Source organism: Ferdinandcohnia salidurans, assembly GCF_042680725.1.
Classification (GTDB): Bacteria; Bacillota; Bacilli; order Bacillales; family Bacillaceae_L; genus Ferdinandcohnia; species Ferdinandcohnia salidurans.
In genome coordinates this window covers 519,043-749,728 of sequence record NZ_JBHUEK010000025.1, presented here as the reverse complement: position 1 = coordinate 749,728, position 230,686 = coordinate 519,043, and the positions used below count along the sequence as shown (strand labels likewise).

Annotated in this window: 202 protein-coding genes, 2 pseudogenes, 3 riboswitches and 1 other annotated feature (2 of these 208 running past the window's edge); of the genes and pseudogenes, 148 read left to right on the top strand and 56 right to left on the bottom strand. The window is 38.8% G+C overall.

Translation table 11 applies throughout. The annotated features are described in order from the left end of the window. The 14 genes and pseudogenes from ACFSFW_RS17910 to ACFSFW_RS17845 form a co-directional block, all read left to right on the top strand. Window positions 1-49, top strand: the end of a protein-coding gene (locus tag ACFSFW_RS17910; protein ID WP_388040250.1) for a DUF6079 family protein. Its footprint begins 3,635 nt before the window's first position; the window shows 49 of its 3,684 coding nt (coding positions 3,636-3,684); its start codon lies beyond the left edge, outside the window; the stop codon is at window positions 47-49. Window positions 50-59: 10 nt separating this feature from the next. Beyond that, window positions 60-2,936, top strand: coding sequence for a DNA methyltransferase (locus tag ACFSFW_RS17905; RefSeq protein ID WP_388040248.1), 2,877 nt, complete (start codon window positions 60-62; stop codon window positions 2,934-2,936). A 16-nt stretch (window positions 2,937-2,952) separates the two neighbouring features. After that, entirely contained in the window at window positions 2,953-4,857 is a 1,905-nt protein-coding gene (pglZ, locus tag ACFSFW_RS17900) for a BREX-3 system phosphatase PglZ (RefSeq protein ID WP_388040246.1), read from the top strand. Between the two features lie 13 nt (window positions 4,858-4,870). Then, window positions 4,871-5,584, top strand: a complete 714-nt coding sequence (locus tag ACFSFW_RS17895) for a hypothetical protein (RefSeq protein ID WP_388040244.1) — start codon at window positions 4,871-4,873, stop codon at window positions 5,582-5,584. 122 nt (window positions 5,585-5,706) lie between these two features. Continuing rightward, entirely contained in the window at window positions 5,707-8,925 is a 3,219-nt protein-coding gene (locus ACFSFW_RS17890) for a DEAD/DEAH box helicase (RefSeq protein WP_388040243.1), read from the top strand. Between the two features lie 20 nt (window positions 8,926-8,945). After that, window positions 8,946-10,610, top strand: a complete 1,665-nt coding sequence (locus ACFSFW_RS17885; RefSeq protein ID WP_388040241.1) for a GmrSD restriction endonuclease domain-containing protein — start codon at window positions 8,946-8,948, stop codon at window positions 10,608-10,610. A gap of 22 nt (window positions 10,611-10,632) precedes the next feature. Further along, window positions 10,633-11,049 (top strand): hypothetical protein, encoded by a 417-nt coding sequence (locus ACFSFW_RS17880; RefSeq protein WP_388040240.1) that lies wholly within the window; start codon window positions 10,633-10,635, stop codon window positions 11,047-11,049. Between the two features lie 366 nt (window positions 11,050-11,415). Further along, window positions 11,416-12,564 (top strand): hypothetical protein, encoded by a 1,149-nt coding sequence (locus tag ACFSFW_RS17875; RefSeq protein WP_388040238.1) that lies wholly within the window; start codon window positions 11,416-11,418, stop codon window positions 12,562-12,564. Further along, window positions 12,557-12,811, top strand: coding sequence for a hypothetical protein (locus tag ACFSFW_RS17870; protein ID WP_388040236.1), 255 nt, complete (start codon window positions 12,557-12,559; stop codon window positions 12,809-12,811). Before ACFSFW_RS17875 ends, ACFSFW_RS17870 begins: the two co-directional genes overlap by 8 nt. Window positions 12,812-12,853: 42 nt before the next feature. After that, window positions 12,854-13,077: pseudogene (locus ACFSFW_RS17865) on the top strand (restriction endonuclease); the annotation flags it as partial. A 41-nt stretch (window positions 13,078-13,118) separates the two neighbouring features. After that, on the top strand, window positions 13,119-13,751 hold the full coding sequence (locus tag ACFSFW_RS17860) for a hypothetical protein (RefSeq protein WP_388040235.1): 633 nt from the start codon (window positions 13,119-13,121) through the stop codon (window positions 13,749-13,751). Between the two features lie 142 nt (window positions 13,752-13,893). Further along, window positions 13,894-15,786, top strand: a complete 1,893-nt coding sequence (locus ACFSFW_RS17855) for a DEAD/DEAH box helicase (RefSeq protein WP_388040233.1) — start codon at window positions 13,894-13,896, stop codon at window positions 15,784-15,786. 4 nt (window positions 15,787-15,790) lie between these two features. Then, on the top strand, window positions 15,791-16,144 hold the full coding sequence (locus ACFSFW_RS17850; RefSeq protein ID WP_388040232.1) for a hypothetical protein: 354 nt from the start codon (window positions 15,791-15,793) through the stop codon (window positions 16,142-16,144). Window positions 16,145-16,475: 331 nt separating this feature from the next. Further along, window positions 16,476-17,978, top strand: a complete 1,503-nt coding sequence (locus ACFSFW_RS17845; RefSeq protein ID WP_388040230.1) for a reverse transcriptase domain-containing protein — start codon at window positions 16,476-16,478, stop codon at window positions 17,976-17,978. 272 nt (window positions 17,979-18,250) lie between these two features. Here the strand turns inward: ACFSFW_RS17845 and ACFSFW_RS17840 are convergent, their stop codons facing one another. The 4 genes from ACFSFW_RS17840 to ACFSFW_RS17825 form a co-directional block, all read right to left on the bottom strand. Next, complete coding sequence (locus tag ACFSFW_RS17840) at window positions 18,251-18,730, bottom strand: PAS domain-containing protein (protein WP_388040228.1); 480 nt, start codon at window positions 18,728-18,730, stop codon at window positions 18,251-18,253. A 261-nt stretch (window positions 18,731-18,991) separates the two neighbouring features. After that, window positions 18,992-19,699, bottom strand: a complete 708-nt coding sequence (rluF, locus tag ACFSFW_RS17835; protein WP_388040227.1) for a 23S rRNA pseudouridine(2604) synthase RluF — start codon at window positions 19,697-19,699, stop codon at window positions 18,992-18,994. A gap of 382 nt (window positions 19,700-20,081) precedes the next feature. After that, a complete protein-coding gene (locus tag ACFSFW_RS17830; RefSeq protein ID WP_388040225.1) occupies window positions 20,082-20,504 on the bottom strand; it encodes a VOC family protein in 423 nt (140 codons plus the stop codon). 143 nt (window positions 20,505-20,647) lie between these two features. After that, complete coding sequence (locus ACFSFW_RS17825) at window positions 20,648-21,493, bottom strand: formate/nitrite transporter family protein (RefSeq protein ID WP_388040223.1); 846 nt, start codon at window positions 21,491-21,493, stop codon at window positions 20,648-20,650. A gap of 317 nt (window positions 21,494-21,810) precedes the next feature. Between ACFSFW_RS17825 and ACFSFW_RS17820 the strand changes: the two genes are divergently transcribed. Together ACFSFW_RS17820 and ACFSFW_RS17815 are read left to right on the top strand one after the other, a co-directional pair. Next, on the top strand, window positions 21,811-22,515 hold the full coding sequence (locus ACFSFW_RS17820; RefSeq protein WP_388040221.1) for a hypothetical protein: 705 nt from the start codon (window positions 21,811-21,813) through the stop codon (window positions 22,513-22,515). 113 nt (window positions 22,516-22,628) lie between these two features. After that, window positions 22,629-23,531 carry an HD-GYP domain-containing protein gene (locus ACFSFW_RS17815; protein ID WP_388040219.1) on the top strand — a complete coding sequence of 301 codons (903 nt, stop codon included), beginning with the start codon at window positions 22,629-22,631 and terminating at the stop codon, window positions 23,529-23,531. A 94-nt stretch (window positions 23,532-23,625) separates the two neighbouring features. Here ACFSFW_RS17815 and ACFSFW_RS17810 read toward each other — a convergent pair whose 3' ends face one another. The 10 genes from ACFSFW_RS17810 to ACFSFW_RS17765 form a co-directional block, all read right to left on the bottom strand. After that, window positions 23,626-25,254, bottom strand: coding sequence for a peptide ABC transporter substrate-binding protein (locus ACFSFW_RS17810; RefSeq protein WP_388040217.1), 1,629 nt, complete (start codon window positions 25,252-25,254; stop codon window positions 23,626-23,628). A 373-nt stretch (window positions 25,255-25,627) separates the two neighbouring features. Continuing rightward, window positions 25,628-27,424 (bottom strand): S9 family peptidase, encoded by a 1,797-nt coding sequence (locus ACFSFW_RS17805; protein WP_388040215.1) that lies wholly within the window; start codon window positions 27,422-27,424, stop codon window positions 25,628-25,630. Between the two features lie 61 nt (window positions 27,425-27,485). Next, complete coding sequence (locus ACFSFW_RS17800; protein ID WP_304213499.1) at window positions 27,486-27,857, bottom strand: DUF3899 domain-containing protein; 372 nt, start codon at window positions 27,855-27,857, stop codon at window positions 27,486-27,488. A gap of 185 nt (window positions 27,858-28,042) precedes the next feature. Beyond that, window positions 28,043-28,993, bottom strand: coding sequence for an ABC transporter ATP-binding protein (locus ACFSFW_RS17795; protein WP_304213501.1), 951 nt, complete (start codon window positions 28,991-28,993; stop codon window positions 28,043-28,045). Beyond that, window positions 28,993-30,009: an ABC transporter ATP-binding protein gene (locus ACFSFW_RS17790; protein WP_388040212.1), complete on the bottom strand. Its 1,017-nt coding sequence runs from the start codon at window positions 30,007-30,009 to the stop codon at window positions 28,993-28,995. Before ACFSFW_RS17790 ends, ACFSFW_RS17795 begins: the two co-directional genes overlap by 1 nt. Window positions 30,010-30,021: 12 nt before the next feature. Then, the gene (locus ACFSFW_RS17785) at window positions 30,022-30,966 is read right to left on the bottom strand and encodes an ABC transporter permease (RefSeq protein WP_304213505.1); all 945 of its coding nucleotides are present in this window, start codon (window positions 30,964-30,966) and stop codon (window positions 30,022-30,024) included. A 1-nt stretch (window position 30,967) separates the two neighbouring features. Beyond that, window positions 30,968-31,894 carry an ABC transporter permease gene (locus ACFSFW_RS17780; protein ID WP_388040210.1) on the bottom strand — a complete coding sequence of 309 codons (927 nt, stop codon included), beginning with the start codon at window positions 31,892-31,894 and terminating at the stop codon, window positions 30,968-30,970. 163 nt (window positions 31,895-32,057) lie between these two features. Continuing rightward, complete coding sequence (locus tag ACFSFW_RS17775; RefSeq protein WP_388040208.1) at window positions 32,058-32,906, bottom strand: M55 family metallopeptidase; 849 nt, start codon at window positions 32,904-32,906, stop codon at window positions 32,058-32,060. 51 nt (window positions 32,907-32,957) lie between these two features. Continuing rightward, window positions 32,958-33,404: an Lrp/AsnC family transcriptional regulator gene (locus ACFSFW_RS17770; protein ID WP_099360748.1), complete on the bottom strand. Its 447-nt coding sequence runs from the start codon at window positions 33,402-33,404 to the stop codon at window positions 32,958-32,960. Window positions 33,405-33,944: 540 nt separating this feature from the next. Further along, a complete protein-coding gene (locus ACFSFW_RS17765) occupies window positions 33,945-34,823 on the bottom strand; it encodes a LysM peptidoglycan-binding domain-containing protein (protein ID WP_388040206.1) in 879 nt (292 codons plus the stop codon). Window positions 34,824-35,643: 820 nt separating this feature from the next. Between ACFSFW_RS17765 and ACFSFW_RS17760 the strand changes: the two genes are divergently transcribed. The 6 genes from ACFSFW_RS17760 to ACFSFW_RS17735 all read left to right on the top strand — a co-directional run bounded on the left by ACFSFW_RS17760 (window position 35,644) and on the right by ACFSFW_RS17735 (window position 43,901). Next, window positions 35,644-37,020 (top strand): GntP family permease, encoded by a 1,377-nt coding sequence (locus tag ACFSFW_RS17760; RefSeq protein ID WP_304213522.1) that lies wholly within the window; start codon window positions 35,644-35,646, stop codon window positions 37,018-37,020. A gap of 260 nt (window positions 37,021-37,280) precedes the next feature. Next, window positions 37,281-38,090, top strand: a complete 810-nt coding sequence (gene larE, locus ACFSFW_RS17755; RefSeq protein WP_388040203.1) for an ATP-dependent sacrificial sulfur transferase LarE — start codon at window positions 37,281-37,283, stop codon at window positions 38,088-38,090. A 35-nt stretch (window positions 38,091-38,125) separates the two neighbouring features. After that, window positions 38,126-39,898 carry a sigma-54-dependent Fis family transcriptional regulator gene (locus ACFSFW_RS17750; RefSeq protein WP_388040201.1) on the top strand — a complete coding sequence of 591 codons (1,773 nt, stop codon included), beginning with the start codon at window positions 38,126-38,128 and terminating at the stop codon, window positions 39,896-39,898. 268 nt (window positions 39,899-40,166) lie between these two features. Then, on the top strand, window positions 40,167-41,474 hold the full coding sequence (locus ACFSFW_RS17745) for a four-carbon acid sugar kinase family protein (protein WP_388040200.1): 1,308 nt from the start codon (window positions 40,167-40,169) through the stop codon (window positions 41,472-41,474). Between the two features lie 70 nt (window positions 41,475-41,544). Next, entirely contained in the window at window positions 41,545-42,549 is a 1,005-nt protein-coding gene (gene pdxA / locus ACFSFW_RS17740) for a 4-hydroxythreonine-4-phosphate dehydrogenase PdxA (protein ID WP_099360754.1), read from the top strand. Between the two features lie 101 nt (window positions 42,550-42,650). Further along, on the top strand, window positions 42,651-43,901 hold the full coding sequence (locus tag ACFSFW_RS17735; protein ID WP_388040198.1) for a nickel pincer cofactor-dependent isomerase, group 22: 1,251 nt from the start codon (window positions 42,651-42,653) through the stop codon (window positions 43,899-43,901). A gap of 50 nt (window positions 43,902-43,951) precedes the next feature. Here the strand turns inward: ACFSFW_RS17735 and ACFSFW_RS17730 are convergent, their stop codons facing one another. Beyond that, a complete protein-coding gene (locus tag ACFSFW_RS17730) occupies window positions 43,952-44,887 on the bottom strand; it encodes an EamA family transporter (protein WP_388040196.1) in 936 nt (311 codons plus the stop codon). A gap of 305 nt (window positions 44,888-45,192) precedes the next feature. Between ACFSFW_RS17730 and ACFSFW_RS17725 the strand changes: the two genes are divergently transcribed. Together ACFSFW_RS17725 and ACFSFW_RS17720 are read left to right on the top strand one after the other, a co-directional pair. After that, window positions 45,193-46,626: a multicopper oxidase family protein gene (locus ACFSFW_RS17725; protein ID WP_388040194.1), complete on the top strand. Its 1,434-nt coding sequence runs from the start codon at window positions 45,193-45,195 to the stop codon at window positions 46,624-46,626. Between the two features lie 80 nt (window positions 46,627-46,706). After that, a complete protein-coding gene (locus tag ACFSFW_RS17720; protein WP_099360757.1) occupies window positions 46,707-47,048 on the top strand; it encodes a zinc ribbon domain-containing protein YjdM in 342 nt (113 codons plus the stop codon). A gap of 59 nt (window positions 47,049-47,107) precedes the next feature. Here ACFSFW_RS17720 and ahpF read toward each other — a convergent pair whose 3' ends face one another. After that, a complete protein-coding gene (gene ahpF, locus ACFSFW_RS17715; RefSeq protein ID WP_388040192.1) occupies window positions 47,108-48,688 on the bottom strand; it encodes an alkyl hydroperoxide reductase subunit F in 1,581 nt (526 codons plus the stop codon). A gap of 12 nt (window positions 48,689-48,700) precedes the next feature. Next, complete coding sequence (gene ahpC, locus ACFSFW_RS17710) at window positions 48,701-49,264, bottom strand: alkyl hydroperoxide reductase subunit C (protein ID WP_099351424.1); 564 nt, start codon at window positions 49,262-49,264, stop codon at window positions 48,701-48,703. A gap of 290 nt (window positions 49,265-49,554) precedes the next feature. Then, window positions 49,555-49,776, top strand: a binding site (T-box leader). A 51-nt stretch (window positions 49,777-49,827) separates the two neighbouring features. Here ahpC and proB point away from each other — a divergent pair. The 7 genes from proB to hprK all read left to right on the top strand — a co-directional run bounded on the left by proB (window position 49,828) and on the right by hprK (window position 57,576). After that, window positions 49,828-50,955: a glutamate 5-kinase gene (proB, locus tag ACFSFW_RS17705; RefSeq protein WP_304213552.1), complete on the top strand. Its 1,128-nt coding sequence runs from the start codon at window positions 49,828-49,830 to the stop codon at window positions 50,953-50,955. Beyond that, window positions 50,948-52,192: a glutamate-5-semialdehyde dehydrogenase gene (locus tag ACFSFW_RS17700; RefSeq protein WP_388040189.1), complete on the top strand. Its 1,245-nt coding sequence runs from the start codon at window positions 50,948-50,950 to the stop codon at window positions 52,190-52,192. Before proB ends, ACFSFW_RS17700 begins: the two co-directional genes overlap by 8 nt. Before the next feature lie 369 nt (window positions 52,193-52,561). Continuing rightward, window positions 52,562-53,734 carry an Alp7A family actin-like protein gene (locus ACFSFW_RS17695; protein ID WP_388040187.1) on the top strand — a complete coding sequence of 391 codons (1,173 nt, stop codon included), beginning with the start codon at window positions 52,562-52,564 and terminating at the stop codon, window positions 53,732-53,734. Window positions 53,735-53,756: 22 nt separating this feature from the next. Then, complete coding sequence (locus ACFSFW_RS17690; RefSeq protein WP_388040186.1) at window positions 53,757-54,359, top strand: hypothetical protein; 603 nt, start codon at window positions 53,757-53,759, stop codon at window positions 54,357-54,359. A 112-nt stretch (window positions 54,360-54,471) separates the two neighbouring features. Next, a complete protein-coding gene (locus ACFSFW_RS17685) occupies window positions 54,472-55,668 on the top strand; it encodes a class I SAM-dependent rRNA methyltransferase (protein ID WP_388040184.1) in 1,197 nt (398 codons plus the stop codon). A 22-nt stretch (window positions 55,669-55,690) separates the two neighbouring features. Then, window positions 55,691-56,533: a sulfurtransferase gene (locus ACFSFW_RS17680; RefSeq protein WP_388040182.1), complete on the top strand. Its 843-nt coding sequence runs from the start codon at window positions 55,691-55,693 to the stop codon at window positions 56,531-56,533. Between the two features lie 104 nt (window positions 56,534-56,637). Then, complete coding sequence (gene hprK, locus ACFSFW_RS17675) at window positions 56,638-57,576, top strand: HPr(Ser) kinase/phosphatase (protein ID WP_388040180.1); 939 nt, start codon at window positions 56,638-56,640, stop codon at window positions 57,574-57,576. Window positions 57,577-57,814: 238 nt separating this feature from the next. Here the strand turns inward: hprK and ACFSFW_RS17670 are convergent, their stop codons facing one another. Continuing rightward, complete coding sequence (locus ACFSFW_RS17670) at window positions 57,815-59,215, bottom strand: purine-cytosine permease family protein (protein ID WP_388040179.1); 1,401 nt, start codon at window positions 59,213-59,215, stop codon at window positions 57,815-57,817. A gap of 438 nt (window positions 59,216-59,653) precedes the next feature. On the opposite strand from ACFSFW_RS17670, the gene ACFSFW_RS17665 reads away from it, so the two are divergent. After that, complete coding sequence (locus ACFSFW_RS17665) at window positions 59,654-60,388, top strand: sulfite exporter TauE/SafE family protein (RefSeq protein ID WP_304213573.1); 735 nt, start codon at window positions 59,654-59,656, stop codon at window positions 60,386-60,388. Window positions 60,389-60,423: 35 nt separating this feature from the next. On the opposite strand, the gene ACFSFW_RS17660 is transcribed toward ACFSFW_RS17665, so the two are convergent. Further along, window positions 60,424-61,026 carry a TetR/AcrR family transcriptional regulator gene (locus ACFSFW_RS17660; RefSeq protein WP_304213575.1) on the bottom strand — a complete coding sequence of 201 codons (603 nt, stop codon included), beginning with the start codon at window positions 61,024-61,026 and terminating at the stop codon, window positions 60,424-60,426. 197 nt (window positions 61,027-61,223) lie between these two features. Here ACFSFW_RS17660 and ACFSFW_RS17655 point away from each other — a divergent pair, with 197 nt between their 5' ends. The 3 genes from ACFSFW_RS17655 to ACFSFW_RS17645 all read left to right on the top strand — a co-directional run bounded on the left by ACFSFW_RS17655 (window position 61,224) and on the right by ACFSFW_RS17645 (window position 64,805). Then, on the top strand, window positions 61,224-61,961 hold the full coding sequence (locus ACFSFW_RS17655; protein WP_304213577.1) for an SDR family NAD(P)-dependent oxidoreductase: 738 nt from the start codon (window positions 61,224-61,226) through the stop codon (window positions 61,959-61,961). A gap of 326 nt (window positions 61,962-62,287) precedes the next feature. Then, on the top strand, window positions 62,288-63,547 hold the full coding sequence (gene codB / locus ACFSFW_RS17650; protein WP_388040176.1) for a cytosine permease: 1,260 nt from the start codon (window positions 62,288-62,290) through the stop codon (window positions 63,545-63,547). After that, window positions 63,537-64,805 (top strand): cytosine deaminase, encoded by a 1,269-nt coding sequence (locus ACFSFW_RS17645; protein ID WP_388040174.1) that lies wholly within the window; start codon window positions 63,537-63,539, stop codon window positions 64,803-64,805. Before codB ends, ACFSFW_RS17645 begins: the two co-directional genes overlap by 11 nt. A 165-nt stretch (window positions 64,806-64,970) precedes the next feature. On the opposite strand, the gene ACFSFW_RS17640 is transcribed toward ACFSFW_RS17645, so the two are convergent. After that, entirely contained in the window at window positions 64,971-65,831 is an 861-nt protein-coding gene (locus ACFSFW_RS17640) for a mechanosensitive ion channel family protein (RefSeq protein ID WP_388040172.1), read from the bottom strand. Window positions 65,832-66,027: 196 nt separating this feature from the next. Continuing rightward, window positions 66,028-67,218, bottom strand: a complete 1,191-nt coding sequence (locus tag ACFSFW_RS17635; protein WP_388040170.1) for a coenzyme F420-0:L-glutamate ligase — start codon at window positions 67,216-67,218, stop codon at window positions 66,028-66,030. A gap of 118 nt (window positions 67,219-67,336) precedes the next feature. On the opposite strand from ACFSFW_RS17635, the gene ACFSFW_RS17630 reads away from it, so the two are divergent. Beyond that, a complete protein-coding gene (locus ACFSFW_RS17630) occupies window positions 67,337-68,224 on the top strand; it encodes a LysR family transcriptional regulator (protein WP_304213584.1) in 888 nt (295 codons plus the stop codon). A gap of 39 nt (window positions 68,225-68,263) precedes the next feature. Here ACFSFW_RS17630 and ACFSFW_RS17625 read toward each other — a convergent pair whose 3' ends face one another. Further along, window positions 68,264-68,965 carry a metallophosphoesterase family protein gene (locus ACFSFW_RS17625; RefSeq protein ID WP_304213586.1) on the bottom strand — a complete coding sequence of 234 codons (702 nt, stop codon included), beginning with the start codon at window positions 68,963-68,965 and terminating at the stop codon, window positions 68,264-68,266. Between the two features lie 139 nt (window positions 68,966-69,104). On the opposite strand from ACFSFW_RS17625, the gene ACFSFW_RS17620 reads away from it, so the two are divergent. After that, on the top strand, window positions 69,105-69,770 hold the full coding sequence (locus ACFSFW_RS17620) for a phosphatase PAP2 family protein (RefSeq protein WP_388040168.1): 666 nt from the start codon (window positions 69,105-69,107) through the stop codon (window positions 69,768-69,770). A gap of 257 nt (window positions 69,771-70,027) precedes the next feature. On the opposite strand, the gene ACFSFW_RS17615 is transcribed toward ACFSFW_RS17620, so the two are convergent. Next, window positions 70,028-70,528: a hypothetical protein gene (locus tag ACFSFW_RS17615; RefSeq protein WP_388040166.1), complete on the bottom strand. Its 501-nt coding sequence runs from the start codon at window positions 70,526-70,528 to the stop codon at window positions 70,028-70,030. A gap of 414 nt (window positions 70,529-70,942) precedes the next feature. Here ACFSFW_RS17615 and brnQ point away from each other — a divergent pair, with 414 nt between their 5' ends. From brnQ to ACFSFW_RS17590, 5 genes are all read left to right on the top strand, one after another. Next, a complete protein-coding gene (gene brnQ, locus ACFSFW_RS17610) occupies window positions 70,943-72,286 on the top strand; it encodes a branched-chain amino acid transport system II carrier protein (RefSeq protein WP_388040164.1) in 1,344 nt (447 codons plus the stop codon). 199 nt (window positions 72,287-72,485) lie between these two features. Beyond that, the gene (locus ACFSFW_RS17605) at window positions 72,486-73,349 is read left to right on the top strand and encodes a Cof-type HAD-IIB family hydrolase (protein WP_388040162.1); all 864 of its coding nucleotides are present in this window, start codon (window positions 72,486-72,488) and stop codon (window positions 73,347-73,349) included. 50 nt (window positions 73,350-73,399) lie between these two features. Next, complete coding sequence (gene licT, locus ACFSFW_RS17600) at window positions 73,400-74,248, top strand: BglG family transcription antiterminator LicT (RefSeq protein WP_388040160.1); 849 nt, start codon at window positions 73,400-73,402, stop codon at window positions 74,246-74,248. Between the two features lie 70 nt (window positions 74,249-74,318). Next, on the top strand, window positions 74,319-75,368 hold the full coding sequence (locus tag ACFSFW_RS17595) for a lactonase family protein (RefSeq protein ID WP_388040158.1): 1,050 nt from the start codon (window positions 74,319-74,321) through the stop codon (window positions 75,366-75,368). Between the two features lie 166 nt (window positions 75,369-75,534). Beyond that, a complete protein-coding gene (locus tag ACFSFW_RS17590; RefSeq protein WP_388040156.1) occupies window positions 75,535-76,242 on the top strand; it encodes a GntR family transcriptional regulator in 708 nt (235 codons plus the stop codon). A 48-nt stretch (window positions 76,243-76,290) separates the two neighbouring features. On the opposite strand, the gene ACFSFW_RS17585 is transcribed toward ACFSFW_RS17590, so the two are convergent. Beyond that, window positions 76,291-77,283 carry a LysM peptidoglycan-binding domain-containing protein gene (locus ACFSFW_RS17585; RefSeq protein ID WP_388040154.1) on the bottom strand — a complete coding sequence of 331 codons (993 nt, stop codon included), beginning with the start codon at window positions 77,281-77,283 and terminating at the stop codon, window positions 76,291-76,293. A gap of 356 nt (window positions 77,284-77,639) precedes the next feature. On the opposite strand from ACFSFW_RS17585, the pseudogene ftsZ reads away from it, so the two are divergent. Next, window positions 77,640-78,593: pseudogene (ftsZ, locus tag ACFSFW_RS17580) on the top strand (cell division protein FtsZ); the annotation flags it as partial. A 42-nt stretch (window positions 78,594-78,635) separates the two neighbouring features. On the opposite strand, the gene ACFSFW_RS17575 reads toward ftsZ, so the two are convergent. After that, on the bottom strand, window positions 78,636-79,553 hold the full coding sequence (locus ACFSFW_RS17575) for an aldo/keto reductase (RefSeq protein WP_304213605.1): 918 nt from the start codon (window positions 79,551-79,553) through the stop codon (window positions 78,636-78,638). A 108-nt stretch (window positions 79,554-79,661) separates the two neighbouring features. Between ACFSFW_RS17575 and ACFSFW_RS17570 the strand changes: the two genes are divergently transcribed. After that, window positions 79,662-79,820, top strand: coding sequence for a hypothetical protein (locus ACFSFW_RS17570; protein WP_180271102.1), 159 nt, complete (start codon window positions 79,662-79,664; stop codon window positions 79,818-79,820). A 48-nt stretch (window positions 79,821-79,868) separates the two neighbouring features. Here the strand turns inward: ACFSFW_RS17570 and ACFSFW_RS17565 are convergent, their stop codons facing one another. Beyond that, complete coding sequence (locus ACFSFW_RS17565; RefSeq protein WP_388040152.1) at window positions 79,869-80,372, bottom strand: DoxX family membrane protein; 504 nt, start codon at window positions 80,370-80,372, stop codon at window positions 79,869-79,871. 350 nt (window positions 80,373-80,722) lie between these two features. Continuing rightward, window positions 80,723-80,832, top strand: a riboswitch (SAM riboswitch). Window positions 80,833-80,947: 115 nt separating this feature from the next. On the opposite strand from ACFSFW_RS17565, the gene ACFSFW_RS17560 reads away from it, so the two are divergent. From ACFSFW_RS17560 to ACFSFW_RS17510, 11 genes are all read left to right on the top strand, one after another. Next, window positions 80,948-81,943, top strand: a complete 996-nt coding sequence (locus ACFSFW_RS17560; RefSeq protein WP_388040150.1) for an aliphatic sulfonate ABC transporter substrate-binding protein — start codon at window positions 80,948-80,950, stop codon at window positions 81,941-81,943. A 51-nt stretch (window positions 81,944-81,994) separates the two neighbouring features. Continuing rightward, window positions 81,995-82,825 carry an ABC transporter permease gene (locus ACFSFW_RS17555; protein ID WP_388040148.1) on the top strand — a complete coding sequence of 277 codons (831 nt, stop codon included), beginning with the start codon at window positions 81,995-81,997 and terminating at the stop codon, window positions 82,823-82,825. A gap of 20 nt (window positions 82,826-82,845) precedes the next feature. Further along, window positions 82,846-83,559: an ABC transporter ATP-binding protein gene (locus ACFSFW_RS17550; protein ID WP_388040146.1), complete on the top strand. Its 714-nt coding sequence runs from the start codon at window positions 82,846-82,848 to the stop codon at window positions 83,557-83,559. Between the two features lie 18 nt (window positions 83,560-83,577). Continuing rightward, window positions 83,578-85,287: an acetate--CoA ligase gene (gene acsA / locus ACFSFW_RS17545; protein ID WP_388040145.1), complete on the top strand. Its 1,710-nt coding sequence runs from the start codon at window positions 83,578-83,580 to the stop codon at window positions 85,285-85,287. Between the two features lie 1,001 nt (window positions 85,288-86,288). After that, window positions 86,289-87,044 (top strand): NRDE family protein, encoded by a 756-nt coding sequence (locus tag ACFSFW_RS17540; RefSeq protein ID WP_388040143.1) that lies wholly within the window; start codon window positions 86,289-86,291, stop codon window positions 87,042-87,044. 307 nt (window positions 87,045-87,351) lie between these two features. Then, a complete protein-coding gene (locus tag ACFSFW_RS17535) occupies window positions 87,352-88,527 on the top strand; it encodes a carboxylate--amine ligase (protein ID WP_388040141.1) in 1,176 nt (391 codons plus the stop codon). 16 nt (window positions 88,528-88,543) lie between these two features. Beyond that, complete coding sequence (locus tag ACFSFW_RS17530) at window positions 88,544-90,124, top strand: Mur ligase family protein (RefSeq protein WP_388040140.1); 1,581 nt, start codon at window positions 88,544-88,546, stop codon at window positions 90,122-90,124. A gap of 54 nt (window positions 90,125-90,178) precedes the next feature. Continuing rightward, window positions 90,179-92,026 (top strand): asparagine synthase (glutamine-hydrolyzing), encoded by a 1,848-nt coding sequence (asnB, locus tag ACFSFW_RS17525; protein WP_304213622.1) that lies wholly within the window; start codon window positions 90,179-90,181, stop codon window positions 92,024-92,026. 77 nt (window positions 92,027-92,103) lie between these two features. Continuing rightward, window positions 92,104-92,889 (top strand): C39 family peptidase, encoded by a 786-nt coding sequence (locus tag ACFSFW_RS17520; RefSeq protein ID WP_304213624.1) that lies wholly within the window; start codon window positions 92,104-92,106, stop codon window positions 92,887-92,889. A 20-nt stretch (window positions 92,890-92,909) separates the two neighbouring features. Beyond that, window positions 92,910-93,617 (top strand): cysteate racemase, encoded by a 708-nt coding sequence (cuyB, locus tag ACFSFW_RS17515; RefSeq protein WP_304213626.1) that lies wholly within the window; start codon window positions 92,910-92,912, stop codon window positions 93,615-93,617. A 331-nt stretch (window positions 93,618-93,948) separates the two neighbouring features. Continuing rightward, entirely contained in the window at window positions 93,949-95,286 is a 1,338-nt protein-coding gene (locus tag ACFSFW_RS17510) for a murein hydrolase activator EnvC family protein (protein WP_388040137.1), read from the top strand. 107 nt (window positions 95,287-95,393) lie between these two features. Here the strand turns inward: ACFSFW_RS17510 and ACFSFW_RS17505 are convergent, their stop codons facing one another. Beyond that, complete coding sequence (locus ACFSFW_RS17505; RefSeq protein ID WP_309100796.1) at window positions 95,394-96,086, bottom strand: Crp/Fnr family transcriptional regulator; 693 nt, start codon at window positions 96,084-96,086, stop codon at window positions 95,394-95,396. Window positions 96,087-96,562: 476 nt separating this feature from the next. Here ACFSFW_RS17505 and ACFSFW_RS17500 point away from each other — a divergent pair, with 476 nt between their 5' ends. Then, window positions 96,563-99,403: a 2-oxoglutarate dehydrogenase E1 component gene (locus ACFSFW_RS17500; RefSeq protein WP_388040135.1), complete on the top strand. Its 2,841-nt coding sequence runs from the start codon at window positions 96,563-96,565 to the stop codon at window positions 99,401-99,403. After that, window positions 99,400-100,650 carry a 2-oxoglutarate dehydrogenase complex dihydrolipoyllysine-residue succinyltransferase gene (gene odhB / locus ACFSFW_RS17495; protein WP_304213634.1) on the top strand — a complete coding sequence of 417 codons (1,251 nt, stop codon included), beginning with the start codon at window positions 99,400-99,402 and terminating at the stop codon, window positions 100,648-100,650. Before ACFSFW_RS17500 ends, odhB begins: the two co-directional genes overlap by 4 nt. A 103-nt stretch (window positions 100,651-100,753) precedes the next feature. Here odhB and gdhA read toward each other — a convergent pair whose 3' ends face one another. Then, window positions 100,754-102,133 carry an NADP-specific glutamate dehydrogenase gene (gene gdhA / locus ACFSFW_RS17490; RefSeq protein ID WP_388040352.1) on the bottom strand — a complete coding sequence of 460 codons (1,380 nt, stop codon included), beginning with the start codon at window positions 102,131-102,133 and terminating at the stop codon, window positions 100,754-100,756. Between the two features lie 256 nt (window positions 102,134-102,389). Between gdhA and gltC the strand changes: the two genes are divergently transcribed. Continuing rightward, window positions 102,390-103,295, top strand: a complete 906-nt coding sequence (gltC, locus tag ACFSFW_RS17485; RefSeq protein ID WP_304213638.1) for a glutamate biosynthesis transcriptional regulator GltC — start codon at window positions 102,390-102,392, stop codon at window positions 103,293-103,295. 74 nt (window positions 103,296-103,369) lie between these two features. Here the strand turns inward: gltC and ACFSFW_RS17480 are convergent, their stop codons facing one another. Next, window positions 103,370-103,684: a DMT family transporter gene (locus tag ACFSFW_RS17480; RefSeq protein WP_304213641.1), complete on the bottom strand. Its 315-nt coding sequence runs from the start codon at window positions 103,682-103,684 to the stop codon at window positions 103,370-103,372. Beyond that, window positions 103,684-104,025, bottom strand: a complete 342-nt coding sequence (locus ACFSFW_RS17475; RefSeq protein ID WP_388040133.1) for a DMT family transporter — start codon at window positions 104,023-104,025, stop codon at window positions 103,684-103,686. Before ACFSFW_RS17475 ends, ACFSFW_RS17480 begins: the two co-directional genes overlap by 1 nt. Window positions 104,026-104,089: 64 nt before the next feature. After that, window positions 104,090-104,188: riboswitch (guanidine-I (ykkC/yxkD leader) on the bottom strand. A 151-nt stretch (window positions 104,189-104,339) separates the two neighbouring features. On the opposite strand from ACFSFW_RS17475, the gene ACFSFW_RS17470 reads away from it, so the two are divergent. Genes ACFSFW_RS17470 through ACFSFW_RS17460 form a run of 3 tightly spaced genes read left to right on the top strand, consistent with a single transcriptional unit; the run spans window position 104,340 to window position 107,881 of the window. Then, a complete protein-coding gene (locus tag ACFSFW_RS17470) occupies window positions 104,340-105,095 on the top strand; it encodes a DeoR/GlpR family DNA-binding transcription regulator (RefSeq protein ID WP_304213645.1) in 756 nt (251 codons plus the stop codon). Next, on the top strand, window positions 105,092-106,003 hold the full coding sequence (gene pfkB, locus ACFSFW_RS17465) for a 1-phosphofructokinase (RefSeq protein WP_388040131.1): 912 nt from the start codon (window positions 105,092-105,094) through the stop codon (window positions 106,001-106,003). The genes ACFSFW_RS17470 and pfkB overlap by 4 nt, the downstream gene beginning before the upstream one ends. A gap of 15 nt (window positions 106,004-106,018) precedes the next feature. Beyond that, entirely contained in the window at window positions 106,019-107,881 is a 1,863-nt protein-coding gene (locus ACFSFW_RS17460; RefSeq protein ID WP_388040129.1) for a PTS fructose transporter subunit IIABC, read from the top strand. A 37-nt stretch (window positions 107,882-107,918) separates the two neighbouring features. Here ACFSFW_RS17460 and ACFSFW_RS17455 read toward each other — a convergent pair whose 3' ends face one another. After that, window positions 107,919-110,003, bottom strand: coding sequence for a metallophosphoesterase family protein (locus ACFSFW_RS17455; RefSeq protein ID WP_388040127.1), 2,085 nt, complete (start codon window positions 110,001-110,003; stop codon window positions 107,919-107,921). A 236-nt stretch (window positions 110,004-110,239) separates the two neighbouring features. Between ACFSFW_RS17455 and ACFSFW_RS17450 the strand changes: the two genes are divergently transcribed. Both ACFSFW_RS17450 and ACFSFW_RS17445 read left to right on the top strand, forming a co-directional pair. Beyond that, window positions 110,240-111,958 carry an ABC transporter ATP-binding protein gene (locus tag ACFSFW_RS17450; RefSeq protein WP_388040126.1) on the top strand — a complete coding sequence of 573 codons (1,719 nt, stop codon included), beginning with the start codon at window positions 110,240-110,242 and terminating at the stop codon, window positions 111,956-111,958. 255 nt (window positions 111,959-112,213) lie between these two features. Beyond that, window positions 112,214-113,785, top strand: coding sequence for a SpoIID/LytB domain-containing protein (locus ACFSFW_RS17445; RefSeq protein WP_388040124.1), 1,572 nt, complete (start codon window positions 112,214-112,216; stop codon window positions 113,783-113,785). A 34-nt stretch (window positions 113,786-113,819) separates the two neighbouring features. Here the strand turns inward: ACFSFW_RS17445 and ACFSFW_RS17440 are convergent, their stop codons facing one another. Then, a complete protein-coding gene (locus tag ACFSFW_RS17440) occupies window positions 113,820-115,484 on the bottom strand; it encodes a glutamine--tRNA ligase/YqeY domain fusion protein (protein ID WP_388040122.1) in 1,665 nt (554 codons plus the stop codon). A gap of 347 nt (window positions 115,485-115,831) precedes the next feature. On the opposite strand from ACFSFW_RS17440, the gene ACFSFW_RS17435 reads away from it, so the two are divergent. The 4 genes from ACFSFW_RS17435 (at window position 115,832) to ACFSFW_RS17420 (ending at window position 118,560) form a co-directional block, all read left to right on the top strand. Beyond that, on the top strand, window positions 115,832-116,575 hold the full coding sequence (locus ACFSFW_RS17435) for a threonine/serine exporter family protein (protein WP_388040117.1): 744 nt from the start codon (window positions 115,832-115,834) through the stop codon (window positions 116,573-116,575). A gap of 17 nt (window positions 116,576-116,592) precedes the next feature. Continuing rightward, window positions 116,593-117,024, top strand: coding sequence for a threonine/serine exporter family protein (locus tag ACFSFW_RS17430; RefSeq protein ID WP_388040115.1), 432 nt, complete (start codon window positions 116,593-116,595; stop codon window positions 117,022-117,024). Window positions 117,025-117,218: 194 nt separating this feature from the next. After that, a complete protein-coding gene (kynA, locus tag ACFSFW_RS17425; RefSeq protein ID WP_388040113.1) occupies window positions 117,219-118,040 on the top strand; it encodes a tryptophan 2,3-dioxygenase in 822 nt (273 codons plus the stop codon). Between the two features lie 16 nt (window positions 118,041-118,056). Continuing rightward, entirely contained in the window at window positions 118,057-118,560 is a 504-nt protein-coding gene (locus ACFSFW_RS17420; protein WP_388040111.1) for a GNAT family N-acetyltransferase, read from the top strand. 5 nt (window positions 118,561-118,565) lie between these two features. Here the strand turns inward: ACFSFW_RS17420 and ACFSFW_RS17415 are convergent, their stop codons facing one another. After that, entirely contained in the window at window positions 118,566-119,402 is an 837-nt protein-coding gene (locus ACFSFW_RS17415; protein ID WP_388040109.1) for a GNAT family N-acetyltransferase, read from the bottom strand. Between the two features lie 140 nt (window positions 119,403-119,542). Between ACFSFW_RS17415 and ACFSFW_RS17410 the strand changes: the two genes are divergently transcribed. The 4 genes from ACFSFW_RS17410 to ACFSFW_RS17395 all read left to right on the top strand — a co-directional run bounded on the left by ACFSFW_RS17410 (window position 119,543) and on the right by ACFSFW_RS17395 (window position 124,624). Next, window positions 119,543-120,529, top strand: coding sequence for a LacI family DNA-binding transcriptional regulator (locus tag ACFSFW_RS17410; RefSeq protein WP_388040107.1), 987 nt, complete (start codon window positions 119,543-119,545; stop codon window positions 120,527-120,529). 136 nt (window positions 120,530-120,665) lie between these two features. After that, window positions 120,666-122,063 (top strand): sucrose-specific PTS transporter subunit IIBC, encoded by a 1,398-nt coding sequence (locus ACFSFW_RS17405; protein WP_388040105.1) that lies wholly within the window; start codon window positions 120,666-120,668, stop codon window positions 122,061-122,063. A gap of 31 nt (window positions 122,064-122,094) precedes the next feature. Beyond that, window positions 122,095-123,534 carry a glycoside hydrolase family 32 protein gene (locus tag ACFSFW_RS17400; protein WP_388040104.1) on the top strand — a complete coding sequence of 480 codons (1,440 nt, stop codon included), beginning with the start codon at window positions 122,095-122,097 and terminating at the stop codon, window positions 123,532-123,534. A 139-nt stretch (window positions 123,535-123,673) separates the two neighbouring features. Beyond that, entirely contained in the window at window positions 123,674-124,624 is a 951-nt protein-coding gene (locus ACFSFW_RS17395) for a carbohydrate kinase family protein (RefSeq protein ID WP_388040102.1), read from the top strand. 194 nt (window positions 124,625-124,818) lie between these two features. On the opposite strand, the gene ACFSFW_RS17390 is transcribed toward ACFSFW_RS17395, so the two are convergent. Then, window positions 124,819-126,192 carry a dipeptidase gene (locus ACFSFW_RS17390; protein WP_304213673.1) on the bottom strand — a complete coding sequence of 458 codons (1,374 nt, stop codon included), beginning with the start codon at window positions 126,190-126,192 and terminating at the stop codon, window positions 124,819-124,821. Between the two features lie 560 nt (window positions 126,193-126,752). On the opposite strand from ACFSFW_RS17390, the gene ACFSFW_RS17385 reads away from it, so the two are divergent. The 24 genes from ACFSFW_RS17385 (at window position 126,753) to ACFSFW_RS17270 (ending at window position 152,002) form a co-directional block, all read left to right on the top strand. Then, window positions 126,753-127,055: an urease subunit gamma gene (locus tag ACFSFW_RS17385; protein WP_304213675.1), complete on the top strand. Its 303-nt coding sequence runs from the start codon at window positions 126,753-126,755 to the stop codon at window positions 127,053-127,055. Between the two features lie 23 nt (window positions 127,056-127,078). Then, window positions 127,079-127,399: an urease subunit beta gene (locus tag ACFSFW_RS17380; RefSeq protein WP_304213677.1), complete on the top strand. Its 321-nt coding sequence runs from the start codon at window positions 127,079-127,081 to the stop codon at window positions 127,397-127,399. Continuing rightward, window positions 127,399-129,111 (top strand): urease subunit alpha, encoded by a 1,713-nt coding sequence (gene ureC, locus ACFSFW_RS17375; RefSeq protein ID WP_304213679.1) that lies wholly within the window; start codon window positions 127,399-127,401, stop codon window positions 129,109-129,111. Before ACFSFW_RS17380 ends, ureC begins: the two co-directional genes overlap by 1 nt. 11 nt (window positions 129,112-129,122) lie before the next feature. Beyond that, entirely contained in the window at window positions 129,123-129,578 is a 456-nt protein-coding gene (gene ureE, locus ACFSFW_RS17370) for an urease accessory protein UreE (RefSeq protein WP_304213680.1), read from the top strand. Then, window positions 129,571-130,257, top strand: a complete 687-nt coding sequence (locus tag ACFSFW_RS17365) for an urease accessory protein UreF (RefSeq protein WP_304213681.1) — start codon at window positions 129,571-129,573, stop codon at window positions 130,255-130,257. Before ureE ends, ACFSFW_RS17365 begins: the two co-directional genes overlap by 8 nt. Before the next feature lie 26 nt (window positions 130,258-130,283). Next, the gene (gene ureG / locus ACFSFW_RS17360; protein ID WP_304213683.1) at window positions 130,284-130,895 is read left to right on the top strand and encodes an urease accessory protein UreG; all 612 of its coding nucleotides are present in this window, start codon (window positions 130,284-130,286) and stop codon (window positions 130,893-130,895) included. A gap of 1 nt (window position 130,896) precedes the next feature. Then, a complete protein-coding gene (locus ACFSFW_RS17355; RefSeq protein ID WP_304213685.1) occupies window positions 130,897-131,721 on the top strand; it encodes an urease accessory protein UreD in 825 nt (274 codons plus the stop codon). Window positions 131,722-131,817: 96 nt separating this feature from the next. Then, a complete protein-coding gene (locus ACFSFW_RS17350) occupies window positions 131,818-132,294 on the top strand; it encodes a hypothetical protein (protein WP_304213687.1) in 477 nt (158 codons plus the stop codon). Between the two features lie 215 nt (window positions 132,295-132,509). After that, complete coding sequence (locus tag ACFSFW_RS17345) at window positions 132,510-134,282, top strand: SpoIID/LytB domain-containing protein (protein WP_388040099.1); 1,773 nt, start codon at window positions 132,510-132,512, stop codon at window positions 134,280-134,282. A gap of 143 nt (window positions 134,283-134,425) precedes the next feature. Beyond that, complete coding sequence (locus tag ACFSFW_RS17340) at window positions 134,426-135,400, top strand: N-acetylglucosamine kinase (protein WP_304213691.1); 975 nt, start codon at window positions 134,426-134,428, stop codon at window positions 135,398-135,400. 99 nt (window positions 135,401-135,499) lie between these two features. Further along, the gene (locus ACFSFW_RS17335; protein WP_388040097.1) at window positions 135,500-136,447 is read left to right on the top strand and encodes a GNAT family N-acetyltransferase; all 948 of its coding nucleotides are present in this window, start codon (window positions 135,500-135,502) and stop codon (window positions 136,445-136,447) included. A gap of 44 nt (window positions 136,448-136,491) precedes the next feature. Continuing rightward, a complete protein-coding gene (murQ, locus tag ACFSFW_RS17330) occupies window positions 136,492-137,415 on the top strand; it encodes an N-acetylmuramic acid 6-phosphate etherase (protein ID WP_388040095.1) in 924 nt (307 codons plus the stop codon). A gap of 6 nt (window positions 137,416-137,421) precedes the next feature. Next, on the top strand, window positions 137,422-138,477 hold the full coding sequence (locus tag ACFSFW_RS17325) for a serine hydrolase domain-containing protein (RefSeq protein WP_388040094.1): 1,056 nt from the start codon (window positions 137,422-137,424) through the stop codon (window positions 138,475-138,477). A 4-nt stretch (window positions 138,478-138,481) separates the two neighbouring features. Then, window positions 138,482-139,198 carry a PIG-L deacetylase family protein gene (locus ACFSFW_RS17320; protein ID WP_388040092.1) on the top strand — a complete coding sequence of 239 codons (717 nt, stop codon included), beginning with the start codon at window positions 138,482-138,484 and terminating at the stop codon, window positions 139,196-139,198. A 17-nt stretch (window positions 139,199-139,215) separates the two neighbouring features. Beyond that, entirely contained in the window at window positions 139,216-140,811 is a 1,596-nt protein-coding gene (nagZ, locus tag ACFSFW_RS17315) for a beta-N-acetylhexosaminidase (RefSeq protein WP_388040090.1), read from the top strand. Continuing rightward, window positions 140,808-141,971, top strand: a complete 1,164-nt coding sequence (locus tag ACFSFW_RS17310) for an anhydro-N-acetylmuramic acid kinase (protein ID WP_388040088.1) — start codon at window positions 140,808-140,810, stop codon at window positions 141,969-141,971. Before nagZ ends, ACFSFW_RS17310 begins: the two co-directional genes overlap by 4 nt. A gap of 218 nt (window positions 141,972-142,189) precedes the next feature. Beyond that, window positions 142,190-143,527 (top strand): ABC transporter substrate-binding protein, encoded by a 1,338-nt coding sequence (locus tag ACFSFW_RS17305; protein ID WP_388040087.1) that lies wholly within the window; start codon window positions 142,190-142,192, stop codon window positions 143,525-143,527. 69 nt (window positions 143,528-143,596) lie between these two features. Continuing rightward, window positions 143,597-144,517, top strand: a complete 921-nt coding sequence (locus ACFSFW_RS17300) for a carbohydrate ABC transporter permease (protein WP_099351494.1) — start codon at window positions 143,597-143,599, stop codon at window positions 144,515-144,517. A gap of 12 nt (window positions 144,518-144,529) precedes the next feature. After that, window positions 144,530-145,498, top strand: a complete 969-nt coding sequence (locus ACFSFW_RS17295; RefSeq protein ID WP_388040086.1) for a carbohydrate ABC transporter permease — start codon at window positions 144,530-144,532, stop codon at window positions 145,496-145,498. Window positions 145,499-145,547: 49 nt separating this feature from the next. Next, on the top strand, window positions 145,548-146,696 hold the full coding sequence (locus ACFSFW_RS17290; protein ID WP_388040084.1) for an exo-beta-N-acetylmuramidase NamZ family protein: 1,149 nt from the start codon (window positions 145,548-145,550) through the stop codon (window positions 146,694-146,696). Between the two features lie 211 nt (window positions 146,697-146,907). Next, window positions 146,908-147,855 carry a GNAT family N-acetyltransferase gene (locus tag ACFSFW_RS17285; protein ID WP_388040082.1) on the top strand — a complete coding sequence of 316 codons (948 nt, stop codon included), beginning with the start codon at window positions 146,908-146,910 and terminating at the stop codon, window positions 147,853-147,855. A 60-nt stretch (window positions 147,856-147,915) separates the two neighbouring features. After that, a complete protein-coding gene (locus ACFSFW_RS17280) occupies window positions 147,916-148,752 on the top strand; it encodes a MurR/RpiR family transcriptional regulator (RefSeq protein WP_304213728.1) in 837 nt (278 codons plus the stop codon). A gap of 1,067 nt (window positions 148,753-149,819) precedes the next feature. Continuing rightward, window positions 149,820-151,007 (top strand): glycine C-acetyltransferase, encoded by a 1,188-nt coding sequence (locus ACFSFW_RS17275; RefSeq protein WP_099351499.1) that lies wholly within the window; start codon window positions 149,820-149,822, stop codon window positions 151,005-151,007. Window positions 151,008-151,042: 35 nt separating this feature from the next. Then, window positions 151,043-152,002, top strand: coding sequence for an L-threonine 3-dehydrogenase (locus ACFSFW_RS17270; protein ID WP_388040080.1), 960 nt, complete (start codon window positions 151,043-151,045; stop codon window positions 152,000-152,002). Window positions 152,003-152,053: 51 nt separating this feature from the next. On the opposite strand, the gene ACFSFW_RS17265 is transcribed toward ACFSFW_RS17270, so the two are convergent. From ACFSFW_RS17265 to ACFSFW_RS17245, 5 genes are all read right to left on the bottom strand, one after another. Beyond that, window positions 152,054-152,248 carry a hypothetical protein gene (locus ACFSFW_RS17265; RefSeq protein ID WP_388040078.1) on the bottom strand — a complete coding sequence of 65 codons (195 nt, stop codon included), beginning with the start codon at window positions 152,246-152,248 and terminating at the stop codon, window positions 152,054-152,056. Between the two features lie 132 nt (window positions 152,249-152,380). Next, window positions 152,381-152,527 (bottom strand): hypothetical protein, encoded by a 147-nt coding sequence (locus ACFSFW_RS17260; RefSeq protein ID WP_180271380.1) that lies wholly within the window; start codon window positions 152,525-152,527, stop codon window positions 152,381-152,383. Window positions 152,528-152,645: 118 nt separating this feature from the next. Beyond that, on the bottom strand, window positions 152,646-153,281 hold the full coding sequence (locus ACFSFW_RS17255; protein WP_388040076.1) for a LysE family translocator: 636 nt from the start codon (window positions 153,279-153,281) through the stop codon (window positions 152,646-152,648). Window positions 153,282-153,394: 113 nt separating this feature from the next. Next, window positions 153,395-155,623, bottom strand: coding sequence for a YhgE/Pip family protein (locus ACFSFW_RS17250; RefSeq protein WP_388040074.1), 2,229 nt, complete (start codon window positions 155,621-155,623; stop codon window positions 153,395-153,397). Window positions 155,624-155,717: 94 nt separating this feature from the next. After that, the gene (locus ACFSFW_RS17245; protein WP_304213737.1) at window positions 155,718-156,290 is read right to left on the bottom strand and encodes a TetR/AcrR family transcriptional regulator; all 573 of its coding nucleotides are present in this window, start codon (window positions 156,288-156,290) and stop codon (window positions 155,718-155,720) included. Between the two features lie 429 nt (window positions 156,291-156,719). Between ACFSFW_RS17245 and ACFSFW_RS17240 the strand changes: the two genes are divergently transcribed. The 6 genes from ACFSFW_RS17240 to ACFSFW_RS17215 all read left to right on the top strand — a co-directional run bounded on the left by ACFSFW_RS17240 (window position 156,720) and on the right by ACFSFW_RS17215 (window position 164,345). Beyond that, complete coding sequence (locus ACFSFW_RS17240) at window positions 156,720-158,030, top strand: ABC transporter substrate-binding protein (protein ID WP_388040072.1); 1,311 nt, start codon at window positions 156,720-156,722, stop codon at window positions 158,028-158,030. A gap of 140 nt (window positions 158,031-158,170) precedes the next feature. Continuing rightward, window positions 158,171-159,031 carry a carbohydrate ABC transporter permease gene (locus ACFSFW_RS17235; RefSeq protein WP_099351505.1) on the top strand — a complete coding sequence of 287 codons (861 nt, stop codon included), beginning with the start codon at window positions 158,171-158,173 and terminating at the stop codon, window positions 159,029-159,031. Further along, a complete protein-coding gene (locus ACFSFW_RS17230) occupies window positions 159,031-159,852 on the top strand; it encodes a carbohydrate ABC transporter permease (protein WP_388040070.1) in 822 nt (273 codons plus the stop codon). Before ACFSFW_RS17235 ends, ACFSFW_RS17230 begins: the two co-directional genes overlap by 1 nt. 59 nt (window positions 159,853-159,911) lie before the next feature. Then, window positions 159,912-160,931, top strand: a complete 1,020-nt coding sequence (locus ACFSFW_RS17225) for a LacI family DNA-binding transcriptional regulator (protein WP_388040069.1) — start codon at window positions 159,912-159,914, stop codon at window positions 160,929-160,931. Window positions 160,932-160,949: 18 nt separating this feature from the next. Further along, on the top strand, window positions 160,950-162,635 hold the full coding sequence (locus tag ACFSFW_RS17220) for a glycoside hydrolase family 13 protein (protein WP_388040067.1): 1,686 nt from the start codon (window positions 160,950-160,952) through the stop codon (window positions 162,633-162,635). 48 nt (window positions 162,636-162,683) lie between these two features. Beyond that, window positions 162,684-164,345 (top strand): glycoside hydrolase family 13 protein, encoded by a 1,662-nt coding sequence (locus tag ACFSFW_RS17215; RefSeq protein WP_388040065.1) that lies wholly within the window; start codon window positions 162,684-162,686, stop codon window positions 164,343-164,345. A 45-nt stretch (window positions 164,346-164,390) separates the two neighbouring features. Here ACFSFW_RS17215 and ACFSFW_RS17210 read toward each other — a convergent pair whose 3' ends face one another. After that, window positions 164,391-164,669, bottom strand: a complete 279-nt coding sequence (locus ACFSFW_RS17210) for an alpha/beta-type small acid-soluble spore protein (RefSeq protein WP_309098226.1) — start codon at window positions 164,667-164,669, stop codon at window positions 164,391-164,393. Window positions 164,670-165,112: 443 nt separating this feature from the next. Here ACFSFW_RS17210 and hbs point away from each other — a divergent pair, with 443 nt between their 5' ends. Further along, the gene (gene hbs, locus ACFSFW_RS17205) at window positions 165,113-165,391 is read left to right on the top strand and encodes a non-specific DNA-binding protein Hbs (protein ID WP_010677267.1); all 279 of its coding nucleotides are present in this window, start codon (window positions 165,113-165,115) and stop codon (window positions 165,389-165,391) included. A gap of 417 nt (window positions 165,392-165,808) precedes the next feature. Continuing rightward, window positions 165,809-166,099, top strand: a complete 291-nt coding sequence (locus ACFSFW_RS17200; protein ID WP_388040062.1) for a YwdI family protein — start codon at window positions 165,809-165,811, stop codon at window positions 166,097-166,099. 184 nt (window positions 166,100-166,283) lie between these two features. Here the strand turns inward: ACFSFW_RS17200 and ACFSFW_RS17195 are convergent, their stop codons facing one another. Genes ACFSFW_RS17195 through pxpB form a run of 3 tightly spaced genes read right to left on the bottom strand, consistent with a single transcriptional unit; the run spans window position 166,284 to window position 168,682 of the window. After that, window positions 166,284-167,246 (bottom strand): 5-oxoprolinase subunit C family protein, encoded by a 963-nt coding sequence (locus ACFSFW_RS17195; RefSeq protein WP_388040060.1) that lies wholly within the window; start codon window positions 167,244-167,246, stop codon window positions 166,284-166,286. Then, window positions 167,215-167,973 carry a 5-oxoprolinase subunit PxpA gene (locus ACFSFW_RS17190; protein ID WP_388040059.1) on the bottom strand — a complete coding sequence of 253 codons (759 nt, stop codon included), beginning with the start codon at window positions 167,971-167,973 and terminating at the stop codon, window positions 167,215-167,217. The genes ACFSFW_RS17195 and ACFSFW_RS17190 overlap by 32 nt, the downstream gene beginning before the upstream one ends. Continuing rightward, window positions 167,960-168,682 (bottom strand): 5-oxoprolinase subunit PxpB, encoded by a 723-nt coding sequence (pxpB, locus tag ACFSFW_RS17185; protein ID WP_388040057.1) that lies wholly within the window; start codon window positions 168,680-168,682, stop codon window positions 167,960-167,962. The genes ACFSFW_RS17190 and pxpB overlap by 14 nt, the downstream gene beginning before the upstream one ends. 97 nt (window positions 168,683-168,779) lie before the next feature. Here pxpB and ACFSFW_RS17180 point away from each other — a divergent pair, with 97 nt between their 5' ends. Then, entirely contained in the window at window positions 168,780-169,151 is a 372-nt protein-coding gene (locus ACFSFW_RS17180; protein WP_099354649.1) for a DUF423 domain-containing protein, read from the top strand. A 60-nt stretch (window positions 169,152-169,211) separates the two neighbouring features. Here ACFSFW_RS17180 and gerQ read toward each other — a convergent pair whose 3' ends face one another. The 3 genes from gerQ to hemQ all read right to left on the bottom strand — a co-directional run bounded on the left by gerQ (window position 169,212) and on the right by hemQ (window position 171,275). After that, window positions 169,212-169,679: a spore coat protein GerQ gene (gene gerQ / locus ACFSFW_RS17175; RefSeq protein ID WP_388040351.1), complete on the bottom strand. Its 468-nt coding sequence runs from the start codon at window positions 169,677-169,679 to the stop codon at window positions 169,212-169,214. Window positions 169,680-169,755: 76 nt separating this feature from the next. Beyond that, entirely contained in the window at window positions 169,756-170,178 is a 423-nt protein-coding gene (locus ACFSFW_RS17170) for a cell wall hydrolase (RefSeq protein ID WP_388040055.1), read from the bottom strand. Window positions 170,179-170,522: 344 nt separating this feature from the next. After that, on the bottom strand, window positions 170,523-171,275 hold the full coding sequence (gene hemQ, locus ACFSFW_RS17165) for a hydrogen peroxide-dependent heme synthase (protein ID WP_099360847.1): 753 nt from the start codon (window positions 171,273-171,275) through the stop codon (window positions 170,523-170,525). A gap of 296 nt (window positions 171,276-171,571) precedes the next feature. Here hemQ and pta point away from each other — a divergent pair, with 296 nt between their 5' ends. After that, window positions 171,572-172,543 carry a phosphate acetyltransferase gene (gene pta / locus ACFSFW_RS17160; protein ID WP_388040053.1) on the top strand — a complete coding sequence of 324 codons (972 nt, stop codon included), beginning with the start codon at window positions 171,572-171,574 and terminating at the stop codon, window positions 172,541-172,543. Window positions 172,544-172,657: 114 nt separating this feature from the next. Here the strand turns inward: pta and ACFSFW_RS17155 are convergent, their stop codons facing one another. Then, complete coding sequence (locus ACFSFW_RS17155) at window positions 172,658-173,092, bottom strand: MarR family winged helix-turn-helix transcriptional regulator (protein WP_388040051.1); 435 nt, start codon at window positions 173,090-173,092, stop codon at window positions 172,658-172,660. 181 nt (window positions 173,093-173,273) lie between these two features. Between ACFSFW_RS17155 and ACFSFW_RS17150 the strand changes: the two genes are divergently transcribed. From ACFSFW_RS17150 to ACFSFW_RS17115, 8 genes are all read left to right on the top strand, one after another. Further along, window positions 173,274-173,813, top strand: a complete 540-nt coding sequence (locus ACFSFW_RS17150) for a CarD family transcriptional regulator (RefSeq protein ID WP_388040050.1) — start codon at window positions 173,274-173,276, stop codon at window positions 173,811-173,813. A 299-nt stretch (window positions 173,814-174,112) separates the two neighbouring features. Continuing rightward, window positions 174,113-174,940 carry an octanoyl-[GcvH]:protein N-octanoyltransferase gene (gene lipL, locus ACFSFW_RS17145; RefSeq protein ID WP_388040048.1) on the top strand — a complete coding sequence of 276 codons (828 nt, stop codon included), beginning with the start codon at window positions 174,113-174,115 and terminating at the stop codon, window positions 174,938-174,940. Window positions 174,941-175,264: 324 nt separating this feature from the next. Further along, window positions 175,265-175,421, top strand: a riboswitch (SAM riboswitch). A gap of 160 nt (window positions 175,422-175,581) precedes the next feature. Beyond that, on the top strand, window positions 175,582-176,658 hold the full coding sequence (locus tag ACFSFW_RS17140) for a sugar ABC transporter substrate-binding protein (RefSeq protein ID WP_388040047.1): 1,077 nt from the start codon (window positions 175,582-175,584) through the stop codon (window positions 176,656-176,658). A 43-nt stretch (window positions 176,659-176,701) separates the two neighbouring features. Further along, window positions 176,702-178,234 (top strand): sugar ABC transporter ATP-binding protein, encoded by a 1,533-nt coding sequence (locus ACFSFW_RS17135; RefSeq protein WP_388040045.1) that lies wholly within the window; start codon window positions 176,702-176,704, stop codon window positions 178,232-178,234. Continuing rightward, a complete protein-coding gene (locus ACFSFW_RS17130; protein WP_388040043.1) occupies window positions 178,203-179,225 on the top strand; it encodes an ABC transporter permease in 1,023 nt (340 codons plus the stop codon). The genes ACFSFW_RS17135 and ACFSFW_RS17130 overlap by 32 nt, the downstream gene beginning before the upstream one ends. Further along, window positions 179,215-179,598 (top strand): VOC family protein, encoded by a 384-nt coding sequence (locus tag ACFSFW_RS17125; RefSeq protein WP_388040042.1) that lies wholly within the window; start codon window positions 179,215-179,217, stop codon window positions 179,596-179,598. The genes ACFSFW_RS17130 and ACFSFW_RS17125 overlap by 11 nt, the downstream gene beginning before the upstream one ends. 170 nt (window positions 179,599-179,768) lie before the next feature. Beyond that, on the top strand, window positions 179,769-180,788 hold the full coding sequence (locus ACFSFW_RS17120; protein WP_388040040.1) for an ABC transporter permease subunit: 1,020 nt from the start codon (window positions 179,769-179,771) through the stop codon (window positions 180,786-180,788). Window positions 180,789-180,802: 14 nt separating this feature from the next. Beyond that, complete coding sequence (locus ACFSFW_RS17115) at window positions 180,803-182,362, top strand: hypothetical protein (protein ID WP_388040038.1); 1,560 nt, start codon at window positions 180,803-180,805, stop codon at window positions 182,360-182,362. A 99-nt stretch (window positions 182,363-182,461) separates the two neighbouring features. On the opposite strand, the gene ACFSFW_RS17110 is transcribed toward ACFSFW_RS17115, so the two are convergent. Next, on the bottom strand, window positions 182,462-183,154 hold the full coding sequence (locus tag ACFSFW_RS17110; RefSeq protein ID WP_388040037.1) for an RsfA family transcriptional regulator: 693 nt from the start codon (window positions 183,152-183,154) through the stop codon (window positions 182,462-182,464). 485 nt (window positions 183,155-183,639) lie between these two features. Between ACFSFW_RS17110 and ACFSFW_RS17105 the strand changes: the two genes are divergently transcribed. The 3 genes from ACFSFW_RS17105 (at window position 183,640) to ACFSFW_RS17095 (ending at window position 185,922) form a co-directional block, all read left to right on the top strand. Next, a complete protein-coding gene (locus ACFSFW_RS17105; RefSeq protein WP_099354657.1) occupies window positions 183,640-183,867 on the top strand; it encodes a YuzB family protein in 228 nt (75 codons plus the stop codon). 208 nt (window positions 183,868-184,075) lie between these two features. After that, on the top strand, window positions 184,076-185,374 hold the full coding sequence (locus ACFSFW_RS17100) for an HD domain-containing protein (protein WP_304213780.1): 1,299 nt from the start codon (window positions 184,076-184,078) through the stop codon (window positions 185,372-185,374). Between the two features lie 41 nt (window positions 185,375-185,415). Beyond that, complete coding sequence (locus tag ACFSFW_RS17095) at window positions 185,416-185,922, top strand: YwgA family protein (RefSeq protein WP_304213782.1); 507 nt, start codon at window positions 185,416-185,418, stop codon at window positions 185,920-185,922. A gap of 41 nt (window positions 185,923-185,963) precedes the next feature. Here ACFSFW_RS17095 and ACFSFW_RS17090 read toward each other — a convergent pair whose 3' ends face one another. Beyond that, a complete protein-coding gene (locus tag ACFSFW_RS17090) occupies window positions 185,964-187,265 on the bottom strand; it encodes an NCS2 family permease (RefSeq protein ID WP_304213785.1) in 1,302 nt (433 codons plus the stop codon). A gap of 254 nt (window positions 187,266-187,519) precedes the next feature. On the opposite strand from ACFSFW_RS17090, the gene ACFSFW_RS17085 reads away from it, so the two are divergent. Continuing rightward, window positions 187,520-188,080 (top strand): DUF4256 domain-containing protein, encoded by a 561-nt coding sequence (locus ACFSFW_RS17085; protein WP_388040034.1) that lies wholly within the window; start codon window positions 187,520-187,522, stop codon window positions 188,078-188,080. A gap of 57 nt (window positions 188,081-188,137) precedes the next feature. On the opposite strand, the gene thmT is transcribed toward ACFSFW_RS17085, so the two are convergent. Next, the gene (gene thmT, locus ACFSFW_RS17080) at window positions 188,138-188,326 is read right to left on the bottom strand and encodes a 2-hydroxymuconate tautomerase (protein WP_388040032.1); all 189 of its coding nucleotides are present in this window, start codon (window positions 188,324-188,326) and stop codon (window positions 188,138-188,140) included. 87 nt (window positions 188,327-188,413) lie between these two features. On the opposite strand from thmT, the gene ACFSFW_RS17075 reads away from it, so the two are divergent. After that, window positions 188,414-189,094: a site-2 protease family protein gene (locus tag ACFSFW_RS17075; protein ID WP_304213791.1), complete on the top strand. Its 681-nt coding sequence runs from the start codon at window positions 188,414-188,416 to the stop codon at window positions 189,092-189,094. A gap of 219 nt (window positions 189,095-189,313) precedes the next feature. After that, window positions 189,314-189,823 (top strand): YwhD family protein, encoded by a 510-nt coding sequence (locus ACFSFW_RS17070; RefSeq protein ID WP_304213793.1) that lies wholly within the window; start codon window positions 189,314-189,316, stop codon window positions 189,821-189,823. Between the two features lie 947 nt (window positions 189,824-190,770). Here ACFSFW_RS17070 and ACFSFW_RS17065 read toward each other — a convergent pair. Next, window positions 190,771-192,840, bottom strand: coding sequence for a transglycosylase domain-containing protein (locus ACFSFW_RS17065; protein WP_388040029.1), 2,070 nt, complete (start codon window positions 192,838-192,840; stop codon window positions 190,771-190,773). Between the two features lie 243 nt (window positions 192,841-193,083). On the opposite strand from ACFSFW_RS17065, the gene speE reads away from it, so the two are divergent. From speE to ACFSFW_RS17035, 6 genes are all read left to right on the top strand, one after another. Further along, window positions 193,084-193,908, top strand: a complete 825-nt coding sequence (gene speE, locus ACFSFW_RS17060) for a spermidine synthase (RefSeq protein ID WP_099360868.1) — start codon at window positions 193,084-193,086, stop codon at window positions 193,906-193,908. Between the two features lie 201 nt (window positions 193,909-194,109). Beyond that, on the top strand, window positions 194,110-194,988 hold the full coding sequence (gene speB / locus ACFSFW_RS17055; RefSeq protein ID WP_304213799.1) for an agmatinase: 879 nt from the start codon (window positions 194,110-194,112) through the stop codon (window positions 194,986-194,988). 160 nt (window positions 194,989-195,148) lie between these two features. Then, window positions 195,149-195,526: a cytochrome-c oxidase gene (locus tag ACFSFW_RS17050; protein ID WP_099360870.1), complete on the top strand. Its 378-nt coding sequence runs from the start codon at window positions 195,149-195,151 to the stop codon at window positions 195,524-195,526. 276 nt (window positions 195,527-195,802) lie between these two features. Continuing rightward, window positions 195,803-196,234: a YwiB family protein gene (locus ACFSFW_RS17045; protein ID WP_388040027.1), complete on the top strand. Its 432-nt coding sequence runs from the start codon at window positions 195,803-195,805 to the stop codon at window positions 196,232-196,234. Then, window positions 196,235-197,905: an arginine--tRNA ligase gene (argS, locus tag ACFSFW_RS17040; protein ID WP_388040025.1), complete on the top strand. Its 1,671-nt coding sequence runs from the start codon at window positions 196,235-196,237 to the stop codon at window positions 197,903-197,905. A 74-nt stretch (window positions 197,906-197,979) separates the two neighbouring features. After that, a complete protein-coding gene (locus ACFSFW_RS17035; RefSeq protein WP_388040349.1) occupies window positions 197,980-198,162 on the top strand; it encodes a XapX domain-containing protein in 183 nt (60 codons plus the stop codon). A gap of 250 nt (window positions 198,163-198,412) precedes the next feature. Here ACFSFW_RS17035 and cls read toward each other — a convergent pair whose 3' ends face one another. Beyond that, the gene (gene cls / locus ACFSFW_RS17030; RefSeq protein ID WP_304213805.1) at window positions 198,413-199,615 is read right to left on the bottom strand and encodes a cardiolipin synthase; all 1,203 of its coding nucleotides are present in this window, start codon (window positions 199,613-199,615) and stop codon (window positions 198,413-198,415) included. A gap of 315 nt (window positions 199,616-199,930) precedes the next feature. On the opposite strand from cls, the gene ACFSFW_RS17025 reads away from it, so the two are divergent. The 9 genes from ACFSFW_RS17025 to pyrG all read left to right on the top strand — a co-directional run bounded on the left by ACFSFW_RS17025 (window position 199,931) and on the right by pyrG (window position 213,667). Next, a complete protein-coding gene (locus ACFSFW_RS17025; RefSeq protein WP_388040023.1) occupies window positions 199,931-202,051 on the top strand; it encodes a (Fe-S)-binding protein in 2,121 nt (706 codons plus the stop codon). Between the two features lie 210 nt (window positions 202,052-202,261). Continuing rightward, window positions 202,262-203,443 (top strand): acetyl-CoA C-acetyltransferase, encoded by a 1,182-nt coding sequence (locus ACFSFW_RS17020; protein WP_388040022.1) that lies wholly within the window; start codon window positions 202,262-202,264, stop codon window positions 203,441-203,443. Between the two features lie 59 nt (window positions 203,444-203,502). Then, on the top strand, window positions 203,503-204,357 hold the full coding sequence (locus tag ACFSFW_RS17015) for a 3-hydroxybutyryl-CoA dehydrogenase (RefSeq protein ID WP_388040020.1): 855 nt from the start codon (window positions 203,503-203,505) through the stop codon (window positions 204,355-204,357). 70 nt (window positions 204,358-204,427) lie between these two features. Beyond that, window positions 204,428-205,561, top strand: a complete 1,134-nt coding sequence (locus tag ACFSFW_RS17010) for an acyl-CoA dehydrogenase (protein WP_388040018.1) — start codon at window positions 204,428-204,430, stop codon at window positions 205,559-205,561. Window positions 205,562-205,649: 88 nt separating this feature from the next. Beyond that, on the top strand, window positions 205,650-206,789 hold the full coding sequence (locus tag ACFSFW_RS17005; RefSeq protein WP_388040016.1) for an acyl-CoA dehydrogenase: 1,140 nt from the start codon (window positions 205,650-205,652) through the stop codon (window positions 206,787-206,789). Window positions 206,790-206,867: 78 nt separating this feature from the next. Next, window positions 206,868-207,491 carry a TetR/AcrR family transcriptional regulator gene (locus tag ACFSFW_RS17000; protein ID WP_388040347.1) on the top strand — a complete coding sequence of 208 codons (624 nt, stop codon included), beginning with the start codon at window positions 206,868-206,870 and terminating at the stop codon, window positions 207,489-207,491. A 20-nt stretch (window positions 207,492-207,511) separates the two neighbouring features. Beyond that, a complete protein-coding gene (icmF, locus tag ACFSFW_RS16995) occupies window positions 207,512-210,772 on the top strand; it encodes a fused isobutyryl-CoA mutase/GTPase IcmF (RefSeq protein ID WP_388040015.1) in 3,261 nt (1,086 codons plus the stop codon). Window positions 210,773-211,149: 377 nt separating this feature from the next. After that, on the top strand, window positions 211,150-211,722 hold the full coding sequence (gene rpoE, locus ACFSFW_RS16990) for a DNA-directed RNA polymerase subunit delta (protein ID WP_388040013.1): 573 nt from the start codon (window positions 211,150-211,152) through the stop codon (window positions 211,720-211,722). A 337-nt stretch (window positions 211,723-212,059) separates the two neighbouring features. Continuing rightward, the gene (pyrG, locus tag ACFSFW_RS16985; RefSeq protein ID WP_388040012.1) at window positions 212,060-213,667 is read left to right on the top strand and encodes a CTP synthase; all 1,608 of its coding nucleotides are present in this window, start codon (window positions 212,060-212,062) and stop codon (window positions 213,665-213,667) included. A 285-nt stretch (window positions 213,668-213,952) separates the two neighbouring features. On the opposite strand, the gene ACFSFW_RS16980 is transcribed toward pyrG, so the two are convergent. After that, on the bottom strand, window positions 213,953-214,486 hold the full coding sequence (locus ACFSFW_RS16980) for a DUF2529 domain-containing protein (protein WP_304213827.1): 534 nt from the start codon (window positions 214,484-214,486) through the stop codon (window positions 213,953-213,955). A gap of 285 nt (window positions 214,487-214,771) precedes the next feature. On the opposite strand from ACFSFW_RS16980, the gene ACFSFW_RS16975 reads away from it, so the two are divergent. From ACFSFW_RS16975 to ACFSFW_RS16945, 7 genes are all read left to right on the top strand, one after another. Further along, a complete protein-coding gene (locus tag ACFSFW_RS16975; RefSeq protein WP_010677224.1) occupies window positions 214,772-215,143 on the top strand; it encodes a response regulator in 372 nt (123 codons plus the stop codon). 339 nt (window positions 215,144-215,482) lie between these two features. Further along, window positions 215,483-216,346 (top strand): class II fructose-bisphosphate aldolase, encoded by an 864-nt coding sequence (locus ACFSFW_RS16970; RefSeq protein WP_099354609.1) that lies wholly within the window; start codon window positions 215,483-215,485, stop codon window positions 216,344-216,346. Between the two features lie 809 nt (window positions 216,347-217,155). Beyond that, window positions 217,156-218,442, top strand: a complete 1,287-nt coding sequence (murA, locus tag ACFSFW_RS16965) for a UDP-N-acetylglucosamine 1-carboxyvinyltransferase (protein ID WP_304213831.1) — start codon at window positions 217,156-217,158, stop codon at window positions 218,440-218,442. Window positions 218,443-218,585: 143 nt separating this feature from the next. Then, window positions 218,586-219,548: a class II fructose-bisphosphatase gene (gene glpX / locus ACFSFW_RS16960; protein ID WP_099354607.1), complete on the top strand. Its 963-nt coding sequence runs from the start codon at window positions 218,586-218,588 to the stop codon at window positions 219,546-219,548. 450 nt (window positions 219,549-219,998) lie between these two features. Further along, window positions 219,999-221,291, top strand: coding sequence for a transcription termination factor Rho (gene rho / locus ACFSFW_RS16955; protein WP_099354606.1), 1,293 nt, complete (start codon window positions 219,999-220,001; stop codon window positions 221,289-221,291). Window positions 221,292-221,502: 211 nt separating this feature from the next. Beyond that, window positions 221,503-221,703, top strand: a complete 201-nt coding sequence (gene rpmE, locus ACFSFW_RS16950; RefSeq protein WP_099354605.1) for a 50S ribosomal protein L31 — start codon at window positions 221,503-221,505, stop codon at window positions 221,701-221,703. Between the two features lie 174 nt (window positions 221,704-221,877). Next, on the top strand, window positions 221,878-222,498 hold the full coding sequence (locus ACFSFW_RS16945) for a thymidine kinase (RefSeq protein ID WP_388040010.1): 621 nt from the start codon (window positions 221,878-221,880) through the stop codon (window positions 222,496-222,498). A gap of 67 nt (window positions 222,499-222,565) precedes the next feature. Here ACFSFW_RS16945 and ACFSFW_RS16940 read toward each other — a convergent pair whose 3' ends face one another. Beyond that, entirely contained in the window at window positions 222,566-223,081 is a 516-nt protein-coding gene (locus tag ACFSFW_RS16940; protein ID WP_388040008.1) for a MerR family transcriptional regulator, read from the bottom strand. A 384-nt stretch (window positions 223,082-223,465) separates the two neighbouring features. Between ACFSFW_RS16940 and prfA the strand changes: the two genes are divergently transcribed. Together prfA and prmC are read left to right on the top strand one after the other, a co-directional pair. Continuing rightward, window positions 223,466-224,542, top strand: coding sequence for a peptide chain release factor 1 (prfA, locus tag ACFSFW_RS16935; RefSeq protein WP_099360888.1), 1,077 nt, complete (start codon window positions 223,466-223,468; stop codon window positions 224,540-224,542). After that, window positions 224,542-225,411 carry a peptide chain release factor N(5)-glutamine methyltransferase gene (gene prmC, locus ACFSFW_RS16930; protein WP_388040006.1) on the top strand — a complete coding sequence of 290 codons (870 nt, stop codon included), beginning with the start codon at window positions 224,542-224,544 and terminating at the stop codon, window positions 225,409-225,411. The genes prfA and prmC overlap by 1 nt, the downstream gene beginning before the upstream one ends. A gap of 86 nt (window positions 225,412-225,497) precedes the next feature. Here the strand turns inward: prmC and ACFSFW_RS16925 are convergent, their stop codons facing one another. Continuing rightward, the gene (locus ACFSFW_RS16925; protein WP_388040004.1) at window positions 225,498-225,971 is read right to left on the bottom strand and encodes a hypothetical protein; all 474 of its coding nucleotides are present in this window, start codon (window positions 225,969-225,971) and stop codon (window positions 225,498-225,500) included. Between the two features lie 2 nt (window positions 225,972-225,973). After that, window positions 225,974-226,177, bottom strand: coding sequence for a helix-turn-helix transcriptional regulator (locus tag ACFSFW_RS16920; RefSeq protein WP_388040002.1), 204 nt, complete (start codon window positions 226,175-226,177; stop codon window positions 225,974-225,976). 589 nt (window positions 226,178-226,766) lie between these two features. Here ACFSFW_RS16920 and spoIIR point away from each other — a divergent pair. The 5 genes from spoIIR to ACFSFW_RS16895 form a co-directional block, all read left to right on the top strand. Continuing rightward, complete coding sequence (spoIIR, locus tag ACFSFW_RS16915; RefSeq protein WP_304213844.1) at window positions 226,767-227,450, top strand: stage II sporulation protein R; 684 nt, start codon at window positions 226,767-226,769, stop codon at window positions 227,448-227,450. Window positions 227,451-227,527: 77 nt separating this feature from the next. Further along, window positions 227,528-227,974, top strand: coding sequence for a GNAT family N-acetyltransferase (locus ACFSFW_RS16910; RefSeq protein ID WP_388040000.1), 447 nt, complete (start codon window positions 227,528-227,530; stop codon window positions 227,972-227,974). A 351-nt stretch (window positions 227,975-228,325) separates the two neighbouring features. Next, window positions 228,326-229,369, top strand: coding sequence for an L-threonylcarbamoyladenylate synthase (locus ACFSFW_RS16905; RefSeq protein WP_388039998.1), 1,044 nt, complete (start codon window positions 228,326-228,328; stop codon window positions 229,367-229,369). 236 nt (window positions 229,370-229,605) lie between these two features. After that, the gene (locus ACFSFW_RS16900; protein WP_304213849.1) at window positions 229,606-230,172 is read left to right on the top strand and encodes a manganese efflux pump MntP; all 567 of its coding nucleotides are present in this window, start codon (window positions 229,606-229,608) and stop codon (window positions 230,170-230,172) included. A 197-nt stretch (window positions 230,173-230,369) separates the two neighbouring features. Then, window positions 230,370-230,686, top strand: the 5' portion of a protein-coding gene (locus ACFSFW_RS16895) for a low molecular weight protein arginine phosphatase (protein ID WP_388039996.1). The gene runs 115 nt beyond the window's last position; 317 of the gene's 432 nt are visible here — the first part of the coding sequence; the start codon lies at window positions 230,370-230,372; the stop codon falls past the right edge of the window.

Below are 230,686 nucleotides of genomic sequence, written 5' to 3'. Positions count from 1 at the left end.
AGTTGGGACTCAACCGAAAAGTAATGTGCGAATTTTATTAAACGTGTAGGAGGTATATTATGTCTGAAAAAGTTGAACAAGCATCGTTGTTCGAAGAGGATACAACAAAAGGCCCAGTTACATGTCTGGGTCTTACCTTTAATAATGATGATGAGCGGAGAGAATATTTTCGAGAAGAATTAAGAAAGAAATTACCGGAACTAAAGACAATTGAAGGATTTCCAGTAGGTAAAGATGAAGACATAATTGCTCTTTCTGATCCTCCTTTTTATACAGCATGTCCGAATCCATGGTTGGAAAATATTTTAGATGAATACAGTAAAATAGAACAGTGCGAAAAGAAAATAGTAAGTAATCCTGAGCCGTTTGCAACAGATATTACAGAAGGAAGAGCCGATTCAATATATAATGCACATAGCTATCATACGAAAGTACCCCATAAAGCAATAATGCATTTTATTTTAAACTATACCAATCCTGGAGAAATTATTTTCGATGGTTTTTGTGGAACAGGTATGACAGGGGTAGCGGCGACACTATGTGGAAATAAAGAAGAAGTACAATCTTTAGGGTATAGAGTAGATGATAACAATGTTATTTATAAAAATATTGGAGATGATGAAAGAGAGAATTGGCAACCATTTTCTAAGTTAGGTAGTCGAAAGGCAATTTTGAGTGATTTATCTCCTATAGCAAGTTTTATTTCTTATAATTACAATTCCCACTTTAAATCTGAATTACTTAAGCAAGCAAGACAATTATTAGATAGTTATCAAAATAAATACAACTGGCTTTACGTAACATTAAGAAACGATACTGAAAAAAATGAAGATCAAATGGTGAATTATTTAAAAAAATTTCAAACGATAGAGGAACTCTCTTCTTTTATTAGAGAAAAGAATAATCTATTTGAGAAAATTAATTATGTTATTTGGAGTGATATTTTCAGTTGTCCATCTTGTAATCATGAATTTAACTTCTGGAATGTATCAGTAGGTGAAAAAATGAAGGTGGAAGAAACTTTCAATTGCCCATCGTGTAAAGTCGAACTAAGTAAAAGTAAATGTAATAGAACTTGGGAAACTTATTATGATGAAGATACAAAAGAGACTGCACGAAGAATAAAAAGAGACCCTGTCCTAATTAATTATAAGATTGGGAATAAGGCTTATACAAAAAAACCTGATAACTTTGATATAGCTTTAATAGAAAAAGTTAAAGATTTGTCCATCGAAAATTGGATACCAACTAATGAAGTTCCAAATGGAGACAAAACAAATGAAGCAATTAGAATGGAATTAAATCATGCCCATAAATTTTATTCAAGAAGAAACCTATTGGTAATTGCGGATTTATGGGAAGAAGCTAAAAGTAACAGAGTCTTAAAGTTATCTCTTACTTCCATGCTGGTTAAAACAGGAAGTTTGTTACATAATGTAGGATTGAAAAACGGTAAAATTAACTTAGCTGGTGCTTTACCAAATGCAATTTACATTCCAAGTATTCTTGCTGAAAGAAATATATTTGAATTAGTTAAAGGCAAAATAGATGACATAGAAAGAGCAAATTTACAAAGATTAAATCAAAATAACCTAGTATCTTGTAGATCTATGAGCAAGGACTATTTTAAAAATTTAGAGAACACCCTTGATTATATATTTTTAGATCCACCTTTTGGTGCAAACTTAATGTATTCTGAATTAAATTGGTTATGGGAATCATGGTTAGGGGTAAGGACTGACAATAAAAACGAAGCTATTGAAAATAAAAGTCAACAAAAAAAATTAAGAGACTATCAACGCATTATGACTGAAGCCTTTCAAGGCGCATATAAAGCACTAAAGCCGGGAAAATGGATGACCGTTGAATTTTCAAATCCAAAAGCAACAGTATGGAATTCAATACAAACCTCAATACAAGAGGCTGGATTTATTGTAGCCAATGTCGCAGCTTTAAACAAAGGACAGGGAACTTATAATTCTCAAACCAACCCTACATCAGTAACTCAAGATTTAGTTATTTCAGCATATAAACCACTGGAAGAGGATATTAAAGAAATAACACGTAATGAGGGTACACCTAATTCTGCATGGAGTTATGTAAAACAATATTTAGCCCGTATAACTTACATTAATATAAAAAGTAATAGGTTAAATTTAATCCTTGAAAGAACACCAAGAATATTATTTGACAAAATGGTAGCATATCATGTGCAGAATGGATTAACTGTTCCATTATCATCATCAGAGTTCCAGAGCGGACTTACACAAAAGTTTAAGACAATTGATGGTATGGTTTTTCTAGAAGAACAGTATGCGAAATATATTAAGGAAAAATCTTCAATACAAGATAGTGTTCAAATGGAGCTTTTTGTATCAGATGAAAATACTGCAATTGAATGGATAAAACATAATTTAAGTATAAAACCTCAAACAAGACAAGATATACATCCTAACTTTATGAGGGAGATTCAACATATTGCAAAACACGAACTTTTACCTGAATTAGATGATTTATTAGAACAGAACTTCTTAATGTACGATGGAAAAGAAGATGTTCCAAGCCAGATCCATGGTTATTTAAGCTCTAATTATAAGGATTTACGTAATTTAGAAAAATCTGATCCAAGATTAAAGGACAAGGGAAAGAATCGATGGTATGTTCCTGATCCTAATAAACAAGCGGATTTAGAAAAGCTTCGTGAAAAGTCCCTTTTACGTGAATTTGATAGTTATAGAACCGAGATTGAAGGGAATAAGAAAAAACTTAAGCAGTTCCGTACAGAAGCAATTCGTACTGGATTTAAAAAGGCATGGAGCGAAAAAGACTTCGAGACGATTGTAAAAGTAGGAGAACGATTACCTGAAAAAGTAATTCAAGAAGATGATAAATTACTGATGTATTTTGATCAAGCGCAAATCCGCATAGGAATGTAGAGGAGTTGTGGAGGAAATGAATGGTTGGCGACAAAAATTAATATCACAAATTCCTTTTCAACAAGATAAACTTCTTTTTGTGTACGATCGGGATGACATTTTATCTGATGAGGAACTCTTATCATACCTACAACAAAAAGAGGTAAATATATTTACATTTAAGGATCGTGCCGAATTAAGAATTCATTATGAAGAGCAGTTGGAGTATTCTAGCGGTAAATGGATTTATAAGTATGTGGGGGAAGGGTCGTTCACCTTCCCTTTCGACATGCTTAAAAACCAGGAGCCGATTGAGTTAACTCTTCACATTGCTTTTCCAAATCTATCATTACCAATATTACATCAGCTTGATCATGACGTACTTGATGGGGTATATAAGGTTTCAGATTCTTTACAAAGTCCTCTCACCGATTCAGAAACAATGGAATTTCTATTAAGGAGGGTGTATAAGCTTTCCTTTGACACGATTGAAAATGAGGTGGAATGGATTTCTTTCTTGATACAATTACATGACCACCGATTATCAATACCGAATGTACTAATTGATTTTATAATAGAACATATATCTTCAAAATCAGTACAATTTCAGGATCTATTTCCATTAGCATACTTTAAAAATAGATTTATGGAATTTTTGCAGAATCATTGGGCTGAATATGTGAAAAAAAATATTAATCAAGATATATCCATACAAGAAGGTACTACGTCAACCTATCATAAAAATCATCTGTTTTCATATGAATCAATGCGTAGAATGATCCAGCATTATTTCATTGAAGGAAAGCTCCTTCCTATAGAAATTGATAAGGAACGTAATATTCCAGTTTGGGCGGAACATGGTGTGAAGCAAAAGTCTTATCAGCCATTAAAAGATATTCATCATCTTGGTGAAAAAATTGAATTGTTTTTGGAGGAAGGAAAGATTCAACATAAGGATTGGATTGAGGTAGCAGGTCTTTATGGTCAAATGAAAATGCTGCAAATCCAGTACGGAGTCGGTGAACAGATTGTAAATGAATTTGATGAGAAAATAAATCAATTATTTCAAGATTGGATGCTGTTGAACTATCAAACACTAGCAAGTTTTTCGCCTTATATCCGACCGGCTATGGTTCATCATGTTCTCCCGTATATGCAATTTCAAGAAGAACGAAAACAAGTAATAATAGTTTTGGATGGTATGAGTTTTGTTCAATGGAAGCAAATAAAGCAGGCTCTTGATGTTTCCTTTGTGTCTGAAGAAAATGGTGTCTTTGCTTGGGTTCCAACTATAACTGAAATTAGTAGACGTTCTATTTTTCACGCGAATATCCCTAGACTTCAATCTTCAATTTCTGAAGAAAAGGCTTGGAGGCAATTCTGGAAACGAGAATCGATTGCTGATATGCACATTACTTTTGAAAATCACTTGGCTCAAGGAGAATTTGATATAAGTCAAATTGCTGCACTACAAAAAACAAATACAAAAAAAGCTTCAATAATTTTACGGAATATTGATGCTCTAACACACGGTGCAATTCAAGGGTTAGAAGGAATGTACGCTGAAATTGATGTATGGTTGAAATCAGGCTATTTACAACAACTCATTCTTAAGCTGGTAGAGGAAGGGTATGCAGTATATATTACCTCTGATCATGGGAATACAGAAAGTATTGGGATTGGTAGACCAAGACAAGGATCATTGGTTGAAACGAAGGGTGAACGTGTTAGAATATATAGAGACCAAATGTTTCGGGATGAAGCTGCAAGTCTATATACAACTATTAAATGGCCCAATGATGCTTTATCCAAAGAACATTACTATTTACTGGCAGAAGCAAGAGAAGCGTTTGTAACTAAGAATGAACATATTGTAAGTCATGGTGGTATCACGTTAGAAGAAGTGGTTGTACCATTTATTAAAATAGACAAACGCAAATAAGGATGGATTCAAAATGAAAAAAGCAGTTGGATTTGATCAAAAAATCCTTCTTCATCAATTAGATTTTATAGCAAGAGAAATTCCACGAACAGTATCTCGTCAAGAACTGTATGAGAAAGTTGAGGAATTTTTAACTGCTGATATTGCTGGTCAGAAATCACGATTAAATGCAAGAACTATCCTTTTTAAGATATGGTATCTTGTCGAGGATCAGCATCTACATTTACAAAGGGAAGCTTTACGTTTGTTTGACGAAGTGACGCAGGAGGAGCGTAAAGTATTGCATTGGGGAATGACATTGCTGGCTTATCCCTTTTTTACAGATTTGGTAAAGGAACTTGGTTTACTGTTTAAAATACAAGATGAAGTTCCTTCAGAGCAGTTATCAAGAAAGATCAAAGCTTTGTATGGGGATAGAAGAAGAGTTGAAGTGTCTACAAGTGCAACAATGACTAGTCTACGTTCTTGGGAAGCTGTTGTATCAGAAAAAAGGAATTTACAGGCATTGCCATCCAATCGAACTGTCATAAGATCAGACCAATTAAAACAGTGGACAGCTGAAGTATTAATTCGGGTTTTACAAGTTACCTCATTACCAATTGAGGAATTTAAAGACCACCCACTTTTATTTCCGTTTCGCTATGATATTACGACAGATGAATTGGATAAGAATCGTTTTGAAATTATTCGACAAGGTGTCAATATGCGGATGATAAGTCTTAAATAAATGATAAAGTGAAATCGACCTATTACATATTTTGAGTAATAGGTCATTTTTTTCGGTAAAATGAGAGAAGGAAATGGAAATTTTCTGTATAATTATAAGAAAATAATACTAAAGGTGATTATATGATTAGGGTTGGAGATATTGTAAATGGTTCGCATTTTCCAGAAACAGTAGAAATTAAGCAAGTAGAGTCGTTCGGAGATGAATATTTTTCTGTTGCAGCAACTGGTCGGGATTCACATACATATTATGAACGAATGCTAGAACGTCATGAATTGTTATCCTTAACTAAGGTTAAAGGTGAACGTGATGAAAATGATGAGGTTGAGCCTACTGATATTCAGCATCTCCTTCAATATTATACATTTCAAGTTGAAGACAGGTATTCGAAAGGAAGAGCATTAGGAAATAAAAACTTAATGCCTCTACCACACCAGATTGAGGCTGTTTATAGTAAGATGCTTCAAGTCCCGCAAGTTCGTTTTCTATTAGCGGATGATCCAGGTGCAGGAAAAACCATTATGTCAGGTATGCTTATTAAAGAGTTGTCTGCTAGGGAGAGCGTAAAACGTATTTTAATCTTAGTACCACCTCTCGTTCTTAAACAATGGCAGGAAGAACTACATGAAAAATTTAATGAACAATTTTTTATCATTAATCGTTCAGTAGTTCGTCAATATGGTGGCAAAAATCCATTTATAGAACATGACTTATGTTTGGCTTCAATTTATTGGGCAGCTCGGGAAGACGTTAAAGGCTTGGTGCAAGAAGCGGATTTTGATCTGGTTATTGTTGATGAAGCTCATAAGATGGCTGCATATACTCATGGAACCATTAAGAAAAAAACGAGTAAAACGAAGCTTTATCACTTAGGAGAGTCAATTTTACGTAAAGCACAGCATTGTGTTCTTTTAACGGCAACTCCTCATAAAGGGGATGTTGAAAATTTTCGACATCTCATGAAATTGGTTGATTCTGATATTTTTTCAAGTGTCACAGTAAATGAATCATTGAAAGAAAAGTCCAATCCTTTTATTATTCGGAGATTAAAAGAGAATTTAACAAACTTTGATGGTACACCACTTTTCCCGAAGCGAGTAACGAAAACGCTTCAATTCGATCTATCCGAAAAAGAGTTAGCCCTTTATGAAGCTGTTACAGAGTATGTACGTAATCATTTCAATCGTGCAATGAGTAACGGGAATAACAGTACAGCTTTCGCCATGATGTTATTACAAAGACGGCTATCTTCTTCAACTGAAGCTATCCACCTATCGTTACAACGAAGAAAAGAGCGCCTGGAAAGTTTATTAAAAGAAACCGAGCAAGAGCGGAAAAAACTAGTTAAAAAACTACAAAAGTTAGAGATAGATGATTTTGATGATGAAGGTTTCGAAGAACAGCAGCGATTAGAAGCTTCACTTGAACAGGCAGTAGATTTAATTGATACAGAAGAACTAAAAATTGAAATAAATCAGTTAGAAAAGCTGCTTCAGCAGACAAGTTATCTACGTTTAAATATGATGGAGCGTAAGTATGATGAATTAGAAAGAACTCTTTTTGGAACAAACGGTTTACTAGAAAAAGGTGAAAAAATTTTACTCTTTACTGAATCTACCGATACTCTGAATTATTTGGAGCGACGATTAAAGGCACGCATTCCTGTGATCGCAAAAATTATTGGGAAGTACTCAATGGATGAGAGAAGAAGACAGGTTGAGCTTTTTAGAAATGAAAGTCAAGTAATGCTTGCTACGGATGCCGGAGGAGAGTCTATAAATCTTCAATTTTGTAATCAGATGATAAATTATGATATACCGTGGAACCCCAATAAGTTAGAGCAAAGAATGGGACGTATTCATCGAATCGGTCAGAAGAATGAGGTTGCAATTTTCAACTTAGTTGCAGCTAATACCCGTGAAGGGGATGTAATGATACGTCTATTAGAAAAGATGGACAGAATGAGAGAAGATCTAGGATCTGACCTTGTTTATGATTTTATTGGTGAAATCCTTGATGATGAGTATGGTAATCTAGCTAATTTAATGGAATCAGCAATTCTTAATAGGGAAAGTTTAGATGACATCATTGCAAAAATGGATAAAAGTATGTCCGAAGAGCATCAAAGATTGCTTAAATTTTTTGAAGAAGAAAGAATTGCTGAACAGGCTTTCGACCTGCCTACTATGAGGCGCGAACAACATGACCTATTAATTAAAAGGCTACCACAGCGGGTTTATGTCCCTTTCGTAGAGCACATTTTTCAAAAGAATAATATTCGAATATATGATTCATTTGAAAATAAAGTGCACAGGATTGATAGATTCCCTAAGTATATTAGGGAGATAAGTCGGAAATATCATTTTGGGATTGAGCAATTGAGGGACACCATTAGATTTACAGGATATACAGAGTATGAGACGGCAGAAGTTACTCGACTAGATAGCGATCATCAATTAGTTAAACTAGGAATGTTTTTAAGCAAAAAGGGAGCGGAAGAACATTCATTTAAGAGGTTTTCAATATCATATCCAGTTTTAGAGCCTTTGTCCGTAAATGTGTATTCAATCATTATTTCAGATGGGACAGGTGCGGAATTAGCAAAGGATCTTCTATTTTTAGCTAAGCGTGAAAATGGAGAAGTAATGCTAATGGATTCCTATTGGTTATTTCAGGAATTTACTGGTACAGTCATGCAATTTGAAAATAAAACGTATCCAGACATTCAACGTGAGGCCGTGAGAGCAACTATTGAGTTACGGAATCAGGTTAAGAATCAACGGGAGCAGCAGCTAGACAAGGTTGCAGATTATCTTCAAAAAACGTTTAAGAAACAAATTGATGACATATTAGATAAGCGGTTTATATACGAACAAGAAAATATGGATAATAAAAACAGCGCGTTAATTAATCAAATGAATGCTAATTTAACTGATACTGAAATTAGACGTGATGAACGCCTCATGATGATTGAACGACAAAGAAACATTGGAATGGAGCCACCTAAATTACTAATGCAGCTTGAATTAACTCCAAATCATCAGTTAAATAGACTGTTTTCAATAGATTACAAGGATATTGTAGAAAAATACGAACAGAGTAACGGAAGAGGTAATTTCAAAACCTTTAATACATTCGCTTTAGTCGACTTTTATAGTGAGCGATTCAATGGTGAACCTAGATTTATTATTGTAACGGATAGAGAAGATTACTTGCCATCAGAGGATTATTTAGAGGATTTACAGGATATTTTAGATAAGGTTTATATATATGTTGTGCATAATGATGAAATTGTACAAGAGAGAGCAATGAGAGATGAAATATTAATTTATAAACAATAAACGTTCGGGGTGAGCAGTTAATGAAAAATCAAAGAGAAACTATTCGTAGGATGGTAGGGTATTTAAATAATGAGGAAAAGGATGGGGGCTTCTGGCTGCCGAATATTCAAAGACCATTTGTTTGGAAAGAGGAGCAAACAGAGCGTCTATTTGATTCAATTCTTAGGGAATATCCTATTAGTACGTTGCTTGTTTGGAAGACTAAGAGCAGTATCAAACGTCGGGAATTCATCCAAAACTATAAAAAGAAGCAGAAGTTGTCAGATTTTTACGTATTAGAGGATTCAAGAATAAAGATGTTAGTACTAGATGGTCAACAACGATTACAAAGTTTGTTCATTGGCTTGAAAGGTAGTTACGAGGGTAAAGAATTATATTTGGATATTTTAAGTGGTGATTTAACACAACCTGATGATATTAGATACCGATTCAAGTTTATGGAAAAGGACAAGGTTAAATTCCCTTGGATAAAGTTCAAAGATATCGTATTTAGTAATGAAGAATACGATGAAATCAGTGAAAGACTCATAGATAATAGCAGTATGGATCTTACAAGGGAGCAAGAAAAGCGCATTAGAAGAAATGTTTCTAAGATAATTAGAATCTTTACATCGGAAGAAACCTTAGTTTACCAAGAGTTAGATAGTGTAGACAATCAAGAAGCATATACTGAAGATGATGTTGTTGAAATTTTTATAAGAGCGAATTCTGGGGGAACAGTTCTAGGTAAATCAGACCTTTTATTTTCACTTCTCTCAGCTAGTTGGTCAGAATCCGATGAAAAAATGGAGGAATTATTGGAGGATCTCAATAACACGGGATATAAGTTTAATCGTGATTTTGTACTAAAGACATGTCTTGCTTTACTTGATAAAGGGGCAGCTTATAACGTATCAAAATTCAGGGATGAAACGACGAGAGAAGATATTTCAAATAAGTGGGATGACATTGCAAATGCTATAAAAGATGTGAAGGATTTCTTATATGGCAAGACCTATTTAAGATCCGACAAAGCTTTAACATCTTATCTCGGTTTAATACCGGTGATATATTTCAGATATCATTTTAAAAACAAGTGGGCAAATGTGAAAATGCTAGATGAGTATATTCTAAGAACTCTACTAACAGGTGCGTTTAGTGGAAGTCCAGATACGGTTATTGACCGTTGTATTGACACTGTAAGAAAGGCTCAGGATTTCAAAATAGATGAGTTATTTGATGCTATACGTAGAAGCGGAAGAAACTTACAAATTGATGACGAAACAATTCTCGATCTTTCTTATGGCTCGAAGAATATTCATCTCATATTTAATTTATGGTACAAGGATTTTTCATATCACCCGTCGTTCGTTAATAATCAACCGCAAGTTGACCATATCTTCCCTCAAAGTGCTTTAAAGACAGTAAAGAAATTAAACCCTGAAACAGGAAGAAAGGTCTTAAAATATAAATCTGAAGATCGTGACCAAATTGCTAATTGTATGTTATTAACACAACAAGAAAATGGTTCTGGTGGCAAAAGTGATAGTTTACCAGAGAAATGGTTCGAAGATAAGTCAGATGATTATCTAGAAATGCATTTAATTCCGAAAGACAAAAACCTATGGAAAATAGAAAACTATGAACAATTTTTAGCGAAAAGAAAGAAGCTAATACTGGATATGTTTAAGGAATTAATCTACTAATCTATTGAGAGGAGTTAAGACTATGGAATATAAATCAGTAGAAGATATTTTTCCTCTTATGAAGGATGAATATCACCGAAAAATGGCAGAAAAAATCTACTACTTTATAGAGGAGAATTTTGATGATATAGAAATTGTTTCCCTTAGAAAATGTATTTCGATTGCAAAGAAAGGTTTTATAAAGTTTGCTACGGTTACTACAGAAAATGGTAATGCATTATTACTACATTTTCCTCCTGAAATTAGAGGTCACCTTTTAACAAGAAAAGAGGAATTTAGCGTTCAGTTCGAAAAGCCAAAGCGGGAACTGTATATTAACCAAATCAATATTCCTTTTGCTTATATACATGATGTGAACGAGTTACAAAAGTTAATTAAGATTGCTTATGATAATCCAAGAATGAAGAGGCATAAAGGTAATCAAAAAAGCTCTCTGTGAGGAAGGTGAAATTATGTGGATAAATGTTGATCACCCGACAAAAAGATTACGTTCCACTTAGATTACTCCATTTTTATTCCTACAGCAGATTCAAAATACAAAAAAGTAAATGGTCTACTTCGTGATGGTGGCTGGCTTTATTTTAAAGATCTTCAAGAGGCACAATCCTATTATGAAGAAAATTATAAGCAGTATAATAGCGGAAGTTGTTGTTGCAAGGATTTTTAATTAAAAAGGTATCAGTATCATAAGTAATAGAGGAAACATAGTGACGCTTCTGTTACCCGTGAAGCAGAAGAACCAATCCTATGCTTCATCGTTGTAAATAAGTTTCTTAGAATTCATTTAAAGAGGAGGTGTATCTTTTTGGATAATAATCCAAGTATTATCAACGCTACAGGCGGTGAATTAACCTATAATAATTCAACTAAAACAAATAAAAATAATGAAGTATCAGTCCCTTCTGAGCTAATTGATACAGTTAATAAAATTATTCGAGAAAATATTAACGATATCGATGTCCAGTTGAACAAAGATAAAATAGATGATTTATGGAAAATAACCATAAAACCAGAGTTTCAAAATGGAATTGATACTGGAAGCCTATCTATTAAAAAAGGATCCCTTGAGATAAGAAATGCTAAGACTGGAAGATTTGCTGGAAAGGCTCAACTTAATGAGATGACAACAGAAGAACTTATCAAGAAAAATAAGCCATCCGCACTCTCTAATATCTCTAGAAACATTGCCAGCATATCAGGGCAAATACAGATGGCAGAAATCTCAAAAAAACTCGATGTTATACATGAAAAAATAGATCAACTTGGTCAGTTTTTATGGAAAGAGAAAGTTTCTATGGTGCATAGTATAAATTCAGTTATTGAAGAAGCCATAGAATCACTTCCCAACAAGAATGCCATGGTAAGGATTAATGATTGCATTAAAGATTTGAAGTTTTTATCCGACTTTATTGAAGAAACTATCGAAGAAGTATTAAGTAGAAAAATAGAATATAAACTTATTCAGAATTTCCTAGATGGGTTGAAGGTTTGGGAATGGAGAAGTAAATATAGGAATGAATACAATAAAAAATATAATGATGAAATCCAATTATTTATGCATGAGTATAGTTTTTTATTGGATTTATATTTCCAAACTCTTGGTCTTATAGGAACCTGTTATCAAATAACTAATGAATATCATCATGCTTCTAAATATTATAGGAAGATTGAATCTAAAATAAACTACTATACGACCGAACTAGTTTCTAAGTTAATATATTTGCTGAATGTTGATGGAATTAGTATTAATGATGATATTTCTCTTTTAATTATTGCAGAAAGACTAAAAAACAGAAAATTACCTAAAACTTTATTACAAGAAATAAATTTAAACGATATTAAAGTAGATGAAGTTAAAAACATGCATAAAAGACTTGTTTCACAGTTTGAAGAGATTCAAATTTCTTATGATGTTGATACACAATTATTAATGGGAGACATAAATAATGACTGAATTAAATTGTTCATATTGCAAAAGAAGAAGGAACTTTATAGAAAAAGAACAAAATAAATATGAATGTGAATCCTGCAATAATGTATATAGACAGTGTAAAGTAGGAAATTGTTCAAATCTCGTAAGTCGTGGGTTCATTTGTAAAGAATGTATTGGTACAGGCATTAAAAATGGTGGATCAGTAGGTCTAACTGTATTAGTTGCTGTAGGTGGTATTGCATTAAAGGTGCTAAGGAAAGGTAAATAAGATGAGGAGGTAAGGTGGTACGGTATGTATTATCCAACTGGTGCACACGAAATTCAACAATTGCTAGGTGCTAATCCTATTGATGTTAATAGTTTGTTTGTATCAACAGGTGGATTTACCTCGCATGCGGAAGCAGTTGCTAAACATAAATCTGTAAGTTTAGTAGATTTAGAAGAACTAGTTGATTAGTTATGAAATGGTACGAAAATATGCCGACATATGTAAGGATTTTACTGCCGTTGAAGAAGATGTATGTGCCTAAGTGAATATTAATCAAGAGTGAATTCTAATTATTTGAGGTGATAGTATGAACTGGATGGAAAGAGTTAAGAGGAATGTCTTTCCGGTTAGTAATGAAAAGTATAATATTAGAAAAGCCTTGGACGAGTGGGAATACGAAGGTAGTATGTATGATGTAGAGATCGCGGAAGAAATATGTGAATTATGTGGTCAGCCCAATATAAGGTATCAATTTGAAATTGTTAATGTATTAAATAATAATACTCTCTTGATTGGATCTGAGTGTATTACGAGATTTAAAATTTCAGTGATAGATCAATCAGGAAAGAAACTGTCATTTGAGGAAGCAAAGAAAAAAGTAATGAAAGATAGGAATAGACTAGTTACTGAATCTAAGGAAAAAAGTGTATTAAATACTTTAGTAGCTTTAGCTGCAAAAGATCATGAGTTTGACATAGAAAATTTTATTGATTATTTCAAGGAAAGAAAAGCATTTACACCGAGTCAATTAAATGTACTTATATGGAGACTGGAAAGGGCAAGGATAGACTTCAAAAAGTCCCATTTTAAATTAACAATAAAGAGAAATCGTGAAAAAGAACAATTACTGAAATTAGAAGATTGGAAGTTAAAGAGGATCTGGGATTGTCTATCAAGTAATCAGAAACAATTTGTTTTGGATAGAAAAAATATCTTTTGACCCATTATATATTGGGGAAGAGAAAACGAGTCGACATAATTGATAATATTATTTGTTTTTAGGATGCTATATAATGGAATTAAAGGGAATAATCGTTAAAGGTTGAATAGTAAACTGTAGAAAATATTATAGGGGGAGTTTTGTGAGTATCGCTGGGCAGTTTTTTGATATTAAATTTTTTCAAAAGTCAAATCCTTTTATTGCTGATAATGATCGTCTTTGGGAACCCCAAATATTAGCTTATTACGATATTTATACTCATTTCAAGTCATCTAAAGGCAATGAGCATGCGGTGGTAATTTTACCTACAGGTACAGGGAAAACTGGAGTAATGGCTTTAGCTCCTTTTGGAATTAGTGATGGTCGGGTTCTTATCATTACCCCTCAACTAGTTATTAAGGATCATGTAGTTGATTCATTAGACCCAACCAATCCAACCAACTTCTGGATGAATCAACACGTTTTTAATAGCTTTGATCAATTACCTATAGTAGTAGAATATGATAGGGAAATAAAACAGAGTGATCTTGATCATGCCAATATCGTAATTCTAAATGTACATAAATTACAAGCTAGAAGTCGAAATAGTTTACTAGAAAAGGTACCAAAGGACTTTTTCGATATGATTATTATTGATGAAGCGCATCATTCACCAGCTAGAACGTGGGATAATGCACTAAAATACTTTGATAGTGCAAAAGTTCTTAAAGTTACAGGGACACCATTTAGAAGTGACAATAAGATTATTGAAGGTAAATATGTCACTGATTATAAACTAGGCCGAGCAATGGAAAGAGGCTATGTAAAGTCATTAAGAAATTTTGTTGTCGTACCAGAAAAATTGTATTTAACTATTGATAGAGATGACGAAAGGTATACCTTAGAGGAAATTCGTGAAATGGGAATTAAAGATGAGGATTGGATAAGTAGGAGCGTTGCTTATTCCCCTGAGTGTAGTATGCAAGTAGTCGAAGAAAGTACAGAACATCTGATGGAAAAGAGAGCAAGTGGAGTACCGCATAAAATAATAGCGGTTGCTTGTAGTATTGACCATGCCCAAGACATAGAATATATGTATCACAAAAAAGGACTGAGGACAGCTTTAATTCATAGTGATTTACCGGATGCAGTTCGACATGAGCGTTTAAGGGCTATAGAGGCTCATGAGGTTGAAGTTGTAGTCCATGTTGCCTTACTTGGTGAGGGGTATGATCATCCGCATTTAACAATTGCGGCAATTTTTCGCCCATTTAGATCCTTAGCACCATATGCTCAGTTTATTGGAAGAACATTACGTAGAATTCCACCTGAACAGTTGAAAACACCAGGAGATAATGTTGCAGTGGTAGTGGGCCATAAGGATTTAAATTTAGACCCACTGTGGGAAGAATATCAAAAGGAACAAGAGTATAAAGATATAACAAAGAAGATAAGGGAACAGCGTAAGCGTGAATCCACAATGGAAAAAGGGATAAAGAACTTTGATTTTGGTGAAGCTGAGGTAGAAGGTGATTTTGACACCTTTTATGAGGATTATCAACAAACCGAAACACTACAAGAGTACGAGGCTTATGAACAAGAAATTAAAGCAAAGATTGAACAGTTGAAACAAATAATGGGTGAATTGGATGACCATCAAGCAAGAAGAATGATTGAAAGCCAACGTAAACCGGAAGATTTTAATCCAATTTATTTAAGACCTGACAAATACACCAAACAAGTAAAGAAGCATTTCGCTACTCAAGTACAAGAGGTTATACCTGCTGAAATACTTACTAAGTACGGTCTCATTAAAGAGGAACGAAATTTAGCAGAACTTCCTGTAATAAGAAAATATCCTCGTTTAGCATCTGATTTAAAAACAGACAATGCAGGATTGATTGCTCGTTACTTAAACTTAAAACTTTTTGAGAAATTTGGCAAACGAGATGATTGGGAATGGACAATTCAAGAGATTGAATATGCACAGGAATACCTTGATCAGGTTGTGCAGCATCTACAAGCATTAATTGAAGATTTATTAAAAAGGGGATAATTTAATGAGTGAAGAGCTAAGAAAGGCGCTATTTGAAGCAGTTCATTTAAATCCAATATGGCCGGATGAGTTGATTGCTAATGCAAAATTACCTAACTATGAATACGTTCACTATACGAATCATGATGATGGGTTAATTGTTGAGATGAAGTTTGAAGATGACTATGTGGGGTATGCATATGCGTATTATTACTTTGATTCTTCAGAAAAATTACAGAAAATCCAAATTAAGCAAAGAGATGAAATTAATACAATATATGATAGAGAGTTAGTAATTGCAAAAGCCTTTATTAGACTAGTAGAGGCTGAAGGATTAGAAATTGCTAAAAGTATAGTTGATTATAAGATAGCTTCATAAATATAAATAATAAAGAAGCTTAATACTCCCTTTAATTATTTTATTTCACTTTTTAAAAAGATGTCTAAGAATATGCTCCGAATTTCAATCAAAGGGATTGGGTTAATTGGAATAATTTTCTTTTGTTCTATTTATATTCATGGTAAAATAGTTACAACGTCATTAGGTGACTAACGGGTACTATAGATGCCATTCTTTTTAGGGTGGCGATGGAGATCAACGCTTCTCAAAAGCGTTGATCGAGAGTATTGAGCTTATTTTTACTTATAGTTTCCGTGATAAGAGCTCCCTCTTTATAGAGGGAGTTCTTTTTAGAAAAGGGGGAATTTGCATGTTAAAACAAGATATTATAAATACAATATTTGAATTTGCGAAAAAAAAGGTCGAACAACACGAAAATTATCATAATTCTTTGGAATTAGAGTATCAAAGAAACAAGCGGCGTGTAACAAATCCTCCCCCAAAGGAAGTAAAAGTACCTGTACACTGGAAAGTCGATAGAAAGCACAATCCTTATTATGTGTTAAAGCATTACAAGAAAATAGGTACCTCGATATTTAACAAGCTAATTAATGGTGAATATAAACCATACCAACCTTATATAAATTATGTTGATAAAAAAGGTGGTGGAAAAAGAGAAGTATACATATTCCAAATACCGGACGAAGCGGTATCCAATTATTTTTATAAAAAACTATTAAGTAAAAACAAACATAGATTTAGCTCGTTCTCGTATGCCTACAGAAATGACAGAAATGTACATTATGCGATAAATGATATTGGACTTGATATAAAATTAAGCCCCAGAACATTTGTGGCCGAATTCGATTTCAAAGATTTTTTTGGTTCGATTAATCACGATTATTTATTTGATCAATTCAATCAAAATGGTTTTTTAATAAGTGAATTTGAAAAAAGTATTATTAAGTTATTCTTAGTAAATATGGTAAAGGGAAAAGGTATACCTCAAGGAACATCCTTATCGCTTTTTCTAGCAAATATAGCATGCTGGAAGTTGGACAAAAAATTAGAAAAAGAAGGTTTAAGATTTGCAAGATACGCAGATGACACAATAATTTGGGCAGATGACTATGGAAAGATAACTAAATCATTTGAAATAATTAATATGTTTTCTACAGAGGCCGGGGTTAAAATTAATGCTCTTAAATCTGATGGAATTAGTATCTTATCTAAAGAAGGAATGCCTTCCGAGCTAGCTTCTTACAAGCATTATGTAGAATTTTTGGGGTATAAGCTTTCCAATGAACATATCAGTATTAAACCTTCCTCTGTTAATAAAATAAAAAAACAAATAAGCTATATTCTTTATAGAAACTTAATTCAACCATTAAATGGGGAGACTCTTAAATCGGTTGTGATTCCAGGAAATGACGAAGATAGGGACTTTGTAACTGCTATAATGCAAATTCGTCGTTATTTATACGGTAATTTAAATGAGAGAATGCTTAGAAATTATCTTAATGGATCTTATAAAAGATTAAGATTTAAAGGTATTATGAGTTTTTACCCATTGTTAGATGATGAAGACCAGCTAAGGTACCTAGATAAATGGCTTATCTCTACAATTCTAAATACGCTAAAGAAAAGAAAAAAACTTCTACTTAAGTGGGGGCACTTAAGGGATGATCAATTCCCGTTTAATGTTAACGGTAATGATTTGATACAAGAATGCAAGAGTAGAAGAATTAAAGGCAAAAAAGGAATAATGGAAATACCGAGTTTCTTAAGAATATATCAAGCAATAAGAATGAATGTCATTACCGTTGGGATTGAAAGGACAATGAACCCAGATTCTAATGCCTACGATTATTAATAATTATTTTTATTTCTGTAAGATAGGAAAAACTTATTAAAGGATACCCATCAATTCATGGATATCCTTTCTTTAAGTATTTAATAGTTTACCCTACAAACCGGTACGGTGAACCGTACCATAAATAGAAGCAAGGATTAGAGAGTTCTCTCAAATGATCTATGGAACCACAATGTCGTCAGGGTACATAAGCGACCGCCAAAAATTCAATCATAAAGAAAACACATTGAATCGGGGGATTCAATGTGTTTTTTAGTAGCTTCTGATATTTTTTACTCAGGCTTAACAGCTATAAATTCGTCAATCGTTTCAGGGGTATGTTTACCTTCTTTTCCTTGGAAAAGGTCGATATTAACGGTCACATCCATACATCCAAGATACTTTCCGTTTTCATCACGTACGGCCATGAACTTTTGGTAAATTTGACCGGTTTCTTCACCAGATCGTTTTGGAAACCAAAATTCCCATTCGTTACGTGCTCCTGAACGGAAATCATTCAGCAACTTTTCAACGTGATGGGCCATTCTTGGATGTAGCTCAAGTACATGACGACCAATTGCTTCTTTACGCCGGCCATGGACACGGTTGGGATTATTTGAATACCAGCGGAAAATATCATTAGCATCGCAAAAACCCATTTCAAATGGTAAAAGATTAATAATTGAATCCAAAGTGCTTGCTTTAATTGCACCAGTTTCAAAATTAATGATAGCTTCAGGACTAATTAATTCAGCCAATTTATTTTCAGCCATTTATAACACTCCTTTATGCAATCTCTCTTTAAGAACAGAAAATAATAGTACAAATAGTAGTGAGAAAAAATTTTCTACTTTTAAGTGGGTATTATCTAACCTCATTACTAATGATAGCATTAATAATGAGACCGAATTGTGATTTATCTCACAAGATTGTTATTGACTATTATTTGCATTTAAAGGACTGGCCATATATGAGCATGTCCCTTTAGTAAAAGGGACATGCTACTGATAATTCTACTTGGACATTCCATAGTTTTACCATTCTTTTGGCTCATAGTTTAATTCTCTAAATAACTGAGTTCGTTCTTTCTTAGATAAATCTCGCCATTGTCCAGGAGGAAGGTTGCCTAAGTGAATATTCATGATTCGGGTTCTTTGCAATCGGTAAACATCGTATCCTAATTCCGCGCACATGCGCCGTATTTGACGATTTAGCCCTTGTGTTAAAATAATCTGAAAATCAAACTTTGATAATTGAACAACTTCACAAGGAAGTGTTTTTGTATCCAATATTTTGACACCCTCAGACATCCTCTTCAAGAATTCAGGAGTAATTGGCTTGTCTACTGAAACGATATATTCCTTTTCATGTTTATTTTCAGAACGCAGAATTTCGTTAACAATGTCGCCATCGTTCGTAAGAAGTATTAAGCCCTCTGAATCTTTATCCAACCGTCCAATGTTAAATATTCTTAATGGATGGTTGACTAAATCAACGATATTGCCCTTAACTCCTTTTTCTGTTGTGCTAGTAATGCCTACAGGTTTATTTAAGGCGATATAGACATTATTCCTTGCTACTCGAATGGGGTTTCCATCCACTCGAACGTCATCCCCAGGCTCAACCTGGCTACCTATAGTTGCACGCTTACCATTAATGGTAACTCTCCCATCGGTTATTAATTTATCGGCACCTCTTCTAGAGGCTTTTCCAGATTCACTTATATATTTATTAATACGCATATTGACACAACCTTATCAGAGGATTGTTTTATTGATACTAACTATACTTTATTTTAAGGGTGAATGACAAACTCTTATTTGGATCTAAAACAGTTGTTTTAAAAGAATTTATTTTTTGAAAAATCGGGGCTTGATGCGGTAGTAAACTCTGGTGGATATCCGGCGGTTTTCGTCACTATGTTACTCGTTTACTAGATGAGGGAATTACGATTATAGTGTTAAGCAATGAAATGACCATTAATTCAAAAACAATTAATCGGAACCTTACTTCGATTATGTTGCAGGAATCAATTTGGATATGGGAAAAATTATTTTAAAAATTACCTTTAAAACATAAAATTTGCCCCTTCTCCACTGAGCTGAGAAGGGGCATTCTCCTTCTTTACATGCCACCATTACCATAGTTAAGTTGCCAGTGGATTCCGAATTTATCGGTTACTTGACCGTAGAGCTTGCTCCAGAATGTTTCTTGGAGTTCCATGCCTACTGTCCCACCATCTCTTAATTGTTCATACCAAGATTTCAAATCATCCATATTTTCACTAAGTAATGCAAGTGTAACGTTATTGCCTTCAACAAAGGGTTGTCCAGGGAAGTTATCTGAGAACATAACATTGCTTCCAGCGATGTTGAGTCGTGTATGCATCACTAAGTTTTTTGCTTCCTCTGGTAATGGATAGTCTGGGCTTTGCGGTGTTTCACCGAATGTCATAATTTGTGGTGTTTCTGTTTTAAACACTTTCCCGTAAAACTCGACTGCTTCTCGACAATTGCCATTAAAAACAAGATAAACATCTACCGCCATTTTCTCACTTCTCCTTATTGGTAATATATACAATTTCTAGTCTATCCGGTTAGTTCAAGAATAGCCAACTTTTAAAGAGATTTTTACCGAAAATAAATCACCCCTTCAATACCGCGAAGGGCATTGTGTAGGTCCATAAAGGGCTACATTTCTTTACCTTTTAGGGCAGGAGGGTAGTTAACGACTACGTTTTCAGGTTTTGTTACTTTCTTCTTATTCACTAAGTGAAGTGCTAGGGCTGTAAAGACAAATCCTCCAATAAAGTTACCAATTGTAACCGGAATTTGGTTCCATATCCACCAATCACCCAATGTAATATCAGCACCCATAAGAATCGCTGTTGGAATAACAAACATATTTACAACAGCATGCTCAAACCCTTGGGCAAAAAATAAAAAGACCGGCAGCCACATGGCAGCAATTTTTCCAATGGTTGAACTTGAAACGAATGCCATAAAGGCTCCTAATGTTACCATCCAATTACATAAGATGGCTTTTGTTATAACAACAATAAAACCATCTCCACCAATGCTTTTATATGTAAGGGTCTTTCCCTCTGCGACAGCAATCATCTTATCAATCATGGCTCCTTGAGTGATATGCCCGAGTTTTGTAGTAACTATATAAAATAAAACACCATATAATAGACTTCCTAATAGATTTCCGAGAAAGGCCCAGAAAAAGTTATAGATGACATTTTTGCTTGAGGTAAGATCTCTTATTCTAGCAAGCGGCAGCATCGCGAAATTACCTGTCACAAGTTCAAGACTTAATAATAATACGAGCACAAATCCAACTGGAAAGACCAAAGCTCCAACAATACTTAGGTTCGTTTCTATTGTGGCAGTAAAAGCGAGTGTTGTTGCAAAGCCGAGAAAGGCTCCTGAAAGTATCCCTTTAATCAGAATGTCACTTATTTTTAGGGTGGATTTATGAGCACCGGCATGTGCAACATCCTCTATCAACTGGGTTGGTTTAACATAATCCAAGGTCATTGCCTCCATTTATTTTTGTATTAGTCTCCTTTATTGTACTGAGTTGGATTTTAGCAACGCAATGTTTATTTACAAAAACTTACATTTAACTATATGCATGCTAAATATGGTAAACACACAGATAATATTGTTTTGTTTTGTAGAAGAAAAGTGCATTTTTTGAAAGAATAATAGATTTAATTATTAAAAATACAAAATATTACAAAATTAGACATAGATTTAGGTATTTAGTCCATGTATACTGATGGTAGATAGTAAAAAAGACCTTATTTACTGAGAAAATTGTGACTAAAGGAGTGTGTAGTAAGACTATGAAACTTATTTTATCCTTTTTATTTTCAGCTGCTATTATTTTAGGTTTGGGTACAACTACTTTTGCAGCAGAAGACGATGATGTACAAAAGGCATTAGAATTAATTGAGAAAACAAACAAGGAAATCGATGAGAAAATTGAAAAGGCAGTTAAGAAGGCAGATGACTTACATGCGGAATACCTTCAAGAAATTCGTAAAATCGAAGAAGGGGAGAAGGTTGTAAAGTTAGGCAAAGAGAAAGAAAAGATAATTTCTGAATTGGAATTATCTAAACATGATATAAAAAAACAACAAGATTTACAAAAGAAGTTAGCTGAAATAGAAGAAAAGCGTTTAGCGGAAACGCAAAAAATAGAAAGCAAAATAGCAGAAATAAACCAAGAAATCGAAGGGGTTACAGTTCAGTTAATATCTGCGGCAGAAGAAGATAAAGATACAAAAAAAATAGAGGAAAAGCTCGATAAGTTAAAAAGCAAGCTAAATGCAAGGTCTGAAAAATATCAAGAAAAAACACAGCGCTTTACGAAAGACTTAGGGAAAGTCATTACAGATATTTATGATGAAACGCTAAAAATGTCTGCAGAAACAATTGAAAAGGCAGCAAAAAAGGGAGTTATCGCAGAATGCAGCTGGAAACTTGTCCGCTTTGCTGACAGATGGGTTTGGATTGATCCTGTACGCGTGGTGAAGTTTTCGAGATAATTTTTAGATTTTATTTGATAGAACAATCTGAATACTATATGATATTGATAGGAAAACGAGTCTACATTTTACGCTAGGCTCGTTTTTTTTGAGAACTTAACGAGGTGATACAGGTGTCGTTTGCTATAGGGAAAAAGGATACATATATGGAACAGGTATCATTTGAAGGTTTTGATATAAGCCTGCTTGCCCGTGGGGCAGGTACAGAAATAATGATTCAAAGGATTGCAGAGACTAACATATTTTACGTTTATCCAAGTGAGAATCCAAATGTTATGGAGTTCTTTTATATTCTTAGTGGTGAAATGGTCTGTGAATTAAACGGGGAGAAAATTACTCTCGGGCCAAGAGATTACTATTATGCCAGTAACTTAAAAGAGCCGGTTCATTTTTCTGTTATAAAAGATGTTGAATATCTATGGGTCATTACTGAGCCAACTTTTTATCAATTAAGCGAGAGTATAACACGTTTGAAAGATATTGTGGATGAGGTTGAAAAAAAAGACCGATATACATATAACCATAGTGAACGAGTTGCAGAATACGCAGTAAAAATAGCAAAAAAATTGATGCTTCCAAAGGAAAAATTAGAGAACTTATATTTATCGTCCATACTGCATGATATCGGGAAAATCAATACACCAGAAGAAATATTAAAAAAACCAGACAAGTTAACAGACGAGGAATTTGCTATTATTAAACGTCATCCGCGAGATGGGGCGGAAATGGTAAAAGACTTCTATTATAATGACATAGCGACTATTATTGAACAACATCATGAAAGGTTAGATGGAAGCGGTTATCCTAATAGATTAAAAGGCGATGAAATTCTTATTGAAGCACGGATCATTGCGGTAAGTGATACATTTGATGCAATGACGGAAGACCGCTCATATCGCAAAGCATTAAGTTCACAAATTGCTCTAGATGAATTAAAAAGACTAGCAGGTACCCACTACGATAAAAAGGTAGTCGATGCCTTTGAGGATATTTTAAAAGAAGAGAAGCGGATATAAAATGGTACCCTTTATGGGTACTTTTTTATTTTGGATTCAAATGAAATCAAAAAAAGCAGAGAAGAGTCTTTATAAACTCTCTCTGCCAATTACTTTATTCAGAAACCTTCTTAGCCCACTTTAATGTAGGATAACGGTTTACATAGTATGCAACATCCTCAAATTTTTCTGAAACAAGGTAGTTATTTGTATAGAAATACACTGGCATAAACGGCATATCAGTCATTAGAATTTCTTCAGCATCGTGAAGAAGATCATAGCGTTTCTTAGTATCTTGTTCAACCTTTGCTTGTGCCATTACGCTATCGAATTCTTCATTTACCCAACCAGTACGGTTATTCGGGCTATCCCCTAAATAGTAGTCTAGGTTAACAACTGGATCAACGAATATTCCAATCCAACCCATACGTGCCATTTGGTAGTTATGTTGCTTAGTTGTGTCTAAGTAAGTACCCCATTCTTGATTACCAAGCTTAATATCTACCCCAAGGTTCTTTTTCAACATCTCTTGAACTGCTTCTGCAGTCTTTTTGTGATTCTCATCTGTGTTATAGAGCAACGTTACTTCTGGTAGTTCTGTCCAGCCTTCTTCAGCCATACCTTCAGCTAAAAGCTTTTTAGCTTCTTCATAGTTTTCTTCGAAATAATCTCCACCAGCTTCACGGAATTCACCGTCTGGAGTTTGTGCTCCAGTTGGTACCATTGCATATGCTGGAGTTTCTCCTGCTTTTGTAATACTTTTTGTTAACGCATCTCGGTCGATTCCCATTGCAAATGCTCTACGTACTTTTGCATTATTAAATGGTTCTTTCTCGACGTTAAACATATACATGTATGTTCCATAGTAAGGGACTTCTTTATACTCTGGATTCTTTCTTTCAGCATCAATTGAATCAGTAGGTAACGTCATAACTAAATCAAGTTCTTTTGTTTTGAACATTTGATAGAATGTCGTTGCTTCTCCAACCATTTTGAATGTAACTTTTTCTAGATTTACAACATCTTGTGCGTAATACTCTTTGTTTTTCTCAATAACTACTTGGCTATCATGTTTCCATTCAGTCATTTTAAATGGACCATTACTAATATAGCCTTCAGCTTCAGCTGCCCAGTTTTTATTTGCCTCAACTAGCTCTTTCTTTACTGGGTAGAATGTCCATAATGTTAATAGACTATCAAAATAACCTAGTGGAGAATTTAACTCAACAACAAAGGTTCGATCGTCTTTTGCAGTGATTCCTACATCTTCAAGAGAACCATTACCTTTGTTATAATCCTCAGCACCTTTTATGTAATACAAGTAAAATGCAAATGCACTTCCTGTATCAGGACTTAAGACACGTTCCCATGCATATTCAAAATCATATGCGGTTACAGGAGTACCATCAGACCATTTAGCATCCTCTCTCAAAGTAAACGTATAAGTCTTTCCATCGTCTGATTGATTAACATCTTCAGCAACACCTAATACAGGGTTACCATCTTTATCACGTGTATACAAGCCTTCAAAAATGTGATCTAAAACCCATCCAGAAGGAACATCTGTTGCCATTGCTGGATCAATCGCAGGTGGCTCAGTCTTGATATTAACTACCATTTCCTGTTTTACATCTGCGGAATTCTTGCCACCTGATTCTTTATCAGTAGAGCTACTGCTGCATGCGGCAAGAATGGACGAAACTGCCATAACTATTGTTAATAATACAAGCCACTTTTTCTTCATGTTTTTCTCCCCTTTGTATCAATTTTTATTCAATCATATCGTCGTGTTACTAAATAAAAGTAGTAGACTCTATGAATAATAACCATTTACCTAAATAGATACTAAAATACATTAATTTTACCGAAAATCGGTTTTCTAATTTGGAAACTACCTACTAGCAATATTTAGGAACGATTTTCCTACCTAAATTAGGAATGAATAATAGTCATTATATAAAAATAGTTTTCAGAAATCAATAATAATTTTTAAAAAAAGGAATAAAGTATATATTTGCACTAGTGGAACTGGATTCAAAGAAAAAAAGCATAACTATGCAACAAGGTAAAGTAAAAAGAGAAGTGTAAAATGCCTTTACACTTCTCTTTTAGGAAAGTCATCTTTTTAAATATTGATTCATAAAAGTAACAATCATTGTATTCATTTTTATGTGGTTTTCAATTTTTTCCGTTTGATGTCCTTCATCCTCGAAAATGACCAGTTCAGCTTGTTTGCCTTGGGTGCGTAAATCGGAGTAAAGTTGCTCCGCCTCACTTACAGGCACCCTCGTATCATTGCGCCCATGAAAAATTAATAATGGAACAGATATATTCGTTGTATGATTTAATGGCGCTATCTCTTCAAAGAAGTCTACGTCTTCATCAAGGGTCCCGTATTCACACTCACGCAATTTTCGACGCCATGAACCAGTATTTTCAAGAAAGGTTTTAAAATGAGAAATCCCAACAATGTCTACGCCTGCTGCCCAAATATCAGGATAGTGTGTTAAAGCCGCAAGTACCATAAAGCCGCCATAGCTTCTTCCCATAATTCCGATTCTATTCTTATCAACGGACCTGTTTGTAATAAGATCCTTAACAAGCCATGCAAGGTCAGCAACAGCATCCATACGCTTTCGTCCGTCATCTAATTGTACGTATTTTCTTCCATACCCCATGCTACCACGGACATTTGGTGCAACCACGGCAAATCCTTGTCCAGCAAGAAATTGGATAACAGGATTAAATTCGGCCTTAATTTGATATTCCGGACCACCATGGACATATACGACAAGAGGTTGCGACTGCTCCTTTTTACCATAGATAAAATATGGCACTTCTAACCCATCAAAGGAGGAAAACGTACATAGTTCAGGCTCTAGCCACAGGTTCTCGACACTTTCTGAACTTCCTACAAATGTAAGTCTTTCTACCTTTTTTAAGTTAGTAGAGGCTCTCCATATATCCCCAGGGAGGATTGGACTATTTAAGCTGAAAATCAGGTTTTCATCATCTAACCAGGTAAGAGAATCCAAAACACCATTTGGAATGCCTGTTATTTGTTCATGTTTACCTGTCATCAAATCGAATATCGTAAGTGAATAGATCCCGCCTTCGTTGACCGTATACACTAGCTTTTCCTCATTGGGTGACAATGCTATCTCTTCAACATCCCATTTATCAATTGAGAATAACTTCTTCAGTGCAGTAGGCTCATCCCAACTAAATTGGTAGATATCTAATGTATCGTTGTAAGCATCAGATAACACGAAGCCGCTTTTACCATCCTTTGTTAGAATGAGAGATTGGTATCTAGCCTGAGTTCCTTCAAATCCAATTCTATTTTTTTCCCCAGTATGTATATCTAGAACATATAATGATGTATCTATATTTGTATCTTGAATGCTGATAACTAGCTGTTCTCCATTTTTAAGCCATACTAGAGGTGTACAGTTTCCATCATACTCATATACAACGGATTCTTGTTTTGTTTCAACATCCATAACGAATACATCAAAGGCTCCTGGATGCCTTCTATTGCTTGAATAGGCAATTTTACTACCATCAGGAGACCAACCTCCAAAGTAGTGGAAATGGGGAGGAGAGACCACTAGTTCTTCAACAATCTTACCCTCCTCTTTTAAAAGATAAAACTGTTGTTTTTCATTCCCCTTTGAATCCATTCCGACAACTGTTTTATAACTAGACGGTGAATGATAGACTGATAAAATACGATCTTCTAAATCCGTATATTGTTCAATCTCTGAAGTATCTTTACTCCACTTCCATACTTGAGGTATACCGGTTTTCTTAGTTAAAAATGTAACTGCATTTTGATTCGGAATAGCAGTAGGTTTATAAGCAGAAACTGCGTTTAAATAACTATGTAATTTTGATTCAAGTGTCATTTCCATTTCTAATTCCCCCTATCTTTATTTTTGAATTGTCTAGTATATACAAAAAAGACTATTTGTTTTATTTATAGAATACAAATAGTCCAATAACAGAAAGAGATATAGTCAAAATTGAAAACTGTAATGTTACCTTATAAACCATCATAGAAAGGTTATGCTTAAATTGAATGATGTCTTCATTATTTTCTAATTCCTCATCCACTTGTTGTAATGATCTAGACTTTGGCATCATAGTCATATTTAACTTCTTAAAACCAGACATAAAAAGGCGTAAAAAGCCGGTATGAATAATCTTAACGGACACAGCTATCAAACCTGAAAGCAATCCGATTAGGAAGGTTACATTTATCCATTCGAGTAACGATAAATGCAGAAATGCAATTGTCCCGATCCAGAAAAGGATAATGAATACCGGAAAAATAACTTTTTTCATCTTCTTAAGCCCCCCTTTTTTAATAGGTAGAGGAGTCAAATAAATGACTCACTCTGCCTATTTACAATTATTCAGAAACCTTTTTAGCCCATTTTAACATTGGATAACGGTTTACATAATGATACAAACAAAACAGAAGAACCTAGCTTATAGTAATCTATCTTAGGGATAGTAACTACCTCTAGTTAATATAAGTGACAAGCTGTCCAATGATCTTTATTAACCTCTTTCCACTCTGGAGCTTTTTGAGAGCAAATATCCATTGCGTGTGGGCATCTTGTTCTAAAACGACAACCACTTGGAGGGTTTACCGGACTTGGCGGATCACCTTGAAGAACAATACGTTCTCTTTTATCTGCTCGTGGATTTGGGTTAGGAATAGCTGATAAAAGTGCCTGTGTATAGGGATGTAATGGATTCTTAAAAAGTTCGTCACTTTCACTCATTTCCATCATCTTACCTAAGTACATTACACCGATTCGATCACTTATATGTTTTACCATTCCTAGATCATGGGCGATAAACAAATATGTTAATTCTTCCTCTTTCTTTAAATCATCTAACAAATTAATAACCTGCGCCTGGATGGAAACATCTAAAGCAGAAATAGGTTCGTCAGCAACGATAAACTTTGGTTTAACGGCAAGTGCTCTTGCAATACCTATACGTTGTCGTTGACCGCCACTAAATTCATGTGGATAGCGTTTTGCATGTTCTGGTCTTAGACCGACTCTTTCAAGTAATTCATAGATGCGATTTTGGCGTTCTTGTCCTTTTGCTAGCTTATAAGCGTCCATACCTTCTGCGATGATGTCCCCAACTTGCATCCTAGGATTAAGAGATGCATGTGGGTCTTGGAAAATGATTTGCAGTTCACGGTTAATTGTTTTTTTTGTAGACTTGTCTAATTTTTCTACATCTTTGCCATTGTAGATGATGTTTCCAGATGTAGGTGACTGTAAGCCTACAATAGTTTTTCCTAAGGTAGACTTTCCGCTACCACTTTCACCTACAAGGCCAAATGTTTCCCCTTTTTTGATGGAGATAGAAATATCGTCTACCGATTTAACCGTCTGATTTTTATTGATATGAAAATACTTTGAAAGCTGTTGAACTTCAAGAATATGTTCCGTCATTATTCTTCACTCCCTGCTGCAACTAAATCTTCTACCTTTGGAGCCCTAGGGTCGTTCAACCAGCATTTTGCTGTATGTCCCTGTTCTATTTCGAAATCTGGTGGAATTTCCTCTAAGCAAATGTCCATTGCAAATTTACAACGGGGAGCAAATGGACATCCTTTTGGAGGAGAAAAAAGATCTGGTGGTGATCCTTCAATTGGAACCAATGGTTTTTTCTCTCCATCCTCAACTTTGGGTATGGATTCAAGCAAACCCCAAGTATAAGGGTGTTTTGGATTTTCAAATAGGTCAAAGACCGTTCCGCTTTCGACCATCATCCCAGCATACATTACAATTACACGTTGTGCAGTTTCAGCAACTACACCGAGGTCGTGTGTTATTAAAATAATAGAAGTATCTAATTTGTTCTGTAAATCCTTCATAAGCTCAAGGACTTGTGCCTGAATTGTTACATCAAGTGCGGTTGTTGGTTCGTCTGCAATTAACAACTCCGGATTACACGCTAAGGCGATTGCGATCATCGCTCTTTGCCTCATACCTCCACTAAATTCATGTGGAAATTGATTATATCGCTCTTCAGGGTTTGGAATACCTACGAGTTTAATCATTTCAATTGCTCGTTTTTTTGCATCTTCTTTAGACAACCCTTGGTGAAGGATAAGTCCTTCTTCAATTTGCTTCCCAATGCGCATGGTAGGATTTAACGATGTCATCGGATCTTGGAAAACCATACTTATTTTTGAACCTTTAATTTTTCGCATTTCTTTTTTGGACATCTTTAGAATATCTTTATCGTGAAAGTGAATGGTACCTCCTCTAATAACACCTGGAGGAGATGGAATCAATCCCATAATAGATTGAACCGTAACGCTTTTACCACTACCACTTTCCCCGACTATTGCAAGTATTTCACCTTTATTTACATGGAAGGATACGTCACGTACAGCTTTGACTTCTCCTCCATACGTTTTAAAATTAACTTCTAAATTCTTAACTTCTAATAAATGGGCCAATCTAAAAACCTCCTAATCTCGAGATCTTGGATCAAGAGCATCTTGTAATCCATCACCAAATGCATTAAATGCAAACATTGTTAGTGAGATTAACACTGCAGGGAAAAATAAACGCCACCACTGTCCACTTAAAATAACTCCTAATGCATCATTTGCCATGGTACCCCAGCTTGCGAATGGAGCTTGTACACCTAGTCCTAGGAAACTTAAAAATGCTTCAGCAAAGATTGCACTTGGAATGGAAAACGTTAAATTGACGATAATAATCCCCATCATATTTGGTACTAAATGACGGGATATTATTTTTGCATGTGATGTACCAAGTTTTTGCGCTGCCAATACGTATTCCTGTGATTTTAATTGCAGAACTTGTCCACGTATAATTCTGGCCATCCCGACCCACCCCGTTACACATAGTGCAATTATTATGGTGGTTACCCCGGGTTCCATCATCACCATCAGCAGAATAACGACTAACAGGTATGGGATTCCGTAAAGAATTTCTACTATTCTCATTAGTCCACTATCAATTCGATCTCCTAGCTTTCCGCGACCTGCCATATAACCAGAGATACCCCCGATAACAACGCCTAAGAATAAATCAATTACAGCTGCAACAAGACCGATGGTTAGGGAAATTCGAGCACCCATCCATGTTCTAACCCACATGTCACGACCTAAATCATCTGTTCCAAACCAATGATCACCTGAAGGAGCCAGGTTTGTTTTCGTTAAGTCTTGATCGGATGCCGAGTATGGTGCCATCATCGGTCCAAAAATAGCGAAAAACATGATGACAACTAATAGAGCAAGACCAAAAATAGCAAGTTTATTTTTAAGAATACTTAATACTGTTTCTTTCCAAACACTCAGACTTGGTCGTTGTATTGGATCAGCCTTTAGTTTATTGGGATCTGCCGGACGAAATAGGGAATGATCCACACTTTTTTCTATCATGTTAATCCCCCTTACTTGATAACTTAATTCTAGGATCAATGAGACGATATGAAATATCAATCACAAAAAGAGTTACAACAAGAATCGTACTAAAGAATACCGTTGTACCCATGATTACTGGGTAATCACGATTAAAAATACTATCTACGAAGTAACGACCAATTCCTGGAATTGCGAATATATTTTCAATTACGAATGTACCTGTGATTAATGAAACAAATAAAGGACCTATAAAAGACACAACAGGTAATATTGCATTTCGTATTCCATGTTTTAAAACTAGATTCGTTGTAGATAATCCCTTAGCATTTGCTGTCTTTATATAGTTTTGGTTCATGACCTCAAGCATACTAGACCTCATAAATCTAGTAATAACAGCTAAAGGTGTTGTTGCTAATGCTAATGAAGGAAGTACGGTATGCTGCCATGTACCCCAAGAAGCAACTGGGAGAAGCCCCCACTCAACTGCAAAATATTTAATTAAAAATGGTGCTAATATAAAGCTAGGTACTGATATACCGATTATGGCAATAATCATTGATGTATAGTCCAGGAATCGGTTGTGGTTTAAAGCGGCAATAATCCCTAACATAAGTCCAATTACAAGTGCAATAATAATGGATTGAAGACCGAGAATTGCAGATGCAGAGAATCCGTCCGAAATAATCTGGTTTACTGTACGAGTTTCAGATTGAATGGAGGGACCTAAATCTAGCATTACGAGATTCTTCAAATAGAGAGCATATTGAACTGGTAATGGTTCATCTAGATTAAACTTTGCTCGCATATTTTCTAATACTTCTGGTGGTAATGCATTAGAGTCAGATGCAAAAGGATCACCAGGGATAAATTTCATTATTACGAAAGTTAGAGAAGCGATTACCCAAATCGTAAGTAACATGGTAAAGAATCGTTTAACTATATACATGTAACACAACACCTCCAGAATATGAAAAGCCTATGCGCCTTCGTCTGCCTCAACAACATTTGTACCTATAAATATCTTACAAGATAGTAGAGGGAGGGACAGGCACTGGGGCTTAACACAAAAAAATGGGTTTAAGTTTTTATTTGTTTTAAAAGAAGAGTAGTTATGAATTTACACTACCTAGTACACCATTAGTAGCTGTCATTGCAATAATGACACAACCCCACATGTGTTTGTACGCTGTCACCATGTCATCACAAGTGAAGCGAATTTTTGTTGGGCTAATGAGTTCAACAGTAGGAAGAGTTGTTGTCATTTTAGCTTGTTGTGGTCCTTTAAAATCAATTTCAAATGTAATAGGGCCATTCACTATCGTAGGTGTAAACTCTTCAATACGATCAACAGCCTTTTCTGCTTTCTCACGAATGATATTTTGCGCTACTACAGGATGTAGAAGTTCTGCAGAAAATCTATCAACTGCTCTTTTGGTTACTGCCCCTTCTACGTTAGGTAAGGTTTCTTTCACTTCTTTTACATAGGCATCGTCTCCACTAATGAAAATAGCCGGGACACCAAGGGAACCTGCAACCATTGTATTCATTTCTGTCTCCCCAACAACCTTGCCATTGATCTTCATTTCCTTTACGCAAATACCTGCCAATGTATGACTTATTACGGTTACATCAGATCCAGCTTCACGTCCATGATGACCAACAAACATAATGCCGTTAAATGTTTCATCAAGACCTTCGAGTTGACACATTACTCTATTACTACCTGACACCAGTCGAGCTCTAGAATCTAATTCTTCTATAATAATATTGGACATATTACCGTGCCCATCAGCTACGACAACCTCTGTTGCACCACCATTGAATGCACCTTCAATTGCAGCATTTACATCAGCTGTCATTAGTTTGCGAAAACGTTGATACTCACTAGGGGTTTTTAATTGTTGATTGGTAGCAACACCAGAAATACCCTCCATATCAGCAGAAATGAATATTTTCATTAAACTCTCTCCCTTTTTCATTAGAATTACTATTCGTTAAAAAAATTGTCATTAGATAAATTCAAACGTATTTTTATATACATCAAGCTGAACAATAGAGTTTATTTCCAATATATTTTCATTCTCATTTAAAAGAATGATAGTATCTGTGATTTTCTTTTGATCTTTAACAGCTATTTGTATAAGAAGTTGATATTCGCCTGAAACTAATGAAATATAGCGAATCCATTTAATTTCCTGTAAGTCTTTTACAACAGTTTGAATAGACTTAGGATGAACCTTAATTAAAATAATGGCTCCAGCCTTAATTCCGACGGTAATTGGATCAACAATGCCTACCACGTTTAAAATTTCTTTTTCGATTAAGCTTTTGTAACGAAGCCTTACTGTCTTTTCTGTTACATTTAATTTGCAGGCAAGTTCTTTAAACGACATCCTGCCATCAATCGATAAATGTCGAATAATTCCACTGTCCAGTTCATCTAATTCATAATGCAATCATTCTCCCCCTTTCAGTACTTTTATCTAAATGACTATCACAAAAGGATAATAATTTTACTTTCACTACCAATTTAAAATACTTTAAATATAATTTATTATCTAAATAAGGAATTAGTTGCAATTATATAGAAATAGTTTTCAGAAATCAATTATAATTTTGTTAATTGGGAAGAATTTTTTTCATTACGTATTAGTAATGTTCGTGTTTAAAGAGTTTTGAATTGATAAGTACTATATAAGTTCATTTTCGAACAGGTTATTATTAGAATAGTTTTAGGAACGATGGGAAAATTGTCGAAATTTTATGCTTTATAAGCAGTTGAACAGGAAATAGAATTGGTGCTTTTTTGGAATTAATAGGAGATTACACAATGGGGATGTATGGTGGGTACTAAGAATGAATGGATAATAGAATGAAGGTTATCTACTATATAATAGAATGAATCCATTTTCCAAAAAAATAAAAGGGACCCTACAAAACAATGAGCTTAATGTTTTGTAGGGTCTTTTGTGTAAGAACTAAGTTATTAAATTTCCTTAATCTAAAATCGTTACCTTTACTTGTTGGACACCGTAATTAATTGCATCTTGTTTGGAAGGAATAAATATATCAATCTTGTTTCCTTTAATTGCTCCACCAGTGTCTCCGGCAATTGCTTCGCCGTAGCCTTCTACATGTACTTTGCTACCAAGTGGAATAACAGATGGGTCAACTGAAATCACTTTTGCATCTGGATTTTCCAATAGGTTAATACCAGTGGATGTAATACCTGAGCATCCTTCACATGTAGCGGTGTAAGCTGTAGCTGTTACGGTTATTTCCTTCTGACTTGTACTACTACTCGTTGATGCCGCTTGTTCTTTAGTAGAGCTTTCCTTTGGTTTTTCAGTAGCGGGTGCTACAGGTGCACTTTCTTTTGGCTTTTCTGTAGTTGCTGCAGGTGCAACAGGGGTGCTCTTATTTGTCTTTTTATCAGATGTAACTGTGCTTTTAGTTTCTTTTGTTGTTCCTGCAACTGACTGTACCGGTTTTTCTACAACAGCTGTTGCAACTGTTTTTGCACCTTCAAAGATTACTAGATTTAATCCAGGATGGATAAGATCACTATGTAATTGGTTCCATTCTTTTATTTGCGAAACCTGTACCTGATGATCAATGGCGATGTCCCACAATGTGTCGCCTTTCTTAACCGTATATTGTTTTTCTGGTGCAATAAATAGTTCATCCCCAGGGTGTATGAGGTCTGTCGAAAGGTGATTCAACATTTTTGTATTTTTAACTGATGTATTTTGTGCGCGTGATAGATCCCAAAGGGTATCTCCTTTTTGTACTGTAATCATTGAAGCTTGTACATTTGCACTTACTGTTACTGAGAGTACAGTACCTGTCAAGATTGCTACCATTTTTTTAAGCATTTTTTACCCTCCATGTTCTGTAGTTGCTAATTTTCAATAATCGTATCATAGATATTCTGTAGAAAAAGAACAGGGAGGTGATAATTTGGTTTCATCTGTGGCAATTATATTGCAAGAATGTTTCTAGCATAGTAGTAGTTGAAATATATGGTTTACTCAGACTGCAGGGGATTCTTCTATTATTTTAGAATAGGAAACAAGTACCGGTTAATATGACATGTAGTAAAATTTAACAGTGACGAATCAATGAGTCTACTAATATAGAGAAGTTTGTAAACTAAATGAGTATATTGTTGTAAAAATAAACAAAATGTCGATTATTGTCTACTTGACAAGACTGTTAGAACAGTATAGAATCTGATAAAGAACAAGGTAGTGATGCGATACGCAACATTTCTTGAGTGAGCAATTTATCTTTTATATGAAACTTTTAATAATGTGTTGCAATTTTACCTATAAATAGTACTAATCGATTAGTGGTTCATACCACTTATTTTTACCCTTCGATTGTAAGCACTTGCAGTTCTTTCTTGGGGATGGATTGTAGATGCTAGTGGAATTGTACACAATATTATAGAAATCATTGTTCCTTATATGGAAAGTTTTATTTATTAGGTTATCTATTGATTAGCTCAAGTGTAATAGTCCTATTTGTGCCGATGTAAAAAAATGTAACCGTATACTTGTAAATGAGAAATTTAGTAAGCGGTTATAATCGGTATGTTCTAACAGACCTTTACAAAAAAATGAAAGCTGGTATCTCATCCATTATTTCAATTCAAATAAAAACACATCTTCAAATTAAGGGGGAAGTAATTAAATGGAACCGTCAGGCATCCAAATGGTTTCCGGGCTTATACTCGGGGTAATCGTATTAATCTTACTTGTATTAAAAACAAAAATTCACGCATTTCTAGCGCTTATAATAGGAGCTTCAATTGCTGGACTTGTTGGAGGAATGGTTCCTGGTGATGTTGCTGGAGCTATCTCAGCAGGATTCGGGAGCACATTAGCTTCAGTAGGTATTGTAATTGGATTAGGTGTAATGATGGGCCGTATTCTTGAAATAACAGGTGCTGCCGAAACATTAGCCTATTCATTAATTAAATTTGTTGGTAAGAAAAAAGAAGAGTGGGCAATGGCAATAGCGGGTTATATTATTTCGATTCCGATTTTTGTTGACTCAGCTTTCGTTATTTTAAATCCATTAGTAAAGACACTTTCAAAGAAAACAGGTAAATCAGTTATAGCGATCGGTGTATCATTAGCAGTTGGTCTTGTACTTACACACTCCATTGTACCTCCAACTCCAGGTCCATTAGGTGTTGCAGGGATTTTCGGTGTAGACATCGGTCTAATGATTGCTTTAGGTCTTGGATTTGGTATACCTCTAATGATTGTAGGGGTTTTATATGCGAAATGGCTTGGTAAGAAAATTTATCAACTTCCAAGTGATGAATCAGAATCTGGATATGTTAGACCTGAAAAAGAAATGACTTACCCAGAGTTATTGGAAATTGTAAATGAAAGATCAAAAGAACTTCCATCATTTGCAAGATCGTTTTTACCAATCTTAATTCCAATTATCCTTATTTTTATCAATACAACATTATCAGCTTTAGAGTTAACAGAAGGTTTTTATGGAATCTTTACTTTCTTAGGTACACCAATCATAGCGGTTGGACTTGGTTTAATCACAGCTATTTATGCATTAGCAGGAAAACTAAGTCGTAATACAACGCTTGAAGAAATGGAAAAAGGTATTCAAGATGCTGGTATTATCTTACTAGTAACAGGTGCAGGTGGTGCGCTAGGGAACGTATTGCGTACAAGTGGTACAGGGGATTACATTGCTCAACAAATCGCAGACCTACCGCTACCAGCAGTTCTAATTCCTTTCTTTGTAGCTAGTATGGTTCGTTTAGTTCAAGGTAGTGGAACAGTAGCGATGATAACTGCAGCATCTATTTCAGCGCCAATCTTAGCTCAATTAGATGTGAACATGGCACTTGCTGCTCAAGCTGCTGCATTAGGATCACTTATTTTCTCTTACTTTAATGATAGCTTCTTCTGGGTAGTAAACCGTATGCTAGGTATTAAAAATGTAAAAGAGCAAATCTTGGTTTGGTCAGTACCAACGACTCTTATGTGGTTCACAGGATTAATTCTTATCTTAATTGCTAACATGTTTATCTAAATTCATAGAGTAAAGAACCGAAAAAAGAGCTCAATTAGGGCTCTTTTTCTTTACTATAAAAACAAATGAGGTATTATATTGGATTGCCCTTGCAATTTATGCCATAAATGAAATCGCTTTAGTATATTCTTTTACTTTGGTTATAAATCGCTTATAATTAAAAGTGTTGCAAAATGCAAAGTTGTTTACATTAAAAACACGATAATCTATTAAGTATCACTTGTTTACTACTAAATTTATTGATATAGGTGGAATAAAGAATGCGAGAAAAGTATGAACGACTTAAGGAAATATTGAAAGAGATGGAAAATGTGGTGGTTGCTTTTTCTGGTGGAGTAGATAGTACGTTTTTATTAAAAGTAGCCATTGATGTTTTGGGAGCAGAGAAAGTTTTAGCGGTTACGGCTGATTCTGAAACATATCCTTCCAGTGAATTAGAGGAAGCAAAGAGGCTTGCCAAAGAGATTGGTGCAACACATCAAGTAATTGAAACTTCTGAACTGAGCATTCCAGGTTATGCGGAAAATGACAGGAACCGTTGTTATTTTTGTAAGAACGGGTTATTTGAGGAAATCGTTCCAATCATGCGTGAAAAAGGATTTAAGAACGTTGTATATGGTTTAATTGCAGATGATATGAGTGAACACCGTCCTGGCGTTCGGGCAGCTAAAGAACATGGTGTACGAGGGCCACTTCAAGAAGCAAATCTTTATAAGGATGAAATACGTGAACTTTCCAAGCAATTACATTTACCAACCTGGGAAAAGCCATCGTTTGCATGTTTATCATCAAGAATTGCGTATGGTGAAAAGATAACGCAAGAAAAGTTAACAAAAGTTGAAAAATCAGAGGAATACATTAAAGGATTAGGTGTTAAACAAGTACGTGTTCGGACGCATGAAGATATTGCTAGAATTGAGGTAGAGCCTCAAGACATGGAACGCATCTTAACCAATCATCAAGAAATTATCGAAAATCTTCAGTTATTCGGTTATAAATATGTCACTCTTGACCTACAAGGGTACGTAAGCGGAAGCATGAACAAGGTGTTAGCTAAAAGTAACGTATAATAGGATGGTTAAATCAAGTCAAGGGTGATGGGTAAATGATTAAGGCATTGGCAATTGTCCCTTATGAGGGATTATATGAAATGATGAAAGAAGTCACACAAGATGTTCATGATATTGAGTTTCGGATTGAACTAGGGAACTTGCATGAAGGAGTAGCCATTGCGAAAGAGGCTGAAAAGAGCGGTTATCATGTCATTATAAGTCGTGGGGGGACAGCTTCATTAATTCAGGAGGCTGTCTCTATACCGGTGATTGATATTCAAGTATCTGGCTATGATGTGTTACGTATTTTAACTATGGTTAAAGGATTTTCGCGAAAAGCTGCGATTGTGGGCTTTTCTAATATTACACAGGGTGCGGGTACAATATGCAAACTCCTCGATTTTGATATTAAAACATTAACGATTACAAAAGAAATAGAAGTAAAAGAAATGTTAACAAATCTAAAAGATCAAGATTATGAAGTGGTCATAGGTGATGTGGTTACGGTTCAAGTTGCAAAAGAATTAGGTTTGACCGGGGTTTTAATCACGTCGGGCAAAGAGGCTATTATTGACGCATTAGAAGAAACAAGAAGAACCTACCATGTCTTTTCACAATTACAACAGGACGTTTCTTTTTTTAAAACGATTCTCAATTGTAGCGAGCAAGCAATTGGGGTTCTGAACAAAGATGAAGAGGTCATTTATAGTAATGAACGCTTCAATCAAGATTTTAATTGGGCAAAGGTAAAGAACTCAGATACGATAAGAAATTTAATACAGGAAATCATTATTACAGGTCAAAAGATTTCAAAAACCATACACATAGATGATACGTTTTGGAAAATAACAGCATGTTCAAACGAAAATGATATTGTTTTATTTATAGAAAATAACCTTTCTAATGAATCTGCTAACCAAGGAGAAGGGGTGAATGTTAATGCAATCGAAATTCATACCCCAGATTCAACGTTCTCTCCTTTTACAGGAAAGAGCGAGCAAATTCAAAATGTCTTGAAGAAAATTGAGCAATACAGTAAAAAGGATGAAGCTGTCTGGATATCAGGCGAAACGGGAAATGGGAAATCAGTAGCAGCTCAGTCGATCTACCAAAATAGAAGGTCACAAAGTGAGCCATTTATTATTTTAAATTGCGAACAGTTAACCGCGGAACAACTTAAAGAAATAAATGAAGGTTTTTTCCTTACGGTATCAGAGGGTGTTCTTTTTTTAAGAAACATTCATAAATTAAATCCTTATGTTCAAAAGGAACTCTATCAAGTATATACAAATGGAAATGGTAAAAAGCTAAAATGGATCGTATCTTCCGATGATAATATGGATGATAAGGTAAAAAGTGGGTCTTTCCATCAAGAGTTATATAATGCCTTGGCAGGGCTAACAATCCATATCCCACCATTACGAGAACGTAGAGAGGATATCGAGGATTTAGTCCATTTATTTATTACTGAATTACATCCGAAGTATGGAAATGGAGTCATAGGGATTCGTCAGGAAGCCATGGAAGAGATAATAAAATACGATTGGCCGGGAAATATCGAACAACTTAAACAAGTAATCGAACAGTTATTTTTGCAATCTCATACCTATTATATTGAAAAAGAAGAAGTTGAGGCACTTTTGGAACGAATAGAGCTAAAGGAAAAGAAAGATGATCTATTCGTACAGATTGATATAACTGGAACATTAGAAGATATAGAAAAGCAAGTAATCAGAAAAGTACTAGAAGAAGAAGGGTTGAACCAATCGAAGGCAGCTAAGCGATTAGGGATTAACCGTTCTACATTATGGCGCAAGCTAAAATAAAGCTTGTGCCTTTCTTATATTTTGGTGTAAAATGCAACATATTTTGAAAATAAGAATAAATATCATCAAATCTATTGCTAAATGCAACATATTGTTTTATGATAAGTGTAAGCGTTTTTAGGTAGTTGTTTAAAAATGCCACATGAAAAGTTATAACTTTCTTCAATAAAGAAGAGTTGAAACGCTACATGCAGTGTGAAGCTTGTTTCGAAACAAAATAAAAAAAGCTAAATTATACAAACTAACTAGTAAAGGGGGCGGGATGTAGGTGAAACTAGCGGTAATCGCAGATGATCTAACGGGTGCAAACGACACGGGAGTTCAGTTTGCAAAACAGGGTTTAAACACAACAGTGCTATTTTCATATACACAATTACAACCGTCACATCTTACTGAAGATGTCATTGTTTTAAATTCAGACAGTCGAGCAATAGAGGCCGGTACGTCTTATAACATCGTTTTTGATTTATCATCACAATTGAAGCAATTAGGTGTTTCTAATGTTTTTAAGAAGATAGATTCAACGATGAGGGGAAATATTGGTCCAGAAATTGATGCAGTAATGGATGCTTTTGACTATAAGATTTCATTTGTAGTACCAGCTTTTCCAAAAAGTAATCGCGCGACTATTAATGGAGAACATTTTGTGAATGGAGTGCCATTAGAGAAAGCTGAAATGGCGAAAGACCCTGCCAGTCCAGTAAATGAAAGTTATCTGCCAAAATTGGTACAGAAACAAAGTAAGAGGGATGTTGAGCTAATTACAATCTCTCATGTTAGAAAAGGAATCGACCACTTATCTCATATAATGAAGGAATTATCCTTGAGTGATACGTCGAAAATCATCATTATTGATGCAACGACGGATGAGGAACTTGAAATCATCGTTAAAGCAGCACAAGCTTTACAAGAGAAATATCTCTGGGTGGGATCCGCAGGAATCGCTTCACACATTTTCTTCGAAGAAACCCAGGAAGAAGATATAAATACAACTAAAGTTTGTGACCGAGATCCTGTATTAGTGGTTGCGGGTAGTGTAAATTCTATTATTCAGCAACAAATTCAGGTCCTTAAAGAAAAAAATGATGTAGCAGAAATTGTTATTTCTCCTGAAGAATTCTTTTTTGAGGATAGGAGAAAACTTGAAATTGATCGTATTGTGAAAGAAAGTAAAACATTGCTAGATAAAGGCGACTTAGTAGTAACGACGAACCGAGACCAGGAAGTAATAGGGAAAGTAAAGGATTTACAACGTGAACTTGGTTTATCAAACTTCGATGTTGGGAATACAATAGCTCATGCAATGGGAGTAATTGCTGGTCAATTAATCGAAAGTAAGAAAATTTGCGGTGCCGTTTTAACAGGTGGAGATATTGCAGGTGCTACATGTAAAGAGTTACAAGGCGAAGGGATTCGAGTCATTGGTGAAGTAGAGCCTGGTATACCGTATGGCAAACTCTTTGGAGGATTATATGATGGCATTCCACTTGTCACCAAAGCAGGTGCATTTGGAACCGATCAAGCACTTTCTAAGGCTCTTCAAAAGGTTACTGAATTAAGTACACGTACTCAATGAGTACTGAAATAAAGAAATAATGACTGATTTTTGCATGTTAAATTAGAGATATTTACAGGAGGAATTAGATATGACTAGCTATAAACCAAGTATCGCGATTACAATGGGAGATCCATCTGGTGTCGGACCTGAAATTATCGTAAAATCTTTGAATGATAAAAACATTTATGATAACTGCAGTCCATTTGTTGTAGGCGACGTAAAAATTTTAAAAAGAGCTTTAAACGTAACAAATATTGATCTTGAATTAAATAGCATTACTAAACCAGAAGAAGCAAAGTCCCAATATGGCACAATTGATATTATCGATCTTGATTTAGTTTCTGAAGATTTACCATGGGGACAAGTTTCACCAGAAGCTGGAAATGCAGCTTTCCGTTATTTAGAAAGAGCTATTCAATACGCAAATGAAGGCAAAATTCAAGGGATTTGTACAGCGCCACTAAATAAAGAAGCACTTCATAAAGCAGGCCATATTTATCCGGGCCATACAGAGATTTTAGCAGAATTAACAAATACAAAGGATTTTGCGATGATGCTTTCTGCACCAGCGTTAAGAGTCATTCATGTGACAACACATATTGGACTTCTTGATGCGATTCATAAGATTAATGCTGAACGTCAATATACGGTTATCAAACTTGCACATGAGACATTACAAAAGGCAGGAATTGAATCTCCTCGAATCGCTGTTTGTGGAATTAACCCACATGCTGGTGAGAATGGACTTTTTGGTCATGGTGAGGAAGAAGAAAAGATCGTTCCGGCTATTGAAAAAGCGCAAGCAGAAGGAATAAATGTTCAAGGACCACTTCCAGCAGATACATTATTCTTTAGAGCTAGACGTGGAGACTTTGATATTGTTGTTGCACAATATCACGATCAAGGTCATGGACCAATTAAAGTGTTAGGTCTAGAGGCTGGAGTTAATATTACAGTAGGTCTTCCAACTATTCGTACAAGTGTTGACCATGGGACGGCTTTTGATATTGCTGGTAAAAATATTGCGGACGAGCAATCATTAAAAGAAGCCCTACGTATGGCAGTTGAATTAGCTCCAAAGAAAAAAGCGTAATATGAAGAATATCAAGCAAGAGGTCAAACGATCTCTTGCTGACTTTGTATACAAACCATTTTTTATCAACAAGTAGTATTTCTGTAAAGGAGACAAGGATGATGACTTTACCAAAGGTTGCAAAGATACGTCAGAAATTCCAAACGGAAAGTATAAAAGATATCCCAGGAGCGATTGGAGAGCAATTTCTTCATGTAAATGCGGATGAAAAAATTAAGCCAGGTATGGAGATTGCAATAACTGTGGGAAGTAGAGGAATCGCCAATATTCCATTAATCGTTAAAAGTGTTGCAGATGAAATTAAAAAAAGAGGAGCGTCTCCATTTATAATCCCAGCAATGGGAAGTCATGGTGGAGCCACTGCTGAAGGACAAATCGAAGTCTTAGAGGGATTAGGCGTCACTGAGGAATCAACAGGATGTGAAATACGTTCATCCATGGATGTTGTTGAAGTGGGTAAAACTTCTGATGGAGTCCCAGTTTACATTGATAAGAACGCTTATCAAGCAGATGGAATAATCGTTATGGGGCGTGTTAAGCCTCATACTGATTTTAAAAACAAGGTTGAGAGTGGCGTTTTGAAAATGGCGTCAATTGGAATGGGGAAACACAAACAAGCCTTAGCTTTACATACACATGGTATTAAAGGAATTAGCGAAATGATGCCTGAGGTCGGCAAAGTGGCTATCGCCAATTCAAATACTTTATTTGGTATAGCTATTGTTGAAAACGCGCATGAAGAAACAGCCATCATCGAGGCTATTGAAAAAGATCGAGTTGAAGAGCGTGAAAGAGAATTATTAAAAGAGGCATTTGCGTTAATGCCTAGCCTTCCAGTCGAAAATATGGATATCTTAGTCGTTGACGAGATTGGGAAAAACTATAGTGGGACAGGAATGGATACCAATATTATTGGGCGTATCCGGGTGCTTGGGGTTGAAGAGCCTCAAAAGCCTAGCGTTAAATATGTCATTGCTTCAAATTTAAGTGAGGCGAGTCATGGCAATGCATTGGGAATTGGCTTAGCCGACTTAACTACAAAGCGCTTATTTGAAAAAGTTGATTATCAGGCAATGAATGAAAATGTAATTACAAGTACATTTTTAGCTCGAGCAAGTATCCCAATTATTCTTGATAATGATCAAGAAGCTCTAAAGGCGGCACTCCGTGCGAATTGGGGTGTATCACCGGAAAAAGCTAGAATTGCTAGGATTCCAAATACACTTCATATCGGAGAACTATATGTATCTGAAGTTATATTTAATGAATTAAAAGATAAAGAAAACATTGAAGTATTAGAGGACCTACATGAAATGAAGTTTGACGAAAACGGTTATTTCTTACCTATGTAACAGGCCTTTTAGGAATTTAGACTTTATATAGAAAAAACAAACAGCTCCTGCTAGAGGGGCTGTTTGTTGTTATCGATATATATAACCTCTTTATTATGCTTTCGGACTCTAAATAGTTTACCGCCAAGTTCATTCAACGCAATCGCTGCTAATATAATGGCTGTTCCCAACCATTGAAGGGGTGTGACTGTTTCGGACAAAATAATACTAGCTGATAGGATGGCGATGGGTAACTCGATGGAAGTTAGGATATTGGCAATTCCACCAGAAACCAATGGTGCTCCCACGGCGAAGAATAGTGGAGGAAAGACTGCACCAAATAAGGATACACCAACGGCTGTTACTACTAAGTTTGTCTCTAATGGAAATACAGATGGAATATCGCGCATGAATATGATCAGGATTAAAATGGTTGACCCGGTTGCCATTAATGAAGTACGAGCCAATGGGTCTACATCTACAGCGACTTTTCCGCTGAAAAAAATAAATCCTGAATAAGTAAATGCAGATAAAATACCAAAAAGGAAACCTTTAAGTGGTAGCCCTTGGATGTCGCCATTTATAATATTGGAAGCAAAAAAGACGCCGATTAATATTAATAAAATGGACAAAACAGTGATGGGAGCGGGTTTCACCTTGCTGAAAATCCATTCTAAAAGTATTCCAATCCAAACGAATTGAAACATTAAAATAATGGCCAATGAAGCAGGTAGATATTGCATGGCCCCATAATAAAAAATACTAGTTAATCCGGTAAAACATCCGGTCACCATGATTAGAGGAAGATTTTTCTTCGTAAGTCCTTTAAAGCTAGGTCGTTTAATTAGAGTGATAGACCATAATAAAATCGATGAAATTAACATTTGAACAATATTTATTTGGCCTAGTGAGTAGCCATAGCTAAACCCTAATTTCGCAAAAACCGGTGTAAAGCCAAAACATCCAGCACCCAATAATACAAACAATATGCCCTTATTTACTTTCATTATGAAACCTCCATGAAGCTCTCAATACTATTAGACTATTGTATCATATAAGGAAAAGTAGATGCCTAACAGATGCTTCCATCATCCCGATAAACAAATAGGGTTCATTTGATGAAGTATTAAATGCGTGGAATGTTTGTGTCGATTTTATGACAAAATCATGATTCATCATGGATAAAGAAAAAACGTAGTACAATAGGCTAGAAACAAGGTATAACTATTAATTCACCGTATGGTAAGAGAGGACGTAAAGGGAAAAATTGAGATCATATAATAGATTTTTTGTACTTTTTAGTATGTTAATTATGATTAGTTTATCAGGTTGTGGTAAAGAAGATATTGTCACAAATGTGGGAAAGCTAAACTTTGAACAGCCATTAAAACTTCCACCACTTGTAGAGCCTATAATCGAGGCTGATGGTACAAAAAACTTTACATTGACCATGCAAACGGGAGAGACAGAATTGCTTCCAGGTAAGATTGCGGATACTTGGGGGATCAATGGGACCTATTTAGGTCCAACGATTAGGGCTTCTCGTGGGGACAAGGTTTCTTTTAATGTTGTAAATAGTTTGAGCGAACCATCAACTCTACACTGGCACGGTATGAGATTGCCTGCCATAATGGATGGAGGTCCCCACCAAATGGTTGATGCGGGGGAAACTTGGACTCCCCATTGGACGATTGATCAACCATCTGCAACCACATGGTACCATCCTCATTTACATGGAAAAACAGCCCAGCATGTATATAAAGGACTTGCAGGCATGTTCATCATCGATGATGAGGATTCAAAAAAACTTCCTTCTGAATATGGGGTAGATGATATTCCACTCATTATACAAGATAAATTGTTTACGAATGAGGGACAATTAACAGAGGATGAAGAGGGAGTATTTGGTACACTTGGTGATGAAATACTTGTGAATGGTACGTATGACCCCTATCTTGAAGTTAAAACGAGTCAGGTCCGTTTTCGATTGCTCAATGGCTCGAATGCAAGAGCCTACAATTTTGGCTTTAGCGATGGGAGAGCTTTCAAACTTGTGGGGAACGATGCAGGCCTCCTTCAAGAGCCAGTAACCTTGGAACGATTTATGCTAAGTCCAGGTGAACGTGCAGAAATTGTTGTAGAATTTGAGCCGGGTGAGGAGACGATTCTCCATAGTTATAGTGGGAATAGCGGTCTAGATAATGGTGAATTCGATTTGTTAAAGATAGTAGCAGCCTCTGAATTAAAAGAGTCAGCACAAGTCTCTGGGCAACTTTCAAGCGTACCACCAATTGAGGCACCAAAAGATGCTAGAGTTCGTCAGTTCAAGTTAACAATGGAGAATAAGATTAATGACAAGTTAATGGATATGTATCGTATTGACGAGGTTGTTCCAGCGGGAGCAACAGAAATATGGGAGATCAACAACTTTGGATGGTCGCATAATTTTCATATTCATAATGCCGCCTTTCGAGTTTTAGACATAAATGATAAGCCACCTTCAGAGTATGAGCGAGGAAGAAAAGATACTGTTTTTATTCCAAATGGTTCAAAGGTAAGAATTGTTGTGGAATTTGGCAATTATGCTGACCCTAATTTCCCGTTGATGTATCACTGCCATTTATTGCGACATGAAGATGACGGCATGATGGGCCAATTCTTATTAGTAGAACCCGGTACTGAATCACAGGTGCCAACAACACTTCCTACTAACGGTACGAATGGGGAACATCAGGGGCATCATTAAATTGATAGAGAAACATAACCTTTTTTTAAGGATATAATCAAGATAGGGAATATCAAATATTAAACTTTATAGGAGGAAAAATGAGTAATTTGCCTAATTGTCCAAAATGTAATTCAGAGTATACGTATGAGGATGGAGCATTACTAGTATGCCCAGAATGCGCTTATGAGTGGCCATTGAATCAAGAAGAGGAAGTTAATGAAGGCGTTAAAGTCATCAAGGATGCAAATGGGAATGTGTTGGTTGATGGAGACACCGTTACAGTAATTAAAGATCTGAAGGTAAAAGGGAGTTCATCTGTACTCAAACAGGGTACGAAGGTAAAAAGTATTCGCTTAGTTGAAGGGGACCATGATATTGATTGCAAAATTGATGGATTTGGTGCGATGAAATTAAAGTCTGAATTTGTTAAGAAGATATAAAAGTAAAAAAGTCGCTATTAACCAGTTAGGTTGATAGCGACTTTTACTATTGAAAAGGATTATTGATGAACGAGATTCTTTTGATTAGAATCATCAGTAGTTGTGTCCCAATTGTTTCGAATTAGGTAGTCAAATGCGCTTAATGATGCAGTTGCACCTGATCCCATTGAAATGATGATTTGCTTATATGGGCTGTTTGTACAGTCACCAGCAGCAAATACACCAGGAATACTTGTTGCACCGTGGTTATCAACTACAATCTCACCCATTCGATTACGTTCGATTGTGTCACCAAGCCAATCGGTATTTGGTACAAGACCAATTTGAACAAATACACCTTGTAATTCAATGTGTTTTTCTTCACCGGAATCACGGTCAACATAAGTAATACCGTTTACTTTGTCAGTACCCGTAATTTCTTTTGTTTGTGCATTCTTAATTACCGTTACGTTTGGAAGACTGAAAAGACGATCTTGAAGCACAGTGTCAGCTTTTAGCTCTGAATTAAATTCAATAACTGTTACATGCTTGACAATACCAGCAAGATCTATTGCTGCTTCAACACCAGAGTTACCGCCACCGATAACAGCTACGTCTTTGCCAGCAAACAATGGACCATCACAATGTGGACAGTATGCGACACCTTTGTTTTTGAACTCTGCTTCCCCTGGTACATTAACATTACGCCAACGAGCACCAGTTGAAAGAATCACGGTTTTACTTTTTAATACAGCACCGTTTTCTAGTTCAATTTCAACTAAGTCCTTCTTTTCAATGCGTTTCGCACGCTGTAGGTTCATGATATCAACATTATATTCTTTTACATGTTCTTCGAGACTTGCTGCAAGCTTAGGACCTTCTGTGTACTTCACACTGATAAAGTTCTCAATGCCAAGTGTATCCATAATTTGGCCACCAAAGCGTTCAGCAACAATACCTGTGCGAATACCTTTACGCGCTGCATAGACTGCTGCACTGCTACCTGCTGGTCCGCCTCCAACAACAAGAACATCAAATGGATCTTTATTAGCAAATTCTGATGCATCAGGTGCGCTGCCAACTTTTGAAAGAATCTCTTCTAATGACATACGTCCATTACCGAAAACTTCTCCATTTAAGTAAGCAGTTGGAACAGCCATGATATCCTTGCTTTCAACTTCTTCCTTAAAAGCAGCACCATCAATCATTGTATGTGTGATGCCAGGGTTGAGAACACTCATCACGTTAAGAGCTTGTACAACATCAGGGCAGTTGTGGCAACTTAAGCTTACATAAGTTTCAAAGTGGTATTCACCTTTGATCTCTTTTATTTGGTCAATTAGCTTCTGATCAATCTTCGGAGCTCTTCCACTTACTTGTAAAAGAGCCAACACAAATGAAGTAAATTCATGTCCTAGAGGGATTCCGGCAAATGTTATACCAGAATCCTCGCCGATACGATTGATGCTAAAGCTAGGTGTTCTCTCTAACTGAACGTTCTCAACTTTAATTTTAGAAGACATCTCTGCCAACTCATCAACGAGAGCCTGCATATCTTTTGAGACACTGTCAGAACCCACGCTAACTTTGAGTAGCACATCGCTTTCTAAAAGTTGAAGATATTGAGCTAATTGTTGCTTTATATCAGCATCTAGTATCATTTAAAGCACTCCTTAGATTTTTCCTACTAGGTCAAGGCTTGGCTTAAGTGTTGCTTCTCCTTCTTTCCACTTAGCAGGGCAAACCTCACCAGGGTTGTTACGTACATATTGTGCAGCTTTAATTTTGTTAATAAGTGTGCTTGCATCACGGCCAATACCGTCTGCATTGATTTCAACAGCTTGGATTACACCATCTGGATCAATGATGAAAGTACCACGGTCAGCTTGTCCAAGTTCTTCAACTAATACATCAAATTGACGAGAAAGTACGTGAGCAGGGTCACCGATCATTGTATAAGTAATTTTACCAATTGCTTCTGAAGAATCATGCCATGCTTTGTGAGTGAAATGAGAATCTCTAGAAGCAGAGAATACTTCAACACCAAGATCTTGTAATGCTGGGTATTGTTCTTGTAAATCTTCTAATTCAGTAGGACATACGAAAGTGAAGTCAGCAGGGTAGAAGCAAACAATACTCCAATGACCTTTTAAGTCTTCCTCTGTAACCTCGATGAAATCACCATTTCTATAAGCTTGTAATGTAAATGGTTCTACTTGTTTTCCAATAAGTGACATAATAAAATTCCTCCAATTAATTATATTTAATATAGATTATTAGCATTATTGACTAATAAATCTATAATTAATACTTGTTTATAATAATTATTATATAGATGTTATTATTTATGTCAATTAAAATGCTATGACAATTATATTCAAATATCAATTAGTAGGTTTTGTATTTAAAGGTACCTTTATAAATGGTAATTCTTGATTAATACTGACTTCCATTGACACAAGTATAAATTTGATTCATAATATTCCTAATCTATAATTTAAAAGTTATATACGGACTAATTTAATAATAAGAAGTGATGAGAGGGAACTAGTAAGTAGTCCTCAGGTAAAAGAGAGTAAAATCCATGGGCTGAAAGATTTTATAACCTGCAATGCTATTGAACCTGTCCCTTGAACTGTTAGGGAAAACCTAACCGTTGCCTGCGTTAAAGGTTTCGAGTGGATACTAAGAGCGATTCTAGTATCAATAAAGGTGGTACCACGAAAGGCATGGTCTTTTCGTCCTTTTTTATAGGGATGAAAGGGCCTTTTTTTATAGAATTTAATGGGTGGTGAATGAAATGAAGAAGAAGCGAATTGTTGTCAAAATAGGGAGCAGTTCTTTAACAAATCAAAATGGTGGCCTTAGTAACGATAAGCTTAGAGAACATGTGGATGCGATAGCTCGTTTAAAAGAACTTGGGCATGAAGTCATTCTCATTTCATCTGGGGCCGTTGCGGCTGGATTCATGGACCTTGGCTATTCTTCCCGCCCTAAGACTGTCGCTGGTAAGCAAGCAGCCGCAGCAGTGGGCCAAGGACTTCTACTAAGAGGGTATACGGAAGAATTTAAAAAACATGGTATTGTTGCCGCGCAATTACTATTAACAAGACAAAATTTTCTATACAAGGATCAGTACAACAATGCTAATGCAACTCTATCGGAACTTCTAAAACGGAATGTTGTACCCATTATTAATGAGAATGACTCCGTATCATTAGAAGAATTAAACTTTGGAGATAATGACATGTTATCGGCATTAGTAAGTGGCCTTGTACATGCTAACTTTTTAATTATCATAACAGATGTCAATGGCATCTATGATCAAAATCCACGAACACATCCAAATGCAAAGAGGTATAACTTCCTCAATGAGATTAACGATGAATTAGTAAGTGGAGCTTCTGGAGCAGGGTCAAATGTAGGCACTGGAGGAATGAAGTCAAAAATTGAGGCAGCAAGGACAGCTGTTGGTTTAGGAGTAAAAGTGTTTATTGGATCTGGTTCTGGAGACGAAAAATTTGTCGATATTCTTGCAGGAAAAGGGGATGGAACGTATATTGGAGATTCCTCACGACCTAGTATGAATACGTCGAAGCAGTGGTTAGCCTTACACTCGATCCCAAGTGGGAAAATTGAAGTGGACCAGGGTGCGGCAGCGGCCATTTTAAGGCATGGTAAAAGTCTTCTCCCTGCAGGTATTACAAACATAATTGGAGATTTTAGAATCAATGATGTTGTGGAGGTTGTAAACCTTAAAGGAGATATAATCGGAAAAGGAAAAGTAAATTATTCTTCTGAACAATTAGTAGAAATTAAGGGTTTATCGAGCACAAAGGCTATGGTTAAGGTAAACAGTGATCAGCGTGTTGTCATTCATAGAGATAATTGGGTAAGTCAAAAAGAGAGGAGAGTTAAGTATGAGTGAGTTAATTCTAAAAGGGAAAAAGGCAAAATCAGCAGCATCGCTTTTAGCAAAGGCAACCACAGAACAAAAGAACAAGGCTCTTTCGACAATTTCTGAGCAACTGATCAAAGAACAAACGTTTATTTTGGAAGAAAACAACAAGGATTTACAAACAGGAAAAGAAAATGGAATGAGTGAGTCTATACTTGACCGCTTAAAGTTAAATGAACAGCGGATTCAAGATATGGCAGATGCCCTTGTTCAATTAACGAAACTAGAGGATCCAATTGGACAATTAATAGAGGAATGGGAGCGTCCAAACGGACTTCAGATTGCCCAAGTTCGAGTTCCTCTAGGGGTAATCGGAATGATTTATGAGGCAAGACCAAATGTAACGGTTGACGCATCTAGTTTATGTTTAAAAACGGGAAATGCAGTACTCCTTCGTGGTAGCTCTACAGCGATTCATTCAAATAAAGCGCTTGTGAAGGTTATCCAGCATGCGCTTGAGTTAAGTAATCTACCAGTTGAGGCTGTTCAACTAGTAGAGGATACAAGCCGAGAAACAGCATCGGAAATGTTCAAGTTAAATGAGTATCTAGATGTGTTGATTCCGCGTGGTGGTGCGAAGTTAATTCAAACAGTTGTACAAAATTCGACAGTTCCTGTATTAGAAACAGGAGCAGGAAATTGTCATGTTTATATAGATGAAACAGCAGATCCAAAAATGGCGCTTGAGATTGCAATTAACGCGAAAACACAACGTCCATCGGTATGTAATGCGATTGAAAATGTTCTTGTCCAAAAGGATTGGGCATCAAAGCATATACAAGAATTGATAACAGCCATGCAGGAAAAAGACGTTCAAATACATGGGGATGAAATGGTCCAAAAAGTAGGAAAGGAAATTATTCCTGCGAGCTTGGAAGACTGGGGTACGGAATTTTTAGGGCTAGAAATTGCCGTGAAAGTGGTTGAGGGTGTAGAAGAGGCTATTACCCATATTAATCGATATGGAACAAAGCATTCCGAAGCCATTATCTCATCGAGCGTTGAAAATGTAGAGAAATTTTTTACAGAAGTGGATGCAGCAGCTGTCTACCATAATGCATCAACCAGGTTCACAGACGGATTTGAATTTGGATTTGGTGCAGAAATTGGAATTAGTACTCAAAAACTACATGCTCGTGGACCAATGGGGTTACAGGCCTTAACCTCCACCAAATATACAATTCGTGGAAACGGGCAAATTAAGTAAAAATTGAATACGAAATATAGGGGATGTTTCCAATAATTTTGGAAGCATCTTTTTTATTTTCTTGTTGTTTACAAATTTGTTTACATGTACACAAAAAGTATACAAGGTGTATACAAATCTGTTTACATGTTTACAAATCTGTATACATCCCGGTATGACAACATGTGTACGAGTTTGTATTCAATGTTTACAGAAATGTATACAAAAAACGACATGTTTACAAAGTGTTTACAGGTTTACAGTTTTGTTTCTTTTTACTGAGAATCATTGTGGAATCTAGTAATCTCTTATACGCTTTTAATAGGTAAAAAAGTTCAACAGATGTACATAGCAACAAATCTAACTAAATTGAAAAGGGATGATGTTTGAATGACTATGTCCAGAATTGCAGCAGTTGATGTTGGAAATGACTCTATTAAGGCGATCTTCGGAGAACTAGAGTACGAATTAAATATACCTAATATTATTGCAAGAGACACCGAGGACCGTCCGGTAATTGGAATAGAAGAATTAAATAGTAAGGATCCATTGGAAGGACTTCATATTAAGGTTCACTCCCCTGCCCTAAAAGAGAATAATGTCATTTATCGTGTAGGGCATTTAGCAACCAAGAGTAACAGTGCATCAGAGTTGGACCCAGGTAGCAGCAAATCAGAAGAGGATCAGACATTAATTATGCTTTTTGCTACTTTGGCATTGGATGCGGTACGGGAGGGTAATACATCTTCGTTTCCAAGGTCAAAAAATGTAATTGATGCAAATTACACGCTAGGAACAGGATTACCACTTCGAGAAGTAAAAGAAGGAAAAGATGCTGGATATCGTTCAAAGCTAACTGGATCCGTTCATCAAGTGGAATTTCTTGTAACACCAAGATATCAAGGATTAAAGGTCAACATTAAATTCAATGAAGTCAAAATCTATCCAGAAGGTTTTGCCGCTTATATTAATCTTGTAATGGATAATAATCTGAAAGTAATCAATAAGGATTTAATTGATAAACGGATTTTAATTCAGGATATTGGTGGTCTTTCTACGGATATTGCGGTGATTCGTAACCGAACTGTCGATGATGATAAGGCCCAAGGCTTTAATCTTGGGGTATCTGAGTCTTTAGAAGCAATTAGAGAAGAAATACGCTCTAAGCATGGAATAGAGTTAGATAGCCGCCGAGATGTAGTTGATATTATTACGAGAAAAAACAACCGAAATCATATTATGGTAAAAGGTAGTCGGACAAGCGTTCATGATATTACGGACCGCATCTTGCTTGAATTGGCGAAAAAGCAATATCGATTACTTCGCAATGTTTGGCTGAAAAACTCTCAAACGGAAATCTGCTATTTCGTGGGTGGCGGATCAAATGTGCTAAAGGATTATATTAAAACATTAAATAACAACCTCGACGGTTATAATATTGAATTCTTTGAAGATGAAAAAGAAAGTATTTGGATGATGGCAAATGCCTATTATAAGCTCATTACTGACTTTATAAGAAAAAATGAGAAGCAAAAGTTACCACAAGAGCCAGTAAAAAAATAATATCTCAAGATAAGGTGATCCTATGAAAACAACCTCACCTGAGGTAAAGAGGGGCCAAGCGATTTCGTTTCGAGTACCATCTGATACACCTGATCATTTATTAAAGCATCTACAAAAACTGAAGGAAACAGAGCGAAGGAATTTTTCTAGTAAAATCGCTGAGTTTGTCATGCAAGGAGTCGGCCAGACCTATTCAAGGGAGCGGGAAGTGATTACCGTTCCACTCCCTCATAAATTAAGTAAATCACAGCGCAACTGGCTTAAGCATGGGCACTCGGAGGCATTGCTAGGAAGTATTATTTACCACCTTTTATCTGACCCAGTTCGTGCGACTGCACTACTAGCATCGTTAAATAGCAAATCAGTAGATTTAGATGAAGCCTTATATCTTCAAGAGGAATTATCCGTCGAGGAACATAAGGTTAAGCCAATTGCTGAGGAAGGCTATTTACAATCAGCTGACGAAGTCGCAGTAACTGAAGATGCGTCCAACTTTGAGGATGACTTAAATAATTTTAACTGGGAAGCTGCTAAGCAAGATGAACCAAAAGAAGAAGATAATGATGCGGAGGATGCTGATTTAGACAGTCTTTTGGGGGATTTTCTTTCTGCAATGAATAAGTAAAAACGAAGGGACAGTACTCGTTACTAAATGGTAGCGTGGTACTGTCCCTTTTAAATGAACGAAGAGAACTGTATCATAGTAGAAAGAAAACCTAAGGATAAGGATGGAGATCATGGAAACGGAATTGAATATACAAGTAAATTCAAAACTCGCGAATAAGTATAAAGGGGGTTATCCTCTTGTTACAAAGCAAGTGATGAATCATACAGGCCATTTAGAAGAGGGAGCCCTAATTAACCTTGTTGACGAGAGAAATATATTTATTGGAAAGGGTTATTACGGCAAGCAAAATAAAGGATATGGCTGGATCCTAACGAGAAATATGGATGAAAAGATTGATCAGTCTTTTTTTGAAAGGAAGATCAAAGCTGCCTTAGACAAAAGAAAGTCATTTTTTAATGACAAGGAAACAAATGCCTTCCGTGTATTTAATGGAGAAGGAGACGGTATTGGGGGCTTCACCATTGATTATTTTGATGAGTATTATTTAATCAATTGGTACAGTAAAGGTATTTATGCATATTCCGATCATGTGATAACCTCACTTAAAAATCTAGCCCAGTATAAAGCCATTTATCAGAAAAAACGATTTCGTGAAGACGGGAAATTTATTGAAGAAGACGGGTTTGTAGAAGGTGAACGTGGCCAGTTTCCGATTATTGTTAAAGAAAACGGAGTTAATTTTGCCGTTTATTTTAACGAAGAAGCCATGGTTGGGGTGTTTCTCGATCAGCGGGATGTAAGAAGGACGATTCGCGATAAGTATGCCGAAGGGAAGACTGTATTAAATACTTTTTCATACACCGGCGCCTTTTCTGTGTTTGCAGCAAAGGGTGGAGCTGCAAAGACAACTAGTGTGGATTTAGCGAATCGCAGTTTGCCGAAAACGATTGAGCAGTTTAGTGTAAACGGAATTGATTATGAGGCCCATGATATTATAGTTGAGGATGTTTTTCACTATTTTAAATACGCAGGTAAAAAGAACTTGAAATTTGACGTGGTCATTCTTGATCCTCCTAGTTTTGCAAGATCGAAGAAAATGACGTTTAGCGCTGAAAAGGACTATAAAAATCTCTTGAAGGAAGCAATTGTCATTACAGAAAATAATGGGGTAATTGTTGCTTCAACAAATAGTGCATCCTTTGACATGAAAAAATTTAAGGGCTTTATTGATGCGGCGTTTAAGGAAAGTAATTGCAAATACGAAATTAAAGAGGAATTTACATTACCTTCGGACTTTCAAACAATTTCGCAATTTAAGGAAGGAAACTATCTAAAAGTAGTATTTGTCAAAAAGCTAAAGGGCTAAGAATGAAGATGGAGGCGATGAGATGGGTTTCGTAGTGAATAAGGATTGGCTTGTTGAACAATTACATAACAAGGATGTAAAAATTGTGGATTGCCGGTTTGCTTTAGGAAATCCAACCCAAGGAGAAAGGCTCTATCAGGAAAGTCATATTCCGGGTGCTTTTTATTTTGATTTAGAAAAGCAGTTATCCGCTCCTGTGTCGGAGCATGGGGGAAGACATCCACTTCCAGAAATAGAGCAATTTAAGCTAGAAGTTGAGAAAGTTGGAATTGATCATTCAAAAACAGTAGTTGCTTATGATGGGGGTGAAGGTCAGTTTGCATCCCGTTTTTGGTGGTTACTGACCTATCTTGGACATGAAAAGGTTTATGTATTAAACGAAGGATTTAAAGGCTGGACTGAAGCGGGCTATCCTACTACCAATGAAATACCAGAACTAGAATCAACTTCATTTAACATAAATATACGAGAAGACATGCTAGCTTCTTATGAAGAAGTTAAGGAAATCGTTGATCAGAAAAAAGACTCTCCCATTTTAATAGACTCGAGAGATGAAAGCCGCTATAAAGGGGAAATTGAACCTATCGATCGAATCGCAGGACATATTCCCCGCGCAATAAATAGATGTTGGATAGAGGGTATGGAACAAGGAACCTTCAAAGATAGTGAAGAACAGAAAAAGAGATTTGCAGACCTTAATAAAGAAGACCCAATCATCGTTTATTGTGGGTCAGGTGTAACAGCTACTCCTAATTATATTGCTTTGAAAATGGCAGGTTTTAAGGATGTTAGGCTATATGCAGGTAGTTATAGTGATTGGGTTTCTTATGAAGAAAATCCGGTTGCAAAAGGGAATGAGAGATAAGAGCCTTTCCTAAAGGGAGGCTCTTTTTCATTAACATACTGATGACGTTTCCACCCCTAATAAAGTATAATACATTTAAACATGATTTGGACGGTGAGGCTACTGTGAAAAGGATAACCGTGGAAGACTTGGTTCGTAAGTTTTCATTGAAGGTATTGGCTGGTGAAGACCAGTTACAGAATACAATTACGCAATCCCGTGTACATCGACCGGGTCTAGAGTTCGTTGGTCACTTTGACTTTTTTCCAACAGAGCGGGTTCAAATTTTAGGAGAAAAGGAAGTCACATATTTACATAAACTTACAAAAGAAGAACGTAGAATTCGGATTGGAAATATTGTTAAGTACCATCCTCCTTGTTTTATCGTAACATGTGGGGAAGAGGGGTTAACCTATTTAAAACAGCATTGTGTGGAACAAGGCATTCCATTGCTGGTTACAAATCAGCCTGAGATTACTTCTGATTATATTGTAAGATTGGATGCCTATTTAATTAAGGAATTAGCGGAAGAAATTGCTGTACACGGTGTTTGTATGAATGTGTCAGGGATTGGTATCCTGATTCGGGGGAATTCGGGTGTAGGAAAAAGTGAGACTGCGCATACCTTGATTCGCAGGGGACATCGTCTTGTAGCAGATGATATCGTCGTCTTAAAAAAGCTAAGTCCACAAACGATTCTAGGTACACATGATGAAAAAACAAAGGAGTTTTTAGCTCTTCGCAGTATCGGGTTATTAAATGTGGTTCGAATGTACGGACGAAAAGCTTTTCAGGATGAAACCCGCATCTCCCTTGATATTCATTTGACGAAGTGGGAAAAAGATGCTTTGTATAATGAGCTAGAACAAGAAATCAATACGATGGAATATATGGGTGTTAAAATCCCTTCGATTGAGATTCAGCTTCAGCCTGGGCGAGATGTCGCAGGGCTAATTGAGGCAGCTGCAAATAACTGGTATTTAAAGCAGCAGGGTTACAATGCGGCGGAGGAGTTCATGAGTAGGATTGATGATGAATTGACGACCTCTAATGGTGATAAATAAAGGGGAAGTTTCAATATCTGAGAAACTTATTTTGAGTTGAACTTGGTTTTCAATTTTTTATGGGCCTTGCCAATATGGATGAGGTCTTGGCGATGCCCTGATTAAATATTATAGTATGCGGTTAGGAACCAAGGAATCTACTGCCGGTGCCAAATGAGGGCACTGCCCATGCCCAGTTACTCTTATACGGTTATAAAAAAACCCTCTACATTTTTTAAATAAGTAGAGGGTTTTAGTGTTAAGCGACGTACTCTTCCTTTTTGATATCTGTTGCTTCTTTTTTAATGTAATATTTTCCTTTTGTGGCAACGGCCAAAATAATGGTTAGGATAGATGCAAGGATTGCCGCGAAAAATGCTGCCGTACTTTGTAAAAAGGTTCCCATAAATCCAAGTGCGGCTACTGTACCGAGGGCACTTGAAATTAATAAAGCAGCAACACCGACGGGATTCCATTTATACAAGTTTTCTTGTCTCGCCTCGTAATATCCAGGGCCAATTTTTAATAATTTCTTAACAAAGACAGCATCTGTAACTAAAATAGCTGCCCAAGATAATAAGAAGACCCCTTGGAAGGTCAAGACTGTGCCAAGATGATTGACAATATCGGTAAGCATTAAGAAGATGGCAGATACTCCGGTTACAACTACCCAAAAGCGTCTTCCGGGTTTAAAGTTAAATATGTTTTCGAAGAAATTTGAAAGAGATAGTGAACCACTATAGATATTTGTGACGTTAATTCTTACTTGGGTAATCATAGTAAACAACGCTCCCCACATTCCTAGAAGCATTACGATATACACACCAGGGTTTGGTTCGCCTAGACGAACACCAAACCAAATACCTAAGCCGCCCATTACACCAAAACAGAAGATCTGCGGGACAAACCCGATTGCAAATACTCCAATTTTCGTGTCCTTAGGTTTAAGGAATCGTGCATAATCAGATGCAAGTAGTGGAGTTAGTCCCATAATCCCGTGCTGCATGCCAATACAAAGCAAGAGAGCAGTTCCTCCAACCTGGACATTTTCCGGCATATAGGACCAGAAAGTTCCATCGTAAACAGATGGCTTGATAGCTGCCACTACGATTGCCGCAACTAAAAAGACACCGAACAATGGCAATGACCATTTTTGCAATTTATCCAACTGCTTAATTCCAAACCAGTTTAATGGAATGACAATGGTGCCGAAGAAAAGAATTAAAGCCCATTCTGGAATACTAGGTAAGAATTCATGGACTGCGGAAACTAAGATTAAACCTTCAAGTGCACAATACATGATGAAATTTGTGGCATAAATAATGGAGGTTAATGATGCGCCAATATAGCCGAACCCGCCACCCCTTGATAATAAATTTACGTTCATACCTGACTTTGCAGATAGGTACGCAATGAATGTTCCAAGAATACCGGCAACGATAATCGCATATATAGCGGAAATGATGGCGTTAATAGCACCAAATTGAAGTGCCATTACACTTCCCATTTGAAAATAAAAAATAGCCGTTGCAATTCCGAATGTAATATTCGTTATACTTAACCAATTCATGTTTCTTTTGTTAAGAGGTACTCTATCCAAGGAATAGTCATCACTCAACGCTTCGTTGCGATTTTGCTCCGATTGGATATTAGATCCCATTTTATCAACTCCCTTTTTTATGTGAATGTTTTCACATTTACATTTCTTGATAAATTAAATAAGAACGTACAGTCTGCTTAACCAATTATAATTGTAACAATGATGTTTACAAGGTTGCAAATGCGATAAAACAGCATATTCCGTGATAAAACCTATTTACAACATGTCTAGGTTACATAATCCGGGTCTGTCTTAGAATTAGCCCTAAATACCGAACCATACATCCGAAATGCTAGTGAATGTGCGTATTATATAGATTGGTTTGATTTATATACTAATTTGGATTTATAAAATTTCGGATTTCGGCAATCGTTACGGAGACTAAATGAGAAGGGTAACATTTGTACCATAGGAAATACTTATCTATTTCTATAATAAAGATTAAATTTCCTAATCACTCTTTTACTACTATACTTAAGGTACAAGGGGTGGTAAAAAATGGAGTATATTATTCTGTTTTTCATTGGGATTTGTGCAACGACTTTGGGGACGCTTGCTGGTGGTGGGGGGTTAATTAGTTTGCCGTCGATGTTGCTTTTGGGTGTTCCTGTTCATTCGGCAATTGGAGCAAATAAGGTTTCAAATACAATTAGTTCGTTCTCGAGTTTTTTCTACTTGCTACGGAAAAAGGAGCTCTCTTTAAAAGAATCGATTTGGATTATACCGGTTAGTCTTTCTGGTGGGATAAGCGGGGGCCTTATTGCTTCACGGATATCAGCTGAAAACATGTATATTGTGGCAATTGTCCTGCTACTTTTCGCTTTTATTGTTTCTTTTGTGGGAAAAGGAGATTTTACCGGAAATGAGCCTTTGAAGTTCAATAAAATTAGTGTACCTGGGCTATATAGTATTGGCATTTATGATGGGCTATTTGGACCTGGTCAGGGGACTTTAATGCTTTATCTATATAATCATTTAAATATTGCATACATTCGTGCGGTTGGATTAGTGCGCCTTGCTACGTTTTCTAGTTGCTTTGGGGCTGCGGTGACCTATATTGCGACAGGTAAGCTTATTTGGCCAGTTGCCATTGCTTTGTTACTAGGTTCTTTTACAGGAGCACAAATTGGGGTGCGTATTGCGCAGAAAATAAAGCCCCAGTATGTAAAGCCGATTTTAAGGGTTGTAACGGTACTTCTTATTTTTCAAATTGTTACTGAGAATGTGCTTTAAATAAAAATCTGGACTTAAAAATAGTCCAGATTTTTTTAGTTTCCTGTGTATTTAAACGAATAGATATGCGTTTTTGTTAATTCAATGACTTCCTCAATAAATTCCTCTTGGGATTCTTTGAATCCGCTAGTAATCCAATTTTGGATGAGTCCGTAAAAGCCATAGGCTGTATAGCGTTTAAAATAGTCCATGTTGACCGGAATATTGTTGATCGTTTCAAATAAAAATTTTTCTTGATAAATTTTTAAAATGGTTTGAGGGAAACTTGTATGTAGCCCTGGTAGAGTGTCGTCATATTTAATAAGTTCAAAAAAATCTCGATGCTCATCAATATAGGAAACGATATTAAAAGAAGGCTTGCCAATCTTAGATGTATACACCTTTTGTCCAGGAAGATGGTGTTTTCCAACCGAGTTCCATAATCCTACCATCATGGAATCTAGCAAGTCTTCAGCTAAATCAATTTTGTCATGGTAGTGAACGTAGAAGGTGCTGCGATTATAGGAAGCCTTATCTACAATGTCTTTTACAGAAACGGTATGATATCCTTTTTCTTTGATAAGGTCAATAAGGGCATGCTTTAAGTGTTCTTGGGTTCGATTTCGTCGTTTAGATATGAGATCCAATTCATCATTCATAAAAAAACCTCCGCAAAATAGACAGTTTTATTGGAAATGTCTATTATTTAGACATTTTGAATTTCTTTGATGATTGTTAAGTCTAGTCAAGATAGTAAAATAGAATTGTGACCAAATGGTGACAAAGCCTTTTGGAGTAAATATTACTCTACTATAGGGTAACACTCTCCATATTATACAATAAGGGGGACTTTATAATGGGAAAATTACAAGGTAAAGTGGCTATCATTACTGGGGGAGCTTCAGGAATTGGAGCAGCAACAGCTCGTTTATTTGTTGAAGAAGGGGCAAAGGTTGTTCTTGTTGATTTAAATGAAGAAAAAGGAAAAGCTTTTGAGGAAGAATTGAAAGCGCTAAACGCAGAAGCTTTATTTGTAAAAGCAAACATTACAAGTGAAGAAGAAGTGGCAAATATCTATAAACAAACAATTGAAGCATTCGGTAAAGTGGATATTGTTTTCAATAATGCTGGTATTGGACGAGTTCAACCATCACATGAATTAGAATATTCTGAGTGGAGAAATACGGTTAATGTTGACTTAGATGGTGTTTTCTTAGTAGCACGTGAAGCGATCCGTGAATTCTTAAAAGCGGATGGTGGAGTAATCGTAAACACTGCATCTATGTATGGCTGGGTGGGATCACCAGGTTCAGCAGCCTATAACGCAGCAAAAGGCGGCGTAGTGAACTTAACTCGCTCATTAGCACTTGAATATGCTGAACAAAATATTCGTGTAAATGCTCTTTGCCCAGGTTTCATTGATACTCCTATTATTCCTGTAGAAAGCAAAGAAGTATTACGTGGCATGACTCCAATGAAACGCCTTGGACAAGCTGAAGAAATGGCTAAAGCTGTATTATTCCTTGCTAGTGATGATTCTACATTCATGACAGGAAATAGCTTAATCGTTGATGGTGGCTATACAGCTCAATAATAAAATTGCTCATCACCCTACTGGTGATGGGCTTTTATATTTTCGGGGAAATAGTATTCTAGTCTAACATTTTAAATATAGTTGTTGACGATATGGAGATTTTTGTGCAATAATAACATTAATTTAATAACTGGTACCTTTAATTCAGTCCAGAGAGGCTGACAAGGACGGCGGGATTTTATTAAAAGACGTGGGGATACGTGTATAAACTTTCCCTGTGCTCTTTTAATAGATGAAGAGGCTAATTGTCAGGATACCTGGTAATTAGCCTCTTTTTTTTCTGCTTGCTTCTGGTATCAGAAATGATCATACAGGAGGAATCATTTATGAAAAAAATGGATTCAGAGTTCTCATGGCAAGCAGTTCCACAATCTAATCGAAACGGTTTTTGGAAGACATTATCCGTAATGCTAGGCCTAACGTTTTTCTCAGCAAGTATGCTAGCTGGTGGGGAAATTGGGATGGGCTTAACCTTTTCAGAGTTTATTATAATCGTGTTAGCAGGGAATCTGGCTCTAGGAATCTTTACAGGGACCCTAGCTTATATCGCATCGAAGACAGGATTATCGACACACCTTTTGGCAAAGTATGCATTTGGTGATAAGGGATCGTATCTACCATCCTTTTTACTAGGATTTACCCAAGTTGGTTGGTTCGGAGTAGGTGTAGCGATGTTCGCAGTTCCAGTTGCAAATGCAATGCACTGGAATGTGTACGCCTTAATATTCATCTTTGGGCTTGCAATGACAGCAACTTCAATTTTTGGAATGAAAGCACTGGTTATTTTAGGATTTGTAGCAGTACCAGCAATTGCGATTCTTGGTAGCTACTCAGCAGTTGAGGCAACCGAGTCCTTAGGTGGAGTAGCGGCTCTAATGGAGTACAAACCAACCGTATCCATCACACTTTCAGCAGCACTTACGATTTGTATCGGGTCATTTATTAGCGCAGGAACGTTAACACCAGATTTTGCACGTTTTGCCAAAACATCACGCTCAGCAGTAATTGCAACAGTGATTGCCTTTTTCTTAGGAAACTCTTTAATGTTCTTCTTCGGAGCAATCGGATCGATGTCTTATGGCTTAGCAGATATTTCTGAAGTAATGTTTCTACAGGGGTTAATGATTCCAGCTATTATTGTTCTCGGGTTAAATATTTGGACAACTAATGACAATGCGCTGTATGCTTCAGGGTTAGGATTTGCAAACATTACGAAGATTCCTAAAAAAGTATTCGTAGTAGTAAATGGACTAGTTGGAACTATACTAGCAATGTGGATGTACAACAACTTTGTAGGATTCTTAACTCTCCTTGGTGCTGCGATTCCTTCAATCGGTGCCATCATCATTACAGACTACTTCTTTGTAAAGCGCAGAGAATATAAAGCTTTTGAAGAAATGACTTTTAAATCAGTAAACTGGGTTTCAATTGCGGCGTGGGGCGTAGGTGTAGCCTTTGCACAAGTAGCACCTGGGATTACACCGCTAAATGCACTACTAGGAACAGCAGTAATTTACTTCGTATTCATGAAAGTAGCGGAAGTAAAAAAAATAAAAGAAGCAAAGGTGATTTCAGTTGATTATTAAAAATGCAACCTTACGAGGAAAAGAAGGTCTCTGGCATCTCGTGATCAAAGAAGGTCAGTTTGAAAAAATCACGCAAGAACTAGGCGAAGTAGAGGCAAATGAGGAAGTAATCGATGTAGATGGCTCACTCGTATTGCCACCTTTCATTGAGCCACATATCCATTTAGATACAACTTTAACGGCTGGCGAACCTGAGTGGAATCAAAGTGGTACTTTATTTGAAGGGATTCAGCGCTGGTCACAGCGTAAGGAATCCTTAACCCATGAGGATGTAAAAACACGTTCGAAAACAGCACTAAAATGGCAAATTGCTCAAGGGATAGGGCATGTTCGTACGCATGTTGATGTTACAGACCCAAGTCTAACAGCGTTAAAAGCAATGCTTGAGGTAAAAGAGGAATTGAAGGATTACGTAGATATTCAACTGGTAGCTTTTCCTCAGGAAGGAATTTTATCTTACCCAAATGGAGTAGAATTGCTTGAAGAAGCAATGAAAATGGGTGCGGATGTCGTTGGCGGTATTCCTCACTTTGAATTCACCCGTGAATATGGTGTTGATTCAATGAAAATTGCTTTTGATTTAGCTGAAAAATATGATCGATTAGTTGATATTCATTGTGACGAAATTGATGATGAACAATCAAGATTTGTTGAGGTTGTGGCAAAGGAAGCCTATGAGCGCGGACTAGGTACTCGTACAACAGCAAGCCATACTACAGCGATGGGTTCATACAATGATGCGTATACGTATAAGCTTTTCCGTTTACTAAAGCTTTCAAATATTAATTTTGTGTCAAATCCACTCGTAAATATTCACCTGCAAGGTCGATTTGATACGTATCCAAAACGTAGAGGTCTTACTCGTGTTAAAGAATTACTAGAAGCGGGACTAAATGTAAGCTTTGGCCATGATGATATTTTTGACCCATGGTATCCACTAGGAACGGGCAATATGCTACAGGTTCTTCATATGGGAATCCACGCTTCACAATTGATGGGCTATGAGCAAATTGTGAATTCCATTGATTTGATTACAACAAACAGTGCTAAGACACTGCACATTGAAGATCGCTACGGAATTGAAGAAGGAAAGCCGGCGAACTTCGTTGTCATGTCAGCAGAAAATGAATATGAAACAATCCGAAAGCAAGCGAAAGTTCGCTACTCATTTAGAAATGGAAAAATCATTGCAGAAACAAAGCCAAGTGAAACAATGATTACATTGGATCAAACAGAAACAGTTAATTTTAATCGATGAATAGAGAAGGGGCATCCTCAGCTGGATGCCCCTTTTTAATCATGTTTAGCTCCAGGCGCCATCGGCTCGAGGTCATAAGCCAATCGCTTCGGAAGGCAAGAAGCGCCTTCTGTCAGCGCTCGTCTTATGCTTGTCGCCGATAGGCGGCGCCTTGCGCTTTTCTAATTATGCTTGTCCCATTCTTTGCGGACTTTCGTCATTTTTATGAATGGTGACTTGATGAGGAAATGGTATTTCAATTCCGTTTTTATCAAAGGCTTCTTTAATCGCTTTTCGAAGCTGACGCTCAACACCCCAATGTTCCCCATTTACTGTTTTGGCAATTACACGGAGAACAACATCTGATACTCCAAGTGCTTGAACCCCAATGACATTTGGTCCTTCAACAATCACTGGATTCTCGTCAGCCACTCGCTCACATACCTCTTGCATCACGGTTATCGCTTTATCAATGTCTTCCCCATAGGCAATCCCAATATCTACAAGGGCGCGCATATTTCCGCGGGAATGGTTACTTACGCTAGTAATGTCACGATTCGGAATATAATGTAAGGTTCCATCAAAGCCGCGAATTTGAGTGGTGCGTAAACCCACTGCCTCTACAACGCCATCAATAGCTCCAATGGTGACATAATCGTTAACATCGATTTGCTTTTCTAATAACAAGAAAAAGCCTGTCACAACGTCGCTTACGAGTCCTTGTGCTCCAAAACCAACAGCCAGTCCAACAATTCCGGCACCGGCGATCAGACTTGCAACAGGTATATTGAAAATGCCAAAAATGGACGCAACTAACATAAAGATTAATGCATATGAAAGAATATTTTCCATAAGCCTTTGAAGCGTATGAGCTCGTCCTAAGGTAATGTTTTGTTTATCCTGTAATTTTGTAAAGGTTCGATCAATTACTTTGTTTCCGATCTTTTTTACAATGAAAAATGCAATAAAGATACCGATTAATTTTAAAATGATGATTCCGGTATTCAGGAGTAGAGCCTCCCAATTAATATCGAGAAAATCAAACAAAAATATCATCCTTCCTTGTATCATAAACCATGAACCACAGTGAACCACAGGGACGGTTCTCTTGGGTTTGCGAACCAGGAGAACCGTCCCCATGGTACTTATTGTTGTTTAGTAAGAGAATACCACAAATTGCAAAAAGGAAACATGTCTACGTAGAAAAAAATCCCCTGTGTGATTATAGGGGATTTGGTATTCCTTATTTCGTATAGTTATCAAAGTAACCTTGGATATAGATGAACGGGGTACCTTTGTCTCCGCTTCCTGAAGTTAAATCAGATAGAGAGCCAATCAGGTCCGTTAGTCTTCTAGGTGTTGTACCTTGTGCTTCCATTTGTCCGACAAGGTCGCCTTCTTTATTTTTAATAAACTCAGAGATTGCCTTTTTAAGTTCTTCACCTTTTAAGTCTGCAAAGTTATTATCAGCAAGGTATTTTAATTTAACCTCATTTGGTGTACCTTCAAGGCCTGCTGTGTAGGCAGGTGAAACAACTGGGTCAGCAAGCTCCCAAATTTGTCCGACAGGGTCTTTAAATGCACCGTCTCCGTAAATCATAACCTCGACCATTTTACCAGTTTTCTCTTTGAGGACTTCCTGGATCTGATCTACAACTGGTTGGCAATTACGAGGGAAGAGCTTCACGCTTTCCTCTGTTGCTTTGTTAGAACCAAGTAAACCATAGTTTTCATTATAGCCACTGCCATCGATTGATTCTGAAAGAATATTATCAAGGCTATAAATTTTTTCTCCGCCGTTTGCCTTTAAAATTTTCTTAGTACGGAATCTTGTGTGAATGTCACAAGTTAGCACGCTCTTTGTATAGTCTAGAATTGTTCTTGGGTTATTTGAGAAGATGACTTCACATTCAACGCCGTATTCTTCGACCAACGATTTATAGTAATCAATGTAATCAACACCTGTAAAAGTATGTTTATTATGTCCAAATAGTTCACGGAACTGTTGCTCTGTTAACACATCCGTCCAAGGATTTACGCCTTTTTCATCAAGTAAATCAAGATCTACAAGGTGATTACCTACTTCATCAGATGGATAACTTAACATAAGAACGATTTTCTTCGCGCCTTTTGCAATCCCACGAAGATTGATTGCAAAACGGTTACGGCTTAGGATTGGAAAAATAACACCGATTGTGTCATCACCAAATTTTGATTGTACATCCTTGGCAATATGGTCGATTGTCACATAGTTACCTTGAGCACGAGCAACAATAGATTCTGTAATCGTTATGATATCTTTATCTTGAATCGTAAAGCCTTCCACCTCAGAAGCGGTTAATACAGTATCAACAACGATTTGCTCGATGCTGTCACCTGTATTGATAATTGGGCCACGTAAACCCCTTACAACTGTTCCAACTACTCTTTCCAAAACAATCACTCCTACATGCTGATAAGTTTTATGTAAATATTATCTACTAGTACTATACATCTATCATGTGATATAAGTAAAATTAATATATCTAATAATGGGTATAAGGAGTATTAATATGGTAGGTAAATTAGATTTATATAAGGTTTTTAGTGTAGTTGCTAAGAATGGAAGCTTCTCCAAGGCTGCCAAGGACCTATTTATGACACAGCCTGCAGTTAGTCAAGCGATGATGCAGCTAGAAAAGGAATTGGATATAAGACTGTTTAACCGTACACCTAAAGGGGTTACTTTGACTGACGAGGGAAACCTTTTATATGAATATGTTCATTCGGCAATGAATCTCATCAATGTTGGTGAGGAAATGATTTTGGAATTTAAGAATTTAACAAAAGGGGAACTAAGAATAGGTGTCGGTGACACGATATCGAAATACTTTTTGCTCGCATATTTAGAAATCTTCCATACGGAGTATCCCAATATAAAATTTAAGATTGAAAATGGGACAACCCAGGAGCTTATTTCTTTATTGAAGTTAGGAGAGGTTGACCTCGCCATTTGTAACTTCCCGGTTAATGATCCTACCCTTGCGCAAATACCATGCATGGATATTCATGATATTTTTGTGTGCGGGAAAGATTATAAAGAGCTTTTACATAAGACCGTAAAGGTATCCGATTTAGTAGAATATCCATTAATTTTTTTAGAACCAAAATCCATTTCGCGAAAATATGTCGAGGAATATTTATTGTCAAAGGGATTAAGGATATCACCCGAGTTTGAACTGGGTTCCCATGATTTATTATTGGAGTTTGCTAAAATAAATCTAGGGATTGCTTGTGTCACGAGAGAATTTTCGCAAGAATATTTAAAAAGTGGCATCTTACAAGAGGTAAAGCTTACAGAACAGATCCCAAAACGGAGCATTGGAATCTGTTACGTTAAAAATGTTCCATTATCACCAGCATCAACAAAGTTTGTTGAAATTATTAAAAATGACGGGTGATGATAAGGGATGGTTCCAAAAGAACCGTCCCTACTCTACCTAGTCCACATAATAAATCTGCGAATTGGTAGCATCAAGGCAATAAAGTCTTCCTCCGTATGCACAGCCACCATCAATACCGACAATGTTATTTTTTCCGAAATAAACTTCGTTACTTTTATGTAGATATTTGGTTGGTGTATGACCAAAAACAACGGTCTTGTGACCCGTGTAGCCATTGTGAAATTCTTCGCGAATCCAGACTAATAAATGGGGGTCAGTTGATTCTAATGGTGTTTCAGGATGAACCCCTGCATGAACAAAAATATGAGTATCTGTTTCATAGTAGTAAGGAAAATCCTTTAGAGCTTCTATGTGTGGACGGATTTCTTTGTTCATTTGAAGAAGATTAGGCATTTCCTCCGTCGTGTACCAATATTTTGCATCATCCTTTTCAATGAAATAGCCATAGTTTTGTAAGGTTTTAATCCCGCCATTGTAAAACCATCGTTTGACGCTCATTGAATCAGCGCGGAAGGCTTCCATCATCATCTTTTCATGGTTGCCAATCAACGCAATTGCTCCTTTTTCCCGTAATTCAATTACTCTATCTAAAACAGCCCTTGAGTGTGGTCCACGATCAACATAGTCTCCCAACAACAAAAGTTGGTCTTCCTGATCATTATAGTTTACTAGTTCCAAAAGCCGTTCAAATTTATCTAAATCACCATGAATATCACTTATCGCAAGCATTCGTCTCACTCAACACACAACCTTTTTACAATAATAGGTTCTTCTATTTTAGCACACCCTACGTATTAGTGAGGAATACCCATTTCGCATACATTTTTTTAGGTGAAAAAATACTAAAAGCGATCAAAGAAGAAAGAGTGTGGAGCTAATGAACATAAGAAAACCGTTATTAGTTGCTGTTGTTTTTTGTCTTTCATCCATTATTGTGTTTGGGATTCTGGCCTATTTTGTTCATGTCCATGATGTGATTTATTTTGATAGTCATGTGATAGATTTGGTTCAGGGGATGGAATCAGCGGGACTTACCTTGATGATGAAGTTCCTTTCGTTTACCGGATCTGCACCAGTCGTCATTGTTTTATCCCTTATTATTTTGTATTTCCTCTATAAAGTACTGAAGCATCGTAATGAGTTAGTCTTGTTTATTGGAGTGATGGTCGGTTCGCCAATCTTGAACATGTTACTAAAAGGCCTATTTGAAAGGGCAAGACCAGAATTCCACAGATTAGTTGCAATTTCGGGTTATAGCTTTCCGAGTGGTCATGCGATGACTGCTTTCACATTTTACGGTATCTTCACATTCTTATTATGGCGACATGTTCCAGTAGTGTGGGGGAGAACAGTACTACTCTTATTTAGTGGAATTATGATAGTAGGAATTGGGATCAGCAGAATTTATTTAGGAGTGCATTATCCAACCGATATCATAGGTGGATATTTTGCAAGTGCTACATGGCTTGGATTTTCAATATGGACTTTTCAGTGGTTCAAAGATAGACAAGCCCACAAGCACACGAGGCTAAAAACGGGTTGAACTAGGTGAATGATGATTGTAACGATTCCCTACATTTTTAAATTGTCGAATCTTAGGGAAAGGTTTTAATTGAAAATGAAAGCGCTATCAATTATAATGAAGTCAGGTGGATGACATGTGTGGTCATCATGGTATTTGGCGAAGGTGGGGCCGATACTGTAGCGAAGTAACACGTTAAATTGCTTTATTTTAAAAAGTATTATTAAAAAGGGACCATTTAATTCAGCGGAATTAAATGGTCCCTTTTTTGCGTTGGATTACTTAATGAAGTCAGCTTCGCTTAATTCCTGTTGATTTGGCGATTGCTTTGGGGCAATGCATTTTTCATAAAATTTGTGGAAGATATAGTTCATTAGAGCATTAGAAAAAATTAAGGTAAAGAACTTAGCTGAACTAATTTTTAATTTGAAAAATTTTAACTGTCTAAGCAAAGAAATAATTGGATATGCATATATCAAATCTGCGACAAGATTGATAATAGTATAGGGGAGAAACTTCCCTTTTGAGATTGTGAACACCCAATAATTCGCAAAAAGATATGGACCTAAAATTAATATACATGTGTCACAAACCATTGCACCGACGCTTCCTTTTACTTTCCATAGCTTATGTACAGTAAAATAGAAGATCTCAAACATTAGAATGCTAGAAGAGAATAAGGATACAGGCAAGTATTTTATATACGATTTCTTTGGAAGTAGCACTGCAGCTACTACCGAACATAAAACAATAAAAAGCCTGATGCCGTTTTTTAACATTAAAAACAATCCTTTCCGATAGCAATTTTTTTTAATTTGTTCTAAGTATTAGATTCTTATCCGATAAACATGGATCTGCAACGTTATGAAATGAGCCATATTTACAAATAATAGTTTTATCACTTTCTTTTGAAGTTTCTCCTCCAAGCAAAAGGATTTAGAAATAGGTTATACCGGGATTAAGAGATAGATTAAGGTAGTGCATTGGAACTAAATAACAGTACTTACATTTATTATTAAAAGTATTTTGATATAATTTTATTTTCTGAAAAGTGTTGCTTTTGGATATTTTGTGTGATATATTAGTTCCTATCAAGTTGATGTTTGTAAGCAAGCGAGTTTACTAGTATAATTTTTTATGCTCTAGATGTATTCGGAGAATTAGGTGTCTAGAGTGTTTTAGGAGGAATAGATATGTCATCGAGAGATTCATTTAGCAATGTAATTGCAGTCGGTTTTATGTTGTTTGCATTATTCTTTGGAGCAGGGAATTTAATCTTCCCGGTACAATTAGGTCAGTTAGCTGGAGACAATGTTTTCACAGCGAATCTTGGTTTCATTATTACAGGAGTAGGGTTACCTGTTCTTTGTATACTAGCATTAGCATTCTCAGGTAAAAGTGATTTGGAGTCTTTAGCGGGACGAGTTAATCCTGTATATGGTATTTTCTTTACAGTTGCATTATATTTAACAATTGGTCCTTTTTTTGCAATTCCAAGAACGAATACAGTTGCTTATGAAATTGGGATCGTTCCATTCTTAGAAAATCAAACGAGCTATCTTCCGTTATTCCTATTTACAGTTGTGTTCTTTGGGGTAACACTATTCTTTTCTTTAAAGTCTAGTAAGATTGTTGATATTGTTGGGAAAATGTTAACACCGATACTATTAATCGTAATTGCTATTCTTATTATAGCGGCATTTGTGAATCCGATTGGTGCAATCCAAGAGCCTACAGAAACCTATATGTCAAATAGCTTCTTTAAAGGTTTCCAAGAAGGCTATAACACAATGGATGCACTTGCAGCATTTGTATTTGGAATTATCATTATTAACATCATGAAGCAGCGCGGAGCAACTTCTAAAAAACAAATCATGATTTCAACAGGTAAAGTTGCATTAGTAGCAGGGGTTTTACTAGCAGTTATTTATTCTTCACTTGCATTCTTAGGTGCAACAAGTGTAGAAGGTCTTGGATTCTTAGATAATGGTGGATCAATACTATCTGCTGCCTCTCTACACTTCTTTGGTTGGTATGGTAAAGTTATTCTTGCAGTGATTGTTATCGCAGCTTGTTTAACAACAAGTATTGGACTTATTACATCTTGTGCGTCTTATTTCTCAAAATTAATTCCTGCTCTTTCTTATAAGAAATGGGCTGTTGTCTTTACAGTATTTAGTGCGGTAATTTCAAACTTCGGTTTAAGTTCAATTATCAGTTTTTCTATACCAGTTTTAGTAGCTCTATATCCATTAGCGATTTGTTTGATGGCATTGACATTCTTACACCCACTATTCAAGGGACGTAAGGAAGTATACCAAGTCAGTATTTTAGTTACATTGATCCTAAGTGTAAATGATGGATTAAATGCAGCAGGTGTAAAAATTGCTGCTTTAAATGACTTTTTAGCATCAGTTCTTCCATTATACTCAGTTGGGTTAGGCTGGATTGTACCAGCAATAATCGGTGGTGTAATTGGTTATTTAATTAGTATCATTAAACATGGTGCTCTTAACCCAGAGCCAATTAAAGAATAAGACGAAAAGCTACTTATAACATAAAGTTGTAAGTAGCCTTTTTTATGTAAGTAGCGTTCGCTTTGTGTTAAATATATATCTTGTTATAATAGAAAGTAGGATTGTTACTGGTAAAGCAGGCAAAACCTAAGTAAGGTGTTTCTGTTTTAGGAGACAGTTTATTTAGGTTTTTTCATTTTATACGAAAGAGGGATTTGGGATGAAACTGATTGCTTCAGATTTAGATGGGACTCTATTAAACAATAATCATAAAGTAAGTGAGGCAAATGTACGCGCGATTCAAAAGGCAATGGATAAAGGGGTAAAGTTTGTAGTTGTAACAGGGAGATCTTATGATGCTGCAAACATGCCTATTAAAGAAGTAGGAATTACTTGTCCAATTATTACTTTGAACGGCGCTAGTTCTTTTGATATAAACGGGAACGTTTTACGTGACATTCCAATGGATAAATTGGTTTGTAAAAAGGTATACACAGCATGTCATAATGGTGAAATGTATACGGAGTTCTTTACCAACAAGGGCTTGTTTTCTTTTGGAAGAGATAGCTTTATTGATCGGATGACTAGATGGTGGAAAACAGTCAATCCAAATTTTACAGATGAAGAAATTAATCAAAAAATTGAACAGCGTTTCCAAGATGAAAGTGTCCAGTTTATCGAGAGTTATGAACAATTAGAGGCCATTGATGATTTAAAAATATATAAACTTTTAAGCTTTGCGGACGATGAGGAAAGACATCAGCAGGTGTATAATGAGCTAATAGATGAGACCGGAGTGGTGATCACTTCTTCTGGTTACTTAAATCTAGAGTTTAACCACCCAGAAGCTATCAAGGGCTTAGCCCTAGCAGAATTAGCTAAAAGCATGGGGATTGAAATGAAGGATGTCATGTCGATGGGAGATAACCTAAACGATAAAAGTATGCTTGAAATGGCTGGCCGTGGTGTTGCCATGGGGAATGCTGATAAAGAAATACTAGGCATCTGTAAATTTCATACAAAAACAAATGAAGAAGATGGGGTAGCTTTCGCAATAGAAGAAATGCTAAAAGAGCATTATTAATAAAATGTACAAGCATACGTAGGGAATCTATTTAGGGACGGGGTGGATGCATGAAAATCGAAAAGGTTTTAAATAACAATGTTGTGATGTGTAGAAATGAACTCGATCAAGAAATAGTGGTCATGGGCAAGGGCTTGGCTTTTCAACGAAAGTCTGGAGATACTATTGATGCTTCGAAAATTGAGAAAACATTTATCTTGCAAAAACATGGGATTACCGAAAAGCTTGCCAAGTTACTCGAAGATACATCAGAGCTGTATTTAAGTATTTCCTCCAAAATTTTAGAATATGCTAAAACTCAATTACCTAATAAACTAGATGATTACCTATATGTGGCTTTAACAGACCACCTTAGTTTCGCCATTAGTAGGCATAACCAAGGGATTCAATTGAAAAATGCCCTATTATGGGAAATTCGAAAATATTATAGACCAGAATTCCAAATTGCATTAAAAGCCTTGGATATTATTAAAAAAGAGACGGGTATTAGACTTGATGAAGACGAGGCTGCGTCAATTGCTCTACATTTGGTAAATGGGCAACTCTCAGGAGATAATATGGGAGCAGCCGTTCAGATTGCACAGATGGTAAATGATATACTAAACATAGTGAAAGGTCACTTTGATATGGAGCTTGATGAGACTTCTGTGAACTATGAACGATTTGTAACCCATCTTCGCTTCTTTGGAATGAGGTATATGCGCAAGGAAAAATTAACTGATTCCATTGAAGATTTTTTCCATAATCAGATCAAACTTAAATATTCAGATGCTTATAAATGTACGAAGAAAGTTTCAAAGTTTTTAAAGACAGAGTTTGGTTGGAAGATTTCCAAGGAAGAAGAAGTTTATTTGACCGTACATATTCATCGAGTCACAAATCGACATAAAAATCTGTGATTACGTAGATTGTAAGAGAATTACTACCGTATGAAACGCAAATTAATAAATGATGAAAGGGGTCTACCAAATGAGCAAATTTATTGGATATGTTGGTACTTATACAAAAGGGGACAGCAAAGGAGTCTATACGTTTACTTTAGATACAGATGAACAAAAAATTGAGGATGTAAAGCTTGCGGCAACTTTAGGTAATCCTACATATGTAACAGTGAGCCAGGATAATCGTTTTCTTTATTCGGTTATAAAAGATGGAGAATCGGGTGGAGTTGCTGCTTATGAAATCGATAGCCAAACAGGTGATTTAAAGCCAGTAAACCATAATGTTTCAGAAGGGGCATCACCTTGTCATGTCAGTGTAAACCAGGCAAATAACCAAGTTTTAACGGCTAACTATCATAAAGGCACAATTGAACTGTATTCAGTTAACAGTCAAACAGGAGGAATTGAATCTTCCCAATCGGTTGTTTCACATCAAGGTAAGGGGCCACATGAAAGACAAGAAAAACCTCATACCCATTTCTCAGGATTTACTCCAGATGAAAGATATGTGGTGGCAGTTGATTTAGGCATTGATAAGCTCATCACTTATGCAGTAGAGAATGGGTCATTACATGAAGTAAGTAGTTTATCGGTTCGACCAGGAAGCGGGCCAAGACATATTGCTTTCCATCCTAATGGGAAACATGCATATCTGATGACAGAGATAAGCAATGAAGTGGTTGTTTTAGCCTATGACAGTAGCAATGGAAGTTTTACGGAACTTCAATATATTTCAACCATTCCTGAGGACTTTACTGAAAACAGTCAAGGTAGTGCTATACATATTTCAAAGGATGGGAAGTTTGTATATGCGGCTAACCGTGGGCATAACAGTATTGCTGTTTTCCAAGTGAATGAGGCAACAGGGGAGTTAACATTAGTAGAAATGGCTTCGTCAAAAGGGGATTGGCCACGTGACTTTGTATTTGATCCATCAGAAAAATTCATCGTGGGCTCAAACCAGGAATCAAGCAACCTTGTGTTATATGCGAGGGACGAACAAACTGGAAAATTAACACTAATTGATTCAGATATCACTGTACCATACCCAGTCTGCGTGAAATTTTTACATAGTTAAAATAAAGAAGAGGGCCTGGGAAAAGTACCAGGTTCCTTTTTTTGTAATTCAGGACTATCCTATGTAAGCGTTTTAGTATAAAATGATTATAATAGAATAATAGTTTATATTATCCAGGTGAAAGTAAATGCTTATGGATGATATTTGTTTAAGGGAGTTTTGGGTTATGAAATATAATCAAGTTAGACGAAGTGATGGCGGTACAAGAAGAGAATATGTCTACTCCTATCTAAATGAAAAAATTATAGATTTTTCGTTATGTCCGGGTTCTCCAATTTCAGAATCTGAGATTGGGTCTCAGCTAAGTGTTAGCAGAACACCGATTAGGGAAGCTTTGATGCAACTTGCAAAGGAAGGATTAATAGAAATAAAGCCACAGATAGGGACTTTTGTATCTTTAATCGATCCGAAACATATTGAGGAATCGCGATTTATGAGGAAAGCTGTGGAGCTTGCTGTGATTCGAGAAGCGACGGAAAAACTAACTCCTGACTCATTATATAAATTAGAAAAATGCTTAACTATGCAGGAAATTGCCTTACGGGAAGAAAACGAAAAAGACTTTTTAGCTTATGATGATGAATTTCATGAACTCATTTATAAAGGGTTAGGGATGGACCGTATTTGGAAAGGAATCGACCAAATGAACGGGCAGTATAAGAGGGTTCGAATGCTTCGACTTATCACAACTAAGGCTGCGGATTGGGAGACTGTTTTGGATGAACATAGAGCTATTTTTAATGCTCTTAAATGTAAGGATGTTAAAGCGGCAGAGGCGGTTGTAACTGAGCATATTACAAAAGGTATAGCTCATTTGTATGAATTTAAGAAGGAACAACCTGACTATTTTAAGAAAGAAAGTATTTTGATTTAATTTTAATAGCTAAAAACCCACTCATCCGTATGGTAGAGTGGGTTTGTCTTAATCCATTTCCTTTTGAAGTTCTTCCATTTTGCGTGTTATCAAGGGATAAAAATATTTCCTGGCACTTGTTGTAGAGTTGCCGCCGAAAAATCCAGTTCCTGGACAGGTTTTCACATTATAGTCAGGCCCTTTATCCAGCACTCTTTCGCCGTTTCGCAGATCCCACCAATGATGGTAGGTAATACTGTCAACGGAAGGGGTTAATCCAAATTTAAGGCTAAGAGCCGCATTGACATAAATAATTGTGTCGCTTTGTTCTTTCGTCATCCCATCATGGCCAATATCAAAATTTCCAAGGTGTTCAATTGCAATGCCGACAGAGTTAGCCTTACTACCAATTGTGCCTTCTGGGACAATATGTAGTGGCCTTGAGACAGCAACTTTCCCATCTGGAAAAGTCGTAATATTTTGGGCGATATGCTTCCAGCCCATCTGATTCTTATGATAATTTTCCATACCGGTTAACAGCCCAAAATGGTTGGAGCCGTTAAACCGACTATAGTCTGGGACCCATGTATGATGCTGCTGGATTAGGCTTATTTTTCGTTTAATCTTCTGATTGAAGAGCCAATCTTTAAATTCTTCTTTTGTCATTAAAATGTGTTCCCCTTGCATATTCATCCTTCTCGGGGCAATTTTGAGAATCTGTCCTGGAACGACTTTTTCAGTTGTAAGCTTGTTTGTCGTTTTAATCTGCTCAGGGGATGTATGAAATTTTGAAGAAAGCTTCTGCAAGGAATCTCCAGCAACAACCTCATAGGAAATGGGAACCCATAGCTTCTGTCCGACAACAAATAAATCTGATTGAATCCCATTGGTGATTTTTAGTTCTTCTACAGAGATTTTAAATTTTTTTGCAATCCCAGGTAAAGTATCACCAGCTTGGACGACATATATATTTTCAGTGCTATTTGCTCCTACATCTGTAGGGAGGAAAGCGATAAAGATTAAGAAAAAAACTCCAATTACAAATGCTATCCTGTTTATCATGGCTCGTTCCTTTCATTACATGTTAGTATTAGTTTGTAAAAGAAATCTAATATTATGCTTTTTAGGTATTTAGTGTAGGTTCTTTTCAATTTTTAGAGGAAATTAGTGACAGAAAGCGAAGTAGTACTACGAAGTATATAGTATAAATCCGTCTTCACTTAGGAAGAAATTCAAAAAGTCCGGTAAAAATGACACGTCGAATTTCATCGTTGGCTTGCTTTTGCGTTGCTCACGTATTAAGAACATACGCTCCGCTACTCAAAGCTGCGCCGCCTTGAACTTCTTGGTCCTTTTTATCCTCCTTTTTGAACACGAATCTTAGAAAGAAGGCAACGGGCGGCAAGGAGGAAAAAGTCATGCTAGAGTTTGAACCATACATAGATCAATTTGCAAGAATAAAAGTAATAGGTGTTGGCGGTGGTGGAAATAATGCCGTGAATCGAATGATTGAAGCAGGGGTAGAAGGTGTTGAATTCATAGCAGTAAACACCGATGGACAAGCACTTAATCAATCAAAAGCAGAAATCACCATTCAAATTGGTGCATCTTTAACGCGGGGGCTTGGTGCGGGTGCCAATCCCGAAATAGGGATGAGAGCCGTTGAAGAAAGCAAGAAAGAGATTGAGGATGCTTTAAGAGGAGCGGACATGGTCTTTGTCACAGCTGGAATGGGCGGTGGTACTGGTACTGGAGCAGCACCAGAAATTGCAAGAATCGCTAAGAAGCTAGGCTCATTAACAATAGGCGTTGTAACAAGACCATTCCGATTTGAAGGCCGTAAGCGTGCTGTTAATGCAGATGCAGGAATTGATGCAATGAAGGAAGCGGTTGATACCTTAATAATCATTCCCAATGAGAAATTATTGGAGATTGTCGATAAGCGTACACCGATGATTGAAGCCTTCCGCGAAGCAGACAATGTTCTCCTTCGAGGGGTACAAGGGATTTCCGATTTAATTGCGGTACCAGGTTTAATTAATCTGGATTTCGCGGATGTAAAAACAGTCATGTCACATAGAGGAACAGCTTTGATGGGAATCGGTATGGCAAAAGGGGACGGGCGTGCAGTTGAAGCGGCTAATAAAGCAATCAATAGTCCACTTCTTGAAACATCTATAAGCGGAGCACGTGGTGTCATTTTAAATATTACAGGCGGAAGAAATTTAAGCCTATTCGAAATACAAGAAGCGGCTGACGTGATTTCATCAGCAACACATGAAGATCTAAACATGATCTTTGGATCAGTCATTAATGACAATTTGAAAGATGAAATTATCGTGACAGTCATTGCGACAGGATTTACTGAAAATTAAAGAGAAGAGGCATCCCTTTTGGAGGTGCCTCTTTGCCTTTTAAGGAAGTAGATAGCCAGCAGCTTGAAAAATACTGTACCAATCTTCACGGGATAACTGAACTTCACTTGCCTTCACGGAATCCTTTAATCGCTCTATATTCATGGTTCCAATTACCGGCTGCATGTTAGCTGGATGACGTAATAGCCAAGCAATTGCAATGGTCGTATTCGATACACTGTATTTTTCTGCAATTTCATCAATTTTTTGATTTAATTCTGGACATTTTTCATTGCCGAGAAAAGGTCCTTCAAAATAACCATATTGAAAAGGTGACCATGGTTGAATGGTAATGTCATTCAATCGGCAAAAATCAAGGACATCTCCATCACGGTTAATGGATTGATCAATTTGCATATTAGCTGTAACGCCACTTGCAATCATGTGGGCATTTGGGATGCTTAATTGCAGCTGATTTGCGACAATTGGTTGCTTTACATATTTTTTTAATAACTGTATTTGCATCGGCTTTTGATTAGATACCCCAAAATGACGAACCTTCCCTGAGGATTCCAACACATCGAATGCTTCTGCAACCTCTTCAGGCTCAACGAGGGCATCCGGACGATGTAAAAGGAGAACATCAAGATAGTCCGTTTTAAGTCGTTTTAAGATTCCGTCAACGGAATTAAGGATATGTTCTTTTGAAAAATCAAACATACCTTTTCGAATGCCACATTTTGATTGAAGAATAATTTTCTCCCTTACATCATCGTTCATATGTATTGCATCTGCAAAGATTTCTTCACAAGTACCACTACCGTAAATATCGGCATGGTCAAAAAAGTTCGCTCCGTTTTCTAATGCCGTTTGCACAAACGCTTCTGCCTCAGGCTTCTCTAATGAGTTGATTCTCATACACCCTACTGCCACAACTGGAACCTCTAGTGAACTGGTGCCTAGTTTTATTTTTCGCATTGTGTTAAACCTCCAAGTTTTAATATAGGACTGTTATTACTGTTGCCCATTTCTAGTCTACATATTTCGATATGGATTGGAAAGTATAGAAAAAAGGGAGGTTTTGTGATGAATCGAATAAAACGTTTATTCATGCTGTTATTATTAGCATTTCCGATGTTTTTCTTAATGGGTTGTGGAGATGACGAAAGACCTGAGGAAGGCGAGGACATTGAAGAGATCGAAGAGGAAGATGAGATCGGTGACGGCGAGATCGATGATGAGTAGAAGGTAAAAAGGAGCTCCCCCAAAACTTGGGAGGAACTCCTTTTTTAGTTATGCAGTTGTTGTTGCTGTTTTAGTATCTTTTTTCGCGTTGATTCGTTTTGTTAGGAATGGAACTGCGAATCTATCTACACCATAGTAGTATGTTGCAGCGCCTGCGAATAAGAGAACTACTGCTAATGTGTAAAGTACTGGGTTTGTGCTAACTGTTCCAGCAAGTAAGAAGTTCAGGTTCATGAATGCACCTGCGATTAATGCTGGGATTGTTGCAGCACCAAAGATTAATCCAAGTCCAACTAGAACTTCGCCCCATGGAATGAGTACGTTAATGATTTCAACGTTTGGAAGGGCAAAGCCTTCTAGGAATGTTGCGTACCAACCTGCTACTGCTGGGTGTTCGCCACCAGCCTTTGCAAGTGCTCCTTGTAGGAATCCGCCTGCGTCAAATCCTCCAGTTAATTTATGAAAACCAGCTTCTAGCCATTGAATACCTAACCATACACGTAATACTGTCCAAATAATTGCCATTTTAGGTCCTTTTAAGAATGTTCTCATCTTAATCTCCCCTTTTATTTTATATTGTGAAATTATTCACAAGATGTTTTAAAAAAAATATGATTGCTTTAGCTGCCAGCTTTTGTAGTTAGTTTGTGAAGTTTTTCACTAACTTTCTACACTCTTAATATACAGCGGATTTTCAATTAAAGCAATAGGCTTCACAAATATGACACAATTGTTTTTTGGTTGTATTTTTAGGCCCAATTTTAAAGTGTTGTATAGGTGATTATATAATCACCGAAAATTTAAATAAGGGAAAATTTTTGAAAAAGTGTTTGACTTTGGGTATTTTACAATCTATAATCCATTTATAAAGTAAAACTAGAACGTATTAATTGAATAAAGGACTCTTATCCAGAGCGGTGGAGGGACATGGCCCTACGAAACCCGGCAACCTTCAAGATTATTCTTGAAAAGGTGCTAATTCCATCAGGTGAAAACACCTGAAAGATAAGAGGAGGAAAAATCCCTCTTCTTATAGAAGAGGGATTTTTTTATCGTCAGGGTATGAAAGTTAGTTTTTGTATTAGTACTATTCCTAGTTTGCCTATAAAAATACTGGAGGTATAAACATGAAAAAAATAAGCGTTTTCTTAACTGCTGTATTACTGTTGATCGGAATTGTAGGTTGTTCGAATAGCTCAAGCAAAGCTAGCCAAGGAAGTGAAAAACCTGAAAAAATCACATTAGATTATGCCTTTTATTCGCCTACAAGTCTTGTGTTAAAAGAGTTTGGGTGGGCTGAGGAAGCATTCAAAGAAGAGGGAATTAAGGTTGAATTTGTTTTAAGTCAAGGAAGTAATAAAGCATTAGAATTTTTAAATAGTGGAAGTGCGGACTTCGGTTCATCTGCAGGGGCAGCAGCTCTCATGGCTAAAGCAAAGGGAGCTCCAATTGAATCCGTGTATATTTACTCAAAGCCAGAGTGGACAGCATTAGTGGCAAATAAAGATTCAAAGATACAAAGTATAAGTGATTTAAAAGGGAAAAAGGTTGCGGCAACCATCGGGACAGATCCATATATTTTTCTATTACGTGCATTAAATGAGGAAGGGTTAAGTCCTTCAGATGTTGAAATCGTTAATCTACAGCATGGAGATGGAGCGGCAGCGTTATCTTCTGGTCAGGTAGATGCATGGTCAGGGTTAGATCCTCATATGGCAAGAGTTGAATTAGAAACGGATGCGAACCTTTTTTACCGCAATGCAGATTTTAATACGTATGGAACCTTAAATGTGCGTTCAGAGTTTGCGGAAAAATATCCTAAGTACGTTGAAAAAGTCATTGAGGTTTACGAAAAGGCCCGTAAATGGGTGTTAGAAAATCCTGAAGAAGCAGCGGAAATTTTAGCTAAGTCCGCAAATATTGATATTGAAGTTGCAAATAAACAATTAAATGAACGAAATGATTTTTCTAATCCCGTTCCTGGTGAAATACAAATTGAGGCATTAACAGAAGCGGGTAAGGTGCTTCAAGCACAGGACATCATCGGAAAAGATGTTGAATTGGATCAACTAGTTGAAGAATTAATTAATCCTACGTTTGCGGAAAACGTAATTAAACAATAGAGGTTAGTGCCTCTTTCGTAACGGCACTCCCTCGTGATAGGAGAGGTTAAAATGAGCACAAAAGGCGGAGCGTTGACTAGACAAATTAAGGTGAAGTCAAAGCGTGAGTTTGCGTTATCGGGAAGTGTAAAAGTAATCCTACTTGGGAGTATCATCCCAGCTATTTTACTGGTGGTTTGGCAATATTTAAGCCATATTGGTGTCCTTGAAGGGCATCTTATGCCAGCACCAACGGTTATCCTTGCGAAAATAATTGAATTTGCTGGAGATGGAAGTCTTTGGGGCCATATCGGCATTACTTTATATCGAATCTTTTTTGGTTTTCTAATCGGAGTTGTTGCTGCTGTTATCTTTGGTTCATTGGTCGGCTATTTTAGAATTGCGGAACAGTTACTCGACCCGATGATTCAGGCTTTCCGTTCGATTCCGTCCCTTGCTTGGGTGCCCCTTTTTATACTGTGGATGGGGATTGCAGAACCGTCAAAAATTACACTAATCGCAGTTGGAGTGTTTTTTCCGGTTTATTTAAACATCGTGTCAGGCATTCAAGGTGTTGACCGAAAGTTGATCGAGGTAGGGAAAATCTATAATTTTTCAACGTTTGAGTTAATTAGAAAGGTTATATTGCCTGCATCCCTTCCTTCTTTTTTAGTAGGAATCCGAAGCGGGTTAGGGCTAGGGTGGATGTTTGTCGTTGCGGCTGAATTAATGGGTGCTAGTCAGGGGATTGGATATTTGCTTGTTGTTGGCCAAAACTCCTATTCTCCTGAAACGGTCATCGCAAGCATTGTACTATTTGCGATTTTAGGTAAAATAACGGACTCCATTTTGAAGAAAACAGAGGAAAAAACACTTCACTGGCAGGACAGCTTTGTGAAGTAGACCTGAAAGGATGAATAAAGATGCTGGCAGTTCAAAATGTCTCTAGAACCTTTTCGAACGGTACGACAGGGTTTAAAAATATAAACCTTGAAACAAAACAAGGTGAAATTGTGGGTGTACTAGGTACGAGTGGGTGTGGAAAAAGCACCTTATTGCGTGTCCTAGCTGGATTAGATTCCGAATATACAGGTACGGTGAAAATAAGCGGTGACATAATTAAGTCCGTTCATGAAAAGGTTGGCGTTATTTTTCAAGAATCGCGTTTAATGCCATGGTTGACAGTATTAGAAAATATCTCGTTTGGTTTAAAGAATGATAGTAAGAAAGGTGAAAAAGCTCAGGAATATGTAAAGCTAGTAGGATTGCAAGGATTTGAAAATCATTATCCAAAGGATATCTCCGGTGGGATGGCACAACGAGTATCGATTGCTCGTGCACTTATCACAGCACCTCAAGTTTTACTATTAGATGAGCCATTTAGTGCACTTGATGCATTTACTAAAATGCAGTTGCAGGATTTGCTGCTGACGATTTGGGAGAAATACAAATCAACGATGATCGTCGTTACTCATGATATCGATGAAGCACTTTATTTATGTGACCGGATTGTAATTTTAAAGGGGCAACCGGGTGAAATCTATCAAACGATACAAATTGATGATCCAAAACCCAGGTCCCGTGGGGATATAAAATTGGCACAATTGAAGGCAGAAATATTATCTCTATTAAGCTAAAGAAAGGGGAGAGTTGAATTGACAACCACACAATTAGGTGCGATAAGACCTTTTGATGAGACCTATAATCTAAAAGACTATGAACAGGTGTATAAGGACTTTTCGTGGGAAGAGGTTGAAAAGGATTTTAGTTGGTATCAGACAGGGCAAGTCAATATGGCTTATGAATGTATTGACAGGCATGTAGAAGATGGGTATGGAGACAAAGTCGCCCTTCACTACATAAATGACGATGAGGAACAAATTTTCACATTTAAAAATATCAAAGAAAAGTCGGACCATCTAGCATCGGTGTTAAAAAAGTACGGAGTGAATAAGGGAGATATTGTGTTTATCTTTTTGCCGAAAAATCCGGAAATGTATATTGCGATGATTGCGGCGGTTAAAATAGGAGCCGTTGCAGGACCGCTTTTTGAAGCATTTATGGAGGATGCGGTAAGGGATCGGATTTCGGACTGTGAGGGTCGTTTCCTAATCACAGATTCGGATTTGGTAAAAAGAGTCCCAAAACAAGACTTGCCTTCCCTCGAAACAGTGTTTATTACGGAGGGGCCAGAGAGGTGTCAGGAAAATGAAATCTCACTTGTAGAAGCACTACCAGAAACGAAATGCGAGAACAGTGTCATAGAATGGTTGGAGCTTGAAGATCGCCTTAATATTCACTATACAAGTGGGTCAACCGGGAAACCAAAGGGAATTGTGCATGCCCATCGCGCAATGATTCAGCAGTACCAAACGGGAAAATGGGTCCTTGATTTAAAAGAGGATGATATTTATTGGTGTACAGCACATCCCGGCTGGGTGACAGGAACGGTGTACGGAATCTTTGCTCCTTGGCTAAATCGTGCCACAATTGTCGTTAACGGTGGGAGATTTAATGCAGATTCCTGGTATTCCACAATTGAAAAAACAGGGGTAACGGTTTGGTATAGTGCCCCTACAGCATTCAGGATGCTAAAAGCAGAGGGCAATGAAGTGCTAAATAAATACGATTTACGTTCATTACGGCATATTCTAAGTGTGGGAGAACCGTTAAATCCTGAAGTTATTACCTGGGGGATTGAAACTTTAGGGAAAAGAATCCATGATACATGGTGGATGACAGAAACGGGCGGACAATTGATCGTCAATCTTCCATCTGAGGTCATTAAACCGGGCTCAATGGGAAGACCTTTTCCAGGTATTGAAGTTGCAATAATCGACGATGACGGAAATCCGCTTCCAAATGGTCAGGTTGGTCACCTTGGCATTAAGGCATCGTGGCCATCAATCATGAGAGAAGTTTGGAAAAATGAAGAGAAATATCATTCATACTTTGTAAATGGTTGGTATGTATCAGGTGATTTGGCTATTTTAGATGAGGATGGTTATGTGTTTTTCCAAGGGCGAAGCGATGATATGATTAATTCTTCTGGAGAGCGAATAGGTCCATTTGAGGTCGAAAGTAAGCTAATTGAACATCAAGCGGTTGCTGAAGCCGGTGTCATCGGAAAGCCAGATCCAATAAGAGGGGAAATCGTAAAGGCCTTTATCGTTCTAAAGAATGGTTACAGTCCAACGAAAGATTTACTAGAGGATATCCGCGTGTTTGTAAAACAACATCTTGCGGCACATTCCGCTCCAAGGGAAATTGAAGTATTGGATGAACTGCCGAAAACAAAGATTAGCGGTAAAATTTTAAGAAGAGAGCTAAAAGCACGAGAACTTGCAAGGGAAGTCCTTCAATAAGCCGAGTGTGCTTGATTAATATATGTGTGAAAACAGCGCGAGTATGGACTTGCGCTGTTTTTTTTTAATAAAGGAACTTACTATGAAATTGTTCAAAAGTAACGAAATAGTTGATTGCGACACACGACAGGTTTGTATCGGTCATCTGAGTCAGAAACCCCAGTTGATTGCGATACGCGGCAGGTTGTATCGTTCATCGGAGTCAGAAATCCGAGTTGATTGCGACACGCGACAGGTTGTATCGTTCATCGGAGTCAGAAAACCGAGTTGATTGCGACACGCGACAGGTTGTATCGTTCATCCGAGTCAGAAATCTCACTTGATTGCGACACACGACAGGTTGTATCGTTCATCGGAGTCAGAAATCCGAGTTGATTGCGACACGCGACAGGTTGTATTGGTCATCCGAGTCCGAAATCCCAGTTGATTGCGACACGCGACAGGTTGTATCGTTCATTCGAGTCAGAAATCCCACTTGATTGCGACACGCGACAGGTTGCAGCGTTCATCCGAGTCAGAAAACCTAGTTGATTGCGACACGCGGCAGGTTGTATCGGTCATCCGAGTCAGAAAACCTAGTTGATTGCGACACACGACAGGTTGTATCGTTCATCGGAGTCAGAAATCCGAGTTGATTGCGACACGCGGCAGGTTGTATCGGTCATCCGAGTCAGAAATCTCACTTGATTGCGACATGCGACAGGTTGTATCGGTCATCCGGGTCAGAAAACCTAGTTGATTGCGACACACGGCAGGTTGCAGCGTTCATCCGAGTCAGAAATCCTAGTTGATTGCGACACGCGACAGGTTGTTCCCGTCATCCGAGTCCGAATCACATTTTATCTCTTATCAAAGACAATGTCAGTTTACACTTCATATCTTAGGCTTTCCTATACGATAACGGTCAAATATATTTAGATTCATTATTTTGAATAAAAGCCTAATGTCTCACAAGAGGACCATATAAATGTTATAATTTGTGAAAAAGGGCGGTGGGTAGATTGTGTTTAATTTTGTTTGCCTATCAGGCACATCCTGTTTATAAATTAATTGTTGCGGCCAACCGGGATGAGTTTCTTCAACGGCCAACGGCTCCGATTCATTTTTGGGAGGATGAGCCTACTTTGTTGGCTGGAAGAGATCTTGAAAAAATGGGAACCTGGATGGGTGTCACCAAAGCTGGACGTTTTGCAGCTATAACGAATTATCGGGATCCAAGTGAAGTCTCAGTAGGAAAACAATCTAGAGGAACACTTGTAAAAGATGCTCTCATCTATAAAGGCGATATTGCGGAGTATATGCAGCAGCTAGAAGGGACGAACTCCCAGTATCCCGGCTACAATCTCTTAGTAGGTGACCCAGAACATCTCTATTATTATTCGAATGTCGGAAAAAGTTTGGAAAAGGTACAACCAGGTATCCACGGGCTAAGCAACCATTTACTTGATACAGGTTGGCCGAAAGTTCAAAAAGGTAAAGAGGAACTTTCAAAGATCATTAAAGGAGAAGATTTAGTAGAAAACCTGTTCGAGCTACTCCAAAACACAGACCGCCCGAACGACAACCTTCTACCCAAAACTGGCGTGTCTCTCGAATGGGAACGGATTCTTTCTTCATTATTTATTCAAACAAATGGGTATGGGACAAGAAGCTCGACCGTATTATTAATGTCGGATACAGAAATTCAATATGTTGAGCGGGTGCACGCTAGTACGGGACAGAGCAATAAAGAGTTTCGCTTTCCGATTAAGTCGTAAAGAGATCGTTTAGCCGATGGTATATAATAGAACAAAGATGATAAATCTACTAAAATGGGGAAACTAGTCGAAAATGGGGTATGGAGTACGAACGTATATATATTGTACTCTATTTTTTGTTTCTATTTTTCATTTATGTTACAGCTTGATAACAAGCGGAATTAAGGTGTATTTCATCTTGAAAGACCCATTATTCTGTGTCAATATGGAGAATGTGATAATTGTCGAAAAAACGTATATAGCAATTCATGTCTACTTATTCAGTAGGGCGTAATTTTGATATAGATACTAGGGAGATCGATAAAAAATGAATAATAAAGCAGTCATTTTAGGTTGCAATTACTATATAGGGTTAAGCACGATAAGGTGTTTAGGGAGACAAGGTATACATACGGTTGCAGTGGATTATTCATATGAAAATACGTATGGTGCAGATTCAAAATACTGTACGGAGCATATTATTGCACCACATTACAGAAAAGATACAGAAGGCTTTATTGCTTTTTTAAAAGAATATGCAAGAAAGCAGACAGCAAAGCCTGTTCTGATCCCTTGTCATGACAACTATGTGGAGGTCATTGACCAATATTTAAATGAACTAAAAGAGTACTATCTCATTCCGCAAACGGAGCAGGGTCTTTATACGAAAACAATGGATAAACAACTCCTTCATCAGTTAGCAACTGAACATGGAATGCTTGTTCCAGAAACGGTTCGTTTAAATGAAGAAAATTTTTATGAAAAGATCGAGGAAACGATCAAATATCCATGCGTTGTAAAGCCAACTGATTCACCAACCTTTGTTTCGATTTTTCGTAAAAAGTTATTTATCGTTAACAATCGCGAGGAGTTAGACGAAGCTCTCCAAAAGGCAAAGGAAGCGAAACAAGAGGTAATTGTTCAGCGAATCATTCCAGGATTTGATGATCATATGTATACCTTTGATGCTTATTTAAATCAGGATGCGAAGGTTACTCATTGGGTGACTGCTCAAAAATTCCGCCAATATCCGATCAATTTTGGGGCGTCTGTGTACACAGGGCAACGCTATGTTCCTGAGTTATATGAAATCGGTTCGCGCTTTTTAGAGGCGATTGGCTTTAAAGGATTTGTAGAAATTGAGTTTAAAAAGGATGCCGAAACTGGACAATATTATTTAATTGAATTAAATGTGAGGATTACCAATTTTAATGTGTTATTAAATAAAGTAGGTTTTAACTTCCCTTACATTACATATCGAGAACTTACGGGTAATCCACTTCCTCCAAAAGGCCTTAAGCATGATACGAATCAAGTGTTTTGGTATGCCTATGAGGATTTTTATGCTGTGAAGGGCTATCTAAAAACAGGTCAGCTTTCACTTGGTGAAGTTATTCGTTCTTATTTTAAACCAAAGGCCTACGCAATTTGGGACTGGAACGATCCAAAACCGTTTATCTCATTTGTAAAAATGATATCAGGAAAGAAATCAAAGAAACGTTAAGAAAAGAGGGAACAAAATGGTTAAATTACATGAGCTTCTAACAGCAATTGAGGTTCAAAAAACCATTGATGATCAGGATATTGAAATTAGTGGACTATCATACCATTCTGGAAAGGTAAAGGACGGACATCTTTTCGTATGTATAAAAGGCTATAAAACAGATGGCCATAAATACCTCTCGCAGGCAATTTCAAATGGTGCAGTGGCTTGTGTTGTTGAGGATGTGCAAGAAGGATTAGAGATTCCTCAAATCGTGGTAAAAAATAGCCGTATTGCATTAGCTCGTCTTGCAGCTGAGTTTTATGGGAAGCCATCTGAAAAAATGAATATGATTGGGATTACAGCAACAAACGGGAAAACTACAACTTCGTTTATGACGAATGCCATTTTAGAGGAAGAAGGTTACAGAACAGGTCTTATTGGTACAGTATCCATTAAGATTGACGATTTTGCGATTCCTTCTGAACTAACAACTCCTGAATCCCTTGATCTACAGTTCTACTTGGGTCAAATGGTAGATAAAGATGTATCCCATGTGACAATGGAGGTTTCATCAAACGCACTAGAAACACATCGTGTTGAAGCGGTAGATTATGATATTGTCACTCTAAATAATATCAGTCGTGAGCACATTGATTCCCACGGCTCTTTTGAAAAGTATTTTGAAGTGAAATCAGGTTTAATCCGCCATGCAAGTGAAAAAAGCTTTGCCATTTTAAATCTGGATGATGAGTATTCTACTTCCTTAATTGATCAAACGAAGGCACAGGTTATTACATTTGGTTTAGACAGCAAAGATGGTCATATTGCCTGCAAAAATTTGGATTTGACCACTGGTAGAGCGAAGTTTACAATTGAGATTTTAAAGCCTTTTTCTCGCTATGAAACCAAGATTGAACCAGGCGAATTCAAGATCGAACTATCTGTTCCTGGTTTGCACTCTGTGTATAATGCGATGGTGGCTATTACAATTGGGCTTCTTTGCGGAGTGCCGGTATCCTCCATACAAAAAGGATTAAAAAACTTTGGTGGAGTGGAACGTCGCTTTGAGTTTATTTTTGAAGAGGACATTAAAATCGTTGATGATCACTTTGCGAATGCAGGGAATATTGATGTGACCCTTCAAACTTTAAAATATATGGAATATAAGGATCTCCATTTAGTCTATGCGATTCGTGGAGAGCGAGGCCCGACGGTTAACCGTGAAAATGCAGAGGCTATCGTCAAGTGGGCAAAAACGTTAGGGTTCAACGAAATCATTGCCACAAAGAGCGTCTCCCATGTCACTTCAAAGGACTACGTAACTGATGAAGAAACAGCCGTGTTCGAGGAAGTTATGACAGAGGCAGGAATTCAGGTTGCTCTTTACGATGAGCTTGATGACGCCATTGAACAAGCCTTAACCCATGCTGAGCCAGGGGATGTTGTAATCCTTGCGGGTGCACAAGGCATGGACTACGGTGCAGGTGTTGCCCTACAGCAAATTGCAAAAATGAGACCTAATTTATCACGTGAAAAATTATTCTTCCCATTACGCAACCGTGTAGCCGGACTAACAAAAGAACAACGCCAAATGCTAGGACGCAGTGATGGGTAAAATAAAAGGCAAAAGCGATCTGTAAAAATCTAAGATGTAAAGGTGATTATAACTATGTGTGGCTTCGTTGGTTTTGCTGATTCAAAGCTTGAAATAGATAAAGTACAAGTAATAAATGAAATGATGGATACAATAATTCATAGAGGTCCAGATAGTGGTAATCACTATTCGGACGAACATGCAACATTAGGTTTTCGTCGCCTAAGTATCATTGACTTATCGGAAGAAGGAAGTCAGCCAATGTTCAATGAAGACGGGAGCTGTGTATTAGTCTTCAATGGCGAAATCTATAACTATCAAGAACTTCGCGAGGATCTCATTCAAAAAGGTCATATTTTCAAAAGTGATGCAGACAGCGAAGTCGTCATCCATGCTTATGAAGAATATGGAGTAGACCTTTTACAAAAGGTACGCGGGATGTTTGCATTTGCAATTTGGGATAAAAACAATGAATCCATGTTTTTGGCGCGTGACTTCTTTGGAATTAAGCCTTTATACTATTCACAAAATACAACAGACAACTCACTTATTTTCGGCTCTGAAATCAAAGCATTTTTAAAGCAGCCAGCATTTAAGAAAGAGTTAAATAAAGATGCGATAAAACCATATTTAACCTTCCAATATTCAGTGCTTGATGAGACTTTCTTCAAGGGTGTCTATAAATTAAAGCCTGGGCATTACATGATTTATAAAAAAGGAAATCTTGAAATTAAGCCATATTGGGATGTTAATTTTGATGCAGATAATAAAGGACTTGACCACTATATTGAAGAAATTAATAATACATTAAAAGAATCGGTTAACTATCACAAAATCAGTGATGTTAAAGTTGGCTCTTTCTTATCCGGTGGGGTTGACTCTAGTTATATCACCGCTTTATTAATGCCAAACAAAACGTTTTCTGTTGGATTCCAGGATTATGAAGGAATTTTCAATGAAACCAATTTGGCTAAAGACTTATCCGACATACTTGAAATAGAGAACTATAAAGAACTGATGACGGCAGATCAGGCATTTGAAATGCTACCAACAATCCAATACCACATGGACGAACCGCAATCAAATTTATCCTCTGTTCCGTTATACTTTTTATCAAAATTAGCAAGTGAGCATGTAACAGTTGTTCTTTCTGGTGAAGGGGCAGATGAGATCTTCGGAGGCTATGTCTGGTACCAGAAGTCTGCGAAGCTAGAAAAATACGAAAAGATTCCATTTGGGATTCGTCGTGCGATAGCCGCTGTAAGTGGTGCTCTTCCGAAAAATACTATCACAAACTTCCTTGTAAAAGGTGGCCAACCGGTAGAAGAAAAGTTCATCGGCCAAGCAAAAGTATTCGAGGAAGAAGATGCTCGTAAAGTCTTAAAAGAGGAATATCAAACCGGCCCTTCTATTCAAAGTATTACGAAAAAAGTGTATGATGATGTAAAGGGAAAAGACGATGTCACTAAAATGCAGTATCTTGACCTTAAACTTTGGTTGCCAGGGGATATCCTTTTAAAAGCAGACAAAATGAGTATGGCTCACTCGATTGAATTACGGGTTCCGTTCTTAGATAAAGAAGTGATGTCCATGGCATCACACATCCCAAGTAATTTGCGTGTGAATCAAATAGATACAAAGTATGCTCTTCGTGCAGCATCGAAAAAAGTGCTACCAGAGGAATGGTCAAATCGTGAAAAGGTTGGATTCCCAGTTCCAATGAGACACTGGCTCCGTGAAGAGAAATACTACAACATTGTAAAAGAAATGTTTGAATCCGATATTGCGAAAGAATTCTTCCATACAGAAGAGCTCGTTAAATATCTTGATGACCATTTCCACGGAAGACATAACTACGCAAGATACATCTATACGGTCTATGTATTCCTTGTATGGTACAAGAAATTTTTTGTTGAGTTATAAAGTCTGTTCTTTTCACATATACATGGTTTCTAGTAATTGTCTAATGATTGTCTTACAGAGTAAAGGGGCAGATAGAAGTGAAAAAAATAGTAAGAGGACTATTATTTTTGAATTTCGTTTGTGTCGTTTATTTAATGCTGAATGTCGAAACGGTTAAAGGCATTGCTAGAAGTTTGATTGAAGGAACAGACGGGTTCTCAACTGGGTTGCAGCATGTGTATGCCCAGGAAAAGAACCCATATCGAGAGGTGTCAAATGGTAAAGTAGAAGTATTCATACCAGTTGAAAAGATTCTACAATTACCGGAGCTCCCAAACGGCTGTGAAATTACGTCACTTACTTCCGTGTTGAATTTTCACGGTTATAGAGTTTCAAAAGTGGATATGGCTGATCATTATTTACCGAAGGAGCCTTTTACAACGATCAACAATGTTCTATATGGACCAGATCCTAATAAGGCATATGCAGGAAACCCAAGAGAATGGAGCGGATTCTTCTCTTATGCCCCTCCAATTGTACAAGCAGCGAATGCGTATTTAGGAAAAGAAGGGGCTCAAATAGAACCTGTTGACCTAAGTGGAAGCACTCGTGAGGAAATCATAATGGAGCTTGAAGAAGGGAACCCTGTGGTTGTTTGGGTAACTCTAGACTTAAGTAAGAAAAAGGTTAATTATTCTTGGAATATTCGTGACTCAAAAACAGAGTTTAATGCTCCTACAAACTTGCATGCTGTGGTTCTTAATGGTTATGTAGGTGATAAGGTGCATGTCATGAATCCGTTGCAAGGTCAAGTCACATACGATGCAGATGCGTTTTTTGCGAGCTATGTTGACTTAGGGAGTCATGCAATGACTGTTAAGTAAAAACGAAACTAGGTGTTAACATGGAACAAAAAACATTAGGCGTTATCGGTGGCATGGGTCCAAAGGCTACTTCTGTATTTTTTGATAAAATTGTCAACCAAACAGAAGCACATAAGGACCAGGACCATCTAAATATGGTAATTCTTAATCATGCTACCCTTCCAGACCGGACAAATGCAATCCTTACAAATACAGGCGAGACGTTCTTAGATGCTGTTAAAAATGATTTCAAGTTGCTAGAAGCAGCGGGTGTCGCTAATATTGCAATTCCTTGTAACACATCTCATTATTTTTACGATGAGCTTCAGAAGCTGACGAATATCCCTATCATCAACATGGTCGAAGAAACAATTAAAGAAATTCATAATCGGCATGGTGAAGGTACGAAGGTCGGAATTCTTGCAACAAACGGTACGATTCGCAGTGGAATCTATGCAGATGTTTGTAAGAAATATAACCTAGAGCTGTTGGCTCCAAATGATAGCTTACAAGAAAAGGTCATGGATATTATTTATAACAATGTAAAAAGTGATCTTGATGTTGATTCTAGTGAACTTGAACAGCTAATCAAACATCTTGTTGAACAAGAGCATTGTAAAATCGTAATATTGGCTTGTACGGAATTGTCCTGTATTAAATTAAGTGATGAGGCTGTTAAAAGCAGTATTGATGCAATGAATGTACTTGTTGAAAGATCGATTTTACGTTCAGGTAAGCATGTAAAATAAATTGCAACGCCAACAAATGAAAACGAACCAGTTCTAACTGGAAACTAAACTCACCTTCATACGGTGAGTTTTTTTATAGTATAATTCAAGATGCTTGTCGAATTTTTGGGGAATTTAGCGTCCCTAGCGCTTGTCCAAAAATCTAAGCAAATCTAGTATTTTCAAGTGTTTATGAAATATAATTGTAATATTACTTTGACGTTTTAAGACAATTTTTTATGATATAATACAAAACGTGAGAATATATAGCAAAATATGATACTTTTGGTGAAAAATGAATATTTTTCATCTTTTTATAGGTTGCTAGTTTGGTAGAAGGAGATGTGGCCGGTTGAAAAGAAAACTTCTTATGATTGGAATGGGTATATCAATAGGACTTGGAAGTTTATTGACATCTATGCCTAATACTGTATTAGCGGTTCAAAAGAATGAAGAGCTAGAAAATGAAAAGCAAGAAGTTCAGGAAAAAAAGACAGAAGTAGAGTCTGAAATCTCCCAAAAGGAGGGGGCTCTTAATGAAGTCAAACAACAACAGGTTAGTGTTGAGCAGGAAATCAAAAGACTTGATTTTGCAGTGAGTGAAACGAGAGGTAAAATTGAGAGTATAAAAGCAAAGATTCAAGAAACGAAAGAAGAAATTGAGCGTCTTGAGGCGGAAATGAAAGTGCTCGAGGAACGGATTCAAAAACGGGACGAGCTTATCAAGGAGCGGATGCGCAGTCTTCAGCAAAGTGGTGGAGTGGTTAGTTATGTAGATGTGTTACTCGGTGCAAAAAGTTTTAATGATTTTATCAACCGAGTTAGTGCGGTATCTACATTTGTACAAGCTGACCGTGAAATTATGAAAGAACATGAAGCAGATATTAAATTACTTGAGGAAAATAAAGCAGAGGTAAAGACCTTACTTGCACAGCAGGAAGACCAATTAAAAGAACTTGATCGGTTAGAGGTTCAGCTCCAAGCACAAATTCAAGAACAAAATAAAGTGATGAAGCAATTAGAGGCCCAGGAGCAGAAAATGCATGAAGAGCTCCATGCGTTAGAGGATGTTGGAGAATTATTAGCTGCGCAGGAAAAGGCAATTCAAATGGAAATCAATGCATGGAATCAAAGGCAAAAGGAACTTGAAGAGCAACGAAGAAAAGCCGAAGAAGAACGGAAAAAGGCTGAAGAGGAACGGAAAAAGGCCGAAGAAGCTGGTACTACACTGCCACCACTACCACCAGCACCTCCAGCTGCTGTGAACAATAGTGGGTTTATTAATCCAACAACAGGCCGAGTCACATCCGAATTTGGAATGCGCTGGGGAAAAATGCATTTTGGGATTGATATCGGAAAAGGTGGACGACCAGGAAACATTCCAATTTATGCGGCAGCAGGCGGTACGGTTACACGCTCACGCCTTGAAAGTAGCTACGGTAATGTCATCATGATTACCCACTATATCAATGGACGTCAAATGACCACCGTTTATGCGCACTTACAGGAACGTTTCGTTGGTCAATACGACCGAGTGGAACAAGGAGATTTGATCGGATACATGGGGAATACAGGTGACTCGACTGGTCCGCATCTTCATTTTGAAATCTATAACGGACCCTATAGTCCAACTCAATACAGTGGAGGACACTCAAACGCAGTGAACCCACGTCAATATATTTCCTTTTAAGGATTAACGCGCCCGACCAAAAATGGTCGGGGTTTTTTGTTATGGGATTAAGACGTCACCGTTTTCCAACAAAATAAAAAACCCACATCTCATGTGGGTTTAGCAACTTATAATGTTTTTGCCTTCTTTTTTAAGCCCTCAAAATCGAGGATATGAATATCCCTTTGTCCATTTACCTCAATTAGGTTTTCAGAAATAAATTTAACAAACTTCCGGCTAATGGTTTCAGGTGTTGTGCCGATGAGAGACGCTAGAACCTTTTTAGTAATAGGGAGCTTAAAGCGGCCATCTTTGGAGCGAACCCTGTCATTGAACAAGAGGAGCACGCTTGCTAATCTCTGTTCAACCTCCATTAGGCTAAGTAAGCTCATCCACTCGTCGGCTTGATAAATCCGCTCATTTAATGCCCGCATGAAGCGGAGGGCCATTTTGTGATTTCGCTCTAACGTATTAAAAAAATCCTGTTTTTGAATCGTATAAATAACAGTATCGTTAATTGCTACTGCATTCGCATAATGATTTTCTGATTGAAGCATCGCGGACTGGCCGAAAAAGTCATCAGGGAATAAGAGACGAACGATTTGTTCTTTACCGTCCTCTGCCACTTTTGTAATTTTAATGATCCCCTCACTAATAATATATAGGGTATCGGAAGGATCACCTTCTCTAAAAATCACTTCCCCTTTTTGATAATCGCGAATTTGCGTAACCTTTTGTAAAAGGTTCATTTCCTTCTCATTTAAACCATGAAAAATAGGTACCTGTCGAATAGAGCTTGGATCATGTGGACTGCTAATCATACAGAACACTTTTTCTCCTTTCAAATGCCCATAAAATGCGGACTCTTGTTGTACTATAGTTTACCTACCTTGTCGAAGTCTAAACGACTTATCGTTTCGAAAGTGTAAGAGCATGACTTACTTTTTTCGGTTCCTTTACTTCAAGAGGATTGTTGTACTACAATAGAGTTTCACTTTATGTTATTCCAAAACTTTTTATTTAAAAAAATTACTTGTAAAACTTGATTTACATCAAGGAAACTTTCTGTTTTCGACTATAAGATAAGAATAACATATTTATTAAGAATTATGACTATATAATGACACTTATTTTGCCTATTTTTTTGGCTTTTTTCAGTAATTTTCCAATGTAAGCATTTTACTAGAAATCAGTGGAAAATGAGGTATAGTAGGTGTAGACGTCATATTTCTATAAAATACAAATATTGTCTATTAAGTATTACAAGTATGTAATGTAATATGGAGGCTAATCACAAATGGATAATCAACAAAGGAAAAATGTGTGGGAGTCATTCTACGGCCCGAACATGGGTTATGTCTTTGACATGTATGAAAATTACAAGAATGATCCAAGTTCAGTAGACCCTTCTGTGAAAGCGCTTTTCGAAGAACTTGGGCCACCACCAGCAGATGAGCAAGCAGCAACAGCAGAGTTAGTAAGTGGGGGTATCTCACCGAAGACAATCAAGACGATCACATCTGGAGTTAAATTAATTAAGAGCATTCGTGCGTACGGCCATATAGCGGCAGATATTTACCCAATTCGCACTAGACCAATGCCAGATACCAGCTTTTTAGAGCCTGGTTATTATAATCTTACAAAAGAAGATTTAATGGATATCCCAGCGACATATATTTGGGAGGAAGCACCTCCTTCAGTTCAAACAGGTTGGGATGCGTATAAGCATTTAAAATCTGTTTATACTCAATCAATTGCTTATGAATTTGGACATGTTGATTCCGAAGATGAAAGACAATGGTTAAGGCAACAAGTCGAAATCAATGGACTTAACTTAAAGCTAACTGCAGATGAAAAGAAACAATTAGCTGAGCGTCTAATGAATGTCGATGGTTTTGAAAAATTCTTACACAAAACATTCGTTGGTCAAAAGCGTTTCTCAATCGAAGGATTAGATATGCTCGTCCCAATGCTTGAGCGCTTAATTCAAGAAGGAAATAGTGACGGTACTGACAATATTATGATCGGTATGGCTCACCGTGGCCGTTTGAATGTGCTTGCACATGTTTTGCATAAGCCATATGAACTCATTTTCTCTGAATTCCACCATGCACCAAACAAAGAGTTAATCCCATCAGAAGGTTCTAGAGGGATTAACTATGGTTGGTCTGGTGATGTGAAATATCACTTAGGTGCTGACCGTGCTGTTAAAGGTCCTAAAGAGCATGTAACTCGTATTAATCTTGCAAACAACCCAAGTCACTTGGAGTTTGTAAACCCTGTAGTGTTAGGGATTACTAGAGCGGCTCAGGACAACACAAGTAAAGCTGGTTACCCAGTTCAGGATAAGCAAAGTGCAATAAGTGTACTTATCCATGGTGACGCAGCATTCCCTGGTGAAGGAGTAGTAGCTGAAACTTTAAACTTAAGTAGATTGAAAGGCTACGATACTGGGGGAACTGTTCATATTATTGCAAACAATATGGTTGGTTTTACAACAAATAATACAGACTCTCGTTCAACTCGTTTTGCGAGTGACCTTGCGAAGGGTTATGAAATTCCAATCTTACGTGTAAATGCAGATGACCCTGAAGCTTGTCTTGCTGCAATTCATTTTTCGTATGAGTATCGTAAGCGTTTTGAAAAGGATATCTTAATTGATTTAGTTGGATACAGACGATTTGGTCACAATGAAATGGATGACCCGAGCGTAACACAACCGTTATTGTACAAAAAGGTTGCAAATCACCCTGTTATTGCAGATAAGTACGGAAATCAGCTTGTTGCTGAAAATGTAATAACAACAGAAGAACTAACCAAAAAACGCGAGGAATTCATGCAAAGTCTTCAATCTATTTTTGATGATTTTGTGGAAAATGAAGAGCGCGTGAAGCCGAAGAAGCCAAAAGCATTGTCTTCTATTCCAGAATTCGATACAACAGTACCTGCAGACCTATTAAGAAGTATCAACAGAGGACTATTACAGTGGCCTCAATCACTAACGGTTTATCCGAAGCTTGAACGTATTTTAAAACGACGTGAAACGGCTTTAGATGAAGAAAACAAAGTAGATTGGGCATTAGCTGAAACACTCGCTTACGGATCTGTTCTTGCTGAAGGGAAAACAGTTCGTTTAACAGGTCAGGATAGTGAAAGAGGAACATTCGCTCATCGTCATGTTGCTTTAAATGACTATGAAACTAATGAAAAATATATCCCATTGCATAATATTCCAGAGGCGAAGGCATCATTCTCAATCTATAACAGTCCATTGTCTGAAACAGCTGTTCTAGGATTTGAATATGGCTATAGTGTTCAAGATGAAAATGCACTTGTCCTTTGGGAAGCACAATTTGGGGACTTTGTGAACGTGGCACAGCCAATTATTGACCAATTCATATCTTCAGGTCACGCAAAATGGGGCCAAAAATCAGGTCTTGTTATGCTTTTACCACATGGATACGAAGGACAAGGTCCAGAGCACTCAAGTGGAAGAGTGGAACGTTTCTTAAATGCCGCTGGGGAATATAACTGGATTGTTGCGAACGTAACAAGCGCTTCTCAATACTTCCATTTATTAAGAAGACAATCATTGCTTACTTCAACTGATGAAGCAAGACCATTGATTGTGATGACTCCTAAGAGTCTACTTCGTCACCCACAAACAGCATCATCACTAGCTGATTTAACGGATGGAAGCTTTAAGCCACTACTTGAGCAACCAGGAATGGGAACGAACAAAGACAAAGTAACTCGCCTAATCTTATGTACAGGTAAAGTAGCGATTGATTTAGCAACAGAAGCTGCGAATTTACCGGCAGAAAAGGCGGATACTCTTCATATTGCGAGAGTGGAGCAAATGTATCCATTCCCTAAGAAAGAGCTAGAAGAACTAGTAAGCCAGTATCCTAACCTAGAAGAGGTTGTTTGGGTTCAAGAAGAGCCGAAAAACATGGGAGCATGGCCAGCTCTACAATCGGTATTAATGGATATTTTATCTGATGAAATTAAACTAGATTATATTGGTAGACCGAAGCGTTCAAGTCCTGCTACGGGTGACCCAGATATTCACAAACAAGAACAAGCGTGGATTATGCAAGATGCATTGCTTACAGACAAAGGAGGGAATCAGCAATGATCGAAATTAAAGTACCGGAATTAGCTGAGTCCATTACAGAAGGAACAATTGTTGAATGGTTAAAAAAAGAAGGCGAACTCGTGAATAAAGGTGAGTCAATCGCTGAACTTGAAACTGATAAAGTAAACGTTGAAATTAACAGTGAGCATACAGGTGTTATCAAGCAATTCTTATTCCAACCTGGTGATAATGTTGAAGTTGGTCAAGTTATTGCAAAGCTTGATGAAAATGGTTCAGAATCAAGTGCACCAGCACCTGCTGAAGAACCTAAAGCTGAGGCAGCACCACAAGCTGAAGCAGCAAAATCAGAACCAGTTGCAGAAGCATCTACAGAAGAAAAAGGCAAGCCAGCAATTGCTTCACCTGCAGCGAGAAAAAGAGCAAGAGAACTTGGCATTGACTTAAATGAAGTACCATATAAAGATCCACTAGGACGTGTTCGTGTTGAAGGTGTTGAGGCTTATAAGCAAGCTCAAACAGCACCAGCAACTCCAGCGCCAGCTGCAAAACAACCTGCAGTTGCACCAGTGGTAAATGACGATCCACGTGTAGAACGCATTAAAATGTCTAGACGTCGTCAAACAATTGCAAAACGTCTTGTTGAAGCACAACACACAGCAGCAATGTTAACAACATTTAATGAAGTTGATATGACTGCTGTTATGGACGTAAGAAATCGTCGTAAAGACGCTTTCTTCAAAAAGCATGGCGTAAAACTTGGTTTCATGTCATTCTTCACAAAAGCGGTTATTGGAGCATTAAAGGCATATCCATATGTAAATGCTGAGATTCAAGGAAATGAAATCCTTCTAAAGAATTTCTATGACATCGGTGTTGCCGTATCTACAGATGAGGGCTTAGTTGTACCAGTTGTACGTAATGCAGATACATTAAGCTTTGCAGGAATTGAATCTGAAATCGGGCGCTTAGCTGAAAAAGCAAGAAACAATCAATTAGGTCTAGGCGACCTTCAAGGTGGAACTTTCACAATTACTAACGGTGGAACATTCGGTTCTCTAAACTCAACACCTATTATTAACGCACCACAGGTCGGTATTTTAGGAATGCACAAGATCCAAAGACGTCCTGTAGTAGTTGATAAAAATGATACGGTTGAAGTACGTCCAATGATGTATGTGGCATTATCTTATGACCACAGAATCATCGACGGTAGAGACGCCGTAGGATTCCTAGTAAAAGTAAAAGAACTATTAGAAGATCCAGAAGATCTATTATTAGAAGGTTGATTCATAAAGGCACATGCTCCAATGAGAGAGCATGTGGCTTTTTTTGTTTATGAGTATGAAAAAAAGCTGCTTCCTAAAGAGGAAACAGCTTTTGAATGACTTATTAAATGACACCGTGAGCGATCATTGCGTCAGCTACTTTTAGGAAGCCGGCGATGTTAGCTCCATATACAAGGTTTCCAGGATGGCCATATTCTTCAGCTGCATCCATGCTATTGCGATAAATCGAAGCCATGATGTCCTGAAGCTTGCTGTCGACTTCTTCAAATGACCAAGAAAGTCTCATGCTGTTTTGTGACATTTCAAGTGCAGAAACGGCAACACCACCTGCATTAACTGCTTTCGCTGGTCCGAATAGGACATTGCTTTCAATGAATAAATCAATTGCTTCTAAAGTAGAAGGCATGTTTGCACCCTCACCAATTGCCTTTACACCATTTGAAATGAGTGTTTGAGCTGATTCACTGTCAATTTCATTTTGAGTTGCACAAGGTAATGCAATATCACAAGGGATTGACCAGATACCTGAGCAGCCTTCAATATATTCTGCTTCTGGGTGTTCTAATACATATTCACTAATACGTTTACGTTCAACTTCTTTGATACGTTTGATGGATTCAAGGTCTAACCCATTTTCATCATAGATATAGCCGTTTGAATCACTACATGCAACCACTTTTGCACCAAGTTGTTGAGCTTTTTCAATCGCATAAATAGAAACATTACCGGAACCTGAAACGACAACTGTGCTTCCTTCAAAAGAAAGACCTTGTTCTTTCAGCATTTCCTCAACAAAGTAGACAGTACCATAGCCTGTTGCTTCTGTACGAACTAAGCTTCCGCCATAGCCAAGGCCTTTTCCAGTAAGAACGCCTGCTTCAAAGCTACCTTGAAGTCTTTTGTATTGACCAAACATGTAGCCGACTTCTCTTGCTCCTACGCCGATATCTCCAGCTGGTACATCGATATCAGGACCAATATGTCTAGCTAATTCAGTCATAAAGCTTTGCGTAAATCGCATAACTTCGTTATCCGATTTTCCTTTCGGATCAAAGTCAGATCCACCCTTACCTCCACCGATTGGAAGGCCAGTTAAAGAGTTTTTAAGGATTTGTTCAAAGCCGAGGAACTTAATGATACTTGAGTTAACGGATGGGTGGAAACGCAAACCACCTTTATAAGGGCCAAGTGCACTGTTAAACTGAACACGATAGCCACGATTTACATGGATTTCGCCTTGGTCATCAACCCAAGGTACTCGGAATGTAATCATTCTTTCCGGTTCAACGAGTCTTTCCAAAATCGCGTGTTTCATGTATTTTGGATTTTTAGCAAACACAGGTACAAGAGAAAGGAAAATTTCCTTTACTGCTTGGTGGAACTCTGGTTCATGAGGATTTCTCTTCTTAACCTCCTCATATACTTTGTTCATATAATCGGTTGCTTGTTTTAACTCTGGTACAGGAATAGACTTTTCGATCATAGCCATCGTGTACATTCACCCTTTCTTTGCTATATATTTTTTGATGAAGTCAATAAGTTCGGTTAAAATGACACATCACATTTCTTGGTCCTTTTAATCCACCTTTTTGAACTCCATTTTTAGTACAAAAAAAATAAACGGACGTTTTATCTGTAAATTCTTGATATTTATTATTTTATAATGAATAATTAATCTAAACAATATTAATAAAAGATATAAACAATGCCGTAATGAGATGGATTAAGGAGGACACCTTGTGGAACTTAGACAATTAACTTATTTTATTGAAGTTGCAAAACGAGAACATGTTACGGAAGCGGCGAATTCAATGCATATTGCACAATCGGCAGTAAGTAGGCAATTGTTCAACCTTGAATCCGAATTAGGTGTAGACTTGTTTATTCGAGATGGACGAAATGTGAAATTAACGCCGATCGGAAGAGTTTTTTTAGATCATGTCGAGCAGGCATTAAATGTACTAGATAATGCAAAACGTGAGATTGAAGAATATTTAGATCCTGAACGAGGAACAATTCGAATCGGATTTCCTAGTAGTTTAGCAGCTTATACCTTACCAACAATGATATCTGCATTTCGTGAACGTCACCCACAAGTAAAGTTTTCATTGTCACAAGGAAATTATTATTCTTTAATTGACCGAGTGAGAACAGGCGAAATCGACATGGCTCTGTTAGGACCCGTGCCAAATCAGGAAAAGAAGATTACTGGCACTACTTTATTTACGGATAAGATGGTGGCACTTTTACCACGGGCGCATCCACTTGCTGAGAATAAGTCATTAAGTCTTAGCCAATTAAAAGAAGAACAGTTCGTATTATTTCCGAATGGATTTATCTTACGAGATATCATTGTAAAAGCATGTAACCAGCTGGGCTTTCAGCCGACAGTTTCCTTTGAAGGAGAAGATATTGATGCCATTAAAGGTCTTGTTTCAGCAGGACTAGGAATAACAATTATTCCTGAGGTGACCTTAATTGAAAATATACCACGTTCTACTGTGAAGGTTTCGGTTCTACAACCTGAGGTGACCCGTTCGGTAGGTGTTATTATTCCCAAAGAGCGAAAATTGCTCCCTACTGAACAGCTCTTTTATGACTTTTTAAAGGATTATTTCTCATTTTTAGACAAATTTCAATACTGAGGGTTGGTCTATTTCCGTGGAAATAGACGGATTTTGTCGATTAAAGGGGAGCCTTATGAAGGCTCCCCTTTAGGTTATCCTACCAGTTTCAAGCCAACCGCTGCACTAATAATGAGTCCAATAAACAAGAATCGTTTCCAGTCTTTCGGTTCGCCATATAGGATCATTCCTAAAATGGCTCCACCAGATGCTCCAATTCCTGTCCATACCGCATATGCCGTGCCCATAGGCAAAGTTTCCATCGCTATGCTTAGAAATAGGAAGCTACCTCCAAAAGAGGCAAGCAGTAAGACTAGTGATTGCCAATTTTTCTTTTGATGAAGTCGATTAATCAGCACAACTCCTAACATTTCAAAAACACCTGCAATAATGAGTGAGACCCATGCCATTAACCTTCAGCTCCTTCCGAGTGCTTTTCTTTTGTAACAAGCTTCAGACCAATTACTCCAACTAGAAGCACTCCTATTAATAGAAGCTTTGCCAGTTTGACTGGTTCATTAAAAAACAAAATCTCTGATATGACAGTTCCAGCAGTACCTAGTCCAACAAAGACCGCATAAGCCGTACCAACCGGTAACTTTTTCCCTGCTGCAATAAGTGCATGAAAGCTGATATAGATCGCAATGACAGTTCCAGTCCATGTCCAAAAACTATCTGCATGCTTTAATCCAATCACCCAAAACACTTCAAAAAATGCCGCAAAAAAGACTTTTAGCCATTCTAAGTTCATTTATGATTCCCCCTTATAGTTGCGGTTAAAAAGAAAAAGCCCAAGAGATTATAACAAATGTATAATCTCCCAGGCTTTTGTCCCTCCGTGGCATAGCATATTTGCTATGAGTTTTCTCTCGGACCAGACTAGCGATGGCTACGGAACCCTAGAAAACCTTTTTATTCAACTTTTTTCATTATATAATAGAAACCTTTTTGTAGAAAGAGGGAAAAATTACTGTGGTCGTTTTTGGATGGAAGTGGATGTTTTTGATTGATTTATAAAAAAGGTTTCAATATAATGAGAGTACAATCCATGAAGGATGTGAAATGATGTTAACTCCAGAAAGACATCGGCTTATTCTATCGTTACTAAAAGAACATGGGGTTGTGAAACTTCAAGAGCTGATTGAGAGAACAAATTCGTCGGAATCAACGATTCGTCGTGATTTAGTACAGCTTGAAAATGAAAACAAATTAAGAAGGGTCCATGGTGGGGCTTCATTCATTCACGGAAATCAATTGGAACCGAGTTATATAGAAAAAACAGCAAAGAATATAAAAGAGAAACAAGCGATTGCTAAATATGCATCAGAGCTTATTCAAGATGGCGACTCCATTTATTTGGATGCAGGGACAACGACACAAGAACTAATTCCATTTCTTGACCACAAGGGAATTACTGTGGTGACAAATGGAGTGAACTTGATTGAACCCTTACTTGAAAAAGGGATCACTACCTATCTAATAGGTGGTGTTTTGAAACCGAGTACAAAAGCCTTAATCGGGAGTCGGGCATTATCAAGCTTGAACCTTTATCGGTTTGATAAGTGCTTTTTAGGAGTAAATGGGATTGATTTGAAGTATGGCTTTACAACCCCAGATCCTGAAGAAGCTCTGATCAAACAAACGGCAATGGGCTTAGCGAAGGAAAATTATATATTGGCTGACCACACGAAATTTAATGAAGTTTCTTTTTCGAAAATTTCTTCCTTAAAGGATGCCACTTTAATAACAGATAATGGATTAGCAAAGAATGAACTTACATCTTATCAAGAACATATCAACATAAAGGTCGTGACACCATGATTTACACAGTTACGTTAAATCCTTCCATTGATTATTTTATCGAGTTGGATGAATTTTCGGTGGGTGAACTGAATCGTATTAAAACTGATCGAAAAAGCCCGGGTGGAAAAGGGATCAATGTTTCTACTGTTTTACAAAATGTTGGGGTAGAGAGTGTGGCATTAGGGTTTATTGGCGGTTTTACTGGTAAATTCCTTATCGATACCTTAACAGAAAAGAATATCAAGACAGACTTTGTCACTGTAGAAGGCGACACAAGAATTAATGTGAAACTCCATTCTGATGTGGAGACTGAGATAAATGGGGCAGGTCCACAAATAACATCTAACGAACTTGAACAGCTTTTAGAGAAGTTTGATCAAATGAAAAAAGGAGATGTGGTGGTACTTGCAGGAAGTATCCCGGCATCGTTACCGTCGACACTTTATCAACAAGTCGCCGAGAAATTGCAAGACAAGGAAGTTAAAGTGGTTGTTGATGCTACAAGAGACTTATTAATTGAGGTACTTCCATATCAGCCGTTTTTAATTAAACCAAACCATCATGAATTAGGTGAAATTTTTGGTGTTGAAATCAAGAATGCCGAAGATGCTATTCCTTACGGGAAAAGGCTTATTGAAATGGGGGCGCAACATGTCATCGTTTCGATGGCGGACAAAGGTAGTTTGCTATTTGTGGATGATGAGGTCTTTATTGCGAACATTCCTAAAGGGAAATTAGTTAACTCAGTAGGTGCTGGGGACTCAGTCGTGGCGGGTTTTATTGCATCTTATTTCAAAGAACAGATTGCGACAGATGCATTTCGTTTTGGGGCAACAGCCGGCAGTGCCACAGCCTATTCTGAAGGATTAGCAACGGAAGAGAAAATAAATGAATTGATTTCACACGTACAAGTGAAAAAGATATAGAAAGGAACATGCAGGATGAGAATTACGGATCTGTTGAAGAAAGATACGGTCATTATTGACCTTGTTTCTTCATCAAAGCTTGAGGTCATTGATGAATTGGTGTCAAAACTTGATGAAGCTGGCCGCCTACAGGATAAAGAACAATACAAACAGGCAATCTTAACAAGGGAAAGCCAAAGTACAACAGGAATTGGTGAAGGAATAGCAATACCACATGCGAAGACAGCTGCGGTGAAGACACCAGCGATTGCATTTGGACGCTCGATAAAGGGAGTAGATTATGATTCATTGGATGGACAACCAAGCCATTTATTTTTCATGATTGCTGCAAGTGAAGGGGCAAATAATGCACATCTTGAAACACTTTCAAGATTGTCTTCATTATTAATGGACGTGGGTTTTCGTGAAAAGATTATGCAGGTTCAGACTCCAGACGAGTTGATCGATGTGATTAATGAAAAAGAAAATGAGTCAGAGGAAGTAGAAGCGCCGGTTGAGAAAAAAGAAGGACAGCAAAAGGTTCTTGCAGTAACGGCATGTCCAACCGGAATTGCACATACGTATATGGCAGCAGACTCATTGAAGGCGAAAGCAAAAGAAATGAACATCGATATAAAGGTTGAAACAAATGGTTCAACAGGTGTGAAAAATGAACTCACTCAAGAAGATATTGATGAGGCAGTAGCAATCATTGTAGCTGCAGACAAGCAAGTAGAGATGGCTCGTTTTAATGGTAAAAAGGTAATTCAGGTACCGGTAGCTCAAGGTATTCGCATACCAGAGGAATTATTAACAAGAGCGGTTAATCAGGATGCCCCCATTTACCAAGCTGAACAAACCGAAAAGAAAAAAACAGAAGGCGGAGAAAGAAGTGGCTTTTATAAGCATTTAATGAATGGTGTTTCTAATATGCTTCCGTTTGTTGTAGGTGGCGGGCTATTAATTGCCATTTCATTTATCTTTGGAATAAACGCTTCTGACCCGAATGATCCATCTTATAACCCAATTGCAGGCGCGTTGATGACAATTGGAAGTGCCAATGCGTTTCAATTAATGATCCCTGTCTTAGCAGGATTTATCGCCATGAGTATTGCTGACCGACCTGGATTAGCACCAGGTATGATTGGTGGTCTAATGGCGACAACTGGAGGAGCTGGATTTTTAGGCGGATTAATAGCTGGTTTCCTTGCAGGATATGTGGTCTTATTACTGAAGAAAGTCTTCTCAGGTTTACCATCCTCATTTGAGGGTCTAAAACCAGTGTTGATTTATCCGTTCATTGGGATTTTGATTACAGGTGCGATTATGTATGTACTTGTTGGTCCGTTAAAATTTGTAATGGATGGGTTGACCGGTTGGCTTGAAGGACTAGGTACAGGGAACTTGATTGTACTTGGTTTAATTCTAGGTGGAATGATGTCAATTGATATGGGTGGCCCAATTAATAAGGCGGCATTTACCTTTGGAATTGCCATGATTGATGCTGGAAATTATGCACCACATGCAGCTATTATGGCGGGTGGAATGACACCACCTCTTGGATTAGCTTTAGCAACAACTCTCTTTAAAAATAAATTTACAAAGCAAGAACGCGAAGCTGGTAAAACAGCTTACTTCATGGGTGCATCGTTTATTACAGAAGGTGCAATTCCATTTGCTGCTGCTGATCCTGGACGTGTAATTCCTTCTGCGGTCATTGGTTCTGCAGTTACGGGTGCACTAACCATGTTGTTTGGTATTGGCTTACCAGCTCCACATGGAGGAATTTTTGTCATTCCTTTTGTAAATGGTAGCTGGGCGTTATACGTACTTGCGATAATTATCGGTACAATTATAACGGCTCTATTAGTTGGATTCTTGAAAAAGCCCATAAAATAAGGGAGTTACCCCGTGCTACTTAGGCACGGGGTATTTGTTACGATAATGTGATGGGATTATAGGTAATCGTATGATTGTTTTGATGTAACGCATTGTTAGCGGAGGTCGGGGTGAGGACGAGATGTCCAATATTATTTCCGGTTTCAATGATGGGACCTTGATTCGTAGAAAGGTAGCGAATTTTTTCTTTCCAAGTAAAATTGGTTGGACAAGGGGTATTTCTCTTTTGTTTAACGATATCGTAGGTCTCATCACAATATCTGTTGATTTCTTTGTTCCTTCGTTTAGCTGCATTTAAGGTAACGATTGCCTTCATCAATCCGCCTTGTATTCCTGAAAAACTCATATTGTTCATCGGACTGCTTGTAAATTGGTAAATACAAAGGTGATCACCATCGGGAAATTCGATATTGGTCGTAACAGTAGAAGCGTAATGCACATCTCCCGATAAGATAAAACAGTGACTCGGGTTCCACTCTTTGAGTTGGTACAGGAGTTCACTAAAGCCCTCTCCATTATACTTCCAAGACTCAAAATCAAATGCTGTTGTTGCAGGAATTCCAATTGTTTTTAATGGATAAATATATTGATTGATGAAGGACTCGATTAAGCCTATTCCATAAACAGGTGCAGGTGAAATAACAAGGAGTGGTTCACCGCTTTTCCATCCACTTGCGTATAAACAGTCTGTTACCGTCTGCCAACCGTGTTTGCCAATAAGCTGAGGAGGACGGTCCTTTTCTTCGATCTTACGCCCAAGAAAAACAGGGAGAGGGGTGTGGTCGTACTTTCGTTGTGTTCTTGTATCAAGGAAAATGGATGTTGGATTTGTCGGTGCAACAAAATTCCACTGATCAAACTTCCAAAGTGTTTCTTCCCATGCATCATGTGACTGTGAACGAGTATCATAAGTTTTACTATATCTCCACATCTTACGGAGAAATGCAGGTTCAAATCGGTCTGGGTCATTACCCCAACCTTGAAACAGCCAATATGCCATAAGTCCATTGGCAACCACATGTCTTCCAAGTTTTGATGAGTAGACGCTATTTTTCCAATTGTGACTGATGTTCCAATCATCTGTTATATCATGGTCATCAAAGATCATATAGGTTGGAATGTTGGCAAGTAACCTTCTTACCTTTGTAAGTGTTTGATAGGTTTCCTTCACATCTGCCACTTGTTCGTTATACTCTTTCTCGTATGCTTTCTTTTCCTTTTTTCGCTTGTCTTTTTTGGAAATAAAATAAATTTGATCCTTCTTAACTTTGTCTTTAAATGTTGGGAAATTACAGTCATCTGTGTAAGCATTCCAAAGCTCAGGTGACCATGATAGTAAATAGAGAGCGGCATATTCGCCAAATGTCATCGCATGGTTCCGGGCATGTGAGGAGGTGAATTTGCAAAATTGCTCCATGATAAATTGTCTCCCCCGAGCCTGGTTTATTGATTTTTTGAATGGTTTTTCGTTGAGGCGAGGCTCTACTTCAGTAAGTTTTTCTCCGTTTCCAATGAGCTTTTTACCGGCTTTCACCATGATCTGAAATATCGGATCTGCTACATCATCTGCATAAATTTGGTCACCTAATAAAAATAAAGCGTCAGGGCGCTTTTCGAGGTCTAGATAGTTCATTTCGATTGTTTCGTCTCCCTGGCTAAGAGTATCCTCACCTTTTCCATGAGGCTTTCGACATGACCCGTATAGGAGATTCGTTTTTTGTTGAGTTGGATCCGGAATAAAAAAGCTAGGATAATCGAGGTCTCCATATGTGATGGAGTTTGGTTGCTCTTTTCCTAGAAGTCCGAAATCGTGTAAGTCATGTATTTCAGAATTTTTTTGGAAAAAGAGATTATAGCCTAAGAGTGTGTTGATAGGGAAATGGGTTTGATTTGGTGGTGTCAGTTTGATTAGGCTAATATAAAGTTGTTTCCCAGCACGAAAGGTCGTTGTTTCAGAATCACAATCTATTTCATGGTACGCATAATTGGTACCAACTATTTTTTCAATGTGATACAGCTTTGCACCAAGTCTGTATCTTTTTCTTAATGCAATCCAAATATAAATGTGAGAAGGCACAACTCGTCGCAGGATTGGCCCCGATAAAATTGTCGGTATATCCATTTTGTTCACCATCCCATTTTTTTATATCCTATTCAGGGATTTAGGCGACCGTTCATTTCAGGTATGTAACAGAGTTGTGTTGGAATAGGAGAGTTAGAGAGATCGCGACGGGGAAAAAGGAGCATAAGCGAGGGAAGCCAAACAAAAAAACTTCGGGTAACAAAATAGTTTGTCAAATTTAGGTGAAACAGCTTATAATTCGTTATAGCAGTAGGAAATCACAAGGAGCGAGCAAAATGATTCGACGTTTTTTTGCATATTATAAGCCCCATCGCACATTATTTTTAATAGATTTTAGTTGTGCGGTGATTGTTGCGATTCTAGAACTGGCCTTTCCGCTTGCGGTGCAATGGTTTATTGATAAACTTTTGCCAACTAGTAACTGGTCTGCAATCGTATGGGTGGGCATTGGATTGTTAGTATTATATTTAGTTAGCTCAGGTCTTCAATTTATTGTAGGCTATTGGGGTCATAAGCTAGGGATTAACATTGAAACGGATATGAGGCAGCAGTTGTTTCAACATGTGCAGCGGCAATCATTTCGCTTCTTTGATAATACAAAAACAGGTCATATCATGAGCCGCATTACGAATGACTTATTTGATATTGGTGAGCTTGCTCACCATGGTCCTGAGGATTTGTTCATTGCCATTATGACCTTTGTTGGTGCATTTTGGATTATGTTAACGATCAATGTGAAGCTTGCCTTAATTGCAATTATTGTTGTGCCATTTTTAATATGGTTAATTGCTTTTTCAAATGTTCGCATGAATCGTGCGTGGAAGGCGATGTATAGCAATATTGCGGATGTAAATGCGAGGGTCGAGGACAGTGTTGCAGGGGCGCGTGTTGTCCAATCCTTCACAAATGAAGAATTTGAAATTTCTAGATTTACAGTTGATAACGGTAAGTTTCGTCGTTCAAAGCTTAGTGCTTATAAAGTAATGGGGTCAGCATCTGCTGGTATCTACCTCATGACACGCTTGTTTGTCCTTATCGTGTTAGTAGTCGGTGCATGGTTAAGCTTTAGCGGGGAGCTTACTTACGGGGAATTAGTTGGATTCGTCTTATATGCCAATGTCCTGTTTAAACCGATTGACAAAATTAATGCCCTCCTGGAACTGTACCCAAAAGGGATGGCTGGTTTCAAACGCTTTACAGAGCTACTCGATATGGAGCCTGAAGTGAAAAATGCGAAGGATGCAGTTGCTGTTCCATCTCTTCGAGGAGATATTGTGTTTGATCAAGTCACCTTTGGCTATGACGAAAAACAGGGACCAGTCTTAAAAAGTATAAATCTAAAGGTTCATGCTGGGGAGACAGTGGCATTTGTAGGTCCATCAGGAGCCGGGAAAACGACGATTTGTTCATTAATTCCACGTTTCTATGATGTTAATGGAGGTTCCATTTCAATTGACGGAATGGATATACGGAAAATGACAAAAGAATCACTGCGTTCCCAAATTGGAATTGTTCAGCAGGATGTTTTCCTGTTTACAGGAACTCTACGTGAAAATATTTCATACGGAATGCTCGGTGCATCGGATGAACAAATTGAAGAGGCAGCAAGACGGGCTCACCTAGAGGAGTTTATTGCTGGACTACCAGATGGCTATGAAACACAGGTTGGGGAACGTGGCCTTAAGCTTTCAGGCGGTCAAAAACAACGGATTGCCATTGCTCGCATGTTTTTAAAAAATCCACCAATCTTAATATTAGATGAAGCCACTTCTGCTTTAGATACAGAAACAGAGCAGATAATCCAAAAAGCATTAACAGAGCTTTCAAAAAATCGTACAACCCTTGTTATCGCGCACCGTTTGGCTACAATCCGAAATGCAGATCGCATTATCGTAGTGACAGAAGACGGTATCGCAGAACAAGGCGGACATGATGAACTGCTAGAAAAAGGCGGGATCTTCGCAAATCTTCATCAGGTTCAATATCAATCATAATAACCAGGGTTCCTGGTTATTTTTTTATGCCTAAATGGGTCAAAGATCCTATGTAAATTTCAGTCATTTGGCGGCCATTAGCATGAAATAGTGTAGAAGAAAAATGAATCTTGTCAGTTTCAATCGGATGGTAGGGAACAAGTAAAATCTGATTGTGAAATTTAATTTTAAAAAATAGTAAATTTGTATGAAAGGATGTTTTATTCTCCTTAACGAACTTAAGAGTATGACGAAAAATTGTAGGGGGAATTGTGCGTGAAAAAAGTGTTAAAGCTATTATTTGTTTTTACCTTTGTTAGTATTTTTTCACTTCAGGGAATCTGGGGCAACCCAGCAGAAGCAAGTGAAGGAGAGGAACCAGATATCCGGATTGGAGTTGTGCCTTCTGTAGATTCCTTAGAAGTCGGTGCAGTAGGTAAGTTTGATGTTATTGACAAAGAAACAGGTGAAGTTCTTTTAACAGGTGATAACGAGGAGGTTCAGGTTGAGCTTGCAGGCTCATCTGTTGTAAAAACAAACTACCGATTACAGGTTTCCTATACAACAAGCAATGCGGCTGTTGCGGATTGGTTACACCTTGCAGAATCAAATGGTTATCCAACTTATGTTGAAGATTATAATAATGGTTGGCGTTTATTGATTGGAGAATTTCCGTCAGACGCCTCATTTGCGGTAAGGAATGCTTTTAAAAATGAAATTGTTGCAAAAGGCTTAGGCGCTAGTGATGCCTATTGGAGATTAATTACAACCGTTGAAGGCGAATCCACAATCAAGGTCTCAAAAGGAGAAACAGCCATTACAACAACAAATCCGATTCAAGTTGTTTCTGAGGATCTAGTGACAATTGACGGAAAAAAATATCGTGGAATCGCGGAGGTTGGTTTTAATAGTTCAGGGGCACTTGCGGGAATCAATGAACTTCCAATTGAGGAGTATTTATATGGTGTTGTCCCACGTGAACTGCCGCCTGTACCATACGGTGAATTAGAGGCACAAAAATCACAAGCCATTGCTGCAAGAACATATGCCTTATCAAACATGGGTAAAAGAGGTAAGGACGGGTATGATCTTCTTCCAACAACGTCTGACCAAGTGTACGGCGGTTTTGATGCTGAACATCCAATCTCAAACGATGCAGTTGATGGTACACGAGGAATTGTTGCAACTTACGAAGGAAAGTTAATTACGGCTGTGTTTAACTCTACTAGTGGCGGTTTTTCGGCCAATAACGAAGATGTATGGAGTTCAGACCCTGTTCCTTACTTAAGAGGTGTTCCAGATGCACAAAGAGGTAAGGCGTTTGAGCACGTTCCATCTCTTGAGGTCTTCAAAAACAATAGCAACTCCAAGTCATTACGTGCAGCGAGTGAAGGGGATTTTGAAGCAGATTGGTCAAAATACCATCGTTGGAATTTTGAATGGACAGCAGAAGAAATGAGCGATGTATTGAGCGCCTCTTTTAATACTGAGGTGGGTAAGGTATATGAAATTAACGTTTTAGAGCGCTCAAGTTCAGGTCGTGTGCTCAATATTGAGTTTGTTACGGAGAATGGTACCTTTTATGAAACCAAGGATCGCATTCGAACAACTTTAAAATATATTAATGCAAGCGGGAATCAAGCTTCACTCCTAAGCACGCTGTTCCATATTGAGCCTGTGAAGGATAATAATAAAGAAGTAACTGGATTTAAAGTATACGGTGGCGGCTGGGGCCATGGTGTTGGCTTGTCACAAACGGGTGCAGTCGGGATGGCTGAAAAAGGGGCAAGCTTTGAGGAAATCCTCAAGCATTACTACCAAGGAATCGATATAGAGGATAGATACTAAGAAAGAAGACTCGTGCTTGGGCACGAGTCTTTTTTTATAATTTAAATGAACTTTTCAATGAAACAGTTCGGTTAAAGACGGGATGGTTATCTGTAGAGTGCGTCGGATCGACGTTAAAGTAACCATGTCTAAAGAATTGGAACTTGTCATGTGGCTTCACATCATTCATGTTCGGCTCAACGAATCCATTTAAAACCTCAAGTGAATTTGGATTGACGTAATCTAGGAATGTTTTGTCCGCATCTTCCTCATTTTCGTCTGAATCTAAAATAAGTGGCTCATACAGACGGAACTCAGCAGGAACCGCTTGTGTTGCCTCGACCCAGTGAATCGTACCTTTTACCTTACGACCTGTAAAGCCTGTACCACTCTTTGTTTCAGGGTCATACGTACAACGAAGCTCCACCACATTTCCTTCCTCATCCTTAATGACTTCTTCACATTTAATGAAGTACGCGTGCTTTAGACGAACCTCATTGCCAGGGAAAAGACGGAAGTACTTTTTCGGCGGATTTTCCATGAAATCCTCTTGCTCGATATAGATTTCGCGAGAGAATGGGATTTGTCTTGTCCCCATTTCCGGATTTTCAGGGTTAATTTCTGCATCCAGCATTTCTACTTGTCCTTCTGGATAGTTGGTGATAACTACCTTCAGCGGATTGATAACCCCCATTGTACGAGGTGCTTTAAGCTTTAAATCTTCACGAACGAAATGCTCAAGCATTTGTGTATCAACAGTTCCGTTGTTTTTCGCAACCCCTAGCTCACGCAAGAATGTACGGATTGCTTCAGGTGTATATCCTTTTCTTCTAAGCCCAGAAATGGTTGGCATGCGGGGGTCGTCCCATCCATCCACATAGCCTTCATCTACAAGAAGCTTTAGCTTACGCTTGCTCATCACCGTATTTGTTAAATTGATACGGCCAAATTCAATTTGTTGAGGTGTACTTTCCATTTCACATTGCTCTACAACCCAATTATAAAAAGGACGTTGATCCTCGAATTCAATTGTACAGATGGAGTGAGTTACACCTTCAATTGCATCCTCAATCGGATGAGCAAAAGCATACAATGGATAGATGCACCATTTATCACCAGTATTATGATGAGTTGTATGAGAAATTCGGTATATAACTGGGTCACGTAGATTAATGTTTGGTGACTTCATATCAATTTTTGCACGAAGCACTTTTTCACCATTTTCATACTTGCCAGCGCGCATGTTTTCAAATAGCTCAAGGTTTTCCTCGATTGTACGATCGCGATATGGACTTTCTTTTCCTGGCTCTGTTAGGGTTCCACGATATTCACGGATTTCATCTGCGCTTAAATCATCCACATATGCAAGACCCTTTTTAATGAGTAAAATAGCCCGGTCGTACATTTCCTCAAAGTAATTCGATGCAAAAAATAAACCGTCCCAATCATATCCAAGCCATTTTACATCTTCTTTAATCGAGTTCACAAACTCAATGTCCTCTTTTAAAGGGTTTGTATCATCAAATCGTAGGTTTGTTCTACCTTTAAATTCATCCGCAAGGTCAAAATTTAGGATGATTGATTTAGCGTGCCCGATATGTAAATACCCATTTGGTTCTGGTGGGAAGCGGGTCACAACATGGTCGCGCTTTCCAGTTTCTAAATCGTCGATTATGATATTTCTAATAAAATTTGAAATGTTATTATTTTCCACGGCCATAACCTCTTTCGTTATCCTTTACTGGGCGTTCAAAAAGTCTTGGTACTACTAATTGCTTCCTTTCCTTTTGAACGGTACTATAATTGATGAATATATCATAAAACCAGAATAATTTCCATTATTCTCATGTTTACCAAAGTTTAAGTTGATTATTAGGATGTCTTTCATATAAGCTTTACTGTATCTGAAATTATCAACTTTATTCACTGGGGGTTGAACCCCACTGAATAAAGTTTTAAGCCTCCGGCGGATGCCACAGATTTTCAGAGGAAGTTTTTCGATCAAGATCGAAAAAATCTGGGCGCAAATACGCCAAGGCGCATTTGAATTTATTGGAGCGAGGTTTTATGGAAAATAAAAATGAAATTATGGAAATCTGCCTGTTAGCGGGGAAAATCATGCTTGAGAGTGGGGCAGAAACGTATCGAGTCGAGGACACGATGAATCGTATGGCCGCAGCTTTTGGGAATGTAACGTCTCATAGCTATGTAACACCAACTGCAATCATGTTTTCGACGAGTGAAACAGAACCTTCTAATTTAATACGAATCAATGAGCGATCTACGGATTTAGAAAGAGTAACTCTTGTTAATGGCATTTCTCGTAAAATAAGTAGTGGGGAATTAACGCTTCCAGATGCAAAGCGTGAGCTAGACGCACTTTCCAAAAAAGATCTTTCTTATCCCATTTGGATTCAGATTTTTTCAGCAGCCATAGCTAGCGGCTGTTTTACGATCATGTTCCTAGGAACCTGGGTAGACTTTATTCCATCATGTATTACAGGTGGAGTCGGGTTTTCCATTTTTGTATTTCTTCATCGATTGGTTCGAATCAAATTTTTTGCTGAGATTATGGCATCGTTTGTGATTGGAGTGGTTGCCTATCTTTTTATCGTTACTGGGGTTGGAGCAGAGCTTGATAAAATAATCATAGGTTCCGTGATGCCACTTGTACCTGGGTTATTAATTACAAATGCAATCAGGGATTTGATTGCAGGTCACCTTGTTTCGGGGATTTCAAAAGGTGCAGAAGCTTTTTTAACTGCTTTAGCAATTGGCACAGGGATAGCTGTCGTGCTGGCCATTCTTTAATATGAAAGGAGTTTAAAATGTTTTCCCATTTGATTACAAGCTTAGTTGCTTCAAGTACATTTGGAATCATCTTCAATGTTCCGAAAAAGTCACTTATAAAATGTGGGTTTGTCGGGATGATTGGTTGGATGTTATATATCTTCTTATTCTTTCATGGGGTTGATGCGGTGTATGCGACCCTTGCTGCATCTTTTTTGGTTGCTGTCATCAGCCATATCTTTGCAAAGGTCTATAAAAACCCAGTGATTATCTACAGTATCGTTGGAATCATCCCGTTGGTGCCGGGTGGCATTGCATATAACGCGATGCGGAATTTTGTTGAAAATGAATATTCAACAGCACTACCACTGGCAGCAAGGGCATTTATGATCTCAGGCGCGATTGCCTTCGGACTTGTCTTATCCGAGGTGATGAATCAGTTGATTATAAGGAGAAAGAAGAGAGCTTAGTAGAGGCCTTCCGGATTAAATTCCAGGAGGCTTTTTATTTTGGATAGGTGTTGGCTTTTTGGCTAATATCGATAGCCTTGAGCCCAATCAAAAAGTTCATGAAATATAAAGGAATTTCGGCATATTCATAGAAAGTAAGGGTGTATAATCGTTCGATCATACAAACACCATCTTCAATTCGAAGGGAGACGTCTATGAGTAAAAACGATGGCATTTATAATGATTTATCGAAGGAGATGACATATGGTGACTATCTTCAGTTAGATACATTACTCTCAAGCCAGCACCGTCTTTCCGAGCACCATGATGAAATGCTTTTTATCATTATCCATCAAACGAGTGAGCTTTGGATGAAGCTTATCTTACATGAAATGAATGGAGCAAAAGCGTCTATTTTAAACAATGACCTCGAACCGGCTTTTAAGATGCTATCAAGGGTCTCAAAAATTCAGCAGCAATTGATTCAGTCCTGGGACGTTCTCTCAACACTAACTCCCTCTGAATATATGGAATTTAGGGGAGAGCTCGGAAAGTCATCAGGCTTCCAATCCTATCAAAATCGGTTAATCGAGTTTGCATTTGGTCATAAGAAGCCGAATGTGCTTGGGGTATATAAGCATCAACCTGAAATTTACAAACAGGTTGAAAATGCGCTTCAAGAGAAAAGCATCTATGATGCAGCGATTTTAGCTCTTTCAAAAAGGGGCTTTAATATCGATAAATCATGCCTCGAAAGAGATTGGACGGAGGATTACAAAGCGAACGAAAGTGTTGAACAGGCATGGCTAGAAGTCTATCAAAATGTTGATAAATATTGGGATTTTTATGAGCTTGCGGAGAAGTTAGTTGATATAGAATCCCACCAACAGAAATGGCGCTATAATCACATGATTACGGTTGAAAGAATTATCGGATATAAAAGAGGGACTGGAGGTTCGGCAGGGGTTGAGTACTTAAAGCAGGTGATCAATCATCGGTTTTTCCCAGAACTATGGAATATGCGGACAAAATTATAAAGGGGCTTACGTAAAAATGGACATACAAATACAAGCCGTTTCAAAAGAGGAAGAAGACGTTTTACATAATCTCATGCAATTTTATATATATGAATTTACGAAGTATATGAGTAGTATAACGATAAAAGATAATGGGCGTTTTGTTAGATTTAATCTGGATGTCTATTGGACCGAATGTAACCATCATGCTTATTTTGTAAAAGTGGATGGTTTACTTGCAGGATTTGTTTTATTGCAAAGTCAATCAGAGAAAGAGCCCAATTCGATAGAAGAATTTTTTATCATGAGAGGTTATGAGGGAAAAGGTATTGGCTCCAATGTTGCCGAGCAAATCTTTTCAATATTTCCTGGAAGGTGGTATGTGCAACAGTCGGAAAAGAATGAGCGTGCCCGGGAGTTTTGGAGAAATATCATTTCAAAATGTACGAAGGGAAACTTTGAGGAACGATTTGATGAAAGAAACTGTTCAATTCAGGAGTTTACTATAGAAGAAAAAAATAAGGAGTTCACCAAACGGTGAACTCCTTATTTGATCAAAAATTTCTCAAACGGCAAGTAATAAACGGGGTAATGTTCTAACTGTTCAAAGCCGAGCTTCTTTGCAATTGCAATCGAGTCTTTACGAAACGACTCCGTTGTCCAGTGAGGGGTTACATCCCGACTTAGACATTCTTCGATAAAGGCCCTTGCCATTGCGGTAGCAAGTCCTTTGCCCCGGTGGTTTGTGTCATATGTGTTAATTCCAATTTCGTATTCATTTTCAGATACAAAAACAGAGAGACAAGTTCCAATCACAGTTGATCCTTGAACAACGGCATACCCAAAGCCCTTTTGAAAAAATAAATCAAGGGATTCTCCCCAAAATTTTATAATTTCATTTTTAACAATATGGTCTCTATCTCCTTCAATTAGCTCCGGACTAATTGGTTTTACCTCGTAACCTTCAGGCACACCTCTAGAATCGCTAGCATTAAACCATTCTTTATGAAAAACAAACGGCACACGCTCGCCTTTCAGAAGTGAAACTCTCGTAAAAATGGATTCAATAGATCCATTCCATTCATGATTTGGGTAAATTTCGAGATTTAACGTATCCTCCTCTGGGAGTGCGTCAGGGCGGATCACAGATGCGATATATTCTTCTAGTTCTGAATTAAACACCTGATTATCAACCCTTCCGCAAAGATAGAACATCTCATTTTTTGCCCAAATAAAGGCAGTGTTAGGATTTCTCAGGTTGTCTACGTATATCTCACCAGGATTATTACCATCAATCACTCCATTCATAACGGGATGGTTTTCTAGTCCAGTGAGGAGTGGTTTCACATTTATAAAGTTAACAGCATCGAGCTTAACAATCATTTTCTTCACGACCTTTTATCGATTCAGGTGTCTAATTGGATCCTGTTAAAACAAATATTCTCCACAACAATTAAAATTTCCTTTTGTCTCTGAAAGTTTTGTGTACAATAAAGAGGATGAACTGTAATGGAGGAAATGACATGATTACGATGAAGGAAATTGCGAAGCTGGCTAATGTGTCTAGTGCAACTGTTTCACGCGTGCTGAACAACTCAGGATATGTGAGTGATGATGTTCGCAAGCGAATCTTAAAAATTATTGATGAAACAGGTTATATTCCCAGTGAGCATGCAAAGGCATTACGGACAAAGCAATCCAATGTCATTGGTGTCATTTTACCAAAATTAAGCACTGAGACAGCTAGTAGAATTGTGAGTGGAATCAGCGAAGAACTAGCCAAACACGGCTATCAAATTCTATTAACCAATACAAATCTGGATCCGAAAAAAGAAATCGAGTATGTGAAACTTTTAAAAAGCAAACAGGTTGATGGTATCATTCTTCTTGCGACAAACCGAAGTGAAGCACTACTTAAGGAAATCGAAAAACTTAAAATACCTTTTGTGGCGACTGGACAGGAATTCGAGGGGATACCATCCGTTATTAACAATAATCATGGTGCTGCAAAAGACATCACCAATCTCTTGATCAATAAGGGTCACACTAAAATTGCCTTTATCGGTGTAGACGAGTCAGATTACGAGGTAGGATACAAGCGTAAAGCGGGATATTTGGCTGCGTTAGAGGAAAGCCAATTACCTGTTATAGATCAGTGGATTCAAAAAGGGGAGTTTACGATTGAATCAGGCTATATGATGGCAAAAGCGATCATTGAATCTTCTTCTGAGAAACCAACTGCAATTGTCGCTGTTACGGACCGATTAGCCATTGGAGCTATGGAGTACCTCAAAGAGCAAGGATTACATGTTCCAAAAGATGTGGCTCTTACAGGTATGGGTGCGTCCGACTTATCAAAATATATCACCCCTAAATTAACAACGGTCGACCTATTAAGTGAGCATACGGGAGCTGAAGCAGCGAAGACATTACTACAAATATTGCAGGAAGGGATTTCCTTAGAAAAAAAACAAATCGACTATAGACTAATAATTAGAGATAGTATATAATCGGTTTTGTAATGATTGTGTAATCGATTACACATGAGCTATTATATTTTTTTAAGTGATATGTAATCGATTACCTATATTTTTAATGTATATGTAATCGATTACACCAAAACACTATTTAATAGAGGTGAAAGTAATGTCAGAAAATCGTCGAATTGCTGAAGAAATCATTGAAGCAGTTGGTGGTAGAGAAAACATCCTTTCTGCCGCACACTGTGCGACAAGATTACGAATTATGGTACAAGATAAAGAAAAAATCAACCAAGAAAAGATTGAAAATGTAGATAAGGTTAAGGGGGCATTCTTTAACTCCGGTCAATTCCAAGTCATCCTTGGTACAGGAACAGTAAATCGTATTTATGAAGAAGTCGAGAAACTTGGAATTGAAACATCAACGAAAGCCGACCAATCAAAAGAGGCAGCAAAAAGTGGAAATGCGTTTCAACGTGCTATAAGAGCATTCGGTGACGTATTCGTTCCAATCATCCCAGCATTAGTTGCAACAGGCCTTTTCATGGGTGTTCGGGGCTTAGTGATGCAAGAGCAAATCCTTGCATGGTTTGGCTTAACACCTGCTAGTATCCCAGAAAACTTCATTTTATTTACACAAATTTTAACGGATACAGCCTTTATTTTCTTACCAGCACTAGTAGCATGGTCAACATTCCGCGTGTTTGGTGGAAACCCAACTATTGGACTCATACTTGGATTAATGTTAGTTAGTCCATCATTGCCAAACGCATGGGGAGTTGCAGGTGGTGAAGTTGAACCACTGAAATTCTTTGGCTTTATCCCAGTGGTTGGTTATCAAGGTTCTGTAATTCCAGCTTTTATCGCAGGTATTGTTGGTGCGAAGCTTGAAAAATGGATTCGTAAACGTGTACCAGAAGCATTGGATCTAATTGTAACGCCGTTTTTAACATTACTAATCATGATTGCTTTAGCACTCTTTGCAATTGGACCCGTATTCCACACAGTTGAAAACCTGATTTTAGACGCAACAGTAGCGGTACTTGAGTGGCCATTTGGATTAGCGGGTATTGTCATTGGTGCCTTAAACCAAATCATCGTTATTACAGGTGTCCATCACGTCTTTAACTTATTAGAAATACAACTACTTGAAAACTTCGGTAATAATCCTTATAACGCGATTGTTACTTGTGCAACTGCGGCACAAGGTGGAGCAGCCTTAGCTGTGGGATTAAAAACAAAATCAAAAAAATTAAAAGCTTTAGCACTACCATCATCATTATCGGCATTTTTAGGAATCACAGAACCAGCTATTTTCGGGGTTAACCTTCGATATGGAAAACCGTTTATTATGGGTATTATCGGTGGTGGAGTTGGTGGTTTCTTTGCCTCAATCTTTGGACTAAAAGCAACAGGGATGGCAATCACCGTAATTCCTGGAACATTGCTTTATCTAAATGGACAAATTTTGCTCTATATTCTCGTGAACGTAATCGCAATAGCGGTAGCATTCATTCTTACTTGGATGTTCGGGTATTCAGATAAAATGCAAGAAGGCAAGTAATGACTTGCCTTCTTTACGTAAGGAGTTCATCATGAATCAACATGAATTAATAAACAAGGCAAATCAAGAAGTTGAGCGAAACAGAGAAATGGTAGAAAGTGATCCATATCGTTTGCGATTTCACTTAATGCCTCCGGTTGGTTTGTTAAATGATCCAAATGGGTTTATTCAATTTAATGGAGTTTACCACTTGTTTTATCAGTGGAACCCTTTTGAAACGTCTCACGGCGCGAAGTTTTGGGGGCATTTTACCTCAAAGGATCTCATAAACTGGGAGCATCAGCCAATTGCTCTAGCTCCAAGCGAATGGTATGAAAAAAATGGCTGTTATTCAGGAAGTGCCATTGAGCATGAAGGAAAAATGGTGTTATTTTATACAGGGAATGTAAAGGATGAAAATGGGGACCGTGAGACCTATCAATGTATGGCCGTTTCACAGGACGGGATTACGTTTGACAAAAAGGGTCCAGTCATCCATCTCCCAGAAGGCTACACCGCCCATTTTCGTGACCCAAAGGTATGGAACAAGGATAATACGTGGTATATGGTGCTGGGAGCACAAGATCTAGACGAGCAAGGGAAGGTTGTTCTTTATTCTTCTACAGACCTAAAGAATTGGGAGTTACTTGGTCCAATAACGGGTTCGTTTATGAATCAACTTGGCCCGTTCGGTTATATGTGGGAATGCCCAGATTTGTTCGAGTTAGACGGGAAGGATGTTCTCCTTGTTTCACCGCAAGGGCTTGACCAAGTGGGGGACTTATATCAGAACTTATTCCAAGCGGGTTATTTTGTTGGGGAGTTAGATTATAAAAAAGCTTCTTACCAGCATGGCTCTTTTACTGAATTAGATCGCGGCTTTGATTTCTATGCTCCGCAAACAACCGTTGATGAAAAAGGAAGAAGGCTCCTTTTTGCATGGATGGGTATTACGGATGATTATGAAAAATATCAACCGACCATTGAAAAAGGTTGGATACATGCGATGACCCTGCCACGTGTTCTTATACGTAAAGGGGAAAAAGTTATTCAGCAGCCTGTGGAAGAGTTGCAGCAGTTACGTAAACATGAAGTGTCTAATAATGAGGTTCAGCTTACAACATCAAATGTTACCCTCGAAGGGGTAAAAGGTGAAGCTGTTGAGCTCCTTCTTGATAAAATGAATTACGAAGGGGAAACCTTTGAAATCAACTTTCGAGGTGGAGCAAGGTTTGTATATTCTCCGAAGGTAGGAAAAATGAGCCTCCACCGCGAAAACTTTAAGGATGGAAGTCTCGAATCGCGCCATTGTATGATTGATGCGGTGAAGAAACTACATGTGTTTATAGATACTTCTTCGATTGAGATTTTTGTGAATGATGGGGAAGAAGTGTTTACAGCAAGATATTATCCCGATGTTGCGGATCATTCTATAATATTTTCAGCAGATGGAAAGGTCCAGTTTGATTTGAAGAAATGGGATTTGGGCTGAGGTACATGCTCAACGTCAAAAGGCTTAAGCATGTACCGGAAGAAGGGTTTTGCGGTACATGCTCATCACCCAAAATACCAAGCTTGTACTTTTAGCCCTAATAGTAAGTAGTCTAATCTAAACGAAAGAAAGTGAAGCAATGAAACAAGGTGTAATTTGTTTAGGTGAAGCATTAATCGATTTCATTCCACTTGACCAAGACAATATGCAGTTTCTCAAGAGCCCTGGAGGTGCGCCGGCGAATGTTGCGGTAGGTGCGGCAAGACTTGGTGCAAAGTCGTCCTTCATCGGGAAGGTTGGGGATGATGTTCTTGGCAATTTTTTAAAAGAGACCTTGGAGAACTATAAAGTTCAAACGGAAACGATGTACCTTTCTAATGAAGTTCGAACAGCCATTACGTTTGTTACATTGGGAGAAGACGGTGAGAGGGAGTTTTCGTTTTATATTGAAAAAAGTGCAGACCGCTTTTTAACTCCAGAAGAGATTCCAGCGACTCTTTTTGACGAGCATAATGTGTTCCACTTTGGTTCAATTTCTCTCATTGATGACCCAGCGGAGTCAGCGACGAAGAGGGCGCTCCAACTGGCGAAGGATAAAGGTCTAGTCGTTTCTTACGATCCAAACCTCAGGCCAATGCTATGGAGGGATTTAGACACAGCTAAACGAAAAATCACTTCAATGCTCAGTGAGGCGGATGTCGTGAAATTATCAGAGGTCGAGTTAGAGTTTATTACCGGTGAGACAGATATTGAACGTGGTGTTACAAAACTAGCGCAATACAATATTCCCCTTTTGTTCATCACGCTTGGTAAGGATGGAGTGCATGCTTTCTTTAAGGGTGAGTCCATTTTTGTGGAAGCAAGAAAGGTAAAAAGCGTGGATACAACAGGAGCAGGAGATGCGTTTGTATCAGGATTACTGTACCAGTTCAGCGAAAGAGACAAAAAGATAACGGAATATACGCTAGACGAAATCAAGGAAATGGCTACGTTTGCTAGTGTATCTGGCGCGCTGGCTGTCTCGCAAAAAGGAGCAATGACTGCATTGCCGACACTTGAGCAGGTACAAGCATTTTTAGCTGAAAAATGAGGTGGATCCATAGTGGGTCCGCTTTTTAATTGCGTTTTAATGAACTATAATTGTGTTTTATTTTTTGGATATACGCTTTATTTTTGATAATTGCGCATTAATCTCCGGAAATGCGCTTTATTTTCAATAATTGCGTTATAGCCGTACTCAAACTCAAAAAAGGTGGATCCCAACCCGGGAATCCACCTTATCTCTTACAATGATTTCTCTAATTCAAACCAGTATATACATAGCGTTTCCAGCCCTTTGTCAAAATTCTCGAGGTGGAAGTGCTCATTTGGTGCATGGAAGTTTTCAGTTGGAAGTCCGAATCCCATTAACACAATTGGCGCGTGTAAGACTTTATCTAGGGTTGAGATAATCGGCAATGTACCGCCGCCGCGTGTAAATGAGGTTGGCACCTTATATACTTGCTCATAAGCACGACTTGCTGCTTGAATCGCAGGGTGGTCAAATGGCGTTACATATGGTGCACCTTTGTCAAAAAGCTGCAAGCTCACTTCAATTCCAACCGGTTTATTTTTTTCAATATGTTGTTTAAGTTGTTCGACGATCACATCAGGATCTTGATTTGGGACAAGTCGACATGTGATTTTTGCATGTGCCTCTGAAGGGATAACGGTTTTGATACCTTCACCCTGGAACCCGCCGTAGATTCCGTTTATATCAAGAGTAGGGCGAACCCATGTTCTCTCAAGATAACTATGGCCTTTCTCTCCAAAAAGAGCAGGTACACCAAGCTCTTGACGTTGTTTTTCCTCATCAAAATTCAAATCCTCAAATGCTTGTTTTTCTTCCTCTGTTATCGGTAGAACGTCATCGTAGAACCCTTCAACAGTTATTTTTCCGTCTTCATTATGGAAAGAATCTAGTAATTGAACAAGGGCATTAATTGGATTATGTACGCCACCACCATAAAGGCCAGAATGTAGGTCGCTTTTTGCACCTTTTACATCAATTTGAAGGCCTGCAAGTCCTCGTACTCCATAACTAATTGTCGGTTTTCCGCGTTCATTCATACTAGTATCAGAGACTACAATAACATCTGCAGAAAGAAGCTCTTTGTTTTCTTCAACAAATGCAGGAAGATTCGGACTTCCGATTTCCTCTTCACCTTCAATACAAAATTTGAAGTTGAGTGGCAGTTTTCCTTCCGTTTTTAAAATAGTTTCCAATGCCTTGAGATGCATAAATGTTTGACCTTTGTCATCGCTTGCTCCACGTGCATAGATTTTATCATCGCGAATTTCTGGCTCAAATGGAGGGCTGTCCCATAAATGAAGTGGGTCAACTGGCTGAACATCATAGTGTCCGTAAATCAAAACAGTTGGCTTTCCTTCCGCATGAAGCCAGTCCCCATATACAACTGGATGTCCTTTGGTAGGATGAATGCTTACATTGTCCATACCAATGTTTCGTAAGCTTTGAGCTACCCATTCTGCAGTCGCTTTTACATCTTCTTTGTGATCAGGCAATGCACTGATGCTAGGAATTTTGAGCAAGTCAAAGAGTTCTTGTAGATGAGATTCTCTATTCTCGATTAAGTAGTTTTGGATATTTGGATTCACGTATATTCCTCCTTATTTAATACAATACATAATTCTGGATTTATTTAAAAAATCCTCTAAGATTTTATCTTGGTGAAACTAATACTATTATTGAAAAATATTGAATGGAGAGGGAGAAGAATATTTTGTGAGTGACTTCACAAAATGCTTGTAGTTTTTTGTCGAATTATGCTATTATCTTCCTGTAGATAATTTCCTCAATTCTGCAAATTAGTAATTCGTCCCTCCTTTAACCCCAAAATTTCAAAGAATAGATTCTATAGTTAAAAATTAAAATAATTTTTTATTTCTGTAACATGTTTATAACTGTTAAAAATTCAAATCAATAGGGTTTGTTTTTTTTATTACGCAAAAAGAGGTGAACAAAAAAATGGAAGACTAATTCTTAACCCTATAATAGTGCAATGTAAATGAGTTTAATATTCTTTTTAGAGTTTAAACTGCATTACAACGGGAAAAATGAGGGGAGGAAGTTTCTAACATTTTTCAAAAAGCAGACCCTAAATTCCTAAAAAGGGATTTTTTTAATGCACAAAAAATTGAATAGGGAGGTTTAAGTTATGCATTTGTTACCTCGAGAAATTGACAAGCTCATGATAGTTGTAGCAGCAGACCTTGCGAAGCGCCGGAAGGAAAGAGGCTTAAAACTAAATTATCCGGAAGCTGTCGCATTGATTACATATGAAGTAATTGAAGGAGCAAGAGACGGAAAAACCGTTGCTGAACTGATGGAGTACGGAACTACGATTTTGTCGCGGGAAGATGTTATGGAGGGAATACCCGAAATGATTGACGATATACAGGTAGAAGTGACTTTTCCAGATGGAACGAAATTAGTCACAGTCCATAGTCCAATACGCTAAACAATTCAAGGAGGGATTTCATAATGATACCTGGGCAATATGTTTTACAAGACGAGGAGATTATTTGTAACGAAGGAAGAGAGATTTACACCCTTTCTGTTACAAATACAGGTGACCGTCCTATTCAAGTAGGGTCACACTTTCATTTTTATGAAGTGAATGAAGCTCTTCTTTTTAATAGAGAGGATGCATATGGAAAACGATTAAATATCCCTGCTGGAGCAGCAGTTCGATTTGAACCCGGAGACGAAAAAGAGATTCAACTTATTTGCTTAGCTGGGGAACGAAAGGTATATGGCTTTAACAATAAAGTGGATGGACCCTTAGAAGGTGGGTGTAAATAATGAGTTTCAAAATGTCTAGAAAACAATACGCAGAAATGTTTGGGCCAACAACTGGGGATTCAATTCGTCTAGCAGATACAGATTTATTTATTCAAATTGAAAAGGATTATACCACGTATGGAGAAGAGGTTGTATTCGGGGGCGGTAAGGTAATTCGTGATGGAATGGGACAGCATCCGCTTGCTACCCGAGGAGAAGGTGTAGCGGATACGGTTATTACAAACGTAGTCATTCTTGATTACACTGGGATTGTAAAGGCAGACCTTGCCATTCGAGACGGAAAAATCTATAAGATTGGAAAAAGTGGTAACCCGTTAGTGATGGATAATGTCGACATTATTATTGGTGCATCGACAGAAATTATTGCGGGAGAAGGGTTAATCGTCACAGCTGGTGCGATTGACACGCATGTGCACTTTATTAACCCGGAGCAGGTCCAAGTTGCGCTTACATCAGGAACAACGACTTTAATAGGCGGTGGGACTGGTCCTGTTGCTGGATCAAAGGCCACTACGGTCACACCAGGTGAATGGAATATCCACCGTATGCTCCAAGCAGCAGAGGGCCTTCCAATTAATGTCGGATTTACAGGAAAAGGACATGCGGCATCCATGGAGCCATTAGCGGAGCAAGTAAAAGCTGGGGTTATTGGGTTAAAGGTTCACGAAGATTGGGGTGCTACTGGTTCATCCCTCGACTATGCATTAAGAGTAGCGGAAGAATATGATATTCAAGTAGCTCTTCACGCGGATACATTGAATGAAAGTGGCTTTATGGAGCGCACAATGGCAGCAGTAAAAGATCGGGTTCTTCATATGTACCATACAGAGGGTGCAGGTGGGGGGCATGCACCTGACTTGATAAAATCAGCGGGGTACTCAAATATTTTACCATCATCAACAAACCCGACACTCCCATACACAATTAATACTGTTGATGAACACTTAGATATGGTCATGGTATGTCACCACTTAAATCCTTCAGTTCCTGAAGATATTGCCTTTGCAGATTCAAGAATTAGAAGGGAAACGATTGCGGCAGAGGATATTCTTCAAGATATGGGAGTTTTCAGTATGGTCAGCTCTGATTCCCAAGCGATGGGACGTGTAGGTGAGGTCATCTTACGTACATGGCAAGTGGCTGACAAAATGAAAAAACAAAGAGGAACCATGCAGAATGATAGTAAGTATGCAGATAATAACCGGGCAAAGCGTTATATCGCAAAATACACAATCAATCCTGCAATTACACATGGAATCTCCAAACATGTTGGCTCTATCGAAGAAGGAAAAATGGCTGACCTTGTATTATGGTCACCAAAGTTTTTTGGAGTAAAACCAGAGATGGTGATTAAGAACGGTCTAGTTGTTACTGGTTTAATGGGGGATGCCAATGCGTCCATTCCAACCCCACAGCCGTACATTTATCGCCCAATGTACGCACAATACGGAAAAGCTTTATCGAAAAGCTCAGCCACCTTTGTTTCTCAGGCAGCTTTTGATGAAGGAGTTCATGAAAAACTAGGATTAGAAAAAATAATCCTCCCAGTTGGTGGCATTCGCACGCTATCGAAAAAGGATATGAAATTGAATTCAGAAACACCAGAAATTACGGTTGATCCACAAACATATGAAGTGAAAGTAAATGGGGAACTGTTAACATGTGAACCGGTTGATGTGGTTCCTATGGGGCAGCGATATTTTCTATTTTGAGGTGAACATAGTTGATTATTGAAAAAGTGCTAACAAATATAGAAGAAATGGATCGCAGTGAAATTGAGAAGCGCCATATCGAAAAAGTATATTTAGAAAGCTCACATTTAGTAAAAAGAATCCAAAGAGTAAAAACCGATCATGGGAAAGAAATAGGGATTCGGTTGAAGGAAGCACGCGATCTAGAAGCAGGCGATGTGTTATACATGGATGATAAAAATATGATTGTCATTGACGTACTTTCGGACGACCTGCTTGTCATCAGTCCTCAGAATATAAAGGAAATGGGGACAATTGCTCATCAGCTGGGAAATCGTCACATCCCTGCTCAGTTTGAAGACGAAAATATGCTCGTTCAATATGATTATTTAATAGAGGAATTGTTACAGCAGCTTGAAATTCCTTATAAACGGGAAGACAGAAAGGTAAAACAAGCGTTTAGGCATATAGGTCATAGCCATGGATAAAAATATCCTCTCTTTATTTCAGCTATGTGACTCTAACCTACCGACTGGGGCATTTAGCCATTCTTTTGGATTAGAGACTTACATACAAGAGAATCTTGTAATTGATGAAAAAACCTTTTACAAATGGCTACAAGTATATGTAAACGAACAGCTCATCTATACAGATGGGCTTTCATGTCGTCTAGTTTTTGAGTCATTACAAAATGAAGATATTCAACATATTTGGGAGCTTGACCAAAAGCTAACCGTTCAAAACTTGCCACGTGAAACGAGAGAAGGAACACAAATGATTGGGGATCGCATGCTTAAACTTGCGGATTTATTATACGGAATGCCATCGCTTACCCTGTACAGGGAACAGATTAGGAATAAGGAGGCGTATGGCCACCCATCCATCGTTTTTACAATGGTTGCTTTCGGTCTCGGAATTACAAAAGATAATGCTATTCTGTATTATTTATATTCCACAGTTTCCAGTCTTGTTCAAAATGCCGTGCGTGCCATTCCTCTTGGTCAAACCGCTGGGCAGCGTATTATCCATAAATTTCAATCGGAGTTAACGCAGGCGGTTGATAAGATTCTAGAATTACCGGAAGAGGATTTTGGAATTGTATCTCCCGGTCTCGAATTATCCCAAATGAAGCATGAACGAGTCAATATTCGTATTTTTATGTCTTAAAAGAATTAGGAAAAGGAGCGTTATATATGGAACCAGTTAAAATTGGAGTAGGAGGACCTGTAGGTGCAGGCAAAACAATGCTAGTAGAAAAACTAACCCGTCGTCTTGAAGGAGAAATAAAAATGGCGGTTGTCACTAATGACATTTATACGAAGGAGGACGCTAAGTTTCTTATCCAAAATGGTGTGCTTCCAGAAGATAGAATTATAGGTGTAGAAACAGGAGGTTGTCCGCATACGGCTATAAGAGAAGACGCATCAATGAATTTCGCTGCAATTGATGAACTAATAAGCCGTCATCCTGATCTCGAGCTAATTTTCGTTGAAAGTGGCGGAGACAATCTTGCAGCTACTTTTAGTCCAGAATTGGTTGACTTCTCAATTTATATTATCGATGTGGCGCAAGGGGAGAAGATTCCTCGTAAAGGTGGACAAGGTATGATTAAATCTGATTTGTTCATTATTAACAAGACGGATCTAGCTCCTCATGTAGGTGCTAGCTTAGAGATAATGGCAAATGATACGAGAGTTTTTCGAGGAGATAAACCATTTGTCTTTACAAACTTAAAAAGTGAAGAAGGCCTCGATGAGGTTATTGACTGGATTAAGAAGCATGTATTATTAAAAGGATTAGAGTAAGATGTCAGCTTGGACAGGTGAATTATCCTTAACTCTGGAAGATCGTAACAGTAAAACGGTAGCGAAGAGGGTTTATTTTCAGGGTGCCTTCAAGGTGATGAGGCCTGTGTATCATGATGATACAGGGAAGGTTTGTTACTACTTATTAAATCCAGGGGGCGGATATTTAGATGGTGACCGCTATAGGATGGAAATAGCAGTCAAAGAAGGAGCGAAAGTTACCCTAACGACCCAAGGAGCAACGAAAGTATATAAAACACCCAAAGATTATGTTTATCAGGAAACTGAGATTTCCCTTAAGAAAGGGAGTTATTTGGAATATCTTCCTGATCCCTTAATCGCCTATGAAAATGCTCATTATAAGCAAAAAAATGTGATTCATATAGAAACAGGTGCAACATTTGTATATACAGATATTATAACCCCTGGGTGGTCTCCGAGCGGGGATAAATTCAGTTACAAAACAATTCAATTAATAAATGAAATTTATTTAGATGGTAAGCTAGGGGTGTTTGATCATATTAAACTAACCCCCTCACAGCAAGCTATTACGGATATTGGCTTTATGGAAGGTTATACCCATTTAGGATCTATGATCGTAATTGGCAATCAAACTATTAACCAGCTTCTTGATGAGTTATATGAAATGATGAAAGAAAATGAATCTGATTTTTCCTTTGGTCTATCAAGGTTAGCGATTCCGGGCTTTAGTATTCGTGTACTGGCCAACTCTACACAGCTCATTGAACGTATCTTTGCAAATTGCCATAGCGAAATTATGCAAAAATGGTTCGGAACTAAGCCAAGTTCATTACGAAAGTATTAAATTTATTTTTCAGAAGCCCCCTCTCTTTGAAACTGAAGAATATTTGTCATAAACTTGGGATATTACTTTAATAGTTAATAAATGAGGGGGATTCAAATGTCCAAGGAGAACAATGAGGAACAACCTGTAATAGAAGACTTCGAGGTCGAACCACTTTTTGAGGATCATGTTCATCATCAAAGACATGCATTCACTTTTAACATTCAAGGTGATGAGTTCAAGGGTCACTTTTATGAGGATGAGATTCAATGGCTTCACCCGCATCCAAAACAAATGATTGGTGAGGAAAAGGTAGAAGCAATCGAAGCTGCTATCTACGATTCGATGAAGGAACATGGAATTACTAGTGAGATTAAAGACTTTGAAATAACGCAAGCGTTTGAGGATCGTACGTATGAACGTAAGCAATTCATCCTTCAGGTACAAGGCGAGGAATTCAAAGGATTTGTACACGAGGGAGAAATTCAGTGGTTTCACCCACAACCGCAACAAAAGCTCGAAGAAAAGCAACTTGAGGCCATTGAGGCAGAGATTCATGATAAGGTAGTGGACCAAGGAGAAAATAGTAAATAAACTTTAATTTTTAGATAAAGGCCAGCATAGGCCTTTTTTTATTTGCGCCAAAAAGAGGATTGAAATTAAATTTTATAAAATAGTACAAAGGTCTGAAGGTAAATTTCATATTCTTCAAGAAATAGAGAACATAGGTAAAATAGCAAGCTTTTTCTGATTGCGCGCTTAGGGAAATCTTGCTAGTTATAAAAACAAATGGGGAGTGGGGAACTATTATGCTGATTAGAAAGGCACGTAAGTTTTTAGGAGTTATGGTCATGATTGTTCTTGTAACAAGTCTTTTTTCACAGGTTGGACAAGCTTCAGCAGCTGAAGAAGAAAGATCATGGAAAGATTACACAGAAAAAATTATGGCGAAGGATAATGATAATGGAACCTTAGAACTAGAGCTTCAGGGTACCTTTAAGCTTGCGAAAAATTATGATGTTACTCTAAAAGGGGAAAACAGAGTGTACCAAAAAGCCCTTGCGGATGTAAGAGTTGGTGCGGAAAATGTAACCGTTCGAGTGAATCACAAAAATGAAATTACGAAAATTTTTATCGATAGACCGACTCCAATTGAAACAATGAGGGTTGGGATTATGACATCAGGGTTCGCATCTGTTGACCACGATACAATCGTGTTAAGTTCTAAAGCGGGACTAGAAATTGTCGATAAAGTGGCAGGTGAAGCATTCACAATTCCGGCAAATGAGATAGTAACCTTCAGACCTTCTGAAAACGAAATCACATTAACGAATGCGACTGGAGAGGTATTATATACAACTCCGAACAGACTTTATGCTTTTACTGAAGAGGGAAGTAAAATTAAAGTTGAAAATATTACACGAGCAAGTGGAGACCCGTCCTACCGTGGGTTCTTTGAAATAACGACATCACAATCAGGGGATAAATTGAATTTAATCAATGAAGTTGATTTTGAGCAATATTTATATCAAGTGGTTCCGAGTGAAATGCCTGCATATTTTGGCGTAAATGCACTAAAGGCACAGGCAGTAGCGGCTAGAACCTACGCGTTAGGCGACTACTTAAGTGACCGTTTTGCAAAAGATGGATTCTTTGTATTAGACAGTGTCATGAGTCAGGTGTATAACAATACACCTGAGAATGCTGCAACCACACAGGCTGTGAATGAAACAGCGGGAGTTATTATGTTAGGTGAAGATGGTAGTTTAGTAGATGCACGATATTATTCAACCTCAGGGGGATATGGTGCGTCTAAACATCAGGTATGGGCTGAAGCTGACGGTACATTCCCAAGTAAGGTTCTACCTTACCTAATCGCACAAAGTCATACATTTGATCCAAATGATTCTAGTAAAATGCTAGAAATTGACACGCAAAGTGAAGAAGAAATTCTTGCATTCTATAAAACATTATCTCATACGGGGTATGATGGAAATTCACCTTGGTTTAGATGGAAGACGAGTCTATCTAAGGAAGAGCTAGAGAATACAATCAACGCTAACATTGTGAATAGACAAGCAGCAGACCCTAAGTTTGTGTTAACTCAAAATGAAGCAGGAGAGTTTGTAAGCCAGCCGATTCCTGCAGAAGGAATTGGGGAATTTGTTGATATGTACGTTGCGAAACGTGGCGATGGCGGGAACATCATGGAGCTTGTCATCGAAGGTACGACAGGAACGTACAAAATCATAAAAGAGTACAATATTCGTTTCACAATTAGACCATCTAATGCTTTTACAAAAGGTGAAACGGTTGTGTTGCACCGTGCTGTTGCTGGTAGCTCAGATTACACGGGCACACTTGACAACTACACAATCCTTCCATCAGCATTCTTTGGTTTTGAAATCGATGAAGAAAAGGGTGTAACATTTTATGGAGGCGGAAATGGACATGGTGTTGGTATGAGTCAATACGGTGCATACTATCTTGGAACTACATTAGGATATGAGTTTGATAGAATCCTGACTTCTTATTATCCAAACATGTCTCTCCAGAATACATCTGTATTAACTCAAGAATAAAATGCATGGAACTGCTATCCAAAAATGGGTGGCAGTTTTTGTCGTTAAAATAATATTTTAATTAAACATAATATATATTGAAATATAATTTCTAATACGTATAATAAAAGTAACGACCAATTGAAAATTGGGGGATATGAATCATGTATGTTATGGGGATTGATGGAGGCGGGACGAAAACAAAAGGGGTTATTGCCGATGAATTTGGGAATGTCTTTGCAGAGGCATTGGTTGGGGCGACCAATCAAAATGGGGCTGACCATCAAAGCATTGAAAAAGAGTTAGAGACCTTGTTTTCTTCCTTAAAAAGTCAACATAAAGAAGCATTTGAAAATCTTCATACGATCTTTGCTGGGATAGCAGGTGTTGACCGCCCTGAGGCAAAGAAGATTATGGAGGGTATTCTAGTAAAACTCGTCCCATCACAGGCAAGGGTCATCATTGACAATGACGGGGTGAATGCTCTGTATTCTGGAACACTCGGGGCGCCGGGAATTGTCCAGATTTGCGGAACTGGCTCAATCACTTTCGGAGTGAACGATAAAGGTGAGCGAAAACGTGTTGGTGGTTGGGGGTATTTAATTGATGATGAAGGCAGTAGCTACGAACTAGGCAGGGAGGCATTACATTCCATTTTTAAGTCCTACGACAATCGAGGTCCTAAGACGGTATTAACGGAAATGATCGTCCAGCATTTTCATATAACTGATCCTTCAGATTTAATTTCAGTAGTATATGGGGCTAAGCATCCACGCGAGATAATTGCGCCATTAAGTAAGTACGTTACAGAGGCTGCTGATCAGAATGATGAAGTGGCAAAGGAACTAATCCGAGAATCGGGAGCTAAAATTGCAAGTTCAATCCATCATTTGTACAATCAGCTTTTTCCATCGAATGAAAGGGAAGTTCCAGTGGTGCTTGTAGGTGGCTTATTTACACGGAGTGACTTGTTTGTCCCTATTATTGAAGGGCTTTTGAAACATATTCAACTCCCAGTCACACTAGTCAAACCTCCTACTGAACCTGTAGGTGGCGCAGTGGCTGCTGCAATTTATCTTGCGGGAGGCAAACCCGATACGAGATTTGTAGAAAAAATAAATGAAACAATAGTACAATAGTTTGATATTTTATTTGAATTTTTATTTTAAAAATTTAAAATATTTGCTATAATATGTTCAAATGGAAAAAATAGTAACGCGACTGACGGGGGAACCGTAATGAAATATATACAGTTGGATGAGCAATGGGAAACACAAATCGTCAATCTTTGGAATCGTGAGTTAGGTTCTGATTTTCCGATGAGGGAAGAGCTTTTTAATCAAAATAGTATTCAAGATCCTCATATACTTCAATCAGGTTCGTATCTTGCAGTAAACGAACAGAATAAACTCATTGGTTTTGTTATCACAAAATGTATCCAGGATAAAAAGGAGACACTTCTTAATCAAGATGTCGGGTGGATTCAAGTGTTGCTTGTTGACTCAACGTTTCGTGAAAAAGGAATTGGAAGCGTTTTAGTAGAGAATGCTGAAAAAGCGCTACAAAAACAAGGCTGTAAAACAATTTACCTTGGGTGTGACCCCGCACATTATTTTCCTGGAGTTCCACTCAGATTTGAGAATACAAAAAAATGGTTTGAAAAAAGGGGCTACCAAGCTTCTGGGATTGTCTCGGACTTGAATAGGACCTTTACACCAGATGAACAATTTGGGTTTCGTAAACCTATTGATATCGATGTGTCCCTAGCAGAAAATAAAGATGAACTTCTAACTTTCCTACACCGTTGTTTCCCAGGAAGATGGGAATATGAAGCAAAACAATATTTTTATAACGGTGGAACGGGAAGGGAATTTGTTGTATTTCGAAAAGAAAAAAGGATTATTGGCTTCTGCCGGATTAACGATTCCAAGTCACCAATGATCGGCCCGAATGTATATTGGGCGCCTTTGTTCAAAGGTGAAGTGGGCGGTGTTGGGCCACTTGGGATTGATAAGAATGAAAGAAAAAATGGCTATGGGCTAGCGATTGTGGAGGCAGGTATCTCTTTTCTAAGAGAAAGGCATATAGATAACATCATTATTGATTGGACAGGATTACTAGACTTTTATAAAAAGATAGATTTCAAGGTTTGGAAACAATATCAGCAATATAGTAAACATATTTAGTCCTTTCTAATGAAAGAAAAAGAAACCAGATAGGTTGGAAAGGCGTGGCGAAATTGAAGGTTAATATTACATCATTAACAACAGAGCAACGAAATCAACGGTCCTTAAATATCGATCAACTTACGACATCCCAAATTATCGGAATGATGAATGAGGAAGATGAAACTGTTTCAAAGGCTGTTCGGAAAGTTCTTCCTCAAATTGATAAAGCAATTGAGGCAATCTATGCAATTTTAAAACAAAATGGAAGACTTTTTTATATAGGTGCCGGAACGAGTGGCAGACTTGGCGTTTTAGATGCAGCTGAATGTCCTCCTACATTTTGTACACCTCCGGAAATGGTTCAGGCCATCATGGCTGGTGGCGAATCAGCGATGTTTACAGCCGTTGAAGGCGCTGAGGATGACCTTGATGGTGGTGCGAAGGATTTAGAAAAAAGAGGATTTACGAAGAATGATATTTTAGTAGGCATTGCGGCAAGTGGCCGTACTCCTTATGTGATTGGTGCCTTAAAATATGCTCAAAATCTCGGAGCCATTACGGTTTCGTTGGCCTGCAACGAGAATGCAGAAATCAGTAAATATGCGCATCATAGTATTGAGGTAATTGTGGGACCTGAAATTTTATCAGGGTCAACACGATTAAAGTCAGCAACTGCTCAAAAAATGATCTTAAATATGTTGTCAACAACCGCGATGATTAAGCTTGGTAAAGTATATGGAAACTTAATGGTCGACCTTCATGCTAGCAATTTAAAGCTCATTGAGCGAGCGAGAAGAATTGTCATGGATGTGACAGGAATTACGTATCAGGAAGCCGAAGTCATACTCAATCAAACAAATCAAAAAGTAAAACCAGCAATTGTGATGGCATTAGCTGGGGTTTCGTTGGAAAAGGCTAATGAAGTAATTGATAGGGCCAATGGATTTACAAGAAAGGCGATTGAGTTTGCGAACGAAGGGAAGTGACTTGAGATGAGGGAGATGGTATTAGCTTTCCTACAGCAGGAAATTGACCAACAGCATATCCCAGGTGCTGTCATTCACATTTCATTTCAAAAGCAAACGATTCTAAAAGAGGCAATTGGATATCGAGTCGTTTATCCGAAAAAGGAACCGATGAAGCTTACAACCATTTTTGATCTTGCTTCTTTGACAAAGGTGGTTGCCACCCTGCCCTCTATTTTATTACTTGTAGAGGCAGGGAAACTGCACCTTGATGACAAGGTTTCCTTTTTTCTACCGGAGTTTGCACGACACGGAAAATCGAATATTACACTTAAAGATTTACTCACACACTGTTCTGGTTTACCGGCACATCGGGAGTATTTTAAAGAGTCTTTAAATACAGAGCAGATTATTGAACGAATTTTTGACGAAAAATTAGTTGCGAATAAGGGTGAGAAAGTCATCTATAGTGACTTAGGTTTCATCCTTCTCTATAAGATTATTGAAAAAGTAACAGAAGAGGACTTTCAGAGCTTTGTACATCGAGCGTTATTTGAAAAATTGGAGATGAGCGAAACTAGCTTTCTTCCAAACGTTGAGAGAGAAAGATTTGCAGCAACGGAATACAGTGAAACTTTACAAGATTATAAGCATGGGATTGTTCATGATGACAACACGGAAAGCATGGGTGGCGTAAGTGGTCATGCGGGTTTGTTTTCCACCATATCTGATCTCGCAAACTATGCTTCCATGATTGAAAATAATGGGGTCTTTCGAGGGAAACGAATTCTATCAGAGCAGTCAATCAACATCACAAAGCAAAATTTCTCCCCTTACAGCAATGAATATAGAGGGTTAGGCTGGATCTTGAAAAGCCCTGTGTTCTCGAGCTGCGGCGACCTATTTTCTAGTTCCGCCTACGGTCACACTGGGTTTACAGGAACAAGCATCTGGTTTGATCCAGATATCCAGTTACATGTCATCCTGCTGACAAATCGTGTTCATTTTGGAAGGAAGGATCCGATTCTGAGGCTAAGGCCGAGGTTACATAATTTGATTGCAGCACATTTTCCGAGGGGGTAATGAGGTGTCTGATAAAATCCATTTAATGATTGTTGGCGCTCACTGTGGAGACGGAGAAATTCAAGCAGGAGCCATCGCCCATAAATATGCAAAAGCAGGACATGAGGTTACCTTTCTTCACTTAACAGCAGGAGAAAAAGGCACACCGCCCCATCTAAGTGTAGAGGAGTACCGCATTCAAAAAATAAACGAAGCCGAAAAAGCTGCTGAAATATTGGGTGCAAAAAGCATTACTCTATCTTATAAGGATGCGGAACTGAAAGAGGATGAGGAAACAGTAACCGAACTTGCCACGATTTTTAGAAGACTAAAACCAACGCTGGTTATTACCCATTGGGAAAAAAGTATGCATCCTGATCATGCCCTTTGTCCACGACTTGTTCAGGCGGCTTGGCTAAAGGCAGCATTGCCTGGCTTTGATATAGATGGGCTTCCACCTCACTCGCTTCGAAGAATGCTTCATAGTGAGAATTGGGAGGACATGGAAGGGTATGTTCCGGATATTTATGTAGATGTAACAGACGAATTTGACACGTATTTAGAGGCGTTATCACAATACTGGTTTATTATGAATTCTACTGATTTCAGGTATTACGACTATTATAAAGCGCTTGGAACAATGAGAGGATGCTTAAACCGTACGACGTACGCCCAAACTCTTAAGTTTCCGGTTGGCGCTAATGTTCGAAAAGGGTCAAATATACCTGGCTTTGAATTATAGATGTGGAGGTGAGCCTTATGAATCAAGCAGAATTAAGAAGAAAAATCGGCCAACTAATGGTTGTGGGCTTTAAAGGAATAACAGCCTCCGATGAAATAAAAGAGTTGATTCGCGAGCATCATGTCGGTGGAGTCATTCTCTTTGGCCGAAATATTGGCACACCAGAGGAAATTCTTTCGTTAACTACGGAGCTTCAACATGTGGCGAAGGATGCTGGGCATGAGCACCCACTCTTAATCTGTATTGATCAAGAAAATGGGGTTGTTCGTAGACTAGGAGAAGGTACCACAATATTTCCTGGGGCCATGCTTTTAGGTGCCACAGGCAATCCAGACAACGCCTATGAGGGAGGTGTTGCGACAGGTAAAGAGCTCAAGGCACTTGGGATCAACTGGAATCTAGCACCAGTAATGGATGTGAACAATAACCCTGAAAATCCAGTCATTGGCGTAAGGTCCTTTGGTGAGTCAGCCGAAAAAGTTTCCGAGTTTGGAAGAATGGCAATGAAGGGGATGCAGGAAGCTGGCGTCATCACAACGTTAAAACATTTCCCAGGTCATGGAGATACAAATGTCGATTCCCACTTAGACCTACCTGTGATTACACATAACATTGAACGTTTGGAGCAAATTGAGTTAAAACCTTTTGTTGATAGCATAGAGGCTGGTGCGGATACGGTTATGTCGGCCCATGTCTATTTTCCAGCAATTGAAGATACCCCAGGTGTCCCTGCGACATTGTCGCGTAAAGTCATCACAGGCCTCTTACGAGAAAAGCTTGGCTTTGATGGAGTAGTAACAACAGATTGTATGGAAATGAATGCAATTGCTAATACCATTGGCACCGCAAAAGGTGGGGTAGAAGCGATAAAAGCAGGTGTTGACCTCATTATGGTTTCTCATCTTCACCATCTTCAAAAGGAAACGATTGATGCAATTTACGCTGCAGTGGAATCTGGAGAAATCGATAAAGCCCAGATTGAAGAAGCAGTAGCAAGAGTAACGAGATTAAAAGAAAAGTATTGTAGTTGGGAAGAAATCGGCTCAGACGAGGTACCGTCCTTTGTTGGCGGGAAAGAGCATCAACAGCTTGCGCATGACATTTATAAGCAAGGCATAACGATTGTAAAAAACAATGGTATTTTGCCATTAAAGAATAAACGTGTGCTAGTGGTTTACTCAGAAAATAAATATACGATGCAGGTTGAGGATAGACGCTATTCCTCGATGTATCTTGGTGAAACAATCAAAGAGATTGATGATACTGCGGAAATAGTTGAACTATCAAACCCGGCAACAGATGAAGAAATCCAAAGAGTAGCCGCAAAAGCTCAACAATTTGAAGCGGTTATTGTGGGAACCCTGACTGTTCAAGAAGGTGACGCACAAACAAAGCTAGTGGAGGCATTGTCAGATACGGGGGTACCGGTCGTCGTCATTGCGACAAGAAGTCCGTATGATTTGGCATACTTACCAGAGATTCAAGCTTACCTTTGCACATATGAATTTCCTTACCCAGCTTTGAATATGGCGGCAAAAGCCATTTATGGACGTGAACAGGTAACAGGGAAATTGCCGGTTACTATTCCTCAAGTAAGGGAGCGGTTGAAATGAGTCAAAAGGTAGTTGTGGGTTTAATGTCGGGTACATCTTTAGATGGTATTGATGCAGCTTTAGTTACTATTTCTGAAGATGAACATCAAAAAATCCAAGTGAAACTGATTCATTTTTCAACACTTACTTATCCAGAAACCATGCGTGCAAGAATCTTGGCATTATGTGACCCGAGTAAAGCTCGGCTTGAGGATATTTCTATAACAAATATGCTACTAGGTGAGTTGTTTGCTGAAGCAGCGAAAAAGGTTGTAGCTCAAGCGGGTCTTGAGATGAAAGATGTGGATCTGATTAGCTCACATGGTCAGACGATTTTTCATCAGCCTGAAGGGAAAAAGGTAGAAGACTATACGATTACTTCAACCTTGCAAATTGGGGATATTGCTGTGATTGCAGAACGAACTGGTGTTATGACGGTTGGAGATTTCCGGACACGTGATATGGCAGTGGGTGGCCAAGGTGCGCCATTAGTTCCATATGCAGATGACCTATTATTTAGAGCGGATTCGAATGGTAGAATACTAGCCAATATTGGCGGAATAGCAAATGTAACCGTTTTACCCCCAACAGAGAGTCATGAACAAGTGCTTGCGTTTGACACAGGCCCAGGAAACATGCTGATCGATGCCTTTACAATGTGGGCAACGAATGGAAAACAAACCTATGATAAAAATGGAGAAATAGCAGCAGCGGGTAATGTAGATGAACAATGGCTTGAGGAGCTTTTAGATCATGACTACTATCGCTTACCGGCACCAAAGAGTACAGGTCGAGAGCTATTTGGATTCGATTATGCAAAAGAACTTTGGAATGCAAAAGCAGATTTAGGACCAGAGGATAAGATAGCTACTATTACTGAACTGACAGCACGAACAATCGCTGAAGAGTGTAAGAGATTTATAGATTCGTATAAAATCCAAGAGATTTTTATAAGCGGCGGTGGTTGGTACAATCAAACACTACGAAAAAGGTTGCAAGCTAATCTGCCTCCGTCAATAAAATTAGGAAGTACAGACGAGCTGGGCATACAGGCTGATGCTAAGGAAGCCATCGTATTTGCATTACTAGGCTACCAATGCATCAACAAACGACCAAATAATCTTCCATCAGCAACAGGAGCAAGCGCCCCGGTTATTATGGGGAAAATTGCTCTAGCATAACTTTATTCAGCCTGCTGAATAAAGTTATAGCCTCCGGCGGATGCCGCAGATTTTCAAAGGAAACTTTTCGCTAGCGCGAAAAATCTGGGCACAAATACGCCAAGGCGCATTTGATTATGTAAAAAACTGAAGGGAGGCGAGGGCAAGAGCTACGAATATAGTGTTCTGTTGGTACTGGAAAAAACAATGATGAAAGATACGTAAGGGGGAAAAGTAGAATGAAAAAATGGCTTAGTCTTTTTCTTATAAGTATTTTAGTAATTGGATTGTTAGCGGCATGTAGCAAGAAAGAGAACACAACAAAAGATGGCGGCGGAGATAGTGAAAAGGAATGGACGGGTACAATCACAGTATGGGATGGACCACGTTGGCCAGATGATAAAGACAATAAATTCCACTGGATGGAAAGTAAAATTAAAGAATTCGAAGCAGCACATGAAGGGGTTAAAGTTGATTTAGTTCAAGTTCCATGGGCAGAGCTTCCTGATAAATTAGGCGTTTCGATTGCAGGGCAATCTTGGCCTGATGTTGCACCAGTTGATATTAGTGGTAGTGCAGTAAGTATTGACCATATTGATCAAGGTGTAATTGAATCAGTTGATGAGTTATTTACTGAAGATGAACTTAAGGACTTTTATGAAAATGCATTAGATGCTTACACATTTGACGGGAAATTATATGGAGTTCCAAACTCTCTAACTGTACACGCAATGCTTTTAAACTTAGATCTTTTTGAAGAGCGTGGAGTTGAGCCTCCAGCAAACGGTGAGTGGACATGGGATGAATTCTTTGCAGCAGCTGAAAAGTTAACATTTGACCGTGATAATGATGGTAAAACAGATGTATACGGATTCTCAACATATATCCTTCCTGGTTACTATGAGGCATGGCCGTTCTTCTATATCAATGGTGGAAGCCCATTAAATGAAGATATGTCAAAATTCACGTTCACAGAGCCAGAAGCAGTAGAAGCGATTCAACAACTTGCTGATTTGAAATTAGAGCATGACGTAGCTCCTGAAACATTAGGTGGTCAGGACGTTGGTGGTACATTCCAAGCGTGGGCAAACGAAGAGCAACGTACTGTTGCAATGCAGCCATGGGCTACATGGGCAATTAGCTCAGCTCAAACAAAATACCCTACAAACTTTGCAGTTGCAAACTACCCAACTGGTAAATCAGGTGAGCCTGTTACAATCGGTGGTGTAGGTGGTTGGACAATGTTCCACCAAGAAGAAGAAGGGAAAAAAGAAATGGTTGGCGAGTTTATTAAGTTCATCTCAACAACAGATGAGCAATTTACGATGGCAACTGAGTATGGTATTTTCCCTGCACGTAAGAGCGCTGCAGACATGGACCCTTATAAGGACAATCCAGAAATGAAGCGTGCACAAGAAATGTCTTCACAAGTTGTTATGCTTCCACGTCACCCTGAATGGAAGAAAATTGATGAAGCTATTCAAACAGAGCTTCAGTTAGTATTCAATGGTGAAAAGACAGCAGAAGAAGCAATGAAAGCTGCTGAGAAGAAGGTAAATGAACTGTTAGGTGAGTAGTAATAGGCATAAGGTGGGTGGCCCTTAAATGGGCTGCCTGCTGCCAAATGAAAGATTGGGGGAATTGCGTTGAAACCCGTTCATCAGACTGCAAATGCAGTAGTACAGACAAAAAAACCGACTATCTGGCTACAAATGAAAAAGAACTATTCCGCATATTTATTTTTACTTCCAAAACTTATCCTGTTTATAGCATTTATTGCGATCCCGGTTGTGTGGGCATTTATCATCTCCTTCCAGGAATACAAAATTTTTGGGAGTGAATGGGCAGGTTTAGACAACTATATTAAGGTGTTTAAAAGTGATGCCTTTTACGACGCGCTAGGAAATACATTCCTTTTTACGGTTGTAACGGTACCTTTTAACGTAATAAGTGCACTTATCATTGCTTCTCTCATCCATCCTCTTGGTAAACTGTCTCAAAGCTTCTTTCGAGGAGCCTTTTATTTACCAACAGTTACATCAATGGTAATTGTTGCGATGGTCTGGCGCTGGATGTACAACTATGACTTTGGATTGTTTAACTATGTGTTAGGGTGGTTTGGAATGGAACCACTTAATTGGTTGGGACAATCTTCATCCGCACTTTGGGCTTTGATCATCATGCAATGCTTAATTCCATTTGGAGTCGGAATCATTCTCTATCTTGCTTCAATGGGTTCGATTTCACATTCATTATATGAAGCGGCCACTATAGACGGAGCAAATAGTTTTCAAAAATGGTATCGCATTACATTGCCATTATTAAAACCATCTACCTTATATTTAGTTTTACTTAGTACAATCGGTTCGTTTCAGGTATTTACACAAATTATTATGATGACGGGCGGAGGACCAGGTACGGCGACAGAAACGCTTGTTCACTTAATCTATAAGACAGGCTTTAGAGATTTCGAGTTTGGCTTTGCAGCAGCGCAATCCGTTGTTTTATTCTTTATCATTCTTTTATTTTCAATTATCCAATTCCGTTTACTTCGGTACGATGACTAGGAGGGAAGCATAATGACATCAGGTATTCAAAAAGTAAACAAGCTTATTATTTATGTACTACTATCGGTTTTCGCCATTGTTTCCCTTTTACCGTTGTATTGGGTGTTTAGTACCTCCTTGCAGCTAAGCAGCTACCAAGATGAAGAACTAGAACGTCAAGTATCCTATGTAGATTCAAATCCACCGAAAATGTACCCAGTTGGGATTACGGAGTACTTTGAGCATTGGGGGAAGGCTAGGGACGCAGAGAGCGCTGGTGATGCTGAAGCAGCAGCCTATCATCGAGATGTTATGGGCTACATCATTGAAGATACGTTTTCAGGATTTACCACCTTGTTTAACAAAAATAACGTAGGCATCTGGTTTTTTAATAGTTTTTATATAGCAGTAGTGGTGACAATTGGGATACTTCTCTTTGATTCGATGGCCGGGTATGTGCTCGCGAAAAAGCGGTTCCCGGGACGAAATCTCATTTTCTGGTCGATTATTGCCACGATGATGATTCCCGGCCAAGTAACGTTAGTGCCGTTGTTTATCATGGTTCGAAACTTTGGAATTATGGATACGCACTGGGCGCTTATTTTCCCAGACTTAGCAATGGTATTTGGGGTATTTTTAATGAGGCAATTTATGCACTCGATTCCGGATGAACTGATAGATGCAGCGAAAATCGATGGTGCAAGCGAATGGAAAACGTATTGGAAAATCATTCTGCCATTGTCGAAACCAGGTCTAGCAGCTCTAGGAATCTTTACATTTATGAACGTCTGGAATTCATTCCTATGGCCAATTATCGTGCTAAACGATGCAAATCTATATACATTACCTGTAGGGTTAAAAACATTACAGGATGCAAACCTTGCAAGCTTCAAGCTTCTCATGAGTGGAGCAGCCATTGCATCAATCCCAATGATTATTGTATTTATGATGTTCCAACGCCACTTTGTAAAAGGATTAACCCTTGGTGGAGTAAAAGAATAATGACTGATGGAGAGAGAGATCTCTCTTTTTTTGAGGGGAGGGGCAGAGAATGGAGATAGGTCTTGACCGCTTTTTAACGAAATCTGTGGATTTATGTAAGGGTAAAAGAGTCGGGGTGGTTACCAATATGACAGGTGTAAACCAACGACTTACACCAACAATAGATTTGTTCCATGAGCATCCAGATATTCATGTTACGGCATTATATGGACCTGAACATGGAATTAGAGGAAGTGCAAAGGAAGGGGAAAAGATTGATTTCTTTGTCGATCCTTATACCAATTTACCTGTGTATAGTCTTTACGGTGCAACGAAAAAGCCAACCAAAGAAATGCTTGAGAATGTGGACATGATTTTCTTTGATCTTCAGGATATTGGGGCAAGGTACTATACATTTATTTATACGATGGCATATGTGATGGAAGCTTGTGCAGAGTTCGGAAAGGAATTCGTCGTTCTTGACCGGCCAAATCCAATCACAGGAACCGTGATGGAAGGGAATCTAGTGGATGAGGACGTTCGTTCCTTCGTTGGCCTCTATCCAATTCCAAATCGTCACGGTATGACCGTTGGGGAAATTGCGCTCATGTATAAGCATGAATTCGGAATCAATTGTGAATTAACCGTCATTCCGATGGAGGGCTGGAGTCGAAATATGTTTTATGATGAAACCGGCCTGTTTTGGATTCCACCATCGCCTAATACGACAGGAATGGATATGTGCACGTTATACCCTGGGACCTGCTTGGTTGAAGGAACGAATCTATCGGAGGGAAGAGGTACAACACGACCTTTTGAATACGTGGGAAGTCCCTTTATTGAGGGATACCGGTTGGCTAAGTATTTTAATGAGAAAAAACTTCCTGGGGTGTTAGCCCGACCAATTTCCTTTGTTCCAACGTACCAAAAACATAAGGATCAGGTCTGTGAGGGTGTTCAGCTTCATGTAACCGATCGATGGGAAATACACTCGTTGAAAACAGGACTGACGTTGTTGGCGGCGATCGCGGAAATGTACCCTCATGATTTTGAGTTTCTTCAATTTGGTGAAAAGAAAACCTATATGTTTGACCTTTTAGCGGGGACAAAGGATCTGAAGAATCTAGTTTTAAATGGTGGAATTAATCGTTTTATAGAATTATGTGAAGTGGAAACAGAAGCCTTTAAAAAGAAGAGAGAACCTTATTTACTTTATTAACTTTATTCAGTTAGGGTTAAACCCCAACTGAATAAAGTCAAAGCCTCCGGCGGATGCCACGATTTTTCAAAGGTAATTTTTCGAGCATAGGATCAAAGACTAAAAGCGCCACATCCTGTGGCAACGTCTTTGTGACCCACATCGTGTGGGCCTAAAAAATCGGGCGGCAAATACGCCAAGGCGCATTTGATTAGGGAAGGGGATGGACCGTGTGGTTTCATTTCGATATTATCAATCAGGCGATGAAAAAGGAATTGTTCGCCTCTGGAATGAGTGCTTGCTGAAGGATCCAATCACACAGCTTAGATTTCGAAATCTCGTTCTTTTAGACGCAAACTTCGACCCAAAGGGATTACGAGTTGCAATTGACGGCGAGCAAATAATCGGTTGTTTGTATGCAATAAGAAGATTGTTACCAATGGCAGGTACCGAATTAGAGCCTGAAAATGGCTGGATTCCTTTCTTTTTCGTGCATCCGGAGTTCTCGCGGACTGGTGTCGGAGAAAAATTGATGAAAGATGGAGTAGAATTCCTAGCATCTGAAGGTCGGAAGAATGTTTTCTTTGCTTCGTATGCGCCGAATTATATTCTGCCTGGAATCGATGAAGAAGCATATCCAGAAGGCTATGCCTTTCTCCTCAAGCACGGTTTTGAAAAACAATATTCACCCGTCGCGATGGATCGAAGTTTGGTAGGCTTCACGCCACCCTCTGATGTGCTTGAATTAAAGGCACAGCGGGAACAGGAAGGGTACACATTTTTAACTGCAGAAGATAAGGATTTATATGAAGTGATCCAATTTGTTAACAATGAATTTAACCCGGATTGGGGACGTGCGATTCGAGAAGGAATTCTACAAGGGCTGCCACTCCACCGCATTTTAATCGCAAGAGATAGTGAAAATTTAGTGGGCTTTTGCATTTATGGCGGTTATGAAGGAATTCCAGATCGCTTCGGACCATTTGGGGTTGACCCCAATCAACAAGGTAAGGGGTTAGGCAAGATTTTATTAAATGAATGCTTAAAAAATATGCGTGCAGAAGGATTGCATGGTGCATGGTTTCTCTGGACCGGAGAGAAGAGTTCAGCGGGACACCTCTATAAGAAAACAGGATTTGAGATCACACGAAAGTTCCATGTTATGAAAAAAACGTTATAATAATAATAGATTGAATAAAGAGAGTTGATGACAATGTCCTTTATGACCGGGGGACTCGTTATGCTTCAAGAAATGCATGATAACCTCCCACCGTCTGAAAAGAAAATTGCTTTATATATATTAGAAAACCCGCAAGAGACGATTACACTTACGGCTAGTGAGCTTGGTAAAAGAAGTTCAACAAGCAGTGCGGCGGTTATTCGACTCTGTAAATCTCTTGATTTAAAAGGGTTTCAGGATTTAAAGCTTCGTATCGCAGGAGACCTGCAAAAGAAGAAGGCAACGGGATTCCGTGACATTGAACCAAATGAGTCTACTTTGTCTATTATTGAAAAAATGACAGACAATAGTGTTCAAACCTTACGGGAAACAGCTGAATTGCTAAACAATGAAGAGCTTGAAAGAGCCGTAGAAATCTTAAAAAATGCTGGGACGATTCACTTTTTTGGTGTGGGCGCATCAAGCATCATCGCTCAAGATGCTCAGCAGAAATTTTTAAGAATTAATAAAAAAGCAACAGCATTTCCGGATCTACATATGGCCGCAACCTTGGTTGCGAATGCGGATGAAAATGATGTTGTTGTTGGGATTTCATTTTCAGGGGCAACGTTTGAAGTAGCGAAAATTTTGGAGCTCGCGAATAAAAAAGGAGCCCATACGATTAGCTTAACGAAATATGGCTCATCGATTGTGACAGAGCAAGCAGACATTCGCTTATATACCTCTGCTACCAGAGAGCCGACTTTCCGAAGCGGCGCAACTTCATCAAGAATCGCCCAGCTTCATGTGATGGACATTCTTTTTATGAGTGTCGCCTCACAGGCATATGACCAAACCGTCCAACACCTTGATGAAACAAGAGAAATGATTAATATCTTGCACGACCCGATAAAATGAGACCAGAGATGGTCTCTTTTTTTGTAGTGGGGGATAAACTGTTCACCACAAATGTGAACAGTTTCTTGAAAAAGTCTAAGTGGTTGTGCATCAGAGGGTTCGGAGTGCAATCAACTACCTAGTAATTTCCAGTCGGTGATGCTCCAGATGGTTTCGAGTGTAGTCAACTACCTAGAAATTTCCAAGTGAGGGTACTCCAGAGGGCTTGGAGTGCAGTCAACTACCTAGTAACTTCCAGTTGGTGATACTCCAGAAGGCTTGGAGTGCAGTCAACTACCTAGAAAATTCCAGTTGGTGATACTCCAGAGGGTTTGGAGTGTAGTCAACTACCTAGTAATTTCCAGTTGGTGATACTCCAGACGGCTTGGAGTGTAGCCAACTTCCTAGAAACTTCCATGTGATGATACTCCAGAGAGCCTAGAGTGCAACCAATCACCTAATAATCCCCAAGTGACAATGCTCCAGCTGGCTTGAGAGATATTTAATCTCCTAGAAAAAGCCAAATGGTTACATTCTAAAAGTTTTTTCTATCTGTTTTTCTTTTTTATACAAAAGGTATGCCATAACTTGCGCTTAAGCTAATGGCATTTGAAATAATTTCCCAAAGTCCTAACTTATAAGGCTTTTATGCTATGGCTTTTTCCTGAATTACCCAAAGGTCCCTTCATATCCTTCTTTTTTAACATATATTTCTCCTAAATATATCCAAAATTCAACTCATATCCCTCGTTTATGATCTAGGTTTTACCGGAATTCCCCAAAGGTCCAGTCGTATCCTTTGTTTATACTATGGGTTTTACCATAATTACCCAAAATTTCCCTTAAACCAAACCTCGGTCCTCCAAAACTCAAAACCATACCGATAAAATCTCACTCTTTGTATCACAAATCCAAAACTAACAAATAATATAATAATAATAAGAAAAAGTGTCCACTGGGTATAAACATTTGATGAATAATGTGGTAAAGTAGGAAGTATAAATGTTGATATAAAAGGGTTTATAAAAATTAAAGTGTATTACCTATAAATACACTTGTGTTTTGTAAACATACAAAGGAGGATTCTAATGTCGAAGGTGTTGGACTCATTTTTGCATGAAAATCTGGAGGATTTAAAGACGAAAGGTCTTTACAATGTAATTGACCCTCTACAAGGTGCAAACGGACCTATTATTAAAATCAATGGAAAAGAGCTTATTAACCTTTCTTCTAACAACTACTTAGGATTAGCGACTGATGAGCGTCTAAAAGAGGTGGCCAAGGAAGCAATTGATACGTACGGAGTTGGGGCAGGTGCGGTTCGTACCATCAACGGGACACTTGATCTCCATATAAAACTAGAAGAAAAGCTTGCTGAATTTAAACATACAGAAGCAGCGATTTCTTATCAATCTGGCTTTAACTGTAATATGGCAGCCATTTCAGCTGTTATGGATAAAAACGATGCGATTCTATCCGATGAGCTAAATCATGCTTCCATTATTGATGGATGCCGTCTTTCAAAAGCGAAAATTATTCGTGTTAACCACTCTGACATGGATGATTTACGAAAAAAGGCAAAAGAAGCAACTGAATCTGGTTTATATAACAAAGTCATGGTCATAACAGACGGAGTTTTCTCTATGGATGGTGACATTGCGAAACTACCTGAAATCGTACAAATTGCAGAGGAATTTGATCTCATTACATATGTAGATGATGCACACGGTTCAGGTGTTTTAGGAAAAGGTGCTGGTACGGTAAAGCACTTTGGTCTTTCTGATAAGGTAGATTTCCAAATTGGAACTCTTTCAAAAGCGATTGGTGTTGTCGGTGGTTATGTAGCGGGTAAGAAGGCGTTAATTGACTGGCTAAAAGTTCGAAGCAGACCATTCCTATTTTCAACTGCTGTTACGCCAGCTGATGTTACTGCTGCTACAAAAGCAATCGAAATTCTAATGAGCAGCACAGAACTCCACGACAAGCTATGGGATAATGCCAACTACTTCAAGCAACAGTTAAAAGAGCGTGGCTTTGATATTGGACACAGTGAAACTCCAATAACACCCGTGATTGTTGGGGAAGAAGTAAAAACACAAGAGTTCAGTAAGAGATTAATTGAAGAAGGCGTCTATGCAAAATCCATCGTATTCCCAACTGTACCAAAAGGAACAGGAAGGGTCCGCAATATGCCAACAGCCGCACATACAAAGGAAATGCTAGACGAAGCAGTTGCGATTTATGAAAAAGTAGGCAAGGAAATGAACATTATCTAAAAGCTGATCAGACGATCATCTTGGGGGAATGAATAATGGAGAAAATTATAATTACCGGAGCATTGGGCCAAATCGGTTCAGAGCTTGTTACCAAACTGCGTAAGGTTTATGGTGCTCAAAATGTTGTTGCGACAGATATTCGAAAAACGGATTGCGAAGTTGCTCACTCAGGTCCGTTTGAGATTTTAGATGTAACAGACGGAAAAGCAATGTACGATATTACGAAAAAATACGATGCAGACACATTGATTCATTTGGCAGCATTGCTATCTGCAACTGCAGAAGCAAAGCCACTTTTAGCTTGGAACTTAAATATGGGTGGGCTTGTCAATGCATTAGAGGTTGCTCGTGAATTGCGTTGTCAGTTTTTCACACCGAGCTCAATTGGGGCATTTGGTCCGTCCACACCAAAGGATGGAACCCCACAGGACACCATTCAGCGCCCTACGACCATGTATGGTGTGAACAAGGTTTCTGGCGAATTACTTTGTGATTATTACAATCATAAATTTGGTGTTGATACAAGAGGACTACGTTTCCCAGGGCTTATTTCGTACGTGACACCACCTGGTGGTGGAACAACAGATTATGCTGTTGAAATTTATTATGAAGCTCTTAAAAATAAAAGCTATACATCGTATATTGATAAAGGTACGTATATGGATATGATGTATATGCCAGATGCGCTTCAAGCCATTGTAGACTTAATGGAGGCAGAGGAGTGCAAGTTAAAACACCGAAATGCTTTCAATGTTACGGCGATGAGCTTTGCGCCTGAAGAAATTGCAGCAGTTATCAAAAAGTATATTCCAGAGTTTGCGATGAATTATGATGTTGACCCAGTCCGCCAAGCGATCGCTGAAAGCTGGCCAAATTCAATTGATGCAACTGCAGCAATTGAAGAGTGGGGCTTTAAAGCACAATATGATCTCGAATCAATGACGAAAGATATGCTAGAAAAATTGAGTGTCAAGCTAGTGAAAAATGCTGGATAAATAAAATGAGGAGTATGAATCTTACGGGATTCATACTCCTTTTTATTCATCTTAGACGCCCATTTTTCTGCGAGTATTACTAGGTTTTTTTGTTTGCTGGCTTTTCATTTTTTTTGATGAAAGATCGGCATTCATTTTACCTTTACTATTGGAAGACTGAGCCTTTTTGTTTTCAAGCTGCTGCTTCATAGCCTCTTGCAGGCTAATCTTCTTTTTTGGTGCTTCGGGTTGATGGTTCTCGGTCATAGAAAATTCCTCCTTAATGGATACGATAGTCAGTCTAGTATAATCTATTTTGATTCAAATGGGAAAGGCCCATGATAGCGAAAACGATAAAAGGGTAGCTGAAAAGAAGAAAAACCACTTATCAGTGGTTTTTTAGTCCCGCATTGCTCCTGCTTCTCTTGAGGTCATGGCACCCTGGCCTTGGCTTACATCCTTTGCAATTTCTTGTTTTACTTTTTGTGGATCTGTTCCTGCGACATCTGTTTGCATCGTATTCTGTTTAGGTTGTTTTTGTGGCATAGTGATTCCTCCTGCGTTTTTATTCTACAACCATAGTATTAGCAATACGTCTCGTTACATCCGGACTTTCATTATTAAGACATAAAAAAGAAGCATTGAAATCAATGCCCCTGCACCCCTAATTGACTGCTTTTGTTTGTAATAATTTGATCCCCATCGCAATAAAGACGATTCCTGTCAATCGATTTAGAACAACTGAAGCCTTGGAATTGTTTCTTAGCTTAGTAGTTGCCATTGAGGAAAAATAAGCAGTGATTAAACACCAAATTCCACCTGTCAAAGTAAAGGTAAGCCCTAATAGGATAAACGGTATTGGGGTTGAAACGCCGCTATTGGTTTGAATGAATTGCGGAAGAAAAGCTAGGAAAAACAATGCAACCTTTGGGTTAGTGACGTTAGTTACTAGTCCTTGTAAGAAAATCTTTTTATTGCTTTGCTTTTTTAAAGATTGTTGTTCTTTTATTGTGTTTTTAGCAATTAACATTTTAATACCTAAATATGCTAAATAAATTGCACCTACGACTTTGATTAAACTAAATAAAAATGCAGATTGCGTTAAAATAACAGACAGTCCAAAAGCAGCTAGTAAAGTATGAACAACAATTCCTGCTGAGATACCGAGAGCTGAATATATTCCTGCCATTCGCCCCTGAGATATACTTCTGCTCACAATATACATTGTATCTGTACCTGGAGTTAAATTAAGCAATATTGCTGAAACTAAAAAGACCTCGAAGTGAACAACCCCAAGCATTTGAAATACTCCCCTTTATTTTTAGTTTATTTGGATAAAATATTATTTTCCTATTATGTTTTAAAACTATAAAAAAAGCTAGGGAAAAAAATCCCTAGCTTTTCTCAAATATCTTAATTCATTTCAACCTGTACATTTTGCTTTTTCAATTTCACTGCAAAATACCCGATCGTAATCGCTATGAAGGCCACCATATAGGTTAAAAGAATGAAGTTGTTATGCCACATATAACTGAAGTCACCGCTTGAAATGACAGCTTTAAATGACTGTACGGAATATGTCATCGGTAAAAGTGCGTTAATTGGCTGTAAGGCATTTGGAATCAGTTCAAGTGGGAACGTTCCAGCACTCGTTGTTAATTGTAAAATTAAGACGATGATCGCAATGAAACGACCAGGGTCCCCCATCATAGTCACAAGCATTTGGATTAACGTTAAGAAAGTAAAGCTTGTGATTAAAGATGTGACAAAGAATAATGGAATACTTGCGACTTCAATTTTTAAACCTTCTAATAGGATGATGTCGACAAGAGCTGCCTGGAACACACCGACGATGGCTAATACACCAAATTTGCTAAAGAACCAGCGGAATGCATTAGTTGGTTGTACTACAGGTTCTTTAAGTTTAAATACAATTGACATTAGTAATGCACCAACAAATAGACCAAGCGAGATAAAATAGGGTGCAAATCCTGTTCCATAGTTAGGAACGGTGTTCAATTCTTGCTTTTTAACGGTGACAGGTTCGCCCATCATGTCGTAGGTCTCGTTTGATGCTTCCACAGAATTTGCTTGTTCGGCACCTTCCGCAAGCTTCTCAGCAAGTTCATTCGAACCGTCAGCAAGTTGAACAGTACCTTCTTCTAACTCTTTTGACCCATCCGCAAGTTGTCCTGCACCATGTTGTATTTGACCCGCACCATCTGTTAATTGGTTCATACCATTAGTTAAATCGTGAGCGCCGTTATTAAGTTCTACAGAACCGTTGTATAATTGGCTAATTCCTTGTTGGAGACTTTTCTGACCTTCATTAATCTGTTGAAGCCCAGTTAACAATTGGTTAAAGGTAGGGCTCGTTTGAGCAATTAGTTGTTCCTCTAAACCCGTTGTTGCGGAACCAAACTGTTGATGTAGACCCGTTTTAAATTGGGTGAAACCTTGGTTAAGTCCATTTTCAACGCCTGCTGATATTCCTGGTTCGAGCCTTTGCTTCAATTGCTGTTCTAATTGTTGTTGTAACTGTTCTTTTGTTGGCTGTTTTTGAGCCATTTGCGCAATAAAAGCGGAAGCCTGCGTTTCGTCCATAATTTGATTTTCAATTAAGGTCGTTTTAAGTTGCTCCATTTGTTGTGTTTGTGAAGCGAGCATTTGGTCTGCTAGTTGCTCAGAAAGACTGGCTGAAATCCCATTTGTTAGTTGAGTTGATAGTCCAGTGCTAAGTTTCATCTTAAGCTCATCAATACCTTCATCAACTTTGCTAACATTACTGTTAAGTTGAGTCGTTACTTCCTTAGAAATTTGCTTTGGTAGTTCTTCCTTCATGAGGGCAACCCCATCTTGGATTTGATTTGTCCCATCCACTAAAGAAGGAATTTTTTCATTCACTTCGTTAAGACCTGCTTTTACTTGGTTTGTTCCAGAAGCAAGAACAGTTGCTCCGGATTCTGCTTTTTTAACTCCATTTGTAAATTCAATTGATTTTGAGGCTAGAGTAGCTAGGTTTTCTTCTAGTGTTTTTGATCCGTCATTTACTTTTGCTACACCTTCCGCAAGTTGTTCAGAACCTTCACTTGCTTGGGTTAAACCGTCTGCTAGGGTTTGAACCTTGCCAAACATGGTTTCAGCGTAGGTGGCTGTAACATTCTTTGATACTTCTGCCTTTATTTTTTCAAGTGCGGTTTCCCCAATTTGAGAAGACAGAAAGTTTGTGCTTTCATTTGGCACATATTTAAGTTCCAATTTTTGTGGTTGACGATCTAATAAAGAAGTAGCGTTTTTTGAAAAATCTTCAGGAATTTCAACTACTATATAATAATCCCTGTTTTCAAGCCCTTTGTAACCTTCTTCCATTGAGACAATGTGAAAATCGAAAGTGTCGTTTTTGGAAAGCTTGTCCGTTAACTCATTTCCTAGCTGTAACTGGTCGCCTTCAAATTGGGCTCCAGTATCCTCATTTACAATAGCGACTGGTAAATTTTCCATTTGGTCGTATGGATCCCAAAATGCCCAGAGAAACATGCCTGCATAAAGAACAGGAACAAAAGCTACCGCTAAAATTGGAATGAGGACCTTTCGATTTGAAAGGATATGTTTAAATTCAGCAATAAAGGATGATCCCTTCATATAAATACCTCCTAATAAAAATGTGACTGTTTTATTCAAATGGTCATTTTTTGCCAAATATGATGGGTACTCAACTTGAGGACCCATGGCATGACTATTTCTCTAACCCTTTAAAGAAATACAGCTGAAATAAATTTGAGATTTCTTCTTTTTCAAGTGGCTCGTGGTTTCGTTCCCAATCAAAGATTAAGGAAACATAAAGCTTTAACATGACAAAAGCTGTGATCTCTGGGTTACAGGGCTTAATTTCATCGCGGTCGATTGCTTCTTGAATCATGTCTTTCATATAGTTGATAATTGCCTGTTCAACACGCTGTACAACCTCAACAACTGCCTGTGTTCCGATATCTCTTTCTTCTTGAAAAAGCTTAATCGTTAGCTGGTGGGACTTACGGAATTCTAGTAATCGAAAAAGGATCAGGTGTGCATTTTCATAAAAAGTGCTGTTTTCATCCATTGCTTCTTCGGCTACCACTTTCATGTCCCGAATGAGAGTACTGATGATCTCATCGAATAACTCCTCTTTGTTTTTGAAAAAGGTATAAATTGTACCTTTACCAACGCTCGCGAGCTTCGCAACCTGGTCCATTGTTGTGGCCTTGTACCCAAATATAGAGAACGATTTAGTCGCAGCTTCAATAATTAACTGTTTTCTATCAATCGCCACCTTTGATCACCTCACTTTAGGTGGATTGACCAAATGAGAAATATGGTCATTTAATTCACAGTGAGAAATATATCACACCAAACGCTACATTGCAAGTCCCGTTCGTTTTTGCTGTAATGGCGTACTTAATAGTGAGTTTTAACGATTTCATGAAAACGTAAACTTTTTTGTTGTAATTATTTTTTGCCCGTGCTAATATAAATCTTGTAAAAGGAATGCAACCGTTTGCGCAACAAATTGCGCATAGCAGAGAAATCAATAGAACACAGTAATATCAATGGTATATATTTTTTAAACGCAATGAAAGCGTTTAATTAACAGAATGGAAAAATGACTAATTTCTACAAAAAAGTCCAAATTTATGCAATCGGTTTCCTAAACCTGTGCAACGGTTCCTTCCTTTCAAAAATGTAAACTGGGGGTTTTATCATGAAAGCAAAGAAACTTTTTCCTGCAGTAATGGCACTCTTATTCTTATTAAGTGTGGCTCTTGTAGGATGTTCTTCTTCGGATGATGGAGAAAGCTCAAGTGGAACTAAAGGCGATTCAAAAACAACAACAGTAGATATCTTCCAATTCAAAGTGGAATTTAAAGATCAATTTGAAGCTGTTGCAAAGCAATATGAAGAGTCACACGATGGTGTTAAAATCAACATCACAACTGTTGGTGGTGGAGAAGATTACGGTGCAGCACTTCGTTCAAAATTTGCTTCAGGTGAAGAGCCAACAATTTATAACATTGGTGGACCTCAAGATGTTGCAGACTGGGTAGATAGCTTAGCAGACCTTTCTGATACAGCAGCAGCTGGAGTTGCATTAGAAGGAACTCTTGAAGGCGTTACACAAGATGACAAAGTGTTAGGACTACCTTTTAACCAAGAAGGATATGGCTTAATTTACAATACAGCAGTATTTGAAAAAGCTGGAATCAATCCAGATGAAATTACAACTTTCGCTGCTTTAGAAGAAGCGGTAAAAACATTAGACAGCAAGAAAGATGAATTAGGTTTAGATGCTGTGTTCGCTCTACCAGGTAAAGAAAAATGGGTAACGGGCTTACACTTATCAAATGCTTTCCTATCCCCTGAATTTGAAGGGAATGTATTAGGGACATTCGATTCTGCAACAGTAGATTTTAAATATGGTGATGCATTTAAGAAAGTTCTAGATTTACAAAATGAGTATTCTGTTCAACCAACAGTAAGTTTAGACTATGCAATGCAAGTAGAAGAGTTATTCTCTACTGGCCGAGTGGCAATAATTCAACAAGGTAACTGGGTATATGGTTCAATCGCAGGTATCGATGAAGAGCTTGCAAACAATGGAGTAAGCATTCTACCAATTCCTGTTGAGGGCTATAAAGAAGATTCAATTCCAGTTGGAATTCCAATGTACTGGGCAGTTAATAGCAATAAAGATGATGCAGAAGTAAAAGCTGCAAAAGACTTCTTAGACTGGTTATATACTTCTGAAGAAGGAAAAACAGCTGTGTTAGAAGACTTTAAATTTATCCCTGCATATGAAGGATTTGACGCTTCAAAAGTTTCTGATCCACTAGGGAAATCAGTGTATGAGTACGCAACAGAAGGTAAAACAATTCCTTGGGTATTCATGGGCTACCCAACTGGTTGGGGCGAGCAACAGCTTGGTGTTAATATTCAAAAATACATCAGCGATGAAATGAGCTGGGAAGATCTTGTGAAGGAATCTCAAAAGGCTTGGGAAGACACAAGAAAATAAACGATTGACCTTACAATAGAAAACAAGGCAGCGTATGGTTGCTTTGTTTTCTCCTTTTATACAAAAATGAACGGGAGCTCGTGCTCCCCCAAATATGATTGAAATGTTTTTTGAATTTCGATCAATTGGAGGAATTTACTATGCGAAACCGGAATCTATGGTATTGGTTATTTTTAGCCCCAACGCTTGTAGCACTTGGAGTTGTTATAATCGTGCCATTAATTTTTGGAACATATTACTCATTTACAGACTGGAACGGAATTAAGATCACCGAGTTTGTTGGACTTGAGAACTATCAAAAGCTACTTGAGGATAAAGAATTCATGAACTCCCTATGGTTTACTGTGAAATTCTCAGTAGTGTCGATTTTCCTCATTAATTTCTTTGGACTTTCATTAGCATTACTTGTTACACAAAAGCTTAAAACAAACAATATTTTACGTACAATCTTTTTCATGCCGAACTTAATTGGAGGGCTCATCCTCGGGTTCATTTGGCAATTTATTTTCATGAAGGTATTTGCGAGTATTGGAGATTTAACGGGGATTGCAGCTTTTAAAGGCTGGTTATCGACAGATACAACTGGTTTTTGGGCATTGGTTATTCTCATGAGTTGGCAAATGGCTGGATATATCATGATTATCTATATTTCCTATCTGGAAAGTGTTCCGCAGGAGTTATTAGAAGCGGCGGAAATTGACGGAGCAAGCAGCTTCCAACGTTTTAAAAATGTGACATTCCCACTTGTCGCACCGGCATTCACAGTAAGTTTGTTTTTGACCTTATCTAATACGTTTAAACTATATGACCAAAACCTAAGTTTAACAGGTGGAGGCCCTTATAATTCAACACAAATGGTAGCAATGGAAATTTTCAAAACCGCATTCTCAGAAAATAATTATGCGTACGGACAGGCAAAAGCAATTATTTTCTTCCTAATCGTGGCGGCTATATCGTTAACGCAGGTGTACATCAATAAGAAACGGGAGGTCGAGATGTAATGAAAAGTAAAAAAAGAAAATTATATTTGCTTGAACTTCTAGGCATTGTCCTTGGCCTAATTTGGCTCTCCCCTTTCTATTTGATGGTCGTCAACTCATTTAAAACAAAACGTGAAATTTTTACAGATACGCTAAAGCTTCCGGATGTATTTACATTTGATAACTATGTTCAGGCATTCGAAGAGCTCGATTTTATCCGCACTTTCTTTAACTCTGTCCTAATTACGGTATTAGGTGTTGCGGTGATTATTCTTTTTTCATCGATGGCAGCATACGCATTAAATCGTCGCAAAGGAAAAGTGAGTGGTCTCGTTTTCTTCCTTTTTATCGCGGCTATGCTGATTCCATTCCAATCAGTCATGATTCCATTAGTATCCCTGTTTGGTAAAATGGAACTATTAAACCGTTTTGGAATCGTTTTTATGTATCTTGGCTTTGGTAGTAGTTTATCGATTTTCTTATATCACGGATCTCTACAAGGAATCTCAAAATCATTAGACGAAGCAGCCACCATTGATGGTGCAAACAGATGGCAAATCTTCTGGCACATCATCTTCCCGATGTTGAAGCCAATTTCAGTAACAGTAGCAATTTTGAATATTATTTGGATTTGGAATGACTATCTATTACCATCTCTAGTCATTAACCAAGAAGGAATGCATACGATTCCATTGAAGATGTTCTTCTTCTTTGGTCAATATACGAAACAATGGCATTTAGCCCTAGCAGGATTAACGCTAGCGATCATTCCAGTGATACTTGTGTACTTCTTCATGCAAAAACACATTATCAAGGGAATTGCAGAGGGCTCTGTAAAATAAACATTGAGATCGAAGGGTCAATTGGACTCGTTTAACATAAATGGAGTGTGAGGGTATGTATGGCTATTACAATTAAAGATGTTGCAAAAGAGGCAAATGTCTCGCCTTCCACTGTCTCAAGGGTCATAGCAAATAACCCTCGAATTAGTGAAGAAACGAAAAAACGAGTACGTGAAGCGATGGATAAACTCGGGTATCACCCTAATTTTACAGCACGAAGCTTAGCGGTGAATAGCACAGCAACTATTGGAGTTGTGATGCCATTCTCTGCATCCCATGTGCTTCAAGATCCGTTTTTCCCGGAAGTAATTAGAGGGATCAGCGTACAAGCACGTGAACATAAGTATGGATTGTACCTTTCGACAGCTGGAACAGAGGACGAAATCTATGAAGAAGTTGTTGGAATGGTCCAGGGTCGCCGTGTTGATGGCTTGATTCTCCTCTATTCTCGGACAGATGATCGTATTATCAAATATTTACAAAAGATCGACTTTCCATTTACCGTGATTGGTCGCCCTGTGATAGGCGCAGAACGAGTCACGTATGTCGACAATGACAATATCTACATTACGAAGGTCGTAACGGACTATTTAATCGAATTAGGTCATACGAAAATTGCGTTTGTCGGTTATGATGGCGACTTTGTGTTTATGCTTGACCGCCTTGAAGGATACAAACAAGCGCTAAGCGAGGCTGGAATCTCTTTTAATCAGGACTATATCGTTCAAAAGAGTACGATTAATAAAGGGAAAGAAGCCATTATATCGTTTCTAAGTTCGGTTGACACACCGACAGCATTAGTTTGTACAGATGACTTTATCGCAATCGAACTGATGAGTCATTTTGAAGAATTGACTATTCGATGCCCAGAGGACGTTTCCATTGCAAGTTTTAACAACGTACTACTAGCTGAATATTCGAAGCCTCCCCTCACCTCAGTAGATATTGATATTTTTCAGCTGGGGGTTGAAGGTGCAAGCTGTTTGATTGAAAAAATAAAGAATCCGGATGTCTTACCAAAGCGGATCACGATACCGGCAAAACTAATTGAACGGAAGTCGTGCGCACGGATTAAATAGAAAGAGAGCATGAGGGAAATGGAAAACAAAACATGGTGGAAAGAAAGTGTTGTGTATCAAATTTACCCAAGAAGCTTTAAGGATACAAATGGTGACGGAATTGGGGATCTTAAGGGGATCACGGAAAAGCTTGATTATCTAAAAGACCTTGGTGTTGACGTAATTTGGCTCTCCCCTGTCTATGAATCCCCAAATGATGATAATGGCTACGATATCAGCAACTACTGTGAGATCATGGATGAATTTGGCACGATGGCTGATTGGGAAGAGCTACTTTCGCAAATGCATAAGCGCGGAATGAAGCTAATGATGGATTTGGTCGTAAATCATTCATCCGATGAGCATAAGTGGTTTCAAGAATCCAGAAAATCAAAGGATAACCCTTACCGTGACTACTATATTTGGCGCCCTGCTAAAGACGGAAAGGAACCGAATAATTGGGAGTCCTTCTTTAGTGGTTCAGCGTGGCAATATGATGAGCAAACGGGTGAATACTATTTACATTTGTTTAGTAAAAAGCAACCTGATCTCAATTGGGAGAATCCGAAAGTTCGTGAGGAAGTCTATGACCTTATGACTTTTTGGCTCGAAAAAGGAATAGATGGATTCAGAATGGATGTCATCAATTTAATTTCTAAGGTTCCAGGGTTACCAGATGGTGAGCCACAGGAAGGAAAAACATATGCTTCAGGTGCACCTTATTATATGAATGGACCTCGAATCCATGAGTTTTTACAGGAAATGAACCAACAAGTGTTATCGAAACACGACATTATGACCGTTGGTGAAATGCCAGGTGTCGATACGGAAGAAGCGCAAAAATATACAGGTGCTGACCGCAATGAGTTAAACATGGTCTTCCAATTTGAGCATATGGATTTAGATTCAGGTCCAACAGGAAAATGGGATTTACGCCCATTGAATTTATTAGATTTGAAGCAAACTTTTACAAAATGGCAAAAAGGTCTCGAAGGCTCTGGTTGGAACAGTTTGTATTTAAATAATCACGATCAGCCAAGAATGGTGTCTAGATTCGGCGATGACGGTGAGTATTGGCTAGAGTCAGCAAAGATGCTTGGAACGTTTTTGCATATGTTGCAAGGAACCCCATATATATATCAAGGTGAAGAACTTGGGATGACCAATGTTCAGTTTGATTCCATTGAAGATTACAAGGACATCGAAACCCTAAATATGTATAAGGAAAAAGTCGATGCTGGTGTAGCTCCAGAGCAAATTATGCAATCGATCTATGCAAAAGGAAGAGACAATGCGCGTACCCCGATGCAATGGGATGAAAGCGAGAATGCCGGTTTTACTACAGGCACTCCGTGGATTTCGGTAAATCCGAATTATCGGGAGATTAACGCGGCTAAACAAGTGGACGATCCAAATTCTATTTTTCATTATTATAAAAAATTGATTGAGTTGAGAAAGCAGCATGAGATTATTGTGTATGGCGATTACGACCTGCTGTTGCCGGAGCATCCAACGATATACGCGTATACTAGAATATTAGCCGATGAAAAGTTACTGGTTGTACTGAATTTTTCGAGCGAACATGCATTATTTGAGTTGCCAGAAAAGTGTAGTTACAAAACACAGGAACTATTGATTAGCAATTATGAAGTCGATCAAAATGAATCGATTGAAAAAATAGAATTAAAGCCATATGAGGCAAGAGTGTATCGGTTAACGATTTGAAGGTGGACCTAAGTACCATCTGTAGAAATAGGAAGAGAGGATACAAAAATGAAGCAAGCATGGTGGAAGGAAGCAGTTGCCTATCAGATCTATCCAAGAAGCTTTATGGATTCAAATAGTGATGGTATCGGTGATCTACAGGGGATTATTTCTAAATTAGATTATGTAAAAGATCTAGGTATCGATGTAATTTGGATATGTCCTGTTTACAAATCACCAAATGATGATAACGGCTATGATATTAGCGATTATCAAGACATCATGGCTGACTTTGGAACGATGGCTGATTTTGATGAACTTTTAGAGGAAACCCACAAGCGTGGCATGAAACTCATTATTGATTTGGTTATTAACCATACAAGTGATGAACACCCATGGTTTATCGAATCTCGTTCTTCAACGGATAACCCAAAACGGGATTGGTATATTTGGCGTGATGGAAAAGATGGAAAAGAGCCAAATAACTGGGAAAGTATTTTTGGTGGGCCAGCATGGCAATTTGATGAAGCGACTGGTCAATATTACATGCATATATTCTCAACAAAGCAGCCTGACCTCAATTGGGAGAACAAAGAGGTTCGCACAGAATTATATTCCACGATTAATTGGTGGCTCGATAAAGGCATTGATGGTTTCCGGGTAGATGCGATTAGTCATATTAAAAAAGTTCCAGGTTTCCCTGATCTGCCCAATCCGCATGGTCTAAAATATGTTTCTTCTTTTGACGGTCATATGAATCGTCCTGGGATTCAAGAGTTCTTACAAGAATTAAAGAAAGAAACCTTCGCCAAATACGACATTATGACCGTTGGTGAAGCAAATGGTGTAAGTGTGGAAGATGCGGACGAATGGGTTGGCGAGGAACAAGGAAAATTCAATATGGTGTTCCAGTTCGAACATTTGGGGCTTTGGGATGAAGAGAAACAAGAACTTGATGTAATCGGCCTCAAACATGTCCTTACGAGATGGCAAAAAGGACTAGAAAATATGGGTTGGAATGCGTTGTTTATTGAGAACCATGACCAAACACGTGTCGTATCTAATTGGGGAAATGATAAGGACTATTGGAAAGAAAGTGCAACAGCGCTAGGTGCCATGTACTTTTTCATGCAAGGAACTCCTTTTATTTACCAGGGGCAAGAAATTGGAATGACAAATGTTCAATTCCAATCCATCGAAGAATATGATGATGTGGCAACAAAAAACCTTTATCAAGAAAAGCGCTCTGAAGGTATCCCGCATGAGGAGATTATGGAAATCATCTGGGCGACAAGCCGAGATAACTCACGTACTCCAATGCAATGGTCAAGTGCAGAAAATGCTGGATTTACAGCAGGAGAACCGTGGATGGGTGTAAATCCAAATTTCATGGAAATCAATGTTGAGAAACAGCAGGCTGATGAAGATTCTGTGCTGCATTTTTATAAAAAAATGATTGCATTGAAAAAGGCAAATAAAGTATTTACGTATGGTGTGTATGACTTACTGCTTGAGGAAGACCCACAACTATATGTGTACACACGCACACTAGGCGAGGAGAAAGTGGTCGTTATAACGAATCTATCTCGAGAAAATGCCGTTTGTCGTGTGCCTGAAGGTGAATTAAGGCATGATGGGCTGATGTTGGCAAATTATCATATTGATGCACATGAGGCTACAGAGTCAATTGAATTAAGACCGTATGAGGCACGAGTATATCGGTTAGCTTGATTTGAAGACACCCCTATGCTTAAGTAAGGCATAGGGGGTTTTGGGTTACCCCCGTTTATTCAAGTTTTCTTGTGCCATGCGGATCATTTCCTTAACCATATTGCCGCCGATGTTGCCACCGACTTTGCCTGCTTGCTTGGACGTGAGGTTTCCGTTGTAGTCTTCTTTTAACGGAATCCCTAATTCCTTTGCGACTTCGTATTTTACGCTGTCAGGGTTAGAGGGATCTGTTTGATAGCCTTGTTTTCGCATTACATTTGCTTTGAGTTGGTCAAGCCCTTCTCTTGCTTCTGGAATGAGGGGGCGACGTTTTCTACGAGCCATTGGAGACACTCCTTTCATCATGCAATTTTTTATAGCATTCCCTAGTATAAAATCTAGAATTTCGGTAAAACTTGGTAGTAACAACAAATTTTAAAGAATTTCATATAATTTTGGTTTGAAACGCTTGTTTTTTGGCTAATCTAGTGATGTAATAGCTTATACCACCAGTTTTAACTTTATTTAGTAGTATCCTTCACTTCTATAATGAGGTGGAAAATTCTATAAAAATATAGAATGCAAACCAGGTTACTAGTTGAATAAAGTTAAAAGCCTCCGGCGGATGCCTCAGATTTTCAAAGGAAACTTTTCGAGCAAGCTCGAAAAAATCTGGGCGCAAATACGCCAAGGCGTATTTGATTAGGTATATTTTAGCTAAAATCTTGCGAACCTATGAAAAAAGTGGTAAAAAGAATATGTGCTTATTTGGAGAGGAGAATTTTATTATGAACAAAACAGAACTAATCAGTGCAGTTGCTGAAAGTGCAGAACTATCTAAAAAAGATGCAACAAAAGCTGTTGACGCAGTATTTGAAGCAGTTCAAAATGCATTAAGTAGCGGAGATAAAGTACAATTAATCGGATTCGGTAACTTCGAAGTTCGTGAGCGTGCTGCTCGTAAAGGCCGTAACCCACAAACTGGTGAAGAAATCGAAATCGCAGCTAGCAAAGTACCTGCTTTCAAACCAGGTAAAGCTCTTAAAGACGCAGTTGCTGGTAAATAATATTACATAATCCCTGCGTAAATACCCCTCAGAGACGATCTGAGGGGTTTTTTCATACTCTTAGACTAAATGTGTGCAACCGGTTGTAAAAGCCTTTATACGAATTGCTAGATTGTCAAAATGTGAGTTTGACGCACCCCTATTGCTCATGGGAAAATAGGAGTATCGATTATACAAAAGGTAGTGAAGGGATGCAAAAACGAGTCAATTGCTTAAAATGCAAGCATTTTTATACGACATGGGAACCGAAATTTCCTCGTGGCTGTCGCGCCTTCAGTTTTAAGACGCAGGCAATGCCCTCTATAACGGTTTTTAGATCTTCTGGGGTTCATTGTATGAAGTATGAGGAAAAGCATAAAAAGCAACCGCAAACACCTTCCTACAACGTAGATATTCGGGCATAGAGGAGTGAACTTTGTGAATATATCTTTGAATAAGATTTTAGATAAAATGCAGCAAGAAGTGTTGAGGGCAAAGAGTGAAGAGAGTGAACAAAAGGTAAGAGAGCGTTTGATGGCCATTCGAACCTTATGCGACCTTGTGTTGGATGAAGCCCCAGCTGAGGTAAAGCGGGTTGACGCAGTGCCTGTGCAACCGGTGCGACAGGTTGTACAGACGATTCCGACGATGCCGCAAACAACGACGATTCAAAACACAACTAAATTAGAAGAAGACGATGCTAATGGAGATTCCCTGTTTGATTTCTAAACAGAGAGTCTCTTTTTTTAACTGATTTTGGGTTTGTTCGATAAAATAAGAGTTATGTCCGATATCTGGCCGGGAATGTACAATATATTGAAATTTGTGTCCGATAAAATTCCATCATTGTCCGATATCTGAAAAATTGAGTCCGATATCTAAGTATCGGGCAAAAAAATACCCCCAAGGTGCGTCACCCTTGGAGGTTCTGGAGAAAGATTTCTCTTTTTTTATAAAGTTTATGGGCAGTTTCAATGCTGCAGCTCTCAAATCGGATCGTTCCACCAGGCGATAGTTGGGCGATTTTATAAATATCGACGGAAATGATCGTTGCGATTCGAGGATAGCCCCCTGTTGTTTGCCTGTCTGCTAAAAGGATGATTGGCTCGCCGCTACTTGGAACTTGAATACCACCAAGCGGAATCGCGTCAGATGCAATTTCTGCTTTTTCTTTATGCTGCAACGGTTTTGTCCCCTTTAATCTAAACCCCATCCGGTCCCCTTGAAGCGCCTGAAAGGTGTCGCTAAAAAATTGTTCGATGGCACTCTCGGTAAAATAATCCTGATGTGGCCCTAGAATTGCGCGAACGGTTACCTCTTTATCAAACGTTGGAATAAGGTGGTGCGAGAGCCCTGTATTTTTTCGAAGGGTATGAACAGCACCGTAAATAAGATCGCCATCATGGATCTCTGTTCCAAGCTTTGCCTTTGCGTAATAGGATTTACTTCCGAGGACTTCTTGAGCTTCGAATCCGCCCGCCACTGCTACGTATGCGCGAGTTCCCGATACTGGTTTGCCAAACTTAATAATATCCCCTTTTGTCACGACAAAAGACTTCCACAATGGGGCATTGTTTCCGTTTACGTTCATGCTTAAGTCGGCCCCGCAAACAGCAAGTGTAATTGAATCGGCTTCTACCCGTAATGTCGGGCCAAGCATGGTAATTTCAAGTACGGCCTCGCCTCTAGGGTTACCGACAAGAATATTCGCAAGCTGGCTTGAATAAGTATCCATTGCTCCACTTGTGACGACTCCAAATTGTTGGTAGCCGTAGCGGCCTTGGTCCTGAAATGTGGTTAAGAGCCCTTTTTTAAGGACGGTTAATAGTGGTTGTCCCATATGATCACCTAATTGCCTTAATTGTAATGCCTTCATTGGTTAGTGCCTGTCGTAATTCTTGTACAAATTGGAGGGCATGGTCATTATCGCCATGAACGCATATGGAGTCGGCTTTAATTGGGATGATTTCGCCAGTTGTCGTCTGAACGGTTTGTTCTTTCACCATTTGCAGGACTTGCTTGATCGCGACATTGCTGTCATGAATGACTGCACCCTCTTGCGTCCTTGGTGTTAAGGTTCCGTTAGGTTGATAGGTTCGGTCAGCGAACACTTCAGACACCGTATGTAAGCCGTATTTTTCCCCAGCTTCAATTAACTTGCTACCAGCAAGTCCATAGAGTGAAAGAGTAGGATCAAATATACGTACAGCCTTAGCAATTGCCTCTGCAAGGTTAGTGTCGACTGCTGCCATATTATAAAGAGCACCATGTGGTTTTACGTGAGAGAGTTTCACTTCATGAGCCTTACAAAATGCAGCGAGAGCACCGATTTGATAGAGCACGAGATCATAGACGTCTTTTGGTGAAACGGCCATTGTTCTCCTGCCGAATCCGACAAGGTCCTGAAAGCCTGGATGGGCACCGATTGCCACGCCATACTTTTTCGCCAGTTGTACCGTTTGGTTGATTACATGCGGGTCGCCTGCGTGAAACCCACAAGCGACGTTTGCGCTGGAAATAAAGGAGAGGACCTCCTCGTCTTTCCCGATTTTATAGGTGCCAAAGCTCTCGCCTAAGTCACAATTGAGATCAATCATTTTCAATTTTTTTCACCTCTACCTTGTATTGGTTTTCTTTTACTAGATTTTCAATTTCCTGATATTCCTCGGCTGAGATGGGGGTGAAGCGGAGGTAGTCCCCTGCTTTTAGTAAAAACGGATTCTGCCTCTCCGGGTCAAATAAAGGTACCGGCGTTCGTCCGATGAGATTCCATCCTCCCGGTGATTCGAGTGGATACACCCCGGTTTGGTCACCGCCGATGCCGACTGCCCCTTTTGGAACTTTTAACCGGGGGGTTGCAAAGCGTGGTGTGCTAAGCGTAGCTGGAAGCCCTTTTAAATACGGGAAGCCCGGTAAAAAACCAATCATATAGACGAGATAATCGACGCTGCTATGGAGGGAAATCACATCTTCGATTGAGAGCCCGTGCATGCGTGCAACACTCTCGATGTCCTCGCCATCATAACAGGTTGGAATCACAATAATCTCTTTTAAAGAGGTGCCTTGTTCTGTTGAATGCGCCTCGCAAATCTCAGCAACCTGCGCAAAAAGACTTTTATAGGTAGTGAGAATCGGATTATAGTAAACTGTAATTGATTGAAAGGCTGGAACGAGTTCAACAACCCCTAATATATTCAGTTTTTCAATTTGTTTCGTAGTTTGCTGGATTTGACGCTGTAAGCTGTTTGAAGCCGGCTTCTTGTATAGAATCTGCAAGGCCATGTCTCCAACAGGAATAATCTCGTAGTTCATGTTTAAAACTCCTTTGTAGTCTTGAGTCCTACTCCTATCTTATAATGAATATGGTAGAATAAAAATACGAATTTCAAAAAAAGGATGGAGAACGAAAATGAAATTGTTCTTAATATTGGGAGCGATTAATGCATTTCTAGCAGTTGCGCTTGGTGCATTTGGTGCCCATGGTTTAGAAGGAAAAATCACTGAAAAATACTTAAAAACATGGAATACAGCCGTTCAATATCAAATGTTTCACGCGATCGGATTGTTTATTGTTGCCTTTTTAGCGGACAAGTTTTCACAAGTTAGTTTAATTACAACGGCCGGTTGGAGTTTGCTTGTGGGGATTATTTTATTTTCTGGAAGCTTGTACGTTTTAAGTGTGACTGGTATTAAAATCCTTGGTGCCATCACACCGCTTGGTGGAGTTGCCTTTTTACTAGGCTGGGTATTATTAATGGTGGCTGCTGTAAAACATATGTAAAAAGAAGTGTGCAAAGGCGCCACAAATGTAAAAGGAGTGTCCGTGGACACTCCTTGCTTTTTAGCGTGGTGGATAATTGACTAGACCAGCATTGGCCCCGAATGGATATTCGTACTCAATTTCTTCGTCGAATGTAATGTATTGTAAGTAGACCATTAATAGTAAGTAGCGCATGCCTGTTTGCGGGTCACTTAAAATGATGTGATCACGGCCTGCAGCTTCAATCACACCTTTGAAAACCTTTTGTTGGTTCGTGTTATCAAAGCCCATGTAGACAGTCGCAAGCTTTCCTTTGTTCAAGCGAAGAATGTTTTCAATATACGATTCTTCGATTGGAAGCATACCCGGTACATTTTGCGCAACCCCACCCGTTGGAACGAAAGTTGGCGTTTGTGGTGTCTGAAAGCCTGCTTGTTGTTGCTGTTGGTATGGATATCCTCCATATGCGAATTGGTTTGGATCCATGTAGCCTCCATACTGGCCCATGCTTTGTGGGTTATACCCGTAAGCAGCATACGGATTTTGCATTGATTGATTATCTTTACTCAATGTAAGCCCTCCTCAGATTGTTAAGTTTTTCTCTTTTTAAATAAAGGCAAATGCCTTAGAAAACGTCTGGACAATCCTCCTGTGTTGGTTGGTAGAAGCAGTGTGCTTTAAACCTTCCTACGTTCGACTGGTTATACCATTGTGCCGGACAGTTTCCTGATGGTTCAAAAAACCATAAAGAAAACCTGGCTGGGTGAAATCTTTCCCCTTTTAGTACTCTTCGTGCAAGTGCAATCTCAGACGGTCGAGCAGCCTGGTAGAAATAGCCCTTTTGGGTTGCTTCAAAGCCACCAGGACTTTGAAAGACCATTTTTCGAATGGTGTTAATATCTTTAAAATCCAGACAACGTGATCTTGCGCGGTTTACCCCAACATTACCTACTAATAGCATTCCTTGTTTGCCTTCGCCTTCAGCCTCAGCACGTAACAGCCTTGCTAAAAGCTTTACATCTGCTTCCGTGTGCGCAACTACTGCCATCTTTTCACCTCACTTACAAAAGAAGACAAGGATAATGAAAAAGCCTCTTTACTAACTTATTGTTTCGGTGAAAGATGGGTTCCTACTTTTTGATTATTTTTTGGGATTTTGACTAGAACTTTTTGGTGGGTTGTTTAGAAGATTCATCATTGCATTGTATGAGCGAGGAAAAAGGATTATGAATATGGATAAAAAAAAGAGAGGAAGCCCCTCTCTTTTTTTATGTCTAGTGCCATGCGCCATCGGCTCTCTGGTCTAAGAAAAACGCTTCGGAAGGTAAAGTGCACCTTCTGTCAGCGCTTTTCTTATGCTTGTCGCCTAAGGCTGTGCGCATGTCACTTTTCTTAGTTAATGTGTAGGAATTGTGGTACTTTTTCTTCAGTTAAAATGTTTCCAACGAAGAATGCTCCGAATTCACCGTATCGAGCACTTACTTCGTCAAAGCGCATTTCATAGACAAGCTTCTTGAATTGAAGCACATCGTCTGAGAATAGGGTTACGCCCCATTCGTAATCATCAAAGCCGACAGAGCCTGTGATGATTTGTTTTACGATTCCTGCATATTGGCGGCCAATCATACCGTGGCTGCGCATAAGCTCTTTGCGTTCTTCCATTGAAAGCATGTACCAGTTGTCATTACCATCACGGCGCTTATCCATTGGATAGAAGCAAACATATTTGTTCTTCGGTAAGGTTGGGTATAAACGTCCGCGTACGTAAGGATTTTGGTATGGATCCTCATTGCTTTCGCCTGCTACATAGTTACTTAATTCAACAACAGAAACATAAGAATATGTAGGGATTGTGTATTCAGCAAGCTTTGTTTTATTGAATTCATTTTCGATTTCATTTAATTCTTCCATTGTTGGGCGAAGAATCATCATCATGAAATCAGCTTTTTGGCCGACAACTGTATATAATGCATGGCTTCCTTGGTTCTCTGCTTGAGTTTTATTCCACTTTTCTACTAAACCAAGAAATTCATGAATTGCTGCTTGTCGCTCGTCACTAGAAAGGGTTTTCCAAGACGTCCAATCGATTGAACGAAAATCATGAAGGCAATACCAGCCATCAAGCGTTTGTGCTGCTTCAGCCATTACAATCACTCCTTATTTTTTCACATGGTTATGTATTCAACACTACTATATCACAGTTTCCCCTATAGCAAAGTGATTAAACCTTAGGAGATTTTGTGAACAAAGGTGAGTGTGAGTAATTTGTCAGGTTGTTGGGAAAATTGAAGATAGTGACATAATACTGTCACATGATTTTTAAGGCTTTTTGGTTTTCAATTTGTGAAAAAAGCCGTATTCTAATGGTTGGCAGTTTTTCAGGGCGACCGATGAGCCCGTCTTACATAAAATGCATTAATAACGTGCTAGGAGGAATAAGAGTGAGCGATTTATTTACTCAATTAAAACAAAAAGTATCTGAGAAGGACATGAAAATTGTTTTTCCAGAAGGATTAGATGAGCGTATTTTAACAGCAGTAAGCCGTTTGGCAAGTGAAAAGGTGCTTGTACCAATCGTAGTTGGTGAAAAAGCAGCGGTTGAAAATAAAGCTAGCGAGCTAGGTGTTTCACTAGATGGCGTAGAAATCTATGATGCGAATTCATACCCCGAGTTCGATCAGCTTGTGGCTTCATTTGTTGAACGACGTAAGGGCAAAGCAACTGAGGGGGATGCACGTAAGATCCTTAAGGATGAAAACTACTTCGGAACCATGCTCGTGTATACCGGTAAAGCACACGGGCTAGTTAGTGGTGCAGCACACTCGACTGCAGACACGGTTCGCCCTGCCCTTCAAATCATTAAAACCAAGCAAGGTGTGAAAAAGACGTCTGGTGTGTTTATCATGGTTCGTGACGATGAGAAGTATGTATTTGCCGATTGTGCGATTAATATTGCACCAGATAGCCAGGACTTAGCAGAGATTGCCATCGAGAGTGCCAATACAGCTGATATGTTTGATATTGAACCAAGAGTAGCGATGTTAAGCTTCTCAACAAAAGGTTCTGCAAAATCACCTGAAACAGAAAAGGTAGTGGAAGCTGTCAAAATTGCAAAAGAAATGAATCCTGCCTTAGTATTGGACGGAGAATTCCAATTTGATGCGGCATTTGTTCCATCTGTTGCAAAGAAAAAAGCACCGGATTCCATCATCAAGGGAGACGCGAATGTATTTGTTTTCCCAAGTCTTGAAGCGGGTAATATTGGGTATAAAATCGCACAGCGACTCGGAAACTTTGAAGCGGTTGGTCCAATTTTACAAGGCTTAAATCAGCCAGTAAACGACCTTTCACGCGGATGTAACTCAGAGGATGTTTATAAGCTAGCTTTAATCACAGCAGCGCAAGCGTTGTAAGAATGAGAAATGGCCATGTCTTTAGGACATGGCCATTTTTTATGGGTGGGTGTCTTTTTGCTAGTGACAGTAAATAACCATTAGTGACAGTATTTCTGAAACAGTGACAGTAAATTAATGTTCAATTTCCCAATCCTTTTTTAATACATTTTTTAGTAACACTATTTGTTCTTCCCCGACTTTTTCTATGATTTGCTTTTCAATCGTTGCTTTTAGTTCCTCATTTTTCTCATAGCACTCTTCGCCAAGGGGTGTTAATTCGATTCGTTTTTCCTTTTTATTGTTTTCACCATCCATTACGTTGACTAGCCCTTTTGCTTTTAAGTTTTTAATAAATTTATGAGTAGCTTGCCTCGTTATATCGACATTTTTAGAAACAATCGCAATCGTTGTTTGTCTTTTATAGATACGCGACATGATATACCATTCTGAATTTGAAATCGCAATGTCGCTAGACTCGTTCCATAGTTTTTCAGCAATCCCTCGAAGTTGACCATGTCTCTCACTTAAGAGGTCGATTAAATCTAAATGTTGAAGTACAGGGTCCATAAATTCCACTCCCGATTTTATAATCGCCATTACTATACAAAAATTAATAGGTACTGTCAACTAAGTTGACGAAATTAGACCGAGGGTTTATTTTGTCAACCAAGTTGATATTTTTTGGATTATGGTGTATGATTAAATAAAGTCAACTAAGTTGACAATCCATTGGATAGGAGCATGATACATGTTTAACATAGGTGATCTAGTGATTTATTCGAACGTGGGTATTTGCCAAATAGATGATATATGTGAAAAAACATATGGTGGTATGACTCGGACTTATTATATAATGCACCCAATTGACGATAACTCGTTGATAATCCAAAACCCAGTGGATAATGACCGGATTTTAATGCAAGGAATCATTGATAAAAGTGAATCAGAGGAACTCTTAGAATCCTTTAAGCTACCAGGAATTCAGTGGATTGATAATAGTTCGGAACGTCAAAAAGCTTATTCTGGGATCGCTTCGTCTGGAGATAGACAAGAAATTTCAAGAGTACTTAATACATTGCTATGTAAAAAGCATGAACTCGAAATGAACGATAAAAAATTGTCGGAACATGACCGCCGACTACTTCTTTATATTCAAAAAATATTATTTAAAGAATTCGCCATTACGTTAGATACAACAGTTGAGGCCGTAACGAAAAAAATCAATCAAATGATTGCCTTTAAAATGAACAAAACCTCACGTCATGAGGTAGCTAAATACGTAAATTAAGGGTAAAATAGGACGGTATAGGAACCAGGCATAGCCTGGTTTTTTGGGGTTTATTTCTTTTAAGACCCTCATCGTTAATCTAGTATTTTAACTTTATTCATTCAGAAGTCTCCTACTTCTATAAGTGGGGGATGAATGCAAACAGAGTATACAATTCAGTCGGCGTTCAAACTCTGACTGAATAAAGTTAAAGCCTCCGGCGGATGCCACAGATTTTCAATGGAAACTTTTCGAGCAAGCTCGAAAAAATCTGGGCGCAAATACGCCATGGCGCATTTGATATTATAGGAGTATGCCTTATGACCGAAAGTCTTTTATATCAGCCTAGTTGGCGGATTATTGATCAATCTAGTCTAGGCTATCAATTTGATGCACTACAATCATTTGCGATAGATGACACTCTTTGTGCGTTTGTGGGTAAAGGGGAATCACCAGCTACAGCACGGACCTGGGTTCATCATCAAACCATCGTTCTGGGTATTCAGGATACAAAATTGCCTTTCTTGGATGAAGGGGTTAAGTTTCTTGAATCATTGGGCTACCGCGCGATTGTCAGGAATTCAGGTGGACTAGCAGTGGTATTAGATGAGGGAGTGTTGAACATTTCACTCATTTTTCCTGAGACTGAAAAAGGGATTGATATCAACCGCGGCTATGATACAATGCTTGAACTCATTCGAAAAATGTTTGAGGGCTATGAAGTCGATATCGTTGCACGAGAAATCATTGGATCATATTGCCCAGGAAGCTATGATTTAAGTATAGATGGGAAAAAATTTGCGGGGATTTCTCAGCGCCGCTTACGTAATGGAGTAGCAGTACAAATTTATTTAGGTGTGACTGGAAGTGGGGCAGAACGAGCAGACATTATTCGTCAATTTTATGATATAGGCCTGCAAGGTGCGGAGACGAAATTTGTTTACCCAGATGTAAAGCCAGAAACAATGGCTTCCTTGGCGGAGTTAGTTGACCCAAACCTTACAGTACAAACTGTCATGCTGTTGCTGCTTCAAACACTAAAAAAAGAAAGTGAGCACATTTTCGCTTCCCAACTAACGGGGGAAGAAATGCCGTTATTTGAGCAAAATTATGTGCGTGTCCTTGATCGGAACGAAAAAGCATTATAAGACCAGGGGGACGGTTCTCCTGGTTTTTTTGTGTGGAAAAATGGAGTTGTGCGGATGCAATTGCGTTTTACCCATAATTTTTTAGCCGAAAAATATTTCCACTATTAAAATATTTTTTATAATAAAAATATTGAATTTTGTTTTTGGGCGTGATATGATTCTCGTCAAGTAAGTTAATCGAACTTCATTCAGCCGGGATTAATATCCCGGTTGAATGAAGTTAGCCTCCGGCGGATGCCTCGATTTTTCAAAGGAAATTTCGAGCAAGCTCGAAAAATCGGGCGCAATTACGCCAAGGCGTAAATTGAATATATGCTGTATTTTCTCTTATCAAGAGTAGGCTGAGGGATTTGGCCCTATGACGCCCAGCAACCGACCGTAATACCATTGTGAGATGGGGCGAGTTTTTTATCGCCGGGTATAACCCGTAAGGCACGGTGCTAATTCCAACAGAAGGATTTTTCTTTCTGGTAGATAAGAGGTGCGAAGACTTTTGTATGCTTCAAGCCTCTTTCTGATGAGAAAGGGGCTTTTATTTTTGTTAAAAATGGCCTCATAAAAACAGGAGAGTGATGGCTTTTAATCTGTAAAAGTAGATTTAAAAAATAGAATGACAAACACAAAAAAAGGGGAGAAAAACAATGAAATTAACAAAATTATTATTCACAGCGTTACTAATTATCGCAGTATTGGTTGGTTGCCAACCAAAAGTAGCAGAGGAAACGACGAAAACAGATAGTACAGAAGTAAAAAACTCTGATCATCCATTAGCAAACAAAAAAATCGCTTTAATTATGCAACAAAACTTAGGAACTTTTTCTGCTCAATACATTGAAGGCGTTGAAGAGCAAGTGAAAAAATTCGCGGGTGAAACAACTGTTTTTACATCTGAGGGAGACCTAGCAAAAATGGCGTCAAACGTTGATGCAGCGGTAAACCAAGGCTTTGATGCGATTTTAGTTGACCATGGAACAAAGGAAGCCCTACAAAGCTCTATACAAAAAGCAGTTGAAAAAGGTATTCCAGTTGTAGTGTTTGATGCGGAAGTAGAAGTTGATGGAGTTACTGTTCTTGAACAAGGCGACCAGCAAATGGCTCAAATGACACTAGAGAAATTAGCGGAAGATGCTGGCGGTGAAGCAAATATCGTAAAAATTTGGGTGGCTGGCTTTGCTCCAATGGAAAGACGCCAAATCGCCTATCAAGAGTTTCTTGACAACAATTCTGGCATAAAAGAAATCGCAACATTTGGTGCAGCAACTGCTAACACTGCACTTGATACACAAGCACAGATGGAAGCTCTATTAAAGCAATATCCTGAAGAAGGCCAAATTACAGCAGTGTGGGCAGCGTGGGATGAATTTGCAAAAGGTGCTGTTCGTGCAATTGAACAAGCAGGCCGTACAGATATTAAAGTGTATGGAATTGACATGAGTGATGAAGATTTACAAATGATTCAGGCAGAAAACAGCCCATGGGTTGCATCTGCAGCGGTTGATCCAAAAGATATCGGACGTATTCAAGTTCGTTTTGCCTACCAAAAACTAAATGGTGATGAAACACCAGAACGAGTAAAACTAGAGCCAGTTTTCGTAACAAAGGATGCACTTCCTGAAGAAAAAATTACAACTGCAGAGCTTGACCAATATATTGAGGGCTGGGGTAAAAGCGAACAAGGTTACACAGATGAGCTGAAAAAGCTTGAAGCTGGAGAGTAAAAAAGAGGGCCTCCCGAGGTCCTCTGTAAAGGAGGATATGTAGATGCCTTTACTCGAAATGAAGGAAATTACAAAAAGTTTTGGTAATGTGATTGCACTTGAGAATGCTTCTTTTGAGTTACAAAGGGGCGAGGTTCACGCGTTGCTAGGGGCAAATGGCGCTGGAAAAAGCACGCTGATGAAAATTCTATCAGGAGCGTATGAGCTAGATACAGGGGTGATTACCCTTGAAGACAAAACAATTGAGATTCGTTCTCCGAAGGATGCAAAAGCATCAGGCATTCACATTGTCTATCAAGAGGTCGACACGGCGATTGTACCTCAGCTAACGGTTGCTGAAAATATTTTACTCGATACCTTTTCAACTGAAAAAAGCTTGTTCATCAATAAAAGAAAGCTTCGTGAACAAGCAGCCTCGATTCTAAAGCTCTTGAATGTCACGGATATACCCATGACAAAACAGGCATTAGAGTTATCGCTTGCCGAAAAACAGTTGGTGTTGATTGCAAGAGCTCTCGCACATGAAGCGAAGGTTATCATTTTTGACGAGCCAACAGCACCATTATCGATTGAGGAAACAAAGTACCTTTTCAATATTGTAAAAACACTGAAGGAAAAAGGAGTCGGTTGCGTTTTTATCTCGCACCGATTACCAGAGGTGTTTGAAATCTGCGACAGGTTAACGATTATGCGTGATGGCAGGACGATTACCACTTTTTCAACAAAAGAGGTGACTCCGAAAACGGTTGTTGAGACGATGCTTGGTAGTACTTTTACAGAACAGTCTTCGAAACGAAAACCTGTGAAGGGAGATCTTCTTTTAGAGGTAAACGGGCTTGATGATGGGGAAAAGCTTACCGATGTTTCGTTTACGGTTTCTGAAGGGGAAATCGTTGGGGTTGTTGGGTTAGTTGGCGCTGGAAAAACAGAGCTTGCGAAAACATTGTTTGGCCTTCGTCCTTACGAACAGGGTGATGTGATCGTGAAGGGGAAATCGCATCATTTTACTCATTCACAACAAGCAATTGAGGCGGGTTTTGCGCTTATTTCAGAGGAGCGCCGTAAGGAAGGATTGTTTATTCATGAGTCCATCTCTACGAATCTATCCTTTGCCAATCTGAAAAAATTCTCACCGTTTTTAGTTATGAACCGGAAGGCTGAAAAAAGCTATGCAGGCTCCATTATTGAATTGCTGGGAATTAAAACAAACGATACGGAAACTCTGGCTGAGCATTTAAGTGGAGGAAACCAGCAAAAGGTTGCGATAGGAAAATGGGTTTCTCGGAATGCGGGTCTCTATTTGTTTGATGAGCCGACAAAAGGGGTTGATGTCGGTGCGAAGCAGGATATTTTCAAACTTATTTATTCCCTCGCCGACGAGGGGAAAGGGATTCTTTATTTTTCTTCTGAAATAGATGAGATTATAAGAATTTCAGACCGGATTCTTGTCATGTATGATGGAGAAATCGTAAAGGAACTTTCAGGAGAAGAGGCAACACAGGATCAAATCCTTTTGTATGCTAGTGGTGGAAAGGATGACGTACATGAAAGGGAATATCATCAGCTTCCTGTTTAAATATGGGGCAATTTTATTAATGGGCTTTATCTTAATCTATTTTAGTACTGTGAACAGTGCATTTTTTTCATATGGAAACCTATCAGATATTTTACGATCCATCTCAATTGTAACACTTCTTGCATTAGGGGTTACGTTTACGCTTGTTGTTGACGGATTTGATTTATCAGTGGGATCAACGATGTCATTGTCGGTCGTGATTACGGCGTCCTTGATGGTTTGGTATGAGTTACCGCTTTGGGTGGTCCTGCTTTTACCGCTATTAGTTGGGGTTGCGGTTGGTCTTGTAAATACGTTTTTAATTGTAAAAATAGGGATACCGGATCTACTCGCGACACTTGGAATGATGTATATCGTATCAGGTCTACATCGGACCTATACGGAAGGGTATTCCATCTACAACCATATGCCATTGACGAGTGGTGGGACTGCGCCTGGTGAGTTCAGCCAAGCATTTTTATGGATTGGGCAAGGGAAGATGCTGGGATTACCGGTTCCGGTCTGGTTTATGCTCGTTTTCGTGCTGCTTGCTTATGTGATTCTTAATCATACGCGGTGGGGCCGAATTTTATATATGACAGGCGGAAATGCAGAGGCTGCAAGATTGTCAGGTATCAACACAAACAAGGTAAAGTTGATTGCGTATACCGTTTCTGGTGTGTTTGCATCAATGGCGGGAATTTTGTTTACAGCGCGTGTCGGTTCAGGACAAATTGATGCTGGCGCTTCGTTGTTAATGGAATCTGTTGCTGCGGTGTTTGTTGGATTTTCCGTGCTTGGTGCTGGAAAGCCAAATGCACTTGGAACCTTTTTTGGAGCAGCGCTAATCGGTGTTCTTTTAAATGGGCTAACCATGCTAAATCTACCATACTATGCATTTGAAATTGTAAAAGGTGGGGTGCTGGTCTTGGCACTTGCTGTGACCTACATCGGCGTTAAATATCGACCAAAAGTCATTCGTAAAAGGAGAGAGCAAAAACATGCCGCTTAAAAAACTAGAACATGTTGGAATACAAGTAAAGGATTTAGACACAACAATTGAGTTTTATACAAGAGTATTGGGGTTAGAGTTGCTAGAAAAACAGGATCATGTCGATCCAAACTTGAAACTAGCTTTCCTAGGCTTTAGTGATTCAGACGAGACGGTCATTGAGCTAATCTCTGGTTATAATCCAAACCTTCCAACAGAAGGAAAGGTTCATCATATCGCATTTACCGTTGAGAATGTTGAAGAAGAAATTGCGAGAGTCAAAGAGCACGGTGTTACATTTGTTGATGAAAATATTACGACGCTTCCAAGTGGGGCTAAATACGTTTTCTTTAACGGCCCTGACGGGGAATGGATTGAATTGTTTCAAAAATAATAGAGAGTAATTTGCGACCAGGGGGATTCCTCTGGTTTTTTTGTTTTTTGTGCAACTTTTTTATGTCTATATACGTCAAAAAATACGGGTGTTTTCTGAAAATTACATATATGGTATGATTTTGTGGGAGTTCCTATTTTTTAACAATTTAAGGTAAGGGGGGATTTGGAGTGCTTAAAAGATTAAGAGTGTTAAGTGGACGAGACTTGGTTACAATTCTTTATTTTGTGCTTGTTGTACTGGGGATTGCCTTTTTTCTAGGGAATGGGAATGTGTCTACGTTTTTTTCAACATTAAAAATGATGTTTCCTGTTTCCGATAGTTGGGATACAATCAGGCAACTCATAAGCAATGTACAAACCGAAGGAAGTCTAGGAACAACAAAAAATGGGGAACTTTATGAAGAAATCGTCCTTGAATATTTTCCGAGAAGTTTAACGGTGATTGTGACGGCCTTTTTGCTAGCGATTGCTTTAGGAATCGGAAAGGGAATTTTTGATTATCGTAATCGTTATACGTCCCTGAACTTCTTAGGAACAGGGGTAACCTCCCTCCTCAATTCACTACCTGACTTTTTTATGATTATAGTGCTGCAGTGGATTATTTTAATTCACTTTCGATTTATTGATTTTTTTGGACATGACCAGTGGTTTAACTTCATATTACCAGGGGTTTTAGTGTCTCTTTATCCAATGATGTATTTCGCGAGAATTACCTTTACTGCTCTAACAGCTGAGGATGGAGAGATGTATATTCAATATGCTCGCGCAAAGGGACTGTCTCAACGATTTGTTATACATAAGCATATCTTGAAAAAATGCTTTCGTTCGATCTTACAACATGTTGGTGTTGTCATGACCTATGTGGTTTCGAATTTATTCATTGTTGAGTGGTTAATGGAGTATAAGGGAGCAGCATGGCGCATGATGGTGTCAATTAGAAGGTTAGATTTAAAGAAACCGGAGAATCAACCATTTGCACAATTTCCTGAAATAGGGTTAATAGCTGAAATTTCATTCTGTTTCGTACTGCTTCTATTCATCACACAAATCGTGTCTGTCATTTGGCAAAACAAGTATGAGATTGAAAAAAGGAATATGTGGACTCAAATCACAAAGGTTATTTTTCAATATGTATTTGTTTGGCTTTTTGTATTTTATATAATCTCGTACGTCAAACCTGGTCATTAGGGAGGAGGGTGTTCATGAAAAATTGGTCGCTTTGGACAGGGTTAGTTCTACTCGGATTTATGATATTTATTAGCTTTGTTGGTCCACATTTACCTTTTATTGATGATACTGTTCCCGAACACCGTATGAGGTTTTATGATGGTGGTGAGATTGGAAGAGCACCTTTCCCGCCCTCTAAAGAAGATCCGTTAGGAACTGACCGTGAGGCTCGCGATATTTTGAGTATGATTGTTTTAGGTGCAAAGGATACGATAAAAATTATTGTATTCATCACATTGATTCGGTATATTATTGCAATTCCGATGGCATTCTTGGCTTCCACGAAAAAAGGTATTGCCTATATGGTGTCAAATGGATGGTATTCCTTATTTGGGAGTATCCCTACCATTTTTGCGGCGATTTTGCTTCTTGAAATTGTCCCAGTTGGAGACCTGGACAACGCTGTTTATTGGAAGGTGCTATTAATCGCACTTATCGAAGTGGGAAGGGTTAGTTATATTCTATCCCATGAAATATATGAGGTTTCGCAGAAAGAATTTGTCCAAGCGAGTGTGACCGTGGGAAGTACTCCCCTTCAGTTATCGGTCATGCATTATTTGCCATCCGTTTCCCAAAGTGTAGTTGTCAACTTTTTTAACGATTTAGCACGTGTGACATTGCTACTAGGACAGCTTGCATTGTTTCAATACTTTATTGAGCATGCGATTGACTATATTCCAGGTGGTGGGACTTTTCATGAGGATTCTGGATATAACTCTGTGACGGGATTGTTTGATTGGCCAGGGCTATTGTCAGCTGCCAGATATGAGGTTATGAAGGCCGTCTGGATTCCATTGTTTCCGGCGCTTGCTCTGACATTGCTGCTATTAACATTTCAATTCTTAAGTGAAGGGTTCAGGAAGTTATTTGCAAGACAATCATCTAGTGAGAAAAATCAAACGGTAAGACGTTTGGTTGAAAGAGTTGGAGAAGCGTTTGTTGCTAGTAAAATGGTAGGTGCTGTGACACTAATCGTGTTTGTGGTTGTCGTTGGAACAGTTATGATAACGGGTATTGAAAAAGAAACAACAGAAGTGACTGTACCTCTAGAGGAAGAGATTCAAGAGGTTGAACTTCCAGACTTTATCGCGGATGGAAGGTATGAAAGTGTAAACGGCCGATTTGTGCCTACAACAGAGGCGACGACACTTAAGGGTGGCCATTATGACAAGCTTTCATTTCTTGAGCAACATATGACAAAAATGTCAGAACGGGAATATGAAACAGATATGCTTGTCGTCTATTGCCGATCAATAGGTGCGGGACGTTGCGAACAGCCGAAATTTACATATAAGGAACCAGTTACTACAGTGGAAGAGGCATTTTACTTACTGCAAGAGCATTTGCCGACGGACGTTAACATATTCGAAACTAGAAAAACGAAAGATACATATGTTTATAATCTTTCTAGCAGTCTGATGGAGGAAAGTTATTCTGTTTCAGAACCTATGGGTATAGGCCATATAGCTGTGACTTTTCAAATAACACCAGAAAATACGATAATAGAAGCATTAGTTGAGTTAGGGCATAGGTAAGGGAATAGGGTCCATGTTTAAACCAATAAAGGCTTAGAGATTATAAAATCTCTAAGCCTTTTATTAAACCCGTTTTTTCAAACGATTGACCTGTTGGACTTATTCCGCCATTTTCTCCAAATTTCCATTGCGGTCCATTTTAAAGGACGTGGCTGGACGTTCTTCTTCTTCGAATAAGACTAGTTTTCTTGCACGGTTCATAATCTTCATTAATGTTTCGTAGTCTTCTTGAATATTGGCTGAGCTTTGCTCCAACTGGGCAATTTTCTTTTCGAGATCTTCATTTTTGCGAAGTATCTCATTCTTTTCTTTTTTCAATCTCTCATTCTCGGATTTCAGTGCCTCAATCCCGAGACTTGTGCTGCCCATAGATTGAAGATAAGAAATCACGGAATCAATCGTCAATTGTGGCCTAGAAGTCGAATACTGCGGTACTCGTGTTTCCTGACGAATACTTGTAGATTCAGATGGAAAGAGTGGTAACTCGTCCGCAAATTCTTCTAGACTTGGAGTTGGTGGTGTATACAAAAGTTGCTTTTTCACAGGTTGGTTTTTACCAAGTGCACGCTGGCGTTGTTTACGGTGTTTTTTCGCAAGTTGTAAATCCTTTTCATAGCTATGGCGAACAACCGCGTTCCAACGGAAACCACAAGCAGCTGAAGTACGGTTTAATTTGTCTCCAACCTCTTCGAATGCATTTAATTGTGTACTACCTTCTCTTACGTGTTTTAGAACAGTTTCAGCTAATAATAGATCATTTTCTTCTGTCCAAGCATCTTGTCTTTCTTTCATATTTATTCATCTCCCAATATAAATGTTTTAACTTTATTCAGCTTTAGTCCTCTACTAATATAGTGGTAGATGAGTGCAGTAAGAGTATATACTATTGTTTGTTCAAACTATGGCTGAATAAAGTTGAAGCCTTCGGCGTATGCCACAGATTTTCAAAGGTGTTTTTTCGCGCAAGCACGAAAAAATCTGGGCGCAAATACGCCAAGGCGTATTTGATATTTCCGTTAGGTTATTACTTATATTGGTCAATAGATTCGAACTTTATACCCTATTTGTAAAAGGATAGTAGACTTATTTATTTATATTTAAATATTCCAACTCGTACTTGTGGAGAATTTTTGAAAATTATCCCGTTCCCTTGCAATGGCTATGTTGAAAGGGTTAAAATACCATGTAGTGTTTTTAAAGTGAATCGTCATGCTAAGCATGATTGATCAAATAGATGAACGACTAGGAATTTACAAAATGAAGGGATTGTACGTAATATGGCAAACGAATTTCGCATCTGTGATGATTGCCAGGCAACCAATATTAAAACCTTAGTGCCACGCTTAAAGGAAGTAGATGGTGAGGCAACAATTGATATCCGCTGCCAATCATACTGTGGCCCTGGTAGAAAAAAATCATTCGCATTCGTTAACAACCGTCCGGTATCAGCTCCAACTGAAGACGAGTTGATTGAAAAAGTCATGAAGAAACTGAAAATGGACTAAAATCGCCTTTCTCTTCTAAGAGAAAAGGTGTTTTTTTATGCTCTTAAGCAGGGATTCCTAAAATCTACCTAGAAGTCCTAAAACATGTCGAAAAATTTTCCATCCATTGATATGACTTGGTTAGGGCGTTTTATGGAGAATTTTAGGTTTTTTTGTCAGTGATAAAAATATATAATAATAGCATGCCAGTATGGAAGAGGTTGAATACATGACAAATTCCAATGGGAAATTAAGTGAAGAAAAGGTGTTTAAGGACCCTGTACATAGGTATGTTCATGTTCAGGATAAAGTGATTTGGGAACTCGTCGCAACATCGGAGTTTCAAAGATTGCGCCGCATCCGCCAATTAGGTACAACCTATTTTACCTTCCACGGGGCGGAACATAGCCGTTTTAACCATTCATTAGGTGTGTATGAAATTGTCCGAAGAATTATCGATGATGTATTTCGTGAACGCCCCTTGTTAAATGACGAGGAGCGCTTATTATGCTTATGTGCAGCGCTACTTCACGATCTGGGTCACGGGCCATTCTCACATTCATTTGAAAAAGTATTTCATTATGATCATGAAGAATTTACACAAGCAATCATTGTTGGCGACACAGAAGTAAATCGTGTACTGAAACAAGTCGGGGATGATTTTCCGAAAAAGGTCGCCGAAGTAATTGCAAAAACATATAAAAATAAATTAGTCGTGAGTCTCATCTCCAGTCAAATTGATGCTGACCGTATGGATTATTTATTGCGAGATGCCTATTATACGGGTGTTAGCTACGGAAACTTTGACATGGAGCGGATTTTGCGCGTCATGAGACCGCAGGAAGACCAAGTTGTTTTTAAAAGCAGTGGGATGCATGCGGTTGAAGATTACATTATGAGCCGATATCAAATGTATTGGCAAGTGTATTTCCATCCAGTTACACGAAGCGCAGAGGTCATTTTAACAAAAATCCTCCATCGTGCTAAACATTTGTACAAGGAACACTACGAGTTTAAAACAGCCCCTGTCCATTTGAAATCCATTTTTGAAGAAAAATTGACATTACAGGATTATGTGAAACTAGATGAAGCTATTTTTACTTTCTATTTTCAGGTATGGCAGGATGAGGATGACGAAATTTTAAGTGACCTATGTCGTCGTTTTCTCAATCGCAATCTGTTTAAATATGCAGAGTTTGACCCTAGTGCACAAATGATGAAGATGATGGAGCTAAGAACTCTTTTTGAGGAAGCAGGGATTGATCCGACTTATTATTTAGTGGTCGATTCATCATCAGATTTGCCGTATGATTTTTACCGGCCGGGTGAGGAAGAGGAAAGACTTCCAATCAACTTGTTAATGCCAAATGGCGAGATTCGCGAATTATCAAGGCAGTCCGAAATTGTGGATGCCATTTCTGGAAAAAGGCGAACGGATCACAAGCTATATTTTCCACAAGATATGATTGAAAAATTGCCAAATGACTCTACAGTAAAACAGAAAATAAAAGATGTTTTAGATATATAAAAGGTATATTGGCTAATTTCGGATGAGGAGATGAAGGGGTTTTGTTAACAGAACATGCAAAGGTAATGAAGGCATTCGCTGCTGCAGGGGAAATCACGGGTCGAAAAAAGCTTCAAAAAATGATTTATATCGCGAAAAAAATTGATTATCCGTTTTACGAAAAGTACAACTTCCATTTTTACGGGCCATACTCAGAGGAGCTCACATTACGTGTGGAGGAGCTTTGCAATCTTGGATTTTTAGATGAGGTTAAAGAGAAAAAAGGTGGCTATTATCAGTATCGCTACGCATTGACTGAAAAAGGCGAGCAGTTTTTGGGACATTACCAATTGGACATGCCTCCACTTGATGACTGTATGCAAGCCTTAAATGAACAAAGTGCGCGCTTTTTAGAGTTAGTGTCTACTGTTTTATACTTTGAGGGACTTGAAAAGGAAGAAGTCAAAGAGAAGGTATTTACATTAAAAGCGAAGCAACGTTATACAGACGAGGAAGTCGAAGAAGCTTATCAATATATCGATTCTCTTCGCAATCAGGTAAAACATTAATAGAAAACTCGGCAGGTAAAATCTGCCGAGTTTTTTTGCATCTAATGCGGTAAAAAAGCAAGTTGGTAGAAAAACAATACGGCGAACAGATAAACAAGTGGATGCACGTCTCTCCATTTACCCATGACCACCTTCATAAGCGGGTAGGAGATAAAGCCTAATGCAATCCCTGTTGCAATGCTCGATGTGAGTGGCATGCTCAGAATAATCAAGAATGCCGGAAAGGCTTCATCAATCTCATTCCATCTGATTTGTGCAATGCTTCCCATCATAAGTGACCCAACAATAATTAAGGTTGGTGCTGTAATCGCAGCAATCCCAGAAACGGCACTCACCAATGGTCCGAAGAAGGCAGCTACTATAAATAAGATTGATACTGTTACTGTAGTGAGACCTGTTCGACCACCTGCAGCTACCCCAGTTGACGACTCAATATATGCACTTGTAGGACTTGTTCCAAACATGGCTCCAACCGTTGTACCAACCGAGTCCGCAAGAAGGGCTTGTCTAGCACGCGGCATGACATTTCCTTTCATTAACCCTGCCTGTTCAGCAACCCCAATCATCGTACCTGTCGTATCAAAGATTGTAACGAGTAGAAATGAAAAGACAACAGCGTAAAGTCCGTACTGAATGACATCGCCAATTGCAGCAAACGGATTTGCGATAATTAAACCTTCAGGTAGAGACGGTGCATTCACGAATCCTTCTTTAAACTCAAGTTGACCAGTAAAGTAAGCGATAAATGCCGTGATAATCATTCCGAAAAATAAAGCTCCATTTACTTTACGTGCCATCAGAATAAGGGTGATTGCTAATCCTGCCAGTGCTAAAAGAACCGATGGCGAGTGTAAATCACCTAATGTTACTAAATTTGTTGGGTGTGCCGTAATAATCCCTGTAAGACGAAGACCAATAAAGGCAATAAATAAACCAATTCCTGCTGTGATCCCATGCTTTAAGTTTGGTGGAATCGCCTCAATTAATTTTTCACGAAACGGGGTTAATGACAAAATCACAAAAATGATACCAGCCACAAATACGGCTGCAAATGCTGTTTGGTATGTGATGTTTTCATTTGCTCCTACAACTGAATAAGCAAAGAATGCATTTAATCCCATTCCAGGAGCTATCGCAATTGGATAATTTGCAAAAAGTGCCATCCATAGTGTTCCAACAACTGTTGCAATAATCGTGGCTAAAAATACTTGCTCAAAGGGAACGCCTGCATCTGATAAAATAACAGGGTTCACGACGACCACATATACCATTGTTAAAAAGGTCGTAATCCCTGCTAGAACTTCCTTTTTAACCGTTGTATTCAACTCTGATAATTTAAACATAATAGTTGTACCTCCAAAAGACGAACGATTTAAAAATCCTTTTCTATAATATTCGTTTTATACATAGACTGCAAGAGGAAATTGAAATTATCTTAGGTTAGTTTTCCCAGAATAGCCATTTGATGATGTGGAAAATCGTGGATTTTGACTGAGGCGTAAAATATGAATGGTTTTTCGCACTGCAAATAATAGCGATCTTGGGGTAAAATTAAGATAGGCTTACTAAAGGGACGAGTTATAAGGAGGAAATCAACATGGCAAAAAAGGAATTGTCACTAGAACAAGTTGAAGAATTGCTTAACACACTAAAAGAGCGATTTGAGAAAAATACGAACCGCCATAGCGATCTTGAATGGGCAAAGGTTCAAGCAAAGCTAGAAGCTAATACAGAAAAACTGTGGTCGTTAAACGAAATGGAAGCAACTGGCGGTGAACCGGATGTTGTTGGATATGATAAGGACACCGATGAGTATATTTTTTATGATTGTTCAGCAGAAAGCCCAAAAGGCCGTAGAAGTGTTTGTTACGACCGTGAAGCGCTGGAAGCCAGAAAAAAACATAAACCTGAAAATAGCGCTATGGATATGGCAACGGAAATGGGCATTGAACTTTTAACGGAAGAACAATATCGCGCATTGCAGGAGCTTGGCAATTTTGACTTGAAGACGTCGAGCTGGGTGCAGACACCTGCTGCTATTCGAAAACTGGGTGGGGCTATTTTTTGTGATTGTCGCTATGACACTGTTTTTACGTACCACAATGGAGCAGATTCTTACTATGGAGCTAGAGGCTTCCGTGGCTCATTAAGAGTTTAATTTTTACATAATCCAAAATAAAACCCGTGGCTTATTCACCACGGGTTTTTAAACACTCTATTCTTGATCGCTTAAACGTTTGCCGCCTACGGCATAATGATTTTTTGTCATTTCCTCAATGAAAACAACGACTTTATCATCTGGAGCCCCTGTTGTTTCAGATACCGCTGTTGTTACTTTTTCAACGAGCGCCTTTTTTTGTTCTTCAGTGCGTCCTTCTAGCATTTTTACTGTTACGTATGGCACAATGAATCTCTCCAATCATTCTTTTATATCATCATAAGAGTATTGTATACTGAAAATAACAACTTTTCTATAAAAAGGAGAAATTTGGTGGAACAATTAAGTGGTTTTTTAGCATTTGATTTATCTTTGATTCCATATGTGGTGATCACATTACTAGTGGCATTTACGGTGCATGAGTTTGCTCATGCGTATGTGGCCTATAAGTTTGGTGATGACACAGCAAAGCGGCAGGGGAGATTGACCTTAAATCCGATTGCTCATTTAGATCCTTTTGGGACGATTCTGATTTTCATAGCAGGGTTTGGGTGGGCTCGGCCTGTACCTGTCAATCGATTTCATTTTAAACGGCCAAGGCTTGCGGGGATTCTTGTTTCCGTCGCTGGACCACTGAGTAACCTGCTTGTAGCGGCACTTGCTTTACTTATTTACATCATCTTTATTCGTGTTGGTGTATTCGCAGCAATCCCTGAAGCAGTTGGAGAAGGGTTTGAAACATTCTTTAACCTGTTTGTACGGTTGAACATTGTACTGTTTATTTTTAACTTATTACCGTTTCCTCCGCTTGATGGATATCGCATCATTGAAGACCTTGTGCCAGCTCGCATTCGCCCAAAATTGACGCAGTATGAGGGCCTTGGGATTGTGCTGTTTTTAGTTCTGGTCATTACACCAGTTGGGGACCGATTTTTATACCCGTTACTTACGAATGGGGTATATGCCATCACGGATATACTGGTCATGATCTTCAGACCGATTCTTCAATTATAAAATTAGACACTCATATGGTAAAATAGTTGGTAATGAATAGAAAAATTTGAGTTCTAAGGGAGGGTGAAAAGGACCAAGAATTTCAAGGCGGCGCAGCTTTGAGTACCGGAGCGTATGCAGTTAATACGTGAGGAACGGAGAAGCAAGCCAACACAGAAATTCGATGCGTCATTTTTGTCCGACTTTTAGAACATCCTCTAGTGGAAAGGTGGATGTAAGGTGGATCAAAATAAGAAAAAAGTGGCCTTTAATATCATTAAAAATGATCCAACTGACGGGCATAAAGGATATGGAATTGGGGCGCTAAGCCTCGAAAATATCTCACCCGTATTTGTTGATATAGACGCTGAAGATGTATTCGTTGATGTCGGTGCAATGCATGCACGAAGTGTGGTTGAAAAAGGGATAAAATTTCTGCCGAATAAAGAAGATGTTCCTAATGGGAAACCATATTGGCTTGTATGGGTAACGATTGATCGCAGGGAAGAGGGCCCATATTATGCGGGCGTGACAGCTTGTGAAATGACTGTTGACCGCTCGATTCGTCGTGGCTATAAATCCTTACCAGAGCACGTAAACAGAATGGATAAGTCATTAAAACGCCATATCATGGTCGATTTTATGGACGACAAATCAAAGAAGCTACTGGCAGATTTCTTAATTAACCACAATAAAGAAATTTGGGATAACTCAAGTGATGAGTTAAAAGAGGGGCTTAAGGTCAAATAAAGCTGGTTCTTATGTAAATTAAGAAAACAATAAAAGCGAAACCCCCAGGCTGTGTAGGTCCTGGGGGTTTCTATGTCCTAGTTTCAATGTGTGTACATTGTAAATTTAGTGTACTTTATTTTATTAAAAAAGCTCAAGCTTTAGTCCGTTTGTTCACTAAAATGTCACAATTACAGACGATGATTCGAGTAAAGAAGTTCGTGTCAGACATCGAGCTATTGTTGAAAGAGGTCAGAATTTGAAACTGATTTTGTTCGGACAGAGAACAGTCAATCTCAGCGATTAGAGTCGGAATCCGGCACTTATTTTGACAGAGGACGGTTAAACCAAGTGAACAGAGTCCGAATCCGGCACTTATTCAGACAGAGAACGGTTAAACCGAGCGATTAGAGTCCGAATCCAGCACTTATTCGGACAAAGAACGGTTAAACCAAGTGAACAGAGTCGGAATCCAGCACTTATTTTGACAGAGAACGGTTAAACCAAGTGAACAGAGTCGGAATCCAGCACTTATTTTGACAAAGAACGGCCAAAACCAGAACAGAGTCCAAATCCGACTCTAATTCAGACAGAGGACGGTCAAACCAAGTGAACAGAGTCGGAATCCAGCACTTATTCAGACAGAGAACAGTCAAACTCAGTGAACAGAGTCCGAATCCGACACTTATTCAGACAGAGAACAGTCAAACCAAGTGAACAGAGTCGGAATCCAGCACTTATTTTGACAAAGAACGGCCAAAACTAGCGATTAGAGTCCGAATCCGTCTCTAATTCAGACAGAGACCGGTTAAACCAGGCGACCAGAGTCCGAATCAAGCTCTAATTCAGACAGAGAACGGTCAACCCAAGTAATAAGAGTCGGAATCCGACCTTTCCCCAAAAAATCAGCAAGGTTCGTTCTGTTCAAATCTATACGTTTAGGCAGATGTGCATTTAAGCATGTCGTATTAAAACCAATCAAAGATTCGCTTAAAGAAGCCTTTGTCTTCTTTTTCTTCGTCCTTCTTTGGATTCTCTTTCTTTACGTCGTCCGTATTTTTCGAACAATATTCAGTTGGCTCAGTTCCTGCTTTATAGTAAGTAAGCCTTGAAATAGGGCAATCCTTTGTCGGAAGCAAACCTGTTTCTGGATTGACATATACTCCAACAACTCCTTCAGTCGGTTTGAATGGTGTTGGCGCAATGTCCTGATGCGCTTCTTCCATGAACCCTGCCCAAATATTCTTTGCATACTGTTTTTCTGCAACGATTGTCATTGGTTCATTATCGTCATAGCCGGTCCAAATACCAGCTACGAGCTGCGGTGAGTATCCAATCATCCAGTTATCGGTGTCAGTAGAACCTGATTTTGCAGCGTAAAATCTGGTCAACTTATCGCTAATCGTAGATCCTGTAACGGCTGTATAATCATTTAATTTTTCATCAAACATACCAGTCATTAACTGTGTTGTCACAAAAGCGAGATCCTCATCAAGCACTTGTTTTGGCTTTGTGGTATTTTCATAAATGACTTCACCCTTGTAATTTTCAACTCTAGTAATAAAAACTGGCTTATGTTGTTTTCCACCATTATTAATGGTTGCGTAGGCGTTGACCATTTCGATTACACTAACGCCAGACGTCCCTAAAGCAAGGGAAGGAACATCCTTAAGTTTACTTGTGATTCCAAGCTTTTTCGCAGTATCGATGAGTTCTCCATCATCAAGAAAGAGATGGGTTTTCACAGCGTACACATTGTCGGAAAGGGCAATTGCCTGAGCTAACGTAATCGAGTCGTTCGCATAGTAATTTTTATAATTACGTGGTGTGTATGTTGAGCGATTGTCGTCGTATGAGAAAGTCGTCAGTTCACTTCGAATTTGCGTCGATGGTGTGTAGCCTTTTTCAAGGGCTGCATAGTATAAAAATGGCTTAAAGGTCGAACCGGGCTGACGTTTTGCCTGTGTTGCCCGATTAAAAGGGCTTTCCTCGTAATCTCGTCCGCCAATGAGTGCACGTACTTCACCATTTTTCGGTTCCATCGCGACAAATCCAAGCTGAATTTTAGATTCTTCGTTAATAAAGTTCTTCGCTTTTTCCTCTGCAATTTCTTGAAGCTTTGGGTTAAGTGTGGTGTAGACACGTAAACCCTCCGTTTCAATCGTTTGTTGGTCAAGCTTTAGTTTTGTTTGGAGCTCCTTTTTTACAGCATCCTGGAAATAGGGGGCAATGTCTTCACGCCCGACCATTTTGTTGCCTGTAAAGGTTAGTTCCTCAGCATGTGCTTGTTCAGCGGTCTTTTTTGAAATAAAGCCATTCTCGACCATTGAAAGAAGGATGACTTTTTGGCGCTGTTTTGCTTTTTCCTCGTTTACTAATGGGGAGTAATGAGTTGGCCCCTTTGGCACTCCTGCAAGCATGGAGGCTTCCGCAAGCGTCAGCTCGCCTGCTCTTTTTCCATAATAATAATTAGCAGCTGCTTCAATTCCATAGACGCCATGTCCGTAATAGATTGTATTTAAATAACCTTCGAGAATTTCTTTTTTTGAATAATTAAGTTCTAGACGAATGGTGTACAGGGCCTCAGTGAGTTTTCGATTCCATGTCTTTTCATGCTCTAAAAATAGGTTTCTGGCATATTGCTGGGTAATCGTACTCGCCCCTTGCACCTTTGCCATCGCTTTAATGTCGGCGATAATTGCACCGCCAATTCGCTTATAGTCAAACCCATGATGGTCAAAAAAGTTCCGATCTTCAATGGAAACGGTGGCATCAACAATGGATTCAGACATATCGTCGAGAGACACCCAATAGCGAGTCTCACCTTGATGACGTTCTTCCCCGATTAACGTTCCATCCTCTGCGTAGAATAAGGTGGATAAAGGAACTGCAAGAGGAGGTGCCCCCTGTGTCTTTGCATAGGCAAGCACACCCAATATCCCGACGGCAACTAGGGTACAGCAAATTAAGCCAATGAATAAAAGGGCTCGCATAATTTTAATAGCTGTTTTTATCCGATCATTTGTAATAAGCTCCACAGAGTTCACCTCTCTCTTTTTCTATTTGAAAGCTTCATATAGAGCCATTTTCGTAGGCATATATCAATCAGTATGAAAAGTTTTCTGCCTTTTTAAACATTTATTTGCTAAAAGATGAAAAATTTTCTTGCATTTTCGGGTAGTTGCCTTATACTTTTTGAAGTTGACATCGATTTTTTTAAGGGAATAGGGAACGATAAGGGAATAAATCCCTAAGTTATTCAATGAAAGGATGTTATGAAAATGGAATTATGGTTTACGGAGAAACAAACAAAAAGCTTTGGTATCACAGCAAAAATTAAACAAACCTTACATACAGAACAAACAGAGTTTCAAAAGCTCGATATGATAGAAACTGAGGAATTCGGTAACATGCTCGTTCTTGATGGGATGGTTATGACGACTCAAGTGGACGAATTCGTCTATCACGAAATGGTGGCACACGTGCCGTTATTCACTCACCCAAATCCTGAAAACGTCCTTGTTGTAGGTGGCGGTGATGGCGGTGTAATCCGTGAAGTGTTAAAGCACCCTAGTGTGAAAAAAGCAACTTTAGTTGATATTGATGGAAAAGTAATTGAGTACTCAAAGAAATACCTTCCTGAAATTGCAGGGAAGCTTGAAGACCCACGTGTCGATGTGAAGGTTGATGATGGTTTCTTGCATATAGCGAACAGTGAAAATGAGTATGATGTTATTTTGGTTGACTCTACTGAGCCTGTGGGTCCAGCGGTAAACCTGTTCACAAAAGGCTTTTATGCAGGGATTTCAAAAGCGTTAAAAGAAGACGGTGTATTTGTCGCGCAAACGGACAACCCTTGGTTTACACCAGACTTAATCCGCAACGTGCAGCGTGATGTGAAGGAAATCTTCCCAATCACACGTCTTTATATTGCGAACATCCCAACTTACCCAAGTGGTCTATGGACATTCACGATCGGTTCGAAAAAATATGATCCTTTAGAAGTAAGTGAAGACCGCTTCCATGAAATTGAAACAAAATATTACACAAAAGAACTCCACAAAGCAGCATTTGTATTGCCTAAATTTGTTGCGGATTTAATTTAATTCAGTATAAGGTGGTAATTAACACACTGATTTTTGTGGAGAACTGCAATCTGCAAAAAAGATAATAACCTACTGAATTAAATTAAAAGCCTCCGGCGGATGCCACAGATTTTCAAAGGTAGTTTTTCGAGCATGCTCGAAAAAATCTGGGCGCAAATACGCCAAGGCGTATTTGATTTTATAATAATTGGGGGATTTTCGATGAGATTTGATGAAGCTTATTCAGGAAATGTATTTATCAAAAGCCATCCGAATTTTGAAGAGAGCGAAGCCGTCATCTACGGAATGCCAATGGATTGGACAGTCAGCTACCGTCCAGGCTCACGTTTTGGCCCGAGCCGAATTCGCGAGGTGTCGATTGGACTTGAGGAATACAGTCCGTATCTCGATAAAGAACTAGAAGAAGTGAAATATTATGATGCCGGTGATATTCCATTGCCTTTCGGAAATCCGCAGCGCAGTATTGATATGATTGAAGACTTTGTTGATCAGGTACTTGCAGCTGGAAAATATCCACTTGGTATGGGCGGCGAGCATCTCGTTTCTTGGCCAGTCATGAAGGCTGTCTATAAAAAGTATCCAGATCTTGCGATTATTCATATGGATGCCCATACTGATTTACGTGAGAATTACGAGGGAGAGGCACTTTCCCACTCCACACCCATTCGTAAAATTGCAGAATTAATCGGACCAGAGAATGTGTATTCATTTGGAATTCGTTCAGGGATGAAGGAAGAGTTTCAATGGGCAAAGGAAAACGGCATGCACATTTCAAAATTTGAAGTGCTTGAGCCACTTAAAAAGATTCTTCCGAAGTTAGCGGGTCGTCCTGTATATGTGACCATTGACATTGATGTATTGGATCCAGCACATGCACCAGGTACAGGTACAGTGGATGCAGGAGGAATTACATCTAAAGAGTTATTAGGTGCGATTCATGAGATTGCAAAATCAGATGTTCGTGTCGTTGGTTCAGACTTGGTAGAGGTTGCACCAATTTATGATGTGTCTGAACAAACAGCGAATACAGCAAGTAAACTAATTCGCGAAATGATTTTAGGGTGGATACAGAAAAAGTAAATACTCGTGTTAGAAAGCTTGGGCCTTGTGGCTCAGGCTTTTTTTCTTTTTTTCAAACCATAGTCCTGTAAAAATAAATTTTAACTATTATGACAATTCTTTCTAACTAGATGAATATACTACATTTGAACTACATTTTACCTATTAAAGGGGGAGTTCGATGGTCGGGGTTCGCTTTTTGAAAATGGCCGCATTGTATTTTGTGATTGGTGTTCTCATTGGGATGGGCATGTCGATGTCACACAATTACACACTAACAGGGGTCCATGTTCATATTAACTTATTAGGCTGGGCATCTATGGGGCTTGCAGGCATTGTTTACTATTTATTCCCGCAGGCAGGAGAATCCAAGCTTGGAAAGATTCATTTTTGGCTTCATAATATTGGTTTACCGGTTATGATGATAGGACTCACGATGTTAATGCTCGGAAATGCTGCGGTTGAGCCTGCAATTGCGGTCGGTGGCACGGTGACAACCCTCGCGATTATCCTGTTTGCAATCAATATTTTCTTGAACGTTAAAGTCACAAAGCAATAATAGCTGAATAATACAAACTGCTAACTCGGCTTAGGTCGAGTTTTCTTTTTTAATTTGAAATCCCATTACAAAATACCGTATACTAGTAAAGTTAATGACTTAAAATACGTGTTCAAAAGGAGGTTGAAAAGGACCGAGAATTTCAAGGCGGCGCAGCTTTGAGTACCGGAGCGTATGCAGTTAATACGTGAGGAACGGAGAAGCAAGACAACGCAGAAATTCGATGTGTCATTTTCGGCCGAGTTTTTGAACATCCTCATATAGGGATGTGTGGAAATGAGTCAAGCAGGAGTACCTATTGATCTCAAATTTGTAACGGAAATTAAGGATGGACCGCGAAAAGAAAATGTTGCTTTTGACGCAAATGGTCTATACTACATAAAAGGCGACAATACATATTTGCAATTTGACGAAAAGCAAGAAACAGGTACGGTTAAAACGGTTGTTAAAATCTCGGAAAAAGAGGTTCTCATCCTTCGTTCGGGACAGGTGAAAATGCGTCAGGTCTACCGAAAAAATGCAATCACCAATGGTTCATTCCAAAACCAGCATGGAACCTTTGACCTCACTGCAAAAACAAATAATATCGAATACAAATGGTACAAAAACTCTCGTAAAGGGACGTTATTTTTAGCATATGAGCTTTCACTACATGGTGAAGTGTCTGGATTACATAAAATAACCATTACATTTAAGGAGCGAAACTAGATGAATGTTGTTGATCAAGTAAAAGAACGCTTGAAAGCGGAAATTAAGGACTCAGTTGTAAAAGCTGGACTAGCAACAGAAGACCAGATCCCAGAAGTTGTGTTGGAGCTTCCAAAGGATAAAGCGCACGGGGACTATGCGACAAACATGGCAATGCAACTTGCACGTGTGGCAAAAAAGGCACCTCGTATGATTGCAGAAGAGATCGTAGCTAACTTTGATAAATCAAAAGCATCAATCGAAAAAATTGAAATCGCAGGACCTGGCTTCATCAATTTTTATATGAATAATTCATACTTAACAGATCTTATCCCGACCATTTTAACAGCGGGTGAGGCGTACGGTGAAACAACTGTTGGCAACAAGCAAAAAGTTCAGGTGGAGTTTGTTTCAGCAAACCCAACAGGTGACCTTCACCTTGGACATGCTCGTGGTGCAGCGGTTGGTGATTCTTTAAGTAATATTTTACAAAAAGCGGGTTATGAAGTGTCCCGTGAGTACTATATCAATGATGCTGGGAACCAAATTAATAACCTTGCAAAATCTGTTGAGGCACGCTATCTTCAAGCGCTAGGTCAAGAGGCGGAAATGCCAGAAGATGGCTATCATGGCCAAGATATTGTGGGCATTGGAAAGCGACTTGCAGAAGAGTTTGGCGATAAATATGTCTCGATGGACGAAAAAGAACGGTTTGCCTTTTTCCGTGAATATGGTTTGAAATACGAGATGGAAAAGCTTCAAAAGGATCTAGAGGAATATCGCGTTCGTTTTGATGTTTGGTATTCAGAGACGTCTCTATACAATAACGGAAAAATTGACCGTGCACTTGAAGCGATTCGTAATGCAGGTCATATTTATGAAGAAGACGGTGCAACTTGGTTCCGTTCAACAACATTCGGCGATGACAAAGACCGTGTTTTAATTAAAAATGATGGTTCTTATACGTATTTAACTCCTGATATCGCGTACCATCAGGACAAGCTCGAGCGTGGCTTTGAAAAGCTTATTAATGTGTGGGGAGCAGACCATCACGGCTATATCCCTCGGATGAAGGCGGCGATTCAAGCACTAGGCTATGATAAGGACACACTTGAGGTTGAAATCATTCAGCTTGTTCACCTATTTAAAGATGGTGAAAAAATGAAGATGAGTAAGCGTACCGGAAAAGCTGTTACAATGCGTGAACTGACAGAAGAGGTTGGCTTAGATGCCGTTCGATACTTCTTTGCAATGAGAAGCTCAGACACTCATCTAGATTTTGACCTTGATTTAGCAGTGTCTCAATCTAACGAGAACCCTGTGTACTATGCGCAATATGCACATGCACGTATTTGCAGTATGCTACGCTCTGGCGATGAGATGAATATTGCCTTAGACGGTGATTATGCACTTGACTATATCAATTCTGAAAAAGAAGTTGACCTATTGAAAAAGCTTGGGGAATTCCCTGCAGCGGTAACAGAAGCAGCAGAAAAACGAATTCCACATCGCATCACGAACTATATTAATGAACTAGCAGCTGCGCTTCATAGCTTCTACAATGCAGAGAAGGTGCTTGATCAAGACAATCTTGAAAAAACGAAAGCACGTCTTGCGTTAATGAAAGCTGTTCAAATCACATTGCAAAATTCATTAAAACTAATCGGTGTATCTGCACCTGAAAAAATGTAATCTATATACAAGAGGCCCTTACGTTGAGTAGAGGGCCTTTTTAACGGGAATAATGAAGGAAAAAGGGAGGATACATACATGAAAGAGGTTATCTAGCACTCTTAACAGGCATCGTTGTCGGATTTATTTTTGCATTATTAAAACTGCCAATCCCCGCGCCACCAGCACTCGCAGGGGTGACTGGAATCGTTGGGGTTTATTTAGGATTTAAACTATTCCAATGGTTAGCGCCAATGATTCAATTTGGACCAAAATAACAGGCACCCTTTGTGGGTGCCTGATTTGTTAGTGGCAGTATTTTTCGATTAGTGGCAGTAATTCTGAAATAGTGGCAGTATTTTGGGATACTGGCAGAATATTGGATACCGAGAGAAAATCGGCTAGTGACAGTATTTATCAGATAGTGATAGTAAATTTGGAATAGTGACAGTATTTCTCGGTTAGTGACAGTATTTTAGAAATAGTGACAGTATTCAGCACCAAGGTGACTATTCCGCACTCATCCCCCTATAAAAAGTGCGAAAACCACGTGGCGATTTTAATCTTAAACTTATTTTCCGCCTTCAGCTCTTCGATTCGATCACGGGTGAGCTCATTTGATGTTTTAAAATCCTCTTCCACCATCTTTTTGACCGCTTGAATCACTTCTTTGTCATAAATATAGCAATTAATTTCATAGTTGGAGTAAAGACTTCTTTTATCAAAATTGGCCGTACCGATATCGCAAAGCTTGTCATCAATGCAAATGACTTTTGCGTGATAAAATCCCTTAGTGTACATATGAAACTGAATGCCAAGCTTTGAGAGCTCGTCCATATATGGAATGGCGGCCTGTTTGACCAAGGGGTGATCCGGCTTTTTCGGTAAAAGAATATGAATTCGAACATTTCGTTTTGCGGCATTTTTTAATTCTTCTTTGAGTTGTTCGCTTGGTACAAAATAAGGGGAGCCAATGATGATCTCTTGTTCAGCTTGTTTGATCATACTAAGAAAACCATCTTCGAGATAAGCTCCATTGGTCGGTATGAGCTTCGTTTGCGATTTGCCTTTAGGGAGCTGCGGGAAATACACGTCACGATTTGCAACGGCTTCCTTAGTGGAGTCATACCAGTCCTCTAAAAACTGCGATTGTAAGTCTGTGACTCCTTCGCCGGTCAACTTCAAATGATAATCCCGCCAGAACCCGAATTTAGGATCTTCCCCAAGATATTCTTTTCCGATATTGAAACCGCCAATATAACCTATTTTTCCATCAATGACGGAAATCTTTCGATGATTACGTGCATTAAGCTTATAAAAATAGTACGGAAAGTTTGGCTTGTTGCTATAGGCAAACGAAACGCCTGAGCGCGACAAGTCTTTTTCCATTTCCTTTGTGACATTGTAACTGCCCACCCAATCCACTAACAAACGTACTTTAACACCTTGCTCTGCTTTTTGCTTAACAAGAGAGACAAATTCCTTGCTGAAGTCGTCATCCTTCAAGATGTAAAATTGGACATGGACATGGTCAGTTGCATTTTGAATGTCTGTAAATAAATCGTTGAAGAGTGTTTCTCCTGTTGAATAAAGAGAAATGTTGCTATCGCGTAGAGGGAACTCCTCATCCACTTGTTTTTTTAGGTGACTTTTTCTTCCGAGACTGTAATCAAGACGGAGTAACAGTAATAGAATAATGATAATAAGGACAATCCAGAAGATAGCTCGCAAATATACCCCTCCTATGATGAGGTTGTGCTTTATGGCGTTCACTTAGTTTATACGAAAGTTGGATTGATTATTTAAGGTTTTTAAAGAAAAAGTTGTTGACTGAATGCTCATTCATTATATAATGGAGATACGAACAATATATTCAGAATTTTAACTCCATTCAGCAGGGCAAGCCTGCCTGAATAGAGTTAAGCCTCCGGCGGATGCCTCAGATTTTTTAGCGGAAATATATCGAGCAAACTCGATAAAAATCTGGGCGCAAATTCCCAAGGTGAATTTGATTTAGTTTAGTAAATTTTAGAAAGGGGTTAAAAAGTGAATATCCTCTTAGTTATTAATCTTCTTGCATTCTTATCTGTAACCGCTTACGCCATTTATCTTTTCGTTTATCTAATCAAGACAAGGATTGCCTATATCAAGCTTGGCAAAAAGGTCGAATTTGATGGAGAAGTAAAGGAGCGCCTTCAGCGGATTTGGGTCAACGTGTTTGGGCAGAAAAAACTTTTAAAAGATAAAAAGAGTGGAATCATCCATGTGATGTTCTTTTATGGGTTTATTCTTGTCCAATTTGGAGCGATTGATTTTATTTGGAAGGGCCTAAAACCAGGGTCACATCTTCCACTTGGACCTTTGTATCCGGGCTTTACCTTTTTCCAAGAGATTGTCACCTTTATGATCTTAGTTGCAGTCGTTTGGGCTTTTCATCGCCGTTATGTGGAAAAGCTTGTGCGATTGAAAAGGGGCTTTAAATCAGGACTCGTTTTATTATTTATTGGTGGTTTAATGCTTTCTGTTTTAGTAGGAAACGGTGCTGGAATTGTATGGCATGGCCATCAAGCAACTTGGACCGAGCCTATTGCATCCGTAATCTCACTTGCTTTAGGCGGGCTTAATGAAACAGCTGCCATTGTGATTTTTTATGTTGCTTGGTGGATTCACTTGATCTTCCTGTTAAGCTTCTTAGTTTATGTGCCACAATCAAAGCACGCGCATTTAATTGCCGGGCCTGCAAATGTGTATTTAAGCAGACAAACAAGCCCAGGGAAGCTTGAGAAAATTGATTTTGAGGATGAAACACAAGAAACGTTTGGTGTTGGGAAAATCGAAGACTTTAAGCAAACACAGTTAGTCGACCTTTATGCATGTGTGGAATGTGGACGCTGTACAAATATGTGTCCGGCAACAGGCACTGGAAAAATGCTTTCGCCAATGGATTTAATTGTGAAATTGCGTGATCACTTAACGGAAACAGGTGCTGTTGTAACGTCACAGGTTCCGTGGGTTCCAGCAGTGGCATTCAGTCATACAAAGGGAAATCAGCTGGCACTGGCTTCAGCAAGCCAAGGTGCGAATGAATCAGCTGCAACGTCAGAATTAGCATACAATCCAAGCTTAATTGGGGATGTCATTACTGAAGAAGAGATTTGGGCTTGTACAACTTGCCGTAACTGTGAAGATCAATGTCCAGTAATGAACGAGCACGTTGATAAAATTATTGATTTACGTCGTTATCTTGTTCTAACAGAAGGTAAAATGGATGCGGATGCTCAACGTGCGATGACGAATATTGAGCGCCAAGGAAATCCATGGGGACTCAATCGTAAGGAAAAAGAAAATTGGCGTGAAGTTCGTGATGATGTTCATGTACCAACTGTAAAAGAAATGAAAAAAGCCGGCGAAGAGTTCGAATACTTATTCTGGGTTGGCTCAATGGGTGCATTCGATAACCGAAGCCAAAAAATAGCTCTTTCTTTTGCGAAGCTTATGAATGAGGCTGGCGTGAAATTTGCAATCCTTGGAAACAAGGAAAAGAACTCAGGTGACACACCGCGTCGTCTCGGAAATGAATTCCTATTCCAAGAGCTTGCGACAAACAATATTGCTGAATTTGAAAAGGCAGAAGTGAAGAAGATTGTCACAATCGACCCACATGCCTACAATATTTTCAAAAATGAGTATCCAGATATGGGGCTTGAAGACGTCGAGGTTGTCCATCATACTGAGCTATTGTATGACCTTGTAAAAGAGGGAAGATTGGTTCCGAAGCATGCTGTAAATGAAGTGATTACATGGCATGATTCCTGTTATTTAGGCCGATACAATGATGTGTATGACCCACCTCGCGAAATTTTAAAACAAATTCCAGGGGTTCAGTTGGTTGAAATGGAACGTAACCGTGAAAAGGGAATGTGCTGTGGAGCTGGCGGAGGCCTCATGTGGATGGAAGAGGATACAGGAACGCGCATTAACGTAGCAAGAACAGAGCAAGCGATTGCGGTAAGTCCTACAACGATTGGTTCTGGCTGCCCGTACTGCTTAACAATGCTAAGCGATGGTACAAAGGCGAAGGAAGTCGAAGAGCAAATTGGCACATATGATATCGCTGAAATTCTTGAAAGATCCGTTGTTGGTGATCAAAAAGAAATTGCATCTTAATGGTAATATATGATTTATCTTCCATCTATAATGTTGTAAAATAGCAATATAGGAAACATTTCATTTATTCGTAATAGATTAACAGATAAAGAGAGGTGTACATTGGTACGCCTCCTTCTTTCAGACAAGGTTGAGCGAGCGTTCAGTCGAAAAAATGTAAGCGGTTTCGATTTTAGGTTAGGTCGAGGCCAAAAACAAGGAGGTTGGAGCATGGGGAAAACAGTTATTGTCAGTGGTGTTCGTACTCCTTTTGGAAAATTAGGGGGAAGTCTTAGTTCATTAACAGCGTCTGAACTTGGTGGAATCGCCATCAAGGAAGCATTAAAGCGGGCAGGAATTGAAGGTGAAAAGATTGATGAAGTGATCTTTGGAAATGTTCTACAGGGTGGCCAAGGGCAAATTCCATCCAGACAGGCTGCAAGAAACGCAGGAATTCCGTGGGAAGTAAAAACAGAAACCATCAATAAAGTGTGCGCTTCAGGACTTCGCAGTGTTACACTTGCTGATCAAATTATTCGTGCGGGTGATGAAGAGGTAATTGTTGCTGGTGGTATGGAATCGATGAGCAATGCGCCTTATTTTTTGCCTAAAGCACGCTTTGGGCTACGAATGGGAGATGCAAGCTTAAAGGACTTAATGGTTCATGATGGCTTAACCTGTAGCTTCCAGGGGGTTCATATGGGAACCTATGGCAATGAAGTGGCGTCAGAGCTTAGTATTTCCCGTGAAGAACAAGACGAGTGGGCTCTCCGCAGTCACGAGCGTGCCGTTACGGCAATTGAATCTGGTAAGCTCGCAGAGGAAATTGTTGCAGTAGAGGTAAAAGGACGTAAAGGTGCAACCACAGTTGTAGACCGTGACGAAGCTCCACGAGCAGACACAACCATTGAAAAGTTAGCAAAGCTGAAGTCTGTGTTTAGTGCAGATGGCACGATTACGGCTGGGAATGCGCCTGGCGTGAATGATGGAGCAGCTGCACTTGTTCTTATGAGTGAGGAGCGAGCAAAGCAAGAAGGAAAAGAACCTCTTGCGACGATACTAGCCCATGCTGCAATTTCTGTTGAAGCAAAGGATTTCCCGAAAACCCCGGGCCTGGTCATCAATGAATTGTTAAAGAAGACGGGCAAGTCCGTCGATGAAATCGATTTGTTTGAAATTAACGAAGCCTTTGCGGCAGTTGCTTTAACAAGTGGCAAAATTGCTAATCTTGACCCTGAGAAAGTCAATGTCAATGGTGGGGCAGTAGCACTTGGTCACCCAATCGGGGCTAGTGGGGCAAGAATTATTATTACCCTTATTCATGAATTAAAACGCCGTGGCGGTGGCATTGGCATTGCAGCAATCTGTAGTGGTGGCGGGCAAGGCGATGCAATTATGGTCGAAGTAAACTAAATCTCAAAAAAATAGACAGGTGGTGACAATTGTTTTACCACCGATAGGAGGTATGTTTGATGAAAGTTCAAAAAGTGATGGTCATAGGTGCAGGACAGATGGGATCTGGGATTGCACAGGTTTGTGCGATGGCAGGCTATGATGTGAAACTCCATGATTTAAAACAAGAATACTTAGATCGAGGGTTTGGGACGATATCGAAAAACCTTACACGCCAGGTTGATAAAGGTCGCATGAGTGAAGAAGAGAAGCAGGCGACCTTGGGAAGACTTACTCCATCTATTGATTTGCAAAATGCAAGTGATGTCGACCTTGTGATTGAGGCGGCCGTTGAAAATATGGACATCAAGACGAAACTTTTCTCACAACTAGATGAAATTGCACCTCAGAATGCTATTTTAGCAACAAATACTTCCTCTCTTCCAATTACAGAAATTGCCGCGGCCACGAAGCGCCCGGAAAAGGTAATTGGCATGCATTTTATGAATCCAGTTCCAGTAATGAAATTAGTTGAAATTATTCGTGGCTTAGCCACAGCTGATGAAGTCTATCAAGTGATTGAAGATATGACTAAAACGTTGAATAAGGTGCCAGTCGAAGTCAATGACTTCCCAGGATTTGTGTCAAACCGTATTTTAATGCCGATGATAAATGAAGCCATTTACACCCTTTATGAAGGTGTTGCTACAAAAGAAGCGATTGACGAAGTGATGAAGCTTGGCATGAATCATCCGATGGGGCCACTAACTCTCGCTGATTTTATCGGGCTTGATACATGTCTTTACATTATGGAGACCCTACATGAAGGATTTGGGGATGACAAATACAGACCATGTCCATTGCTTCGAAAATACGTGAAAGCTGGTTGGTTAGGGAAAAAATCTGGTCGAGGTTTCTACACGTACGAAGGATAGGGGTGAGCACTAAGTGACAACTCTTAAACACAACCCAACTCATCAAGATCCCATATTGGAGGGAAGCAGCATGAATTTTCATTTTACAGAAGAACAAGAAATGATGCGAAAAATGGTACGTGATTTTGCGAAAGAGGAAATCGCGCCGTTTGTGGAGCGTATGGAAAAGGGGGAATTTCCACGAGAAATTCTTTCGAAAATGGGGTCCCTTGGATTAATGGGAATTACAACACCTGAAAAATATGGCGGAGCCGGGATGGATTTTACGTCGTATATTATTGCGATCAATGAACTATCTAAGGTGAGCGCAACCATCGGGGTTATTTTATCCGTTCATACCTCAGTTGGTACGCATCCTATCCTATATTTTGGAACGGAAGAGCAAAAGCAAAAGTATATTCCAAAGCTAGCAAGTGGAGAGTACCTGGGGGCTTTTTGTCTCACAGAACCGAGCGCTGGCTCAGATGCAGCAAGTTTAAAAACAAGAGCTGTTAAAAAGGATGACCATTATGTGTTAAATGGTTCAAAGGTGTTTGTCACAAATGGTGGCGAAGCGGATGTATATATTGTATTTGCCCGAACAAACCCGAACGAAACGGGAAGCAAGGGCATTACAGCTTTTATTGTTGAAAAAGATACACCGGGCTTTGTGTTCGGAAAAGATGAGCATAAAATGGGCCTTCTCGGTTCACGTACGCTTCAAATCACGCTTGAAGATGTGAAGGTGCCAGTTGAGAATATACTAGGCGTTGAAGGTGAGGGCTTTAAAGTCGCGATGGCGAATCTAAGTATGGGTCGAATCGGCATTGCTGCTCAAGCGCTTGGGATTGCGGAGGCAGCAGTAGAGCATGCAGTGGAGTATGCGAAGAATCGTTACCAATTCGGTAAACCAATCGCCTCCTTGCAGGGAGTCGGCTTTAAGCTTGCAGATATGGCGACAAATGTTGAGGCTGCAAAACTACTAGTCTATCGCGCTGCCTTTCTACACGACCAAGGCTTACCATGTGGTAAAGAATCCTCGATGGCAAAGCTATTTGCCTCAAGAACAGCAGTGGAGGTCACAACCGAAGCCATTCAGGTTTACGGGGGCTATGGCTATACAAAAGATTATCCGGTAGAACGATTCTTCCGTGATGCCAAAATAACTGAAATATACGAAGGCACCAGCGAAATTCAAAAAATCGTCATCAGCAAACATTTATAAAAGTGGGTCAAGGGGACAGGTCCCTTGTCCCAGGAAAATAATGGTGGGACGAGGGACCTGTCCCTCTGTCCCGATGGAGGTAATGGAGATGTTTTTTAAGTTGTCTGAAGAGCATGAAATGATTCGTAAGATGGTTCGTGATTTTGCAAAGAATGAGGTTGCACCGACAGCGGCGGAGCGAGATGAAGAAGAACGCTTTGATCGTGAAATTTTCGATAAAATGGCTGAACTTGGCTTAACGGGAATTCCATGGCCAGAGGAATATGGCGGTATTGGTAGTGACTATTTAGCATATTGTATCGCGGTTGAGGAGCTTTCAAGAGTATGTGCATCAACAGGGGTAACTCTTTCCGCTCATACATCTCTTGCAGGTTGGCCGATTTACAAGTTTGGTAGTGAAGAACAGAAGCAAAAATACTTACGTCCAATGGCACAGGGAGAAAAAATTGGTGCTTATGGATTAACAGAGCCTGGCTCTGGTTCAGATGCAGGTGGAATGAGAACCACTGCTAGAGTAGAAGGCGACCATTATGTATTAAACGGGTCTAAAATCTTCATCACAAACGGTGGAATTGCAGATATTTATGTGGTGTTTGCATTAACCGACCCAACTTCAAAACATAAAGGTACAAGTGCGTTTATTATCGAAAGCGACTTCCCAGGTTTCTCTGTAGGGAAAAAGGAACAGAAGATGGGCATTCGTTCATCACCTACTACTGAAATTATGTTTGAAGAGTGCCGTGTCCCTAAGGAAAACTTACTTGGCGAAGAGGGTGAAGGCTTTAAGATTGCGATGATGACGCTTGATGGAGGACGTAACGGGATTGCAGCCCAGGCGGTCGGAATTGCGCAAGGAGCTCTGGATGCAGCTACCGAATATGCGAAAGAACGTGTCCAGTTCGGTAAACCGATTGCCGCTCAACAGGGTGTTGGCTTCAAGCTTGCCGATATGGCAACAAGTGTCGAGGCAGCCCGTCTACTAACCTATCAAGCTGCTTGGCTAGAATCAGAAGGACTTCCATATGGAAAAGAATCTGCTATGTCGAAACTTTTTGCTGGTGATACCGCGATGAAAGTAACAACAGAAGCAGTTCAAGTCTTTGGTGGTTACGGCTATACAAAGGACTATCCAGTCGAGCGCTATATGCGTGACGCAAAAATAACCCAAATCTATGAAGGCACACAAGAAATTCAACGCCTCGTCATATCTAGAATGTTAACAAAATAGTGGGTCAAGGGGACAGGTCCCTTGTCCCAGGAAAAAATGATGGGACGATGGACAGCTGTCCCAGTTGGAGGTGAAAAGATGCGGAGGAATGATGTTCCGGCTTCGGTGAAGGATGAGCGGTTGGTTAAGAAGCGACGGGATCAGATGATTAAGGGCGCGGTGACGCTTTTTAAGGAAAAAGGGTTTCATCGCTCAACAACGAGAGAGATTGCAAAAGCTGCTGGTTTTAGCATTGGCACACTTTATGAGTATATCCGTAAGAAAGAGGATGTTCTTTATTTGGTCGTGGACAGTATTTACGATCAGGTTAAGGAGCGAATGGAGGAAGCAATCAACACTAAGGAAGGTAGTATAGACAGTCTGAAGCTTGCGATTCGCAATTACTTTCTTGTGATGGATGAGATGCAGGATGAGGTTCTTGTTCTTTATCAGGAGGCGAAATCTCTTTCAAAGGATGCTCTTCCATATGTGTTGAACAAAGAAGTAGAAATGGTGGGTATGTTTGAAAAAGCAATTGAAGATTGCATCGCCAATGGGGAGCTTCAATTGCCGAAAAAACAGGTTGAACTTGTAGCTCATAATATTTTTGTTCAAGGCCAGATGTGGGGTTTTCGCCGCTGGGCGATGCGCAGGCTTTTCACACTTGAGGAATATATTGAAATGCAAACAGAGCTTTTGTTAAGCGGAATCGTTTCAAAATAGGTGAGACTGGGGGAATGGAAATGAGTACGGTAGAGGTATATCGTCCAAAGCATCATGTTCGGTTTGTGACGGCTTCAAGCTTATTTGATGGGCATGATGCCTCAATTAATATCATGCGTCGCATCCTACAGGCGAGTGGTGCAGAGGTCATCCATCTTGGACATAACCGTTCTGTGGAGGAAGTAGTGAATGCGGCCATCCAAGAGGATGCGCAAGGTATCGCGATTTCCTCGTATCAGGGTGGCCATGTGGAATATTTTAAATATATGTATGATCTTTTGAAAGAGCGGGGAGCTTCCCATATTCGCATCTATGGCGGTGGTGGTGGGGTTATCATCCCTCGTGAAATCAAGGAGCTTCATGAATACGGAATTGCTGGGATTTTTTCTCCAGATGATGGTCGCAATCTGGGTCTACAAGGAATGATCAACAAGATGCTACAAGAGTGTGATTACCCAACAAGCACGGAGCTAACAGATGAGCTTGAGCTCCTTCAAAATGGGGACTACAATACAGTCGCTAAGCTCATCACGATTGCGGAAAATCAAATTGGTACCAACAATGAAACCGCGGCAGCGACTGAAACAATCATTCAAAAAATAAAAGATCTTGAAAAAACGGTTCCAGTTGTGGGGATTACAGGTACAGGTGGAGCGGGAAAAAGCTCTCTCACGGACGAACTGATTCGCCGTTTTATCAATGAATTCGATGATAAAAAAGTTGCGATTCTATCTGTTGACCCAACGAAGCAAAAAACCGGTGGTGCTTTACTCGGGGACCGAATTCGCATGAATGCGATTTTCTCTCCAAGGGTGTATATGCGAAGCCTTGCTACGAGGGGCTCGAAATCAGAATTGTCGCTGGCGATTAAAGATGCAATTGCAGTTGTAAAAGCAGCTGGCTTTGATTTAATCATTGTTGAAACAAGCGGGATTGGGCAAGGGGATGCTGAAATTACAGAGGTCTGTGACATCTCCATGTATGTCATGACTAGTGAATTTGGTGCGCCTTCACAGCTTGAAAAAATCGACATGATTGACTATGCTGACCTAATTGTAATTAACAAATTCGAACGCAAGGGTTCAGAAGATGCGAAGCGTCAAGTACAAAAGCAGTATCAGCGTAGCCACCTTTTATTTGAAAAAGACTATGAAGACATGCCGGTATTCGGTACGATTGCAAGTCAGTTTAATGATCCAGGAACGAACGCCCTTTTTGCGAATCTAGTGGATAAAATCAATGAAAAAATGGCGACAGACTGGGAGACTTCTTTCGAAAAGACGGCAGATGTCCAAAAACAAAATGTGATTATCCCGAATGACCGCCGTTATTATCTGCGTGAGATCTCAGACACGGTTCGAAACTATCATAAAAAAGCAACCGAACAAGTTGAGATTGCAAGAAAGCTATTTCAAATTAGCGGTACAATTGAAAGTGTGAAGGAACTTGGCAACGAGGACGTCCTCAAAGCACTTGAAACACTTCACTCCCAATATGAAGCAAAGCTTTCGGATGAGTCGAAGAAAATCCTTGGAAACTGGGAATCTCTCAAGGAAACCTACAAGGGTGAGAAATTCATTACGAAAATTCGTGACAAGGAAATCGTGACGATTTTAAAAACAAAAAGTCTCTCTGGTCTATCGATTCCGAAGATTTCACTCCCAGGATTTAAAGATTTCGGGGAAATTCTCCGTTGGGTCTATAAAGAGAATGTTCCAGGTGCATTCCCTTATACAGCAGGTGTGTTTCCATTCAAACGTGAAGGGGAAGATCCGAAGCGTCAGTTTGCTGGGGAAGGGACTCCAGATCGAACGAATCGTCGTTTTCATTATTTATCGAAGGATGATGATGCAAAACGGTTAAGTACAGCATTTGACTCTGTAACCTTATATGGTGAAGACCCTGCCTATCGCCCTGATATTTATGGAAAAGTCGGGGAAAGTGGCGTCAGCGTTTGTACCCTCGATGATATGAAAAAGCTTTATAAAGGGTTTGATCTTTGTGCACCGTCTACTTCGGTTTCAATGACAATCAATGGACCAGCACCAATTATCCTTGCGATGTTCATGAATACTGCAATTCACCAACAGGTTGAAAAGCGTGAACAGGAACTAGGCCGCATCTTAACGGTGGAGGAATTCCAAGAGGTACGAGCGAAAACATTACAAACAGTTCGCGGCACCGTTCAGGCAGATATTTTAAAAGAAGATCAAGGTCAAAATACGTGTATTTTCTCAACGGAATTTGCGTTAAGGATGATGGGAGATATCCAAAAATATTTCATTGATCATAAAGTAAGAAATTATTATTCAGTATCCATTTCTGGTTATCATATTGCAGAAGCTGGTGCTAATCCGATTTCTCAACTCGCTTTTACCTTATCAAACGGGTTCACGTATGTGGAATATTACCTCAGCCGTGGAATGAATATTGATGATTTTGCACCAAACTTATCCTTCTTCTTTAGTAATGGGCTAGACCCAGAATATACGGTAATTGGCCGGGTGGCACGCCGCATTTGGGCAACGGTCATGAGAGAAAAATATGGAGCAAATGAGCGCAGTCAAAAATTAAAGTACCATGTACAAACATCTGGACGTTCCCTCCATGCACAGGAAATTGACTTTAATGACATTCGTACCACACTGCAGGCACTAATGGCTCTTCAAGATAATTGTAACTCGCTTCATACTAATGCATACGATGAGGCCATTACAACACCAACCGAGGAATCGGTTCGCCGTGCGATGGCAATTCAGATGATTATTACGAAAGAGCACGGCTTAACGAAGAATGAAAATCCGCTTCAAGGTTCTTTTATTGTTGAGGAACTCACTGATTTAGTGGAAGAAGCAGTGCTTCAGGAATTCGACCGTCTAAATGACCGTGGTGGTGTTCTTGGCGCGATGGAAACACAGTATCAGCGCGGAAAAATTCAAGATGAGTCCATGTATTATGAGATGAAAAAGCATACGGGAGAGCTTCCGATCATTGGCGTAAATACGTACTTAAATCCTAATCCGCCATCAGAGGAAGATTTAAACAATATCGAGCTCGCACGTGCAACAAAAGAAGAAAAAGAACTTCAAATTAAAAATTTAAAAGAATTCCAGGAACGAAATAGGGATAAAGTAGAAGAAGCATTAAAAAAACTAAAACAGGTTGCTGTGAACAATGGAAACATTTTTGAAGAATTGATGGAAACGGTTCAAGTCGCAAGTCTTGGCCAAATCACACAGGCGCTCTATGAAGTAGGCGGACAATACCGAAGAAATATGTAGAAAAAGATCGAGGCTGACTAATAACTTTATTCAGCGAGGCCTCGATTTTTTTAGTATGGGAAATAAATGATACGTATACAATGATTGAAGAACTTAAATATGGGCTGAATAAAGTTATAGCCTCCGGCGGATGCCTCAGATTTTTTAGAGGAAGTTTTTCGAGCAAGTCGAAAAAAATCTGGGCGCAAATACGTTAAGGCGTATTTGATTTAGTTAGTTCAGCCTTAATTTATGATATGTCTGGCATAAAGTGGTTGATTTTGTTTATAATGAATGATATGTATTTTACAGAACTCTTTTTTATTTTTTATAAGAAGAATCCTGACAACATGTTTTTACCAGAATTCCAGTTACATACATAGAAAGGGAGTGCCTTGATGAGTCTCGATCAATACTCACCAGAGCAAATAAAAGAAATGTCAATGCTTGAAGTAGCGTATGAGATTTTCCTAGGGAGAAAAGATGCGATTACATTTAACGAGCTAGTTGACGAAATAACAAAAACTTTAGAGCTTTCAGAAGAAGAGGTTCGTACAAGAATTTCTCAATTTTATACAGATCTCAATATCGATGGTCGTTTTATTACATTAGGTGATAATCGTTGGGGATTACGTACATGGTATCCATACGAGCAAATCGATGAAGAGGTTACTCATACTGAAAAGCCGAAGAAGAAGAAAAAGAGCAAGAAGAAGGATGAGGACGACGAACTCATTGGCTTCGATGATCTTGATGAAGATGATCTTGATTATGATGAAGACTTTGATGAAGAAGACGAAGATGTGGATGACGTCGAGGATGACGACGACGAAGAAGATGATGAGGACTTTGATGACATCGACGACGAAGAGGACTTCGAAGATGAAGATGAAGAGCTTATCGATGATGAAGAATATGAGTTAGACGAGGAAGAGGAAGAAGAAGAGTTTGAAGAAGAGGAAGAAGACTAATCCTCAAGTATTTAGCAAGTTAAATTAAACTCAAACTCATATTGACTTTTTAATCTTATCTCGGTAGAATACTTTTTGGGCTCTAAAAAAAGAGTATCTACGAAACCATATTAAAGTTTCGCTCCCTTACATATTGTAAGTGGAGCTTTTTTATTTTATCCCGCATTAACTAGCAGTAGGCCCTTTGGAGAGCAGCTGCCAGTTAAAGCTTCACTTTATAGAAGTGTAAGGTTCGGTGAGTTAAACAATTTACCCCCGCACCAAGAATAATTTCTTTATACATTTTGATTTTTTGAGCAAACTTTAACTAATTACATGATTGGGGGAAAAGAGAAAGATGACTAAATATATTTTCGTAACAGGTGGGGTTGTATCATCCCTAGGAAAAGGGATTGTTGCCGCATCTTTAGGCCGTTTATTGAAAAACCGAGGCATGAATGTAACGATTCAAAAATTCGATCCATACATAAATGTGGACCCAGGAACAATGAGTCCGTATCAGCATGGTGAAGTTTTCGTTACCGATGACGGCGCTGAAACAGACCTTGACTTAGGCCACTATGAACGTTTTATCGACATTAACCTAAACAAATACAGCAACGTAACTACAGGTAAAATCTATTCAACTGTACTAAAGAAAGAGCGTCGCGGTGATTATTTAGGGGCAACGGTTCAGGTTATCCCACACATCACAAACGAAATCAAAGAAAGAGTTTTCCGTTCTGGACGTGAAACAAATGCAGACGTCGTGATCACTGAAATCGGTGGTACGGTTGGAGACATCGAGTCATTACCTTTCTTAGAAGCAGTTCGTCAAATTAAAAGTGATGTTGGCGCCCGCAATGTAATGTATGTACATTGTACGCTTGTTCCTTACATTAAAGCTGCTGGAGAAATGAAGACAAAGCCAACCCAGCACAGTGTAAAAGAACTTCGTAGCCTTGGAATTCAGCCAAACATCATTGTTGTTCGTACAGAAATGCCAATTTCAGAAGATATGAAAGAGAAAATTGCGCTATTCTGTGACATTGATCCAAAAGCTGTTATTGAGAGTCGTGACGCGGAAACATTATATTCAATTCCGTTATCCCTTCAGGAGCAAGGCATTGATCAAATTGCGTGCGAGCATCTTCAACTCGATTGCCAAGAAGCAGACATGACAGATTGGATCAAGCTTGTTGAGAAAGTGACACACCTTACAAAAACAACGAATATTGCGTTGGTCGGAAAATATGTGGAGCTTCAGGATGCGTATCTTTCTGTTGCAGAAGCATTAAAGCATGCTGGCTATGCATTTGACGCTGATATCAATATCAACTGGGTAAACTCTGAAGAAGTAACAGATGAAAATGTTGCAGAATTACTTGCTGGCTCAGATGGAATTCTAGTTCCAGGTGGTTTCGGTGACCGCGGAGTGGAAGGGAAAATTGTAGCTTTAAAATATGCGAGAGAGACAAAGACACCATTACTCGGTATTTGTCTAGGCATGCAGCTAGCATCTGTAGAGTTTGCACGAAATGTACTAGGTTTAGATGGAGCACATTCTGCGGAACTTAATCCAGATACTCCTCATCCAATTATTGACCTTTTACCAGAGCAAAAGGATGTTGAGGATTTAGGTGGTACGCTTCGTCTTGGAATCTTCCCATGTAAAATTGAGGAAGGTACAAAGGCATATGAAGCATACAATGATGAAGTGGTATATGAGCGCCACCGCCACCGTTATGAATTCAATAACCATTATCGTCAAGCAATGGAAGCAGCAGGCTTTGTCTTCTCAGGGACAAGCCCAGATGGACGTCTTGTGGAAATTATTGAGTTGAAAGACCACCCTTGGTTTGTGGCTTCTCAATTCCACCCAGAATTTAAATCAAGACCAAACCGCCCACAGCCATTGTTCAGAGAATTTATTAAAGCATCATTAACTCAAGCTGAAAAAATGTAATAAAAAAAGCGAGTGTGAATTCACTCGCTTTTTTCTATGGGGTTGTGTGGTGAAAAATGGATGATGATGGACATTTTTGTCCGGAAAATGGTTGGTTATGTACTTCATTGGGCTTATGAAGAGGAAAATGAACAAGAACTTGATGCCGAAACCTCTTCATCGGGTTTATGAAGAGGAAAAAGCATAAGAATTTGAATCCGAATCCCCTTCATCGGGCTTATAAAGAACATTTCACACGAAAAAAAGCTAGGTTTGTCCTTCATCAAAATTTCACTCATTTTATCCCTATTCAAATTCCTCGACCATTTCTTTGATTGTAAATTTTAGACCGTAATAGGCATATAGAGCAGTCATCACGCTTGGGAAGCCAAAACGGGTTCCATCATCGTCGGGGATGAGTGGCTTTTGGAGCTTGCTGTCGATATGAATATCGACGCTTTTCTCAAGAGTGCGTTCAGCTTCAGTTTTTACAATTGCCGATATCGCTACGGTTTGGATTCCATTGCCGCGCAGTTCATCTGCAAGCTTAATGGCCTCTTCATCGGTAGAAAATCTTGTGATTAATAGAACAGAGTCAACATCTTCAATCTCGTTTATTTTTCCATCAGTAAATAAAGGCTTCGCAGACTTTAATGGTTCGGCCCCAGCCAGCGCCTCGGTTGCAACTGCTGCCATTTCACCAAAACCATGTACGAATACTGTACCATCACTAATGACAGACTGAGCAAGAATTCTAGCCCCATCTTCCATATTCATTTCTTCATGCTCCATAATTCTCTTAAACTGACCTTGAAGCTGTGTAGTAAAAATTTTCAACATAAATATAAAATTCCCTTCTTGTCGATATACTTATTTCCATATATTATCATAATAACGTTATACAAAAAAAATAAGAAATGATGTCGAAATATGTTGAATAAATTGTTTCGGTCTTGGAAGTAAAAGTTTTTCAAGTAAAAAGCAGGAAATTTGGTAGGTGTGATAGAATTAAAAATGAATAACGATATAATAATATTCGAAAAAACGAACGTAACTAAAAACGATCGTGGAAGACAAAGTAATTTATCCAACTATTTTTATCTATTTAAGGGGGGTTTTTCAAGTATGTCAGAAAAAATCTTAATTGTGGATGATCAATACGGAATACGGATTCTATTAAACGAAGTTTTTCAAAAAGAAGGTTATAAGACATTCCAAGCAGCTAATGGGGTACAAGCAATCGATATCGTTCAAAAGCACTCTCCAGATTTGGTCTTACTAGATATGAAAATCCCTGGTATGGATGGGATTGAAATTTTAAAAAGACTGAAAAAAATAAACCAGGATATTCGGGTAATCATTATGACAGCTTATGGTGAACTCGATATGATCCAGGAAGCGAAAGATTTGGGAGCAATTACCCACTTTGCCAAGCCGTTTGACATTGACGAGCTTCGTGAAGCAGTAAGAGCAAATATCCCATTAAAATCCGAATAAAAAACATAAAAAATACAAATTACCGGTATGAACAAAATGGAAACGCTTTACAAAAATAATGCGAAACATTCCTGTATTGCGAAATCAAAATCTTGTGATATGCTTAGTACTGTATTGTTGCTATTCCTTAACACAAAGGGCATTTTTGTGTGCTTTTTGTCTGTTGATTTCTAACACGAGCTTACATATTATGATTTTATTTCGGTCATTCTATTAGGTGATACGAATTCTATGGAATAGGTATAACAATAACCCGGTGAAACTTTGCCGTGGTTCTATCGTGTATAGGGATAATGCCTTAATTTACACAATAAAACGGTACAAAAGGAGGAAATTCACATGCCTTTGGTTTCAATGAAAGAAATGCTTGAAAAAGCAAAAGCAGAAGGGTATGCAGTAGGTCAATTTAACATTAACAACCTTGAATTTACACAAGCTATTTTACAAGCTGCTCAGGAAGAAAATTCACCAGTTATTCTAGGTGTTTCTGAAGGTGCTGGCCGATATATGGGTGGATTCAAAGTTGTAGTTGCAATGGTTAAAGCGATTATGGAAGAATCCAATATTACAGTTCCGGTTGCCATTCATCTTGACCATGGTTCTTCATTCGAGAATTGTGCGAAAGCTATTCATGCTGGATTCACATCTGTTATGATTGATGCTTCTCATCATCCATTTGAAGAGAACATTGAGATTACTTCTAAAGTAGTTGAGCTTGCACATTTCCACGGAGTTTCTGTAGAAGCTGAGCTTGGTACTGTTGGTGGACAAGAAGATGACGTAATAGCTGAAGGTGTTATCTATGCGGATGTTAATGAGTGTGTTGAGCTTGTTAACCGCACTGGTATCGATTGCTTAGCTCCAGCTTTAGGTTCTGTTCACGGTCCTTACAAAGGTGAACCAAACCTTGGTTTCAAAGAGATGGAAGAAATCGGCAATAAAACTGGTTTACCACTCGTACTTCACGGTGGAACTGGTATTCCAACAAAAGATATTCAAAAATCAATTTCTCTTGGAACAGCTAAAATCAACGTTAATACAGAAAACCAAATTGCTTCAGCTAAAGCAGTTCGTGAAACACTGGCTGCTAAGACAGAAGAGTATGATCCACGTAAATACTTAGGACCTGCTCGTGATGCAATTCGTGAAACTGTTAAAGGCAAAATGCGTGAATTTGGTTCCTCTGGAAAAGCTAACGCGTAAGTAACCTTTTGGATGTAAAAAACGTCTAATTAAATAGATTGGAGAATGGTCTCCAACCCAAAAAAAAGCCGCTTATTTCCTGTTATTGACAACATGATTTGGAGATAGCGGTTTTCTTGCGTTATAATAAGAATTGCGCAAGGAGTTTTTTGGAAAAACCTTGCCGATTTTGATTGAGTCTAGGGGTAATTACAGGTAATCAAACACAAAAAAAGTGGAAGGAGCTGATTTGTGTAACTTACCCATAAAAATTGAAACTTAGACGAACGCTATAACGTATAACTAGAAAAGCGCAAGGCGCCCGTTAATCGGCGACAAGCATAAGAAAAGCGCTGGCAGAAGGTGCATTTTACCTTCCGAAGCGATTGGCTTATGACCTCGAGCCGATGGCGCATGGAGCTAGACAAGACTTAGACCTTCAACAAGAATCACTTCAAACACACTAAATGCCACGTTAAATGATTCTCAATATGAAATAAGAAAGAACGCTGCTTTTGAAGTGCGAACTTAGACCTATTGATTTTATCTTCTCTAGGTGAATTTGCTTGTTTTAATGAAAAAGGATAAAATGATACATGATTTTCCGATTTTCATGTAAACTAAGAGTTAATACTCGTATAGTTCTGTATTCAATCTATGTAAAAATATACCAATTCGAGTGAAGTGTCGTTATGATTGTGTAACGTAAACAAGGGAAAAGAACGGCCTAAAGCTAGTTTTCTTCTGGAAAATATTCCGGACAGGTTGTATCCGTGGCAATTCGAGGATTCCCTTACAAAACCGTTATCTTCGCTAGAAGGGAGCCACATATGGAAAAACTAAAAATAGCAGGCGGTTATCCACTAAAAGGATCTGTAAAAATCAGTGGGGCAAAGAATAGTGCAGTAGCCCTCATTCCAGCAACAATCCTAGCAGAAACGCCAGTAACAATTGAGGGACTACCAGATATTTCGGACGTGCAAATTTTAGGTGATTTGCTTGAAGAAATCGGTGGTCACGTATCGATAAGTAAAGAAGAAATTTATGTTGACCCGACAAATATTGTCTCAATGCCACTACCAAATGGTAAAGTCAAAAAGCTTCGTGCCTCCTATTATTTAATGGGAGCAATGCTAGGTCGTTTTAAAAAGGCAGTTATCGGCCTACCAGGTGGATGTCACCTAGGTCCACGACCAATTGACCAGCATATTAAAGGCTTCGAAGCACTTGGGGCAAAGGTGACCAATGAACAAGGTGCAATCTACCTTCGTGCTGACGAGTTAAGAGGTGCCCGCATTTACCTTGATGTTGTGAGTGTCGGTGCAACTATTAATATCATGTTAGCAGCAGTGCGTGCTAAAGGTCGTACAGTCATTGAAAATGCGGCAAAAGAACCTGAAATTATTGATGTTGCAACATTATTAACAAGCATGGGTGCAAAAATTAAGGGAGCCGGAACAGATGTCATCCGTATTGATGGCGTAGATTCTCTACAAGGCTGCCGCCATACGATTATTCCTGACCGCATTGAAGCTGGTACATATATGATTATCGGTGCCGCAATGGGCGAAGGTGTATTAATTGATAATGTCATTCCACTTCACTTGGAATCACTGATTGCAAAATTCCGTGAGATGGGTGTAACTGTTGAAACAAGTGACGACCAAATTTGGATTGCCGGTAATAAGAACATAAAGTCTGTTGATATCAAGACACTTGTGTATCCAGGCTTTCCGACTGACCTACAGCAGCCTTTTACGTCCTTTCTAACAAAAGCAAGTGGAACAGGCGTTGTAACAGATACGATTTATGGTGCAAGATTTAAGCATATCGATGAGCTTCGTCGTATGAATGCCCAAATTAAAGTTGAGGGCCGTTCAGCAATAGTCACTGGACCTGTTCAGCTTCAAGGTGCAAAAGTCAAAGCTAGTGATTTACGTGCAGGTGCTGCACTTGTTGTTGCTGGCTTAATGGCAGAAGGTGTAACTGAAATTACTGGCCTTGAGCATATCGACCGTGGCTATAGTCATTTAGAAGAAAAACTAACAGGCTTAGGCGCTACTATTTGGAGAGAAAGCCTAACAGAAGAAGAAATTGAACAACTCCAAAATTCGTAATTGGATAGAAAATTCAAACTCCCACTACAAAAAGTGGGAGTTTTCATGTATCCTTATAAAGAAAAGTAGAGAGAAGACGTTTTTTGTTATGTAAAGGTTATGTGAAAAAATAGAATCAAATTATTACTTAGGGGGAAGAGAGTGTGGAAAGAAGCTTATCGATGGAGCTTGTACGTGTAACAGAGGCAGCGGCATTAGCATCAGCTCGTTGGATGGGACGCGGTAAAAAGGATGAAGCAGATGGAGCAGCAACTTCTGCGATGCGAGATGTATTTGACACGATCCCAATGAAGGGACAAGTTGTTATTGGAGAAGGAGAAATGGACGAGGCTCCAATGCTATATATTGGCGAAAAGCTTGGAAACGGCTATGGTCCAAGAGTTGACGTAGCAGTGGACCCAGTTGAAGGAACCAATATCGTAGCTTCAGGAGGATGGAACGCACTTTCTGTTCTAGCAGTTGCAGACCATGGCAACTTACTTCATGCCCCAGATATGTATATGGAAAAAATCGCAGTCGGCCCTGAAGCGGTTGGATTAATCGATATTAACGCACCGATAATCGATAACCTTAAAGCAGTGGCAAGAGCGAAAAATAAGGACATTGAAGATGTCGTAGCAACGGTTTTAAACCGTCCAAGACATGAGCACATCATTTCACAGCTTCGTGAAGCAGGGGCTCGAATCAAGTTAATCGATGATGGTGACGTTGCGGGTGCCATCAATACAGCATTTGACCATACGGGTGTAGACATTTTATTCGGTTCAGGCGGTGCCCCTGAAGGTGTTCTTTCAGCAGTTGCATTGAAATGTCTAGGTGGCGAAATTCAAGGTAAGCTTCTACCTCAAAACGATGAAGAGATTGCTCGTTGCATCAAAATGGGACTGGATGTTTCAAAAATTCTTAAAATGGAAGATTTAGTTAGTGGAGATGACGCGATTTTTGCAGCAACAGGTGTCACAGATGGTGAGCTATTACGTGGCGTGCAGTTTAAGGGATCAATCGGAACCACTCATTCACTTGTTATGCGTGCGAAATCAGGAACTGTTAGATTCATAGATGGTAGACACAGCTTAAAGAAAAAGCCCAATCTAGTAATGAAATAAAGTAGAGGCGAGTCTTTAGTACTCGCTTCTCTTGTTTGATTTAACCCATACGTGTATTATCTAAACAGCTTTTTGACACCGAAACTTCATAACTCTATCAAAATAATGGTATTGATTAAAAATACAAGAATAGGGTAAAATAAAGAAGACTATTTAAACTTCAATTAATTCATGTATAGGGATTCCAATTACCTAAACATAAATGAGTACCGCGGTAAAACTTCTATGCAATCCTCATAATGCTTCTTTATCATTTCATCCATACCGTTACATATAAAATGTTTCATCTATCTCTTGTTTTCCTAAGAGAAAAGTGCGAAAACGCTTTTATATAATGGACGAATGAACCAATCATCAAATGCGCTTTGGCGGGCGTCATAACCAAATCAATTGGAGAGCATTTACGAGTAAGTAGAAATAATTTTAAACTAGAAAAAGAGTGGTGTACGAATGAGTATTACAATTTCAAGCCTAGAAAACATGAAGCTAAAAGAATTATACGAATTAGCACGTGAATTTAAGGTTTCTTATTATAGCAAGTTAACGAAGAAAGAATTGATTTTTGCAATCTTAAAAGCACGGGCAGAGCAGGATGGCCTTTTATTTATGGAGGGTGTTCTAGAAATTATCCAATCAGAAGGATTCGGATTCCTTCGCCCAATCAACTATTCTCCATCGTCTGAGGATATCTATATTTCTGCATCTCAAATCCGTCGTTTTGATTTGAGAAACGGGGATAAGGTATCAGGTAAAGTTCGTCCTCCGAAGGAAAATGAACGTTATTATGGACTGCTTCACGTGGAGGCTGTTAACGGTGATGATCCAGAATCAGCAAAAGAACGTGTTCACTTCCCAGGTTTAACACCTCTATATCCTGATCGTCAAGTTATCTTAGAAACAAAACCAAATCATATTTCAACTCGAATTATGGACATTTTAGCACCGGTTGGTTTCGGACAGCGTGGATTAATTGTGGCGCCTCCAAAGGCTGGTAAAACAATGCTTATTAAGGAAATTGCAAACAGCATTACAACGAACCATCCAGAGGCTGAGTTGATCGTATTACTAATCGACGAGCGCCCAGAAGAAGTTACAGACATCGAACGCTCAGTAGCAGGGGATGTTGTAAGTTCTACTTTTGATGAGGTTCCGGAAAACCATATTAAGGTTGCTGAACTTGTATTAGAAAGGGCAATGCGTCTTGTTGAGCACAAACGTGATGTTATTATCTTAATGGATAGTATCACTCGTCTAGCAAGAGCATATAACCTTGTCATCCCGCCAAGTGGACGTACATTATCTGGGGGTATTGATCCTGCTGCATTCCACCGTCCAAAGCGTTTCTTTGGGGCAGCGAGAAATATTGAAGAGGGCGGAAGCTTAACAATCTTAGCGACTGCACTTGTTGACACAGGATCACGTATGGATGACGTTATCTATGAGGAATTCAAGGGTACTGGTAACATGGAGCTTCACCTTGATCGTTCACTTGCAGAAAGACGTATTTTCCCTGCAATCGATATTCGTCGTTCTGGTACAAGAAAAGAAGAACTTCTTATCGAAAAAGACAAGCTGGATAAAATTTGGGCAATCCGAAAAGCAATGTCAGATTCTCCAGACTTTGCCGAGAAATTTTTACGTCGACTTAAGCAAACTAAGACAAATGCAGAGTTCTTTGAAATGCTTGAGGCAGAAAAGAAAGCGGCAGCTGCTAGAAGAAGCGGCAATCGTTCTGATTCGTAAGGTAAATAGGCTGAAGCATGTGACTGCTTCAAATCTGTGTTGGAAAAAATATTGCAAATTAGCGATTTTTAACAGCAGGATTAAGTTGCAATTCATAGCTTCACTTGTTATAATTTCAACATGTGCGTTTTAGGTATACAAAATACATGTGATTTTGCTAAAACGTAACTCTGTTTCGAACAATGATTCAGGGCGGAAGGAGATGAGACGAATGAAATCAGGAATTCATCCAAACTACAAAAAAGTTATGGTGAAATGTGCTTGTGGAAACGAATTTGAAACTGGTTCTGTAAAAGAAGGGATCCGCGTTGAGGTATGCTCAGAGTGTCACCCATTCTATACAGGCCGTCAGAAGTTCGCTGATGCAGGTGGACGTGTAGATAAATTCAACAAAAAATACGGTATTAAATAATATCGGTTTGAAAGCCAAAAACAGGCAAGTTTTTTCTTCTTGCCTGTTTTTTTTGCTACTAAACCTATTTTTTTCTCGCAATCATAGATACTTACCTCTTAAAAAAATCCTCAAAACCCATAGTCAATTAGTTGGCTCGGTAGAAACAACCCGAGGAAAGGAGACTTTCGTTTCATGTATATTATGAAGCAAAGTGGCTGGCTTGAAGTAATTTGTGGAAGCATGTTTTCAGGAAAATCCGAAGAACTGATTCGACGTGTACGTCGTACTGAATTCGCAAGACAATCCGTTCAGGTGTTTAAGCCTCAAATAGATAATCGATATAGTGAAAATTCCGTTGTGTCACATAATGGTTCATCATTTATAGCAAAACCCGTTGCAACCTCAGCTGATCTTTTAAAAGAGGTCTCTGCTGAAACAGATGTAGTTGCAATTGATGAAGTTCAATTTTTTGATGATGAGATTGTTGAAGTGGTTCAAACACTAGCAAATCGTGGTCATCGTGTAATCGTTGCTGGCTTGGATCAAGATTTCCGAGGAGAGCCGTTTGGACAAGTCCCTGAGCTACTCTCGCTAGCTGAGCTTGTTACTAAATTACAGGCGGTCTGTTCAGTCTGTGGTTCACCATCAAGCAGGACACAACGTTTAATTAATGGACAACCTGCATCCTATGATGATCCAATTATTTTAGTAGGTGCTTCAGAGTCATATGAGCCTCGTTGCCGTCACCATCATGAAGTGCCAGGAAAACCATTATTACAATCTGCTGTTCAAAAGGATACAATGAATATATAAGGCGCTCCTAATTGGGGTGCTTTTTCTTTTCAGACATAAAAAAAGACCAGGCTTGATTGTCCTGGTCTTAAAAGAGGAATCCGAGAACTCTTTTACGTTTTCTTGAACCTTCTACTTTTTCGAGTGTGATAGCGGTTTGTTTTTGTAGCTCTTCCTTTTCTCTTTCAAGCTGTTCGATATAGTCCTCCATCTTTTGCATCCTCTTCTGTAGTTCATCAATTTCCTTGCGATGTTGAAGAAGCTGATAGGAAACAACGTCACTCGCTTTTTCTTGAATTTGTCTTTCGTTTTCTTTAATCCGATCCATGATTGCGTTTAGCTTTTCTGAGAGTGTTTTATCTGATGCTTGAACCATTTTCCGAGCGGTCCCCTTCCTAGGCACTGGTGTCGATAATTCGATTTTATCAGAAGGGACTCCGGATTTCACTTGATTCCGTATTCCTTCGAATAAGGGAAAATCCGTTTCCTCAAATACATAGTGTCCGTATTCGTTTTTGGAACACTGAAGATGAAAGATTTTGATCCACTTGCGAACCGTTTTTGTTGATACCCCCAATTTTTTTGCAAACTGCGCAGTATTCACACCCAACCAATCCCCCTCTTTTTATCTTGAATGACTTTTTTCCGATTCTTTATCTACTACTACGATTCTCCTTTTATCGATAAAATCCTTCCGTCTAGACAAAACTAGAACCTTTTCGCCAAAGAAAGAACCAATCCAACATAATATCTGTAATTCGACAGCGAAATTTGGGAGAGAATAGTTATAAGGTTATTGTCTAGCTCCAGCGCCTAGCCCCTCGAGGTCATAAGCCAATCCGTCAAGAAGGATAAAAGGCATCCTTCTCGCCAGCTTTTCTTATGCTTGTCAGGGCTGAGCAAGGCGCCTGCGCTTTTCGTTTGTAATTTGCTTTGACGATGTGGGTACCCTATACTATAATTATACTGTTATGGACTAAATTTTGAGGTGAAGAACGTGTTCGATCGTTTAGCGGCTGTTGAAGCCCGATATGAAAAACTAAATGAACTATTGAGTGACCCGGATATCGTAAGTGATACAAACAAACTACGTGAATATTCAAAAGAACAATCTGATATACAAGAAACGGTAGAGAAGTATAGAGAGTACAAAGAGGTTAAGGAACAGTTAACCGATGCAAAAGCAATGCTTGAAGAGAAGCTTGATGCAGAGATGCGTGAGATGGTGAAGGAAGAAATCAACGAACTCGAGGACCAGATGGAAGACCTTGAAGAGCGCCTGCACGTGTTACTATTGCCGAAGGATCCAAACGATGACAAAAACGTTATCATGGAAATCCGTGGTGCTGCAGGTGGAGACGAGGCTGCGCTATTTGCTGGTGACCTTTACCGCATGTACAGCCGCTTTGCTGAGCACCAAGGCTGGAAGACTGAAGTTATGGATACAAACTCAACTGGTGTTGGCGGATATAAAGAGATTATCTTTATGATTAGCGGAAAAGGTGCTTATTCAAAACTGAAATTTGAAAATGGAGCACACCGTGTGCAACGTGTACCTGAAACGGAATCAGGTGGACGTATCCATACATCAACTGCAACTGTTGCGGTATTACCTGAAGCAGAAGAGGTTGAAGTCGAAATTCATGAAAAGGATATTCGTGTCGATACGTTTGCATCCAGTGGACCTGGAGGACAAAGTGTTAACACCACAATGTCAGCGGTTCGTTTAACGCATTTGCCAACTGGAACTGTAGTTTCCTGTCAGGATGAGAAATCGCAAATCAAAAACAAGGAAAAAGCAATGAAAGTATTGCGTGCCCGTGTTTATGATAAATTCCAAAGGGAAGTACAAGCGGAATATGACCAAAACCGTAAACAAGCCGTAGGTACAGGTGACCGTTCAGAGCGTATCCGTACGTACAATTTCCCACAAAACCGTGTAACTGACCACCGTATTGGGTTAACGATTCAAAAGCTTGATCAAATCCTAACAGGGAAACTTGATGAAGTCATTGATGCACTCATCATGGAAGACCAAGCAAGAAAAATGGAGCAAGCCGAATAATGGCAGAATTTCATAAAATATTCGAAGCCCTCAAATGGGCTTCTTCTTTTTTACGGGAACATGGTCGGGAAGAAAATATAGGGGAAATGCTGTTATATCATTATCTAGAATTAAGTCGGGCTCAACTTCTTGCAGAAGTTAGAGAAGAGCTTCCTCCAGATGTGAAGGAGAAGTTTGTAGCGGCTATTGAAAAAGTTGTGAGTGGAGTTCCAGTCCAACACATCATGGGCTATGAGGAGTTTTACGGGCGTAATTTTTTAGTGAATGAGGAAGTCTTAATTCCGAGGCCTGAGACGGAAGAATTGGTTCAAGGGTTACTTGCAAGGATCGGACGGTTGTATCCTGCAACAGACGTGATTAAGGTCGTGGATGTTGGGACGGGGAGTGGAGCGATATCGATTACGCTTGCTCGTGAAAACCAGGAATTAGATGTAATGACAGTGGATATTGCGAAGGCCTCTATTGATGTAGCGCAAGAAAATGCAACTCGGTTAGGCGCGAAGGTAAGGTTTATTGAAGGTGACTTATTGGAACCGTTAATAGAAGAAGGACAAAAGGTCGATGTGGTTGTATCCAATCCACCGTATATTCCAGAAGATGATATCGCGACGTTGTCAACGGTTGTGAAGGATCATGAACCTCTCCGGGCTTTAGTGGGTGGCCAGGATGGATTGGATTTCTATCGTCGATTTATGAAGGAGATTCCTCTCGTTTTAAAAGAAAGAGGGATAGTGGCCTTTGAAGTAGGCGTTGGTCAAGGCGAAGACGTTGCGCAAATGCTACGTGATACTTTTCCTGGAGCAACAGTAGAAGTTGTTAATGACATTAATGGGAAAGACCGAATGGTTTTTGCTGAAATAGGGTTTTAAAAAGGCTTGGCGAAGGTGCCAAGCCTTTTTTCTGTGGTATAGTCTGGATTGCGTGATATGCTTCAATAATTGCGCGTTACGGCCATTTAGTAGTTCTTCTTCCAAGAAATAAAATAAGCAATGATCTGTATCAAAGGATACAGCAAAAATAAGATTATTGGATAGTAGGGTACAGTTTCTGAGATGAATGGATAGAGTAAAAATAGGGTGCTGATGATTGGGAATGTGTACCACATACTGATATAAGAAGAGCGACATGCTTTTCCGGTGAGTTCCTTTTCGCGTTCGTCCCCTTCTTCAAATTCGGTCGGCAACAAAAATACACGTTTCCATGACTTTCGCTTGCGTTTTAATTTTGGTAAGGTGATAGCCGCAAAAATAGTCCCAATTAAAATGGTGGCAAAAATGGGTATCATGTTAATTTCAATAGACCAAGGTGGATCAGGGTTGTTTTTTACGATATCGGCAAAATCAATTTGAGTAAAGTACAAAGATGATAATCCCCATCCAAATAGTGCCAGTGAAACAATCGAGAACACAACATTACGAACAATACTCATCTTCACTCATCCTCCAAATAAAAAATTTTTTCGATTGGCAATTCAAACGTTCGTGCAATATTCATTGCGAGCAATAGTGATGGTACATAGCTACCTTTTTCCAATGCCACAATCGTTTGCCGCGTCACGTTCACTTTTTCAGCAAGAGCACCCTGTGTAAGACTGTGCTTTGCCCGGAGCTCCTTCACACGGTTTTTAATTTCCATTGGCAATATCCTCCAAATGTTTCTGCCTTTATTGTATGGTAAACTATACATTTTGTAAAGTCAACTTTACATTTATTTTTATAAATGATTTAAAAACCTAATCCTGGTCGCTCGGTCCAAATCATTTTTCTTTTTGGACACACTGCCGGTAATTCCTGCCTCGTACTGTCGGAATCAGCCACGTATTCGGACTGACTGCTCGCATAATCCTGCTTGTGCTGTCGGAATCAGGAGTGTATTCGGACTCGCCGCTCGTGAATCTTGCTCGTGCTGTCGGAATCAGGGGTGTATTCGGACTCGCTGATTGCAAATTCTGCTCGTGCTGTCGGAATCAGGGGTGTATTCGGACTCACTGCTCGCATAATCCTGCTCGTGCTGTCGGAATCAGGTATGTATTCTGACTCGCCGATCGCAATTCCTAACTTGTACTGTCGGAATCAGCCTTGTATTCAGACACACAGCGGGCTTTAATGGCTCGGCTTGTCCGAATCATCTCACTGAAAAAATAGTTTAATAGATTTTTTAAATTTGGTAGTTTAGGATTCTATTTTTTTGGCGAGAATGGTTTGTGAAGGGATGGTGCTAGAGAGTGAGTAAACAAATTGCGATTATATCATTTATATTTTTAATGTTAATTGGGGCGAATAGCCATTTATTGATAAAAGAAACAAGTGCGGAAGCGTATCAGGTGATTCCAGATGAGGCGATTCGGCTTCGCATCTTAGCAAACAGTGATTCTGAAGAGGATCAAGCATTAAAGCGCAAGGTACGCGATGCGGTGAATGCAGAGATTACGGTATGGGTAGCGGAGTTAACATCAATTGAAGCAGCAAGAGAGTTGATTCAAGAGAGACTACCAGAAATCGAGAAAATCGTTGCTAGAGTATTAGAAGAAGAAAAGAGCAATCAAAGTTATTCAGTCGATTACGGACGCAATGTTCAATTTCCAACAAAGCTTTACGGTCAATTCTTATACCCAGCGGGTGAGTATGAAGCAATTCTGATTTCAATTGGTGAGGCTGAAGGAGCAAACTGGTGGTGTGTGTTATTCCCGCCATTATGTTTCTTAGACTTCTCAACTGGTGATGCAATTGAAGCATCGGATGAAGAGGGAACAGATGTAGCGATGGATCAAGATGAGCAAGAAGTTGAGAAGGAAGACAAGCAAGACAAAAAAGACAAGAAAGAAAATGCAGAGAATCAGGAAAGTGAAGGCGAAGAAGTAGAGGTTAAATTCTTCTTAGTAGAATTTTTCACATCACTTTTTAGCTAAAAGTCTAGCATTTGGTTCTATTTGTTTTGAAGCCCTCATAGAGTAGTTACTAGATAACGAAAGATGGGGTGGAGACGATGAAACAAATTAGAACGGCTACTGAACAGGATATTGAAAAAGTAAGAGAATTTTTAGGACAAGCCGAAGTAAGTGCGGATGGTATTGAATCGATAATTGACCATTTTATATTACTGGAGGACGCTGAGCAAAAAATCCTCGCGACCTTAGGAATTGAGAGAATTGAAAAGGATGGCTTACTTCGATCGCTCGTAATATCGCCCGGTGTGGACCAAACAAATTTATTAACTCTGTTTAAGAGTGCAACTTCACTAGCAAAGCATAAGGAAATACGCCGTTTGTATTTAGCGACAAATAAGCAAGCATCTATTCAATTTTTCTCCATGCTTGGTTTTGGGCAAGTTGAAACAAATGAGCTTCCTGAACATATCAAAGTGTCCAATCATATCTCACAACTGCTTGAAAAAGCCGATCCGATGTTTATGGTTTCGCAAATTGAAAAATAAAAATAGTTTTCAAACCCTTGTTTGTGAATAGAATGTTCGCAGGTGGGGGTTTTATTTATGTTTATACACCTGATTTGTGGATATTGTGGATAAGTTTTGTTGTTAAAAAGGTAAAAAATATGATAGTCTATGGAACGTGATGAAAAATATGGGCTGTGGATACATTTTTTCCTGTAGGTGTGATTTATGGAAAAGTTGGGTATATCCACAAAATTATCCACATTTTCGGTTAAATTATCCACAAAATGTGGATAACACTTGTTTTCTGCCCATTATATACCTATACTTTTTTATACTATAATAATAAATAAACTACATAACTAAAGGAATTTTATATAGGAGTTGCGTTACATGGAAACAAAACAATGGGTTGTGGATAAACATGAACAAAATTTAGAATCTTATCCACAAATAAAAGAGGCTGCAGAGCTTTTACAGGCAAATGAAGTGGTTGCATTCCCTACTGAAACGGTCTATGGCCTTGGAGCGAATGCTTTATCTGACGAGGCGGTTGCAAAAATTTACGCAGCAAAGGGGCGCCCGAGTGATAATCCACTGATTGTCCACATCTCCACAATTGAGCAGCTTCATAAAATCGCGCAGGATATTTCGGAGCAGGCGGAGCGTTTGATTGAACAATTTTGGCCGGGTCCGTTAACACTCGTTTTAAAAAAGAAGGAAAATGCTGTTGCAAGTAAAGTAACAGCAGGTCTAGCAACGGTAGCAGTTCGGATGCCGAGCCATCCAGTTGCATTGGCATTAATAGCGGCAACAGGGCTTCCGCTTGCTGCGCCAAGTGCCAATCTTTCGGGAAAGCCAAGCCCGACACTTGCAAAGCATGTAGCGGATGATTTGACTGGGAAAATCGCTGGCGTCCTTGATGGCGGAGCAACAGGTGTTGGACTTGAGTCGACGGTTCTGGACTGTTCAGGAGAGGTGCCTATCATTTTACGTCCAGGCGGTGTGACGAAAGAGCAGCTTGAGGAAGTGTGTGGTGTGGTCGAGATTGACCAGGCGATTTTAAAAGAAGATGAAGCGCCAAAATCACCAGGAATGAAATATAAACACTATGCCCCAACGGCGCCACTTACCATCGTGAATGGTTCGATGGAATTTATTCAATCCCTTGTAAATGAAAAGCAAGCTGAGGGTTTGAGGGTTGGCGTTCTGACAACAACGGAACGTGAAAAGAATTACAGAGCAGATAAGATTATTGCTTGTGGATCGCGCGAGGATTTAGAAACGGTGGCTAATAGGCTTTATGATGTCCTTCGTCTCTTTGATGAAAGTAATGTCGATGTTATTTTTAGTGAGAGTTTTCCAAGTGAAGGCATTGGGCAAGCCATCATGAACCGGTTGACCAAAGCAGCTGGCCATAAATTGATAACTGAATAAATTGGGAAAATCCTTGACTAAAATATGTGGTTCAAAAAGGTGACGAATCAGAAGCAAGAAGGTCAAGGAAGGAGAGACTTGAGGACCGGAGCGTATGCACTTAATACGTGAGGACCGGAGAGGCCGAGTGACGCAGAGATTCGCAGTCTTATCATTTGTCAACTTTTTGAACATCCTTCTTCTATTTCGTTTTGTACATGCATATGTTGAAATAGGCACGTCCAAGGAGGTAGAAGATGGATATTACAGCATTTCTCGGGGAAATTATAACCTTATTTATTATGGCATTTGCTTTAGGAATGGACGCATTTTCCGTAGGACTTGGAATGGGACTAATCCGGTTGAGACTTAAGCAAATCTTAACAATCGGGATAACCATCGGTTTGTTTCATATGTGGATGCCTTTGGCTGGAATGATGATTGGCCATTTTTTATCAGATACATTTGGGGCAATTGCAACCTACGTAGGTGCAGGATTGCTCTTATTCTTAGGCTTGCAAATGATTATTTCTTCCTTCAAGGACGATGACGGTGACAAACGGATGATTACACCTGTTGGCTTTGGTTTGTTTATTTTTGCCTTAAGTGTGAGCCTCGATAGTTTTTCTGTTGGGCTTTCATTAGGGATCTATGGCGCGAAGACGATTATGGTTATTCTGATGTTTGGTGTAGTTAGCATGGTGCTGTCATGGGTTGGTCTTTTGCTAGGTCGAAAGGTTCAACATTGGCTCGGTACATATAGTGAGGTACTAGGTGGTTGTATCCTCCTAGTCTTCGGAGTGAAATTACTATTTCCATTATAAGTGGGACGAGGGACCTGTCCCTGTGACCCAGGGGAGCTGTGCCTTGTGAAAGAGTATGAGTGGAAAAACTCGTGCTCTTTTTTTCATATATTGACTATGTGTTTTGGGTTCATCTCATTTATAATAGGACTATATCGAATTTTGTCTTTTTATGCAGGTCGTTAGTAGCGTAAAGACAGGTAGAAAAGGGTGATGAAATGATTCGTGTTTTATTTGTTTGTACTGGAAATACATGTCGAAGTCCGATGGCTGAGGCGATTTTACGAAAAAAGTGCGGTGAAGAAGTCGAAGTGAAATCAGCGGGGATATTTGCTGGTGATGGTAGTCCTGCTTCGGCAAATACGGCGCAAGTCTTGAAGGAAAATGGAATGGAGTGTCAGCACTCTTCATCTTTTTTAACAAAAGAGCATATTGATTGGGCCACTTATGTGTTAACGATGACCAACCATCATAAGCAAGCAATCCTTCAAAGCTTTCCAGAAGCTAAGGGCAAGGTACATACCTTAAAGGAATT

Bases quoted from the DNA above. Each gene is read 5' to 3' on its own strand.
- ACFSFW_RS17905 (WP_388040248.1), top strand. From the start codon at position 60: ATGTCTGAAAAAGTTGAACAAGCATCGTTGTTCGAAGAGGATACAACA.
- pglZ (WP_388040246.1), top strand. From the start codon at position 2,953: ATGAATGGTTGGCGACAAAAATTAATATCACAAATTCCTTTTCAACAA.
- ACFSFW_RS17895 (WP_388040244.1), top strand. From the start codon at position 4,871: ATGAAAAAAGCAGTTGGATTTGATCAAAAAATCCTTCTTCATCAATTA.
- ACFSFW_RS17890 (WP_388040243.1), top strand. From the start codon at position 5,707: ATGATTAGGGTTGGAGATATTGTAAATGGTTCGCATTTTCCAGAAACA.
- ACFSFW_RS17885 (WP_388040241.1), top strand. From the start codon at position 8,946: ATGAAAAATCAAAGAGAAACTATTCGTAGGATGGTAGGGTATTTAAAT.
- ACFSFW_RS17880 (WP_388040240.1), top strand. From the start codon at position 10,633: ATGGAATATAAATCAGTAGAAGATATTTTTCCTCTTATGAAGGATGAA.
- ACFSFW_RS17870 (WP_388040236.1), top strand. From the start codon at position 12,557: ATGACTGAATTAAATTGTTCATATTGCAAAAGAAGAAGGAACTTTATA.
- ACFSFW_RS17860 (WP_388040235.1), top strand. From the start codon at position 13,119: ATGAACTGGATGGAAAGAGTTAAGAGGAATGTCTTTCCGGTTAGTAAT.
- ACFSFW_RS17850 (WP_388040232.1), top strand. From the start codon at position 15,791: ATGAGTGAAGAGCTAAGAAAGGCGCTATTTGAAGCAGTTCATTTAAAT.
- ACFSFW_RS17845 (WP_388040230.1), top strand. From the start codon at position 16,476: ATGTTAAAACAAGATATTATAAATACAATATTTGAATTTGCGAAAAAA.
- ACFSFW_RS17840 (WP_388040228.1), bottom strand. From the start codon at position 18,730: ATGGCTGAAAATAAATTGGCTGAATTAATTAGTCCTGAAGCTATCATT.
- rluF (WP_388040227.1), bottom strand. From the start codon at position 19,699: ATGCGTATTAATAAATATATAAGTGAATCTGGAAAAGCCTCTAGAAGA.
- ACFSFW_RS17830 (WP_388040225.1), bottom strand. From the start codon at position 20,504: ATGGCGGTAGATGTTTATCTTGTTTTTAATGGCAATTGTCGAGAAGCA.
- ACFSFW_RS17820 (WP_388040221.1), top strand. From the start codon at position 21,811: ATGAAACTTATTTTATCCTTTTTATTTTCAGCTGCTATTATTTTAGGT.
- ACFSFW_RS17810 (WP_388040217.1), bottom strand. From the start codon at position 25,254: ATGAAGAAAAAGTGGCTTGTATTATTAACAATAGTTATGGCAGTTTCG.
- ACFSFW_RS17805 (WP_388040215.1), bottom strand. From the start codon at position 27,424: ATGGAAATGACACTTGAATCAAAATTACATAGTTATTTAAACGCAGTT.
- ACFSFW_RS17800 (WP_304213499.1), bottom strand. From the start codon at position 27,857: ATGAAAAAAGTTATTTTTCCGGTATTCATTATCCTTTTCTGGATCGGG.
- ACFSFW_RS17795 (WP_304213501.1), bottom strand. From the start codon at position 28,993: ATGACGGAACATATTCTTGAAGTTCAACAGCTTTCAAAGTATTTTCAT.
- ACFSFW_RS17785 (WP_304213505.1), bottom strand. From the start codon at position 30,966: ATGATAGAAAAAAGTGTGGATCATTCCCTATTTCGTCCGGCAGATCCC.
- ACFSFW_RS17780 (WP_388040210.1), bottom strand. From the start codon at position 31,894: ATGTATATAGTTAAACGATTCTTTACCATGTTACTTACGATTTGGGTA.
- ACFSFW_RS17775 (WP_388040208.1), bottom strand. From the start codon at position 32,906: ATGAAAATATTCATTTCTGCTGATATGGAGGGTATTTCTGGTGTTGCT.
- ACFSFW_RS17765 (WP_388040206.1), bottom strand. From the start codon at position 34,823: ATGCTTAAAAAAATGGTAGCAATCTTGACAGGTACTGTACTCTCAGTA.
- ACFSFW_RS17760 (WP_304213522.1), top strand. From the start codon at position 35,644: ATGGAACCGTCAGGCATCCAAATGGTTTCCGGGCTTATACTCGGGGTA.
- larE (WP_388040203.1), top strand. From the start codon at position 37,281: ATGCGAGAAAAGTATGAACGACTTAAGGAAATATTGAAAGAGATGGAA.
- ACFSFW_RS17750 (WP_388040201.1), top strand. From the start codon at position 38,126: ATGATTAAGGCATTGGCAATTGTCCCTTATGAGGGATTATATGAAATG.
- pdxA (WP_099360754.1), top strand. From the start codon at position 41,545: ATGACTAGCTATAAACCAAGTATCGCGATTACAATGGGAGATCCATCT.
- ACFSFW_RS17735 (WP_388040198.1), top strand. From the start codon at position 42,651: ATGACTTTACCAAAGGTTGCAAAGATACGTCAGAAATTCCAAACGGAA.
- ACFSFW_RS17730 (WP_388040196.1), bottom strand. From the start codon at position 44,887: ATGAAAGTAAATAAGGGCATATTGTTTGTATTATTGGGTGCTGGATGT.
- ACFSFW_RS17725 (WP_388040194.1), top strand. From the start codon at position 45,193: ATGATTAGTTTATCAGGTTGTGGTAAAGAAGATATTGTCACAAATGTG.
- ACFSFW_RS17720 (WP_099360757.1), top strand. From the start codon at position 46,707: ATGAGTAATTTGCCTAATTGTCCAAAATGTAATTCAGAGTATACGTAT.
- ahpF (WP_388040192.1), bottom strand. From the start codon at position 48,688: ATGATACTAGATGCTGATATAAAGCAACAATTAGCTCAATATCTTCAA.
- ahpC (WP_099351424.1), bottom strand. From the start codon at position 49,264: ATGTCACTTATTGGAAAACAAGTAGAACCATTTACATTACAAGCTTAT.
- proB (WP_304213552.1), top strand. From the start codon at position 49,828: ATGAAGAAGAAGCGAATTGTTGTCAAAATAGGGAGCAGTTCTTTAACA.
- ACFSFW_RS17700 (WP_388040189.1), top strand. From the start codon at position 50,948: ATGAGTGAGTTAATTCTAAAAGGGAAAAAGGCAAAATCAGCAGCATCG.
- ACFSFW_RS17695 (WP_388040187.1), top strand. From the start codon at position 52,562: ATGACTATGTCCAGAATTGCAGCAGTTGATGTTGGAAATGACTCTATT.
- ACFSFW_RS17690 (WP_388040186.1), top strand. From the start codon at position 53,757: ATGAAAACAACCTCACCTGAGGTAAAGAGGGGCCAAGCGATTTCGTTT.
- ACFSFW_RS17685 (WP_388040184.1), top strand. From the start codon at position 54,472: ATGGAAACGGAATTGAATATACAAGTAAATTCAAAACTCGCGAATAAG.
- ACFSFW_RS17680 (WP_388040182.1), top strand. From the start codon at position 55,691: ATGGGTTTCGTAGTGAATAAGGATTGGCTTGTTGAACAATTACATAAC.
- ACFSFW_RS17670 (WP_388040179.1), bottom strand. From the start codon at position 59,215: ATGGGATCTAATATCCAATCGGAGCAAAATCGCAACGAAGCGTTGAGT.
- ACFSFW_RS17665 (WP_304213573.1), top strand. From the start codon at position 59,654: ATGGAGTATATTATTCTGTTTTTCATTGGGATTTGTGCAACGACTTTG.
- ACFSFW_RS17660 (WP_304213575.1), bottom strand. From the start codon at position 61,026: ATGAATGATGAATTGGATCTCATATCTAAACGACGAAATCGAACCCAA.
- ACFSFW_RS17655 (WP_304213577.1), top strand. From the start codon at position 61,224: ATGGGAAAATTACAAGGTAAAGTGGCTATCATTACTGGGGGAGCTTCA.
- codB (WP_388040176.1), top strand. From the start codon at position 62,288: ATGAAAAAAATGGATTCAGAGTTCTCATGGCAAGCAGTTCCACAATCT.
- ACFSFW_RS17630 (WP_304213584.1), top strand. From the start codon at position 67,337: ATGGTAGGTAAATTAGATTTATATAAGGTTTTTAGTGTAGTTGCTAAG.
- ACFSFW_RS17620 (WP_388040168.1), top strand. From the start codon at position 69,105: ATGAACATAAGAAAACCGTTATTAGTTGCTGTTGTTTTTTGTCTTTCA.
- ACFSFW_RS17615 (WP_388040166.1), bottom strand. From the start codon at position 70,528: ATGTTAAAAAACGGCATCAGGCTTTTTATTGTTTTATGTTCGGTAGTA.
- brnQ (WP_388040164.1), top strand. From the start codon at position 70,943: ATGTCATCGAGAGATTCATTTAGCAATGTAATTGCAGTCGGTTTTATG.
- ACFSFW_RS17605 (WP_388040162.1), top strand. From the start codon at position 72,486: ATGAAACTGATTGCTTCAGATTTAGATGGGACTCTATTAAACAATAAT.
- licT (WP_388040160.1), top strand. From the start codon at position 73,400: ATGAAAATCGAAAAGGTTTTAAATAACAATGTTGTGATGTGTAGAAAT.
- ACFSFW_RS17595 (WP_388040158.1), top strand. From the start codon at position 74,319: ATGAGCAAATTTATTGGATATGTTGGTACTTATACAAAAGGGGACAGC.
- ACFSFW_RS17590 (WP_388040156.1), top strand. From the start codon at position 75,535: ATGAAATATAATCAAGTTAGACGAAGTGATGGCGGTACAAGAAGAGAA.
- ACFSFW_RS17585 (WP_388040154.1), bottom strand. From the start codon at position 77,283: ATGATAAACAGGATAGCATTTGTAATTGGAGTTTTTTTCTTAATCTTT.
- ACFSFW_RS17575 (WP_304213605.1), bottom strand. From the start codon at position 79,553: ATGCGAAAAATAAAACTAGGCACCAGTTCACTAGAGGTTCCAGTTGTG.
- ACFSFW_RS17570 (WP_180271102.1), top strand. From the start codon at position 79,662: ATGAATCGAATAAAACGTTTATTCATGCTGTTATTATTAGCATTTCCG.
- ACFSFW_RS17565 (WP_388040152.1), bottom strand. From the start codon at position 80,372: ATGAGAACATTCTTAAAAGGACCTAAAATGGCAATTATTTGGACAGTA.
- ACFSFW_RS17560 (WP_388040150.1), top strand. From the start codon at position 80,948: ATGAAAAAAATAAGCGTTTTCTTAACTGCTGTATTACTGTTGATCGGA.
- ACFSFW_RS17555 (WP_388040148.1), top strand. From the start codon at position 81,995: ATGAGCACAAAAGGCGGAGCGTTGACTAGACAAATTAAGGTGAAGTCA.
- ACFSFW_RS17550 (WP_388040146.1), top strand. From the start codon at position 82,846: ATGCTGGCAGTTCAAAATGTCTCTAGAACCTTTTCGAACGGTACGACA.
- ACFSFW_RS17535 (WP_388040141.1), top strand. From the start codon at position 87,352: ATGAATAATAAAGCAGTCATTTTAGGTTGCAATTACTATATAGGGTTA.
- ACFSFW_RS17530 (WP_388040140.1), top strand. From the start codon at position 88,544: ATGGTTAAATTACATGAGCTTCTAACAGCAATTGAGGTTCAAAAAACC.
- asnB (WP_304213622.1), top strand. From the start codon at position 90,179: ATGTGTGGCTTCGTTGGTTTTGCTGATTCAAAGCTTGAAATAGATAAA.
- cuyB (WP_304213626.1), top strand. From the start codon at position 92,910: ATGGAACAAAAAACATTAGGCGTTATCGGTGGCATGGGTCCAAAGGCT.
- ACFSFW_RS17505 (WP_309100796.1), bottom strand. From the start codon at position 96,086: ATGATTAGCAGTCCACATGATCCAAGCTCTATTCGACAGGTACCTATT.
- ACFSFW_RS17500 (WP_388040135.1), top strand. From the start codon at position 96,563: ATGGATAATCAACAAAGGAAAAATGTGTGGGAGTCATTCTACGGCCCG.
- odhB (WP_304213634.1), top strand. From the start codon at position 99,400: ATGATCGAAATTAAAGTACCGGAATTAGCTGAGTCCATTACAGAAGGA.
- gdhA (WP_388040352.1), bottom strand. From the start codon at position 102,133: ATGATCGAAAAGTCTATTCCTGTACCAGAGTTAAAACAAGCAACCGAT.
- ACFSFW_RS17480 (WP_304213641.1), bottom strand. From the start codon at position 103,684: ATGGCATGGGTCTCACTCATTATTGCAGGTGTTTTTGAAATGTTAGGA.
- ACFSFW_RS17475 (WP_388040133.1), bottom strand. From the start codon at position 104,025: ATGAACTTAGAATGGCTAAAAGTCTTTTTTGCGGCATTTTTTGAAGTG.
- ACFSFW_RS17470 (WP_304213645.1), top strand. From the start codon at position 104,340: ATGTTAACTCCAGAAAGACATCGGCTTATTCTATCGTTACTAAAAGAA.
- pfkB (WP_388040131.1), top strand. From the start codon at position 105,092: ATGATTTACACAGTTACGTTAAATCCTTCCATTGATTATTTTATCGAG.
- ACFSFW_RS17460 (WP_388040129.1), top strand. From the start codon at position 106,019: ATGAGAATTACGGATCTGTTGAAGAAAGATACGGTCATTATTGACCTT.
- ACFSFW_RS17455 (WP_388040127.1), bottom strand. From the start codon at position 110,003: ATGGATATACCGACAATTTTATCGGGGCCAATCCTGCGACGAGTTGTG.
- ACFSFW_RS17450 (WP_388040126.1), top strand. From the start codon at position 110,240: ATGATTCGACGTTTTTTTGCATATTATAAGCCCCATCGCACATTATTT.
- ACFSFW_RS17440 (WP_388040122.1), bottom strand. From the start codon at position 115,484: ATGGCCGTGGAAAATAATAACATTTCAAATTTTATTAGAAATATCATA.
- ACFSFW_RS17435 (WP_388040117.1), top strand. From the start codon at position 115,832: ATGGAAAATAAAAATGAAATTATGGAAATCTGCCTGTTAGCGGGGAAA.
- ACFSFW_RS17430 (WP_388040115.1), top strand. From the start codon at position 116,593: ATGTTTTCCCATTTGATTACAAGCTTAGTTGCTTCAAGTACATTTGGA.
- kynA (WP_388040113.1), top strand. From the start codon at position 117,219: ATGAGTAAAAACGATGGCATTTATAATGATTTATCGAAGGAGATGACA.
- ACFSFW_RS17420 (WP_388040111.1), top strand. From the start codon at position 118,057: ATGGACATACAAATACAAGCCGTTTCAAAAGAGGAAGAAGACGTTTTA.
- ACFSFW_RS17415 (WP_388040109.1), bottom strand. From the start codon at position 119,402: ATGATTGTTAAGCTCGATGCTGTTAACTTTATAAATGTGAAACCACTC.
- ACFSFW_RS17410 (WP_388040107.1), top strand. From the start codon at position 119,543: ATGATTACGATGAAGGAAATTGCGAAGCTGGCTAATGTGTCTAGTGCA.
- ACFSFW_RS17405 (WP_388040105.1), top strand. From the start codon at position 120,666: ATGTCAGAAAATCGTCGAATTGCTGAAGAAATCATTGAAGCAGTTGGT.
- ACFSFW_RS17400 (WP_388040104.1), top strand. From the start codon at position 122,095: ATGAATCAACATGAATTAATAAACAAGGCAAATCAAGAAGTTGAGCGA.
- ACFSFW_RS17395 (WP_388040102.1), top strand. From the start codon at position 123,674: ATGAAACAAGGTGTAATTTGTTTAGGTGAAGCATTAATCGATTTCATT.
- ACFSFW_RS17385 (WP_304213675.1), top strand. From the start codon at position 126,753: ATGCATTTGTTACCTCGAGAAATTGACAAGCTCATGATAGTTGTAGCA.
- ACFSFW_RS17380 (WP_304213677.1), top strand. From the start codon at position 127,079: ATGATACCTGGGCAATATGTTTTACAAGACGAGGAGATTATTTGTAAC.
- ureC (WP_304213679.1), top strand. From the start codon at position 127,399: ATGAGTTTCAAAATGTCTAGAAAACAATACGCAGAAATGTTTGGGCCA.
- ACFSFW_RS17365 (WP_304213681.1), top strand. From the start codon at position 129,571: ATGGATAAAAATATCCTCTCTTTATTTCAGCTATGTGACTCTAACCTA.
- ureG (WP_304213683.1), top strand. From the start codon at position 130,284: ATGGAACCAGTTAAAATTGGAGTAGGAGGACCTGTAGGTGCAGGCAAA.
- ACFSFW_RS17355 (WP_304213685.1), top strand. From the start codon at position 130,897: ATGTCAGCTTGGACAGGTGAATTATCCTTAACTCTGGAAGATCGTAAC.
- ACFSFW_RS17350 (WP_304213687.1), top strand. From the start codon at position 131,818: ATGTCCAAGGAGAACAATGAGGAACAACCTGTAATAGAAGACTTCGAG.
- ACFSFW_RS17345 (WP_388040099.1), top strand. From the start codon at position 132,510: ATGCTGATTAGAAAGGCACGTAAGTTTTTAGGAGTTATGGTCATGATT.
- ACFSFW_RS17340 (WP_304213691.1), top strand. From the start codon at position 134,426: ATGTATGTTATGGGGATTGATGGAGGCGGGACGAAAACAAAAGGGGTT.
- ACFSFW_RS17335 (WP_388040097.1), top strand. From the start codon at position 135,500: ATGAAATATATACAGTTGGATGAGCAATGGGAAACACAAATCGTCAAT.
- ACFSFW_RS17325 (WP_388040094.1), top strand. From the start codon at position 137,422: ATGAGGGAGATGGTATTAGCTTTCCTACAGCAGGAAATTGACCAACAG.
- nagZ (WP_388040090.1), top strand. From the start codon at position 139,216: ATGAATCAAGCAGAATTAAGAAGAAAAATCGGCCAACTAATGGTTGTG.
- ACFSFW_RS17310 (WP_388040088.1), top strand. From the start codon at position 140,808: ATGAGTCAAAAGGTAGTTGTGGGTTTAATGTCGGGTACATCTTTAGAT.
- ACFSFW_RS17305 (WP_388040087.1), top strand. From the start codon at position 142,190: ATGAAAAAATGGCTTAGTCTTTTTCTTATAAGTATTTTAGTAATTGGA.
- ACFSFW_RS17295 (WP_388040086.1), top strand. From the start codon at position 144,530: ATGACATCAGGTATTCAAAAAGTAAACAAGCTTATTATTTATGTACTA.
- ACFSFW_RS17290 (WP_388040084.1), top strand. From the start codon at position 145,548: ATGGAGATAGGTCTTGACCGCTTTTTAACGAAATCTGTGGATTTATGT.
- ACFSFW_RS17280 (WP_304213728.1), top strand. From the start codon at position 147,916: ATGCTTCAAGAAATGCATGATAACCTCCCACCGTCTGAAAAGAAAATT.
- ACFSFW_RS17275 (WP_099351499.1), top strand. From the start codon at position 149,820: ATGTCGAAGGTGTTGGACTCATTTTTGCATGAAAATCTGGAGGATTTA.
- ACFSFW_RS17270 (WP_388040080.1), top strand. From the start codon at position 151,043: ATGGAGAAAATTATAATTACCGGAGCATTGGGCCAAATCGGTTCAGAG.
- ACFSFW_RS17265 (WP_388040078.1), bottom strand. From the start codon at position 152,248: ATGACCGAGAACCATCAACCCGAAGCACCAAAAAAGAAGATTAGCCTG.
- ACFSFW_RS17260 (WP_180271380.1), bottom strand. From the start codon at position 152,527: ATGCCACAAAAACAACCTAAACAGAATACGATGCAAACAGATGTCGCA.
- ACFSFW_RS17255 (WP_388040076.1), bottom strand. From the start codon at position 153,281: ATGCTTGGGGTTGTTCACTTCGAGGTCTTTTTAGTTTCAGCAATATTG.
- ACFSFW_RS17250 (WP_388040074.1), bottom strand. From the start codon at position 155,623: ATGAAGGGATCATCCTTTATTGCTGAATTTAAACATATCCTTTCAAAT.
- ACFSFW_RS17240 (WP_388040072.1), top strand. From the start codon at position 156,720: ATGAAAGCAAAGAAACTTTTTCCTGCAGTAATGGCACTCTTATTCTTA.
- ACFSFW_RS17235 (WP_099351505.1), top strand. From the start codon at position 158,171: ATGCGAAACCGGAATCTATGGTATTGGTTATTTTTAGCCCCAACGCTT.
- ACFSFW_RS17230 (WP_388040070.1), top strand. From the start codon at position 159,031: ATGAAAAGTAAAAAAAGAAAATTATATTTGCTTGAACTTCTAGGCATT.
- ACFSFW_RS17225 (WP_388040069.1), top strand. From the start codon at position 159,912: ATGGCTATTACAATTAAAGATGTTGCAAAAGAGGCAAATGTCTCGCCT.
- ACFSFW_RS17220 (WP_388040067.1), top strand. From the start codon at position 160,950: ATGGAAAACAAAACATGGTGGAAAGAAAGTGTTGTGTATCAAATTTAC.
- ACFSFW_RS17215 (WP_388040065.1), top strand. From the start codon at position 162,684: ATGAAGCAAGCATGGTGGAAGGAAGCAGTTGCCTATCAGATCTATCCA.
- ACFSFW_RS17210 (WP_309098226.1), bottom strand. From the start codon at position 164,669: ATGGCTCGTAGAAAACGTCGCCCCCTCATTCCAGAAGCAAGAGAAGGG.
- hbs (WP_010677267.1), top strand. From the start codon at position 165,113: ATGAACAAAACAGAACTAATCAGTGCAGTTGCTGAAAGTGCAGAACTA.
- ACFSFW_RS17195 (WP_388040060.1), bottom strand. From the start codon at position 167,246: ATGAAGGCATTACAATTAAGGCAATTAGGTGATCATATGGGACAACCA.
- pxpB (WP_388040057.1), bottom strand. From the start codon at position 168,682: ATGAACTACGAGATTATTCCTGTTGGAGACATGGCCTTGCAGATTCTA.
- ACFSFW_RS17180 (WP_099354649.1), top strand. From the start codon at position 168,780: ATGAAATTGTTCTTAATATTGGGAGCGATTAATGCATTTCTAGCAGTT.
- gerQ (WP_388040351.1), bottom strand. From the start codon at position 169,679: ATGCAAAATCCGTATGCTGCTTACGGGTATAACCCACAAAGCATGGGC.
- ACFSFW_RS17170 (WP_388040055.1), bottom strand. From the start codon at position 170,178: ATGGCAGTAGTTGCGCACACGGAAGCAGATGTAAAGCTTTTAGCAAGG.
- hemQ (WP_099360847.1), bottom strand. From the start codon at position 171,275: ATGGCTGAAGCAGCACAAACGCTTGATGGCTGGTATTGCCTTCATGAT.
- ACFSFW_RS17155 (WP_388040051.1), bottom strand. From the start codon at position 173,092: ATGGACCCTGTACTTCAACATTTAGATTTAATCGACCTCTTAAGTGAG.
- ACFSFW_RS17150 (WP_388040050.1), top strand. From the start codon at position 173,274: ATGTTTAACATAGGTGATCTAGTGATTTATTCGAACGTGGGTATTTGC.
- lipL (WP_388040048.1), top strand. From the start codon at position 174,113: ATGACCGAAAGTCTTTTATATCAGCCTAGTTGGCGGATTATTGATCAA.
- ACFSFW_RS17140 (WP_388040047.1), top strand. From the start codon at position 175,582: ATGAAATTAACAAAATTATTATTCACAGCGTTACTAATTATCGCAGTA.
- ACFSFW_RS17135 (WP_388040045.1), top strand. From the start codon at position 176,702: ATGCCTTTACTCGAAATGAAGGAAATTACAAAAAGTTTTGGTAATGTG.
- ACFSFW_RS17130 (WP_388040043.1), top strand. From the start codon at position 178,203: ATGAAAGGGAATATCATCAGCTTCCTGTTTAAATATGGGGCAATTTTA.
- ACFSFW_RS17125 (WP_388040042.1), top strand. From the start codon at position 179,215: ATGCCGCTTAAAAAACTAGAACATGTTGGAATACAAGTAAAGGATTTA.
- ACFSFW_RS17115 (WP_388040038.1), top strand. From the start codon at position 180,803: ATGAAAAATTGGTCGCTTTGGACAGGGTTAGTTCTACTCGGATTTATG.
- ACFSFW_RS17110 (WP_388040037.1), bottom strand. From the start codon at position 183,154: ATGAAAGAAAGACAAGATGCTTGGACAGAAGAAAATGATCTATTATTA.
- ACFSFW_RS17105 (WP_099354657.1), top strand. From the start codon at position 183,640: ATGGCAAACGAATTTCGCATCTGTGATGATTGCCAGGCAACCAATATT.
- ACFSFW_RS17100 (WP_304213780.1), top strand. From the start codon at position 184,076: ATGACAAATTCCAATGGGAAATTAAGTGAAGAAAAGGTGTTTAAGGAC.
- ACFSFW_RS17090 (WP_304213785.1), bottom strand. From the start codon at position 187,265: ATGTTTAAATTATCAGAGTTGAATACAACGGTTAAAAAGGAAGTTCTA.
- ACFSFW_RS17085 (WP_388040034.1), top strand. From the start codon at position 187,520: ATGGCAAAAAAGGAATTGTCACTAGAACAAGTTGAAGAATTGCTTAAC.
- speE (WP_099360868.1), top strand. From the start codon at position 193,084: ATGGAATTATGGTTTACGGAGAAACAAACAAAAAGCTTTGGTATCACA.
- speB (WP_304213799.1), top strand. From the start codon at position 194,110: ATGAGATTTGATGAAGCTTATTCAGGAAATGTATTTATCAAAAGCCAT.
- ACFSFW_RS17050 (WP_099360870.1), top strand. From the start codon at position 195,149: ATGGTCGGGGTTCGCTTTTTGAAAATGGCCGCATTGTATTTTGTGATT.
- ACFSFW_RS17045 (WP_388040027.1), top strand. From the start codon at position 195,803: ATGAGTCAAGCAGGAGTACCTATTGATCTCAAATTTGTAACGGAAATT.
- argS (WP_388040025.1), top strand. From the start codon at position 196,235: ATGAATGTTGTTGATCAAGTAAAAGAACGCTTGAAAGCGGAAATTAAG.
- ACFSFW_RS17020 (WP_388040022.1), top strand. From the start codon at position 202,262: ATGGGGAAAACAGTTATTGTCAGTGGTGTTCGTACTCCTTTTGGAAAA.
- ACFSFW_RS17015 (WP_388040020.1), top strand. From the start codon at position 203,503: ATGAAAGTTCAAAAAGTGATGGTCATAGGTGCAGGACAGATGGGATCT.
- ACFSFW_RS17010 (WP_388040018.1), top strand. From the start codon at position 204,428: ATGAATTTTCATTTTACAGAAGAACAAGAAATGATGCGAAAAATGGTA.
- ACFSFW_RS17005 (WP_388040016.1), top strand. From the start codon at position 205,650: ATGTTTTTTAAGTTGTCTGAAGAGCATGAAATGATTCGTAAGATGGTT.
- ACFSFW_RS17000 (WP_388040347.1), top strand. From the start codon at position 206,868: ATGCGGAGGAATGATGTTCCGGCTTCGGTGAAGGATGAGCGGTTGGTT.
- icmF (WP_388040015.1), top strand. From the start codon at position 207,512: ATGAGTACGGTAGAGGTATATCGTCCAAAGCATCATGTTCGGTTTGTG.
- rpoE (WP_388040013.1), top strand. From the start codon at position 211,150: ATGAGTCTCGATCAATACTCACCAGAGCAAATAAAAGAAATGTCAATG.
- pyrG (WP_388040012.1), top strand. From the start codon at position 212,060: ATGACTAAATATATTTTCGTAACAGGTGGGGTTGTATCATCCCTAGGA.
- ACFSFW_RS16980 (WP_304213827.1), bottom strand. From the start codon at position 214,486: ATGTTGAAAATTTTTACTACACAGCTTCAAGGTCAGTTTAAGAGAATT.
- ACFSFW_RS16975 (WP_010677224.1), top strand. From the start codon at position 214,772: ATGTCAGAAAAAATCTTAATTGTGGATGATCAATACGGAATACGGATT.
- ACFSFW_RS16970 (WP_099354609.1), top strand. From the start codon at position 215,483: ATGCCTTTGGTTTCAATGAAAGAAATGCTTGAAAAAGCAAAAGCAGAA.
- murA (WP_304213831.1), top strand. From the start codon at position 217,156: ATGGAAAAACTAAAAATAGCAGGCGGTTATCCACTAAAAGGATCTGTA.
- rho (WP_099354606.1), top strand. From the start codon at position 219,999: ATGAGTATTACAATTTCAAGCCTAGAAAACATGAAGCTAAAAGAATTA.
- rpmE (WP_099354605.1), top strand. From the start codon at position 221,503: ATGAAATCAGGAATTCATCCAAACTACAAAAAAGTTATGGTGAAATGT.
- ACFSFW_RS16945 (WP_388040010.1), top strand. From the start codon at position 221,878: ATGTATATTATGAAGCAAAGTGGCTGGCTTGAAGTAATTTGTGGAAGC.
- prmC (WP_388040006.1), top strand. From the start codon at position 224,542: ATGGCAGAATTTCATAAAATATTCGAAGCCCTCAAATGGGCTTCTTCT.
- ACFSFW_RS16925 (WP_388040004.1), bottom strand. From the start codon at position 225,971: ATGAGTATTGTTCGTAATGTTGTGTTCTCGATTGTTTCACTGGCACTA.
- ACFSFW_RS16920 (WP_388040002.1), bottom strand. From the start codon at position 226,177: ATGGAAATTAAAAACCGTGTGAAGGAGCTCCGGGCAAAGCACAGTCTT.
- ACFSFW_RS16910 (WP_388040000.1), top strand. From the start codon at position 227,528: ATGAAACAAATTAGAACGGCTACTGAACAGGATATTGAAAAAGTAAGA.
- ACFSFW_RS16905 (WP_388039998.1), top strand. From the start codon at position 228,326: ATGGAAACAAAACAATGGGTTGTGGATAAACATGAACAAAATTTAGAA.
- ACFSFW_RS16900 (WP_304213849.1), top strand. From the start codon at position 229,606: ATGGATATTACAGCATTTCTCGGGGAAATTATAACCTTATTTATTATG.